Source organism: Fimbriimonadales bacterium (assembly GCA_035559795.1).
Taxonomy (GTDB): Bacteria; Armatimonadota; Fimbriimonadia; order Fimbriimonadales; family ATM1; genus DATMAR01.
Map to the genome: position 1 here is coordinate 173,014 of DATMAR010000003.1, position 230,686 is coordinate 403,699.

Sequence of the window (230,686 nt, forward strand, 5' to 3'; positions counted from 1 at the left end):
TCGTCGGTGAAGGGCGCGTGAGCGAAAACCGAGATGATTACGAAGGACTCGACGTAAAAGGAAAAATCGTGATGCTTTTCCCTGCCGCCCCCGGAGACCGTTTCAACAACAATTCGCGTTCTCGAATCGCGAAGGAAAAAGGCGCAGTGGGGATGATTTTCGCAGGACCTATCGAAGAGGACAGTTATCCGCTCATGCGCGTGACGAGAACTCGAAGCATCTCTCGTGATGCCGGTCTCGTTGCAGTCGCCATTACTGCGAACCTATTCGAAAAAGTGAGCGGTTTGAAATACAAGGAAGCACGAAAAACCGCCGCTTCGGGATACGTTCCAAGAGGATTCGCAAAAGGATTGAAAGCGAAAATAAAAGTAGACATCCAACAACGAAAAATTACTGCCAGGAACGTAATGGCGATGCTACCGGGAAACGACCCGAAATTGAAAAATCAATACATCATCATAGGAGCGCATTACGACCACGTAGGATGGGGTGATATCGGCGCTCTCGATGCAGCAGAAAAAATTCATAACGGAGCCGATGACAACGCAAGCGGAACTTCCACCGTTTTAGAACTCGCTCGAGTTTTTGCGCAAACGAAGGACAACCGCCGCACTCTCGTATTTCAACTCTACAGCGGTGAAGAATTAGGTCTCGTGGGCAGTTTTTATTTCACGAAAAACCCCACCATAGATTTGAACGCAGTGCATTGCATGATCAATTTGGACATGGTAGGAAATCTAACCGACGACAAACTCGAATTAGACGGTTTAGCGACTTCGACCGCTTGGGAAGACATCGTTTCGCAACTCACGAACGGTTTCAAAATTGCCAAAAACGGTGGTCCGAGAGGAGACAGCGACCACTATGCTTTTGCTGCAGCGGGAATTCCGGTGTTGTTTTTCCATACCGGGCTGCACGAACGCTATCATCGCGCTACGGATGATGCGCCTGCGCTCAACTACGAAGGAATGGCGAAAGTCGGAAATCTCGTCGCGAAATACATTCGCGCAGTAGACAAGCAAGAAGAACTCCTTCCCTTCAAAAAAGGCGAGCAAGTAACGAAACGCAAGCCTCCTTCGAAAGAATCTCCGACTGGAGAGACGACGAGACGTGTTCGTGTCGGATTGATTCCCGATTACACCAATAATGAACCAGGCGTTTTGCTTGCAGGCGTTAGTGCTAATTCGCCCGCCGAAAAAGCAGGATTGAAAGCAGGAGACAGAATCGTTCAATGGGGAACGAAAAAGATTAATTCCATCGAGGACCTGCAGGAAATTTTCGAAACCGCAGAGCCCGGAAAGCCTGTAAAAGTGAAAATCGTTCGCAATGGCAAAGAGATCGAAATCACGATTACTCCAGAAGCCATTGATTTAATAAATACGGATTCGACAAAAGCAGCCTGAACTTCGAAATCTTAACGTCGAGCAAAGAAAACGCATCCCGTGTTGGGAGGCTGTACCTTCCCCACGGAACCGTCGAGACTCCCGCCTTCATGCCTGTCGGTACGTATGGTGTCGTGAAGACACTCTCCCCCGAAGACATCGAAAAGTTAGGCTACGAACTGATTCTTTGCAACACCTATCACCTTTTGCTCCGCCCTGGCGAAGAATTCATGAAACGCTTCGGCGGGTTGCATAAATTCATGAATTGGAATAAACCGATTCTCACGGACAGCGGTGGCTTTCAAATCATGAGCCTCGCGAAAATGAGAAAAATTCACGAAGGGGGGGTAGAGTTTCGGTCCCATATAGACGGAACGCTTTATAAACTCACTCCAGAAAAAGCGGTGCAGTTTCAAAAAATATTGGGTGTGGATATCTCCGTCGCGCTCGATATCTGTCCTGCTCATCCGGCATCGAAGGAGGAAATCTCCCTTGCGGTGGAACGCACGACCCGATGGGCGCAGAGAAGTTTGAACGCAAGAGAAGAAAATCAAATCCTATTCGGAGTTACGCAGGGGGGGATTTACGAGGATTTGCGAAAAAAATCCATCGAAGAAATCACGAGCATGCCCTTCGACGGTTTTTCCATCGGGGGGGTCAGTGTCGGAGAATCGAAAGTATGGCAGCATCGAATCGTCGAGTTTTCCGCCCCCCTCTTGCCGAAAGATAAACCGAGATATTTGATGGGTATGGGGAAACCGACAGATATCATTCACGCAGTTCGATGCGGAGTTGACTTGTTCGATTGCGTTCTTCCCACACGAATGGGAAGACATCACGCTTTATTCACACTTTCAGGAATCGTGAATATCACGAATTCTCGTTTCGCGAGTTTAGATGCACCGTGGGACCCGGAAAGCGTTTTTCCCCTTACCGCGAAAATTTCCTCTGCTTACCTGCATCATCTTTTCAAGATTGGTGAACCATTGGCTGCCCGCATCGCCTCATTGCACAATTTAGCCTTCTACGAACGACTCATGCGAGAAATTAGAATGGCTATTCGAGAGGATAAGTGGAATTGGTTGGAAGAGCGATATAAAAATTGCTAAACGCGCTTTCCGATTTGAACATCGAGTCGTGCCTTCTATGCAACGGTTGTAAACGAATAAACGAAGCATGTGAACTCGGAATAGGCTTTTTTGTGGAATTTGTTTGTATTACGGTTCCCCTTGCGTAAGCAGGGGGAACCTTACGGAGGGGGTCGAAATAAAGCCTCAACAGCAGGAGCTGTTGAGGCATAAAAATAATGTACGCTCAGTTTTGAAAGAAAAAGAATTTCACCCCCTCCTTTAAAGGTTCCCCCTCTTCGCTGCGCTCGAAGGGGAACCGGGTTATTCATAAATTCATCTTATTTATCGCCCCGGATTTTCATAATCTCCCCTGTAAGTAACACAATAAATAAAATTCAGCCGATAAAGTGATACAATAAACCCCTACATTCGTCAGACTAAAGAGGTTTTTACTATGCACTGGATTATCGTTATTGCCTTTTTCTTCCTTGCTCAATTCCCGTCTATCGCTTATTCTCAAAGAAAGCCTATCGAACCCAAAACCGTTCCTACGAGAAAGCAATCCCCTCAGCAGAAACGTTCCGTAGGCAATCAGCCGATTCTAGTCAAGGTCGCTGTCCTTAATTTCGACCCCATCGTTCCATCGGAACACAAGCCGCTTCACGAATTTTGCGGATGGAACGACCCGAGAAAATTGGCAGAGGAATATGCAGCGGATATCAAATTGGCGAGCGGTAATTTCATCGAATTCGCGATTGTTTATTGGAAAGACATCGACGCATTCCCTCCTAAAAAAGACGGTTTTATTTACAACATGGAAACGTATCTCAAATGTCGTGCAGAGGGAAAGGGATGGCATGAACCCGACGAATTGGATTATTCGCGCGTTATGCGAGAATCGGGGCTTCTACCTAAAATCGATAGCGGAGAAATAGACGAGATATGGATTTTCGGCGCTCCTTATTTCGGATATTGGGAATCCGCAATGGCAGGTCCTGGCGCGTTTTATATCAACGGGGGGGTGTATCCAGAAGTGCCCACGAAAAAGCCTTTTGCGATAATGGGATTCAATTACGAACGTGGCGTTGCGGAAATGCTGCACGATTTATGTCATCGAACTGAAGCGACGATGGCGCGCATCTACGGAGGTTGGGAAGTAAACAAGTTAGAACACAATTGGGCGAAATTCGCAGCAAACGCAACACAATCGAACGGAGTCGCGGCATGCGGTACGTGTCATTATCCTCCTAACGCGGAAAAAGATTACGATTACGCAAACCCGCGCTTCGTAGAGAGCAGTGCGGACGATTGGCTGAACTATCCGAAACTCACGGGGAAAACGAAAAAAATCAATTGTGAGGCATGGGGTGGACCGGATTACCATCGAAATTATATGAAGTGGTGGTTCACGCGCCTCCCGAAAGCTCCCGGGGTCAACGCAGACGGGCGGCAGAATAATTGGTGGAAATACGTATTCGATTTCAACAATTACACAGAACGAGGAAGCCCGAAATAGAAGGAGCCCTAGCCAAAATTTTCTTCCCGGTGGAACGAACCGAGGAGAAAACCCGTCATCTTTATTAGGCGGGAAAACCGCAGATTTTCCCGTTTTTGTGATATCATGACCTCAGGGTGGGAGACTGCCCTGTGGAGTGCATTCGCCCTCCAAGTCTGATACATAAGTAATAGTTCTAATACATAAATAAGGAGGATACGCAATGCGACGCAAAGCGTTTACGCTCATTGAGCTGCTCGTCGTGATAGCCATTATCGCGATTCTCGCAGCAATTCTCTTCCCCGTCTTCCAGCAGGCGAAAGAAAAAGCCCGACAGACTTCCTGTACGAACAACCTGAGTCAGTGGGGCAAAGCTTTCAACCAGTATCTCGGAGACTGGGATGACCGTTGGCCACTGTCGATGTCTGCACAGCCGAAAGGTAGTGGGACATTCCAGTGGATGTGGAACTTCTATCACGCCGTACCGTGGAACTGGAGAACAGAGCACAGCGGTTCGTGGAGTGGCGACCAAACCTACTACGACGAACTGCAGAAAATGCACTGGTCGAACTCGACTCAGCCGTACATCCAGAACTATGGTGTGTATGACTGTCCTTCGGCACCCGTGTTCCGTCTAAGCGGTGTGAACTACAACAACAAGAAAGCCGGGAGAAACCCTGCGGAAGTAGCCTATTCCTATAACGGTGCATTACATAGATTCAATTCATCCGGAATCGTGAATCCGTCCATGCTCGTTGTCGGATGGGAAGGACGAGGCAAAGCATCCCCGCTCGGCTTCGCTCTTTCGAACCCGAACTTGCTTTGTGATACGAACTATAACGAAATCAACGGAGTTTGTATCTACAAACCGCAGAGCGACCCTGGTCTTCCAATGTTCGTAATTGACGGTCCGATATGGATTCACAACAGAGGTGTCCTCGCTACGTTTGCAGATTCACGTGCGAAGTGGCGAAGAATGGGTGCACAAATCAACCCGCAAATGACCGACTGGCGTGTGGATTTCTATACCGGATACGACTCGGAAGGATTCCCAGCGTATTACTGGGCTGAATACTATGGCGGTGGAGGATATGGCTATCATGCCTGGCTCTTCCGTCCAGAGTATGACTTCCAAGATTAAAAGGAGTTGAACCTTATAACCTCTGCGCACAGCCTCGTGCGCAGAGGTTTTTTCTCCATAGAGAGAAAAAATCGCCGAAGATAAGAACTGAAGAAGCGGAAATCAGGAAGAAAACTATGAATCGCAAGGCATTTACATTAATCGAATTGCTCGTCGTTATTGCGATAATCGGGATTTTGGCAGCAATTCTATTTCCCGTTTTTCAAAACGCCAAAGAGAAGGCTCGACAGACGAATTGCACGACAAACCTTTCCCAACTCGGAAACGCAATGGGCTTATACTTGAGCGAAAATAACGACCGTTTCCCCCTCGCAATGGCATATATTCCAGAAAAGGATTTTTATTATTGGGACAGGTTCTACGCTTTCCCTTGGGATTGGCGAACTTCTAACGACTGGGCTGGCGTCTCTCAAAATTTATACGATGAACTCCAACGCCATCACTGGTCGAACTCCATTCAGCCCTACATTCAAAATACACAAATTTACGACTGCCTCTCCGCACCTCAAGTCCGATTGAACAACGTCAACTATTCCCAAAAGAAGCCTGGCAGAGAACCTCGCGAAACGAGTTACACCTACAATGGACTGCTTCATCGCTATAACGCTTCGAACGTCATAGCGACGAGCGATGTGATCTTGTTATGGGAAGGGTTCGGAGAGGCTTCCCCTTTGGGTTTCGCCTTTTCGAATCCCACATTGCGTTGCGATGCGGCTGGCGGTTATCAAAAGGACGCAGTGCCTTGCATTTATCGAGCGCAATCCCCCCCCAGCGGAGTTTTGTTTTTGCCGTTACGTTCGATGTGGATTCACAACGGGGGAATCGTAACCGTCTTCGTGGATAACCACGTGAAATGGCGAAAGGTCGGAGCGCAACTCGCCCCTAACAACACGGATTTTCGAATAGACCCCTACACTCAGTACGACAGCGAAGGGATACCTACGGACTATTGGCGAGAGACTTTCGGAAATTACAGCCATCCCTACCTCTTCCGCCCCACGTATGACCCGAACGAACCGTGACGGGATATAATAATCGTATAACATTTCAGGAGGTGTTTTCGTGAAGAAAATACTCGCTTTTATAACGTTGATAGTCTTCGTTTCGAATCTTCTGTTGCTTTTCGGTTGCGGTGGAGGCGCAGAAGAGATGGCCGAGCCGAAAGGTCCTCCACCTCAAAAAGAAGAAGTCAAAGGCGGTCAGCCACCCGTAAAACCGGATGTATAAAGCGACGCTTTAGACCTCCGATTTACAGACCAGTAAAACCTATAAGCCGCAGGCGCCAATGCCTGCGGCTATGTCTTTAATCTCTTCGAGCGAATTTCCGAGCATAACCAATTTTACAAAGCGGGTTCTTCTTTTCTTTTCCTCTCCGTTATCCTGAGACCCTTCGGGATGAAGACGAAATCCAACAACCCGAAAAGATACTGCACGAGCAAGGCGAGAACAGCGGCGGGGATCGCCCCTTGGAAAATCGTATTCATGTCGAGAAGATTCAATCCGCTGATAATCGGTTCTCCGAGCCCCCCCGCTCCCACGAAAGCCGCCAAAACCGCCGTACCGACATTAATCACAGCGCTCGTTTTGATTCCTGCAAGAATAGAACGAGATGCGAGCGGTAAATAAATTTTCAGAAGTTGCGATTTGGGCGGTAAGCCGAGAGCGATGGCAGATTCTTTCAAAGAAGGAGGGATATCCTGCAACCCCGTCGCAGTATTCCGCACAATGGGAAGCAAACTATAAAGGAAGAGCGCTGTGATGGCGGTTTTTTCGCTGATTCCCAAAAACGGAATCGGCACGAGCAGCGCCAAAAGAGCGAGAGAGGGAACTGTTTGAACGACGCCACAAAATCCTAAAATAACTTCGCTGAGCAATCCCGGTTTACTGGCAAAGATTCCAAGAGGAATTCCTATTGCAATGGCAATTGCGAGAGAAACAGAAACTAAAAAAAGATGCTGTAACGTCCATCGCGCTATGTTCATAGCAACGTTTTGCGTTTGAGATTCCATCGCGACGCCGGATTTTTCTCGAAAATATAAATCCGCCGCGGCAGTGTAATCTTTAGTTCTTTCCGCCTCTGCATTGAGTTTAATCATCAGGTTCTCGTCAATAGTTCCTGCTAAAGAATTCAAAACCTTCAACGCATTCTGGGGAATATCGAGACGATACAGCCATACCGCATTGTATTTCGGGAAGAAATTCAAATCGTCTTTTAGAATCGTCAAACCGTATTCCGCAATTTTCGCATCGGTAGAATAAACGTCTTTGATATCTATTTCATCGGAAATCAATCCTTGATATCCGATTTGGTGTTCGATAGCGCGCACGTTGGACATTTTCAATCCATAACGCTGTGCCATCGGTCTCCAGCCATCCTTTCTTCCTAAAAATTCAGGAGTAATCCCCACCCTTAATTCTGGATATTTACGAAGGTCGCTGATTTTGGTTATTCCCAACTTTTGCGCTTTATCTTTTCGCATCGCTAAAGCGTAGGTATTGTTGAAACCCAATTCTTCGGACATTCCGATTCCGTAGGGTTCGAGTTCGCGTCGGATTTCACGGGCATCGGTCAATCCGGGGCGTTTCAAGATTTCCCCCGTGAGGGTTCCCGTGTATTCTGGATAGACGGTGATTTCACCCGATTTCAGGGCTTGCCATAGAATCAAAGTTCCTCCCATTCCCTTGCGGTGAGAGGCAGGAATCCCATTCTCTTGCAACGCCTTTTTCGCGATTTCGCCTAACACATAACTTTCCGTGAATCGTTTCGAACCGATGACTATCGTTCGGTCCTCACCGAACCCGAGGATGCACATTGCGAAAAACAAGAGAATCGTGATGCTTCGTTTCATAAAGAATGTATCGTCCTTTGCGCTCGCAAAAAGTCATTCACGAATGGAGAAACAGGGCGGTTCGTCAGATCTTCCAGAGAACCTTTTTGCACAACTCTACCTTCGTTCATGAGCACGATGACGTCAGCGAAATATGCGGCTTCTCCCATATCGTGTGTTACCATGAGCACTGTTTTGCCGAGTCGTTTGAAGATTTCTTTCAAATCGGTTTGCAGAGATGCTCTCACCATCGGGTCGAGTGCTCCCAGCGGCTCGTCTAATAAAAGAACCTGCGGGTCGAGAATAAGCCCACGCATGAGACTCAGTCTTTGACGCTGCCCCCCCGAGAGTTCGGCAGGATAGCGCTTCAATCCGTCTCGCGGAAAATGCGTGAGTTCGCAAAGTTCATCCAGTTTTTTTCGAATCTCTTCTTTCGATAAGCCGAATTCCTTCGCGGCGAGGGTTACGTTTTCTTCTCCTGTGAGATGCGGAAAAAGTCCTCCATCTTGAATCACGTATCCCATCCGTCTTCGGAGAGTTTCAACTGTCTCCTTCGTAACTTTTGTTCCATCGAAGATAATTTCTCCGCTCGATGGTTCGATTAATCCCATCGCCAACTTCAAGAGCGTAGATTTTCCGCATCCGCTCGGTCCGATTAATACGGTGGTTTTTTCTTTTTCAATTTCGAGCGTCGTCGGATGCAATGCGATGGTGCCGTTGAAAACCTTGCTTACGTTACGAAATTCGATCATCACTTCGGCTCCAACATGGCAACGGCGAACCATTCCCTTTCATCGAACCAGATCTTATGCATCTCGAATCCCGACGATTCCGCAATGGCGCGAAATGATTCGCATGTGTATTTATAACTATTCTCCGTGTGAATATATTCTCCTTTTTCGAATGGCACAGACATGTTCAATTTTTTTATGCGCGCCGTTTGTTCGCATTCACTTACGAGCCGCATTTCTATACGGTGTTGCTTTTCATTATAGATTGCAATATGCGAAAATTTTTCGATTTCGAAATCCCCTTCGAGTTCGCGGTTGATACGAACGAGTAAATTTTTATTGAACGCGGCTGTAATCCCTTGGCTATCGTTATACGCCGCTTCGAGTGCCGCTTTCTCTTTGACCATATCGAATCCGACAAGCAGCCTGTCTTGCGTTTCCGCGATTCTCCTCACGGAAGATAAAAATGATATTGCCTGCGAATTTTCCAAATTACCGATATTGCTTCCCATGAATAAAAAAAGTCTCGCACCAGGATGCGAAGGGATTCTCGTAATGCTGTCGTTATATTCTCCAGCAATTGCAGTGATGCGAAGAGAAGGATAATCGTCCAATAACTTTTGCGATGCATCTAAAAGATCGAATGCGGCAATGTCAATCGAAACGTAGTGCAGTTCGTTCTGCCGAGTCAGAGTTTCTTCGATTAATAAGCGCGTCTTTTTACCGCTACCCCCACCGAATTCCACTAAACAGATATTCTCCCCTGCCGCTGCGACGATGTCCCCAGTATGCCTGCTCAAGATCTCCGTCTCCGACCGCGTGAGATAGTATTCCGGAAGGCGCGTAATCGCTTCGAAGCACTCACACCCGAAAGCGTCATAAAGCAGCCAAGGGGGAAGCCATTTTCGGGAGGCGCTTAAGCCCTCTCTAACCGCAGAGGCAATGCTTAGCCCCGATTCTTTTCCGAGCGTATTTATCCATTCCAGCCGGTTGGGCATAGTATGCGAAAGGCAGTTTATCGCAGAATAGGGGAAGAGTTTCTATGCAAGCAAAGCAAATTACCTCCGAACTCCTTATTTCTTGGGTCTGCGACGCCCGGGAGAGGACTCTCATGCTTCACGCCGACCTTTCCGACGAACAAATGCTGGGTCCCGAGTTAGGGATTATAAACCCGCCTCTTTGGGAAATCGGGCACGTCTCATGGTTCATGGAAAGATGGGTTCTCCGGCACGTATGCGGACTACCCCCTCTCGATGAACGCGTAGACGAGTTTTACGATTCCGCCGCAGTCCGTCATGACGACCGCTGGCATCTTCCTCTTTTGACCCGTGAACGCGTTATTCGATACTTGCACGACGTGAGAGATGCTGTATGCCGTGTTTTGGAAAAAGGACTGAATGACGATTTGCGATATTTCACGATGCTTTCGGTTTTCCACGAAGACATGCACACAGAGGCATTCACTTACACGAGGCAAACTCTGGGTTATTCCCCTCCACCGTTTGCAACAGAGCACCCCCCCCAAGGAGGTGTTTTACAAGGAGATGCAGAAATCCCTGGCGGAAAATTTTTATTAGGCTCTTCGAGAGAGGAGGTGTTCGTTTTCGATAACGAAAAGTGGGAGCACGAGGTTATGGTTCAGCCATTTCGTATCGCCCGCTCTCAAGTTACCCAAGGGGAGTTTTTGCAATTCGTCGAAGCGGGGGGGTACGAAAACCCGGAGTTTTGGAGCAAAGAAGGATGGGCTTGGAGAGAGAAAGCACAAGCAAAATGCCCTTTATATTGGAAGCAAGAAAATGGCGAGTGGCTTCAACGTATTTTCAATCGGTGGCTTCCTTTGGTCCCCAATCGTGCGATGATTCACGTAAATTATTATGAAGCGGAAGCCTATTGTCGATGGGCGAAAAGAAGATTGCCGACGGAAGCAGAATGGGAAATGGCGGCATCGTGGGAACCAGAAACAGGAAGGAAAAGACGATATCCATGGGGGGACGAATCTCCTACTCCGAATCGTGCGAACTTGGATTGGCATTATGGGGGGGTTATCGAAGTCGGCGCATTACAGGATGGAGATAGTCCATTCGGATGTCGGCAAATGCTCGGGAATTCCTGGGAATGGACATCGAGTACATTCTCTCCATATCCGGGATTCACGCCGGATCCTTACAAGGAATATTCCCAGCCTTGGTTTTATGATCATAAAGTTCTTAGGGGGGGCGCATGGACGACGCGCTCGAGGCTCATCCGGAATGCGTATCGAAATTTTTATCGCCCGGATAGAAGGGATGTTTTGGCAGGATTTCGCACTTGCGCGATATGAGAATTCTCATCGTTACTCCGGCTCCGAAAGGTTCGAGACATGGTAATCGCGTTACAGCCACAAGATGGGCAAATATCTTACGCGAGTTAGGACATAGCGTCTCTGTAACGAATCAGTATGCAAACAATAGATGCGATCTGCTCATCGCTCTCCATGCTCGGAAAAGTTATCCCGCAATTCGAGAATACAAAATAAAATATCCCGATAAGCCATTAATTGTTGCGCTTACGGGGACGGATGTTTATCAGGATTTGTCGTCGAGCGAAGAGGCGAAACACTCTTTAGAATACGCAGACCGCATCGTAACTCTTCAGCCCTTAGCGAAGAAAGCTCTGACACCTGAAATCGAAAAAAAAGCAATAGCGATTTTTCAATCGGCGAAGCCTGTTTTACCGAAACCACGCGAGAAGACAAACGTTTTCGAGGTTTGCGTTTTGTGTCATCTTCGGCGGGTAAAAGACCCTTTGCGTGCCGCATATGCGGCTCGTCTATTACCCGACGAATCGAAAATTCGAATCATCCATGTCGGAAAGGCAATCGAAGAGGAATACCGAGGAGAAGCGTTGCAGGAGATGGACAGAAACGGTCGCTATCGCTGGCTGGGCGAAGTGTCTCACAGAAAAGCGCTTCGAATCTTAGCACGCGCGAAACTGTTAGTGGTCTCTTCGGTCCTAGAAGGGGGGGCTAATGTGGTTTCCGAGGCTATCGTGAACGATGTGCCCGTGATTAGTAGCAGAATCGAGGGAAGCGTGGGAATCTTGGGAGAAGATTATCCCGGTTATTTCCAGGTGGGGGACACGAAAAAGTTAGCGGAGTCGATGTTGCGATGTGAAAAAGACGAAAGGTTTTATCGAGATTTGCAATTTCACTGCTCGCGGCTGCGCCCGCTCTTCACTCCGGGGAAAGAGCGCGATTCATGGAAAGGATTACTGGACGACCTTATTCAGGCACGCTCAATCCTGGCGCAGAGGGTTCGCGCGTGATGTAGTCGTTCATCGTCAATCCGAACATGATTACCAAAAAAAGGAAGCCTACTGCTGCCCAAACGTGTGTAAGGCGACCTGAGTAATACAAATGCATAAAGAAAAGAGCCACTAAGGACGTTTTCACCATAGCAACGAGCATAGCGACGACCGTGTTCCACCTTCCCAAATGCATCGTCGCAACCCAATACGTAACAAAAAGCAATATCATCAAAAGAACATACACTATGAAATAAACGCGAACCGGAACAATGTGCATTTGCATAACTTCACCTACCTATGAGATACAACAACGGGAATAAGAAGATCCAAACGATGTCTACGAAGTGCCAATACAACCCTGCCAACTCCACAGGGATGAAATCCTGCCGTTGATTTCGCATATTAATCGTTCGAATAACGAGAGCAATCATGACGATAACACCGATGAGGACGTGAGCACCGTGGAGCCCCGTCATCGCGAAATAGAGATTGAAAAACATCTGCGCCTTATCGTTCGGGACGCCAGGGTCTCCGAAATTGAAATTCGGTCCTGGGAAAAGATGATGCTCGAATTTCTCCTTGTATTCGAAATATTTGATGACCAAGAAGGTTATCGCAAAAGCCATCGTAGCGAGAAGGTAGCTGACTTGCGCTTTCCAACGATTGAGCATCGCACTTCGAACAGCGAGCGCCATTGTGAAACTGCTGGTGAGCAGGACTGCGGTATTGACGCCTCCCAAAACCTTGTCCAATTTTTCGTGAGCGGCGTACCAAATCTCGGGATACAGTGCACGGTATACGATATATGCGGCGAATAACCCCCCGAAAAACATAATTTCCGTTACCAGGAAAACCCACATCCCTACCGTGTAGGCTTCTGTTTGTTGCTCGATATCTTCGAACTGGTGTCCGAGTTCGAGTTCGTCTGGATGATGTTCTATTGCTTCTTGGTGAGTAGTCATTACGCAGCACCTTTCACATTTTCTTCGTAAGCATATGCCTCTTCACGAACTATGGGGCGGTGTTCGAAGTTGTCGGGAATCGGGGGGGTAGCGGTTTGCCATTCGAGTCCTTTCGCCCCCCACGGATTGGCGGGAGCTTTTTCACCGCAGAAGACGGACCAAATCAAGTAAGTCGCAGTGATTAGATATCCTACAGTCAAGATCGAAGCTCCTGCCGATGAAAGCACATGCAAAACTTGCCATTCTTCAGGGTAACTCGCATATCGTCTCGGCATTCCCAAATAACCGAGAATGAATTGTGGCAAGAAGGTCAAGTTGAAGCCGATGAACACGACGAGAGCGGAGAGTTTCCCGAAGGCTTCGGGATACATGCGACCCGTAATTTTAGGCCACCAGAAGTGCAATCCTCCGAGAAAGCCCATTATCGCCCCCCCAACCATAATGTAGTGGAAATGAGCGACGACGAAATAAGTATCTTGCAATGGAATATCCATTCCGAGCGAAGCGAGGTAAAGACCTGTAAGTCCGCCAATCGTAAAAAGCCCTATGAATCCCAAAGCGAAAAGCATAGGAGATTCGAAGCGCACTCTCCCTTTATAGAGAGTTGCCGTCCAGTTGAAAATTTTTACAGCAGAAGGAATAGCAACTAAAAAGGTAAGAAACGAAAACACGATACTGGCGAATCGGGATTGTCCGCTGGTAAACAAATGGTGTCCCCAAACTAAAAAACCGATAATAGCGATGGCAATGCTCGAATAAGCCACGAACTCGTATCCGAAGATTTTCCTGTGCGAAAAGCAGGTAATCAACTCGCTGATAACGCCCATAGCGGGAAGAATCATGATGTAAACCGCAGGATGGGAGTAAAACCAGAAAAGATGCTGAAATAGAATCGGGTCTCCACCTTTTGCGGGGTCAAAAATACCGATTCCGAGAACTCGTTCCAGCCCGACTAAAAATAAAGTAATCGCAACTACCGGCGTACCGAGGACCATGATTACGCTCGTGGCGTAATGCGCCCAGACAAAGAGCGGAAGCCGATACCAAGTCATTCCGGGCGCACGCATTTTGTGAATCGTCACAATGAAGTTCAATCCCGTAAAAATCGAGGAAAACCCTGCGATAAATGCAGCGGCGACCGTTGCGGTAACCGCTGTCTGAGCAAAACTACTGCTGTAAGGAGTGTAAAACGTCCAACCCGTATCCACACCTCCGACGACGAGGGCTCCGAATGCAATTAACCCCCCCAATGTAAAGATATACCAACTAAACAGATTCAATCTCGGAAACGCTACATCTCTCGCGCCGATCATGAGCGGAATCAAAAAGTTTCCGAGAAATGCAGGAATGGATGGAATCAGGAAAAAGAAAATCAGAATTACGCCATGCAGTGTGAAAAGTTTGTTGTAGGTGTCCGAGGTAAAAAAGTCCGATTTAGGGGTGAGCAGTTCTAAACGAATGAGTGCCGCCATCGTTCCTCCGATGGCGAAAAACACACAGATGGTGAGCAAATACAGAATACCGATACGTTTGTGGTCTAAAGTGAACAACCACGATTTGATGCTGTAATCTGCGTTCAGATAATTCTTTTGAACCGTCTTACCTCCGGGTTCAGTCATTTGTTTTCTCCTTCTGAGGTTGTCTATTTTCCATAGGTTTTATTGAAAGGGATTTTATATATGCTATTAATCTTAAAACTTCTTGTTCGTCGAGTCTTCCCACATAGGTTGGCATAATGGCTTTATAACCTGCGACTCTCTGTACCTCGGGGTCATAAATCGAGCGCCGGATATAGGCTTCATCGGCTATGACCATTCTTCCATCCGCTAAAGGTCGCTGCTTTCCGAAGATACCGATGAGATTCGGGGCTTGCTTGCCATCGGGCTTATGGCAAGAATCGCAACCTTTCACATGGAATAGTTTCTCGCCCATTTCTGCCATCGTCTCGGGTCTTTGTCCTGCACCCATACCCCACCGCACTTCTTTGAGCCATTTCTCATAATCTGCAGGCTTCATTGCATAAACCCACCCGGTCATCTCCGAGTGTTTAGAACCGCAATACTCTGCGCAAAACAAGCGATATTTTCCAGGTTTCGTTGCGATGAACCATGCGGTTTGATAGCGTCCCGGAATCACGTCGCGTTTGATGCGAAACGCAGGAACGAAAAACGCGTGAATCACATCTTGTGAAATCATGATTAATTTCACGGGTTTCCCCACCGGAATGTGCAATTCGTTGTTCTCTCTATGTCCCGTCGGATGCTGCAAATGCCACATCCATTGTTTACCGACCACATAAATCGGCAAAGCGCTTTCCGTAGGTATCGGTGTGTACATATCTACGAACAATTTCGAAGCCCAAATGAAAACGGGCACGCCCATCAGAAGAGGAATCACACTCCAAGCGATTTCGAGTTTCAAATTTCCGTGAGGGGGATTAGAACGATCTACTCTCGACCCAGCGCGATATTTCACCATCAAATAAAGCACCGACCCGAATACAATTAAACAAAAAAGTATAGTAAGGCCGGTCAAAGTAAAATAAAGCCAATCCATTTCTTCTGCGAAATTGGATGCTCTTTCCGGAAGTAATTCTATGCCGTTCATCTTTCTTTCTTCTCCGTAAACGGTTCTTCACCGACAATCTCTTCTATAACTTCTTTGGGTTCTTGTCGGAACATTCGATAGATAAAAATTCCTAACGCAATAACCGTAACGAGCCCTGCGAGTTGCACGAGTCTTAATATCGCCAAACCGTATTTTCCGGTGGCAGGGTCATACACCATACAATAAAGCAGGACTTGGTCTACTAAGGTTCCGATTTTATTTTCTGCGCTTTGAACGAGCGCTAAACGCAAATCTCTCGGAGGATATTCGATGCCATAAAAATATTGCGAGATTTTCCCCTGAGGTGTAATCACGAAAATGCCAGCTGCATGAACATATTGTTTGCGTACTGGGTCGTATTTATATCGAAAACCGACCGTATCGGCGACACTTAGAATAGATTCTTGGCTACCTACGAGCAAATGCCATCCGTTCTCCGATTGGGGGCGATCGTATCTTTTGAGAATGCTTTGTTTTGTTTCCGCTGCGAGTTCGGGGGATTCCGTCGGGTCTATGCTAATCAAAACTACATCGAATTCTTTTCCCGCATCAAAAGATACGACTTTAAGAGATTCGATGATGCCTGTAATGATCCTATTACAAAGTGCTGGGCATCGATAATAAACAAGTCCCAAAATCACGGGGCGTTCGCCGAAAAACGTTGCAAGCGGAACTTCCTTTCCGTTCTCATCGAAAAATACAGTGTCCAACGGAAGTTGTTCGTCCAGGTGCTGTTCGATGGTCACTCCGCTCGTCATAGTTTGCTGTTTTTCGGTCGTATCTCTTTTCTCGGCGATAGACGGAGGGGGGGCTTGCGAGAAACTAATCGAAAGACACAGTGCAAACAGCAGCGAGGAAAATAAACTTTTCATCGCATATCTCCTCGATTATCTCGAGTTTGATTTTCTCTTTTTTCCCTCGAAGGTGGTGGAGATTGCGCTAATAGATCCATAGCCCTCTCGATAGGAACGCGCGCGATTCCTGCATTTTTATCCACCCATCCATAGTTATTCAAAATCTCCTCTTCCGCACTCAGCAATTGCACCATCTCCACGGTCGGCTTTTCTTGGATTCGCGGAGCAGGCGGAATTCCTTGAACTTCTTCTTCGGTCGTCTGCAATGCTCCTAATCTTTTCGCTGCAGAATGCTCTTCGAAATAATGGAAAAGTTCTAAAGACAGCCAAATGGAAATTGCCACGATGATAGTGAGGATAGCGAAAAAGAATGCTACGTTTCGCCGACTGAGGATATCTCTCGGCTCGTAACCGTAAGTTTCTAATACCTCGAGTTCTTTTTCTTCTTGTTTATGCACTTTCGACAACCTCTTGCCTGGCTAAAACATAGGAAGGAAGAAGAGGGGCTCGCTTGAGTTGGAGTAGAAAATAGAATACCCAAATTCCACCGAAAGCGAAGAACGCTGCCGCGTCGCTCCAATAAAATTGCGCACTTTCGCGATGAAACGAAGGCAAAACGAACCAAATAATATCTGCAATTCGCATAATGACAATCCACGCGGCGACTGCGCCTAACAAACGAGGAGTCCGCTTGACGTGACTGGAAAGGAGCAAGAAAAAGGGTAAGAAGAAGTGCAAGAAGATGAGCACTCCGCCGAACCATCGCCAGTTCCCTTCGCTTCTTGCTGCGTAGTAAGTGATTTCTTCCGGCAGATTCCCCGACCATGTGATCAACAATTGCGAAAAAGACATGTATGCCCAAAGAACCACCAAAGTAAGTGTAAGGTTTCCGACGTCTCGCCAGTTTTTCCTTTCGAGAAGCGACGAAAACGGATAGCGATCGCGGACAATCACCATGAAAATTATCGCAAGCGCCAATGCGAATAAAGCCTCTCCGACGACGTTCAGTAATCCGAAAATCGTGGAATACCAATGAGGCTCTAAAGACATCACCAAATCCGTAACTGCAATCGTGACGCAAATTACGAAAAAGACAGCGCCCGGCGCGCTCAAATTCGAACGCTTATCCGCGTAAGAAGCATCACTCGTTTCATCTTCCTTGCGTGACCACTTATTCAACCAAACCATCAATAAAAGCCAAATCCCGAAATAGATCACCGCGCGCAAGATGAAGAACGGTTGCGTCAGAAAGATCGCAGTCTTTTCTTGTAAGACTTTGTCATGAGCGACCTCTTCTGGATTCGCCCAAGGATAGATGTACTTAATCCCGATGAAAATCGGAATGGATAGCAATGCCATCAAGGGGAGAACACGCGTTCCCGCTTCGAAAAATCGAATAATCGGATATCCCCAAGTCGCGCGAACCATGTTATATAAAAGCGTAAGACCTAAACATCCGAGTGTCGGCGTCAACCACACCATAAAACCGAATAAATACGACTCGAAGAAACTCGTGGGATTCGCAAAATATGCGGTTGCCAACAAAGCGAAACCGACAATCCCGATAATAAGCCCAACGGTTTGCAATCGAGACGAACCAGGAAGGATTTTTTCAGTGGGTTCCACTCGTTACCTCCTGTTGCGTTCCCTTTTCGAGTTTTTCGCGCTCTTCCGGGGAGAGTTTCATTACGGGAACGTGCTGGCTGAGTTGCAGAGCTCGGATATAGGCGATGATTGCCCATTTGTCTTCTGCCTTTAGTTGCTTTGAAAGAACGGGATGCACTACGTCCTCCTTCGGGGGTTTCGTCTGCGGGCTCTTCTCGTAATTCGCTTTCGCCGCTTCGAAACCGCTAATAAACACATCGAAGAAATAACCAGGGGGGGCGTTTCGCAAACGCTCTTCATGGAACGATACAGGCTGTTTGTAGCCGCGCTGAACAATCATTCCCAAGCCATCGCCTGTGCGCGCATGACATGGTGAACAATAAATATTATAACGATCTCTACCCCTTTCTAAAATTGCCCGTGTAATGGGGAAGGGAAATCGTTTCGCAATCTCTCCGTTTTCTATTCCTTTATATAAAAATTCGTCTTCCCTCAAGTATCCTCGCGGCACGGTGCCGGGAACGGGTCGCAACGCTGCTTGACGACTCTCAAAGAAATCGCTTTCGCCCAAAGTCTTGATCTTTGGCTGTTCCCACATATCGTTTCTTTGGCACGCTCCCAGAGAAATCACCAAGAAGCCGAGCGAAACATTCAGACAATATACATAGATTCGTTTCACCAATTCACCTCCGAAACGGTTTCCGCCCCTAACCCTTCTAAAAATCTTCTGGTTTCGTTGCGGTCATATTTCGAATCGGAGGATTCGATGCAAAGGAAAAACTTATCTCGCGTAGCCGATTCGAAATTCGGCGCAGCGAATAACGGATGATGAGGAAGCGGAAGACCATTCATCACGAGCATCCCGATGACGGCACCGAAGGCAGCGGAAAGAATTCCGCATTCGAAGGTAATCGGAATGAAGGATGGCCAACTAAAATTCGGTCTGCCTCCTACGTTCATGGGAAAGTCCACAATGGAGATCCAACACTGCATGAGAAATCCCAAAGCGGCACCGATGATGCCACACCAAAAAACGACCCAAGGAACTCGGTCATCTCGATTGTTCAAAACATCGACCAATCCCTCGAGAGCATAAGGGGTGTAGGCTTCTACTTTTTCGTATCCGAATTCTCGCGCTTTCTTCGCGGCATTCATCAAATCTTCCGCTTCGGAAAACTGCGCAATCATGCCGTAATGGGGGGGTCGCGTCGGGTCTTTTCGCATTTACACTTTCACCTCCACTTCTTTCGGCTTCTCGTGTTTCATCGAATGGAAAAGATGTTTGATTTCTGCAATGGGAATCGTCGGTAAGAACCTTACGAAAAGTACCATTCCTGTCAAGAAGAATCCGAACGTACCAATCCAGGTGAGCCAATCCCAAATCGTCGGTGTGTACATTCCCCAAGAAGAAGGCATGTAATCTCGGTGCAAACTCGTGATAACGATTACGAAACGCTCCAGCCACATACCGGTGTTGACAACCAAACTCAAGAAGAAAAGCCAAGCGATGCTATTGCGTACGGATTTAATCCATAAAAACTGGGGCATAATCCCGTTGCAAAGGATCAGAGCCCAATAAATATTGGAATAAGGTCCTAAGGCTCGATTTTTAATCATAAACCACTCGTAAGGGTTGCCACTGTAAAAACCGTAAAACGCTTCCACGAGGTAACCATAGAAAACAATCAATCCCGTTGCGAGCATGATTCTTGCCATCCATTCCAGATGCCGCATCGTAACCAAATCCTCTAAATGCCACCATTTGCGAATCGGAATCACGAGAGTAAGAACCATTGCGAAACCGGAATAAATGGCTCCAGCAACGAAATAGGGCGGGAAAATCGTCGTATGCCAACCAGGGATGATGGAAACGGCGAAGTCTAAACTAACGACGGAGTGCACTGAAACGACAAGAGGTGTGGAGAGACCTGCCAAAAGCAGATAAGCCGATTCGTAACGATGCCAATGCGATGCTGCTCCTCTCCAACCCAGCGCGAAGATGCCGGAAAGAACTTGACCCAATTTCGATTTCGCCTTATCGCGCAAAGTGGCTAAATCCGGAATCAATCCTACGTACCAAAACAATAGTGAAACGGTCAAATATGTCGTAACCGCAAAGACGTCCCAAACGAGTGGGCTTCGGAATTGGGGCCAAACTCCTAACGCATTCGGATACGGGATGAGCCAATAGAAAATCCATGGGCGACCCAAATGCAATATAGGAAACATGCCCGCGCACATCACGGCGAAAAGCGTCATCGTCTCCGCGAGGCGGTTTATCGAATTTCGCCATCTTTGTCGCATCAAAAGCAAAATCGCAGAAATTAGTGTTCCTGCGTGTCCGATTCCGATCCACCAAACGAAGTTGATGATGGCGAAGCCCCATCCCACCGGGATATTCACCCCCCAAATTCCGACGCCAATGATAAATAGCCAACCCGCGGCTACCATCAAACAAGTAAGCCCGAAAAACGCGAAGCCGAATACAATAAACCACTGACGGGGGGGCTTCTGTTCTAAGACGATATCGCTGATTTTATCCGTTAGCGTAGCGTAGTTATGCTCGCCTTCGATGAGCACCTCTTCTTGCGTCTTATGTTTTAAGGTTTCTGTTTTCATGTTATGCTTCTTCGAGTTCGGGGTTCGGATTTCTAAGTTTTGCTAAGTAAGTCGTTCTCGGAATTGTGTTCAATTCCCTCAACATGCTGTAATTATGTGGTTCTTTCTTCAGTCTTGCTATTCGACTCTTCGAATCGTTAATATCACCGAAAATAATCGCTCCTGCGGGACATGCTTGTTGACAAGCTGTCACGACCTCGCCGTCCTGGATTCTTCTATTCTCCTTCTTCGCTGTTTTTCGAGCCGCATTGATTCTTTGCACGCAGTAGGTGCATTTCTCCATCACACCACGACCGCGTACGCTTACGTTCGGGTTTTGCATCAGTTTCAAAATCGGCGTGTGATTGTCCGTATATTGTTTGAAGTTGAATCGCCGCACTTTGTAGGGACAGTTGTTCGAGCAATACCGAGTTCCCACACATCGGTTGTATATTTGCTCGTTCAAACCTTCACCGCTATGCACGGTGGCAGCGACAGGGCAAACGACTTCGCAAGGTGCTCGCTCGCAATGCATGCACGGTACGGGTTGGTTGTAGATAAACTGAGGTTCATCGAGGTCTTTTCCTTCGTAATAACGGTCAATACGAATCCAATGCATTTCTCGTCCTCGTAAAACTTCCGTTTTTCCGACCGAAGGAATGTTGTTTTCGGATTGACAAGCGATGACGCACGCATTGCATCCCGTGCATACCGTCGTATCGATCACCATCCCCCACGCATAATCTTTATATTCCCTTTCCGGATAAAGGGAGACATCTTCTACATGTTCGTCAACTTCTTTCGCAAACGCGGGGTTTTGGATAAATTCTTCGAGAGTTCCCGGACGCACCAGGTGTCTACCTTCGATAGAGTAATGGTATTGCGTGGTCGCTATGGGATACCGCAATGACGTGGGGATGACTTCTGCCCCCTCATCTATCCATGGTGCTGTTGTGGTTCGGAGTTTGTAGGTATCGAACCCTACTTTCGCAGCGACTCTCCCCCCCCTTGTTCTTCCATATCCCAAACTTACCGTTAGAGTGTCTTCCGGCTGTCCCGGCATAATCCAAACGGGAATGTTTTTCAAACTCCGTCCACGATAACGCAACTCGACTAACGGCACAATTGTCCCTTGCCCCCACCCGCTGGGATGATATTTGATCCCTAATTTCTCTGCGGTTTTCGGGCTCATAAACAGCACATTGTCCCATGTGATTTTCGTAATCGGCTTAGGAAGTTCTTGGAGCCATGGGTTATTCGCAAATCTTCCGTCCCAAATCGTAGAATCAGGTCGAAATTGAATCTCGAATCCCTTTTTCTCCTTTATGGGGAGAGTTTCGAACGCTTTCTGCCAATTCGATACTAACGACACCTTTTGTATAGGAGATTTCGTTTCTGGAATGATTCCATCGTGCAGCCACCTCCGCCAGGTCTTCTCGAAATCTTCTTTCGCTGTTGGCGTTTGTTTTTCCCAATATTCTCGAACGATATCCAGCGAATTCCGTGGCTTTTCGTCCAACAACGCAGAAAGCACTTCATGAGCGGAGCGCCCAGAAAAAAGCGGCTGAATCAAAGGTTGAATAATCGAAATCGAGCCATCGTACGCACGCGCGTCGCTCCATGCTTCGAATTCGTGTGTGAGAGGAATATGCCATTTGCACTTTTCCGATGTTTCGTCCTCGTAGACGCTCACATGAATCGGCAAGCGAACACTCTCTAAATGTTTCGAAAATTCCAAATCTACCGGAGCCGAGTAAACGGGATTTCCGCCTAAGATTATTAAGACCTCTACAAGGTCGTTCTTCATATCGCTGACGAGTTCTTGCAGCGATTCCATGTGATTGACGGGATTCGCTTCGGCAGGCTCTATGAATTCCACTGTGCTGCCGTTGTTTCCTAAAACATCGTTTATCGCGTGTGCCAAAGCATGCACGTGAGATGGTTGGTTGTCTCCAACGATGACGATGCTCCTTCCACGGTTGTTTTCTAAATCTTTCGCTAATGCCTCAATCCATTTTCGTTCTTTTTCGCCGAAAGAGGATTCGTCCCCCCCTACGAGATTCACGCCTAATCTTCGAGCGAGCGCCATCGCAAAATCTCGAATATCCCCCCCCTTCATGCTCAAACGATGATCTGCCATCGCTCCCGTCAGCGTCGGCGTACTCTCGACGACGTACAAACGATTCATTTTCTTTTGCTCGGAGCGGACACGTCTTTTATCGGTGAAATCTCCCGTGTAACGAACGGTTCCTGGTCCGCAGAACAAGAAATCCGAGTCCAAAGAAAGCACGACGTCCGCTCTATCGAAACGATAAACCGCATCTACGACTTTTCCGAATGCTTGTTTCGCTCCTAATCGCACATTGTCACGGTTGACCGGCTCATAGCAATGCCATTTCGCCTCGGGATATTGTCGAAGCAACGTGCGTATCTGATTCGCCAAAGTCGGTGAGGTTACAGTTTCCGTTAGAATTCGCAGCGTTCTTCCTCGAATTACTTGTTGACGCTGCATTTCTAATCGAATCGCCTGCAAGAATTCATCCCAAGAGACGATTCTTCCGTCGTTCACGATGGCTTGCGACCGATCGGGGTCGTATAGTCCTAACAATGTCGCTTGCGTAAATGCATCTGTCGCTCCTAAACTCGCGGGATGGTCGGGATTACCTTCGATTTTCGTAGGTCGCCCTTCGTAACATTCAGCCAAAACGCCAGTTGCATAACCGCCGAAGGTTACGGCAGTTGCGTAATACAAAGGTTTTCCGGGAACGATTTCTTCAGGAGCTTTTACATAGGGAATTATTTTTTCCGCTAATTGAGGACGGCATGCTCCTAACCCAGCCATAGCAAGCGATGCTGCCATCACTTTCAAAAAACTGCGACGGTCTATTTCTGCATTCCATGGCGCTGTTCCTCGCGCAAACTCCCTTTCGTAATACTCTTTAAACTCCGGGGTTTCTGCAATTTCCTCTAAACCTCTCCAATACGCTTTACCGTTTTTCTGAGAAAGCCGTTCCCTTAAATCATTGATATCCAATGCCTGATTATTTTCTTCGTCTTTTAGAAACTTTTGCTCAGACATTCGTCATCTCCGTGATATGCGATTTTTTTCATCGGTGACACACCCAACAATCCGTCAAACCAGTTTTTTCTATGCCGTATTTCTCCATCAATTCCTTAGCGAGTGCTTCATGATTCGGAGGGGGTTGATATTTCATGTTGAACACTTCGCTCAAAGGACGAAGATTTTTTTCTGGATTTCGATGGCAATCTAAACAAAATAACATCTGAAATGCATTTTGTTTAGCGGTTAAATTCATCTTGTCAATGTTTCCATGACAAGAAACACAACTAATTCCTTTTTTGATGTGAATGCTATGGTCGAAGAAAACGAAATCCGGGACGATGTTCACTCGATTCCATTCCATCGGCTGTCCCGTTGCGTAACTGTCTCTCACGACTTGGAGCAATGGGCTGTTCGTCCAAATCTGGGAGTGGCATGTATAGCATGTCTCTGTGGCGGGGATACCGGCAAAAGGAGACTCTTCGACGGTCGTGTGGCAATAGCGGCAGTCAATGCCCAATTGGTCTACATGGTGCATATGGCTGAAAGGAGCAGGCTGGTCGAGGGCAACGTTCAAATCATGAGTGTAAGGGGTTATGTTAGCCCCTACTAAAATGACCGCTATCAAAAGAAGCCCTGCCCCTGGCAAACTCGCCTTCGCGAGGACATTGGCGCTTTCAGGAAAAATCTGAGGCACTTTGATACCTTCCTGTCATTTTTGAACTCCCACGAAACTCCAAAAAGAAACCGCACTTGTCTCGTGCAGTCTGCGTCTTTGTGAATTTTTTCACAAAGTCTCCTTACAATACCATCCCAGACAGCAAAATACAATGATTTTTTTCATCGTGAGGGATAAAAATGGTAAAGCATCAGATAAACGATCACCCCTGTCACTGAGACGTAAAGCCAAATCGGTAAGGTCCAGCGGGCTATTTTCTTATGAAGGGGGAACCTCCCTCGCAATGCCTTAGATAAGGTTATCAAAGCCATCGGAGCCACGAGGATGGCTAAAATGGTATGGGTCCCTAAAATCAGGAAATAAATTGTTCTGACGAACCCCTCCCCTGCGAATCGGGTCGTTCCAACCTGAAAGTGATAGGTCAAATAACTCACGAGGAAGAGAGTGGAGGCGATAAAAGCACTTATCATGCAGAAGTGGTGAAGAGCGACCCTATTATTTCGAATGAAGAAATATCCCGTTATAAGGAGAATTGCACTCGTGGTGTTGAGAATCGCATTGAGAGTAGGTAAATCTTCCAGCCTCACGGCTTCTCGCCGCGCAGTAAGTTTTTCGTATCTTCGATGAGTTTTTGGATTTCCGCCTCTTCTGTTCCTTTGTAATATCCTCGAATGAAACCTCGTTCATCTACCAGCACGAAGCGGTCACTGTGCAAAATTTCTCCAGGAACCTCCGTTGCCCCTAAGAGGAAACCTTTTCTCGATAATTCCGTGACTTCTCCTTGTTTACCGAAAATGAAATACCATTTCCCATCGAGCGCGCCAATCTTTTTGGCGAATTGCGCCAATCTCTCTCGAGTATCGTTTTTTGGGTCGACACTAAATAAAAGAATTTTCACTTTCCCTTGATTACGAAACGCTTCTTGAATCGTTTTCATGTTTTCTTCGAGTAAAGGACAAATGCCTTGGCATTTCGTAAAGAAAAATCCCGCGATCCAAACATATCCCCGCAAAGATTCATTCGAAATTTTTTCACCGGTATGCGCGGTAAGCGTAAATGAAGGCACAAGGTTTGAAAGAGTCTCCTCTTTTATTATTTTTTTCTGATGAATCAGCGTGTTGACGGAATAAAGCCCTGCTGCGCATATCACTGCAAGAGTCGCGCTCAACCAAATCAAAATTCTTATCCCGCTCATAGCGTTATCATATCATTATCAAAATGAAAAACGGCACCCAAACCGCATCCATAAAATGCCAATACATTGTGCTGAGATAAACCGCCAAATGCCTCTTTTCGCTGAAAATACCTTTCGCCGCCATATTACGAACAATCCCAAGCCAAACGATTCCGCCTAAGATGTGTACTGCATGGACACCGGTGAGGATGTAGAACAAACCTGTAAAAGGATTTTTTCTACCGATTTGTCCCGTTGCAACATATTCCGACCATATCTGATACCAAGCAATCGACTGACTTACGATGAATAAAAACCCTATGAATAAAGTCCACGAAAAAAAACGAAGCAGTCCTTCTTTATCCCCTTTTCGAATAGAGAGTAAACCTAATTGACAAGGAACGCTGCTTGCCAACAGCAATGCAGTACTCAGCCAAAGAATCTTAGGCGGAACGAAAGGATAATCGAGTTTTTCATCTATTCGAGAAAAATAAAGCATTGCCAATGCGCCGAACCACATAATAAGGGAAATGAGCGCAACCCACATTCCCATTCGCGCCATTTCCATGGAATAAGGGGAGGGGAAACCGCCTTCGCCATTACTGCTGCCATTACCTCCATTAGAGCCCCCACCCATATTTTCACCTGTTCCTAATTTTTTTGGTTTGGCTTCTGGCATAACTTTTCCTTACGTTTTTAGTAAAGAGTCAAAATCGTCAAAATCAAAAAGAGCGGTAAATATTGTACCGTGGCTTTCAACAACTGTCGTGCGTGATGAGAATCGGGTATCCGCCAAAAGCAAACAGACTGCGCGAATATCCAAGCACCTATCAAACAGACTCCGAGAAAGTATATCCATGAATTTTGCACGAAAAATACTAATGATAGGCTCATGACGAACATCCCGAATGCGTAGAGACTAGCGCACAAGCCGGTCTGCTCTCCACTCGCATTCGGAAAAGGCAACATACGAAATCCGGCTTTTTCGTAGTCTTCACGCAATAGCCAAGCGATAGACCAAAAATGCGGAAACTGCCAAAGGAATTGCACCCCGAATAAAGCAAGAGCAAACGGGTCAATAGACCCCCGCACGGCGACCCATCCCGCCAAGGGGGGGATTGCTCCGGGTATAGCGCCTATAACCGTGCAAGCATGCGTCTTTCTTTTCAATGGTGTGTAAAGGAACGCATAAAGAATGATGGAGACAAATCCGAGCAATGCCGTAAGTAAATTTGCGAACCACGCAAGTTCTAAAAGCCCGATAACAGCCCAAATTCCAGCAACCCATGTCGCTTCTTTTATGCTCAGCCTTTTGGCAGGTAGGGGGCGATTTCGAGTTCGTTCCATCCGAGAATCCGGTTCTACTTCCAAAACTTGATTCAAAGCGTTCGCAGCCGCAATAACGAGCCATGAACCTAAAAGAGTGTGAAAGACGATGCTCCCGGAAGCGCCGCCAGCCAAGATGATTCCCGCAGCAGTCGATAGCCAAACTAAAAGGGTAACTCTCGGCTTACTGAGAGCCAAGTAGTCACTGATTTTCGAAAGAAATAAATGCCTTTTTCCTCTTTCGAGGATTTCCGCAGGCGCGGTTGTTCCTCTATTGGCAACAACTTCGCAAGACTGCTCAAGATAATCAGAAGAGACGAAGCCTCTCTCACGTTCTACCAGGGTGGAATCCGCTTCAGGCATCTGAAGCGCTATTATACTGGGACATCAAAAATTTAATTCAGACATGCGTTCCCAAACAGAGTTTGGGAACGAGTGTCACAAACGAGGGTTAACGAGGGTTTAACAGGGTAATGAATGAAATCCCGCTTCCCCCAAGCGAATCGCTCATGAAGATGTCGGCTGTTTCACAAGAACTTCTTCCGCAACCTGCTTAGGTGCTATTTCTTTCCCGCTTAAAGCCTTGGCGGTCGTTATCACCAATCCAATCCAAAGAATGTCCGCAAGAAATAAATGAGTCATCGCCATCCAAATCGGTACGCGAAGCCAAGTACTCACGAAACCGAGCAATACCTGCAATCCTAAAATCGTGGCGACAAATCGAGCATAAGGAATAGCCCCCCCCAAACGTTTTTCGTGAATCAATGCGACGAAAATCAACAACGAAACCCCTGCTACAATCGAAATAAACGGATGCCATAGTCGTAGACGAATGAGAAAATGCGCTGTCGGCGAAAGGCCCTCTCTGAGCACTTCCGCGGTTGAGCCGGGGGGGAACAAGGTGTCTCCGAGGGAAGTAACAGCGCCGCTCATCCCGGCAAAAATCGTCGCTAAGAGAGCGATAGAAGACCACCATCCGATACTCCTACGGCTCTTATCGAAAGACGTCTCGACCTCATTGCCCCCCCACAACGCAGTCAACGTCAGCGAACCCAACAAGAAGAAAGTATTCACTAAATGCAACGCTAATGTAATCGCTCGAGCATGAGAATCGTCCTTTTCCACCAACCCAGCGAGAACTAACCAAGCGCCAACAGCCGCAGAAACTAACGTAAACAACAAACTAAAAACTGTTGTTTTTCTTACGGCATGACCTTTCGGAAACGCTTCGAACGACCAAATGACCAATCCCAGCACGAGCGCGAGTGAAATGCCGCTCGACAAACGATGAACGAACTCGATTATCGTCTCCAACCTCGGAGAAAGGGGAATGACTTCACCATTGCATAGAGGCCAATGACTTCCACATCCCGCTCCAGACCCCGTATGCCTCACCAATGCTCCCCAAAGAATGACCAAAACGTTATAACCTAATACCGCGTAGGCGAATTTCACGAAGTTATTGCGTTTCATCGAACTTAGTAATAGTATAAACGAGAGCTTCGACTTTATGCAATGAGACGCAATCATATAAACTTCAAAGGTTGCAAATCGTTCCTTACTTACGGGGAAGCGAATCGTTCAAGGTGCTCGTCCATTTTTACTTTCGCATAGGTAACCATAGAAAAGGTTATATGTTCATTTGCAAATCGGTTCCCCTTGTGCAAGCAACAAGCATTTTTATTGACCCTCTCCTTAAAGGTTCCCCCTCTTCGCTTCGCTCAAAGGGGAACCGGTATTCGATAATGCCTGAAAGATCCAAATTTTGCCTTGAAGATACGGTACCCAAAGCGCGTTTACGATGAAAACGGGGCAATACAACAATTGGGGTGCGAATTATAAATGTCGTAAAGTCGATACACTTCCGATTTATTACTTACGGCCGACAGGATAACCCATCTGCAAGCGAGATTCGTCCCATAACGCATCTCGATATACTTCGTTTCCGCTAAATGTCAAAAGCGTTTTCCCTTTCAATCTCATTCCATGTAAGGGACTATTTTTCCCTTTGCTGAAAGTCTTATTCACATCGAAAACCCATTCCACTTCGGGGTCGATGACCGCAACCTGTGCGACAGGGGTTCTACTCGGTTTTAAAGTACCTGCATCGAGACGGAAAATTTCCGCAGGTCGCGTGCTCATTTTTCTTATCATTTCGAGAGGTGATAAATAACCTTTGTGGGTCACGAAAGTCAATATCAATCCCACCGCACTTTCCAAACCGACTATTCCGAAAGGAGCCTCTTCGAAAGGAACGTCCTTCTCGTATTTCGCATGGGGCGCATGGTCCGTGGAGATGCAATCTATATCCCCCCCTGTCAATGCCTGCAAGAGAATCTCGATATCGAGTTGCGTGCGCAGAGGGGGATTCATTTTCCAATTCGTATCGAAGGGAACCATTTGTTCGTCTGTCAAAACGAGATGATGCGGGCAAACCTCGCAGGTAACCGGTGCGCCAAGTGCCTTCGCCTGTCGAATGATTTCCACCGAACCCCAAGAACTCACATGCAAAATATGTAACGGACATCCCGTGTCGAGACTGAGCATGCAATTTCTCGCTACGTGAATCTCTTCAGCGCTTCGTGGTATCCCTTTCAATCCCAAAACTGCACTGACAGCGCCTTCATTCATGCTCCCCCCCTCCGTCAATGTCTTATCTTCGCAGTGCGTTGCGACTGGTAAATCTAATTGGTGACAAATCTCCATGCATCTTCTTAAAACTTGCGAACTCTGAATGGGAAAACCGTCATCGCTCGCCGCCACGATGCCCGCCCGTTTTAACGCCGCTAAATCGGCAGGATGCTCACCATCCATCCCCCGTGTTAGCGCTCCGATGGGTGCGACGAAAATCCCCCCCGCTTCTGGCGATGCGCTTCTATCGAGGATGAAATCAATCAAAGCCGGATTATCCAAGGGGGGGTTCGTATTCGGCATACAGCATATGGTGGTAAATCCTCCCGCAGCGGCTGCCTGCGTTCCGGTAATGATGGTTTCTTTGTGAGAAAATCCGGGTTCTCGCAGATGAACGTGAAGATCCACTAAACCCGGAGTAATCCAGAGATTGGTGCAATCGTAAACGACATCCGCATCTTCTTCCCTCACTTTTTCCCCGACTTCCGTAATTTGGTCGTTCTCGATAACTACCGAACCGACAACATCCAAATTCTGAGAAGGGTCGAGGATTCTGCCGTTTCGCAAAACCACTTTCATGATGATTTCTTCCCCATCGCAGGTGCTTGTTCTTCTTTTTGTGTTTCAGAGTGCAATCTTCTCACCTTCGTCGTTTTTTCCACTGAAGACTTTTCTCGAAAGACCGTCACAAACACTGCCATTCGAACAAAAATTCCGTTCTCCACTTGTTGAGTAATAACGGAATGTTTGCCATCTGCAGTTCGATCGTCCAACTCCAATCCGCGATTAATCGGACCCGGATGCATTACGATGCAGTCCGGTTTCGCCGCTTTAAGCGAACGTTCGTTGATTTGATACAACGATGCATACTCGCCGAGACTCGAAATCAATCCGGAATTCATGCGCTCTTTTTGCAAGCGTAGTGCCATGACTACATCCGCATCCTTGATTCCTGTCATCAAGTCGTAATGCACCGAAGCAGGCAACATTCCGGTATGGCGCGGCATAAGCGTTAGAGGACCCACTAATCGAACATTCGCATTCAATTTCGATAAAAGCCAAAGGTTGCTCCGCGCAACGCGACTGTGCTGTACATCGCCGACGATGGCGACATTCAGCCCTTGTATCGTTCCTTTGCTCTCGATAATCGTCAAAGCATCTGCAAGTGCTTGCGTAGGATGTTCATGCATCCCATCCCCTGCATTGATGACGGGTCCTTCGAAAAAACGCGCAGCGAGATAAGGCGCACCGCTCGCATGATGTCGCATTACTAAACTGTCAATTCCTTCATGCTTCAAAGTGAGAACGGTATCTTTCAACGTCTCCCCTTTCGCCATGCTGCTCCCCATAATCCCGAATGAAGTGACATCCATTCGAAGTTTTCGCGCTGCTTGTTCGAAACTTACTCGAGTTCGAGTGCTGTTTTCGAAAAATAGCATTCCCACGACACGACCCGACAAATCCGGCAGGCTTCCTCCGGAGAGAGCAATTTGTTTAAGTTCCTTCGCTAATGCGAGAATCTCCTGAATTTGTTCAGTGCTAAGTTCACGAATGCTCAAAAGATGCATGATGCTGTTCCTTTCGTAACCACTACGGCTTCCTCAGATTCACTTTCACCCAATCGCACTTCTATCTTTTCTTCGGGAGAAACCTCCAAATATTTACCCACAAAATCGGGCTGAATTGGCAACTCTCGAGCGTCTCTGTCAATTAAAACTGCCAAAAGAACCTTTTTCGGTCTTCCATGATGAAACAACGCGTCGAGTGCCGCTCGTATCGTGCGTCCCGTTTGGATGACTTCATCCACGAGCAAAACAGTCTTGCCTTCTACAGAAAAGGGAATTTCGCTTTCGTCTTTCATTTCCGCTTGAGGAGGTAAATCGTCTCGATAAGCCCTGACATCGAGGCTTCCGCAAGGTATGGTGACTCCTTCGATTTGCGTCATGGAAAATGCGAGGCGCTTTGCGACCGGAAAACCTCTGCGCAAAACCCCGACTACGACGAGATCTTCCGCCCCTTTACAATATTCGAGGATTTGATGTGCCATACGCCCCAAAGTCCTCCGAATATCCGCAGCATCGAGCCGAACTTCAGCCATTTCTACTTCATTATAACACCCCTTGGGATTCACTTAACACGCGGTTTTCCTTCCTAAAAACCTTGTTCTCTTATTGAGCCTTTTCTGGCTCGACGCTCCTTAGTCGAAAAAACCATCCGCAAGGATAAAATTCCACAAGCCTTAGACACAAAAGCCCCCCCTAAGACTATAAAGAGCACCCACGAATGGCTATGCAATTTTAATGAAGTAGCCCCCCCCTTGCCTTTATGGGGAAAAATCGGGTAAAGTTCTTCCCACGATGAAGGAACAAAAGGCGCTCTCGATCATCATTCTGCTGGCCATCGTTCTCTTTGTTACCACCCTCCTCGTCCCGTTTATTCCCGTTCCGATTCCATGGCTGACCTTCGGGAGAATCCTCTCCTCTGCATGGTTCGTCTCCCTGCCTGTTTTCCTTTTGTTTTATACAAATTCGTTGCGATGGAGTTCGCAAAGTCTCGTAATTTTTTTAATATTCGGAATTCTATGTGTTCTCGGCGCATCGCTCTTCCCTTTTCCTAAAGACACCGAAAGCGAACAAATGATGAAATTCGACATTGCCATGAGAACTGCATTTTCGGGTTTAGGAACGATCCTATGGTCTGGCGCGCTGGGTGTTTTCATGGCAAAACTGATCAAAGACAAAAATCTTCTTATTCCTGTAGCCTTCGTTTTAGCGACGGTAGACATTATCGTAACGATGATGCCCTTCGGAACAGTTCAGCAGATTCTTAGAACTCCGGGGGGGCGAATGGCTTTCGAAGCGCTTGCCTACAAAGTTCCCGAATTCGGTGTCGCGACTCCTGCTGCTTTCATAGGACCTGCCGATTTGTTATTTTTGAGCATGTTCTTCTGCGTTGTTCATCGTTTCGAGTTAAATGCTCGAGCGACGCTCTTCGCTTTAGTGCCAGCATTGGTTCTCTATTTGTGGGTCGTGCTATTTTGGGGAGGTTACACTCTTTGGGGCATTCGACTGAACACTCTGCCTGCTTTAGTCCCCATAAGCCTTTCCATTCTCCTCGCTAATATTGGCAATTTCAAACTCAATCGCAACGAAAAGATCATGACATTCGCTGTCGTCATATTTTGCATATTGGCTCTTTCTTTAGGCTTTTGGTTTAGCCTAAAAAAATAAACTTTTATTAGAAAGCATCAAAAAAATCGCCTCCTCCTTTCCTAAAGGGACTTTCCCAAATAGGAATTTGAGGAAAAATCGAAAGAAGGCAAATAGATTCTATTGCTCGAAATATTCGAAAACTGCTCTCATATATCCTGCCGTCCAAATTCCTAATCTCGGAGCGCTTCCTGCAAATGCGCTCAGAGTTGCAAGCGCAGCTTTGCTATATCTCTCGGAATTCGTAAGCATCCTCAAATCCAGCAAATTCCTCGCCGCTAATGCATTCAAACTCTCATCAAATTCGTCTACGATGTTGCGATTCTCCATAACGAAGGGAGCGAAATCGAATGCAGAGGGCAAAGACGTGATGAATCCCCCCCCTGGATGTTCGAACAATTCCAACATTCTATCTGTAATGCGTTTCGCATCGTTCAATGCGGAATCGTCACCGGTCGCTCGATAACACTCGATAGCCGCTCGAGCCATCCAAACATAACTCCCTAAGTAAGATGCAATTCGTGCTCTTCCTTCAGGAGCGTGCACGACATCACCGATAGGCTGCACGAAAACCTGCATTGCGCGATGGTAAATCTCTTTCGTCTTCTTAACCGCTTCTTCATCCTTCAACGTGCTCGCGATGATAAATAAAGAAGCAATGGATTTTCCATTAATATCCGAATAAACACCTTCATCCTTTTCGGGAAGTCGAATAGAGGCTATTTTGGAGCGCAACTGTAGAATGGCTCGTTGTATTCTCTCGACTTGCTCGCGACTTACGGCGGCGTTATATTCTCTTATTCCCTTCAATCGAATCGCCCCGACCGCTGCATTCCCCTCGATTTCGAATACTTCTCCTGCAATTCCCGTGAGCGATTCGGATTCCCATTCGTACACCGAAATTTTTTCTTGAAAATCCTCGTCCGTCGCAATCCCTGCACAAAACAAACCCGTTTCCGAATCCAACATGAAGTCTAAAGCCCAATCCATCGTTTGCTTCGCAATCCAACGAAACAAAGGCGCATCGAAAACAGACCCCGCTTGAGCGTAAATACTCGCTAAAAGAAGACTGCTACTCGTAGATTTGGCGAACCTCGGCTGCCTCCAACCCGGCTCGTAGGCAAAGTGGAAAAATCCCCCCCGAATAGGGTCGTAGACAGCAGAAGAGCACAAACGAAGCAACCAAACTTTTAAATTCTGCAATGCTCTCTCATCATGGGATTCGAATAACAACTCGGGAACTTCTGCTCGGATGGGCAATGCATGCGTTTGAGACTCTATGGTGGAAACGTCAACATGTTTCAAAAGTGCATCTAAATAAAATTCTGCTATGCTCCTTTCTAAAAATCCTGGCTTAGCATTGGTGTACACTCGCATCGCACGTGCTTTTTCGATGGATGCTGCTTGTTTGCGCAGAGAATCCGGATTGTGCGCCCACTCTCGCGCGTAATTCTGCAAAAAATCAATAAATGCATCGCGCGTCGTCTCCCTCGGAAACGGTCTCAAAAATTTTTCGTCTACGATTTTTCCATCGGGTGTGAGTACGAGAATCAAAGAGTTTTCACTGCTGTAAAGCAACGGTGTATTCAGACTCACCGCAAGAGCGATTGCCGGAAATTCGTTGATATCCACACGTATCGAAACATAATGACTATTCAACAAACGAATCACGTCTCCGTCTTCGAATGCGTTCTTCGTTAGGGATAAACTCGAAGAAGAAAGGGTGCTCCCGATTTCCAAAAAAATAAGCATATTGTTTTTCTTCGCAATCTCGAAAGGTTCTGGAGAGAAGGCATACCAATTCACTTGATGATGCGAGCCGCTTCTTACATACGCCCCATACTCGATGGCTAACCTATTCGGCTGTCTCTCGGGGAGATATTTCGAAGCGAGTCGTATTCCTATTCCGAAGAGCACGATGATTACGAGCAAATTCGTAACGACGGTAAATCTCGGAGACTTAGAATGCGCCCGCATATTCTGGATTTTGGCAGTAGCCGCTTTAATTATCCCGCACCACCTCCGAATCGAGATTATTCAATAAAAAACTCACCAGCTCTTTGGAAGGGTAATACCCTTTTTCTGCTCTTCATCTTAATCACTATCGGTAACCCCAATTAGTCAGTTCAATATCGAAAGCCAACAGGAAAATCCTATAAAAAATAAGAGGCAACGTGGCGACTCCCATAATTCATCCATCCCATATAGAGAGTCACATTGAAGGTAAAATCCACTCATGGCAATAACCTTAGAGGAACTCCGGCACCTCGGTGAACTTGCAAGGTTGAAACTCTCCGATACGGAACTTATGGCTATGCATGCCGATTTGAATAAGGTGCTGGAGCATTTCGAAAGCCTACAAGAAATAGATTTCGCAGGAATCCCGCTTACTTCGCATTCGGTGGAATCGAGCAATGTCTGGGCAGAAGACGAGCCGGAAGAAGGATTAGAGCGCGATGAGGCTTTAGCGTCTGCGCCACAAGCCGATTGCGGGTTGTTCTTAGTGCCTACGATTATCGAATAAAGATGTCTCTTTTCGCCCTCAGCGCATCCGAAATGCGCGCAAGGCTCGACGCAAAAGAAATCAGCGTTCGCGAACTTTTAGAGAGCCATTTGGAGCGCATCGGATCGTGCGAGTCGAAAATCAATGCATTTCTCACTTTAACCACAGAAATCGCATACAAAAATGCAGGCGAGGCTCAAGAAAAAATCAATAGAGGCGAAAGCGACTTCTTGACAGGAATCCCAATCGCAATAAAAGACAACATCGTTACGAAAGGTATTCGAACGACTTGCGCTTCGAAAATTCTCGAAAATTGGATTCCACCTTTCGAAAGCACTCTTGTCGAAAAACTCAAACGAAGCAATCCCGTGCTCGTGGGGAAAACGAACATGGATGAATTCGCTATGGGTTCGAGCACGGAATTCAGCGGATTCAAAATCACGCGTAACCCATGGGACCTGGAACGGGTACCGGGGGGGAGCAGTGGAGGAAGTGCTGCTGCCGTTTCGGCTGGATTCGTTCCCATCGCTTTCGGTTCCGATACGGGGGGAAGTGTTCGACAACCTGCATCGTTGTGCGGCGTCGTCGGATTGAAACCGACATACGGGCGAATTAGTCGTTACGGTTTAGTCGCATTCAGCAGTTCGCTCGACCAAATCGGTCCTTTCGGAAGAACCGTAGAAGATGTAATTTTCGCTTTCGAAGCGGCGATGGGAAGAGACGTTCGAGATTCGACAACAGTTGATGCACCATACAATGCACAAGTGGCGAGAACTCCGCAAATCAAAGGTAGAAAAATCGGAGTGCCGAAAGAGTTGGTATCGGAAGAGGTTTCGCCTGAGGTTTTGAAAGTAATTAAAGAAACGATAGAACTTATTACGAAAGAAGGCGCAGAAGTTGAAGAAATCTCGCTTCCGATGATTAGTCAAGGCGTTTCAACGTACTACATCATTGCGCCTGCAGAAGCGAGCAGCAATCTTGCTCGTTACGACGGAGTTCGTTATGGCCTCCGCGTCCCTGCAACCACCGCTGTAGAAATGATGAAGCTCACTCGTTCCGAAGGGTTCGGAAAAGAAGTCAAAGAAAGGATCATGATCGGAACTTATGTTCTTTCGGCTGGCTATTATGAAGCGTTTTATGCAAAAGCACACAAAGCACGCACGGTAATCAAACAGCAATTACGAGAGGCGTTCCGAACGTACGACGTGCTTTTAGCACCGACTAGTCCTATACCAGCATTTAGAATCGGTGAACGCATCGCCGATCCCCTTGCCATGAAGTTAGCGGATTACTGCACGATTCCTGCGAATATCGGGGGGTTCCCTGCGATTAATCTCTTTGCCGGGTTCAGCGATGGTCTTCCGGTAGGAGTGCAACTCATTGCGGACACTTTCGACGAGGAAACGTTGTTTTCTATAGCGTTGGGGATGGAAAGCATTCTGCCGAAAGTTAGAATTGCACCTTGCTAATTTTCAAGGCATAACTTTCAAGCGGTGAGGTCGTAAACGGTAAACTTTTCATGAGCCCCCGTAGCTCAGCGGATAGAGCAGCTGCCTTCTAAGCAGCGGGTCGCAGGTTCGATTCCTGTCGGGGGCGCCATATTTAGGAGTGCTGTTCGTCCTTCAAGAATCCTGCAGATCTTTACGATTTTCCAAATGCGCCAATCTCTTTTGCAAATTTTCGACGTTGTTATCGAGACTCAAAGAATGTTCGAGAAGGGTGGTTTTCAATTCTTTCAATTCTTTTCGTAGGGATTCCATTTCTCGAGAAAGTTCACGCGTCGAGCCTTCGCTTTTTTGCATAAGTTCTAACATTTTTCTGCGATGATGAAGCAAGATAGCGACTATTGGAATAAGAACAGGCATTCCGAAAATAATAAAAATAATCGCAACCGCGCTCCAATCCATGCTTACCTTTCTCCTAATTCCAATTCTCGCGATTTTCTCTCGAGATGTTCCACTCGATGTCGCAACGACTCTAAATTGCTTTCGAGACTGAGAGAGTGCTCGAGAAGAGTCGCTCGTAATTGTTCTATTTCCTCACGCATTTTCGAAATGTCTTGCGATGCCTCTTTTTTTAAATTTTCAGTGAACTTTTTATCCAATCGTTTTTCTCTTTTGGAAAAGAAGTCTGCGATTGCGTTCCCGAGCATAATGATAAACACCATTACTCCGATGCCAAGAAGGATTTGCACCACAAAATTGTTCAAAAAGTCTCGAAAGATTTCCATAAGGTTATTTCATTTTCTTCGCCCCGAGAAACCGTTCGACTGGTGCGATGATTGCCTCGATATTTACGCGGCTCAACGCCTCGGCGTTGCAATCGAAACTATCTATGAAAGGAACTTCTAACCACCAGGGACTTCCCCAAGCATCAGCAAAACGATTCATCGTTCGTTGCGTATCGTTTATAGGTTTTGTGCCTTCTAACTTATAGATTATGCGAGAAAAGCCGGCTTTTTTGAATAAATCCACGGTCTCGAAAAGAGATTTTTTACTTGGGAAATCCCGCTCCCTGACACGGGGAACGCAATTTTCTCCGAAGCGTCCCACGAAATGCGCTGCGCGCTCCGGCTTGGTCAAGTGAACTGCCTCTAAGACCACTTTCGAAACCCCGAGCGTGAAAAGCAACTCGGCAATGTGAACCGTCGAGACTCCGCCAGCGTAATGCACTGGCAGAAGGGAGGCATTCAAAAGCCGATGAAGAAGTTCGATATTTTGTGGCGCGCCAGTTTTATAAGCGTCTGGCTCTTCGACATGCAACGCGATGTTCGAAGGGGAACGAAGCGGAGAGAAATTTTTCTCTGCGCTTTTTAAAAAACGCTCGACTTTTTCCGGGGCGAGAATTAAACTCGGAATCCAATTCATGAAATAAGTTCTCTCTTAGTGACATGAGTTTAACCTTATTTTGTGTTCTATGTAAGAAAGAGTCCGATAAATACAATGTAGTACATGAAATCTTTTTCGATATTTTCATGGTTCCCCTTGCACAGCAGGGGGAACCTTACGGAGGGGGTAATTACAAAATGAAAATTCGAAAAACCGAAAACCAAGACTTTCTCGTCAAATCAGTCCCCTTTGCTAAAACAGGAGGAAGCCTACGGGGTTTATAAAACTAAACTTTCGAATCAGAAATGCAAAGTCATCTCGAAAAATTCCACCAGGGGATAACACACTCGAGTATATCACCCCCTCCTTAGAGGTTCCCCCTCTTCGCTTCGCTCGAGGGGAACCAGTTGTAAGGAGAGAACCATAGTTTCGTTTCTTCTGAGTAAAGAACGAAAGTGGACCAGTGCCCAAAAAAGAAACGCAAATTTAAGCCTTGCGGCTACCGTCTTGCGATAGTTTTGTGTTTTTTAATTATCGTCTAAAAACGCATCCCGGCACAAACGGTTACACCAGTCACGCTAATGCCTTCGTCCGTTTCGTCTGTCCAATAAAACATCGCTTCGGCAAAAAGGTTGTCGGTAAATTCCATTCCGACACCAGCGCGAACTCCGAAAACCGTATCGGAGGGCTTGAAATCCGTGAATACTGGACCTATTCCGAATTGGATATAACGACGCATTCCGAGTTCACCGCTATAAATACGCTGATTTATCATCAACGGAATCGCGTTGTTGTCTTCCCCGAAATTGTGACTGAACCAATCGAGCGAAACAACGGTGTTCCATTTCGGAATGATGTGAAACGCAAGGAACTCGAGGTCTCCTCCGACATTGAGCCAAACCTCTTGTATATCGTTTATTTCGTCTTCTAACGGAATGAACGCTCCAACACGGAGCATCGTTTGCGCTTCATTCCACATTTCCTCACGTCTCTGAGCGAACACAGGCGTAAAGGCAGAAAGCGCAAAAAGACAAGATAGTCCAAAACCGAGCAACCCTTTCATTCGATTCCTCCTATGGGTGTGATATTCCCGGCTTCCTGCCGGGATGTGTGATTGTAGCGTATCTTCAAAGACGGATTCGAGGCTGTGTTTATATCAATCCTTTTTCGTAATATATCAGTTCCTCTATATCAGTTCCTCTTCAGTATATCAGTTCCTCGTCCGAGAACCAGATTGCGAGTTCTTTTTCGGCAGAGGCTCGGTCAGCGCTTCCGTGGACGATGTTTTCCTCGATAGTCAGCGCGAAATCGCCTCGGATCGTCCCTGCGGCTGCTTCGGCAGGATTCGTGGCACCTATCATGATTCTTACTGCCTGAATCGCATTCTCACCTTCAACAGCAAGAGCGACGACCGCTCCTGAAGTGAGGTAGTTGACGAGATGCCCGAAAAACGGCTTTTCTCGATGCTCGGCGTAATGCGTCTCCACGAGTTCTCTTTCGGGATGAAGAAGTTTCAATCCGACAATCGTGAGTTCACGCGCTTCTAAACGTTTGATGACCTCTCCAACGAGTTTTCTCCTGACTCCATCCGGTTTGATGAGTACGAGCGTCCGCTCCTTTTCTCCCATGCGATGGGGGATGATACCCTCCGCTTCGATAGGGTTACACATTGTCATTTCTCATTCTTTTAATCAACACGCTTTTTATTCCGAGAAAATGTTTTTCGTTATCAGGATACGAAGTCTTTCGCTTTCGTCCGTATTCTTCGTCCATAATGGAATGAGGAAGAGACGATTGACCGATGGGAAAAAACGACCTCCTCAAAGAAGTAACCGAGAAATACCGCTGTTATATCAATCCGGGTTTGCAAAAACTTCTTTCGTTTGCGGGTCTCGGCGTGGAGGTTCGCGCGGAAGGATGCACGATTTACGATAGCGAAGGGAAAGAATATTTGGATTGTTTAGGTGGATACGGTGTTTTCAGCGTGGGGCACAGACATCCCAAAGTCATCGAAGCCGCAAAACAGGCGCTCGATACGATGCCTCTTTCGGGAAAAGCATTTTTCAGCAAACCCGTCGCTGATTTAGCGGAAAAATTGGCAGAAATCACACCGGGAAATTTGAGTTATTCTTTTTTCTGCAATAGCGGCACTGAGGCTGTAGAAGGAGCACTAAAGGCTGCGCGCGCTTTTGCAGGGCGAGAAAAAATCATTTCCACCATCGGTGGTTATCATGGGAAGACGATGGGTTCTCTTTCCGCAACGGGAAGGGAGAAATACAAAAAGCCGTTCGAGCCCCTCTTGCCTGAATTCTCCTTCGTTCCTTTCGGGGATAGCGACGCTTTAGAAAAGGAAATCGATGAGCATACTGCGGCAATCATTTTAGAACCGATTCAAGGGGAAGCGGGAATTCATGTTCCCCCCCCTGACTATTTGAAGAAAGTTCGTGAAATTTGTAATCGGAAAGGAATTTTGCTCATTTTGGACGAGGTTCAAACAGGTTTCGGAAGAACCGGAATAATGTTCGCCATGGAACATTCGGGAATCGCTCCCGACTTAGCGACTTTTGCGAAAGCGATGGGAGGCGGGGTTGTCCCTTGCGGCGCCTTCATGGGAACGCCAGAAGTTTGGGAAAAGTTTTTCGGCGAAAATCCCTTGATTCATACGAGCACTTTCGGAGGGAACCCTTTGGCTGCAAACTGCGCACTGGCGACGATCGAAGTGATTCAATCGGAAGGCTTGTGTGAAAAGGCAGCGACTTTAGGAGATTCGATGAAGCGCAGTTTGGAAAAAGTGCGAGAGTCGCATCCCGACCTTATCGCGGAAGTACGCGGGAAAGGATTGATGATCGGTGTGGAATTCAAAATGGACGATGTTGCGGAAATCGTCATCGCGCAAATGGTGAAGCGAGGAGTCGTCGTCGCTTACACATTGAACAATCCACGCGTGATACGATTCGAGCCGCCTCTCGTGATCACGGAAAAGCAGGTAGAACGTGCTTGCGAGGTTTTCGCAGAGGCGGTAAAGGAGACTTCGTCGCTTTTAACTACAGTACTCGAAGAATGAAAGTTTTACTCGACGAGATATACATCCGTGAACCTGGGCGCAATCTGCGATACGATTGTTTTCGTTCGACCGAAAGCGGTTTATCGCCTGCAATCGTTTGCATTCACGGGGGGGGGATGGATAAGCGGAGACAAAGCGGATATGCGCCCTGTTGCACAGTTTTTCGCAGAGAACGGTTTCGCTGCATTTTGCCCACAATACCGACTCGCACCTCTGCACACCTATCCCGCTGCTGTCGAAGATTGCCAAGCCTTCATCGCCTATTTGCGCACGAATGCGAACGATTTGCAAATTCATCCGGAAAAAATCGGCGCAATAGGAAATAGCGCAGGAGGATATTTTGCGGTAATGCTTGCCGTTTGCGATGCTCCCATAAACGGTATGCATACACGAGTGAATGCGGCTGTGGATGTTTGCGGTTTGACGGATTTAACTCATCCCAACGAAAAGCATCCGAAAATTTCTCTCGATTTCATTTCTCAATACATGGGAAAGCCTTTCGAAGGAAACGAGGAACTTTGGTTAGAGGCGAGTCCCTTATATCACGTAGATGAAAACGCAGCCCCTCTTTTGATTTTCCACGGGATGCAAGACGATGTCGTCTTACCGGAACAGAGCATCCGATTGTATAAAGCATTGACGTCTTGCCAAGTGAAAGCCGAACTCGTAATTTTCGAAGACGAATGGCATTCGTTTTCCTTAGAAACGTTCGAAAAAATTCTTCAACGCTCTCTCGATTTCTTTTCCGAGGTTTTTGAATATGCATGTAGACCTGCGTAGTGACACAGTTACGAAACCTACTCCCGAAATGTACGAAGCCATGGCTAAAGCGGAGTTGGGTGACGACGTTTTAGGAGACGACCCCACCGTTAAGGCTTTGGAAAGCCTGGCGGCGGAACGACTCGGTAAAGAAGCGGCTGTTTTCGTTCCCAGCGGAACGATGGGAAATCAAATCGGAATTCGTTCTTGGGTAAAGCCCGGTGATGCGATTTTGGTCGAAGCAGATGCTCATATCGTATACAACGAATCGGGCGGACCCGGAGCAATAAGCGGTGTAGTTACATGGACGATTCCCGGAAATCGAGGGATTATGGAGCCCGATTTGGTTCGCTCGCGAATCACCGTAGAGAGCATCCATACCCCGGGAACGAAACTTTTGTGCTTAGAGAATACGCACAATCGTTCAGGGGGGGCTGTAATTCCGCTGGAACTGATGAAAACGTATCGAGGCATTGCTGACGAGAATGGATTAAAAATTCATTTAGATGGGGCGAGAATATTCAATGCGGCGACTGCTCTCGGTGTGAAGGCTTCGGAAATCGCACAATACGCGGATTCCGTAATGTTCTGTTTGAGTAAAGGGCTTTCCTGTCCCATCGGCTCTATGCTCGTCGGAACGAAAGAATATATAGAGACAGCGAGAATTCATCGAAAGCGGATGGGGGGCGGAATGCGTCAGGCAGGAATCTTAGCGGCATGCGGAATTTATGCGTTGAACCATTTGGTAGAGCGTTTGAAAGAGGACCATCGTCGAGCGAAGGAATTTGCGGAATCGCTCTGCGGCTTGCCCGGGATTTCTGTTGCCCCGGAGGAGGTGCAAACGAATATCGTGATGATCAATACAGATTCGCCTGCGCAAGAATGGCAAATGAAATTATGGGAAAAGGGTGTTTGGTGCTTGCCTTCGGGAAAAAATCGCTTGCGTTGCGTTTTCCATCGTAATGTAGACGACGAAGGCTTATATTATGCAATTGAGGTATTTCGAAAGATTGCTTGTTGAAACTCTCTATTCAAATGCACAGGGGGGGGGAAAGTCAAAGATTTTGTACTAATAGTTAAAAAAATTCGCGCCTTACGGCGCGCTCCTACTGGGGTTTTATGCCGAAGCGGCAGCGAGTTTTTGTGCCTGCTCGTGTTGCATGAGAGCATTGAGCATCTCGTCCATATCCCCATCGAGAAAACTTTGTAAATTATAGAGAGTCAAGCCGATGCGATGGTCGGTAACACGACCTTGAGGGAAATTGTACGTACGTATTTTTTCGCTACGGTCGCCGATGCCTACGGAGCGGCGAATCGTCGCCTGCTCTTTTTCGATTTGCTCTCGCTGCATATCGTAAAGTTTCGTTCGAAGCATTCGCATTGCGCGTTCTCGGTTCTGAATCTGGCTACGCTCGTCTTGACAACTCACGACGATTCCCGTCGGTTTATGACGAATCCGCACGGCGGATTCGGTCTTGTTCACATGTTGCCCCCCCGCTCCACTCGAACGGAAGGTTTCGATTTCCAAATCTTCAGGACGAATCGTGACATCCACCTCGTCCGCTTCCGGCATAACGACTACGGAAACCGCACTCGTATGAATTCTTCCGGATGCTTCTGTTTTCGGAACACGCTGCACACGATGAACCCCGGTTTCGTGCTTCAACAAAGAATATGCCCCTTTCGCGTTGATAGCGAACGATACGTGCGAAATACCCCCTATCGGCGTGGGCACCAATTCGATGACTTCCACTTTCCATCCTTTGCGTTCTGCGAACCGACAGTACATACGAAAGAGGTCGGCAGCGAATAGAGCGGCTTCATCCCCCCCTGTACCCTGCTTGATTTCTATAATTGCTCCCTTTTCGTCGTTTACGTCTTTCGGCAGAAGCATCTGCTTCAATTTTTCCTCTAATTGTTCGATGGAGGCCTTGATTTCTTCAGTTTCTTTTTGCGCCAGTTCGCGCATCCCCTCGTCTGCATCCTCCAACAGGGCTTTCGCTTGTTCGAGTTCACGCTTTTTTTTCTTGAGCTCGCGATAAGTGGTGACGATGGGTTCGAGTTCGGCATTTGCTCGACCCAGTTCTTTTAGTTTCGCAAGATTCGAGACGATCTCTGGATTTTGGAGATCTTCTTGAATCTGCTCATAACGCTTTTCGATTTCTTCGAGTTTTTCCCACATTTTTTTCGAATTAAATTATACCTGTTGCCTTCCTAACTAAAGAAACACTACGGTATTTTTTTCTGCACTTTCCAGTGCACTAAGAACAAGACGCAATGTTCGGAGATTAGAACGACCCGAGCAAGCAGGTTCTCGATCCTCCTCGATAGCGTCCATCAAATCCGCCATAGGACCGAGAAAAGCATCGGGAAACCAGCGCGATTTCGGCTCTTGCTCTATGAACGTCCCGTCTTTTCTTCGCAAAATCCCTTTCGAGCCGTCACAGAAAATCGCCCCCTCGTCACCATCGAGAACGACGCGGAATTCCCATGGGTTAGGAATCTCTACTTTGTTGTGAAATGTATGACACACCATTAGACCCTCTTCGAAAAATATCAACGCCCCGTAAAGCATAGGCGCGACACTCACTTGGCCAGGAAAAGCTGTTTGCATCGCGGCAATTTTTTGCGGTTCTTTATCTGCGAAATAGAGAACGAGGTCGAAGTAGTGGATGCCATGATCGCAAAGTGTGAAATTCGGCATTTTCACGTACCACGTCTGCGGGTCGTCTTGCCAGCCTCTAACGTCGAAGTGGATGAAATTGAGCGACCCGATTGCGCCGTTTTGCACCCATTTTTTCAAAAGAAGATAAACGCCAGCCCATCGGGCTTGTTGATTCGCTTGAATTTTTACATTGTGTTTTTCTGCGATGGCAATCATGTGTTCGGCATCTTGTAACGTATTCGCGATGGGCTTTTGAACTAAGATGTGTTTTTTCGCTTTCGCCGCCTTTTCGATAGCCTCTTTTCTGCCTTCGATGTGGAATGCAATATCCACAATCCGAACATCTTCTCTCTCTAATAACTCATCGAGGGTTCTACATACGTTAGGGATGTTGAATTTTTCTGCAGTTCGTTTCGCCGCCTCTTCTCGAAGATCATAACAGGCGACGACGTTTAATCCTGCCGCACGATAAGCGGGCAAATGCGCGAGGTTGACGATTTCCCCGCAACCGAGAATGCCGATCCCGTAATCGGAATTTTTCGGCAATTTCGGAGCGAGTTCTTCTTCGGGGATTTTCCATTGCAATGGATCCATTTCGTCTAAAAAGTATACAATGAAAAGAAATGGAACCCGTTGCGGTTTACATCCACATCCCTTTTTGCCCTTCGAAATGCGGTTATTGCGATTTCAATTCTTATGCGATGACAGGAGAAATCGTCGAGCGTACATCACGCGCAATCGTGAATGAAATCGAACGAAGTGCGCATCGAGGACGCCCTGCAAAAACGATTTATTTCGGAGGTGGAACTCCGACTTTTATCCCTACCGAGCAGCTCTTGAGCATTTTCTCTGCCGTGACTCGGGTCCACCCCCCCGTTTCCGATTGCGAAATCAGCAGCGAGGCGAACCCAGGAACGGTGGATAGAGAAAAGTTTCGAATCATGCGCGAAGCTGGTTTTAATCGAATTAGCATTGGCGGACAAAGTTTCGATAACCGCGAATTGGTTCGGCTCGAAAGAATTCATCAAAGCGCGGACATCGAACGGGCAGTCGTCTCCGCACGAGAGGCAGGCTTCGATAATATCAATCTGGATTTGATGTTCGCTTTGCCTGGGCAATCTTTTCGAACGTGGCAAAAGAATTTGAAACATACCCTCGACTTAGAACTCGACCACCTCAGTTTATATTGTCTTACGATCGAACCGAACACGAAATTCTATCGCCGATGGTTAAAGGGCGAACTCGAATTGCCGGAGGAGGAAGAACAGATTGCGATGTACGATTACGCAGTCGCTGAAGCGGAATCAAAGGGTTTTCGTCAATATGAAATCAGCAATTTCGCGAAACCCGGAAAGGAATGTCGCCATAATTTATGTTATTGGCGGGGAGAAGAATACGCCGCGTATGGACCGGGTGCAGTAGAACAAGTGGGGGGGATTCGCTGGACGCATATCAAACATCCTGTAAGATATTGCGAAGCAGTCGAAGAAGGGGGGGATTTGGCTTGCGAAAAAGAATTTCTTACCGACGAGATACGAAAAGAGGAAGCCATCATGCTCGGTTTGAGGCTGAACGAAGGGGTGACCTTGGATAAAATCGACCCATCTCCAAATGCTTTAAATAAATTAATAGAGAAGGGATGGATTGCCAGGGAAAACGGAAGGATCCGCTTGACAAAAGAAGGAAGGCATTATTGCAATCAAGTGATCGTGGAGGTTTTATAAGAACGGTTCTAAACCGACGACCAAGCCACTGAATTTTTTGAAATTTCGCAATACGAGCAAGACTCCAGGCATGTAGGCGCTTCGCGACATGCTGTCATGGTGAATGGTAAGAACTTCGCCAGGACTTCCGAAAATCACTTTTTGATGGGCGAGCAATCCGGGTAAACGAAGAGAATGAATGCGCACATCTTTCAAATTTCCTCCCCGAGCACCTTCGAGTTTTATGATCTCCGTTTTTGACGGCGAAGGGGGGGCGGAGCGGGCTTTTGCGATTTCTTCTGCCGTAACGAGCGCCGTTCCGCTGGGTGCATCCGCTTTCTGGTTATGATGCATTTCTATAATCTCGGCATCCGGAAAATATTTCGCCGCTTCTCTCGAAAATTTCATCATGAGAACAGCGCCGATGGCGAAGTTAGGGATCCAATACGCAGGGAGGTTCTTGCTTTGCGCGGTTTTCTTGATTCGTGATAGGTCCTCCTCGCTCAGTCCACTCGTACCGATTATCGGAACGGCACCATGTTCGAGCGCTAAAACGGCATTATCCGCAGCGCAGGAAGCGTGCGTAAAATCTACAACAGCATCTACTGGTTGATTTTTTAGTGCCTGTTCGAAATTATTTTGAAGCGGAACACCGCAAATGTTTTCCCCCACATGGCGTGCAACGGCAAAAACGAGTTCGATATCGTCTGTATTTGCAATGGTTTGACAAACTTCTCTCCCCATTTTCCCAGAAGCACCGATTACACCTACCTTTATCATTTCGATTTTCTCTCTACTCTCATTTTTTCCGAAACCATAAGTAGCGGAACACCGTTATCATCCAACCATAGTTTGATTTCATGGATAGATACTTTTCCCTCGAGGTCGGTTTGCGTGATTGCATGTGCCACGACGTCCTTCTTACCCACTCGTATCGTTTCTTTTCCTGAATAAACTGCCCTTATTTTATGCCACAAAAGGTTCGTAAGGTCGAAACGATAATATTCATATTGTTTGCCGATTCTCGGAGTTACGGTAAGGAACCAAAACTCGCTTTTTGCTCGAATTTCCGCTCCTTTCGGAATAGGAATGGTTTGTGTGCTGCGCTTTCCTTTTTCTTCTCGCACGATGTGCACCGAATCTTTCCCGAACGATGCGATAATCGTTCGCTCCGAATCGCCGGTGGTGCGAAGATATTTTCGAATGGGACGTCCCTCGAAGTCGTATTCGTTTTCCTGAACGTTCGTTTGCTGAAAATCTTGAAAGGAGTATTCGCTTCGAATTTGCGTTTGCAAAGCTTTGTTTTCCTTCAACGTAATTTTGTAACGCAGTTCTCCCACATGCGCTTCGCCGAAGTAGACGTCGTATTCCGCGCTTTTTTCCGTGTTCGGCTCAGAAAAAGTATTCGGAGTGAATAAAAGCGCGGTCACGATAACCCATGAACAAGACATCAATTCGTTGTTTACCCTATCGTTGCGGGTAAATTCGGTGAATTCGGGGCACTCTTATCAACACAGCGAGCGTTTTAGGAGGCGGATTATTAGGTCTCGCCGTAGGTCAAGGACTTCCATCCGAATATCAGTCCCTCTCTCAATCGGCAATCGGAATTGGCACCGTTGCCATGGGGCTAAAAATGTTTCTGGATTCGAAGAATGTGCTCATCCCGATAGGAGCAATGATCTTAGGAGGCTTGTTAGGTCACTTAATTGGGCTTCAAGCGGCGATGGAGGCATTGGGAGAATGGGCAAAGCGACAACTGGGTTCCGATTCGGGAACCTTTCAAGAGGCATTCGTTACGACGAGCATTCTCTATTGCGTTGGACCGATGACACTTTTAGGATGTTTGGAGGATGGCTTGGAAGGAAAAGTGCGTTTGCTCGGTTTGAAGTCCTTGTTAGATGGAGTCTCTTCGTTTTTCTTTTCCGCTGCATTAGGCGTGGGAGCTCTACTTTCTGCCGGGACGGTTTTCATCGTGCAAACACCACTGACTTTAGGCGCGCGAGCAATACGCGGATTAGCGGAGAAGCCGCATATCCTCAGTGAAATCACCGGTTCGGGGGGGCTCATTCTCGTCGCTATCGGATTGCGCCTCTTGGAGGTTAAAAAACTCCCTACCGCGGATTTCCTGCCGGCTTTGCTCTTTGCAGGAATTGCTGGAAGCATATTTTTGAAACACACACGCAAAACATAAATGCTTTGAAAAGAAACGCGCGCCTTATGTCGTTTCTACTTCACGAGCCTTGCACGGAAGAGTTTGTACGGTTCGAATGCGCTCAGATGGATGGCGTCTCCGTTCCATTGGTTTACACCTTTGCGAACGCGGAAATTGAAAGCGAAAGCGTACGTGTCACCCTCTTGCAGGGTGAGATTCGACACTAAATGCCATGGAATTTTCAAACGAACTTGAAACCAATCTTTTCTTTCCGTGCTCGCAATGCGCAAAGATTCCTTTTTGACCAACTCACGGTCGGCGAAGGGCCATTTGTTTTGTGCACCATTATGTACGAAGAAATCTTTGATAACAGCCCCCCCTGCATCGCATTCTATCGTAATATAATAATTATCTTGTCCACTGAAAACGCCATCGAGAGCGAAATCCGTAATAATTTGTATCGCTTCTGGTTTTCTATCGAAACTGAATGCCAAATACAACGCCGTTTCGTCCCATTTCGCGTACACGCCTCCTTCCAGCCACTTGCTTCTAAATCTTCCCCATTTATTTCCCCATTCTCGCTCTTCATCTATGGATTTCTTGATGTCTGGCGAGCCGTAAGAAATGAATTCCTGAAATGGGACGCACGGGTCTTTTCGCAATTTATCGGGAATTCCCATTCCTGTTTGGTCGGTTTTCTTCGGATTCGGTCGAATCATTTCTATAGAGGCATTGTTGATAGATTCCAAAGTCGCGGGCACCCAATTTGCAAACATCAATCTTTGTAAATCTCCTATTCCATCCCCTGCCGTGGATTTCTTTTTCGGGTCACTGCCCCACCTTTTCTCATCGAATGGCAAAGAGGAATCGTTATCGGGAATCCCGTCTTCGTCTTGGTCTTGGGTGGATGTGATGAATCCGAAAAGATTATAAAAGAACGCATGTCTTGGCCATATGCGCAGGATGTACGCATTTCCATCCCAATGTTCTCCGAAAGGTCCGGGAAATCCACCATTGCGATAATCTGCAAAATGATTGAAAGGATATTCCTCGAACCCGCTTTCGTGAAACATCGAATCGAATGCGTGATGGAATTCATGAGTAAATAGCCATGCCAAATCGCCCCCACCCAAAAACACACTGTGCCCTGGTTGCATTTTTTCTTCTATTCCGTAATAATGCGCCCCCCACGTTCCTCCTCCGGAGGTTTGCATGTAATATGCCTTGCGCGATGGGTCGTAACGTCTTTCACAATCGATCACAACGAGCGATGCGTAGTCTTCCCTGGATTTTCCCTTCGTTCGCAGAATCGCATCGTCTTGCGCCTCGGCTGGAAATTCTTGCCCGCTCGTGAGAGGTTTGTCGTAGATAAACCAATCGAAGTTCAAATTCACAGTGCAGCGAGAATTGATAAAATAAAACAAACGCGCATCAGCGAATTCCTTCCGAATATAATTTAAATATTCCGGTGGGGGTGGGTTGCCTCGTTCTTTACCGCCTGAACCCTCCGGGTTATACATGTCGAGCCTCACGATAACCGCAATAGGAAGGTTCAAAATCGTCGTCTCGCCTTTCGCAGGTCGTGTGGCGAAAGAATACACGTGCGATAATCCTTTATCCTTTCCTATCGAACGAACATACGGATGAGATATTCGATAAACATAACCAGTACCCGGCTCTAAATTAGAAACGAGAATAGAATGGGACGTAGAGTCGTTAGATAGGGAACGTATTTTCGGTTGAATTTTTTGCAGTTCACCGTTATGTCGCGAAGTCCTTTTCATCACAAAAAGTGTCGGGATTTTCTCTACGGGGATTAATGTTTCCCATTCGATTACTGCGCTCGTGGATGTGATTCCCGACACTCTCGGTCGCGGAATATCGGTCAAGTTTTTATCGAGGAGAAGGATTCGGTCGTTTTTCGTGTCGGCGACCGCAATGTTGCCATTCGGTGAAACCGCAACACTGCTCGGCTCTCGAAATCTTCCGTAATTCCCTCCATCGAATTGTCTTATAGGTTTAGAAAAATCGTTCGGATTCCAAATTGCAACAAAACCGTTTCCGCTGTCTAAACCAATGATAGAACCATCATTCAGCACATCAATCGAGGCACATATCCACATTCCGCGAATGATGCCTTTATCTTCTGGCTCTACATGCTGAATTTCTAAACTTGTCGGATTATATCGATAAATATCGATGCGCGAATTCCATCCCGATGCGATATATAACAATCCATCACGATACGCCACATCCATAGGAGCGTTGAACTGCTCGGCTCTATCCCCATATTCTCCGAATTTCTTGAGAAACTTCCCTTCCGAATCGAAAATCTGAATTCGGTGATTGTACGTGTCGGCGATAATTACGTTTCCCGAAGAATCCAGTGCGATTCCTTGCGGACTTTCGAATTCACCATCGCTTTTTCCTCGCTTCCCCCATGTTTTATAGATCGTCCCATCTTCGTTGAGACATACGATTCGATGATTCCCCGTGTCGCAAAGATAAATTTTTCCGTTTTTCCCGATTGCAATTCCTCTCGGAGATTCCAAACCGAGATTCGTCCAGCGTTTTATCTCTTCTTCTTTTTCGTTATATATCGCGATAGCATTCGACTCCATCCAAGTTGCGTAGAGCCTCCCTGTGGAATCGTAAGCAAGTCCAGACGGTTGCTTCAATTCAGGCAAATTCTGAGAAAAAGATAGAAGAAGGATAAGCGTAAAAACACCCATGATCGTGTTCTCCTCGAAAAATTTTAAAGAGAGTGAATGCTCTTTCCATGAGCAGCCGCTTCGTAGGCTTCCAGAATCGGCTCTGCCAACGTGGGATGAGCATGAATCATATCTGTCATGTAAGGCAATGTCGCTTCGAGTTTGATCGCTGCAACTCCTTCGTGAATTAAATCGCTCGCGTGTGGACCGATGATATGAACTCCGAGCAATTCACCGTATTTCTTCTCGGCAACGACTTTGACGAATCCATCCTGCTCTCCGATAGCCATCGCTTTGCCGTTAGCGCGAAAACCGTATTTTCCGATAACGACATCGTATTCTTGCGCTCGCGCTTCACTTTCCGTCAAACCGACACTCGCTACCTCAGGAATTGTAAATACACAGTTCGGAACTGAACGATAGTCCATTCTCTTGCCATCATTCAAAATCGCATTGTGCGCGGCGACGATTCCCTCCATACTGGCGACATGCGCTAGTTGAATCTTTCCGATGACGTCTCCGATTGCGTAAATATGCGATGCGTGGGTTTGCATTTGATCATTTACGACTTCGATACCCCGTTTATGAGTCCGTACACCCACTTTCTCTAAATTGAGACCTTCGAAACATGCTTTCCGTCCGACGCCAATCAGAACGACCTCGACGACGACCTCTTTGTTTCCCGTAGGAGTTTTTATCGTACACTTCCATCCCTCTTTCGTTTTTTCTGCTTTCTCTACCATCGCACTCGTTATCACTTCGATGCCCTGTTTTTTGAAACAGCGCGCGAGTTCTGGACCCAATTCTTCGTCGAACATCGGGATCAGCGTTGGCATCATTTCCACGAGAGTCATTTTCGTCCCTAAAGCATTGAAGATATACGCAAATTCGACGCCGACTGCCCCCCCTCCGATCACGAGCATGCTTTTAGGCAAAAAAGGCGGAAAGACCGCATCATCGCTCGTCCAAACATTTTCTCCCTCTAAACCAGGGATATTTAATCCCATTACACCAGAACCGCTCGCAATAATAAAACTCTTTGCGCGGACGGTTTGTTTCTCGCCATTATTAGAAATTTCTACTGTATTCGTATCTTTGAAAGAAGCAGAACCTTTGATGTGCTTTACATTATTTTTTTTGAAAAGCATTTCGATTCCGCCCCTTTGTGTCTTTACGATTTTTTCCACTCGCGCGAGCATTGCCTTAAAATCGAGTTCGGGTTCACCCTGAAGTTTTATCCCTAAATCTCCTGCATGCCTAATTTGTCCGAGGCGTTCCGCAATGGCAATCCATGCTTTCGAAGGAATGCAACCGAGGTTGAGACAAGTACCTCCGAGATGTTCCTTTTCCACGCAAATCACACTGCCACCGAGTTGGGCGGCTTTTATCGCCGCTACGTAACCACCTGGTCCTGCTCCGATTACCACGAGGTCTGCATCGTATTTTTCTGCTTCCATAGGTTGAGTTTTCTCCTTCGGGAAAGTATTTATTTTCTCCAATGTAAGAGCGCCGGATGCGAATGAAAGCATACCGGGCGAACGCATGGGGAGGATATGACTTAAATTCTTCATCGAAGTCAGTGGTTCGAGAATACCCGTAAAGCGTTTTTAAAATTCTTCTTTACTAACCCGAGTTAGGATATACTGATTGTATTATTGTTTCCGAGGTAACTCGAAAAAGGAGGCAACGGATGTTCAGAAAGTTTTACACACTTGCTTTATGCTCTCTTTTCACCTTATCGTCGGCATACGCGTTTTTCGGGGTGCACTCTGCTTACATAGCAAAGTTCCTCGAAAAGAGTATCTCGAAAGGTGGGAAGACCGTGCCTGAAATCCGAAAAATGACAAGGATTCGCCCGAGTGGTGGAAACACCCTTTCGCTGGAAGTGATGGGAAGAAAGAGAATCGAGGAACTAGGTGGCAAGCCCGACTTCAAACAAGCCTATTTATGGTGGTTCGAGCAGCGTGCTTTTCCTTTCGGCTTTATCGATTGGAACGCATATGAAATCGCTGCCGCGCATCGGGATAGCATGGAGCCTGCACGTAAGCCTAAGCCGGAACATGTTTCGATAGGACGCGTAGGAGTGGGAGGAAGCCTTTGGGAAACCTCCGGACCGAGGGATTTGGATATCCCTTATCAAATTTATTATGGCCAGCCCCCTTTGAGCGGACGCGTAAATGCAATTGCCATTGACCCGACGAACCCGAATGTATGGCTCATCGGCGCCGCCACTGGCGGAGTTTGGAAAATCGAGCGAATCGATGCAACGACTTTTAACGTAACACCTTTGAGCGACGGTTGGGAATCCTTAGCAGTCAATGCAATTGCTTTTGACCCGACAAACAATCAAGTGATTTACGTCGGAACGGGAGATTTTAACGGAGGATATCCTTACTCTTTCGGCATTATGAAAAGCACGAACGGGGGGGCGTCTTGGACGAATTTAGGAAGAAATCAATTCGGCGGATGCGCTGTACGAAAAATTCTCGTTTCACCCGATGACCCTAACATCGTTATCGTTGCAGCGGGAAGAGGAAAAGATGGAGCGACCGGATTGTGGCGTTCCACAGATGGAGGAACTACGTGGGCAAAAGTGATTAATGAAAATCGCGCATGGACGGATGTGGAATGCGGAATTCCCGATGGACAAGGAGTTCGCGCTTATTATGCATGCGGTGAAGGAACGAATGGGGTTTATCGTTCCTTAGATAAAGGCGCAACGTGGACTGCGCTTACGACTCCTCTTGGTGATACATGGGTGGACGGAATCGAAATCGCCGCATCGAAAACCGACCCGAATACGGTTTATCTCCTTTCAGGCGTTACGGCGCAAATTTTCAAAAGTACTGATAGAGGAAACAATTGGAACAGCATTACCGCAGGGTTTCCCAATGGCACAGGTTATTACAACTGGAGTCAATGGTGGTACGACTTTTATATTAATTGCGATATCAATCCATCGAATAACAACGACATCGTAATGGTCGGGCTCATCGATATCGTGATGTCTCCAAATGGCGGAAGTACTTGGCAATCCATAGGAAAGACCTATCAAAGCTCTGCTCTCACACACAACGACCAACACTCCATTGCCTTCAATCCTCCGAGCGGAAATAACGTCGAGGCGATTTTCGGAAACGACGGTGGAGTTTTCGTTTTGAATTACGACGCAGGCGCGAACACATGGAGCATCAATCCCGAAGCGAATACCAACTTGATTACCACACAATTCTATGCAATGGATTGGCATCCCTCTAGCGTAAATCACGGAATAGGCGGAACGCAAGACAATGCCACACCATGGTCGAATGGAAATTTAAACTCATGGGATAACGTGGGGGGCGGAGATGGAGGATTCTGCGCCATTTCGCAGAGTAACCCCGTAAACCAATTCGCCACTTCGCAATTTCTCGGCGTTTATAAGACGACGAACTCCTGGACGAGCAGTACCAACATCACACCCAACATCGGGTCAGATAACGTAGGATTCATCGCTCCTATCACACTCGACCCGAACAACGAAGACTTGCTCTATGCAGGAACGAATTACTTATGGAAATACACATCGTCTACGAACACATGGACACCTCGTCTCGGAAACACGCAACTTACGGGAAGCAGTGGATATTTAACTTACATTGCGGTTGCTCCCGGTGACGGAAATAGAATTTTCACTGGTTCTGTTGACGGAAAAGCGTACATGACCACGAACGGTGGCACGTCTTGGACAGACATCACCATCGGGTCCAATTCTCTGCCGAATCGAGCGATTACATGTATCGCTGTGAATCCGAATGATAAAAACGATGTCATCGTTACCGTGTCAGGAACGAACAGCGGACATGTTTGGCGCTGTACAGACGTAACTTCTTCTTCGCGTGTCTGGCAAGACATCAGTGGAAATCTTCCGAACATTCCTGTGAACTCGCTCGTGCGTCATCCGAATCGCCCGAACGACACTTTGTTCGCCGCGACCGATGTCGGAATGTTCTTCACGACCGATGGTGGAACTTCTTGGGTAAACGCAACGGCTTCTTTAGGATTGCCCAATGTGCAATTCAATTCGCTAAAGTATCGTTCATTGCTGAATATTCTTTATGCAGCATCTTGGGGTCGTGGAATTTGGGGATTGAATCTCGACGACCCAGGATTGAACGATCTTACAGCCGTTCCGAATAAACTAATGGGTGGAAGTTCAGGACAAGGCTTTGTCGAATTGGATAGGCCTATAGGAAGTAACGCCTTCTCCGTAACGCTTTCGAGCAGTAATCCTGCGGTTTTGCAAGTCCCCCCCAATGTTACGATTAATCCCGGCGAAAGGACAGGCAGTTTCGTTTTCACGACATCGCAAACTACGGGGATCACGGTCGTTACGATAACTGCGAGCGTCCCGGATGGACAGATTAGCACGCAAGTAACCGTCGTTCCTCTGATTCCGAAGAATTTGAAAATAACCCCCCCGACGGTTTCTGGAGGGACGAACGCAACCGGTGAAGTTACTCTAAATGCGCCTGCTGGAACGGGAGGTGTAACGGTCAATCTCCTTTCGAATAATACGAGCGTTGCGACTGTACCCCCCTCTGTTTTCATCCCTGAAGGACAAACATCAGGCACATTCATCATAACGACCTATCCTGTAAAAGTCACCACAAAAGCGAAAATTACAGCGACCCTGAATGGCGGACGCGCGAGCGCGGACATCGAGGTAACCCCCCCGATGGTTTCGAAACTCACTCTGAATCCGCAAACAGTTCCGAGCAATTCGCAAAGCATCGGAACGGTATATCTTACGGGTCCTGCTCCTGAAGGTGGAAGTCTGGTTACTCTCAAAAGTGGCGACCCGAAACTCGCAATGGTTCCCGATAGCGTGTTAGTGCCTGAGGGCGAAGTCTCTGCGTCTTTCGTGATTAAAACAGGCTACACTAACGTCACGAAAGGGGTTGCCATTTTCGCAACGAAATTCAAGACGGTGTATAACATCTTGAAAGTAACACCGCCTTAATCGAAGTAGAGGAACCCTAGGGGTTTAAGCGTTCCCAAACAAAGTTTGGGAACGAGAAAAGGTTTTTAGTTTTTGAATGTACGATTTTCGGTTCCTCTTGCGCAAGCAGGGGGAACCCTACGGAGGGGGTCAGTCAATGAAAAGTGAAGGAATTTCACCCCCTCCTTAAAGGTTCCCCCTCTTCGCTTTCGCTCGAAGGGGAACCGGATTATAAATTACGATTCTCATCAACTAAATGGAAATAAATCAATCAAATAAAAACAAGTTCTCCTTGCGCAAGCAGAGGGAATCTTGCGGAAAATAGTTTTTATTTCACTCCCGAAAATGCAAACAAGCCACTCTCGGAATTCCCGATAGATCTTGCTCGATTCGCACATGAAAATGCTCGGGGATTAATTTCCGAATCGCATCTAATTGCCTCATCCCGAATTCGAATAAGAGCGCGCCCCCCGGTTTTAGCACTCGAGATGCGTCTTTAATCAAACGCTCGATTTTCGAAATGCCACGTTCTGCGAACAAAGCAACCGAAGGCTCCCAATTTCGCACACCTTGCTCCAACAACGGGTCGTCGAAAGAAACATAAGGAGGGTTGGAAACGATGACATCCAACGAACGCTCACGGAAAGCCGATAATAAATCGGCTAAAAGAAATTGCATCTTGACCGAGAACCGAGAAGCATTTTCTTTAGCCACACGTAAAGCTTGTTCGCTAATGTCTGTTGCAATCCAATAAACACTCGGTTTTTCCAATGCGAGTGTAATCGCTAAATTTCCGCTTCCCGTTCCGATATCCGCCGCGCACATTCCGCTTCTTAAAATTTCGAGTGCGCATTGCACTAAGATTTCCGATTCTGGCCTCGGAATGAGCACATGGCGATTTACGAAAAACCGACGTCCATAAAATTCTTTATATCCGAGGATATAGGCAATCGGTTCACCTTTTAAGCGACGTGCCAACAACGAATCCGCTTGGGATGAATCGAAGATTTCATCTTCTATGGGAAATAATTTCTCTCTTTCGACACCTAATGCATGGGCTAACAGCAGTTGTGCTTCTAAAGATGATGACTCGAAACCGGCTTCTCGCAGTTCTCTTTCTGCATTTTGCAGCCAATCACGAATGGAGGTACGCAATTTTTAAATTTTTGCCGGCGTTTTCAGTTGCATTTTAATTCTTTCTGCAACTTCCGAAAGGATTTTTGCTTTAACAAAAGTCCCCTCCTCACGAGACTCCGTTTCTAATACACGTCCATACCGATAGCATTCATCGAGTAAATGGCTTTGAGAATACGGAATTACCATGACAACCTCTGCATAAAGCGATTGTGTCATTTCTACGAGTTTTCGCTTTAATGTCTCTAATCCTTCTTTCTTTTTAGCAGAGATTGCAACCGAATTCGGCGTATTTGCAATCAACTCTCGAATCTCTTCGGGATTTTCGAGTTTGTCCACTTTGTTGAACACTGTGAGAACCGGTTTATGGGATACATCCAATTCCACCAAAGTATCCAAAACGGCATCCCGCTGGATATCCCAATTCGGATGGCTGATGTCTATAACATGAATCAGCAAATCCGCTTCGATGACTTCTTCCAATGTCGCATGAAACGCTGCGATGAGGTGTGTGGGCAAATCCCGAATGAAACCGACCGTGTCCGTAAGAAACAAGTGATATCCGTTTTGCAATTCGACTTTGCGGGTGGTCGGGTCGAGTGTCGCGAAGAGCATCGAATCCGTATAGACGTGGCTATCCGAAAGTGCATTCAAAAGCGTACTTTTTCCTGCACTCGTGTATCCGACGAGGCTCGCGCTCGGAAATGGCAATTTTCTCCTTCCCGTTCTTTGAAGTTCACGATGACGACGAACCTCCTCTAAATCTTTTTGCAAATGTTCGATGCGGTCTTTGATTCTTCGCCTATCTACTTCCAATTTCGTTTCACCTGGACCACGAACGCCTATGCCCCCCCTCTGTTGTTCGAATTTCGTATAGACGGTCGTAATCTTCGGCAACATATAAAGATACTGCGCCAATTCCACCTGCAGCATTCCTTCTTTCGTGTGCGCTCGTTGAGCGAAAATATCGAGAATTAACTGGGGACGGTCAATCACTTTGATATGAAGAGCGTCTACTAAATTGCGCTGTTGAAGAGCATTCAAATCGCAATCGAACAGCGTTAGGTCGGCTTTCAATTCCCTCGTCGCCATCAATAGTTCTTCCACCTTCCCTTTGCCGATATAGGTGGGCGGGTGAACCTTACTGACACGCTGCCGGAGAGACCCGACGGGTTCGATACCCGCAGCCTCGCATAGCGCGACCATTTCCTCTTCCACGTAGGAATCTTGCTCAGGATCGGAGTTGACGAAAACAAGGACCGCGCGCTCAGTCGGCGCCCGTGTCTCTATAAGTTCACGAGGCATATATTTCTAATGAGTCTTTTATCGAAAGCACTCTCTTTGATTTTTAAAGACGTATATCGAATAATCGAATTCCCGCCGAAATGAACAAGCCGCTAAAATCGAGGCCTGCAACTTCACTCATCCAATCATACCTGATTTCGAAATAAAAAGTCTTGCTCACCGTTATCCCTACTGAAGCATTAACGTCCATGACAACTTCCGATTCGTCAATCCCGAGAAAAGGCGAGTTCACATCCGCAAAACACGGTCCGACTCTGACAGCAACGTACGGAACGATTTCGCTTTTGTCCGGAAACGCCCTGGTCACCCCGAAAGTTACCGGGATTAAGGTGGCATCGTTCCCGAAACTGCTCGCGTTTAGAAACCCGACATCGAAGGTGAAGCGCCATCTTTGGTCGGTCTGAAAACTAATCGGGGTGAGACCGATACGAGCCCAACTATCGCCGAAAACATTCCTCACAGTAGAATCCGACGGCAAAAACACCCCTCCGTCTATTCCTATGGTTATGGACTGAGCGGATGCACTGCCTCCAAGACAAAGAAAAAAAATAAAAATTGCCGCTTTTTTCAACATGCTTCCTCCTAATTTAGCTGTTTCCTTCATTCGTCCGAAAAGAAGAACGGGCGAAATTGTACCAGTACGGGTATATAAAGAGACGTGATTCCCCCTATCAAAATCCCTATTCAAGCAGAACACGATGCCTGCATCCCGAGTTATGCAACAGAGAACGCCTCAGGGATGGACTTACTGGCGAACGAGGAACTCGAACTCGCCCCAGGTGAAATCGCAGCCGTCGCGACAGGAATTCGCGTAGCGATTCCGCCTGGATACGAAGGTCAGGTACGCCCCCGTTCTGGGTTGGCTTTGAAAAAAGGTCTTTCCATTCCTAACGCCCCGGGAACGATCGACTCAGATTATCGCGGCGAAATAAAAGTCATTCTTATTAATCACGGGAAAGAACCAGTAAAAATACAAAAGGGAGACCGTATCGCTCAATTGGTTATCTGCCCTGTCGTTCGAGCATGTTGGGAAGTCTCGGATTCCCTACCCGAGTCGAGTCGTGGGGAGGGTGGTTTCGGAAGTACAGGGCGATAAATGAGCGTTTATTTATAACGATGAAACTGACGTTATGCTCGAAGTGTTTCTCAGAAATCGAACCTCAGGCTTTGTATTGCCCTGAATGCGGTGCGGCGCAAACCGATGAGCCTGCAACTGAAGGAAGCGATTTAGTCGTTTATCCGGAAATTGCGCGAGCGAATCTCTTAAGAATGAAAGGAGATTCCATCGGAGCAGAAAAAGTCTGCATAAATATTTTGCGACGTTATCCCAATAACGCAACTGCCCACGTCTTGCTGGGAGATGTTTACTTCGATAAAGGAGACTTGAATCAAGCACTACAGTGGTACGAAATGGCAAAGGATTTATCTCCCGAAAATCCTTCTCTCGATTTGAAAATCGAAAGGGTAAAAAAATCTTTGAAAGAGCAAGAATCGAAGGTTGCCATTTCGGATTTGAAAGTCAAAGAAAATGCTCGAGCCACCTTTTGGTTTTATGGAATCGCAGTGGTCGCAATCATCGGATTGAGCGGTTTGGCTTATTACCTAGGGGTCGAGAGAACGAAAAAAAGTTCTGAAGAAGCATTCGCTACCTATACGCGTCCGATCGAAATACCGACCCCATCCACGAATAATCCCGCCCCTAAAGAACAAACTCCCCCCCCACAGCCGATAACACCCACGAACGCGATAGGAATGACCGCTCGTGAAAGCAACTTATTATCTACTATCTCCGCAGGTCTAAAAGACTCGCGATATCGAATTGCACACGTACAATTGGATTGGAAAGAAGCGAATGCTTATATAACACTTGCGGGAGCACAGGCAGACCAACAAAGCGACCAAATCACGCTCGTTACCACAGCAAAACTTGCGATGGATGCCGCATCAGAAATCACAGGTGCGAACGTACGCATCATAGACGAAACGACGAAAGAGAATCGTGCAACGGGCTGGGTCACGAGAAGCGCTTTACAAGCAGCGACTTCAGCAGAGGGAACTTCGCAATGGGCACAGGAAGTCCTTTCCGCTTCCACGCAGACGACATCGCAACCTTCCGGATAACGGGAAAACGAACAGGCACGATTTTGTGGGGGGGCTTTCCCGTCCCTAAGAACATTGATTTCCTTTTCGAAGGATCATTCTAAAACGCGGCTATCGGGTAAAACTGCCCTATGGCTTTCGGTCAGTTTCATCGTCTTTATCTTCTCTTTCTCTCTTGCATCCCTCTTTTGCTTTTCAATCCTCCGAATCAAATTGATTCGAATTCTCCCGCTCAGCCGATTTTGGGAATGCGCTATCCTGCAATCAGTCCAGACGCTTCGAAAATCGCTTTTCAATGGAGAGGGGACATCTGGGTCGTTCCCTCCTCGGGCGGAGTCGCCCGTCGTTTGACCGATCATGTCGAACTGGACACTCGCCCGATATGGAGCCCAGACGGAGAATGGATAGCATTCAGCAGCGACAGAAACGGTAATTTCGACATCTTCGCTCTACCCGTCAACGGGGGGGAAACTCGCCAAATCACCTACGCAGCGAACAACGAAATCGCATCGGATTGGTCTCCTGATGGAAAATGGATAACGTTCACGACCTCCAGAGACCGTCCCTTTACAGGAATCTTCGTCGTCAATGTACGCACTCTTCAATTCCGATTAATTGCAGAGGATTATTCCGGTTTCAGCAATCCCGTCTTCTCGCCGGATGGAAAAACAATCGTTGCGCAAAGATACGGTTTCCCATGGTTTCGCCCTCGCTATTTCGGTTCTGCTGCTGCGTCGTTGGTTCTCGTTGATTTCACGACCGGTAATTCGAAATTTTTCCGCCAAAATGGGTTTCAACACCTCTTCCCTAAATTCGACCCGTCTGGAGAAAATATTTATTGCGTGACTTGCGTCGAAAAAACACCGAGTTCTCGCAAATTGAACGAAAAGCCGACAAAATGGACAGATACTCCTCAAAGAACTCCGAATATTTGGCGAATTTCCAAAGAGGGTAAAGCGACGCAAATTACGAAATACGTTGGCGAAGCGATTCGATGGTTTTCCATAGCGAGAAACGGAACGATTGCATTCGAAAAAGACGGCGAACTCTTTTTGCTCGATAACGGAAAAACTACAAAGTTGCAAATCTTCGCAACGACCGATGCGAAAACCAACACCAAAGAGCGCCAAATTCTCACCACCGGAGTGCAAGATGCAGTCATAGCCCCCGATGAAAAAACTTTCGCCTTCGTCGCGAATTACGAACTCTGGACGGTGCCTTTAGAAAAAGGCGAGGGACGAAACAAAGACGACGCCATTCGACTTACGGATTATCCAGGCTACGATGCGGAAATCGATTGGTCGAAAGACGGAAAAACGCTGTACTTCGTAAGCGATAGGGAAAACAACCAGAGGCTTTACGCTTTGGACGTAAGCACGAAAAAAATCACACCGATTTGGACACGTAACGAAGACGTCACCCGTCCACGAGTTTCCCCTGACGGAAAATTTCTCGCGTTTTGGGTCGCGGGTCCAGAGGGGGGGCTTTATGTCTGGAACACGCAAGCGACGAACGAAGCGAAAAGACTCGCCCATTTCCCTGGTCCGCAATTTTTCGGAAACACTGCCGGGGAATTTTCCTGGTCGCCAGATAGCCGATGGATTGCATTTACAGCATTGCAAAAAGGTGGAACTCGCAATGTTTGGATTGTCTCCGTAGAAGGCGGAAATCCCGAGAACATCACGAAACGAAACGCCTATCACAGCGCCCTCGGTTGGTCTGCAGATGGAAAATATCTCTATTTCAATTCGAATCGCGCAAATAGTGGATTTTATTTGCTTCCACTTAAACCGGAAGGCGAAGCGCCGGGAGAAATAAAACTGAAATACGAAAAACCGAAAGATCCGATTCGAATAGAAATAGATTTTCGAGGAATCACTCTGCGTGCACGTCGCCTATTCGCGCAGCAGGCTGACGATAATGTCATCAGCAATCCCGAAAACGGAGACATTCTTTTTCTCGCAAACGGAAATCTTTGGAAAGCGAAATACGACGGCAAAGAAGTGAAACAACTCACAACGGGGGTTTCACGATTCACATTGAGTAAAGACGGCAAAGCGGTTTTCGCTTCGAAAGATGGTGGGCTTGCAAAAATCACATTGAGCGATAACCCGAAAATAGACAACATAGAATTTCGTGCAGAACTGATTCAAGACAGCAACTTGGTTCGAAAGGCAGCATTCACACAGTTTTGGCGAATGTATCATCGAGGATTCTATGACGGAAACTTTCATGGAAGAGATTGGACAGCGATTCGTAACCGTTACGAACCTCTTTTGCAAGGCGTCGGGCATCGAAGAGAATTCTCCGACCTATTGAACATGATGGTGGGGGAATTAGAATCCTCTCATAGTGAAGTAGGCACAGCACCGGGAGGAGTTTCCGGACCGAGCATGGCACTGCCCGGATTTTTGTTCGATTACTCTTATTCCGGTCCAGGTATACGAGTCGCCGGTTTTTACGAAAACGCACCTGCAACGTATTCGAAAACAGCAATCAAGCCCGGAGAATATGTTCTTGCAATCAACGGTACCGACGTTCGATTAGACGAAAAACTTTGGGAAGTTTTGAACAATCAAAACGGAAGAGACATAACGCTCACCGTGAACTCGGAACCCAAAAAAGAAGGAGCGCGAACAATAACTTATGGCGCGCTTTCACCCGGTGAATGGAGCGAGTTGCGCTATCGCCAATGGGTAGAAGCAAACCGCAGAAAAGTCGAAGAAAAAACACAAGGACAGGTGGGATACATCCATATCCGCGGCATGGGTGGAAACGACCGCACCCTTTTTTATGAAGAATTCATCGAGTTCAAACAAAACAAAAAGGCGATGATCATGGATGTGCGTTTCAATGGGGGGGGAAACATCGCGGATTCCCTTATAGACCTGCTCGAACGTCGCGTTCATGGATATTATCAGGTGCGCGATAGTTGGCTCGAACTCGCCCCGAACGATGAAGTTTGGGAAGGAATTACGGTGGTCTTAGCGAACGAACATAGTTACTCGAACGCGGAGATGTTTCCTTACGCGATGAAAGCGCGCAAACTCGCCAAACTCGTCGGAATGCCCACCCCGGGATACGTGATATGGACATGGGGGGGGAGATTGGTGGACGGTACGGGTATTCGAATGCCGATGGGAGCAGTTTATCGTTTGGATGGAACACCTATGGAGAATATGGGCGAGGAGCCCGATATCCGTGTGCCATGGACGAACGAAGACTTCATGAAGGGAAACGACCCCCAGCTCGACCGCGCCATCGAGGAAACACTGCGCGAAATAAAAAAATAGTTCTCAACGAAATTCGTTCTCGGATAATATACAAATAATGCGAGTCCTCGCAATTGATTTAGGCGCGTCGTCGGTAAGATTATTTGTTATTCGTCTCGAAGAAAAACTCCTTTTGAAAGAAATTTCCCGTTTCGAAACGCCGGTCATTACAGAAAACGGCTATTTACGATGGGATTTTCCGCGAATCCTTTCGAGCATAAAACCAAGTTTAGAAAATACGAAAACTATTTCCAGCATTGGAATAGACGCGTGGGGAGTGGACTTCGGTCTCGTAGATGAAAACGGAGAACTCGTAGCAAACCCGATTTCCTATCGCGACCATTCCCATCGGATCGGCGCAGACGAACTCAAAAATCGCCTCTCTCCAGAAAAACATTACTCCTTGACCGGCATACAACCCTTGCCTTTCAACACCGCCGCACAGTTATTAGCACGAAAATTGCGAAACGACACTGAAATTGAACGAGCACATTCTTTTTTATTGATTCCAGACCTCGTCGCCTCTTATTTAGGAGACGAAAAGAAAATTCCAACTTGCGAGATTACGAATGCATCCACGACGCAACTATTAGGATTGAACGGAAAATGGTGCGAAGACGCGGTAAAAGCATCCAGGCTCGATTCAATTTTTCTCCCAAAAATCGCTTTTCCAGGAACTTTGTTCGGTTCGATAAATAAAATTCCCATAATTCGTGTGGCATCGCACGATACAGCATCGGCTGTTTTTGCCATCCCTTCGAAAATTACGAACGCCGTTTATATCAGTTCGGGAACTTGGTCATTGGTCGGCACATTGATTCGAAATCCAATGGCGACCTTGGATGCGCTCGAAGCAGGGTTTACACACGAACGCGCATATGATGGCTCTTTTCGCTTTCTGAAAAACGTGATGGGTCTTTGGCTATTGCAGCGTTCGCAAGGAAAACTTTCTCATAAAGAATGCATTCGTTTAGCAGAATCCGCTCCTCCATGGGGACCCCGTTTCGACGTTAATCACCCTTCTCTTTTAAACCCGGTTGATATGCCTTCTGCAATTCGAAGCATCGCCGATTCCCCAATCGAAAATACAGCAGTTTTGTTTCGTGCGATTTTCGAAAACCTCGCTAAGGAATATGCGCAAACTATCGAAAAACTCCGCAAAATTACAAGTGTGCCAATCGAAAGCATTCACATCGTTGGTGGAGGCAGTCAAAATACACTTCTCAATCGAATGACCTCGGATGCAACGGGACTTCCGGTCTACGCTGGACCCATCGAGGCAACAGCGATAGGCAACGCCTTGGTCCAACTCCTCTATCATGGAAAAATCACCGAAGATGAAAAAGAGTCGTTAATTCGGAAATCCTTTCCTATCCAACTCTATGAACCGAAAAATACGGAAAAGTGGCGGGAATGGGCAGCAAAAACGCATTTTCACTGAACAGTCTTAAGTCTCAACCGTCAAATCATATCAAGTCGTGAGAGGAAAATCTAAGGGAGAATATAGAGACCGTGACCGAGCGTGAAAAAATCGCCCACCTCCTTCGCAGGTTCGGATTAGGCGCAAGCCTCGCCGAAGTGAATTTCTACGAGCCTTTTGGCTTAGACGGAACCATAGAAAGACTGATTGAATACCAAAAATACGACGAGGGGTTCGACATTTCTGCATGGGCTCTCGCCCCACAACAACAAGGAAATCTACCGAACCTACGACCGCCATCGGTAGCAGCATGGTGGGTTTTGCGAATGATGACGACTCAACGCCCCCTCCAAGAGAAACTCACTCTTTTTTGGCACGACCATTTCGCAATTAGTGCATCTAAAGTCGATCGTGGTTCTCTTATGTTGCAATACTTGGAAACCCTCCGTTCAGGGGCGAATGGGAACTTTTTGGACCTTCTCGTGAATGTCAGCAAAGACCCCGCTATGTTGCTTTGGTTAGACAACAACACGAATGTCAAAGGGCGTCCCAACGAAAACTACGCGCGTGAAGTTATGGAACTCTTCACGGTAGGAATCGGTAATTACACGGAAGAAGACATCCAAGAAGCAGCAAGAGCATTTACCGGTTGGAAATTCCGTCCTACTGTGAATCCAAGAAGAATAGATAAAGAACAACTGACAGAAATCCTCCGTAGTGGTCGTCCTCTCGTCGAATTTTATATTAATGAAAGAGAACACGACAGCGGAATGAAAAAAGTGCTCGGGAATGTAGGACCTTTCGGGGGGGAAGATATCTGCGGTATTCTCGCCGCTCGACCGGAAACGGCTCGTTATCTAACTACGAAACTCTGGGAATGGTTCGCTTACGAAAAACCAGAGCCGAAAGTTCAAGAACGATTGGCAAAAGCATATATGGACGGGAACTTCGAAATCAAAAAAGTGCTTTATGCCATCGTCGAATCCGAAGAGTTTTGGAGCCAAAAATGTGTGCGAAAGCAAGTTAAAAATCCTGTAGATTTCAGCATAGCCATTTGCAGGCAATTAGGAATCGGTCCCATGATTCTTGCAGGCTACGACAAAGGAAACGACCGCTTGAAAGAATTACCGAAGAATACTTTGGGGGGGTTACGTTTCATCGTACAATCGCTAAATAATCAAGGGATGTCTTTGCTTTACCCCCCCGACGTTGCAGGCTGGGACTGGGGAACCGCTTGGATTAGTTCCGCTACGATGGTCGAGAGGATTCGCTTTAGCGACCTGCTTTTCAATCGCGCATCGGGAACCTTGATTGCACAAAACGTCTCTGATGCCATTGCTGCATCTAAAATGCCAGAAAATTCACAAGAATTGACGAATCGTTTGCTCGAAATGTTCGATGCTGAAATCCCGTCCGAGCGAAAAAAGACACTCGTCTCTGCAGTCGAAGAAAGTGGAGGAGTGAGTGCTATAAACAACCCTCGGCAAGCATCGTTGCTTTTGAAGACTTTCTCCCGAGCTCTCTTTGCCGCTCCGGAGTTTCATTTCTGTTGAAATAGAACAATGTTGAGATAGAATAAAATAGAAGTGAGGTAATCGAAAAATGGCGAATGAATTAACGAGAAGAGACTTTCTGAAAAGTGGAGCAATCGTCGCTATCGGTGTCGTTACACCACCGTGGCTCGCAAAAATTGCCAAAGCGGACATCCTCGTTCAATCGAAGGGAGGAAAAATCGACCCCGATAACATTTTGGTCGTCTGCCAACTGAGCGGCGGCAACGATGGGCTCAATACCGTCATCCCTTGGTCGAATGCAAACTACTACAGTCTGCGTCCGACACTCGGGCTAAAAGAGGAATCCGTTTTGAAGGTGAACGAAGCATTGGGTTTTCATCCGGCAATGAACGCTTTCAAAGAACTCTTCGTCGCGGGGAGTGTAGCAGTCATTCAAAACGTCGGATATCCGAATCCTGACCGTTCCCATTTCAAAAGTATGGAAATTTGGCAAACCGCCAATCCGGACGGAAGAGAAACTTATGGATGGCTCGGTAAATATCTCGACCATCAAATGTCGAAAGGCAGCACGAATCCCGTGTTAGCACTGAGCTTAAGCCGACAGCGCCCCACCGCGTTGAAAGGAAAAGTCGCATCCGTTCCTTGTTTTGCCAGCCTTGCCGACATTTCGGCATTCGTAGGAGACCCCGATTCTGAAAAATTACTCCGCGACGTGCAAGGAATGGAAAGCGGAAAAGAAACAGCGACAGACGTCGTTCGAAAGGCGAACTTAACCGCACTCGATGCAATGTCAGAATTGGATCGTGCCCTCGACAAGTATCAATCGAATTTTCAATACGGAAACGACGAATTCGGGCAAGGCTTCAAACAAATTGCGCATTTGATAGCCGTTTCACCGAAAACGCGTGTTTTCTATCTTGCCGCTGGCGGATTCGATACACACAGTCAACAACCGTTACAGCATGAAAGACTCCTAAAAGGTTTCAGTGACGCATTGAACACTTTCATGCAAGAAATGAAAGCACTCGGCAAAGATAAAAAAGTGACGGTGATGGTGTTTAGCGAATTCGGTCGTCGTTGCGCAGAAAATGCCAGTCTGGGAACTGACCACGGCGCTGCCGCTCCGATGTTCGTAGCGGGGGGGCGTGTGAAAGGCGGTTTCGTAGGAGAAAATCCCGACTTGGTTAATTTAGACCGTGGTGACCTGAAATGGAAAATAGATTTTCGCCAAGTCTATTCCACGCTCATAGACCGATGGATGGGTGGCGACAGCGAAAGCCTCTTCGGCAAAAAATTCGAACACGTCCCCATCCTGTAAGGAATCGAATCGGATAATTTCAGAATCGGATATTTTCCGAAAAATAAATAATTTCGGGGCTGGAATCTTGCCAGCCCCGTTTTGCCATGGTCCCTATGCGCACTCTTTTATGCGCTCGCTCCTACCCAGTTAGTTTTCCCCCTCGCTAAGAGAAATCCTCCTGGGAGAAACGAACCATACATGCAGAAGGCGTTCTCGATAGTCGTTGAGCATGCAGATTGCTCTTGGCCCGAAGTGCTGGGCTACTTCAACGGCACTTTCCCAAGACTCTGGGTTCAACTTCCCATCTCGGCAGGCTTTCTCCTCGAAATTGAACCTCGGACAATCCGAACATCGCATTGCTTTTACCCTAAGAGACGATAGGATAGCAGGAAGAGATGCTCTAAGTCTCGATTCCATAGGTAAAATCGGTTTTTGAAATCCGGGAGGAATTAAATGGCAATATCCATACCCAAAATCGATCAGGAACAACTTCGATGTGAAATCCGCAAAGAATACGCCGATGTCGCTCGCAGCCCTAAAAAAGGATTTCATTTTCACACAGGTCTACCTCTTGCAGAAATTCTCGGGTATCCGAACGAATTCATAGACAAAATTCCTGCACGCTCTTTAGATTCGTTCGCAGGAACGGGAAATCCTTTCGCGCTCGGAGAAATAAAAGAAGGAATGAAAGTTGTAGACATCGGCTGTGGTGCAGGCTTCGATAGTCTGATTGCTTCCGTGAAAGTCGGAAAAAATGGACGAGTGATGGGAATTGACATGACTCCAGAAATGTTGGAGAAGGCTCGCGCGAGCGCTGAAGAAATGGGTCTCTCTAACATCGAGTTCATCGAAGGCTATGCAGAGGAGTTGCCTGTTCCGGATGGATGGGCGGATGTCGTCATTTCGAATGGCGTCGTCAATCTATGTCCGAACAAGCTCGGTGTGTTTCACGAAATGTATCGCGTTCTAAAAAAGGGGGGGCGCATTCAAATCGGCGATATCATCGTGCAAAAAGCAGTACCCGAAGACGCAAAAGAGTATATCGAATTATGGACTGGGTGAATCGCTGGCGCTCTGCTGGAAGCAGAGTTGAAAGAAATAGTCCAAACCGCTGGTTTCAGTGATTTCGAGATTACGTGGCGCGGTTCCGTCTTCGAGGATGCACCGCAAGAATCGTCCGCCAAAGAATTTGGCACACTCGGCATCAACTTTCGCGCATGGAAACGTAAATAGAAACGATATGCATGAGAGACGAGTATGAAAAAAAAGTTTGCGTTGCCACTCTTCTATTAGTCTATCAGAAGTCATTGGAACTTTCTATCCGCTACAAAAGTTCGATTTGCTCCAAAACAATCGAGCCGATGAAAATTGATTTTGACCTAGCATGAAAGCGCGTCTTATCCTCGTTGTCTCGATTTTAGCAGCGTTTCTCTTGGGAGGATATGTCCTCGACAGAATACGCTACCAGCGTGAAAGCAAACTATCTGGATTTTTCGAAAATCAACCAACACAACTTTCACCGAGACTCGACGGAAGAGTCATCGAAATACTCGTTGACGAAGGCGACGTCGTCGAACCAGGACAAGTGTTGCTGCGACTATCGAATGAAAGTTACGAAGCGATTACCAAAGCACAAGAACAAAAAGCAGAAGAAGCGAAAGAACAATATTTAAAAATTTTACACGGTCCTCGCATTGAAGAAATCGAAGCTCAACAAGCCGCCGTGCGACAAGCCGAATCCATCTACGAAAAACTCGTGAACGGTCCATTGCCAGAGGAAATCGAAGCCGCGCGCGCGAAACTCAAGGAAGCCGAAGCGCAGTACGAAAAACTCAAACGAGGTCCGCGAAAAGAAGAAATCGAGGCAGCCCACGCCGCTGCGAACCTCGCGTTGCAAAAGTTGCGACAAGCGGAACGCGGTCTGACCCAAGAAGAAAAAGAACAGTTGAGAGCACGTTTCGATGCAGCCGTGTCAGTAGAAACACTCGCTCATCGTGATTTCGAAAGAGCACAAAAACTCTATGACCAAGGTGCTATTTCGAAACAGCAGTACGATGCCGCGTTAGCAAATTACCAAACGGCGCAAGCAAAAAGACGCGAGGCGCAAGAAGCGTATGAAAGAGCCATACGCGGAACCCCCCCCGAAGAACTCGCACAAGCACGCGAAGCCTATCGCCAAGCAAAAGCGCAATACGAAATCCTTCTTCACGGTTTTCGCAAAGAAGATATCGAAGCAGCACGTCAACAGGTCAATTCAGCACGCGAGAAACTGAAATTACTTTTGCGAGGTACACGAAGAGAAGACATCCAAGCCGCTAAGGCGCAATTAGACCAGGCTCGAGCAAGACTCATCGAACTGCAACGTGGTAATCGCCCCGAAGACATCGCTATGGCAAAAGCCGCAGAAAAGCAAGCACGATTAAACGCATTGAGCGCAAAAGAAAACCTTCGAGAAATCGAGGTGCGCGCAACGTTCAAAGGTACAGTGGACCGCATATTCGTGGCTATTGGAGATGTCGTAAAAGCTGGAGAACCGGTGATTCAAGTCTCGAATCCTAACGACATCTGGCTTCGTGTTTATCTTCCAGAAAAAGAACTTTCGAAAGTATCCATCGGAGACGAAGCAATAATCGCTGTAGACGGAATCGAGGGGACAGTCCAGGGAAAAGTAGAAAGTATAGCAACGCGAGGCGAGTTCACTCCCATCAATTTGCAGGCACCGGAAGAACGAGGACGGCAAGTTTTCGCGATTCGATTGCGACTTGTGCGTCCTGATTCGAGAATTAAAGCGGGCATGTACGCAACGGTCAAGAGGGTCGGGAAGTGGCCGTAGAAATCGCAATTCGCGCGGACAATCTCACACGACGTTTCGGCTCTCTTACTGCCGTTGACCATGTCACTTTCGAAATTCAAAGAGGCACCATCTTCGGATTTTTAGGACCGAACGGCAGCGGTAAAAGCACATGCATTCGTATGCTGTGCGGAGTACTCGAACCTTCCGAAGGCAATGCGATAGTCAATGGCTTCGATGTCGTATCACAAACTGAAGAAGTCAAACGCTCGATAGGTTACATGAATCAAACCTACAGTTTATATAGAGATTTATCTGCTCGAGAAAATTTAGAATTTTTCGGAGGCGTTTATGGACTCCGTGGAGAACACTTGCAAAAAAGAATCACCGAAGTTGCCGACATCGTCGGATTGCACCGATACATGGAACAGCCGAGCGGAACGTTATCCGGAGGTTGGAAACAACGCTTAGCACTCGCTGCAGCATTGCTTCACGAACCCGATGTGCTTTTTCTCGATGAACCGACTGCGGGAATAGACCCAGTCGCTCGACGCTCCTTATGGAATTTGCTTTTTCATCTTGCATCTCAACAAAAAACTCTTTTCGTAAGTACGCATTATATGGATGAAGCGGAGCGATGCAGTCGAATCGGCTACATTTATATGTCGAAACTCATCCTGCTCGGCACTCCCGATGAAATCAAACGTCTCCCCGAAGTTTCTCCAGTAGGAACTCGAAGAGTGTCTGTAGAATCCGATAATCCGACGGAAACACTAAACGCATTCCGCAAAAAACCATTCGTGCATGACGCAACTCTTGTCGAATCCGATGTGCATTTGCTTATAGACGAATCGGTGACAGATGATGAAATATTAAAGTCAGTTCAAGGCATCCGCAGAGTACAGAGTGCTGAACCGAGCCTCGAAGATGTTTTCGTTGCAATAACGAAGAAGATGGCGGATTCATGAAAGGATTTTCGAGCGTCGTTTATAAAGAATTCATCCATTTGCAACGCGACCCGACGACGCTCATCGTAGCGCTCATCATGCCTCTCATACAACTCATCATCTTCGGTTATGCCGTCAACTTCGATGTGCGTCATATCGAAACCGTAGTCGTAAATTACGATAATAGTCGTGAAAGTCGTGAATTTCTCGCACGACTCGAAGCAAGTCAATATTTAGACATCGTTTCTTATGTAAGAACGCCGCAAGAAGCGACGGAAAGATTGCGAGAAGGTTCCGCGAAAGTCGCTGTGATAATCCCCCCCGGATTCGCGAGAATTCTCTCCGCCGGAGGCAACCCCAATATAGGAGTCTTAGTGGATGGTTCCGATGCGCAAGTTTCGATTCGCGCGCGCTTCGCAATCGTGAGCCCCCCCTCCGAACCGATTCCAGGAACTCCCGACGCGCGAGTAAACGTGCTTTTCAATCCTACGAGCCGCACTGCAGTTTTTATGGTCCCCGGTCTCATCGCGGTCATCATGCAAGTCGTTACGGTCGCTTTGACTGCCTTCAGCATCGTTCGAGAAAAAGAACAAGGCACTTTAGAACAGTTAATGGTTACTCCGGTCGGCCGTCTCGCTCTAATGCTCGGGAAATTGGTCCCTTACGCTGCGCTTGCAATGACAGAGTTAATCGTCATACTTACGATTTCGAACGTCGTTTTCGGCGTAAGCATTCATGGCAACGTTTTATGGCTTTTGCTGATGAGCATACCGTTCATTGCGTCTACACTCTCGATTGGATTGCTCATAAGCACTTTTGCGAACACACAAACACAAGCGCTTCAATTCTCCATGCTCTTTACGTTGCCTTCCGTTTTATTATCCGGCTACATTTCACCTCGCGAGACGATGCCCGGATGGCTCTACCTACTTTCTAATTTTCTTCCCGCTACGCATTACATGCAAATTACTCGTGGGATTATCGTCCGAGGGGCGGGGTTTTCTCATTTATTTCCGCACATGCTAATTCTGATTGCGATGGCATTAGTACTCATCACGATTGCTACAAAACGCTTCCGAAAAAGCATCGCGTAAGTTTCCTCCTGATGCAATTAATCATTGTCGAACGAAAACTTCTCGAGCGTCTCTTCCGAAAAGCCTGCGGAGCGAAGTTTATAAAGAGCCTTCCGAGAATCGAGCCCACGAACGAGTCTTTCTGCCCTTTCGTATTCGGGGGGAAGCCGGGCGATGGAACTCTCGATAGCCTCTTGCGGCGCTCCGCGCGCCATTAAAGTTTCGATAATTCTTTCATTCCCCCAGCCTTTGCTTTCGCTCCAAAGAAGGGCGAGGTGCTCTGCAAGACGCGCATCGTTCAAAAGTTTCTTCGCTCGCAAATCGTTTAGAGCGCTTTCTATTTCGGAAGGGGGGCAATTTTTTTCGAGACATCGCGTGCGAATCTCGTTTTCGAAACAACCCCTCGCGCGCAGCATTTTCAGCGCGATTCTCAAAGCACGCGTCATGTTCTTTTAAATCCCCCCCGTTAGCGGGGGGGATTTCCAACATTGATAACGCTACGTGGTTACCTCTTCTTCGAGTGAGCCGTCTAACTCGACTGCTGCAACAGAAGAACTGTAAATAGCAGCGGCTTTTGCACGCGCCGCTTCGCGTATCTTCTCTGCGATTTCCTCCAGCAATTGAGGATTCGCTTCGAGAAATGCACGCGCATTGTCGCGTCCTTGTCCCAACCGCAATTCACCGTAGTTGTAGAAAGTTCCTGCACGCGTCGTGATTCCGTATGTGGTCGCTGTGTCCAAAACGTCCGCCGCTTTCGAAATCCCTCTTCCGAAAAGGATGTCGAACTCGCAAGCCTTGAAAGGTGGCGCGACTTTGTTTTTGACGACCTTCACTTTCGTGCGAGCACCGATGGATTCAGCGCCGTCTTTTATCGTCTCCGCTCTGCGCACCTCGATGCGCACGGATGCCCAGAATTTCAGGGAGCGCCCCCCCGGCGTCGTTTCGGGATTCCCGAACATCACACCGATCTTTTCACGCAATTGATTGATGAAGATTACGGCAGTGTTCGTTTTGTTGATGTGACCGCCGAGTTTTCGCAACGCCTGCGACATCATGCGTGCCTGGATGCCCACGAAAGCATCACCCATTTCCCCTTCGATTTCCGCTTTGGGTACCAAAGCCGCCACCGAATCGAGCACTACGATGTCCACCGCTCCCGAGCGAATCACTGCATCCATGATTTCGAGCGCTTCCTCGCCAGTGGCTGGTTGTGAGATGTAAAGGCGGTCCACGTCTACTCCGAGCGCACGAGCGTACTCCACATCGAGAGCATGTTCTGCGTCTACGAAAAGTGCCAACCCACCGCGCTTTTGGGCTTCGGCGATGATGTGCAGCGCGAGGGTGGTCTTTCCAGAACTTTCCGAGCCGAAAAGTTCGGTGATTCTTCCTCTCGGGATACCGCCGACTCCCAAAGCGAGGTCGAGGCTAATCGAACCTGTGGGAATCGCTTCGACTCGTTCGGTGCTGGTCTCGCCGAGCCGCATAATCGCGCCTTTACCGAAGGACTTCTCGATTTGGGAGACCGCCATCTTGAGGGCTTGCTCTTTGGGAGATACGAGTTCTTCTTTGGTTTTTTTCATCTTGGGACTCTCTTGTACTTTACTCGAAGCCCCATTTCGACTTGTTGCCATTGTTCTCCTCCTTGGAGATTTAGATAGTAGACGCTATTCTACATGTCTATTTACGACTTGTCAAGGCCTCGGGAAAGTTTTTTTGTAAAAATTTTGAACCGAATGAAAAAAGTCGTTGTAGAATAAATAAAATTTATTTTTTCTTGTTTCGGAGGAAAGGCGATGCAGAAAAATGTTCTTTGTGTTTTCCGTGCCTATTTCTTGTGTGTTGGGGGAATAGGCATTTCTCTTTTTCCAGCGCTCTCATCAGGTCAATCTTTCTTCAAAGGACTTGGAGACCTCCCTGGTGGCAACTTTGAAAGTGTTGCATTAGGTGTATCGGCAGATGGCTCGGTGGTCGTCGGATACAGCAAGTCAGCGAACGGTCAGGAAGCATTTCGTTGGACGGAAGACACGGGAATGGTCGGGTTAGGAGACCTTCCTGGTAGTAGTTTTTATAGCGTAGCATCCGGAGCATCCGCTGATGGTTCGGTGATTGTTGGCTACGGCACTTCATCTAACGGACAAGAAGCGTTTCGTTGGACACAAACGGCCGGCATGGTTGGTTTAGGAGACCTTTCTGGTGGCGGTTTTTCCAGTACGGCTTCCGGTGTATCATGGGATGGCACGGTTGTTGTAGGTCAAGGCTACTCAGCGAACGGGTTTGAAGCGTTTCGGTGGACAGCAGCAACGGGAATGGTTGGTTTAGGAGACCTTCCTGGCGGTGGTTTTTCTAGCATAGCGCTCGCTGTGTCAGAAGATGGCTCAGTAATCGTCGGTTCTGGTTACTTAGGGAATGGGTTTGAAGCGTTTCGGTGGACGGAAACAACAGGAATGGTTGGTTTGGGGGATCTTCCTGGTGGCAATTTTTCCGAGGCATATGGTGTATCGGCAGATGGCTCGGTTGTTGTTGGTCGAGGCACATCAGCAAACGGTTATGAAGCCTTTCGTTGGACGTGGCTAGAAGGAATGGTTGGGTTAGGAGACCTTCCTGATGGCGGTTTTGATAGCAGGGCACACAGTGTATCAGGAGATGGTTCGGTGATTGTGGGTCAAGCCTTCTCATCGAACGGTTATGAAGCGTTTATTTGGGATTCCGTATATGGTATGCGGAGTGTCTCGGATTGGCTGAAAGCGAACGGTGTGTCCGTTCCTCCTGGTTGGGTTTTAGGCACTGCCTATGACGTTGCAGTGCATAATGGCTTTGCAATAGTAGTGGGTACGGGTTGGAATCCATCAGGTCAAACGGAAGCTTGGATTGCGAGGGTTCCCCTTTCTACGACACTTCAACCTGAAGCGTTTGTAATCGTGCGAGGAGAACTCGTTCAGGGGGGGTTGAACGAACTTCTCCTAAGCGACGATAAAAAACTCTTTATCAAACGTCCACGCAGCATAAGCCTTACTGGTGTGCAAATCATGCTCGACGTAAAAAGCCATTTCGAGGGAACGAATGTTACGAAGCTAGGATTTACCCTCGAAACAGCCTCTTCGGAAGGGGGGGCAAATCAGAAGGTTCTCTTCAAAAACTATCAAACAGGCACTTTCGAAGAAGTAGATTCGAGAACGGCGACATTTAGCGATTCTACTGCTCAAATCATAATTTCCGAAAATCCCTCTCGCTTCGTTCATCCTCAAACGGGCGAAGTGTACGCACGCATCGTTTGGACCAAAACAGGCTTTGTCCCCGCGAATTGGATGACCGCCGCAGACTTCGTAGCTTGGCAGATTTGGAGCCAATGATTTGCTTCACCTCCGTTTCTCTTTTGCTAAGGAATACACCATTGTGAATTAGAACGCCCGGTTTGCTTCGATTGAACGGGTGAACCTTCTCTCGTTCCCAAACTCCGTCTCGTTCCCAAACTTCGTTTCTCTCGTTCCCAAACTCCCTTTAGGAAACGCACATGTTATTTACGAGAAGCCGCAATCGCGCCTCACGGCGCTCCTACATTTCATTATTCGGTTCACCTGCGAGCGCTCCTACAATTTCATGTTCTAGCGGTTCCCCTTCAAGCGAAGCGAAGAGGGGAAACCTATAAGGAGGGGGTCAAAATAAAAAAAACCTATAAACTACATCCCCCCCTTTTTCATGCCTCAACTGCTTTTCATGCCTCAACAGCTCCTGCTGTTGAGGCTTTTCCCCTCATCACTCCGATATGGAAGAAAAAAACACAACGCATACATAGCATAAAAAGTTTTCCAGAAACCCCCTCCGTAGGGTTCCCCCTGCTTCGCAAGGGGAACCGGTTTTTCTTAGATACATGCGTTCCCAAACAGAGTTTGGGAACGAGAAAATGAAACTTCTTAGTTTTGGTTTTTGTAAAAAATGTTATTTCCTTTAAGCCCCCCCCTTGGTTCGCAAGGGGAGTCGCAAGTCTAAAGCCTCGCCATCATGCCCCAGCGACTTTCAGACGATTCAATGCGCGTTCTATCGCCGCTTGTGCGCGTACAATATTGACATCTTTTTCTTCGAGACGTTTTCTCGCGCGTTCTAAGGCTGCGCGAGCGCGTTCTATATCGATCTCTTCGGCTCTTTCTGCAGCGTCCGCGAGCACAATCACCCTATCGCCGCTCGCTTCCAAAAATCCCCCCGCAACTGCAACTTTCTGGTCGCGCCCCCCCGCATCTCGAAACTTCAGAGCACCGATTTTCAGTTGTGAGACGAAAGGTTCATGACCAGCGAGAATCCCGAAATAACCTTCTACACCCGGAGCCACGAGCGATTCCGCAACTTCGTCTACTACGATGCGATCCGGAGAAACTACGGAAAGTTGGAACATGGACATAAGAAACTAAACCGCCGCAGCCATCTTTTCTGCTTTGTCGTAAACGTCTTGCAAGCCTCCGCACATATAAAATGCCTGTTCGGGCAATTCATCTAATTTGCCGGAGAGGATTTCTTTGAAGGCTTTAACCGTTTCGCTAACAGGAACATATTTTCCCGGCATTCCCGTGAATTGCTCCGCAACGAAGTTCGGCTGACTCAAAAAGCGTTCGATTCGTCGAGCACGAGCGACGATTCGTTTATCTTCGTCAGAAAGTTCGTCGATTCCCAGAATCGCAATAATGTCTTGTAATTCGCGATAACGTTGCAAAACTTGTTGCACGTTCCGCGCGACTTCGTAATGCTCTTGACCGACGATGCGCGGGTCGAGGTTTTTCGAAGTGGATGCAAGGGGGTCTACTGCCGGATAGATTCCCTTTTCTGCAATTCGTCGCTCTAAGTACACATAAGCGTCGAGGTGGCTGAAGGTAGTTGCAGGCGCTGGGTCTGTCGGGTCGTCTGCTGGCACATAAATCGCCTGGACGGAGGTGATAGAGCCCAAATTCGTCGAGGTGATTCGTTCTTGCAATGCCCCCATCTCCGTTGCAAGGGTCGGCTGATATCCGACAGCGCTCGGCATTCTTCCTAAAAGTGCGGAAACTTCCGAACCAGCCTGAACGAATCTAAAAATATTATCAATGAATAAAAGGACATCGGCGCGTTTCACGTCTCGGAAATATTCCGCCATCGTCAATGCGGAAAGACCGACTCTCAAACGCGCACCGGGCGGCTCGTTCATCTGTCCGAAGACCATCGCCATTTTGTCAATTACTCGCAGTTCCCGCCCACTTGCATCTTTGAATTTGGTGTGCTGCATTTCGAGCCAAAGGTCGTTTCCTTCACGGGTTCTTTCACCTACACCAGCGAAGACCGATACACCGGCATGCTCTACAGCGATGTTGCGAATCAATTCTTGAATGAGAACCGTCTTGCCTAACCCCGCTCCGCCGAAAAGACCGATTTTTCCGCCTTTATTGAAAGGCACGAGGAGGTCAATGACCTTCAAACCCGTTTCGAGAATTTCAATTTTTACGTTTTGCTCTTGGAATTTCGGCGCTGGTTTATGAATGGGATGCCTCTCCGCGTCTGGAGGAATCGGTTCACCTTCATCAATTGGGTCACCGACGAGGTTGAAAACCCGTCCCAGGGTTACATCTCCAACGGGAACAGTGATAGGTCCACCCGTATCTACTGCTGGCATTCCTCGCACGAGCCCGTCCGTGGAGGATAAAGCCACGCATCGCACGATATCGTCGCCCATATGTTGAGCGACTTCGCAAGTGAGATTGATGCCACGTTTAGGGTCTTCGATTTTGATTGCGTTGTAAATCTCTGGAAGAGATTCAGCAGGGAAGCGGGCATCCACTACGGGTCCGAGTACTTGAATTACTTTTCCTGTTGCGGGCATAAAAAATTGCCTCCGTTTTCTCTAAATGGAATTTTTAGACACTCTAAAAATAGCGAATTTAAAACAATTCGAAAGCGGAATTATACCTATTCCCTAAAAAGACTTTTTCCCTAAAAGACTTTCTTTGGTGTTTCTGGTTTCGGATTCGCGTTATTTTTTCCGTTTCGTTTAGGAGAAGGCGTATACCCTGGAGTTATCTCTTCGGGGACATAGACTGCGCGTCCCACCGTATGCCATGGGTAAGCAGGGTTGTTGTCGAGTTGCCACGTGCCGCTGTCACCGTTTTCGTCATATTCACCGAAGATTAGTGCTATTCCTCTACCTTTCCAAATTGCTTGCATATCACCGCCGAACCATTGAAGGTACCGCCATTTTCCTTCGATGACGGCTCGTGGAAGGCGTCCGTTTTCATCACGCGCTCCGAACCATACCGTGCGTCCCATTCCCTGGAATTCCTTTCGAACCCGCCCTTGCAAATCTATCTTCCCCTCGAAATTCACGAGCATGAGGGTTCCCCGGAAGGTCATCTCGACCCGCCCTTCTCCTTCGAGGCGGAAACTGCCTAAACCTGCTTTCAGCCGTAAAGTTCCGTATTTCGGCTGCTCACGAGTCGGAGACGGGGACTGCCCGACAAGAAAACTAAAAGCAGCGAGCAGAAAGAGAAGAATTATTTTTCTCATGAAAAGATGACGAATCTATTTTACCGGACGCCGAGTGCTTTCAGGTTACACCAGCCATTTATACGGTCTAAAGTCGGTTGCCTTTGCTTTTTTCCGAGAATGCTTGTCCTGTGTGGAAAAGGCAGGAACGATAAATAGTTGGAGAAAAATCCCAGATTTTTCCAAAATATGACAACTGTCATAGAAGGCAATTTTGTAAGAGTAGATATTAAGAAAGGATTCCCAGGGATTCTTCGTAAAAACCCATACATAATCAAGAGCGCAGAAAACTTACAGAGAAGCGAATTACGGGGGGTTCCGGGAATCCAAAGGAGAATAAAAATGAGAAACTTGATTGCGATTTTCATTGTTGCCCTTATGGCAGTTTCCGCCCTTGCCCTTTCGGGGTATCTGAAGGTTTTTGTCAAAACGTATGAAATAAAGAAAGGCTCGGCATTGGACAAAGCGAAATGTTTAGTTTGCCACACAGATAAGGCTGGAAAGAAAGTCAACCGGTATGGCGCTGATTTGCAAAAAGCGCTTCGTGAGGCTGGCACTAAGACTTTGTCCGAAAAAATTCTTTCCCAGGTAGAAAATCTCGATTCGGATGGCGACGGAGTTAAAAATTTGGCAGAGATCAAAGGCGATACTCTCCCCGGCGATCCGAAGAGTAAATAAAAACCATTTTCGAAATTACATAACAAGGAGGTGTAAGTCAAGGTGCCTTTGTGCGGCTATGATATAAACCGTACGAACTCATTAGAGTTTGATTTCGCGAAGGCGCACATTTCCTATCGGGGGGGCACTACTTTTGTGGTTTGGTACATCCAACGAAGAAAACGAACTGATATTGGAACTCATCTTGAAATTTCTAAAAATTCGACTTTGATGCCCTGACCCCTCTCACGAAAAACGAGAAGGCGGTGAAACACCGCCTTCTCGCAAAAAAAACTGGAAGATTTAGTAAACATTAAAGAAATAGAAATATAGGTCGAATTGTCTTAAATGTTTCGTTAACTTTTCGAAAAACATGGGTTTGAAAAAATGAGACCGCAAGTATCGCGACTGTTAGTGCTTTTTGCTTTGCTTTTACTCGGTTTCATTTTTCTATGGACTTGGACGACTCCAGAAAGTTTCGGAGAATATGGCTTTTTCCGAGGAGATGCCCTAAAAGAAATTCAAGCGCAACCTCCTAAATTTGCAGGAAAACAAGCTTGCCTGGATTGTCATTCGGACTTGGAAGAAAGCACCCAGCATTTTCAAGTCGGAGTGAGTTGTGAAACCTGTCATGGTCCTGCATTGGAGCATGTAAAAGATTTCGAAAAATTCAAACCGTCTATTCCAGAGAAACGAGAATTTTGCGGAAGATGCCACGGAAAGAATATAGCGCGACCATCCGATTTTCCTCAGATTGATTTATCGGAACATAACCCATCGGAACCGTGCACCTCTTGCCATGCCATCCACGAATAAATCATGAACGAAGAAATAGAAAATAAAGAAGAGAAGAATACAATAACACGAGGGGAGTTTCTTGCATCCCTTTTCCGCTCGGTGCTTTTGATTGCACTCGGGGCTGTCGGCTGGAATTGGTGGGTGAGGGTTACACGGCGAATTGCGCATTGGAAACCTAAACTTCACGAATCAGGGTTTCCGAATTCACCATGGTATAGCATGGCGATAGATATTGAAGCATGCATCGGATGCGGATTGTGTGTGGATGCATGCTGTAAAGAAAATAATGTCCCCCCCGGTCATTTCCGAACGTGGGTTGAACGCTACATCGTCAAGATGGATGGCTCGGTCGTAATAACGTCTCCGAACGGAGGTCGCGATGGTTTTCCCCCCGACAATATCCCCGAAGAGCAAATAGCGAAAGCCTTCTACGTTCCAAAACTTTGCAATCAGTGTGACCAAACTCCCTGCACACAAGTATGCCCGGTGGGGGCTACATTCCAAACGCAAGACGGAGTCGTGTTAGTAGATAAAGATTGGTGCATCGGATGTCGCTACTGCATCCAAGCGTGTCCTTACGGTTCTCGTTTTTTCAATCCGCAAACGCAAACTGCCGATAAATGTACATTGTGCTATCACCGAATTAAAAAAGGTTTAGTTCCTGCATGCGTGGAGGTATGCCCTGTGCATGCCCGCATATTCGGTGACGTATCCGACCCTGAAAGTGAGATTTCTAAATTCATCAGAAAAAATCAAGTAATGGTTTTAAAACCTCATTTGCGCACTGGCGCAAAAGTCGCATACAAAGGGCTCAGCAAGGAGGTCGTATAACAAGATGTTTTTAGATTTCGCGAATGGCTTAGCGCAAGTTGCCGGCTCGAAAGGTTATGTATATCCTAACGAAGCAGAACTCCATTGGAGCATTCTTATCGTAATCTATCCGTATTTGACGGGACTCGTTGCAGGTGCCTTTATTCTCGCTTCGCTCGTTCGCGTTTTCAATGTAGAAGCCGTAAGACCGACTTACAGGCTTTCCTTACTTACTGCCTTAGCGTTTTTGATTGTTGCCCCCTTTCCGCTCATTGCACATTTAGGACATCCGGAACGAGCGTTCGAAATCATGATAACTCCACATTTGTCGTCGGCGATGGCGGTGTTCGGGTTCGTTTATTTATGGTATCTGATGGTGGTTCTGCTTCTCGAAATATGGTTCGATTATCGCAAAGATATCGTTCTTATCGCAAAATCTTCGAAAGGTTTCAAGAAAATATTTTATTCCATCTTGACACTCGGAGTTATGGATATCTCCGAAGATGCGCTTCGATTCGACGACAAGGCCGGAAGAATCATTACGATTATCGGAATTCCGTCTGCGATCTTACTGCATGGCTATGTCGGATTCATTTTTGGTTCTTTGAAAGCGAACCCATGGTGGTCGAGTGTTGCCATGCCGGTGATATTTTTACTTTCAGCGATTGTTTCCGGAGTAGCGTTGGTCACTGTTCTTTATTTCATTACCTCATGGTGGCGAAAACATCCTCTCGATATGAAGTGTCTCGACACTATGGGAAAATTCCTAATGTATGCTCTTATTGTCGATTTTGCTTCCGAACTCCTCGACGGTGTGCATCGCTTATACGAAGCAGGCGAATGGTTTAGTATCTTAACTCTTCTCGCTTCCGGGTATCTCTATCAGACGATTTTCATCATGCAGTTATTTTTGGGAACTTTAGTTCCCCTTGCTGCTTTGGCTTGGCTGCAATTCTTCCGTACTTCAGAACGAACTCGCAAAGGCGTATATTTCTTCGGAAGCATTCTCGTGCTTATCGGAGTATTTTTCATGCGTTGGAACGTCGTAATCGGTGGGCAACTTTTTTCGAAAAGCCTTCACGGGCTTACGACCTATAAATTAGAACTCGTGGGTCGTGAAGGAGGTGCAGTGGCAATGGTGATCATGTTGCTTCCGTTCCTTCTTCTTTGGATTCTCGCCCGAGTATTGCCGCCGTGGGAGACGACATCTCGACACGAGCCCACCTTAGCAAAGAACGTAGCATGATAACTCAGGTAGGATGTGAACTCGAGGAGGTGAAAACATGAGGAAACCGTTCATCGTTTGTGCAATGCTGTTTGGTTCGTTCTTTGCATCGGATGTAAAAGCGTCGTCTGAATTTTTGGATACGTTTTTAAAGAATTACAAATTGTCGGAATCTTCGAAACTGGCAGAACATTCGTGCGGAATTTGCCATGTTTCGGATTCTGATTTTACTATGAATCCGTATGGAAAACAATTGCGCGAAAAAATGGCGGCGGCCGGAGCCGATAGGGTTACTGAGGAAATTCTAAAAGAAGTAGAAAATTTAGATGCGGATGGCGATGGCGTCTCCAATCTCGAAGCGATTACTTCCGATAAATTACCTGGTGGGGAAGGCAAAGTCGCCGCTCCCACCGTCAAGCCCCCCCCAAAGCCTCTGATCCCTAAAAACGCTTTTCATCCTGCAGTCGTCCATTTTCCGATTGCTCTGTTTCTCGCTGCCCTCGTTCTCGATTTGTACGGGTTGATTCGCAAAGATAAAACCTTCCTCTTCGCTGGTTGGTACAACCTCCTTTTCGCCGCCATAAGCGCTGTCGTTGCATCACTCACGGGTGTTGCGGCAGGAGTCATGTTAAGAGTCCCTCTCCGAGGACTCATCGCTCAGCACATGGCTTATGCTCTTGCGGCTGCTTTCGTCATGTGGATGATGGTTGCGTTGCGTGTTCATCGCCATCAGAAAATGAACGTTCCCCTTCGAGTTCTCTACTTTGCCCTCGCAGTAGTAGGTCTCGTTACCCTCGTATGGGCTGGACACTTAGGAGGTGTTTACGTTTACGGGGAATAAATCACATTTATAGGCTAAAATTAAACAATCGATGAAAGGCGCAATCATAGCCGTAATAATCGCCCTTGCTGGAATTGGAGTAGGTATTTACTCATTCGTCGCTAATACGAGCCCCTATGTAACGGCAAAGGAAGCCTCGGCTATGCCAGGCGAATACGTCCATGTGGCAGGGAAAATACTGCACGAAACTGCGCAGTACGACATCGCGAATTCCCTTTTCCGATTCGAAATCGTGGACGATCAAGGGGATAAACTGCGCGTGATTTACAAAGGGCAAAAGCCAGGTAATTTCGACTCAGCACCCAAAGCCTCCGTTGCAGGGCGATTTATGGATGGCGCTTTTCAAGCAGACGAAATCAAAACACAGTGCCCCAGCAAATACGAAACGGATTCGACTTACAATCCCAAATAATCGTGCTTAATTTAATTTCATGACCGAATTTCCAGAACCATCATGGCTCGGAATGTTCGCTGGTGTCTTAGGGCGTACGTTCGTTTTTCTTGCGATGGCCGCGTATTTCCTGAGCGCATTCACTTGGGTCGTCGGAGGCAAAAAAGACTCGAATCGAATCGGAGTAGCGCTCTTTTGGTTGGGAATGGGTTTCGTTGTTGCGACTTTTGCGATTCATGTCACCCTTTTGCTAACGAGACAATATCAGTACTTTTATGTTTTCACCAATACGCAAAACGATATGCCATTCGCCTATCGTTTGAGCGCCGCATGGGCTGCGCAAGAAGGAAGTTTTCTTTTATGGACACTCACGAGTGCACTTTTCACCGCGATTGCAGCAAAAGCGACAGGGAAATATCGAAAAGGTTATACGATAGCCGCGAGCGTTGTGCTTATCGTTATGTTAGGGATATTGGCATATGAATCTCCTTTTAAATTAATCCCTTTAGAAAAAGAGTTGCTTGCTGAATTGCCGAAGGGGCAAACGATGGTGATGCCCGTTGACGGCATGGGATTGAATCCAGTTTTGCAAAATTATTGGATGGTCATTCATCCCTGGGTGATTTTTTTGGGATTCGGAAGTTTATTGGTTTTATTCGCCTGGTCTGTCTCCGCACTGTTTTCTCGAGATTTCAAATCGTGGATTCCTACAATTCGTCCTTGGGCGATTTTTTCTATGTTAAGCACGGGAATCGGATTGACGATGGGGGGGCTTTGGGCATACGAAACTTTAGGATGGGGGGGATTCTGGGCGTGGGACCCGGTGGAAAACGTCAGCCTCGTTCCTTTTCTCGGCGCAACCGCCTTTGTACATAGTCTCTATGTTCAAACACGACGCGCAGTTTGGGCTCGATGGAACCTACTTTTCGGAGCATTGCCCTTCTTTTGGTTCGTTTATGGAACGTATCTAACGCGGAGCGGTGCGCTCACCAACGTAAGCGTACATAGTTTTGCGAAAATGGACGAAAAGGCGCATGTCGTTTTATTGACATTTGTAATTGCTCTGTCCTCATACTTACTCTTTCACGCTTTTCGCGCTTTCACGAAACCGATTCCGGAAACCGAAAACTCCACAGGCGATAGAGGAATAGGATTCGCTATCGGGATTGCGATGCTGTATGGCGTTGCACTGATGGCGGCAATCGGAATGTCCGTGCCATTTTTCGCCGCGCTTTTCGGGCAAACGAAAGAGGTCGTCAAGGAAAGCGTTTATAACAAAATTGTCGTTTATCCTTTCATTCCTGCAATGATTGCAATGGCAATCGTTCCATTTTTAGGCTGGAAAAAAACGAAAGCGAAACGCTGGCAGACTCTTTCGAACCTATTCTTTCTCACCACGCTCCTTTTCGGCGGTGTGGTTTTCGCTTTAGTTTTTTCCGGTCTCACCATGGACGGCACGAAGAAAATGCCCGTCGCATCTCTAATGCTTTTCTTTGCGCTAATTTGGATTTGCATGTTTAGTTTGGTTGCAAACGGGGCACGTGCGTGGGAGCGAATCTGGAATCGTGCAGGGAGAATCGGTCCATTCCTCACGCATATGGGAGTTGCGCTTTTGCTTTTAGGTCTGATCGTTTCACGCGCATTCGAAAAGACCGCTGAAGGTGCTGTAGCAAATTCGAGTCCATTACAGTTGATTGCAGGACCTGCGAAATATTTGGCAGTATTAGAAAAACAACCTACTGTTCGAGAATTATTAACTCGCGAAAATAGACTTCGAATGAGTTTGATCGATCTTGTAAAGACGAACCGTAAAATCACTTTCGAACCCATTGTGTATTTCATCTTGCCCATGAACCGTGATGAGCAACCGCAGGCTGTGATAAGACCATATATACATCGCGATTGGTTTTATGATTTGTATTTGACGGTCGGTGGGCCTCAAGCAGGCTATGCCACGAATATCGAATTAAAACCGGGGGAAAAGAAAGTTCTCGATGATTTCACGCTGGAATATCTCGAAAAAACACGATCCGGGCAGCCGGGACAACCGGGAACCCGGTTCGGTGTGAGAGTTCGGGTGACATATCGAGGAAACACCGTACTTGCCCATCCGGAAATCGAGATAGGTGAGGAAGGTCGAATGATTCGACACCAATCTCCCGTTTCTGACGAACTTTTGCTCTCTCTGGACGCCCTTCGTGCAGAAGACCACACCGCAGTGCTTTCTTTGAATTATCCAGAGCCCTACTATCCGGTGGAGTTTTTCTTCAAGCCGCTCACGATATTGGTTTGGTTAGGAGCAGGTATCATGACGCTCGGTGGGTTTTTGGCAATCGGAAGAAGCCGATATGAACTCCGCAAGGCATCGGAAAGCGAAGATGCGATTCATCAAACTTTTGAAATCGAAGATTCATCACGCGAGAGTGACGTACTCCAATCCGGAATACGTCGGTAGTCTGGAATTGGACGGCGAACTCATGCGTCGCGTCGGTTTGCGCGAAGGAGAATACGTCGCAGTCTGGAACGTAGAAAGCGGAGATCGTTTCGAGACCTACGTCTTCGCGGGTGGCAAAGGAGTCGTGGGTGTAAATGGTGCGGCAGCGCATCGAGCGAAAGTCGGTGACAGGCTCATCATCGCTGCGTTCACATGGACGGACGAAGAAATCATTCCCCAAGTGGTTTTGTTAGGAGAGAAGAACGAGATTCTCAAAGACCTGACACCTACTCCACATGGATGACCTTCTCTCGATTTTAGAAGAGACGGGAGCGATTCTCAAAGGTCATTTCATTCTTTCTTCTGGACGCCATAGCGATACGTATTTCGAAAAATTTCGTCTTTTAGAGCGCCCGGAAATCGTAGAGAAACTTTGCTGTGAAATCGCCTCTTTTTTTCAAGAATCCGGAACGAGCGTCGTTGCAGGACCTACAACGGGGGGGATTATCATTGCTTACGAAGTTGCAAAGCAAATGAAATCTCGCGCGGTCTACATCGAAAGAGAGGGGGGGCAGAGAGTTTTAAGGCGAGGTTTCTCGCTTTCCCCGGAAGATAGGATTTTAGTAGTAGATGACGTGTTGACGACGGGCAAAAGCATTTTCGAAGTCCTCGAGTGTTTGAAAGGTTCGGGCGCAAAAGTTTCTGGAGTAGCGGTTTTGGTGGATCGAAGCGAAGAGAAAGTAGATTTCGGAGTCCCGTTCTATTCCGTAATCAGAGTAGAGGCAAGAAGCTGGGCTCCGGACGAGGTTCCCGATTGGCTCGCGAAGATTCCGGTGGAAGAACCGGGCTCGAGACGTTTATAGAGAGACATCCCTCGTGGTAGTGTTAAAAAGATAAGAACTAACGCGTGCTGAACCTGAGCCGAAGTGGCGGAACGGTAGACGCGGCGGTCTCAAAAACCGTTGAGGGCAACCTCATGAGGGTTCGATTCCCTCCTTCGGCACCACTCATCGTCTTTCCTTCAACGTGGTCGTGGCGTCTCCTGAAACGAATCGCCAAGACGAAAGCACGGGAATGTAGGTTATGCCGGGTTTTATATGGTTAGGAAATATCCGAAAGCGAAGTGGGAAGAATGGGAAGTAGAATTTTTTCCCGCTCCCTTTCGCCCCCCCACACCGGCGAGTTATGTGCTCGTTTTTTTATGGAAGGGAGACAAAACCCTGCTCAGTTACATTCCCGAGCGAGGATGGTGTATTCCGGGGGGGAAAGTCAAGACGAATGAAGATTCTCGCGATGCTGCAATTCGTGAAGCCTACGAAGAGACCGGAGCGAAGATAGCAGACATACAATTCATGGGCTCTTACAAACTTTCGAAAAACGGGGAGGTTCGATGGGCAGACGTCTACACTTCCAAAATTACGGAACTCGACGAAATCCCTGAAGGTAGCGAAGCGACGAATCGAGGCTTTTATTCGCTGGAAGAAATCCCGCATGTGTATTTTGCATGGAATCCCCTTTTCGAAATTCTTTTTCTTGAATCTTTCGAAAAATTAAAGTAATGAGCCGGCAATTAATACCGGCTCTGGAGGAGACACAGGCGGCACCGACCTCACCAGATGTCCGCTAGGGCGTCTCTTAGCAAGTTATAGGCTCCGAAAATCGCTGCCCCGGCAACTGCGAGTGCTACGATGGAAAAAAGTGTCATAACTCGGGTTCCTCCTCTGCGTTGCTCAAGAAATTCATTCCGCAATCGAAGGAAAACCTGAGAACAAAAAGCCCGAAGAATTACGCGTTAAGAACGAAAACGAGCAGGTTTACGGTCGGTGGTTTTACGGTCATCCAATAGGAAAGCTTCTTCTTGCATGTGCAAAAAGAAAATCCTCGCATGAACATAGCCTCTCTTTGACTGGAAATTGTTCGGGTAAAAACAGTGTATAATTCCATGAGCGCAGTGCCGCAGCGCAAATACATCTTCGTGACGGGTGGCGTCGTTAGCTCTATCGGGAAAGGAATTGCCACGGCGAGTTTAGGACGCCTCCTGAGAAACAGGGGATTTACCGTAGCCCCTATCAAACTCGACCCCTATCTCAACGTAGACGCCGGCACGATGAACCCTTATCAACACGGCGAGGTTTTTGTCACGGAAGATGGTGCAGAAACCGACCTCGACCTCGGCCACTATGAAAGGTTCACCGATTCCAATGGAAGCCGTCTGAGTTGCGTGACGGCTGGCTCCGTATACCAAGCCGTTATCGAAAAAGAAAGAAGAGGAGATTATCTCGGCTCCACGGTGCAGGTAATTCCGCACATCACCAACGAAATCAAAGAACGGATTCGCGCTGTGGGCGAAAAAGACGAGGTGGATTTCGTTTTAGCCGAAATCGGAGGAACGGTCGGCGATATAGAAGGACTTCCCTTTTTGGAAGCAATTCGACAATTCAAAAAAGATGTCGGAGCCGAAAACGTGATGTATATCCACGTCACGCTAATACCGAGCCTCGCTCCTTGGGGCGAAATTAAAACGAAACCCACTCAACACAGCGTAATTAAATTGCGCGAAATCGGTATCGCTCCTGACGTCTTGATCTGCCGCACCGAAATGCCGATGACGACGGATGTAAAGGAGAAAATTTCCCTATTTTGCGATGTGGAACCAGAAGCAGTAATCGAATCCCTCACCGCGGAAACGATTTACGAAGTTCCTTTGATGTACGAGCGCGCTAGAGTGGGTGAACTCATTACGAAGCGTTTGCACCTCCCCCCGAATTCTCCGGATACGAGCGAATGGGAACGAATCGTAGAGGTATTGAAAAATCCAAAACGTCGTTGCAAGATAGGAGTTATCGGAAAATATGTTGCCAACGGCGATGCATACCGTTCGATTGCCGAAGCGCTCATTCATGCTGGTATTCCTCACGAATCGCAGGTAGATATCATTTGGATTGAAGCGGATGAGGTTGCACGCGTAGGGCCAGAAGAAATTTTGGGGAATTTGGATGGCATTGTCGTCGCTCCAGGTTTCGGAAGTCGAGGCGAAGAAGGAAAGATACAAGCGATTCGTTATGCGCGCGAGAACGGTTTGCCGTTTTTGGGAATTTGTTTAGGAATGCAGTTGGCGGTCGTGGAATTTGCAAGGAATGTTTGCGGGCTTCCCGATGCGGATTCCGAGGAGATGAACCCTAATACACCGCATCCCGTGATTCATCTACTGCCCGAACAGCAGGGAGTAGAGAAAAAGGGGGGGACGATGCGTTTAGGGAGTTATCCCTGCACCATCGAATCGAACACTTTGGCAGCGAAACTTTTCGGAACGAAACGGATTACGGAGCGTCATCGTCATCGCTACGAAGTGAACAACGATTATCGAGAAACCTTGCGAGAGCATGGGATGATTCCATGCGGTCTTTCGCCGGATTACCGTTTGGTGGAGATGATCGAATTGCGCGATCATCCCTATTTTATCGGAACGCAGGCTCATCCCGAATTCAAAAGCCGTCCGAATCGCCCACACCCACTCTTTGCAGGCTTAGTAGAAGCAGCACTGAAAAGACAAGAGCGAGCGGTCGTGGGTGCATAAGGTTTTAGAACTTATTCCGCTTCGTCTCACGCCTTACGACGCTCCTACAGAAGAAATCGCGTCTTACGGCGCTCCTACATTAAGCGTTCGGGAACACGAATACGTCGTCTCAAGTTTCTCAATTCTCTCAATTTTCTCAATTCTCGCAATTCTCTCAATTCGTCTCAATACTTCTCAATTCCTCTGCAAAACCGTTTTCAGTCTCCAAATCTCTAATCCGCTCGGAAAAGCGTCGTTCCCTCGAAACTTCATTTCTTTTTCGTAAAGCGATTCGAAGCGAGAATCGGAATCGGGGTCTAAAGGATGTTTTTCCCCACGAATTAAAACTTTGTCGGCAACATCGGGATTTTTCAGCCAAGCCGTTGCGTCGTTTCGAGCGATGTTTTCGACTTGCGAAAGGGTTGCCACACCGCTGAAATCGAAAATCTTCACTTCGGGGGCGAAAAACCCTACCATTCCGATTTCCATCGTGCCCAATGCGTTTTTAGGTGGATGCATTCGAATATATTGTGCCGCTTCACGATATGCATCGAGACGAAAATCCTTTGCCGGAGCGCGCAGAAAAACAATCGCTAAAACGCCGAATAACACGGAAATAGCCGCAACGAATCGTGGTTCTAACGCAAACGGAAACAAAAATTCTGCACCTTTTACGGAAAGAAGAAGCATTACCATCGCATAGGGAACGAAATACCAATGATAATCCGGAATCCCTAAGAAAGAATAAAAAGCGAAATGCAGTATTGCGAATAATGTTAGTATCATTAATGCAATTGCTCGGCTTTTACTCGTATGCTCTTCTTTGTCTTTCCGAGTTATTCTCGAGAACAAGATAGCCCTTTTGATTAAAAGCGTCAATCCGATGCAAGCAAGAATAAAAAGAACAATCGCGAGCCATATTTGTCCGAAGAAAACCTCTACTATCCATTTCGGGGCACGCAAATAATATGGCGCGGACCAATATATCGTCCCCCCCTGCGCCATCTTCGATACGAGTGTCGTGGGGATCGTCGTTCCATAATAAAATCCGGAAAAGACGAGCCAAGGACCCAACACTAAGACTAAAGGGACGACGAAGCGAAAAAGCAAGGTCTTTCTTTCCGATACTGGAGAATAGAAAAAAATATAAACCACCACTAACATCCAAAAAAGTATCGCATCATGACGCATGAGCACAGCGAACGCCGACAACCATGCAGAGAGCGTGAATTTATTAAGAGCAAAAGCCAAAGCACTCCAAATCAAAAGCGCCATAAGCGGAACGGTTTCGATCCCTGCAGTAAAATGCACAATCGGGCTCGATATCGCAATCAGCCCCCCCATAAGAGCGAAAGGGACCCTCTTCGAATCTTCCTCGGTGAGGAGCAACATTCCAATCGCAAATAAGGGCATACTCACCATGAAAAGAATCGCCGCGGAATTCAAACAAGCGCTTTCGATAGGCATTCCGAAAAGGGAGAGCGTCTTCGCCAAGAAAAACGTCAGCAAAAGATTGAGAGGCGATGTGCACGGCTGAACTCCTGTTTCGCCCGGGTTGAAACGAAGCCCTTCCCCTTCTAAAGCGTGCCGAAGCACCCGTAACAGAATAAAGGCATCGTCGCTAAGGGCGTTCCTCCCTTGGATTCCTGCATATATCCCGCTCACCCCCAGAACGAGAATAGGCAGGACGACGTAGACGAGCCTCACTTTCTGCGGATTTTACGCCTTTCCAAAAAAGTTGTAGGGAAAATAAAAGAATTTAGAAACGCTAAATACTTGTAAAAGCGTCTATCTTTTATCAGGATAAATATGACAAAAATCAGACAAGAAAAAGCCTGGTCAAAGGATAAAAAGTAGAAATCCCTCGGGTACTTTGGGAACTTATACCAGGTTGGGAGGCGTCAAAAAGATTAGAGAAAATAAAAAAACGTTTTAATACAACTCCCTCCAAGTAGCCCCTCTCCTCCCAAGCGGAGGCCCCGGTAAACCCCCTCCATCCGGGGCCTCTTTCTTTAAATTGGCTTTCTAATCTATTTGCATGGGTTTCAGGTCTTCGCTGACATCGAAGGGGGCGGTAAAGGCTCTTAGTTCCTCGATTGTGGTGTCGGGATGGATTTCTTTGAGAACGAGCCCTCCTCCTTTTTTGAAATCGAAGACCCCTTTTTCCGTAATGGTGCGATGGACTACCCCTTTGCCGGTCAACGGTAGGCGACATTCTGGGAGAATTTTGGGAGAGCCGTCTTTTGCCGTGTGGGTCATGATTACCACTACCCTTCTCGCCCCTGCTACCAAATCCATTGCTCCTCCCATCCCTTTGACCATTTTCCCCGGGATCATGTAGTTCGCCAGGTCCCCATTTACGGAGACCTCGAGCCCACCAAGAATCGTGAGATCTATATGCCCTCCTCGAATCATGGCGAAACTTTCGGCACTGCTGAAAAAGCAAGCGCCCGGAACTATAGTTACCGTTTGTTTACCCGCGTTGATTAAATCCGGGTCCACTTCATCTCTTTTTGGAAAAGGTCCTAAGCCCAAAAGGCCGTTTTCTGATTGGAAAATGATGTCCATGCCTTCAGGGATGTAATTCGCTACGAGGGTCGGCATCCCTATGCCTAAGTTCACATACATCCCATTTTTGAGTTCCTTCGCCGCTCTGCGAACGATGATTTCTCTTGGGTCCATAGTGCAAAGGGGAGATTACCCGAATCATAGGATAATCTAACAGAATCGTGGTCATGCAAGGGGAAGCTGGAACGAGCCGAAATCCCGTCTCCGTGGTGAAAACCTATCTCGAAATGATCAAGGTAGAGCACTCGATATTCGCTCTACCGTTCGCAATGATGGGGATGATGTATGCGGCGAATGGGTTTCCAGGATGGAGGATTTTCTTTTGGATTCTCGTCGCGATGATAAGCGCGCGCACAGCGGCTATGACATTCAACCGAATTGCGGACTGGAAATACGATGCATTGAATCCACGAACGGCATCGCGAGCGATTCCATCCGGAACACTAAAATTACATCATGCATGGTCGTTTTTTATCGTCGCGTGTTTCGTATTTTTCGCAGCAGCAGCGTCCTTGAACCGCCTTACCTTGATTCTTTCCCCGATTGCGCTTTTCGTTTTACTTTTCTATTCTTACACCAAACGATTCACATGGCTTTCTCATTTTTTCGTCGGTCTTTCTTTGGGATTAGCGCCTGCCGCCGCTTGGATTGCAGTGAAAGGTTCATTCGAATGGACTCCTGTGTTTTGGATTTTAGGAGTCACATTTTGGACTGGGGGATTCGACATTTTATATTCGCTACAAGACGAAGAATTCGACAGAAAGCACGGGTTACAGAGCATAACGGCGCGTTTCGGAAGAGTCGCGGCGATACGTACGAGCCGGGTCGTTCACGCTCTCTCCGTGATTTTTTTTATCTTAGGGGGGGCTACGGTAGGAGCGGGTTTACCTTATTATTGCGGGGTGCTTTTCGCTGCGGGAGTTTTACTTTACGAACAGTCTCTCGTTTCGCCGGAAGATCTGAGCAAGTTGGATATCGCATTCTTCACACTCAATGGCTATGTGGCAATCGGGATGTTCTTTTTCGCACTTTTGGACGTGGGCGGGATAGGAACTTCCTTGCTTAAATAAGTTACGACTTTCTCATCGAAACGATGATGTCGTTTTTCTTTATTTTATCCACCACATCCATTCCTTTCACTACGCGACCGAATGCGCAATAATTTCCATCGAGCCGAAACGCATCCTTGCGAAGAATAAACATTTGAGAATCTCCGCCTACTTTCAAACCCGTGCTGGCGAGCCCGAGAGTACCGCGAGAGAATCGAATCCCCGTATCCTCGAAAGGAACATTTTTACCCGACCCCCCCGTTCCAATGGGATGTTTTGCTTTCGCAGGATTGCGCGAACCCGGATCGCCCCACTGCACCACCCAATCTTCTACACGATGAAACCTCTGACCGTCGTAGAATTTCTTATCGATCAAAGAGAGAATATGAGCCGTTGTTTTAGGAGCCTTCGAAGGATAAAGTTCGAGAACTACGGTTCCTCTATTCTTGATTTTCATCGTCACCTTGATATTTTTCGATACCGGTTTTTTCGGAACTACTTTAGGCTCGAGCGTTTGTACACTCCGTTGCTTCGGCACGCCGAAAGCGAAAATCGAAAATAAAAGCACGATTCCCGACAAAACGTAAACGGCTTTTCTCATACGAGAGGATTATACACGCTTATGCCATACTGATTTCTGGCGTGCCTAACGCTGGCTCTCAGGAAAAAACTCTTCGTCTACCCATGCCGTTGCAGGCACTTCGGCATCGGGATTTTCGTTTATGGTGGATTGGCGCTTTTCTTTCCTTTGTCGGAACTTGGGTGCAGAACACGGGACAGCAGTGGTTGGTTTACGAACTCACAGGTAGCGAAACGGCGTTAGGTTTATTGACGTTTCTCCAATCCGCTCCGATGTTTCTTTTAGGTCCCTTGGGGGGATGGCTCGCAGACCACTGCAACAAGCGAATCGTTTTAATCACCGCTTCTTCTATTTTCGCATTATCTGCGTTCATGCTCGCCATCGCAGTTTGGACGAATCAGATAAGTTTTTTTCTCATAGCGATTTTCGCATTAGTGAACGGATGCACTGCCGTTATCGAAATCCCTACACGCCTTTCCACGATTGCTCAAATCGTTCCACAAGAGGAATTAGCGAACGCTTTGCCGCTGAATTCGGCGACATTCAACACAGCACGCGTCGTGGGTCCGGTAATTGGTGGAATTTTATTGAATGCCTTCGGAGCATCGGTTTGCTATTTCGTAAACGGGATAAGTTATGCAGCGATTATTCTTGCGCTTTTGGCAATTCAAGCCGACTTGCGCGCACCGCAACACGAATCGGCTCCCCTGTTCGAAACGCTTTTCGACGGCATCCGACATGTATTTCGTGAGAAGGCTTTTCTCATGCTCGTTTCGATGATGAGCACGACTTCGTTTTTCGGGATGTATTACCTTTCGCAAATTTCTTCCCTTGCGAAAGCGAGACTCCATTTAGCAGAGGGGGGATATTCCTTGCTCTTCACTTCTTCTGGAATCGGAGCGCTCGTGGGTTTGACATTATTAGCCACGACGAGCCATAAGCCTTATAAAGGGTTGGTCGTTTCCATTGCGATGCTGGGATTCGGTTGTTCGATGATAGGCTTGTCTTTGGTAACTTTGCCGGTTGCGGCTATGCTTTGCTTGGGGTTCATGGGAATGTTCGGAATTATGCAAATGGTGGGGACGAACACGTTACTGCAATACTACTCCCCCCCCGAATTGCGAGGAAGGGTGGTAGCGGTTCATGCTTGGTCGCTTTCCGGTCTCAGTCCTTTTGGAGCAATTCTATTCGGATGGATTGGTGAAAGAAGTGGCTTGGGGACTGCCTTTTCGATTAGCGGTTTCGTAATTGCAAGCATCGCTTTCTTAGTATTGTTATTCGGGGGGGCGATAAGGAGTTTGAGATAGGACTTCCACTTATCTTCGTTTTATCTTCTTTTTATCCTCGTTCCCAAACTCAGTTTGGGAACGTATTGGAGATAACTTCCATTCTATTTTCTAAACGTATGTTATAAACAGAAACTTACACATCTGTCGCTTCTCTCACATTCGGTTCCCCTTCGAGCGGAGCGAAGAGGGGGAACCTTCGAGGAGGGGGTAAAAAATATCTAGAAAAAAACACATTCTTGAGTTTATAGAACCCCTCCGTAAGGTTCACCTGCTTGCGCAAGGGGAAACGTTTTATGAATGACATCGATTTTTTCCTCGTATTACTCGTTCCCAAACTATGTTTGGGAACGTTATTTCGGTTCTTTCGAGCGAAGCTCAGAAATGAGTATTTTTATCCTCGTTCCCAAACACTGTTTGGGAACGCGTTATTCCCCAACTTCATCGAATCGCGTCTTATGGCGCTCCTACAATGAGCAATGAATTCACTTCATGTTTACGATTCTCTCGAATTCCGATCTATCTTTCGCTTTTGCGAGAGCATCGTCATAAGTAACGACTTTTTTCTTGACGAGATTTGCCAACGATTGGTCCAACGTCATCATTCCCATTCGGGTGCCCGTTTGAAGTATCGAATAAATCTGATACGTTTTATTTTCTCGAATCAAATTCCTAACCGCACCGACACCTGTTAAAACTTCGAAAGCCGCAACTCTTCCCTGCCCGTCCGCTCGACGAACCAAAGTCTGGGAAATCACACCTACTAAATTCACGGACAATTGCATTCTTATCTGCTGCTGTTGATGAATGGGAAAAACGTCTATGATTCTATCTATGGTCTGCACTGCGTCCGCAGTGTGAAGCGTTCCGAAAACTAATTGGCCCGTTTCTGCGGCAGTAATTGCGAGGTGAATGGTTTCCAAATCGCGCATCTCACCGACCAATATCACGTCGGGATCTTGTCGTAAAACGTATTTCAGTGCATTGGCGAAACTCAACGTATCGTTTTCGATTTCGCGCTGTCGAATAAGCGCTTTATCTTCTGTGTGAATGAATTCGATCGGGTCTTCCACCGTTACAATGTGACTGGCAAACTTGTGATTGATATAATCAATGCACGCAGCTTGCGTCGTAGACTTTCCACTTCCTGCGGGTCCCGTCATTAAAACGAAACCGCGCGGTCGTTCGCAAAAAGATTCGACGACTCGTGGAACACCTAACTCCTCGAACGTTTGAATTTTGCTGGGAATCACACGAAATGCCGCTTGCACGCATCCTCTTTGCCGATAGACATTCCCGCGAAAGCGTGCGAAACCAGGAATTTCGTAAGCGAAGTCCAATTCTAAATCTTTTTCGAACTTTCTTCTTTGCGATTCTGCAAGCAGTGAGAAGATCTCTGCTTTCGATGAGTCTGGGGTAAACGGCTCTTCATCCTCTAAACAAATAAGATCACCATGTACGCGAACGTAGGGTTTCGATCCGGCTTTGATGTGCAAATCCGAACCTCCGAGCGCAACCGTACGATGCAGTAGATCGTCAATCCTACCCCCCGGCACCGGCGACCTCCGCAAGTCCTAAATTCAAGGCTCGTCTTTGAAATTCCAAAGGTGCTTGGCTTTTTGCCAACGCGTTTTCGTAATCGATTACGCCTTTTTTCAAAAGTTCTAACAAATGGCTGTCTAAAGTTTGCATTCCGTATTCCGCACCGGTTTGGATGTCCAAATACATTTGGTGAGTTTTTCCTTCACGGATAAGGCTTCGGATACTGTGAGTCGCTACCAACACTTCGAATGCCGCCACTCTTCCTTTACCGTCTTTTGTAGGAATTAATGTTTGGCTGAGGACGGCTTGTAAAGTTACGGAAAGTTGCGTACGGATTTGCGCTTGCTGATCGGGAGAAAACACATCCACGATGCGGTCGATCGTCTGCGCGGCATCTACTGTATGGAGCGTAGACATCACCAAGTGTCCGGTCTCGGCTGCTGTTATTGCGAGTTGAATCGTTTCCAAATCGCGCATTTCGCCTACTAAAATCACATCGGGATTTTGTCGCATGACATGTCGAAGTGCATCCGCATAACTATGCGTGTCAACCCCTAATTCACGCTGATTGATTACACTGATTTTGTCTTGGTGCATATATTCGATGGGGTCTTCGATGGTCATGATATGCGCGCGGCGGTTGGTGTTAATGTGTTCTACGATTGCGGCGAGAGTGGTGCTTTTGCCAGAGCCGGTTGGACCAGTTACCAAAATCAAACCGCGAGGGAGCATCGCCAACTGCTTAGCGACTTGTGGAACACCCAATTCATCAATCGTGCGAATTTTAAAAGGAATCATGCGAAAAACGCCATTGAGTGTTCCACGCGCCCAAAACATATTCACACGAAAACGACAAAGCCCCTCCACTTGATAGGATAGGTCGAGTTCTTTGAAACTTTCCAATTTCGCCCAGCGCTCTTCGTTCAAGATGCTTCTGAGCAGTTCTTCGACTTCCGTATCAGTAAGGGGGGGATAATTCATGCGCACGAGATTGCCATGAATCCGAAGCACGGGAGGTTGCCCTGCTTTGATATGTAGGTCGCTCGCGTCGCGTTCGACGAGTTCTTTCAGTAAGTCGTCAATGGAGAACCGCATCGTTTAGCGACGTAGCATCTGCCGTAATTCCGACACGATGCCGGCATAGTTTAATGCTGTCTCCTCTGTAATCACTCCTGCTTTGACGTATTTCATGAGGCTTTGGTTCATCGTTTGCATTCCCCAGAAATGCCCTTCGCTAATGGCATGATAAAGTTCTCCGAAATGCCCGTCTTCTATCATTTTCGAAACGGTCGGAGTGCAAATCATCACTTCACATGCACAAACACGTCCCGCGCCATCCGCTCGCGGAACTAACTTCTGCGATATTACTGCTCGAAGTGTCGAGGATAGACGCATGCATAAGTGATTTTTCTCGTGAGGAGGAAACATGTTTACGATTCGGTCGAGAGTTTCTGATGCGCTTGGCGTATGCACGGTCGAAAAAACTAGGTGTCCCGTTTCGCCTGCCTGAAGAGCAACGTTAAAAGTTTCAGGGTCGCGCATTTCGCCTACAAGGATAACGTCAGGGGCTTCGCGCAACGCAGCACGAATCGCAGAAAAGAAGTCCAGCGTGTCTATGTGGATTTCACGCTGGCTTACATGCGCCATTTTGTCTTCATGCACGAACTCGATAGGGTCTTCGATCGTAACGATATGGCAAGCCCGTGTGCGGTTGAGCAGGTCGATGACCGCAGCGAGTGAAGTGCTCTTCCCACAACCCGTTGGTCCTGTGAAAAGAACCAACCCTTGGCGATGTTTCGCAATCTCATTAAGAACAGGGGGAAGCCCGAGTTGCTCGATGGAGAGAATCTGCAAAGGAATCAATCGAAATGCCCCTGCCATCGTTCCTCGTTGGAAATAAAGGTTTGCGCGAATGCGCATTTTTTTCTCGACACTGAATGCCAAGTCCATCTCCAATGTCTCTTCGAACTTGTGAAGTTGTTTAGGAGACATTACGCTCGTAACCAAGCGTTGGGCCTCTTCCTCTGTAATTTCGTCCCAATCTCCTGGTAGGGGCTTTACGACAGCGTGCTGGCGGATTTTCGGCACTGAACCCGCCTTGACATAAAGGTCGGAAGCGTTCTCGTCGAACGCTATCATCAACAATTCGTGCAAAGTGGCTTCTGCGACTTTTGCCATGAGTAGTTACCTCTCGAAGGATGGTGATTTAAAGAGAACGCCGTGACGGTCTCAAAGCGAAGTATACCAACACCCCGGTTAGAATAGCCGCTGCTCCTATCCATACCCAGAGGAGGAAAGAACCGTCTGTTCGTTTGTTAGACGTAGTTGAAGCGTTTTTCGTTTGAGCAGCCTCGGGAATAGTCTCGGGAAAAGAGATTTTCGAGGGGTCTTGGGTCTTCAGCAAGATGCGATATTCCACAGTCTTGACCCCGGGATCGTACTGAGCTTCGATTTTCACACTTTCGTTCTCATAGCCTTTTACAGTCACTCCTTTCATAGGGATTTCCCCTTCGAAAATCACACCAATTGTGTGCACCGTATTCGGTGAAGGGGCTCCGGCGAATGCCTTCGCGATGGGCAGAATTCGAAAGACGCCTTTTTCTCGATCAATGAGAGAATCGATTGCAAAGCGCGCCATCAGGATTTTAATTTGCTTTCCCTGCTCGGTGCCGGTAGTCGTAAAGTCTATGCTGAGCCCTCGAATCGGAACACCCGCGTATTCGCCGATTTTCTCGCATTGCTCTTTTAGAAGTTTCGAGGGATATTTTTCGGAGACCATTCGCACCTGCACATAATCCGAACCGACGGGAGATTTCATCACCCAAATCATCACATCCGGTTTTCCTGTCAAAAATTGTGCGAGTAGAGTGTTCGGTGAAGCCACCAGGAGGGAAACGATGCTGAAAAGAAATAGCGAAACATACGACTGCGAATGTTTTCTTTTCTTTTCTCGCACCGAATCAGCGGAAATCCCTTTGAAGGGGTTCATCTTGAATCTAAGTTTTTTTCTCATTTTTTTAATAACAAATTAGCGAGCGAGTTTTTCTAAAATCTTTTTCCCCCCCTCGCTGCCGAGAAGGTAATTACAAGCTCGATCTGGATGAGGCATTATACCGAGAACATTTCCCTTTTCGTTCAAAATCCCTGCGATAGAGTGTATCGAACCGTTCGGATTCGCCTCCTCGGTTACTTCACCTTCTTTATTGCAATACACGAACGCAATCCTTCCTTCGCGCTCGAGTTTCGCAATGGTCTCTTCATCCGCCACATAACGACCTTCGTTATGAGCAATCGGCAACTTTATGACTCCTTCTATTCCTTTAGTCCAAAAAGAATTCTTGTTCACCGGTTTGATATATACATCCTTACAGATAAAACGACGCGAAGCGTTCCGAACTAACGCTCCCGGAAGAATATGCGCTTCTGTCAATATCTGAAAACCGTTACAAATCCCGATTACCGGCTTACCTTCTTCGGCGAAACGCTTTACTTCTTCGATCACCGGTGCGAGCGCTGCTAATGCGCCCCCCCTCAAATAATCTCCGTAGGTAAATCCACCTGGCAACAAAACGGCGTCGTAGCCTTCTAAAGATTTCGTCGTGAACCAAACATAATCTGCCTTCACGTTCAAATCGTCGTTGAGCGCATGATAGGCGTCCTGATCGCAATTGCTTCCCGGAGTCTGAATAATAGCGACTCTCACGAAACCTCCTCGATTTGGAACTCTTCGATAACGGGATTCACCAGCACTTTTCTCGCCATCTCTTCGACTTCACCAACGCTGCCGTCCGACAAAGAAAGTTCTATCACTTTGCCGATTCGGACGTCTTGTAACTGAGTGAAGCCTAAAGAACGTAGGGATTCCCCGACCGCTCTCCCCGCCGGGTCCAAAAGCCCCGGTTTAAGAGTGACCAAAACGCGGTATTTTTTCATACGAAAATTCTGACAGCGAACCGCAAATTTTCGCAGGATAGGACATGCAATTTCACGGAATGAAATACAGAAACAGAGGGGCAGCGATGATTCTTACGGCTACACTGTTACTTTTCGGGAGCATTTCCTATTCCGAGACCTCCCTACCGAGGTTGATTGATAAACCCCTCGCCGAGTATTACCAGCAAGCCCTCTCCGCGCATTATTCGGGAGAACCCCATAAAGCCCTCGCCATGCTCGAGTTGTTATTAATTCCGCCTGGAACAGAGGTCCACGCTGATTACAGTCCTCTCCCAGCAGAGGTTCGAAACGAGTTCAAAAAAGGTGTCGAGCGCGGCTTCGAGATGTGGAGAGAAGTCCTCGGAAACGATTTCCCGTTCCGCCTCACGAATAACCCAAAGGCGAAAGTAAAAATACAGTTCCTGGAAAAAGTGAGTCCTGAGCAAGACAACTGCAAAGGGGAAATCCGCTCGAAAAGGCGCATCCAATGGAACAAAGAAGTCCATTACGTGGAATTCACTGCTGATGTCCTCGTAGCAAAATACTCCACCAAAAATCACTGGATGGCTAGCGGAGAAGTGGCACAAATAATAGCCCATGAACTCGGTCATGCCATGGGGCTAGGGCATCCTAAGGGTATCGGTATGGTGATGGGTCCTGTGATCTTAGGCGACCCGATTACCCAAGTCCAGCCCCTCGAAGCCGAAAGTGTCATAGCATTCCGCCGAATTGTTCGCGGCACGGTGGACAGAATCAGCGCACAGGCTTCGAGTTCCCAACGCGCTTTGATAACTGTCATCGAGCGGTAGGAAATATTTCAATATTTCTAAGGCTAACCTAATTTATCATTAGGAATTTATCCTTTTTGCTTGAAATTTCTTTACTTTTCATCTCCGGTTAGTGTAAAACTCACTTCCGGAGACAAAAATGACAAATCCGATCGCACTTACCGAATCCGAACTCGTTCTTTTGGCTAAACGCGGTTCGAAAGAGGCTTTCGATAGGCTCGTGGGAAGATGCACCCCTGCGCTTCAGTCTTTCGCAAGGCGGTTTCTGAGAAATCCCGATGAGGCGGCTGACGCCGTTCAGGTCACGTGGGTCAAAGCGCATCGTTCCCTCGCAGAATTCGACACTTCCCGTCCTTTCCGTCCTTGGCTGTATCGGATTTGCGCCAATGTTTGCAGGGACATCGCTCGTCGCACTCACAAAGAAGAATCCCTGGATGACGTGTCTTATAAAATGGAAAGCCCTTGTCATCTCGAAGAAGGCTTAGAAGCGAACGAGGTGAAAAGGACGATCCTCCGAGCGATTCTCAAACTTCCGAAAAAATATCGAAAAATCTTCGCACTTCGACATTACGGCCAAATGGAAGTGGGTGAGATAGCGCAAAAACTCGGCACCCCCGAAGGCACGATTAAGAGTTGGCTCTTCAGAGCGAGGGCTTTGTTAAGAAAAGAGTTGGCAGAAGTAATGGCGTAATTTTTTTTATTGGTTCCCCCCCATCATAGGTTCTCCCTCTTCGCTCCGCTCGAAGGAAACCGGATTTTATTATCCTCCTTTTGACTTGTAAAGTGCATCTAATGTAAAAACGTGAAATATATTCAACGAAAAACGGTTCCCTTTGCGTAAGCAGGGGGAACCATACGGAGGGGGTCAATAAATAAGAATTCTTTCAATACGAACCTCTTCTAATCGAGACACGAAAGATCACACAAAATGGAACTCCGGTGCGGCGAACAACAGACGACATACGCTACGGAATAGTTTCGATGCGGATTTAGGATTAGAAAGCGCTTCGAGCCCCCCCGCTTTCTCCGCTGCTTTTACGAGAGTGCGAATTTTATCTTCAGGAAGCGCAGCGTCGTAATAGTCTAAAATCGCTCTCACGGCGCTTTCTACATCGCTCGGGTTCGCCTCTTTGATTCTTCCTGCAATAAATTCGGAAAGGCGAGGGTCGTTTTCGTCTCCGAAAAAGTGCTCCGCTGTGCGAATGCGCTCCATCATCGCACCCGATTCAATCCACGCATGTCCCCACTCCCATCCTCCTACGTCGGGTGGATACAGCAGTAGCATTCCTTGGATTTGCATCGAAAAAATCAACAGGTGACCCACAGCGACCAAAATCGGATTCGGGGGGGTGAACGGAGTCGCATCGGGTTTTCGCAAAAACGACATGAGAGGCGAGATGTCTACTTGTCGAAGCAGTGCGATGCTGAAATCTACAGGGCTCTTTATTTTCGTCCGCACGCACTTCGAACTCCAAAACTCGTCCGTCTCGACAATCGCCTCGAGTACCTTCTTAATCTCGTATTTTCCATCGAAATACGCGCGTTCCAATTTTTCTTGAACATGTTTCTCCGGATTAGGATAGGCAAACCATTCCCACAATTTACGCGTGATGTTGTTTGCTGTTTTCGGATGTTCCGCCAAAATATCGAGAACTTGCCCCCCGTCGAAATTTGCTTTTTTCCCCAAAATCGTTTTTTCATCGTTGTCATGCGCTTCGGGATTCACGGCGAAATGCGTAATCGAACGCCCTTGCAAAACCGCTTCGCGCACTTGTTCCTCGATGGATTGTGCGAAGCCAGGAGACACCGTATAGAAAATAAACCATCCCGTAAATGCGCGCGCTACTTCTTTCACGTCATTTTCTGTGTAATTTCCTATTCCCAAAGTAAACAATTCCAAAAGTTCACGCGAAAAATTTTCATTCGGATTTTTTTTGACATTCGTATCGTTATCGAGCCAACGCATCATCGCAGGATTACGACTGATTGCTCCTAACAACGTGCGAAAATTTCCATTCGCGTGCTGAAGAAGCGTTTCCAGATACTGCAGCATCATCGGTCCGAAATCCACCTTCGCACCGCTTACGGCGAAATGGTCGTGCCAAAAAAGAGCGAGTTTATGCTGTAAAGGTCTTTGCGTGAGAACCATTCTCACAGCCCACCAGGCGGCAATCTTATAAGGGTCGAGCGCTAAAGTCTTTTTGTCTTGCTGTACGACGAATTCCCATGGGCTCACTTCGAAGGGTTCTTCTATTTTTTCGTAATGAATCAGGCGCTCGATCGCAGCATCCAAACTGTATTTGCTATATTTTTCGACTTCGAGTTTGCCTGCCCCTAATCCAAAGCGGCGAAGCAGATGCGCAATTTTTTCTTTCGTGTCCATGTTCACCTCTTTATTCGATTATCGCAAATTCCGGTCTCGGAAATGAATCGCTCAATAAGGGTCATCAGTAAAAACTTATACGCGAGGATACGGTCTTTTCGGCTCGCTGATACTCGGCTCGAGAACATATTCCGGCAAAAGAAGTTCCGGTTCGATGGGCTCAAGCGAAGAAAACAAATGCCCTGCATTCTCTGGTAAAGGATAAACGGGGTGGGCAAAAATAGAACCGTATCCTATTGCGTTTTCGAGCCTCGGGTCGTCTTCCGAAACGAGAATAGGGGGGGAACCGCGATGTTCTCTCAAGAGATATTTATTCTTTCTGCAAGGGATGGCGACCGGTAATGTATTCGGAGGGGGGGCAATCAAGTCGAACGCAGAAAGCCCAGCCGTCTTCTTGCCCAAAGCATAGGCAAGGCATTTTGCAATCGTAACTCCCACCTTCGCACCTGTAAAAGACCCAGGACCTACGTCCGCCGCGAAAAGTTCGATTTCGGAAAGTTCGAGGCCGTGTTTTTCGAGCAATGCTTTCAAGATTCCCAGAGACGTTGCACTGCCCGCATGCGGTGCGTAGCGACTTTCTCCACCGAGGAACTCTTCGTCCTGAAAAATCGCCGCCCCAGCAAAAGGGGAACTACAACCGACCACAGCCCAGAGCATTTTGTATAATGTTATTGTATTCTCTTCCTGGCTCGCTTGGGGGAAGACGAGAGGTGAACGATATGAGACGAAGTTGGATATTGTTCATTGCTGCTACGGCTCTTATAGGATGCGGAGGCGAAAAGGTTTTATTGCGTTTGAATTTGAAGGAGGGTCAGCAATTCAAGTTGCGCTATCTCTTCGAATCTACGAAGTCGAGTTCAGGAGTAATAGAGTTCACTACTTTGTGGAAGGTCATCAAAGCCCAAAACAAAGAGTATACGCTGCGCATGTCGGTTGAAGACATTCAAATTGCAGGAGTTCCCCCTCATGCTTTAGAACCCATCAAAAAAATGACTTTCACAAGCGTGATCGACGAATACGGGAAGTCGAAGTCGAAACGAGTGGAGAATGCCCCCCCTGGTTTTTCCGATTCGCAACCTTTTCAAGAAGAGGACATATTTACTTTGTATCCGAAACACGAAGTAAGCCCAGGAGATTCCTGGAGCGAGGAAGTCTCCATTCAGGGGGAGAAATTAAAAATCGAAGTTCACTTCGAGGGCGTAAAAAAAATAGAAGGTAAGGATACATATTATTTCGTTCTCGAATTGGCAGAAGAGCACCCTGATATCAAATTTACGGAACCAGTACGATTATGGATAGATCGTAAAGATGGGTTTGTGGAGAGAATGCATTGTCGTATAGAAGATACTTCGAAGGGAGAGGGAGTCAAAATTACAGCAGAACGATTGTAATTTTCTAAGGTTTTAGTTTTGGGGTTATGTTTGGAGTTTTAGGGTGAGATTAAGAGATGAAACATAGGAGGTAATATAGATGTTGCGAAAATGGCTTCTATTCGTAATTCCCTTATTGCTCTTGACCGTATGCGGTGGCGAAAAGGCTCTACTGGCGTTCGAATTTGAAGCAAAGGCAACTAATCAAGCAGAATATAATATGAAGTTGAAATCTGAATTTACAATGAGTTCATGTAAAATTTATTTTTCAACTCAATGGAGATTATTGTTGTGCTATTTTTCATTTTAATCGAATACACTTTCACAAAATGGAGGTTGAAACTTGGCAATAACAAAATTATGCGTCCATAACTTCAAGTCTTTCGCAGACCTTGAACTGGACATGGAACGACCAATAACAGTTCTCATTGGTGCAAACGCATCTGGAAAAAGCAACGTACTGAGTGCATTTCAATTTCTCCGAGATATAAGACGCTTTGGCTTACGCGACGCTATATCAATTCAAGGAGGTATCGAGTTCTTGCGAAATATCCATCTTGCTTCAACCGAAGACTTTAGTATGCGAGTAACCGCCAAACCGAACAAACCACAAACAAGGGTGAGGATGAGAACTAGATCGGTACACGCTACCTATCATACGCTGGAGTATGAATTCGTCATTAGCTTTCATGGATACCGTAGTGGGTACAAGATAATTAAAGATTCGATTTCTGCACACTGCGACTTTATACTTAGGTCAGGAGAAATGTATAAAGGAATACTTGAAATTTCAAGATTCGATAATAAGGTTAAAACGAACCTAACACCAGCACCTGAGCTTGAACAGCATACCGATGCTCTAAGATACATCCGAAATTATTTACTTGAAACATTGTACATACCTTTCCCAAGAAAATCACTGTTATTGGAAAGTTTCATACCAAATTTTTTCTTTGGCCCAGATTTTGATGCTTTTTTTGATCAGCTCAAATCCTTTGATTTCGATCCCAAGAAATCAAAGAAAGCATCACATGTCGTAGGTCGTGCAACCCTAAATGAAGATGGTAGCAATCTTTCGGTGATACTTCATAGAATTTTCTCTTCCCGAAGAGAAAAGGCAAAATTCTCAAAGTATTTGTCATATTTATTGCCCTTTGTAAAAGGCTTAAGAGTGTCTTCTTTCCCGGATAAATCTTTATTACTAGTAATGAAAGAAAAATACTATGAAAATCGCTTCCTTCCAGGTTTCGCGTTATCGGATGGGACTTTAAGCGCTGTCTGTCTAATTACAGCACTTTTTTTTGATGAATCATCAACACTCCTAATTGAAGAACCAGACAGAAATATTCATCCATCATTGATTGGAAAGTTGCATAAATTGTTTCAGGAGGCATCAGAGTTTAAGCAGATACTAATTACTACTCATAACCCATTATCATTACGACAAGTTGAATTGCGCGATATTCGCCTTATTAGTCGTGATGCTAATGGTTTATCGCGAATTTCAAGACCTTCTGAGAATGAAGAAGTTAAAGAGTTTCTAAAAAACGACATTGGGATAGATGAGATTTTCGTAAACAATTTATTTCAAGATGAATGAAAATGGCGGGGCTCATTATTTTTTGTGAAGGACAGGACGACCAGACCTTTGTTGAACGGATCTTAAAACCATATTTCAAAAATGGTTTCGGTTATGTAGGATGTATACAATACAGGGGACGAACAAAAAAAGATACAAACAACCTTATCTCAAGGCTCCATGGAGCTGGTTATCAAATCTTATTTCTTGTAGATCATGATAATTCTAGGTGTATAAGAGAAACTATCCAAAAAATTTTAAACATTTACACAGAACTCAAAAAGGCATCCATAATTGTTGTTCAGAAATCAATTGAAGCTTGGTATTGCGCAGGAGCCACAAAAAATATCTGCAATAAGTATTCTATTCCTGAAAGAACAGAAACGATAGACAAAAGTAAATTTAGAAGATTATGTAAACAGCATCGAAGTACTTCATTAATTTTGATGCAAGAGATTTTAAATAATTATTCAATCGAACAGGCTTTATGTCGAAATACATCTTTTGCTAGAATTAAAAAATTATGCAAATGAGTTTCTAGGTAAGTTCTTAAGGCTATTCTCAAGAGATGTAGTTGACAACTTCCTTCTTTCCGTCCCATCCCCCATGGCAAATTCACGCATGGAGGTGCGAATGAAAGAAACAGACTTGCGAATCGCCGCCGCGAAGTTGGGTCCGGGGTTTCGGGGTCAACGGGAGACCCTTACCGACGAGGAAAGAACACAGGCGGCGAAAGAACTTTTGAGCGAGTGGGAAAAGAATGCGCTCGGAAATCCGCCTGCGTATCTCGTGGCACTTGCGAACGGAGAACAACCAATTTGGCATGACCGAAAGGCGAAACTTTTCGAAATCGGCGAATACACGGATAAATCGCTCACGGCGCGTCAAGAAGACCTCGTCCGTTTGGCGCAAAACTTTTCGTTTCCCGTTCCCGTGCTCATCGAGCACACAGAGACGCCATTACGTTTGGGATATTTGACAGACGTGATTGCGGCGGGAGCGGAACTTTTCGGAACGCTCTCCCTAACGAAAGAAGCGGATGAATTATTAGAAGCGAACGGTGCGAAATCGCTTTCCGTGAGTGTGAGTCCCGATTTGAAAGAAATTTACGAAGTGAGCATCGTGGCGAATCCGCGCATCGAAAGTGCGCGACTTTTTTGCAAAGATTTTCGCGCGACATCCGAAAGGAATCTTTTTTGGATGCGCGAAGCGGAACGTTTACAGAAAGAGTTGACTTTTCAATCTCTCGAGACTCGATTAGAGGAATATCTGCGCAAAGGCGTTCTCCCACCTGCCGCAAAGGAAGCGGCGAGAGATTTGCTTTTCACGGCACGCGCGAACGGATGGGAAGAAAAAGTGGTTCGTTTGTTGGATTCGCTTCCGAAATTCGTTTCGTTCGGTGAACTCGCACCATCGAGTGCATCGCACGTTCCCGATTTAGAACCGGAGGAAAAAGAATTCTATGCGCAGCATTTTCCGAATCTGGATTTGAAAGAGATTGCAAGAAGGAAGGTGAAATAACGATATGGCTGCATTGACGAAAGCATACGAAGCATTCGAAAAACCTTCGATTTTAGTGCTTTACAAAATGGCAGGAAACACGACGATTTATAAAGGCGCTTTAGTCGGAGTGAACGGCGGAGGTTATGCCGTACCGATGGATCATTCCGTAGCTAATTTGACCTTTATCGGCATCGCACAGGAAACCGTTCAAAACACTGGCTCAGATGGCGACAGATCCATTCGCGTCGTGAAATCGGGAAGCGGTGTTTTTGCGGATTTAGGAATTCAATCGCAATCGAACATCGGCAAAGAGGTTTATGCGAAAACGGATAACGAGGTTCAAGTTGCGACTACGGGTTTGACGAACTTGTACAAAGTCGGGCGAATCGTCGCGTTAGAGACGACATCGTTAGGCGCGAACGGTTATCGCATTCGCATCGACGGATATGCGAATTAAAAAACATTTCGAAAAATAAGGAGGAAAACCTTTGGCAATTACGAAAAGTGATATTCCCAGTCTTTTACTGCCCGGTCTGAAAACTGAATTCGATTTAGCGTATCGTCAGCGTGTAGACAACGGTATTGCTTTGCAATTGGCAACGTTGATTACGACGACGATTCCCTCTCAGAAATACGCATGGTTAGGCAACACACCTGTGATGCGCGAGTTTCTCGACGAGCGAAGACCTACGGGTTTGAATGAATACAACTACACCATCGAAGACAAAACGTTCGAAGCGAGCATCGCGGTGGACCGTAAAGCTATCGAAGACGATCAATACGATTTGATTCGTTTGCGCATACGCGATTTGGCGGAAAGAGTGGCAGAACATCAGCACAAAATCGTGGTCGAAGCGTTGGCGAACGGTTTCACTGCACTCGGTTACGATGGTGTTTCTTTTTTCAATTCAGCACACACGACATCGCCCGGTTCTACGTATAGCAATCGAACGAATGTCGCGTTGGATGCAACGAGTCTTGCAAATGCAATCAATAACATGATGCTCGTTCCCGACGAGAGAGGAGAACCGCTTGGAATCGTACCGGACACCCTTTTGGTTGGACCGAAATTGCAATGGACTGCATCGGAGTTAGTGGAAAGTCCCGTCGTGGTTTACAAGGGAAACACTACGGACACGTCTCCGAGTACGCCTTACAAAAACGTGTTCGAAGGGAAACTGCGATTGATTGTTTCACCCTATCTGCGCGGGACTTTCGACGATTATTGGTTCGTGTTGGATACGACTCGCGCAGTGCGCGCAATCATTTTACAGCAACGAAGCGATGTTCCCGTCGAATTCAGCGCGTTGGACAATTCCGGACAAAGCGATTCCTCGTGGTGGCACGATCGTTTTTACTATGGCGTTCGTGCGAGATACAACGTAGGATACGGTCTTTGGCAAACGGCGTACGGTTCGATTCTATAAGGAGGTCGAATTTGAACACGATGGATCTTCTAACGGTATTGTTATCACTCGGCGTCGGGGGGGTTGTCGGAGCGATTGCTGCTGCCGCTTTGGCAATGCTTCGCGTAAAGTCTGCTTTCGAGACGTTTTCTCGCGTTTTTCGCGAATACATTTCTGGCAAGAATGACAAGGCGAGCCTCGAGATTCGAGGATATTTCGAGTCGTTGTCGGAAGAAATTCTCACTGCGACGAACGCGATGGAGCGTCTTCGGAGGGCACTAAAACGGAAGTAACGACATGGATGGAGGTGCTCACGATCGTGGGCACCTTCGTCACGGCATCGGTATGGATGATGCGCACGAGCATGTTGCAGCAGCGTTCGATTGCGGAGCGTTTCATCCGCCATTTAGAAGAAATGCTCGAAAAGCAACAGGAAGAGAATCGGTTGCATCGTTCTGCTTTGAAAACATTAGCGGGGGCGGTGCGACACAATTCTCGACTCATGCGCAAACTTTTGGCAAAGGACCTAAATCATGGCGTTGAACGTAACACGAGAAACGATAAAAAAGAAATGCCGTATTAGCGTTTCCGATTTCGATTCAGAAATCGATGCGTTGATATCGGAGCAATTACCTGTTATCGAATTCGCGATTTTGCAGGAACATATCGACGATACGGGAAACGTCGGTTTGCAAGCGACGCTCAATTTAGGTGCTGCGGAAGTTATCGCGGGAGAATTTTTAGCGCAAGCACACCGTGAGCCCGGCGCCAGCGAGAGTTTGTATTTCGCAGAAGTGAGTTTCGGCACTCGCCCCCCTTCCGGCTTCGGAGCGACGATAGCGGACCCGTTCGGTTTAAAAGAGCAAGGGTGGAAGCGATTAGCGCCGTATTTAAAGCCGCAGGTGCGAAGTCATTTAGCGACGGATACTTCGATCCGTTCGAAAACGAGCAAATTGGATGAAGAAGAAATCACAAGGTGGTGATTATTTCGGGGGGGGCTTCTACCCCCTCCGTAAGGTTCCCCCTGGACTCATAGGGGGAACCGGTTGCCTTTTTAAAAACTACATACACAAAGATTCATTCGGGGATTGGTAGAAGATTCGAAGAAAAAAGTTGAAGAAAATTTTTCGAAAAATAAGGAGTTACAAATGGTAGAAGTTCAATATCGAGCGCGAAGGACGATTTTGAGACATGCGGACACATTCACGGTCAGCGGCAACTCACGCAAAGGAATCTTTGCGATGATTACACCGGGTCGTGCGAAAGTATATGTGCCTTCGTCCTTAGTGGATAGCGCGAGCCGCCCGATTTATTTGATTATCGTTCCCGACGATGATACGACCGTTCCGACCGACACGATTTCGTGGGCTGGCAAGACGCTCACGATTCTAAAGATTATCGAGGAGCGTTTGCGCGGGGAGTTAGTTTTCAAGATGATCATCGCACATGGGTAAGTGCAAGTTAGCGACTGTGGAAGGCTTTTACCCGGGCGACCGCATACGAGAGTATTCCCATTGCGAGGGATTGCGAATTGCTAAAAGGGCTTTGGATCCCACACCAATTTGAGTCTTTTTCATCTTTAAATATCGCGAGAAGTCATAATTATCATTTAAATCTCGGACCCGAAGGGGGTCAAGCGACAAGAAGTGAGGTGACATCAAATGCCAAGGTATGTTCAACTGGGAAAAGTCCCTAAGAAAAGGCACATCCAATTCCGTAAGTCCGATGGCGGTCTCTATTACGAACAGGTGATGGGTGTGCACGGATTTAGCGGTATCGAAAGCATCCTTTATCACATCAATTTGCCGACGCGAGTGACGAAGTGGGAACCGAAAGGGAACGTCGCCCCAGTGTTTTTAGAGCATGAACCGCTTCATCACAGGCATTTAAAGACGCGAATGCTAAAACCTTGCGGCGACCCTATCACTGGGCGCATCCCGCTTATGGGAAACGAAGATGCGATTTGGCAACAGGCAGTGGTAGCGGACCAAATGGATTATTTTTATAAAAACGCAGATGGGGACGAACTTATTTTTATGCATGACGGAAGCGGCGTTTTGGAATCCATGTTCGGGAACATCGCGTACGGACCTGGGGATTACCTCGTCATTCCTCGCGGGACGATCTATCGCATCGAAATGAAAGAGGTTCCGCAAAGAATGATAGTGATCCAAGCATCGTCCCACATCGAAATTCCCAAACGGTATCGCAACGAATACGGTCAATTATTGGAACATGCGCCGTATTGCGAAAGAGACATCCGCCCCCCCTCTGAACTCGTTACACATGACGAAAAGGGGACTTACAAAGTATTGGTGCGTGCACGTGGAGAATTGACCGAATACACTTACGACTATCATCCCTTCGATGTCGTAGGGTGGGACGGTTATGTGTACCCGTGGGCATTCAACATTAACGACTTTCAGCCCATCGTCGGCACGGTTCATATGCCCCCCCCGACGCACCAAACGTTCCAAGCCAATAACTTCGTCGTTTGCTCGTTTTGCCCGAGACCATTAGATTTTCATCCCGAAGCAGTTCCAGTACCCTATGTCCATTCGAATGTAGACAGTGACGAGGTTTTGTATTACGTGAATGGAAACTTCGGTTCACGAAGAGGAATCGAGGAAGGCAGCATTACGCTGCATCCTCTCGGAATTCCGCACGGTCCACAACCAGGCGTTACGGAAGCGAGTCTCGGTGCGAAACGAACCGAGGAACTCGCTGTAATGATGGATACGTTTCGCCCTCTGAAATTGACGCGTGAGGCGCTTCAAATCGAGGACGAAACGTATTGGAAGAGTTGGAGACTCGATTTATGAGCCTCTTACTGCTCATAAAGGATTCCCGGCTGATTGCATAGACAGCATTTTCTGTCGATCCAGATTGGGGGGTCAAGTTGCGGTCCTAAGCAGAGGATTACGTTGTGCTCCTCTGTAAACCACCAGTACTTTCTTCGCATGACACCACAGTATCGTGTCTTCGTTGTGTCCCAGGTACAAACCGCTTCACTATCACAATAATAGTGAGTGCAAAGAACGTACTCTGCATCGGGAGGTATATTTCGGCAAGCGGGGAGGTCTCCGCAACTGTTCGAAAAGTCCCAGCAGGGAGTTCCGCTTGCAATCTGCCATGCTAAGAAGCTTACGATTGCAGCAAGTGTTATGTATTTCATTGTTTTTTTCTCCTTTTCATAGATTGAATTTAGACATGGTTAAAAATTCGACCAAAACGATGCATTCGGACACGGGAAAAGTTCTGGATTCGCAAAGAACTTTTCCATTTGCGCACAATTGATACGACCGACTGCTCCGTTCTCCCTCAAGAACAAGTAGAAGCGTCTTTCACCCGTAGTGAATGCTGCTAAAACAGTTGCGTGATTTTGGTCGTGTGCGATTGGGTACATATCACGCCGCTGTTCATAACATTCCTTATCATTTTTCAACAGTTCTCCAGCCCAACCTTTGAAATTCGCGTGCAGATAATAATCCGGATTTTTCGGGTCGTCGTTTATGGGACATTTAGGCACTTTGAATCCAAAATAGGGCAATAAGCCTTTCGAATATAAGGTATTGGGGGGATAATCCACATAATCGTTCTTATAGAGCATCATCGCTTCGCCTATTTGTTTGAGATTCGAGATGCACACTGTCGATTTCGCTCGATTGATTGCCTTCGTGATAACACCGAACAAAAGAACAGCCAATGCGAGAACGATGCTAATGCTGACCAAAAGTTCCGCAATCGTAAAAGCATATTTTCGGTTTTTCATGGTTTCCTCCTTTTGAATTCCGCCACAGATAGAAAAATTGCTAACATGAGGGTAATAAAAAGAAGTCCTAAATGACGAGTAGGAGCGAATGGGCTCCATTCGGTGGTGGGGCGAATGACTGCTTCTTCATACGCCACGTAAGAGGCGATTCCTAAAAGAATTAGCCATATCCATACCAGCGAAGGGCGACGCAGTTCAGGTTTAGTTTTTGCTAACCATAAATGAAGGAGACCCAACAAAACTCCAAGTACCCATCCGATAAGAACGGGTGTCATCCATATCCAACGGCTTTCCTCAAAGTGATCGAATGTTCCTTCACGAATAAAGTCTGCTCGGAAATTGAAGACAACGAAAAGCGTTATGAATATTCCGAACAAAGCCAAGTAGATGCCTTGAATCCCTAAACGTGCAACCGCATACGAAGAAATCGCAAAGAGCGGTACGGCGAGCCACCTCGCCCAAAATATAATTCGTCCTCGCCAAATATCATTCTGAACATGAACTCCGAACAAAGTAAGCGAATCCAAAAATTGCAGGGCTAACAGGGGAAGTGCAACGGCTATCACGACAAGATAAGCCGCGTCTACCCAATCCATCTCTTTTTTCAGCGATTCCTTTCTATGTAAAGATTTCTGTTTGGTACTGAGTGTACGAACTTGTTTCATTTCCACACCTCCTTAGAAGCAATCAAAGCGCGTTGAAAAGATTCCGAGGGGGGCTGAATGTAAATATATTTTCCGGAAGAGTCCAAGCAATACAGCCTCGGATAAAAAAAGACATTCCACTCGGGAACAATCTTAGAAGTTCCCTCTAAAATCATAATGGGCGAATAGGTTTTCGAAAGATCTGCGATGGTTTCTTCATCGAGTTCGTCTACGATTATTGCGATTTTCAAAATTCCTTCTGGAAGTTGCGCTGATTGGAGTGTTTCGAGTTTTGCGCGATTGCAGTCCGAACAATCACTCAGAAGAAGAACCGCAGCACCTTTCGATTCGGATAAAAAAGTCAGATGCTCGATCGACTTCGCCTTCGTCCCTAAAGAGGGGTCATTCGTGGCTTGCGCAGTGTATCCTGGCGTATATTCCGCAGGTTTGTACGATTGTTGAAACACCGGGATAAGCCAATAGGCAAAGACAAAAATGGCAGTGAACATCATAAATGTTACTTTCGATACAAAAGCGAATTGCGTTTGTTCGCTGCGAGTTTCAATCTTCGAAATCATAATGTCTTATCCTTAAAAGCAAATTTTCGAGACAATACCTTTCGTACGCTAACAAAATCTTCATCCGTTAGAGAAAGCCCGTTCCCCAAAACACGATAATTGCTCCCATCGCTGAGAACGAATGTCGGGCAAGTAGTAACACCGTAAGATGAGGCGATGGAGCGATTGAGGTCTGCTTCCACTTTGCGTTTCAAGTGGTGAGTTATTTGAAATTCCTGCGCATCGCCATCACTTCCCGCGTAATAAATTTTAGCGTTGCTCACGAGATCTGCGCCCAGAGTCTCTACTGCCTGCGCACAACCTCCGCAGCCACAAAAGAAGGCGATGACTTCTTTCGGCTCTGTAAGATTTGCTTGCTCCTGCCTGCTGCAGGAAGCAATCATTCCTACGAGGAACATCATCAAAAGAAAAAAGATTATATATCGGACACTTCTCATCCCAATTTCCGCTTGTGATATGCAAGAAATATGCCAAAAGATGGATGTAAAGATAAAATAAGGCAAAATTGCTATGAGACACGGAATGGAGAAATAGTGGCACGTTCCCAAGCAGTCTTTGACAAGAAAGAAATTGCTAAGGCAGAGTGACTCAATTAGATCACAGATAGAAACACGGGGGGGTTCCAAGATGAAGACGTATTCCTTACGTGGTTCAGACAAGCCCTCAACAAGGAACGAGACTCGCCTACCTAAGAAAGAATTTTATAACCCATCAGTGCAAGGATAAGCAGATTTAAAAAAGGCGCTTCGTGCCAAAATTTCAGTGTGCGATATGTTTTGAGCATAGGCATGGAAGTGCATGCCGAATTGCTTACCCGGACGAAGATGTTCTGCCGATGTACGAACGCATTCGGCGGCGAGGTCAATACGCGCATCTGTCCGGTCTGCTTGGGGTTGCCAGGTTCTCTGCCCGTTATCAACAAAAAGGCAGTGGAATACGTTCTAAAGACAGCACTCGCCCTAAACTGCCAAATCGCTCGAAGAAGCCTCTTTCACCGAAAAAATTATTTTTATCCTGACTTACCGAAAGGCTATCAGATTTCCCAGTACGGAGAAACGAATCCCATCGGCTACTCCGGGTGGCTGGACATCCCTATCCGTTCGGAGGAGAATCGAATTCGTGAAGAAGAACACGCTGGGCGAAAAGGCGAACCTCCCGTACCCAAAGGGATGAAGCGCGTTCGCATTCGCCGCGTGCACTTGGAAGAAGACACTGGGAAACTGCTCCATCTTCCCGGTGGAGGTAGCGGAGTGGATTACAACCGCTCTGGTGTTCCCCTGATGGAAATCGTTACGGATTTCCCCCCCGATATGCACAGCGCAGAAGAAGCGAAAGAGTATTTACAAATGCTCCGTTTGACGTTAATTTATTTAGGAGTTTGCGATGGAAAAATGGAGCAAGGCAGTTTACGTTGCGAGCCGAACATTTCGATTGCTCCGGAAGGAAGCGAAGCGTTAGGAGTTAAAACGGAATTAAAAAACCTCAGTTCCTTTCGTGCGGTGATGCTCGGAATTCAACACGAGGCAGAAAGAATGCGTCGTGCTTTGGAGACGGGGCATTCCTTGAAACAAGAGACTCGCGGCTGGGACGAAGAGCGCGAAACGAGTTACGTGATGCGCACCAAAGAATACGAAGAGGATTATCGTTATTTCGTAGACCCGGATTTGCCTCCTATGGAGTTTTCGGAAGAAACCATCGAACAGCTTCGCGCATCTCTTCCGGAACTGCCTATGGAAAAACGAAGGAGATATATCGAAGATTTGAAACTCTCGGAATACGACGCCGGACTTTTGATCGAGGAACCGGCTTGGGCGAATTTTTTCGACGAATCGGTAAAGTTAGGGGGGGCACCCAAAGCCGTATGCAATTGGATGAACGGCGATTTTGCTCGGCTTTTGAACGAGCATCGGCAGACTGTCGAAAGCACAAAAATCACTCCTTCGCATATCGTAGATTTAGTAAAACTTATCGAATCGAATCGCATCAGCGGAAAAGTCGGAAAAGAAGTATTCGAACAATCTTTTATGACCGGCAAAATGCCATCGCAAATCGTTGAAGAGAGGGGTTTGGTAAAAATTTCGGATGAATCTGCTCTCGTCGCTATTGTGAGGGAGGTTTTAGCGGAAAACTCGGATGTAGTTGAGAAGTACCGTTCGGGTAAGATCGGGGTTAAGGGTTTTTTGGTTGGTCAAGTTATGAAAAAAACGAACGGTCGAGCCGACCCGGAAATCGTGAATCGAATTTTAGAAGAGGAATTAGCGAAATGAAATTCTTTATTCTCGCAGTGACTTTTTTGTTCACAATTTATGGAAATGCGCAAAATAGCCGCGAGCGCGCGGATGCCATTTACGAACACTATATAGATAGGCTCTACGAGCTCGTTGATATTAATTTCCACGGAGGAGATTTTTATGAAGTCATTCGCTTGCAGACCGTCTTGAAAGGAATTTATCCAGACGACGCTCAACTCAACCAAGACTACGTTTGGATGTTAGGGAATGTCGACCAACACGAGGATGCACTTCGCGAAGCGATTGACTTCCGCAAAAAGCATCCCGAAGTTCTGGACGGATATTTGACGGAGGCGATGATTTATCGAACTCGCAATCTTCCTCAACGAATTCCTGCGCTTTTAGAGCCGATACTCGATAAAGCAGACCACCAAAACTATTTCGTACTCCTCGCCTGGGCTTACGAAAAAATGGGCTTGCTCAAAGAGGCGATACGAATACACGAACTCCGCGTGAAAAGAAACCTCGGAGCAGAGACCGCCACAATGAACATCCAGCGCATTAAGGAAAAAATCAATCAAATGAAAGAGCAGTAGGCTTTTAACCTCGCTCGTAGGGCAAAAGTATACGTACCGAACGGAATTGGCTCAAGGAAACGAGAAAGGTCTTATAAAATCTGAAGTAAAATTAATAAGCATTCCTATGCCAAGGAGGGCATACGATGAGTAAGAATATCCTTACACCTTTAGACATCGAAAAGAAAGAGTTCAGTATTGGCTTTCGTGGATATAACACGGCGGAAGTTCGCGCTTTTTTAGAACTTGTTGCTGTAGAACTCGAATCTTGCATGAAGGAAAATAAAACCCTGCGAGAGAAACTGGCGACAATCGAAACAGAGCACAGGCAACTGAAAGAATTGGAAGATCAGATTCAGAAAACTTTGCTTTTGGCACAATCCGCCGCCGAGGAGACGAAACAAAACGCTCGCCAAGAAGCAACTCTTCTTTTGCGAGAGGCGGAAATGGAAAGGGCGCGAATCGTATCCGAAATCGAACGATTGAAAAGCGAACGCGATGCATTCGTCGCCCAACTTCTTTCGCTGGTGGAATCCTTCCGCGCTAAATTTTCCGAGTCTTCGTCTTTCTTTTCGAAAGCGGTGGTCGAAGAACAAGCGAAGTGAGCGGTTCGAAATCCACGACACGCATCGAGGTGAAAGTAACCCCGAGAGCGAAATCGAATCGTTGGGAATGGCGTGAGAATCGCCTTCATCTCTACGTAACATCCCCACCTGTAGAAGGCAAGGCAAACGAGGAATGCATTCGACTGCTCAGTGAGGCATTAGGTATTCCCAGACGTACGATTCATATTGCGAGAGGTGCAAAATCTCGGGAAAAGGTTTTTACGATAGAGGGATTGACCTTCGAGGATATCAAAGAGAGATTAGATTTATCTTGAACACCATCGGTATTTAACTTTGATTATCACGCATTCGTCTGCGATTGGCGGACGAAGTTGATTCGCAAGTCGCTGATGATACTTTGCGTGGTGCGTTTGTCGGCGTCATCCAATTTAGGCTCTAAAATCTCGGCGAGTTTCGCTGCGATGTCAATGGCAATTTTCGCTTGCCCCAAATCTTTCTCGATTTTATGCGTCAATGGGTCAGGATGAAGACCCAACTTCTGCCATGCAACCCCAATGAACTGCTCAAGGCTGATTGCTACGAGCGCATAAACATCTATAGGCTCGTTCGGAGTCTCTTTCGATTCGGTTTGCCCTTCCGTACTCTCTGTTTTTTCGTTATCCGCCATTTCTCCATATTCATTTTATCCCCTTTTTCAAAAAAGAACGAAGTCTGTTCAGGTTCATCTTGTCCATTTTTTCGGTATCCGGTGTCTCGATAATCATAGGAGCATGGAACAACCGCGGGTCGTTGATCATTCGACGAAAGACATCGTCACCGATATAACCTTTTCCTATATGTTCGTGCCTATCTTTTCTCGAAGCGAAAGGATATTTCGAATCGTTCGCGTGAATCACCTTCAATAGTTCCAACCCGATAATCTTGTCGAATTCTTTAAGCACCTTTTCATAGGATTCTTCATGACGTATCTCGTATCCGGCACAAAACAGATGACACGTGTCGATGCAAACCTTCAAACGCTTATGCCCTTTGTTTGCCTCGAGGATTTTTGCCAAATGTTCGAATCGATATCCTATGGTAGAACCCGAGCCCGCAGTATTTTCCATAATCAAGCCGACTGAATCTGGCGTTTCATCGAGAATTCGTTCAATAGATTCAGCGACATTTTTCAGCCCCACCTCTTCCCCGACGCCACTATGCGCGCCTAAATGAGTTATCGTATAAGGAATTCCTAAGGCTGCACACCGATTCATTTCTTTTTCGAGAGCAAGAATGCTTTTCTTCCGCAATTCTCTATCCGGCGATGCGGGATTAATTAAATAAGCACAATGAGAGAACAAGGCGCGAATTCCAGTTTTCTCTTTCGCTTCTTCGAAAAGTTTTATATCTTCTTTCGTAAGTTTGCGCTCTGCCCAACTCTGAGGATTCGAAGTGAAAATTTGCACCGCTGTGCATCCGATTTCCTTCCCTCGATAAAGCGCTTTATGGAGAACACCACCAGTCGGTATATGCGCTCCGATGAGTCTAATCATTTTGCGAAGAATGCTACTCTATCAGGGGTAGGATGGAAACGATGGAGAGACTCACGAACGCGACTTGGCTCAAAACAATATGGGACGGAAGCGATAGACATTGGTATCTCGACAAAGAAAGGCGATGTGTTGCAATGCCTTTGGGGGGAATAGGAACAGGCAATCTTTCGATTTGCGGCGATGGTTCACTGCGGCAATTTCAAATAGCAAATCGCATACAGCATTGTGCATACCTACCCTATTCCTTCTTTGCAGTGGGTTTTTCATCCGACGACTACCAACCACACACATGCATTTTGCTCACCAAGGAGTTTTGGGAACAAAGTCACTATGAAAATGCACCGGGAATAAGCGATTACCTTATTCCCGAAGAACTCATACGAGCCTTCGAAGATTTTCCCACAGCGTCTAAGACGCGATTTTGTGGCGAATACCCTATTGCAAAAATCCATTTCGATTTAGAGGAGATTCCGCTTCGCTGTCGACTTACCGCATGGTCTCCTCTCGTTCCTTTCGACGAAGAAAATAGCGGTCTTCCCGTTGCGATTTTCGAATTCGAAATAACGAATGAAAGTGAATCCTCTGGCCATATTAGTCTGCTCGCCTCATTGCAAAACGCAATTGGATGGGACGGAGTCAGTACGATTCGAGGAATCGAAAACGAAGGCTACGGAGGAAATTATAATCGCCTAATAAAGTTTCCGAACCATTATGCGGTCGAGATGCTCAATACGAAACTATCCGAAGACCATCCATCGCAAGGAGAAATGATGTTATTAGTTTCGGGGGGGCAATTATCGGCGCAGGCTCAGTGGAACGAAATGCGCGATTTATGGGGAGATTTCGCTACGGATGGCGATTTAGAACACAAGGCTACGGAAGGGATCAGCGAGGAAGGAAAAACGTGGAATGCAGCCTTAGTTTCCCGCAAGCCAGCGAAGCCGAAAGAAACTGTGCGTTTTACCGCGATGTTCTTTTGGCGCTTTCCGAATCGCTATGTAGATTTCGACCAAGCCCTCTCAGTAGTGCCGCGAGATTTCAGTCGCTACTATTTGGGAAACCACTATTGCAAACGGTTCGGTAATGTGCGAGAAGTTGCTGAATACGTGCTTCGAAATCTCGAAACTTTGCGGTCGAAAACTTTTCAATTTCACGACACTTTTTACGATTCGAGCCTTCCCTATCATTTATTGGATGCGATTACGGCGAATTTAGTACCACTCCGCACCAACATAACCTTCCGTTCCGAGGATGGACATTTTTACGGATTCGAGGGGGGGCGTGGAGCATTCAGCGGAGGCGCGAATGCTGCAGGAGGCTGCTGCCCCTTGAATTGTACTCATGTTTGGAACTACGACCAGACTCTTTTTGCATTTTGGCGAAAACTTCATCGTGATATGCGCGATATAGATTGGTTTCACAATCAGCACGAATCCGGTTACTTGCCCCACCGCACCATCGTACCTTTGCATCTTCCGCGTTTATGGAATGTTCCCATCGGAGGTCCTACGAACCCTGCAATAGACGGTCTCTTCGCCGCAATCCTGAAAACCTATCAACATTGGCGAGCCTTCAATGACGAAAGTTGGAAGGAAAAAACCAAACTACATGTTTTGCGGGCGATTCGATATGCAATGAATGTGCACGACAGTCAAGGAGATGGAATGATTCGAGGAGAACAACCGAATACTTATGACATCCATCTCTATGGACCGAACACATTTATCGGCACGCAGTATTTAGCGGCGCTTTTAGCATGCGAAAAAATGTTCGAAGAATCCCATCCTGACGTTGCAAAGGAATGCCGCAAGCGATTCGAATCCGGTTCACGCTTGTATGACGAGACATGCTGGAATGGAGAGTATTACCGACAAATCGTAGAATTCGATCAATACGAATACCAGTACGGAGATGGGTGCATCGCCGACCAACTTCTCGGGCAATGGTGGGCACATATTTGTGATTTGGGATACGTTCTCCCGAAAGACCATGTTCGCAAAGCGCTCGAAACCATTTTTCGTAGAAATTTTCGTCGGGATTTTCGAGGAATCGAACAAACTCCACGTCAATACGCTCTTCCTCATGAACGAGGTGTGCTCAATGCGACGTATGAGCCTGGAAAACGCCCCAAAGTTCCCTTGTTGTATTCGGACGAAGTTTGGTCGGGGGTCGAATACGCGCTCGCTTCCCTCATGATTTACGAAGGCATGGTATCGGAAGGGATGCAAATTGTCAAAGCGACACGAGACCGCTACTCAGGAACTCTCAGAAATCCTTTCAATGAAATCGAATGCGGCGACCATTACGTGCGTTCGATGAGCATTTACAGCCTTTTGCCCGCTATCACGGGTGCGCAATATTCTCTCGATAAGGGGGGGACATTGAAGTTTCGCTTCTCGTGGAAACCTGGTATATGTAAGTCGTTTTTCGTTGCTGGCGAAGCGTATGGAATTGTAGAAGCAAATATCGAACGAGAGAAGGCAGACGGAAAAATACAACTCGTGGAGGGAACAATTACAGTAAATGAACTCGTTTTCGGTTTTCACGAAAATCTTTTGAAGAAAACGAAATTGCCGGATGGGAAAGTTCATTATCGAAGCCGTTCTTTTCCTGCGAAAAGCACCGGTTCTTCATGGGTTTGCGAACTGGGAACGACATTAGAAGCAGGGGATGTTATTACACTTTCCGAAAATAGATAGTAGGAGCGCCGTAAGGCGCGATTTATGTTTTTCTCCTCTTCCCAAAAATAGTGGGAACGCGTGAGGCGCGATTTATTTTTTACCTTCCACCGCATCGTCGTAAGTTTCTTTCCAAAATAGTAAATCATCCGAATAAATCAGCAAGAAACTTACGAGATAGAAACCGTTAAACTTCTTTCTTTTTCCATTTTCCCTGCTTGAAACTGATAATCATCGAAATTCCTTGAATTCCTTGCGTTATGGACATCACCCACCATGCAGCTACAGTTCCAAAACCCATCCAAACTGCAAAAATCCATGCCGCCGGAACGCGCAAAAGCCAAAGAGAGATGAACGCAATCCATGCGGGTCTCACAGTATCACCTGCACCTTGATGCGCTCCGGCTAACACCATCGTATAACCGAAAAACGGTTCTGTGAGCGCAATGATGATCAAATAATCCGTAGAAAGTTTCAACTGCAAAGGGTCCTTTACGAAGAAAGAAGCCAAAGGTTGTGCGAACAAAATAAAAAATAACGACATAACGACCATGATCACCTCTGCTTGTTGCGTAGCCGACCATGCCAATTTCTCGGCGCGTTCTTCGTCTTTCATTCCCAAACTTTGCCCCACCAAAGCCGAGGCGGCAGCCATGTATCCGAAAGTCGGCATGAAAGCGATTCCTTCCATTGCAAAACCAACACGCAACGCCCCTAATGCGGCAGGACCTTCTACCGTTCTGCTCAACGCTAAAGAGAAAAAATTGAGACTCAAAACCCGAATCAATGCGGCAATTCCAGCCGGCGCAGCGACTCGATAAATTCTTTTCAACCACTCCAGGCGAATCATCTCCATACGCCATATCTCTCCTAAAGGCGTAGTTCGTGAAGCGGGAAAATACAAAATTGCTGCAACCCAAGCGCTAATTGCGAATCCCCATCCAGCACCTGCTATGCCCCAATTTGCGCCCGGAATTCGAAACGACATTCCTAAAAGAGAAACATCGCGCGAAGGAAAAATCAAAAGGTAATTCAAAAATATATGCAATAGAATTTGGAATCCCGAGACGTACATAGGCCGCTTCGTATCTCCCACTCCACGCAGCGCCGAAGCAATGGTAAAAACAACATACATGGGGGGGATTCCCAACCAAAGCGGACCCAAGTATTCTAAAAGTTGGTGATATGCCGGAGAACCCGTATCTTTTATAAATAGTGAAGCGAGCAGTGGTGAAGAAATCCATCCCGTGATGGCAAGAAGAATCCCCAAACACAAAGAAAGGCTAATGCATTGACGACTGGAATGAAAAAGGTTCAAGTCTTCTCTCGCACCGTAAAAACGGCTTACCAAAGCCGTCGTTGCCGTTCCGATTGCAATGGCAACACTACTCATTAAAAAAACTAATCCGAATGCTGCACCGGATGCACTCAGAGCGTCTTTTCCTAACGAGCCAATAAACTTTGCATCCAAAAGGTTGTTGATTAATTGCAACGAGTTGAGGGCGATAACGGGCCATGCAAGCCCCCAAACGATACGATGCGCGCTCGCCTTATCGAGGCTCGCCGGCACGGCCTCCTCGACAGGTCGAGCGTCTGACTCTAATTTTTCGAGCGAACTTCCGTCTGCTATCGCCTTTTCTTTCAAAATGGTAAGTAACTAAAGAAGAATGAAGGATTCGTGTGGAAGAATAACGATTTATTTTAGCATGACTATCATCATAATTTTCACATGAAATTAGAGAAACCGCTTTGAACTCGAAAGCATCGAATTGGGCAGCGATTATCGCCGCCGGAGGTTTTGCCCCTCCTGACATCCGACGCGCATCCGGCGAAAACTTCAAAGCCTTGGCTCGAGTAGGCGGAACGCCAGCAATTCAGTATGTCTATCGCGCATGCTTACATGCTTCTTTCGAAAGGATAATCATCGCTGCTCCAGAGGAGGTGCATCGCGTTATCGAACCCTCATCGAACACGATTTTCGTACAATCGGGGGAAACGAATATTCGAACTGCGAGAAACGGACTGGAAAAATGCGACGAACAAGCATTTTGTTTTCTGCCATGCGATACTCCGCTTTTGAGCGATGCACATCTTCGGGACTTTCGCTCGAAAATTTTAGAGCGTCTCGAAGTTCCATTAGATTCTTCGTGGTTTGCTATCGGATTGTCACCCGCCACAGAAGTTTGTAAAAGTTTTCCCGAGTTTCGGTATCGTTTTCTTCGATTTCGAGAAGGACGGTTTGCGAGCGGTGCACTTTTGGCAGCCTCCCGAAAAGGCTTCGAAAGTACATTCGAACTGCTCGAGGAAGCATCGCAAAATCGCAAACGTTTCTGGAAACTCTTTTTCGAAATCGGGAAAAAACTCGGAATGATAGACATCGCTCGTTATTTATCGGGAAAAATCGATATACGAGAAGCGGAAAAGCGAGTCGGTGAACTTTTGGGGGGGCAGGCAATTATCGTTCCTGATTGCTCACCTGCAACCACTCTCGATTTCGACACGGCGAAAGAGTGGATGACCATCAACGAGCACTGGGAGAAATTACGAAGAAAAAATCTTTAACGCTTCAGGACTTCCAGGCTCTAACCCTATAATTTTGAATTGCTCTAATGCTTTTCGGAGATTCTCTCGATATTCCGATTTCGTCTTTTCCGTGAACAAGCGACCATCCGCATCCTCGATGGACACATTCCCTACATCCGCAAAAACCTCCGCAGCAACGAATAGCCGCTCCATTAATTCGCTCGGAGATGGGCTTCGGGGCAAGGAGTAGCCGATAGAAATCCCTTCGATTTTAGGATGGGATTTCAAATCGAAAGATTCGTGTTCGTCGAGAGGACGCACTTCGAGCAGCGACCCTTCCCAACCCATTACGCGCCATTCTAAAAAACCGGATTCATAAATACGAAAACCCAATCGGTATCCCGTACTAAGAACTTGAAGTGTTTCTTGGAATGGCAGAAACAATTCCACCCCGATATCGAGAGAACTTTGTACGTCGAGCAAATTTTTCACGACAGCATCCACATCCTTCGGATGAGGGAGAGGAATTGCGCGCCTGTTCCATGACTGTGCCAATCTCTCGCATCGCTGTAATAACTCGTTTGCACTTTGCGCTGTGAGGAATCTTCCTGCTTTTATAAAATCCCATGCAAACGCTAAGGAATCATAGACGACGGCATCGTCGCCTGCCCATAATTTTTGCCATCGTTTTTGCCCAGGAACGGTAACGAACATTTCAGGGTAGCCGTACGACGCTTGCTGCTTTACATCGAATAATGCTTTCGCATGCCCTGATGGAATCAATTGCCCCCCCACGAACTCGATGACATACTGAACTTTGTACAGCGGTCCGATTTCCCATCGAAAAGCAGGCAAACGCGGAGGCTTCAATGCAACCGACGAATCCGATTCTAAAGAATGACCTAAAAAAGCAAATAATTCACGTTCTGTCATAAATTCGATGTTGCAATAAAAATAATCCTTTAATACCAAATCGACTTATTTCGTCGAACTATCCTCCCGAGAATTTTCACGAGGCTTTTCATCCATAAACAAATACCTTCCGCAATTCTCGCACCTTTCCAAAGATTCCCCTTCCGCGATCGCTTCTAAAATCCTCTTCGCAATTTTCGCATGGCACGCACCGCATTCGTCATGTTCTACCGGAGCCAAGCCTATCCCCCCCAGTTTTTTCCGCAATTGGTCGTATTTTTGCAAAAGTTCTTCATCGCATCCTTTTACGGCTTCTCTGCGCGCTGCTTGAAGTTGTGCGAGTTTTGCCTCGAATTCCGCTTTCGCCTTCGCATATTTTTCTTGATAACTTTTCAACTGCCGTTCCGCCTCCTCCATAGCTTTCTTCGCTTCCTCAGCAGCGATCCTTGCAGGCTCTATCTCCTCCCAAAGAGCTAACAGTCTTTCGTCCACTTCGGCGCTTCGTTTCTTCAAACTCTCGATTTCTCGCTCTATTGCATCCGCTTCCTTGACGTTATAAACCCCTCCTTGATAAAGTCGTTTTTCTTCCGTTTTACGTTTCTGGTCGAGTTGCTTCGAAAGCAATTCCAAATCCTGTGCCTCGCTGCGCAGGGACTTTAATTTCTCCTCAGCCACTTCGTAAGCCGCCTTCGTTTCCTCGTAACGCTGTCTCGCTTTTTCGCCAGGGTCTAATGCAGCGAAGCGTCGTTCTAATTCCAGTATCGCTGCATCCACTTTCTGCACTTTATAGATTTTTCGCAGCGCCTCGTTCAGCATTCGGAAAGATTATGACCTATCGCAGACTGTCACAAAACCAAAAGATAAGGCATACTTATAGAAGCCTCGGAAAAACGTAGTACAAATTAAGTACCCTAATGGGAAAGGAGCCCATCATGCCAGGCAATAAAAATCGTAAGCATGAGATCAGTCGCAGAGAATTTCTCCGAGAAGCGAGCGGAGTGGTCGCAGCATCCACGATTAGCGCTTCCATTCTTTCCTCGGCAGTCTGCGCTCAAGGAGCCAAGACAGCCACTCAAACTCCTCGAGAAGGCTTCGAGCCAGAAGGTGCCATCGAAATCACTCTCGACGTGAATGGAAGTTCTCATCGCTTACACCTCCAGCCTCGGGTTACTCTCTTGGATGCTTTGCGCGAAAGACTCCACCTCACTGGCGCAAAGAAAATCTGCGACCGAGGAAACTGCGGTGGCTGTACTGTCTTTGTGAATGACAAACCCGTTTATGCTTGCCTGATGCTCGCAGTAGATGCGCAGGGCAAAAAGATAACTACTGTCGAAGCCCTCGGAACTCCCGATAAACTTCATCCACTGCAAAAAGAGTTCGTCGAACGAGACGCTTTAATGTGTGGATTTTGCACTCCTGGATTCGTAATGGCTTGTCTTGCAGCGATTCGCGCTAATCCGAAAGCCACGATGGAAGAAATCCGCGAAGCATGCCAAGGCAACATTTGTCGCTGCGGCACGTTCAACCGTGTTTTCGAAGCCGCATACAACGCTGCGAAAAAAATGGCGTGAACGATATAAAAAAAAATAAAAACGGAGGAAAGGAATGAGCCAAAGAGAAGTTCGCTGGAATCCGCGAGATAAAACGCGATATTTAGGGAAGAACATTCCACGAGTGGACGGTCCTGCGAAAGTAGCAGGCACAGCGAAATACACCTATGATATTTCCCTTCCCGGAATGGCGTACGGAAAAATTTTGCGCAGTCCTTATCCTAATGCGCGCGTAAAAACGATAGACATTTCGAAAGCAAAACGAATTCCAGGAGTTCTCGTGATCTTGGATGATTTGGGAAGACAAGCCCGATTTGCGGGACATGAAATCGCAGCGGTTGCCGCCGAAACCGAAGAAATCGCCGAAGACGCAATTCGCGCAATCGAAATCGAATGGGAAACATTCCCTCATGTCGTAAACACACGAATCGGAATGGATAATCCCGACAGGGTGGGGGAGCCTCAAGAAATTTCGAGAGGCGAAGACCCATCCACTTTGTGGGGAAAAGCCGCAGCCACAGTGGAAGGCGAATATTACGTTCCAGTTCGGGAACATTTATGTTTAGAAACGCATGGCGTTGTCGCGCATTGGGAATCCGATGACAAACTCACTCTTTATGTAAGCACTCAAGCCGTTCACGGCATCGCGCAAGAAATAGCAGCCGCAACCGGAATTCCCTCAGAAAACGTCAAAGTGATTTGCGAATATATGGGGGGCGGTTTCGGAAGCAAATTCAGCGCAGGAATCGAAGGGATTACTGCAGTGCGTCTCGCAAAAGCAGCAGGACGCCCCGTCAAACTCATGCTCGATAGATACGAAGAACAAGTCGCTTCGGGAAACGGTCCCGATGCATTAATGCGGTGCAAGGCTGCGATAGATTCGGATGGAAAGTTGCTCGCAATGGAGGCAGATTTATGGGGAACGGGGGGGTCGAACCGCTCCTGGCGCGCACCGTTACCTTATATTTATAGTGTTCCTAATGTACGCATTCGTATGAGAGGAGTATCCACGAACACAGGAAGCGCTCGAGCATTGCGCGCTCCGATGCATCCGCAAGCCAGTTTTCTCATGGAAACCGTTTTGGATGAGTTGGCATGTAAATTAGGTCTCGATCCTCTCGAAGTGCGAATCAAAAATCAAAACAGTGAAGTTCGTGCACGACAACTTCGTTTAGGTGCCGAAAGAATCGGCTGGAATCGCAGGAATCAAAAACCTGGCGCTTCGACCGGACGCTATCAGAGAGGAATCGGCTGTGCATCGAGCACATGGGGGGGCGGTGGAGGCGAAGGCTCTATTTGCGAAGTGCGGATTCGAAACGATGGAAGTGTTTGGGTAGGAATCGGAACGCAAGACCTCGGAACGGGTACACGCACTTACGTCGCAGCAATCGTCGCGGAGGACTTAGGACTCCCCATCGAAAAGATAAAAAGCGAAATCGGGCGCTCGGAATTGCCACCGAGTGGAGGCTCTGGCGGCTCGACGACCGCAGCGAGTGTTTCTCCTGCCGTGAAAATGGCAGTACTCGCAGCACGTGCTAAGTTATTCCAAACCGTTTCTGAAATTCTGAATGTCCCTCCGGAAGATTTGGAATGTGTCGACGGACAGATTCGCTCGAAATCGGACCCTTCGAAATCCATTTCTTTCGAAAAAGCCTGTGCGCGTCTTCCTATGGGAGGAATCGTAGAGCATGGCGAATTCAATCCGGCGCTACAGCAAGGGGGGGTTGCCGGTGCTCAATTCGTCGAAGTCGAAGTAGACACATGGACGGGACACGTTCGTCCGGTTAAAGTTGTCGCAATTCAAGATTGCGGATATTTCCTAAATAAACTTGCAGCGGAAAGCCAAATCATCGGGGGGGTCATTCAGGGATTGAGCATGGCGCTATTCGAAGATAGAAAAATGGATGATCAAACGGGACGAATGCTTAATCCGAACATGGAAGCCTATAAAGTCGTCGGCTCTCTCGAGGTTCCGGAAATCGAACCGATTCTTTTCGAAACGCACGACCGCGTCGCGGGAATCGGAGAACCCGTCGTAATTCCCACCGCTGCAGCATTGGGCAATGCCGTATACAACGCAACGGGTGTACGCATTCGTACTCTTCCGATCACTCCGAAACGATGGTTCGATACATTAGGAGGAAAATCATGAACAATTTCCGATGGCTCGAAGCGAAAAATATCGAGCAGGCCGCTAACGAAGCATCGAAGGGGGGGGCATTCCTCGCTGGCGGTATCGAGTTGCTCTGTCTTCTAAAAGAACATCTTATCGAACCCCCGACGGTAATCAACCTCAAATCTATTCCCGAACTGAACAAAATCACTTCCCAAAAAGGTTTGCGTTTAGGAGCGCTGGTAACTCTCACTGAATTGGCGAATCACCGAGAAATTCTCACGAATTACCGCGCGCTCGCCCAAGCTGCGGAATCCGTTGCCTCTCCGCAAATTCGAAACGTCGGTACTCTCGGCGGAAACCTTTGTCAACGTCCACGCTGCTGGTATTTTCGCGATAAGGAAGTACCGTGTCTAAAAAAAGGCGGCGAGCTTTGTTTTGCAGTCGGCGGAAACAATGAATACCACGCGATTTTAGGCGGAGGACCTTGCTATATCATTCACCCGAGCGATTTGGCGCCCCCCCTCATCGCTTTCGATGCTACCGTTGTCACGAACAAACGAAAGATGAAACTCGAAGAGTTCTTCATCTTGCCTCGCAAAAATGTTCACGCGGAGAACGTTCTCGAAAAGGACGAACTTGTAACGCATGTGGAAATTCCCGATACCTGGAAAGGTTCGAAATCCACATATTACAAAGTCAAAGAAAGGCCTTCTTTCGATTGGGCTTTGTCGAGTTGCGCTGCGGTGCTGAAGATGGACGGAGATACGATTGCTGATGCGCGTATCGTTTTAGGAGGTGTCGCCCCGATTCCGTGGCGAAGTCGTGAAGCGGAAAATGCCTTGAAAGGGAAGAAAATTTCGGAAAGCGTTGCCGAATCAGCGGGACGTGCAGCAGTGAGTACCGCTGCCCCCCTTTCTCACAATGCGTATAAAGTGAAACTCACGGCGAACGTCGTGAAAATCGCGATTTTGGAAGCCTCAGGAAAAGTCTAATCGGTAACGACTAAAGGATCAAAATGGAAACGAAATCTACGAAAGATACGAAAACAGAAGCGCTGAAAAAATCTGCCTGCGCTTTTTTGCGATGCAAACAAGATTTCGTACACGCTGAATTTTCCGAGAGGGAAAGCGCGTCTCCACGCATTTATTGGTGCGGGAAAACGCTCAGCAATTTCGGACCCGATGGCGAAATCGCGGAAATAGAGATTTGCCAACCAGGAAGAGAATGCTTCAGCGAAACCATTCGAGAATATCGTCCGAAATTAATCCCAGAATCGGAACGAGAATCTTGATAAATCAATAGCAAGAGCAGAGGTTTAGCGCTTGCCAAGAATTCAAAATGCCTCGACAGAATAACGTCGAGGCATTCAAACTTAACAAAAGTAGAGAAAAATTATTCGACCTTGAACCAAATTCTTCCTTTATCCGAATCATGTTTGCCTTCGGAAAATATCATTCGACCACGTCGCCCTGTAACATCACCGCGGATGCGTCCGGTTTGCGTGTCGAATGTAAAGTTCAGGTCTTTTTTGTTATCTCGAGGATTGATGTCCACGTAATCGTCTTTTCGCTCGAGGCTACCGTCATCATCGAGCAACTTAATGCGGATTCTCACCACACGACTCGTTACCGGCATAGAAAAGCGCCAGTAGGGACGTCCATCATCCGTGCTGAAAACCCTCGTTTGATACATTTTCCCTGCAATCCAAATCTGCGCATAGAAATCTGCGCGATCCGGGTCTATATCGGGCACATCGAGATTGTCTACTTGCATCACTCGATAAATCGTTACGGTAACCGTTTTCTGTGCATATACTCCGGCTAAGCCGAGGAGCAAGAGAATGATAATGCATAGGTTTTTCATGACTTTCTTTATGACGCCTATTTTATCCTCCATGTTCGCTCTTTACTGCCGAATATCCTATGTTCCTTTCGAGTGAAGCGAAGAGGAAAAGTCTTTTAAGAGGGCTCAAAATAACTTTCCTTCATCACGTTAGCAAGAACTGAAGAAAGTATGGGAGAACTTTTTATTTTCAAATCTTCGGAATCTTTTTGAACTTCAGTTTCGGAATCGGTAACGTCCCATCCTTGCGAACGGGAGCAGAAGGGTTTCTCATATAAGCAGCCAAAATTCGTTCTACCTCTTGAACATAATTTTGCATCTCCCGTTCCATCTCGCTGCGCATTTCTTCGAATTGGTCTAAAAGATTCAAAATCACATCCACACCGGCGAGATTGACACCTAAATCTCTCGTCAAACGCTGGATTTGTCTTACACGTAAAACGTCTTCCTCGCTGTATAACCTATTTTTATCTCCCTCCCGCGCGGGTCGAAGGAAACCCATTCGTTCATACGAACGAAGAGTCTGCGGATGGACACCGCAAAGTTTCGCCGCAACGCTTATTCGAAACAGCGGTCGTTTGCGTTCGTCTTCTTGTTTTTTCGATTCTACTTGTTCACTCATAAGCCTTTTCTCGCTCTCACGATTTCTTCTAACAATCGTTTCTCTTTATCCGAAATGTTTTTCGGAACGACCACGTTCACTTTGACGAACAAGTGCCCTTTACCTCCACCCATGCGATTCAAACCTTGAGAAGCCAATCGAAAGACCTGCCCAGTTTGTGTTCCTGGTGGAATCGTCATCTCCACCGTTCCACGCAATGTCTTTACATTGACTTTTCCCCCGAGAGCAGCAATCGTATAGTCTATCGGAATTTCCGTCTCTAAATCGTCGCCTTTGCGCTTGAAAAGAGGATGCGGTGCAACTTTGACGACGACGTATAAATCGCCACGTCGTCCGTCGGCACCCATCGAACCCCCCCCAGCCACTCTTAGCCTCGCACCATCCGAAACACCTACCGGAATGTTCACTTCGACTCTTCGTGTATTCGGAATCTTGCCTGCCCCCCTACAAGTCGGACACAACTCTTGACCAGTATAACCCGTTCCGTTGCAGACATTGCATCGTTGTGTCAGTCCTAACAAGCCGCGCTCTCTTCCCGTTCCTCCGCATCGAGCGCATCGAGCCGTTCGAGGACCTTTCACCATTCCTTGTCCACGGCAGGTAGAACAAGCATCTTCCACCTGATAGGTCAATGTGCGCTTCGTGCCTGTGTCTACTTCTTCTAACGTAATTTGTATGGTTTGTTCCACGTCGCGCGGAACGATTCTCGCCCTCTCACGAACGCCCCCCCCTATATCTCCGAAAAATTGCCCGAATAAATCTTCGAATCCGAACGGTGACTCGCCCCACTCGATGCGAAAACCACCGGGCGCTTCCGTAAAGTTTTCTCCCATCCTTTGCGCTGCCTCCCAATTCGCACCATAAGTATCGTAAAGTCTGCGCTTTTCGGGGTCGCTCAATACCTCGTATGCTTCTGAAATCTCTTTGAACTTTTCGGCAGCCTCTTTGTTTCCTGGATTTACATCAGGATGATATTTCCTTGCCAAACGACGGTAGGCGGACTTGATTTGTTTAGGGTCAGCATCTCTACTCACCCCTAAAATTGCATAATAATCTTTTCCCGCCATTTGTGTGGGCATACTCTTTTAGTGAAAATTTCTGCGGCGGCATAAAACTGCCGCCGCAGATTTCGAAATTACGCAGCAGATTCTACTTTGACCGGAATCTTTTTCGGTTGCACCGCTTCCGATTTCGGCACAACTATTTTCAGCACGCCGTCACGATAAGTGCAGGTGATGGCATCCGCTTTCACCGGCACGCCCAATGTGAAAGCGCGCTGAAATTCTCCATAAGACCGCTCGATTCGAACGAAGTCTTCGCGGCGCTCCTCTTCGGAAAATTCGCGCTTACCTCGGATGGTTAGCGTGTCGCCGACCATCTCGACCTCGATGTCTTCCTTCTTCACCCCGGGAAGTTCCGCATAAATGGTGAACTCTTGTGGAGTTTCTTTCACATCTACTTTGGGAACCCATCCACGGGAGAGTTCTTCGACATCTCTGAACATTTCATCGAAGAGTCGCGACGCGAGTTCATCGAACGCGCGGAATCGCTCCAACGTGTTTCGAAAGTCTTTTCTCGTTAGTAACATTGCTTGTTACCTCCTGTTGGTTTTTTTATGAAGAACTTTGTTCTTCTTTGAATTCGGCATCAATTACTTCACCGTCTCCCGCTGCAGCACCGACCGTGCTTTCTTGAGCGGATGTGGTCTCCGTCTTCGAAGCACGCTCGTACAATTTCTGAGCGAGAAGGTGTTGTTCTTGTTCCAATTCTTGATACGCAGAACGAATGGCTTCGATATCATTTCCATCCATAATCTTTCGCAAATTCGCTGCTTTTTCTTCGATTCGCGTTTTATCGTGCGCATCAATGGAATCACCCAATTCGCGCAAATTGCGCTCGACACCGTACAAAAGACTGTCGGCACTATTGCGCACTTCTGCGAGTTCTCTCGCACGTCGGTCTTCTTCTGCATGACGTTGCGCTTCGGCAACCATTTTTTCAATCTCTTCGCGCGAGAGATTTCCGCTTCCGGTAATCGTAATTGCTTGTTGCTTACCCGTCGCGAGGTCTTTCGCCGTTACGTTGAGAATTCCGTTCGCATCGATATCGAATGTAACTTCGATTTGCGGCACACCACGCGGAGCGGGAGGAATTCCAACAAGATGAAACACTCCTAACGAACGATTGTCTACGGCGCGTGTACGTTCACCTTGAAGCACATTGATTTGCACTTCCTGTTGATTGTCTTGCGCCGTCGAATAAATACGGCTTCTCTTCGTCGGAATCGTAGTGTTGCGCTCGATCAACGGGTCCATAATGCCGCCTAACACTTCGACACCGAGTGTCAACGGCGTGACATCCAAGAGTACGATGTCTTTGACTTCACCACCGAGAACGCCGCCTTGAATAGCAGCGCCAACCGCAACGACTTCGTCTGGATTCACACCGCGGTGAGGCTCTTTTCCAGTTAATCTTTGAACCAATTCCTGCACCATCGGCATTCTGGTTGCGCCACCGACTAAAATCACTTCATCGATATCGCCTTTCGAAACTTTTGCGTCTTGCAACGCTTGCTCGAAAGGACCGCGCAGACGCTCGACCAAATCGCGCGTCAATTCTTCGAACTTCGCTCTCGTCAATGTCATATCCAAGTGACGAGGCTCGTTGTCGATAGCAGTGATGTAAGGCAAACTGATTTGCGTGCTCACTTGCCCCGAAAGTTCGATTTTGGCTCTTTCCGCTGCATCGCGCAGTCTTTGGAGCGAATCGCGAGATTTACGCAAATCGACTCCGTGTTCTTTCTTGAATTCTTCGGCGAGCCAATCCACAATGCGAGCATCCCAGTCGTCCCCACCTAAGTGAGTATCACCACTCGTCGCTCGCACTTCGAAAACGCCTTCTCCGACATCCAAAATAGAAACGTCGAACGTGCCCCCCCCTAAGTCGAAAACTAAAATCGTCTCGTTCTTTTTCTTATCAAGACCATAAGCGAGAGAAGCCGCTGTGGGTTCGTTGATAATTCGTAGAACTTCCAGGCCGGCAATTTCACCCGCGTTCTTCGTCGCCGTTCTCTGAGCATCGTCGAAATACGCAGGAACAGTGATGACCGCCTTCGTTATCTTCTCGCCGAGGTATTTCTCCGCATCGGCTTTCAATTTCGCTAATATCTTCGAGGAAATTTCCTCAGGCGTGAACTTGCGGTCAACGGCGGGAAGATAAACCGCAGCATTTCCTTTTTCATCCTGAACCACCTTATAAGGAACGCGTTTCGCCTCCTCTTGAACCTGAGAGAACTTGCGCCCCATGAAACGCTTAATCGAAAAAACGGTGTTTTCTGGGTTCATGATCGCCTGACGTTTTGCGGCTACCCCTACCAAGAGCTCCCCATTTGGCTTGAACGCCACCACGCTCGGCATGGTGCGCCCACCCTCTACTGTGGGAATAACAATGGGTTCGCCACCTTCCATAACGGAGATGACGGAGTTCGTTGTCCCTAAATCAATTCCTACAATCTTTGCCATGAGTTGTCTCCAATGCTAATTATTAGTTTTTTAGTGTGATTAGTATAGACTACTTGAGTCTATTGCTGTCAATTCTTGTAACGCAACGATTCCGCAAAAAGTTTCAAATTCTCTGGCTTTCTTATGGAGCGCCATAAGGCGCGACAAAACGCAATCCATTCTGCGTTTCGAAGGGGCGCCGTAAGGCGCGACAACGCGAATCATTCATGGCAGGAGCATGGGTGGAGACAACCGCAAATCGTCATGAGCGACTTAGTTGGTCCTAAAGTGTGAACTCCCTCGAAAACCAGCTGACCCTTTATCAGCGAATATCCAAAAAGCCCTTCTGTGCCTTGACTCGAAGTCCCGTGCCTTCTAAGGCACCCTTGGTCGCCTCCAACGGATTCGCATTGTCGCCTAGGGGTTCTACTTGAATATCTCCGCTTGTAAGGCGCGCTTGGATAATCACCCCGAACTTTTCGGCGATTGTACGCAGAATCGGTACGAGCCTTCTATCATCTCCGCCGTTCGAAGACGACTGCCCGGGAACGATAATCAACAAGGTTTCTGGAACGTTGCTTTCTTGCACCCAAATCATCGCAGTGCTGTCGCCTCGAAAAACCAATGGGGTGTCGCATTCTTGTCCAGGGTTTAGTCTTATCGTGTCGATTCTTTTGGCATCAGAAGGAGGTAGAGACTCCCAGTGATAGCCACCAGAAAAGACAGTTAAGACAGTGGCTTCGTTAGGTTTATAACGCAACCGAATCTCACCATCGAGCACTTCTATATTGGGTTCAGGCGAGCGTACGGAAGGGACAATGCCCGCTTGTATCCCGCCTTTTTCGTGCTGCCAGAGATAAGAACCGAAGTATGCGACGGCGAGAAAGGCTGCCGCGGTTGCTGCGTACGCCCCGACCCTCATCCACGTGAAAACGGGTTTCGTTGCCTGCTTTTTCTGCCATTCCGCTTTGTCCAACGACCTGGTAATTTTCTCTAATAAGTCACCCGGAACCTCGACTGGAATTGGTTTCGATGCCGTCTCATAAACTTTTCGGAATAAGTCAAGTTCATAGGAGCATGCAGGGCACTCGTTCAAGTGCCTTTCGAAGGTCGTACGCAACCCGCCGCTTAGCGTCCCTTCATGGTACTCGCTAAAGAAATCTTTTGCTCTTTCGCAATTCATAATGTTCGTTCATTTGGGTCTGACTGGTTCATCGCAAAAAAAGTTCCTCGACAGGCGAGAGCATTTCGCGTAAAGTTAGCCTTGCCCGATTCAGCCTGCTTTTCACCGTTCCGAGCGGAAGGTCGAGCACCTGCGCAATTTCCTCGTAACTCATGTTTTCGATGTGGTACATGACGATCATTACCCTTTGGTATTCAGGAAGGCTTTCGATCGCCTTGGCAAGCCAAAGTGCTTTCTCGTCGCGCTCGACGCCAGTATCCGGCGTCTCCGACTGATCTTCGTACTCCTTTTGCACCACACCTTCTTCAGATTGAACGAGGGTATCCAAGCTTTCTACTTTCAGACCCTTCCCCTTCTTCTTCATGTCGAGGAAACAATTCGTTAGTATTCGAAAAAGCCATGTGCTGAACAGGCTGTCTTGGCGAAAACGGTGAATGTTCAAATAAACGCGGGTGAATGTTTCTATTACGAGGTCGGCCGCGATGTCGCTGTCTCCGCTCAACCGATATGCGAACTGATAAGCACGCTGATAGTATTTGCGCACTAATTCATCGAGCGCATCCCGTTCCCCTTTTTGGCAGCGTTTGATGAGAAGGTGGTCTTCTGCAGGTTGCTGGGTCATCCAGACGGCTCCGGATGTGTCCATTTCCGAGCGAGTTCTATCGCTGCTTCCTCTTCTGGTGTCAGACCGACTTCGCATTTTCCATTCTCGATTGGCTTACAGAAAAATCTGACGGATTCGCGTCCCGTGATGCAATTGATCACGACACCGTCTCTCAACTCGTTTTGCAATGCCAGCGCAAAGCTTTGCTCGCCTCCGATCTCCTGAAAAGCATTGTAACGAACTACTCCCACGGATGAGACCGCTCTTTGGGCTTTGCTTTCGAGTTTACTTATCCGACGTTCGAGAGACGAAACGAGGGTCGCTATTCGTTCCATGTCTTGGAAATGTTGGATGAGTATGGGCTCGAGGCTTTCCCCTTTCGTGCCCTTTAGAATATTTTTGAAGAGCCTGATTTCTCTATACCATTTAATCCAGAGGGAAAAAAGCAAAACATAGGCAACAGAAAGAGCGACTGCGAAAACAGTGTGAAGAGTAGCGGTTTCCATTCAAAAAGAATTATGAAGCCCATGCGTCTTCGCTGGCAAAAGAACACACACCGGGTTCTAACTCTTTTAGTTATTTCCCCAATTGCTCGCGCAATTTTTGTGAGCGGCGGAGATTTCTTTTCTTCCTGAGCCGAATCGCCCAAGGAATATGGGTGATATTCACCGAGTATCTCCCGACTAAAATGTCGTAAATCGGCAATACGACATTGAAATTCCTGTCATCTGCGAGGTGATGCACGAAATGCCTGCGGTCGAACCACTCGAAAATACATTTAAGCGGTTGAAAACGACGGAACCATCGCAAACGCTCTCCCTTTTTTGGGAAATGCATATTCCAGTGCAGAAATTCATAGGCGGTGTAATACGCTGTCGTCGTTAGAACGACGGTAAGTGCTTCCCAAAATCCCCATAGCATCCATGCACCGATAGTCAAAGGTGAAAAAAGGAGTAGGACAGTGGGAAGGAAGTACCATTCGAGGCTGATTTTGCTGTCTTCAGGACCTGGAGTTTGTTGATATTTGTCGGCTCGGAATTTAGGATGATGCTCCAAAGCATGCGCATGGAAAGCGCGTTGAAGCAGACCCCATAATAAGCGCTTTTGCGGTGTATGCAGGATAAATTGATGAAAAATGCCCTCGACCACGCTTGCAAGAATGGTGAGGGCCACTACACAGATTAAGACACCCATGAACGTTTCTTGGATGTGATTTTCTCGTGCTTTACCAGGAACGTCGGCGTCCGCCACCACCGCCGCTGTTGTATCTTCGGCGGGGCTGCTCTTCTCGAGGTCGAGCCTCGTTTACAACGAGCCTTCGTCCCCCGAATTCGGAGTCATTTTTGTCGAGAATTGCTTGTTGAGCATTCTCTTCAGGGACGTCCACGAAGCCGAAGCCTCGTCCTTCGATGATACGGGCTGAGAGAGCGCCGTACGGGGCGAAGAGGTCGAGCAGACCAGATTCCGTGGTGGAATAGGGCAAACTGCCCACATATAGAGATTTAGTTGCCATTTTTGGCCTCCTAATAGGTTTGATTGAAGGCCGTCTCAATGGCAATCTTTCACAAAAGGACCGATACGCGCACCAGAAGCGCCTTCTGAGGGTTATTATGGCATATTTTTCATAAGAAACCCAGGCTACGCCGCAGTAGAAGACAAATTGCCATCTCGAAAGCAAGATTCGAGCATAAGTTTCAAAGGATGTGCTTCATGTGCCTCGAAACTTAGATGAGTCTCATATAACTTATTCGATAGGCGTTACTTTGGAAACAACCCGTGTGCGCGTTCGCGAACAACTGCGCTTTGCGCAACGCTGCGCAAAAAATTAGGAGACGAACAAATTATGGCTTATCTTCGTTTTTGCGAGGCAGCACTTCCAGGATTGAAGCGTCGCGGATCCGAGTGGAGGAATTATGAAACTAAAAAATAAAGAAATTATTTCAATTCGAAACGCAGAGGTTTAATCTTTTTGCACTGCTTCTTCGACTGCTGTTCGGAGTACTTCATTAACACCAATAGATAAGCCAGACTCCACTCCTTTAGATGCTGTATATAATTCGTCCTCTGTAAGTTCTCTTCCAACATACATTAATGCGGCTTCTTGTAGATCATCGATAGTTACAAAGAAAACAATTCGTTCGTACGAAATTGCATTACTTTCATGTGCCATTGCTACCCCCCTCTCGTTCACTTCGCTCTCCATATCCTTATATAACCCGCATCGGAAAGTGTAAGCAGAAAAGAGCCATCGCCGCTCCAAGCGAGGGGCGAACCGACCAAACTTTGACCCTCCAAGGTCATCGCTCTTTTCAATTTCTTCAAATCCCAAAGAATCACTTTCCCATCGCTGGAACTGCTCGCGATGTATTTTCCATTCGGGCTAATCTTCACATTTACCACCCAATCTCCATGGCCCGATAAATAGGAAATTCGCTTTCCTTGCTTCAAATCCCAAATACCGATGCGCGAATCTCTTCCTGCATCCGCCGCGAGCGTGAATGGACGGTTCGCATCCACATCATTTACTCCCTCTTCGCGCGCTTTCCAATATTTCAAAAGTTGCCCGTTCGGTTTATAAATTGCGATTCCTCGAGCGAGTGTCGCGCAAAAAACACGTTTGCCCATAGCATCGAATTTCGCATTATAAAGATTGATCCCTTTCCCCAAAATCGTCACTACGGTTTTTCTTTTTTTCAAATCCCAGATACGAACCACGTCATCGTGACCAGTCGAAACGATTTGCAGTCCTGAGGGGTGGAATGCGAGAGACTGAATTCCACGAATATGCCCTCTGAGAGTGAAGACATTGCCGGTGTTCACGTTCCACACATGTATCGAGCCATTTTCAGCACCAGCAGCAACCAAGTCCCCACGCGGGCTCCACGCTACCGCAGGGCAGGGAAAGGGATTGCCGGGAAGTTTGAAGTTTTTGATTTCCTTTGCCGTCTTCGCATCGTAAATCTTCACCGTCATGTCCGCCATTCCTGCAACGAAGCGCGTGCCACCGGGCGCGAAAGCGAACGATTGTGCTTCTGCATAGATCGTCCCAGACGAGGTGAGAGGTGCAGTTTGGGCAAGAGAGAAAAAAACGAGATTCGCAAGTATCTGGTTCATGGTGTTTTCCTTTCTCGAAATTTTTCGTATAGTTTGACGTACAAATTTGCGAAAATGCATTCCCCGCTACCATCAGAAGTCCATATGGAACGCCTTTACAGTTTTGCCTCTTCTGCGGGTAGGCTCACAGTGTTTTGGAAATCATAGGGTGGATGCTCGACATCGCGAGGGAGCAATCTCCGAAAGAAGAGGTGCTGGATGAATGGCTCTCGCGTTCAAAAGCGGCGGGTTATAACGCAGTCGGATTTTATATAGAGCATCGTTTCCGCTACGAAAGCGCACCATGGGCAGGCGGTCGAGGTGCATTGACTCCGGAAACCGTACGGCGACTCATCGAAACACATTCAGGAATCCGCTGTATCCCGTTTCTCAATACATTAGGGCACATGGAAGGGTTCATTCGCTCCGAGGGGGGGCAATGGCTTGCGGAAGGGGCACCGGAAAAATCATCGCAAATTTGCCCGAGCAGGAAGGAATGCGTAGATTTCGCCAAATCGCTGATTCGAGATGCAGCAAAATGTTTTCAAGACGAGTGGATTCATTTAGGGGGGGACGAAACATGGCAACTCGGCGAATGTCCTCTCTGCATGGAAAGAGCACAAAAAATCGGAAAGGGGGGGATTTACGCAGAACATTATAAAGAACTTTGCGAAACAGTCCTCGAAATGGGGAAACGCCCTTGCTTGTGGGGGGATATGCTTCTTGCGCACCCCGAAGCGATGCGCCTCATTCCGAAAGAAACCGTGATTTTCGATTGGCAATACGGCGGACCTCCGAATCAGACTGCAGAACGTTTTCGCAAAGAAGGATTCGACGTCGTCTGCTGTCCTGCGTTGCACACTTTCGATTCAGGATGGTGTTTTTGGGATTTGTCTAAAAAGAATATTGACGAGCATCGCGATGCGGCTCAATCTCTCGGCGCGTTAGGAGTTTGCGTTACGACTTGGGAGTTCATGTATTTTTCTTCTTATTTTTCGGTGATGCCACTTGTTTTTGCGATTGGCAGACATCTTGCGCAGGGTGAGGACTGGGAAAAAGCGCTCGTCGAGGAAGGGGGGGAATTTTATGCAGAAGTCGCGCAGATTTTAGGAGTGGAAATTCCCTCCATCTCTAAATTTTTAGGAAGTGGCTGGCGAAATTTGCGAAGGAATTTCGTAGAGAACGCGGATATCTTCGCCTTGTGGAGAGAATGGCGCGAAGAGGCATGCAGCGAAGTGGGGGATACAATTTTAGCCAACATAAACAAAGCAAAACAGAGACTTTTCGAAAACGACCCCATGCGATTTCCTTTGACGCTTCACGAAGTGGCAATCGAATGGGTTCGAAAAATCGAGTCAGCGCGAATTCTTTATGGGAAACGGGATTTGGCGGGTTTCGTGTTGGAGTTTTCGGAGGCTGCGGAATTGCTTTCTTCTCTTTCCCCTTATCTTGCAGAGATTGCAAAACAGGGGGGGTCGCTCGGCGATTTGATGCGATTGCGAAGGATGATTTCGCAACAGGTGGATGTGTTGGAAAAGGTGCGAATGTTGGGAGACTTCGACGCCTATGCCTATCTTCCAGCATTCGAGGTTTTGATTCACCCCGGCTTCGTTCCGGGTGGACAAGCGGGATGGGATTGCAGACAGTTATAACTCGATTAGATTCGGATATAACTTTCGAAAAGTAGTTTTAGAATATTTAGCATTCAAAATCAAATCGTAATTTCCAGACTTCGATAAAGGCAAGTAAGCACGGTAGATACCTGGTGTAGAAGTTTTTTCGAATAGAATTGAACGAGAGCTCAGTGTTTTATCATGCGAGCGTGAAATGACTTTCGCATGAATAACGAACAGCTTATCAGGAAATGCCCTCTTTCGGAAAGAAATAGATTCTTTTCGCTCTTTTTTCGTATGCAGAGAACCGTAATCCTGTTTCGCGAATTCAGGAGTCATATCATCGAGATATACAGTGTTGCCGTTTTTGTCCGTCAATCGCGCTTCGACCCAATCAGCTGTATCCCAATTAATCCCATCCCCCCCGTCTGTTACGATTAACTCTATTCGCTGACGGCCATCTACGTTTAGCCTGACAGGACGCGCATAGGTTTCTCCACGCAAAGGCTCGCTTTCCCAAACCTTCTCTCCATCGAGCATAACTTGAAAAGAAACTGTTCCACCTCCACCCGGAAACACGAGTGCTTCGAAAGTCTCGTACAATCCATTTAGAGCATAGACAATCCTGGAATTGGCATGAGTTCGCAAACCATAGTTCCATTTACGTGGAAGCGACACCGCAACCTCGATTTGCTGTTCGTCAGTAGAGGCGATTTCGATACCGTGAAATATTCGAGACGCTTCTCTCACACGATTTGAAAACGAACCTTCTGCCATGTTTTTGTCGTACGGATCCGGTTTGATAATCGGGAAACCCCAATTTTCGAAACGTTTCCAAAGGTCTTTTCCGGAGTATCGAGATAAGAGGTGAATGAACAAAGAAAGTTTGCTTTCGCGAGTTTCCGGAACCTGCGTTTCGGGCAGTGCTTGATACGCTCGAAATGTTTTTTTGAAAGGCTCCCAACCGATTTCGTTTTTGAGAATCAGAAACTTGTGCGTCGCTGCATCGCTTTGCGCGAACCAATCCTTCAAGGGCTTTTCGTCTTCTGCTCCCATAGCCACCGCAGAAATCGAACCTCCTTCTCGGTAATATTTCTCAATCCGCTCGCCATTCGGGTCGGAATAATCGAACCAAGTATTTCCCATATACACTTTGAGTTTCGCTTTTTCGAGTGCGTAAACCATTTTGAAATTGGCGAAGAATTCCCCATGCCAAACCCATTTGTAATCGAGATCGAAATCGTGACCGATTTCATGCAAGATACCGAAAAGGGTGTCACCTTCGTTGACTTTTTGCAAAGATTCAGGAATATATCTGCCATACCAACGAATGGGTTGTCCCGCTACTGCCCACCCCCCCGGATATTCTGCTTCCTCTTTAATCGTTATTTTTTGTCCGTGATATGGCTTACCCCCCACCAAATCAGCATAAGCGACGTACGCACGATCGAGCGCGCGAAGATATCCTTCCGGATTTTCGAGGATTTTCCAATTCTCCTCGGAAAGTTCGAGGGCAACATACTGTCCTTCCTTGCGTATCAATTTTTGCTCGGGAATTCGAGCGAAAGCGATTATCGAAAGCAAGAACACTAAAATCCAAAGTAACCGCATCACTTCGCTACCACATTCACCAATTTATCCGGGACGACCACGACCTTTTGCACTTTCTTTCCATCGATAAATTGTTGAACGCGTTCATGGGAAAGGGCGAGGCGTTCGAGTTCTTCACGCGATGTTCCCGTCGGAACTTCGATATTCGCTCTCACTCTTCCATTCACTTGCAAAACGATGGTCACTCGTTCTTTTGTAAGCAGAGCAGGGTTCGCTTTCGGAAAATTCGCTTGATACGTGAATCCAGGAAATCCGTAACTCTCCCAAATCTCGTCCGCGCTATGAGGAGCAATCGGCGCAAGGAGCAGAATCAAAGTCTCCACTGCCTCCGATATCGCAAGGCGCAAACTGTTTTGTTCTGGTGTGAAAATTCGGATTTTTTCCGTAATCGCATTCGTAAATTCCATCAAAGCGGCTATAGCGGTATTGAAACTGAAATCTTCGATGTCTTTCGTAACCTTCTCGATGGTCGTATGAGTTATGTTTCGCATCTCACGAGACGATGCATCGAGATTTACAGTGTTTATCTGCTCGCTCCAATCGCGAACGAAATGAGGATGCCAATCGTCCGTCAACTTGAAAACGCGATGTAAAAACCGAATAGCCCCCTGCACGCGTTCTTCCGACCATTGTATGGTCTGTTCGAAAGGCGCTTCGAAAAGTTCGTAAACACGCAATGCATCCGCTCCGTATTTATCGACGGCTTCATCGGGTGTCACCACATTCCCTTTCGATTTGCTCATCTTTTCCCACTTATAAAAAACTTCTTCTTTGGGTAATTTCGCCGCTTCCTCGAAAGTGATGAGAATGCCTTCTTCTCCCACCTTCAGCCGTTCGTTTTCGCGAGGTTTTCGATAGGGGGTCAGCGCCAAAACCATCCCTTGATTTCGGAGGGTTTGAAACGGTTCTTTGCACGGAACGAGACCTTCGTCATAAAAAACTTTATTCCAAAAGCGCGCGTAAAGCAAATGCATGACTGCGTGCTCAGCCCCCCCTACGTAGCAGTCCACCGGCATCCATTTCGCCGCTTTTTCAGGGTCCCATGCTCGTTTGACGTTGTGAGGGTCGCAAAATCGAAGGAAATACCAAGAGGAGCAAGCAAAAGTGCCCATCGTGTCCGTCTCTCTTCGCGCAGCCCCCCCGCAGGTAGGGCATTTTACATTCACCCATTCAGGAATTCCCGCGAGTGGCGATTCTCCCGTTCCCGTGGGTTCGTAACTTTCGATTTCAGGTAAGCGAACGGGAAGTTCATTTTCCGGAACGGGAACTAAACCGCATCGTTGGCAATGAACAATCGGAATGGGAGTGCCCCAAAAACGCTGGCGACTAATCAACCAATCTCGCAAACGATAATTCACACGCCGTTCGCCGATTCCTCGTTCTTCCAACCATTCTGCCAAGCGCTTTTGTCCTTCTCGGCAAGGAAGTTCACTGAATTCGCCACTGTTCACCATGATTCCATCTTCGCTGGTGTAAGGCAAATCGTCCGGTGAACCGTCTGCAGAACGAATCACGCGCACAATTTCCAAACCATATCGCTTTGCAAAATCGTAATCCCGTTCATCGTGCCCGGGAACAGCCATGATGGCACCCGTTCCATATGTCATCAAAACATAATCTGCAATCCAAATCGGAACGCGATTGCCAGTAAACGGATGAATCGCATAAGCACCTGTGAACACTCCCGTTTTCGGTCTTTCCGTTGCTAAACGGTCTTGCTCGCTCAATCGCATTGCGGATTCGATGTAGTTTTCGACTTCTGCGCGATGTTCCGGTGTCGTTATTTTCAAAACAAGCGGATGCTCGGGAGAAAGAACGCAAAATGTCGCTCCGAATACGGTGTCTATGCGCGTCGTAAATGTTCGGAAAGATAAATTGGAATCGGCAATCTTCCATTCGAATTCCACGCCTTCCGATTTCCCTATCCAATTCCGCTGCATCATTTTGATTCCTTCGGGCCAGTTCAGTTCGTCTAAATCTTGCAACAAACGCTCTGCGTATGCAGTGATTTTGAAAAACCACTGTTTGAGATTTTTCTTCGTTACAGGAGTTCCGCAACGCCAGCAGTTCCCCCCCTCCACTTCTTCGTTCGCTAAAACGGTTTGACATTGCGGACACCAATTCGCAGGATATTCCGCGTGATAGGCAAGCCCTTTTTTATATAATAAAAGAAATATCCACTGCGTCCAACGATAATATTCCGGAGTGGACGAATTGATTTCGCGCCACCAATCGTAACTAATGCCGACCAGATTCATTTGTCTCTTATAGGTCTGCGCATACAGGGAAACGAGCTTCGCGGGATGCACTTTTTTCGCCAGCGCTTCGTTTTCCGCCGGAAGCCCGAATGCATCCCAACCCATCGGGTGAAGGACGTTGTAGCCTTGCATGTATTTCATGCGGCAAAGAACATCAGTGGGTATGTAGTTTCGAAGGTGCCCGACGCTCAACCCCTGCCCACTCGGGTAAGGGAAGAAATCCAGTCCATAAAATTTCGGGCGCGAGGGCTCTTCTCGGGTGCGGAAGAGGTCTACCTCTTGCCATTTTTTCTGCCACTTGGGTTCGATAGATTTGGATTCGTAACGAGAGGGCATGGGTTATTGATTATGAATGAATCGTTATTCGGCGTAAAATGATTCCTATGAAGTGGTGCTTTTTGACAGTATCTATTGCCTTCTTCCTCCTCAGCGTTTCGGGGTGCAATTTGGGGCAGCAAGTCACTCCATCTAACACAGGCGACGAAAAATCACAAACGGCTTCTTCAAACCCAGCCAAACAGGGAGAACCGGCGAAATCGCCGCCCTCATCCCAACCTTTGGTCAAGCCAAAAGAATTGATCGCCCTACAACAACTCACGACAAAACCCAAACCGGGAATCGTAGGTATATGGCTTCCTCAAGTTCGCGACCCGCAGACGAACAACATCCTGCCGTGGGAGCCGGGCAAGGATGGAAAGCAACAGCCATGGGTAATTATCGAATTCAAAAAAGACGGAACTTTCACGATTACCGGCTGGGGTCCGCGTGGGAAAATCACTTCCTCCGGAAAATACAAACTCGAAGGCACAAAACTCACGCTCATCATCGAAGTCATCGAAGGTAAACCTGCACCCGCTTCGGAACGTACTCCTCGAGTGGGCAAACTCAACAAGGACGGACTAACTTTGGTGGACGACGCAGGTGTCGGCTGGATAAAAAAGAAATGAGCAAATAAAATTAAAGATGAAGCCGCAAGAAGAATTAGAAGTCCTCATACGCGCGAAATATCCGATTCTTTATGTGATCACTTTCGAAGAGGAGCGCGTCGTCGAAGCATTGGAATCCATCGCTTCGGAATTGAAACGCCCCTTTCACACATGGTCACTAACGCAAGGGACGAAAGTCGGGCTCGAGGAATCTCCTTACGTTCCGAAAACACGACTCTCGGCAGAACTCGAAGTTTTGGCGGAAATCTACAGCAAAAACGAACCGGCGATATATTGCCTCAAAGATTATCACGTGTATTTGAACGACTCGCGCGTGATTCGTCTGCTCAGGGAACTCGCTCATCGTTTGAAAAGTCGCTCGCAAACTCTGATTCTTACCGCCCCTGTATTGCGACTCCCCACCGAACTCGAAAAAGATATCACGGTTCTCGATTTCGGCTTGCCCGATGACGAAGAAATTGCGATGGTCGTAGAATCTGCCGTGAGTGCGATTCGTAACAACCCGAACGTAGACGGACGATTAGACCCACAAGAGTACGAAAAAATCGTGAAATCCTGTATGGGCTTGACGTTGAACGAAGTGGAATCCGTTTTGGCGAGAAGTTTGGTCGAAAAGAAAAAACTGAGCGTGGATGTGATTTTGGAACAGAAAAAACAAATCGTGCGCAAAACAGGTTTGTTAGAATATTACGCTGCGGAAGATAATTTTAAAAACGTGGGGGGAATGGAGCATTTGAAAGAGTGGTTAATTAAGAGGAGAGAGAGTTTTACGGATAAAGCGCGTGAGTACGGATTGCCTGCGCCGAAAGGAGTGCTTTTGCTGGGCGTACAAGGATGCGGGAAATCGCTGGTTGCGAAAGCGATTGCAAGCGAATGGAATCTGCCGATGCTCCGTTTGGACGTAGGTCGAATCTTCGGAAGTTTGGTGGGGCAAAGCGAAGAAAACATTCGTCGTGCGATTAAAGTTGCGGAAAGCGTCGCACCGTGTATTCTTTGGGCAGACGAACTCGAAAAAGGTTTTGCAGGAACGCAAAGCAGTGCAGTCAGCGACAGCGGAACGACCGCACGTGTCTTCGCAACGTTTCTTACATGGATGCAGGAAAAAACATCGCCCGTGTTTTTAGTGGCGACGTCGAACGACGTTTCGCAACTCCCCCCCGAACTTTTGCGCAAAGGACGATTCGATGAGATATTTTTTATAGATTTGCCGGACTTCGAAGAAAGAGAAGAAATCTTTCGGATTCACTTGCGAAAAAGGAAACGGAATCCGGAGAATTTCGATATCAAAAAACTCGCAGAAGCCACGAAAGGTTTTTCAGGCGCAGAAATCGAGCAGATTGTGGTGAGCGCGCTTTTTTCGGCGTTTTACGAACATCGCGAACTGACGCAAGAAGACATGTTGAAAGAGGCGGAGCACATGGTGCCTTTGAGCGTGATGATGTCGGAAGATATTCAGACCCTCCGCGATTGGGCACGCCTCCGCGCCCGCCCCGCCAGCCGCAAAGACGAACCATTGGAGACGGAACGGGTGGTGGAGTTCTAGAAATTTCTTTTTCCCCAACGAAAAACAGGGCTTTGGAAAGTGCTTGATTCACATCTAGTTATTATTCTGTTTCAATTCCGTAAATGCTTTTAATGCGGCTGCGTTTAACAAAAGCAGTTATTTTCTTCGTTATTATCTTGTAACAAAAAACAGAGGGAACGCCGACTAAAGTACTGAACAAACCAACCCAAAAAGGAAAAAATATGTATAATAAAATTACTATTATAATATAAAGTAAAACAACCAAATTTGTTATCCATGTCCCAACTTTCTTGCTGAATTCATCAATATTAGAATCAACAAATGTAAGTTTATTGGAGATTTTATGATATTCACGCTGAATAGCTTCTCTTTTTTCCTGTTCTTCCTTACCAACTTGGTTTTTAAAAGTTTCTAACACTTCCCGAAGAGTTTTAGTTGAATATCTTTTTTCAGAACCACAGGTAAGATGCATTAATTCTCTACGTGCAACAGAGCTCACACGAAAAGCTTCCAGGTGTTCTTCTGTTATTTCTCCGCTATTTCTAAGTTTCTCTGCTTCATTGAGCACTCTCTCCCATAATTCGTCCCCTGGCTCTATTGCAGCTGTACACGATGCGATGAGTTCCGCTCTTGGTAAAGTGCTGTTCGTTGGTGATTTTAGCCATGCAATATTCGCTACGCTATAATCCGATACAACTGCTGAAACGCATTGAATTGAACCGTAATCCTTCCCGAATTCATATACTGCCTTTGCGAGTGAGCTATTCGATGTTATAAGAACATGCTTTGCGTCTTCCAAACTTCTTGGCTCATGTTTTCCTCTTAATATAAAAATGCTTCTTACCGATTTTATGTCGTATTGAAGGGTTGTTTCTCTTTCCTGTTTTACGCGCTCTCGGAGAATTTTCTCTAATGAAGACTCGCTTATTACGAACTCACGAAATTTGTTAGGATCTGGGCTTACTTTGCGTTGAATGTTTTTTATTTTAAGCCAATCATCGATAGATGCCGCTGCGAGTTCAAGATCCGATGGTGTACCATTTCTATTATACGTATAACGTATAGCAGGATTATTATAGTAATGCGGGTCATCAAAATGAGAAGCACATGTTATCAAAACATTACAAGTTTCCTCAATTGTATGCATGAAGACACATATTGTCCCTTGGAGTGCTTGTAAAAGAGACACTAACTCTTCTGTAGCTCGTTTTTTCTCATCTGAAGAAAAGCCCATAAGAGCCAATAAAAGAGGAGTATCTAAGTAAAAGTTCACATCATTAAATTTTTTTTGAGCATATTGAAGGTTTTCGCAAGTAAATGCATTCGCAAGCATATTTCCTTTAAACAGCGTAACCAAATCATCAATAACCCCCCCCTCACGAATACTTTCGTAAGCTATAAAGGAGTTTACCATAAATTTATATTCATCATCAGTATTTATCTCAGGAAGTGCTGTTCCTCGGGACGTACTGCTTAACCCTTCTAAAGAAAATTCTCTAAGATATACTATTAAACTATCAAAAGCATCGTTCACACTTAATTCAATGTTGAAATTTTTTTTGACATATGCTTGAAAATGCTCGACAATTCTTTTTTGAAGCATTGTAACTTCATTTTTTATTTTAGCGAGGTTGGAATCGTATTGCACTTTATGTCCAACAAAAAGTACGCCTGACTCTTCCTTGATTATTTCTTTTTTTCGTAGCCTTTTCAAAATTAGCTCACAAGTATGGAGCGGGACATTCAACCCTAGATCTGTTGAAAGCCATTGTTGCAGTATTGTTTTATCTATTTTCTCGTTTTGTCTTTGTGTTACGGATTCACCTGCAAGGTGCGCGATATAGTCGATATGGTCGTGCCCTCTTTGGTCTGAAATAACTTTAAGTAGAGCTAAGCTTGCGAGGGTTGTCTGACTCCCAACTTGAGTATTTACAAGACGTGTATCTTTCTCCATGCTATTATTATACCATATAGATTCAAGCTACCCTCAGAAAAATCCTTCTACATTTGGGAAGAGTTACGACACGACGCAATTCAACCTTTTGAATGTAAACATATTTAATAGATATCCGACCTCTGTTCAAAAAGGGCGTATACACTAAGGAATCTGACGTTCTCACCAAATATATTAGAAGCGAAGAATAAATTAATCTATTTTCTTCTCACACGTCTATATATCAGAAAAACCTCGTCATCCACCACATGATGTTCAAAAAGTGTGAAACGGAGTAAATTTTCGCGCGGGAGGGGTGCCCCCCCTGCCAGTGTGGGGACGTTCTCTCCCAATTTCACTTTCGGCGCTATCGTGATGAAAAGTTCGTCCACCAAGTCTTCTTTTAACAATTGTCCATTGATATCGCTCCCCCCCTCGACGAGCAGGCGTTCTATGCCGAGTTCCTCGCGCAAAATTCGAAACGTTTCCTTCCAAACGATTTCCGTCTTCCCCGAACGAATGATTTTTACGGAACTCGGAAGTTTTTTCACTTCGCACGATTCCGGACACAAAACGTATGCTTTATCCGGCGCTTCGTCGAAAAACAAACTCGGATAAAGCAAATTTCCCGAACGTGTGGCGACGATACGAATCAAACGATTCCCGAAAGTGATTTTCGCCGTGCTCCTCTGCGACGATGCGCCAATCAAGACGGCATCCGCCGCGTCTTCGATTCGGCGCATGAGGAAATGGTCCACCTCGCTTCCCAAGTCGTGAACCGGTTCTCCACGCTCGCCACTCACGGTTTTGCCGTCAATCGTAACGACCATATTGATGAACGTATACGGGCGGTCGGGCGGAACCTTCTCTATCCGGAAATGCAAAGAGGAATAAATTTGCAACGCTTCGGGGTTCACTATAAGTAGTTTCTACCCAATTCGAATCGTGTTTTGTCAAAAAAATTAAAGTTATTTCAGAACAATCTGTTCCGGTTCGAGCAGAGCGAAGAGGGGACCTATGTTTCGCTGGATATGTTTTTACATTTCCTCGTCATATTTTTTTCATCAGTCACGAGAAGATGAATTAAACCGCTTCCCCTTCGAGCGGAGCGAAGAGGGAGAACCTTTTAAGGAGTGGGGTTATAAATTCTGGACATAAAAATCTTTGCTTTTTATTGACCCCCTCCGTAAGGTTCCCCCTGCTTGCGCAAGGGGAACCGGTAACGTGTCACACATTTCATTAACAGAAATCGCGCCTTACGGCGCTCCTACGAAGGGACGCACATTTTTCGTAATAAAAATCGCGCCTTACGGCGCTCCTACGAGTTTTTCGAATGTATGCGAGGGGCAAATAAAAACGCATCCCCGAAAAGGGTATACTTAGCCTTCCCTTACCCGGGAAGACCGGAGGTATCCAAATGAAAAAAACTTTTTTGATGACCCTTTTCTCTCTGTTTGTGCTCGTTGCCGCCGGGTGCACCCCGGGGTATGTAGGCATGTACAAAATCGAACTGCCCGCAGACCAACAAAAGCAAGCGGAAGCACTGGGCATGAATATAGACTGGACTCTCAACCTCAAGAAAGACAAAACGTTCGAAATGAAGGTGATGAATCAAACCATCACGGGGACGTACACCGTGGAAGGAGACGAACTCAAATTGGTGGCGATGAAAGCCAACGATAAACCGCTCTCCGATGCCGAAAAGGCGAACCAGCCCCCCCCTCTGACCATCGAAAAAGACGGTTCTTTGACGATGCCGACACAAACAGGGGCGTCGCTGAAGTTCAAAAAGCAGTAAATAACCTACCTCCTTCCGTGAGCGGAAGGAGGTTTTCGTTCGTCACGAAGAGGATGTTTACGCATCTTCACCCAAGGGCGAGGATATTCATCCGGCGTTCTTTCTGTCTTTTCGAAAATAGGCAGTAAGCGAATCGCTTCGATTGGCTTTACTTCGATTTCGCGAAGTTCGAACAATCGCAAACCCAATTTAGCCGAAGGAAAATCGCGAATCGTATTTCGCTCTCTCGGTGTTCGCAAAGGAACGAACAAACCACGGAGAGCGACGAATGCCGCCGAGATTTCGATTTGAACGGGAAACGGTGCAATCGCTCTACCCGTTACGAAATCGTACGCTTCTCGAAATCGTGATTCATGCGCCGCCTCTTCCGCCCGAGCGACGACGATTTCGTGGAGAACCGGAATCGCCCCCCCACTGCCGAACAACCCTCGTAAAAAATCTGTCGCTTTGCGCGAAGAATCGAGACAAGTAACCCTTACATCGGGGCGCGCAATCGCTATCACCGCTCCCGGAAATCCAGCACCGCTACCGATATCCAGAACTTTCGCATTCTCGGGAATCAAAGGATTGAGCACGAGCGAATCCAAGAAATGCCTCGCCCAGCATTCTTCTTGCGGAACGCGGGTGAGATTCATGCGCGTATTCGCAAGATAAAGTTCTTTTTCGAAAAGTGCGAAGGCTTGCAGTTGCACGTCAGAAAGTTTGAGCCCGTACGCTTCTGCGTGTTCTGCAAGCGCTTTCGCATTCATCAACGATTCGTTTCGCTCTCTTTGGGTTTTTCGATTTCTTTGGGTTTATTGATGCGATTCATCGCGTTCGATATCCCTTCTTTTATAATCCATTCGCATCCGTCCGCTGCTTTCCGAATCGCCTCTGTAATCAATGCCATTTCTTCCGGTTCGAAACGACTCAATACATGTTCCACGCCGCTAATTTCCGGTGAACCGATTCCGATTCTTATACGAGGAAAATCCTCCGTTCCCAAACTTTCGATGATGCTTTTCATTCCGTTATGCGTTCCGGGACCGCCCTTCGGTTTAATGCGCACTTCTCCGACTTCGAAATCCATATCGTCATAAATCACGACAAGCCTTTCGAAAGGAATCGAAAAATGTTTAACCAACGAACTCACAGCACGACCGGAAACATTCATATACGTCATCGGTTTTGCGAGCAAAACGTTCTTCCCGCAAATTTTCCCGAAGCCATAATTCGACTGAAATTTCCATTCGGAGAGTTTTATTCCGTGTCTTTTCGACAACTCATCGATGACCTCGAATCCAACGTTATGGCGAGTGCCTTCGTATTCAGTACCCGGATTGCCGAGACCGATGAAAACCCATTCAGGCTTTTCGATAGGGATTCGTTTCCGAAAAAACCGCACGAAGAGATTATGCCAGGTTAGTTTTCGGGGTCGAAGTTTTGGAGCGGATTGCTCGCAGGCCAGCGAAAGAGCGATGCGCCAGCGGTAAGGAGAAAGACTTGACCTTGTGCGCCTTTAATTTTGTCTTGAACCCAAACCTCATTGAAAGTTTTCGCCCAATGCCAATGGCATTCCGATACGGGCGTCATATCTCCCCAATTTCCTGCGCCTCTATTGGGCCAAGGATTCCACCACCCCCACTCGATTGCCGCATGCCACATCGGCACCCATGTGTAACTAACCCCCGTAGGCAAGAAGCGCGTACCTTCTAAGCGGTCAGTTCCCTTATATTTCCCTGCCTTCGGGTCACTCGGGCAGTGAAAAACATTCGGCTCGTTTACATAAGTGGGAAAAAGGTGACTGAGCCGTTCAGGCATCTTGTCGTCATAATCGCCGCGATAGAGTTGCAGTGCGGCACCGATTTGCTTGAAATATTGGATGCATGCCGATTCTCGACCCTTCGCCTTCGATGCGAGGATGACCGGATAGGTGATTCCCACTAGAACCGCAATAATCGCCAGAGTGACCAGCAACTCGATGAGCGTGAATGCTCGTCGCATCTCATCAATTTGGACTGTTTTGTTTATAAAGCGTTTCGGTGGAGTGCTTTTATACATAGAGGTAGAAAATTACGTCCAAGTCTCAATACGTAAATGTAGACGGGTTGTTCACCCATTTTCGTATGGATTTGTTCAAATCCTCTTTCGTGAGGGAATCGATTTTTTCCAAGAAGAGCGTATCCATTCTCGCCCCTGCACCTTCGAGTTCCCACCAAGCCACCCAAAATGCTTTTTCAGATGCCGAGTGATGTCCGCTTCCGAACGATGAAGAATCATAGGGATTGCTTTCACCAGCAATGTAACATCCCGCTGTATAACGAACTGCTCGCTCCGTTTCCTCTTCCGTAAAACCATTTTTCGAAGAGGTTATCAACTTTTCGAGTTCCTCTGTTCTTTTTCGGGCTTTTTCTAAAGAGTCGGAAGTTTTTCGAAATAGACAATAAAAAATTGCCCAACTTTTATCGTGACGAAAAGAAAATGTAACACCACTCGCATAAGCCCAAGCCATTTTGTAGCGGATATTAGATTGCATTCTGCTCGACTTTCCCCCCCCTATAGCGTTCATAACGACGAGCCACGCAGGAAATTCCGCAGAAGAGACAGGAGGACCCGAAACAGCAACTGCGGAAAGATGGAATTGAGTCGTATCATCCCCTTCCTGCGGACGAGTCGAGGTTTGTCGCTTATTCATGCGAGGGGGGGTACCACTGGAACTGATAGAAGAGTTAAAGCTAACAGAAGATTTCCAATAACCGAAGGATTGATTCAACCGCTTGGCAATTGCTTCCGAAGAGATATTGCCCACTATGCTAAAAGCGATTTGCCCTGGATGAAAGTTTTTGAAATAAAGGCTTTTTGCGTAAGCCTCATTTAGCGACGAGGGGGGTGAGAATTCGATGTTCAATGCCATACGAAAACGAGACAACAGTGAGCGAATCGGGTCGCTGTTGAGAATTCGATGCCTTCGTTGAACCTTCTCCGAAGCAACTCGCAGGTTCTCTTCGGAAAAATCCTGATAAAGAAGCACTTCGGATAAAACACCGATTGCCGTGGAATAGTAAGAAGGAATCGTAACGATTTCGAAGACGATTGCACCGTCTTTGTAAAACACATGCGCATTTCCTCCCAAAAGGTATGTCAATGCGCTTAGCCTTTGCGGGGTGATGTTTTGGGTTTCTTGAATCATCGCTTCCGCAAGAATCTCCATACCCACGATTTCGGAGGGGGGGAGGTTGCTCGTTCGCACAACGGCTTGAACAACTAAATATTCCGAAGAAGCATCCTTTTGCACCAAAACGGGAATGCCGTTGGAAAGTCGAAGAATTTCCAAGGTCGAGAAAAGAGTTACAAAATGGATGGTGCTCATTTCTCCCAAACGATAAAAACTGCATTGTTCGAAGCAAATCGGGAAGCGAAACGTTTCACCGTGTCCAAAGTCAATTCTGAATAGTATTTTTTCGCAGAGAGGCTAACATCATCTTTTCGAAAAAGTGTGGAAAGCCCTAAAAGAAACGCAATGTCTTTCGGAGATTGTGCGATGAGTTTCTCTTGCGCTTGTAAGTATCGCTTTGCGTCGTCGAACTCTTTTTTCGTAATGCCATTTTTTTCTAAATCGTCCAATATCTTTCGCGTTCTCGCCTCGAGGTTTTCTGAATTCGCAAGCCCTTCTCTTACAAACAAAGTTAGAAGGGTTCCGCTTTCGGAAAGGTCGTAATTGAAATGAACATCGAGCCCGGCATTTCGAAAACGTCCGAATCTGCCGCATAACACCTCCATGATGATTCGTGTGGCGAAATACGCTTCAGGGTTATCGAACCCACTCGCCCTGAATCCGATGCCGATAAGCGATTCTTTCCAATGTGACTTCAAAGAACGACGAAGCGGAGTGATCTCAGGCAGAGGGGGAGATGATGGAATGTTTCCTGATGGGAAATTTTCGAATTCGGGTGTTAGGAGTTCGATGGTTTTGCGCGAATCGAATTTCCCTGCTATCACCACGGCGATATTCCCCCCCGTAAGAATTTTTCTTGCTGTTTCGAGCAATTGTCCTTTCGTAACTTCCTTTAATTTCGCAGGATCTCCGCAAGTTCTCAAACTCCACGCACTTTTCGAAAACGCCGCTTCCCAAAGCGCCCATTCCGCCACACGATTGAGGTCTGCTGATTGTAGTGCAATCTCCTCTTCGATGACCTCGATTTCATTTTTTACGAACTGCTCAGAGAATTCATTTCGAAAAAAATCACCGAGGTATTTTATTGCATCGTATAGGGATTCGATCGGTCCCTCGACAACTATTCTTGAAAATTCGCGATATGTAAAAGCGTTTGCAACGCACCCCAACACTTCGAATTTAGAGTCCAAAACACCGAAGGAATCTTTCGAATCCAAATTTCGAAAATAGAGATGTTCCAGGAGGTGATGCAAGCCATTCGTTTCAGGTGTTTCATATACCGAGCCAGCCCGAATGAAAATCTGAGCAGAGAAATAGTTCGCATTGGGAATATTTACGGTAACGATTCTCGTTCCGTTTTTTAAAATATGCTCGCTCTTTTCCGGAGTTTGTGCTTGGACTTGGGAAAAAAGAAGTAAGACGCTAAAAATTAGATTGAATTTCGAGATAAATGTTCTTGACGTTCCTAAACAGAGTTTCGGAACGAGAAAGCTAACGAGAAATCTACAATAACCAAAATGTGCAGGTTTTAGCATGCCTTTTGCATGAGGGAACTTTATCTTTTATAGACGAAGTATGTCCCTTCGCGCGCTTTAGCGATTTCTGTAAAAAGCGTATTTGCGAAATGACTCAGGGCTTTCAAATCCTCTTCTACACTCGCACCGCTCGGAGTTAAGATGAAGCGATAAAACTGCCCATCCACATTCTCCTTCAGCATGAGTTTGGCAAACGTCAAATCGATCGGCATCCAGGATGGGCTGTGCGTAAGCCGGAAGGGAGTCTTGTAAAAATACATCGCCGTGCCCGACTGTGCCTCTCGCTTTACACCCATGATCGTTACAGGAACTTTCCCCCCCATAGCGGGAATTTCTGCATAACTGCGTTTCGGGTCGACGAGCTTCCAACTTTGTGCTTGGAAACAAATCTGCGGGTCATGAAAAGAAAGCCTGTTGTTCCCTGCTACAACGACATATTCGTAGATGCGTCCATCCGGGCCGAAATAACTGTGCCCTACGATTCCGAATGGCTCGAGGATATCGTAGGTACGTTTGTCCATTTTCACTTCGGATGCGTGATTGTAACCTGGGAGCTCGCGCGGCAGGATTTGTTGCATCCAAACTTCTGTTTTCTCCGGATATTCTCGTGGAGTGATAAGAAGCGCCGCACTGCCAGCGACCACGAAGAGGAGCAAAGCCAATTTAACTCGCAGGAGCAACGCTCGGCCTCCTTTCTAAAAGTTTTACGATGTAATGGAGAATGATAAAGCACACGATCAGCGTGATGTAACCGCTGTAGTCATGAAATACCAATCCGACATCGGAATTTTTCCCCCACTCTCTCATTTTCACTGCCCACCATGCTCCTGGATTGATTGTCCCGAACTCTCCCACGATTCCAATCAGCATGATTCGCAAACCGTTTATCAAAAGAGCCAACGGAATCGTAATCGCGAAAAGAAAAATGTCCCTCCAAAGTCCTAAACTGGAAATCATCACGAAAAACGTAGTGAACGCCGTGAGCGAGAGAATGAGTTTGAAGCCACTGCAAGGACCACCGATGTTCAATTCGTAATGGTCCATGAGAATGAGAGTGGGGAATCCATCCGGAATCATGTTTTGAAATCCTACGAGTGAGAGCATCTTCGATGCCACCACCGTAGACATGATCTGAAGACGATTCGTCGTCAAATCGATGATATAACCTAAAAAAGGCATCATAAAAACGAGGAACAAAAACGGAGCCAAACAAATTCTTCCGATATGTTTCCCGAATGCGAAATACACTCCGCCTATCAAAGAAAGAATAAAACCGAAACCGGATATAGACATGTTGCCTATGCTTCGACCTTCGAGTACCATTCCCAAACCGATGATCATCACCGCGAACCCTAACCACGATGAACCGATGGGCTGTTTACGAATTTGCTCACGGCGCATGTAAATTACTGCAAGAGCCATAAACGGCACTAAAATTCCATGCGAATAGTAGCCTTCGTCATCGAACCACATCGGGGGCAAAGAAGTAAGGAAACTCCATCCCAAAAGCAACGCGGCAAAAAGCGCAATAATCAGCCAAGGAAGAATCGCACGAGGAAGACGAATTCCTAAAATCGGGAGGACGACTTCGTCCGTATGCTTTTCTCCCTCTCCATCGGACGAGAGGGGGGGCTCTACTGGGGTTGATTTTATTTCTTTCTTTTCAGTTTCCGGTTTAGCCATTATGAAATTCTTCCCACTATAAAATTCTTTTTCAGTATGCCCCTTCTCCTCGGATAACCGCAAAAGGTGTTTTTAACAGGATTTTCAAATCTAACCAAAAGGACATATGCTCGACATAAAAATCGTCCAAAGCCACCCATTCTTCGAAGGTCGTATCACTGCGACCACAAATCTGCCACAAACAAGTGATTCCTGGCGTTACACTCAAACGTCGTAATGCTTTATCATCGTATTGAGCGACTTCACGCGGAAGAGGGGGGCGAGGACCTACCAAACTCATATCTCCGAACAAAACGTTGAATAATTGCGGAAGTTCGTCCAAACTGTAATGGCGCAAAAACCGACCCAAAGGTGTGACTCTCGGGTCGTTTTTCATTTTAAAAATCGGACCTTCTTTTTCGTTGCTTTTCAACAATTCTTCGAGGCGTTTGTCCGCGTCCACATACATCGAGCGAAATTTCAAAAACTGAAATTCTTTTCCATAGCGTCCTACTCTCGTTTGTTTATAGATAATCGGACCCGGACTGGAGAATTTCACCGCAAGCGCAATGGCAATCAATAAAGGTGAAAGCGCGAGGATGAGCAATGAACTGCCAATGACATCCAACACGCGCTTCCAAAAGTAATAAGGAATTTTAGTGCGCGGAATTCGGTGAGCATAAGACGGAGATACGTTGGTTTCTACTGCCATTGCTCACCTCTTCTAAAGGTTTATTCCTCTTCGTCGCCACCGGGTCTTCCGTATTGCTTCGGTTTGTCCGTAAGTTTCTTTTGTCCCGCTGTGAGCGCTGCTCTCGCCGCTGTAGGATGATAGCGGCTGATTGCAGAAGCGTAGTTGCGACGATAATGCTGGAACGAAGGCGAATCCTCGAGTCTGGTTTTGTTGAGCACCATACCGATGATATTCACGTTCATTCTCTCTAAACTCTTATGGAAATCGTATTCCGCCATAGAAGCGGGGCGACCGGCTTCGTGAACAAGGATTACGTTTTGAACTAACTCTGCCAAAACTAAACTATCGCCAAACGTGCTTCCGGATGGGCTGTCGAATATCACGAAATCTACGCCTTTGCTGATTTGTTCAATCAGTTGCTCCATGGCTTCGCTGTGGAAAAGGCGAACAGGATTGACGGGTGGCTGTCCTGCGGCTAAGAAAAGAAGTCCTTCCACACCCGTTGCCTGTACAACTTGTTCGAGAGAGGCTTGACCGGTGAGAACTTCTGCAAGACCTGCGCGATTTTCTAATCCGAAATGTTCATGCAAACTCGGAGAGCGCAAATCGGCATCTATTAAAAGTACTCTCGACCCGTCGCGTGCCAAGCTTATCGCCAAATTTGCAGCTACAGTCGAACGCCCAGAATTAGGTTCAGCCGCAGCGACCAAAACCCCCGGACCGTTGAGTTTTTCTTTTATCGCCATGAGTTGCGTAGAAAGAATCTGATAACTCGCAGCGAGAGGGGTGGGGGCTTCGAGTTCAGGATTGATTCTTTGCTGCCCACTGCGAGGCAAAGCAGCAAGCACTGGGAATCCCAAACTGTTTTCCGCTTCCAACGGGGTGTAAGTAGATTGGTCGAACTGTCCTAAACTCGCAATCAATGAAATCGCGACTACGGAGGACAAGAAAAAGGCAATTAAAGTTTTTAACACTGTTCTTCTATCCACTTCTTTTACTTGAGGGTCATCCAGGAAATAAAGTCCTCGAATTTCATGTTGTTTTGCACGGATTCTCGCCTCTTCGACCTTTTCTGCTAAGTTCGTAACGGTTTCCGCTTGAGCGCGAATCTCGGCATTTAAACGTGTGAGTTCTTTTTGTATCACGGGCAAGCGGTCTAATTCTGCTTGGAGTTCTGCGACTTCTTTTCTCGAACGTGCAACTTCTGCACGTGCAGCGCTCAACGCTTGTTGAGAAGTATAAACGTTACGAATACGCTCCGATTCCAATTGACCAACTTCGGGATTCGATGAGGTTACGAAATATTTCGGTGTTTCCGATAAAAGTTTTCGGTCACTTTCGAGGGTTTGTTTTGCTTGGATAACAGAAGGGTGATTCGGACCGTATCGCTCTTGTAAAACTTCAAGTGCGGTTTCCGTATTTTTAATTCGACCCAAAATGTCGTTATAAATAGGGTTGGGATTGTTGGCAACTAATTCCACGGGCTCTGTTTCGGGTCTTCCCGCCCAGGATCGCGCATGAGCGAGAGATGCTGCTGCTACCGCTTCATTCTTTAATGCCTCCATCAAGTTCGCTCGCGCGGCGTTGTATCGAGCAACGAGTCCGCTCGTATTCACTTCGAACCCCGCTGCTTGGGGATACATCTCCATGAATTCTTTTTGCTCTTGGAGTTTTTTCTCGTAGATAGCCTTTTGCTCGTTAAGTTGTTCTTCTATAAACCGAACATGTCTTTCTGCAACTTGGTAGTTGAGGTTCGAGTAGTGATGAAGCAGTTTGTCGCGAATCGTTTCAATCACGATTTTCGATTCTTCGAGATTTTTTCCGATATAACTTACAGAAAGAAATTCGGAACCTCGAAGAGGAACAATCTCTACATCGCGGAAGAAACGTCTTTCGGAAACCGTTCCTGCGTCTTTTATCCTCCTCTGAACGAGTTCATCGAATGCCGCTTTCAATACAGAATAAGAACCGACGGTATTCGCAAGGTTAATAACGCGAATTTCTTGTTCGTTCACGCCTCTGCCAAATGCTTGGTCGGGATAAATCGGAGGAATATTGATATCTATGTCGCGTCGGTCCGCAACAGTAATAAAGCCTTCATAAAGGGTGGGGACAATAAACTCCGAATACACGAACGTTCCTAAAGTGATGGGAACGACGATAAGAAAAAGCATCCACCATCGTAGTCTTAGTGATCTTAAGAATTTTCCACGACCCATATAATATGACCTCCTATATCATTAGAACGGTTTGAAGAAGAAGTTCCTTTGCGTGATACTTTGGATAACGAAAACGATGTTTGCAACTTGGCTGAGACGGTTGAAATCTGGGGTTGAAGTCGAAGGGACGTAAACGACATCTCCTGGCTCCAAAAAGGGATTTTGCGAAAAATCATTATCTTTCAAAAACTTAATAAAATTAACTCGGAAACTGTAATATCCTCCCGGCTGAGAAGGGTCTACCCTTTGAATCTGCACAGCCGAAAGTTTTGTCTTATAAGGGATTTCCCCACCAGCGCTCGAAATTGCATCTGCCAGAGTCATATTTTCCCGCCACTCGATAGTTCTCGGTGTTGCCACAGCCCCTATGACGTTTACTTTGTTCATGGTGTCTTCCGGAATGTTCAGAACGTCACCATCTTGCAATTCATAGTTTTGGGAAAGATCGCCACGCTCGAGCATTGCTTTCAAGTCTATCGGAACTTGTTCAACACTTCCCCTACGAATGAGAGTCGCTCGTTTCAATTGCGACCGACCGGGAACGACTCCACCCGCCTGAGCCAATAAAGAGAGCAATCTATCACCTGGTTTGAATTCGTATTGTCCTGGCTTTTGGGCTATGCCTACTACACTGGCGCGAAGAACACGAAACCGAATGATGTTGACACTAACCTTGGGGTCTTTGTAGTATCCCTGGGCGATGAGTTCATTTCGAATATAGTTTTGAACCTCCGAGACGGTTTTCCCTGCAACCTTGATAAAACCCAAAAAAGGATAACTAATCGTTCCGTCCATCCCCACTTGAGCATCCAGGGATAAATCTTGCTCGTTATAGACACGGATAGCAATGATATCTTCCGGTTGGAGGCGGTAGCTTCGCAAATCTGCCTGTGCTAAAACAGATACCGAGCAAACAAAAATAATCAAGAAAAGCGTTGCTTTATACGTTTTTTTAAATAGGTTTCTCATCGGACCTCTCCAGGCAGTCACGGTAGTTTACTTCCCTATCGTCTACCCCTGGAGTAAGGGCACCCGGAACGTTCCACCGCGCTGCTACTGGCATTTATTTTAGCACGACATTCTAAGGGAATAATCGGTTCGTCTCACTTTCTTTCGAGTTCATTAGACGAGTTGACTCCGAATTTCTATGCCATATGCCTTAGAAATGCCTGCGTTTTCCTTCTATTACAACAGTTATCTCCCCACGAAGTTCCCGCAAGCCTCGTGCCAAATCCGAGAGGTTTCCGCGAATCACCTCCTCGTGGACCTTAGTTAGTTCCCTACAAATCGCCACCCTCCGTTCTCCGAGAGTCTCGAATGCTGCATTTAGAGTTTTCTTCACCCTTGTGGGTGCCTCGAAGAAGACGAGGGTGAACGTGGATTCGGAGTAAGGAGATAATTCCCTCCGGATTCCAGCAGGGCTGCGTGGCAGATATCCGAAAAAGACGAACCGTTGCGCGAAGAACCCACTGATCGCCAAAGCTGCCGTTACTGCTGAAGGACCTGGAATAACCTCTACTTTGATCCCCCCTTCTAACGCCCTGTCAACGAGTTCCGCGCCTGGATCGCTAATTACGGGTGTTCCTGCATCCGTAACGTAAGCAACTACTTCTCCATTTTCGATTCGTTCGAGCAATTTGTCGAGGATGCGAGGAAGCGTATGCTCATCGGCTCGAATCAGTGGCGTCTTGAAACCGAATGAGGAAAGGATTTTTGCGGTAACCCTCGTATCTTCAGCCGCAATCACATCCGATGTTTGCAAAGCATGCAGAGCACGCGGGGAAAGGTCTTGAAGGTTTCCGATAGGTGTAGAAACGAGAACTAATTTCCCTTGCTGCTTTCTTTCGGAGGAGCTGAAGTAGGCTTCGGCGGAGTTTTCGCCTTCTCGGGTTGCTTCTTCGCTTCCTGCTTTTTCGCTTCCTCTTCTGCTTTCTTGCGCTCTTCTTCTGCTTTCTTGCGCTCTTCTTCGAGTCGTTTCGCGGCTTCCGCTTCCATGCGTTTTTTCTCTGCCTCGTTTTCTTTCCATTGTTTGAGTTCTTTTTGGATTTCCGCAATGAGTGGCGAATCCTTTTTTGCGTAGTTTGTAGCACGTGGGAGCAATTGTTCAACTTGCGTGATGAGGGCTTTGTTTTCTTCTGTCGGATCGTAAGCGGATCGGATGATCTCGAGCAATTGCTCTAAAGCAGCATCACCTTTTTTTGCCTCCAAGAGCAAATTCACATACTCGAAACGAAAAACGGGACTCGGTATGTATTGAGAGATTTCCGCATAGACTTGGAGTTTTTCTTCTTTGAGTTTTTCTTTTTCTGTTCCGGGAGGAGTTTCGATGTCGATTTGACTCAGACATGCATAAAGCACAGGCGCCATTAAGTCGGGATATTTTCCAAGCAACTCTTTTGCTTGGTTTAAAACTTCTCGATATGCTGCGATTCGCTCATCGCGCTTCTGAGCGCCTTGTAAACTCTGAAATCTCTCTCCTCGTCGCAATCCATCATAATCGTAAAGCACTTTATATGCAGGATTCACCCATTCGAATTTCGTGTTTTTCAGTCTCGCTTCGAAATTGCGCGCAAATTTCGACATTTTGAGGTATTTCCTCATTTGTGCCGCTCGAATGTTTTTGATGCTGTCGAAATTGGGGGGGATTTTAGGTTCGATTTTCACTAATCGGTATATAGCAGCCCCCTCCGGTCGAGGAATTACGCCCGAGATTTCTCCTGGTTTCAAATGAAAGAGCGGATCGGCAAGACCATTCGTTTCGATTGTGAGACGGTCGAAAGTTAACGTTCCTGCTTCTTCAGGCTTTTGGTTCGGAGCGGGTTCTCTATCCGAAAACTGTGCTACAGCAGTACCGAAATCCATTCCCTCGCGGATTCGCTTTAGAACGTCCTCCGCTTTTTTAATGGGGTCTGGGTTGTTCGCTTTCGATATGAGAAGTTCTTGATACGTGAAAAAGTCGTAACTCTTGCGGATCGCTTCTTCGGAAGTATCCACATCCGCTGCATATTTATTTTCAATCAGCCATTGTGCGAGTTCTTTGAGTTTTGTTTGGCGAATATCTTCCGAAGAAAGTTCTGCGAGTCTATTTTGGGAGACGAAAGAGAATGCTTGCTCCGGTGTCATCCCTGTTTGTTGCTTGAACATTTGGGCTACGGTCATTTCACGGAGGTCTTTTAGTTTTTGTTCTGCCTCTTTCGCCTCTTTGCTGTTTGCTCCTTTTTCTTTTTTTATTTTTTCGAGTTCACGCTCTTGGTCTCTGATTTGGCTTTTTAGCGTGATTTCTACATAGAGCATCTGCTCGTCAAACTCTTCTTTTGCCTTTTTCAACGCTACGTCTTTAATTTGTTCGATATCATTGGGGTCGAAATCTATACCTTCGTCTTCTAACATTCGAAAGATAATCGCCCGGTCGATTGCATTGATTAGCGCTCTTGTATGCCCAGATAAAGTGTCGAAAGGAGTAGGGATTTTCCCAGCGAAGCGAGATTCTTCAGCGCGTATTAGAGCCCCGATTTCGCCTTCCGTCACTTCGTAATCCCCGACTTTGAATGCAGCCGGGGTATTCCCCCAGTCAGGGTTGATTGCTCTCTGCCCCGGCGCTAAAAACATCCCTACAACCAGAGCGACGACGACGACAACGCCGAAAACTATCCCGCATGTCGCAGGCATGAAGTTGCGGATTTTCGTAATGGACACGGTTTATTTCCTAAAAAGCGAGCCCGGCTGGTTTACCTTGGGCTCGGGAGTAAATATTATGACATGTAGGCCTTTTCCACCCCAAGGAGTATTGACAGGTAGACAAATTTGCGGTATACATTGATATACATTCTTGGGAGGAATCATAAAATGGAACCAATTCCGAAACTGACTAAGCGCCAAGAGGAAGTCCTAAACTTTATCGTGGATTTCACGAACGAGAAAGGATACCCCCCATCTATTCGAGAAATCGGGAGCCACTTCAGGATTGGCAGCCTTCGAGGCGTAACGGTTCACCTGGATGCCCTCAAACGCAAGGGAATAATCGAAAGAAACAGCACTCCTCGTTCCATTCAAGTAATTCACCCCTTCTATAGCCCCATACGGAATGTAAGGATGCTTCCCCTATTAGGAAATATCGCCGCGGGTACCCCAATCCTGGCGGAAGAGAACATCGAACAGATAATCCCGGTTCCGATAGGAATGGTGAGAAAGATCAAAGGTGCTTTCCTCCTTCGCATTCGAGGGGACTCCATGTCGAGCGAGGGAATCTTCCCGAGGGATTTGGTCATCATCAAGCCTCAAAAAGTCGCTTCGAATGGCGATTTGGTGGCAGTTCTTATAGATGGCGAAGCAACTGTAAAACGGATCTTTTTCGACCGCCCCTATATCCGACTCATGCCGAGTAATCCCGCTTATCAGCCGATTGTCGTTCCTGCTTCGGATGTAACCATCATCGGAAAAGTCATCGGACTATTGAGGGATTACGAGGGCATTTCCTTTTAAACAAGACGGATTTTCTTTTCTCAACTTCGGATCACATTCAATAGACTTTATCATTGTTGCGGGCTGAAGGAAGGATGGGAAAATTTGCCTTTTCCCTTTGTGATGTTTGTTTCTTTGGAGCCATCACGATTTATCGTATAAATATCGCCATTCTTTACATAAATCAACTTTGCCCCGTCAGGAGACCAAGAAGGATCCTCGATAGCTCCCTCTGCAATTCGTCTCGCTTCGGAAATCCCCCCCGGTTTTACAGGGGCAACGAGTAGCCCTTGCGGAACCCAAGCGTCTTTTTGCTTCCGTAAAACAACCATTGCGAGCTCATCTCCAGACGGAGAAAGCGAAATTCCCGCCATCGCGACGTTCCCTTCCTTATCCAGAAAAATAGGATACGGTGCCTCTTTCCCGTCGAGAGAAAAGACGAGAATGGCAGAAGCGAAATCCTTTTCGACTTTCCCCCCCGGTTTGATTTTCTCGGGAGGTATCTGGGAGAGAATCGGATACTGAAAATCAACGACGTTGACGATTGCTCTAGGCGAGTTCGAATCCAAACATACTTCTACCGTTTCACCTGCCAGCGGAACATGCGCAGGGATATCCTGTTCGCTCGACGGTTCGAGATTCTGCACGACCAGGGCTCGCGCCCTCGCAGTCATGTAAATTCCTACGAAATATTTTTCTGTAATATCCACGTATCCTTCTGTAAAAGCCTCACCCTCTAACAATTGAGAAAGTTCGTTCCATGCTTTTATGATTAAATCGTCTTGATGCGAACGGCGCGTCTCCTCCGTTTGCTCCATTCCCCTTTCCATACCAGGCGTCTCCTCCACGATGGCTCCGGGGGGGAATAGCGAAAGCATTTTTAAAGCAGGATATGTAAACTTGAAAACGTTTCCCCTGCTCGTCAAGACGACGAACCCCCCCTTCGGATGCGCCCATGGATGAGATCGCGATGCCCCGTTCGGAGTAAGTTGTTTAGGTTCGTTGTCTCTGTCTGGCAACCATTCGAAAAGTTGATAAGAACCATCGGATGTTCGATTGCTAATGAAAAACACTCTCTTACCATCCGTTTTCCATATCGGGGTTTGGTCGTCATTTTCCGAAGTACTTTCCGGTTCCCTAAACGTGCCGTCTGGTGCTATTGCAACGAGTCTTCCGTTCCCGTTTTCCATTTGTCGGATTGCGACAACATAACCCGCGCTTCTAACGGGAGGAATGTCCACCAAAGAGAGCGTCGACGAACGCGAGCGAACGTAATAATAAACCGCACCCAAAAGCCCGGCAATGGCGACGATGATGAGCGCTCTTAGAGTAAGTCTGTTCACGTTTCCAGTTTACGTTACCCGCTGGTATTCTGAAAGAGAATGCCTTTGTTCGAAGAACAGGAATCGGCTTACATGCCTCTCGCCGCCCGCATTCGTCCCAAAACTTTCGACGAATTCGTAGGGCAAGAGCATATCGTCGGTGAGGGCTCACCGATTCGAAAAGCAATCGAAGCACATGCTCTCGGTTCTGTGATTCTGTGGGGTCCCGCCGGCTGTGGAAAGACGACGCTGGGATATTTAATTGCAAAACAAGAGGATGCGCATATCGAGCATCGTAGCGCAGTCGCATGCGGGATCGCAGAAATTCGGCAGATTGCTAAAGCAGCGAAACTGCGCAAGAAAAAAACGATACTTTTTCTCGACGAGATTCACCATTTCACAAGGACACAACAAGACGCTTTATTGGGATATATCGAGGATGGAACGATTACACTTATCGGCGCTACTACCGAAAATCCAACCTTCAGTTTGGCATCGCCCTTGCTTTCTCGATGTCGGATTTTGATTTTAAAGCCTTTGCGAGAGGAAGATATTATAAAAATAGTTCGGCGCGCCCTGAGCACATTGAATTTAGAATGCTCCGACGATGCTTTGCACTTGCTCGCAAGATGGGCAAATGGTGATGCAAGAGTCGCTTTGAATGCTCTCGAATTATCGGCACAAATAGCACACCCACGAAAGAAAATCGAAGCGGATGACGTTTCCAAAGCAATGAACCGTCCGCTCGTTCGCTACGACGGCAAACAGGATTTGCATTATGATGTGATTTCCGCTTTTATAAAATCCGTAAGAGGAAGTGATGTGGATGCGGCATTGCACTATCTCGCGCGCATGATACAAGCCGGCGAAGATCCACGCTTCATTGCGAGACGTTTGGTGATATTGGCGAGTGAGGATATCGGAAACGCCGAGCCCATGGCTTTATTGATTGCGATGACAGCGTTCCACGTGGTCGAGCGAATCGGGATGCCGGAGGCGCAATTGACTTTAGCGCAAGCGACGATTTTTTTGGCAGCATCTCCGAAATCGAATTCATGTTATTTGGCAATCAAACGCGCATTGGAAGACTTGGAAAAGAAACCTGCCCCCCCAGTTCCTTTTCATTTGCGAGACACTTATAGCAAAATGATCGAAGAAAAAGTCGAAGGCAAACCGGAAACAGAATATTTATATCCGCATGATTACGGCGGATGGGTGAAGCAGTCGTATTTAGCCGAAAACCACGGTTTGTCCTTGCCGTATTACATCCCGATTCCGAAAGGTTACGAAAAGAAAATCAAAGAATTTCTGGATTCATTAGGAAATCCCGAAGAACGATAAATATTTTGTAAAATTTCTCGCAAGGAGCAGTTGAGGCATCGTCTAAAACTTTTTTTCTCAGTCCGGTCCCCTTGCGAAGCAGGGGGAACCTATAAGGAGGGGGTTTTATTCTTTATCGAACACAAAATGATAATGTATTTTTCTTTTTTTTTCCTTCTTTTTTATAAAAAACCAACCACCGACATAAAAAGAGAAAGAGGCTCCGTCTTTTGTAGCAGCGTTTTTTACTGAACGTCTTCGGGCATTTCGGCGAACCTCTTTGCCCGTTTCTCCTCATATGTCGCATTCGACATCGAGAATCTCAATGTGCTCATCCGGTTGTTCCGGATTATTGCGGCTTTTGGAGTGCGCTCTGTCCCGATTCATCATCGAGACAACTCTTTCAGACGGAAGCCTCTTTTTGGAGGCTGCACCTTTTCTGATTCCGCATTTCGGTTTTCACCGATTACGGCTTGCAATTCGAAGTCTTTAGTTCGGTTTCCCGAACTGCGGCTTTTTCTCGCTTAGCCGTTTTTCTCGACTTGCGTCGAGATGCTTTTATCAGAAAGGCAACAGCCTCCAATTCCTACTGTATCACAGATTTTTTGAAATGCGACAAAGAATTTTCGCTTTTTTATTTAGCGGAAAGTGTGTTATCTACGGCTTTTCAGCATAGTTTTCCGCATACTTTTCCACAAACCTGACCACAGTGAGCGATTAATATATTTTGCCGTGAAACTGGTTACAAAACGACCGCGCAAAGCGTTATAGTGTTATGGAGTCGGTCGGGTGGCGGCCCCGATTCAATCGGGGAGGAAAGTCCGGGCTCCACAGGGCAAGGCGCCAGGTAACTCCTGGGCGAAGCGATTCGACGGAAAGTGCAACAGAAACATACCGCCTCGATGAAGTCGAGGTAAGGGTGAAATGGTGAGGTAAGAGCTCACCGGAGTCTCGGAAACGAGACTGCCGTGCAAACCCCGCCTGGAGCAAGGCTGAATAGGAAGGGAATACAGTTGCCCGCTGTCCCTTCGGGTAAGCCGCACGAGTCTCGGTGCGAATCGAGACCCAGATAGATCGCCACACAAATACAGAACCCGGCTTATAGACCGACTCCAATCTTTTTTATGCATTGATTTCCTCGCAATGCGTTAACATAGTAAAAGATGTTTTCAGCAACTGCGTTATTGTTGCTTCTTTCTTTTCCTCAATCAGAAAAGTTTATCGAGGTTTCCTTCGTAACCGACGAGGCTGAAAGCGTTTTAGCTATATTAGAGAAACGTGAGAGGGGGATCGAGATAACGCAACGAGATTGGGACAATTTGTTTTTCTCCGAGGGGTATACGCGATTGAAAGAGAGAGAAGAAAGCATTGGGCGCTCCTTCACCGAAGAAGATTTTCAAAAATTCGTTCTATCCGAATCTCTGATTTCACGAAAGAAGGCCTTGCGAAAAACTCTCGAAACATGGAAAAAGTGCAATCTTATGCTTGCTGCGCAAAAAGCACTTGCCTATCTACCGAAAGACACTAAGATTAAAGCGAAAGTCATCCTTCTTATCAAACCGCAAACGAACAGTTTCGTTTGGGATCTCCAGAACAATCCTGCCGTGATGCTTTACTTGGACACAACTATGAGCCCGGAAGAGTTCGATGCGACAATAACTCACGAATTTCATCATATCGGATATGCGAACTCCTGCCCGAATAAAGAATTCAAAGAATGGCTCAGCAAACAAACAGAGGAAACTCGTAATGCTTTCATGTGGCTCAGCGCTTTTGGAGAAGGTTTTGCGGTCTTAGCCCAAAGCGAAGGGAAAAAGGGCAACCCTTACGGATATTTTCGACGAGATGTTCGGTACGCGTGGATTAGGAATTACGCTAACGTATATAGGGACATGAAAACTCTCGAGGACTTTTTCGATGGCGTATTCAAAGGAAAATGGAACAAAGAGGAAGTGCAAAAGAAAGGCTATGAATTTTTTGGACTATTAGGGCCATGGTATACCGTTGGTTATCTTATCGCTGTAACCATAGAAGACGCATTCGGACGCGCTAAATTAATAGAATGCTTTTCGGATCCGAGAATACTTTTATCGACTTACAACGACGCCGCGAAGAAATTGAAACGAAAACAGCCGCTATTTTCCGAGTCGTTGGTCAAAAAATTCGAAGGGGAGCAAGTATAAACTTATATATCTCTCGACGGACAAATGTCGCGGAGCACGCATTGGTCGTGTTTAGGTTTTTTCGCAACGCAAACGCGTCTGCCATGAAGAATCAATAGATTCGTCAGATTCCCCCAATCTTTTTTCGGCGTAATCGCCATGAGGTCTTGTTCGATTTTTTCCGGGTCTTTTTGTTTCGTAAGCCCTAATCGCTGCGAAAGACGCATTACATGAGTATCCACACCAATCCCCTCGTTGATTCCGAATGCATTGAAAAGAACGATGTTCGCAGTTTTTCGCCCTACACCGGGAAGAGTGGTCAACTCTTCTATGGTTTTCGGAACTTGCCCATTGAATTTTTCCAGAATCGCTTTCGCGCAAGCTTGAATGCTTTTGGCTTTGTTGCGATAAAAGTTAATCGAACTGATGTCTTTTTGCAATTCGGAGAGTGGAGCTTCTGCATAATCTCGCACGCTCTTATATTTTTTGAATAGCGACTCCGTTACTTTGTTCACATGCGCATCGGTCGTTTGGGCAGAGAGGATCGTTGCGACTAAAAGCTCGAACGGAGTTCGAAAATCGAGCGCTGTTTTCGCTCCCGGATATTCCTTTTTCAACCTTTTTAGAACTTCTTTGACTCGGCTCTTCGCATCCATCGTAACCTCCATAAAAATTATAACATGCCTGTCTTTCGAACCACGAGCCTTATAAAAAAGTGTTGTACAATACAAAGAGCCTAAAGGAAATAATAAAGTGTCCGAAATCCAAATCATCGGAGCAGGGCCATCGGGCTTGACAGCAGCGATACATCTCGCCACGAAAGGTTTCGAGGTGCGTGTGAGGGAAAAAAGAAAAGCCCCGGGAATGCGACACCATGGATTTCAAGGTCTCGACAATTGGAGTCACAAAGAAGACGCAAAAGAAGTGCTGAAGGGTTTAGGCATACGTGCGGATTTTTTGCTTCGTCCCGTGTTCGAAGTTCTCTATATAAGCCCGAAAAGAAAAGTACATCCCGTACGTTCTCGCGAGCCTCTTTTCTATCTCGTGAGGAGAGGAAATCACCCCGATTCGTTGGATGCCAAACTTGCATGGCAAGCGATAGAATTAGGAGTTCGAATATCTTACAACGATCCTGTAGCGCAAGCCCCCCCTGGTGCAATAGTCGGAATCGGTCCGACTTCGGCAAAAGCGATTGCCAAAGGAATTCAGTTTCGAACGGATATGCCGGATATCGCAATGTGCATCGTAGACCCCGAAATCGCTCCGAAAGCATATGCTTATCTTCTCGTGCACGAAAAGGAGGCTACATTAGCCGTCATGCTGACGGAAGAATTCAAAAAAGCGAACGATTACTTGAAAAATGCAATCGAAGCATTTCAAAGTATTCGAAAGTTCGACATCGAAGAAGCCACTACTTTCGGTGGAGCAGGAATTCCGTTCGACGCTACTCCGACCATGGGGGGGCAACTCCGTGTAGGCGAATGCTCCGGCGCACAGGACGCCTTATGGGGGTTCGGGCTTTGGTTTGCGATGGAATCCGGTTATCTCGCCGCGAAATGCCTTGTAGAAAACAAAGACTATCGAAAAGAATTTCGAAAAAAACTTCTCCCTAAAATCCAGCGTTTGCTCGTTTGCCGCTGGCTCTTCGAAAGAATTCAACGAAATTCCTATGAGCGTTACTTTGAAATGTTCGAAAGTACGGATGCTCTCGAAGTGTTTCGAAAATATTACGGCAACGCGAGTTGGATGAAGTTTCTATATCCTTTCGCGGTTCGACATTTCCAGGGTTCACTTCCCGAGAATCGTCGCTATTTCAAAGAATTTTTTCTCGACTACTAATCCCGCAGCCTAACTATCTCTTTTCGCAGGAGTGAAGCATCTCCTTTTATCTTTGCTCGGTCGTAGGTAAGAATTCCGTTGATTTCCGTTTCCACGTCTGTGATTTGCGTATAAATAGCAGCGGAGAGGCTATGGTTTTCTTTTAGGTTTTGCAGTTGTTTCAAAAGAGTTATGAACGCTTCCGTATATTCTTTTTCCGAATCGAAAGTTTTATATCCCCATCCTTCTCCGCTCCATGTGTGACCCATAACGCGAAAGCCCAATCCCCCGAATTCTCCTAACACACTCGCTCGATTCTTTTGGGGGGGCGGAGCGGAGGGACCCGGATAATCGTGAATATCCAATACATCCCCGACTCCCCTATCCACCCATCCGCTGGCAGTGTTTACCAATCTCGTCCCGTCGAGACGTTTCACCCATTTTGCGATTCGCGCAGTATCGAATTGACCCCAGCCTTCGTTAAAGATCACCCACATCACGACAGAGGGATGATTGTATAAAGATTCCACCATCGCCTTCAATTCTTTTTCGAATTGTTTCGCAGATTCCGAACTCCGTCGAATATCGGGGTCGTTCACTCCGATAAAACGGTCTCCGCTCGGCATGTCTTGCCAAACGAGCATTCCCAATTTATCGCACCAGTAATACCAACGCGCTGGCTCGACTTTTACATGTTTTCGAATGGTGTTGAATCCCAATTTTTTCGCTATCTCGATATCGTATCGCAACGCCTCATCCGTCGGCGCAGTGTAAATTCCGTCCGGAAAGAATCCTTGATCGAGTACACCGAGCATAAAGTAAGGCTTACCGTTCAAAAAAATTCGCGTTTTGCCTTTTTCGTCCTTCCCGAGCGAAACTTTGCGCATCCCGAAATAACTTTCTGCATGGTCTCCTGAAGAAAGCGAAATGCGCAAACGATACAAATAGGGCGACTCGGGTGACCAGAGTTTTGCTTTAGGAATTTTCAAAACGATGGGGGCATCGCATGATGCGTTTTTTTCTACAATTAGACGTTTTCCATCATAAACTTTCACGGATGCCTTCGTTTGGTGTTTCGAACGATTCGTATTAACTTCTATGACCACTTTTTCTTTATCTATATCCGGAGTAATCCGAAGCGATGCAATATAGGTTTCGGGAACGGGCTCGAGCCAAACGGTTTGCCAAATTCCACTCGAGGGTGTGTAAAAAATCCCCCCAGGTTTCTGCACCTGTTTTCCCCGAGGCTGGGTTCCTTTGTCAGTAGGGTCCCAAACTGCAACGACGATCTCGTTCTCCTGATTCCAATGCAAAGCTTCGGTTACATCGAACGAAAACGGGTCATACCCACCCTTGTGATTTCCGACTTTCTTCCCATTCACCCACACATCGGTTTCCCAGTCTACACCTCCGAAATGCAAAAGTATTCGCCCCCCCTTCCAACTACGAGACAAACCGAAAGTTCTTCTATACCATATGCGCTGGTTCTCGCTAACGCGTTTCATTACGCCCGATAACGAGGATTCTATGGGGAAAGGAACGAGTATTCTCCCATCCCATTTTTGGGGTTCAACCTCGTCTTTAGAACGAATTGCGTATTGCCAAGACCCATTGAGATCGAGCCAGCGTCTCCTTTTCAGTTGAGGTCTTGGATATTCGGCATGTACGCTTTGTGCTGAGACAACTTTCGCCCAACGTGTCGCAAGTACGGGTTCGGGTTCTGCAGTCTGGTTTTGCATTTCGAAAAGCGCAAAGAATGGAATAAAGAAAAACACCTCTTTTTTCGAGTGTACCGCCATGGTATATTCTTCGCATGGGCGGTTAGCTCAGTGGCAGAGCACTTCGTTCACACCGAAGGGGTCACTGGTTCAAATCCAGTACCGCCCACCAAGGAAGTTCATGAAACCTAAAATTTTTCTTGCAATTACGAAAGACCCTCGCGCGCGACTGAGCGATAAAGAAGAAAATTATAAAAGACACCTCGAAGAATGCGGTGCCGAGGTGATTCCGATAGGTGAAGAGACGGATATCGGAATTTCTGCGGACGGGCTCGTGATCATGGGAGGTCCAGATATAGACCCGACAAACTACGGACAAGAAAACGTTGGATGCGAAGAACTGTTATCTCATGAACGGTTCGATGCGCTAAAGAAAGTTTTCGAAAAAATAAAGAACGAAAAGAAACCCATATTGGGAATTTGCATGGGAATGCAATTTTTGAATGTTATGTTCGGTGGTGATTTAGAACAAGATATGGGACACAGCTCGCATCGCGAAGGAGACAATGACAAAGAAATAGAAGTCGCTATCGAACCGAATACCCTTCTTCATAAAGTGCTCGATGCAAAAATCATCACAGTTAACTGCTCTCATCATCAGAGGGTTCGCAATTTAGGAAAGGGCTTGCGCATCGCAGCCACAGCGAACGACGGAACAATCGAAGAAATCGAACACCCCGAATATCCGTTTTTAATCGGTGTTCAGTGGCATCCCGAACGAACTCCCACGTCTGAATCTCGAAAACTTTTCGAAGCGTTCGTCAGCGCCTGTTCACTCCACGCTCAAAGCGCGCTCCGCTAAAATCACCGCCACGAAATCGTCAATCGCAACGGGGGGGACTTGCAAACTGCTCGGAATGAATCTTCGCCATCCCCTCCGAGGAGTAACTTCCCAATATTTTTCTCTTGCGCGAATGGATGTGTCTTTCTCGTCCAATATGAGAATTGCGATGCTCGGCATGATTTCCCGAAGTAACTCTTGCGCAGTGCGAGAATTCGTTCCGTCTCCCACGACAGCGAAATCGAATTCGTATTGATTTCGCAAATTCTCGAGTTGTTTTCGCAATTCATCGAAAGAGAAAACCCCGCGCGCCAAGATTCCCATCTGTTTCGAATCCCCACGAACCACCGCTAAACCGAATTTCCCGCTGCCCGGGTCGATCCCTAAAATCGTCTTCATCTTTCTACTTTAGTGCTTTGCGCTTTAATTTGAAATTCTAACACGAGAGGCTCTGCGGATTTCGTTTGCTTCGATGCGATTGCTTCGAGAACTACTTGTTTTCGTAATCGTCGGATTTGATTCGCCAAATCCGAAAGTTGTTTCGCGGTTGCTGAGCCCAAAGATTCGGGACGTCCGTTCACAGGAATCATCCCGTTTTGCTCCGCTTGTGCTCGGACGTCGCGCGTAATGAATTCCGTAATTTCCTCGATAATTTTTTCGTGAGGAAGCGAACCGTCAATCGTTGCGGATGCCACGAGTTGATTCTCCTCGTAAACCACTCGATTCGTGTGGAAACTGATTTCTAAAGGAACGGGAAGTCGGTTTTCCTGATCCTCTTTGAAATAGTTATAAAATGCCGATGCGAGAAGCACCATCTCCTGCGGAGCGTTCACCACGCGTTCTTTGATATCGCGGATTTGTTCCTGAACCGTGTACTGCACGTATTTTCCATCGGGAAGACGCCGAAGCCGATTGTCTAAAGCCGCCGCTCTGCCGTTTTCGTCCGGCTTGACTCCTCTTTCCAAAGCGGCGATATGAGCCATCCTCTGAACTTCGTCTAAATACATCTGCGCTTCGTCGGAATTCAACCCGGGGGGGATAATCAGCCTCGCCAACTCTTCTCCACGATGAAAGATTAACTGGCTTTGTCGAATCGCTTCGATGTTCCTTACCAACAATTCCATTTGTTTCATCAGATATTCGATTGCACGATTCAGCTCTTGTTCTTCTTGACGAAGTCTCGTAATTTGCAAGCCTAAAGAAAGCACGCGCTCGTCGAGTTCTTGCGCCTCTTTAGTTTTCTCTTGCGCGACTTTTTCCACTTCTTCGATCTGTTTTTCTTTCGTAAGTATCTCTTGGGTTAATTCTAACGAATAGCGATTCAAATCTTCGTATTCTCGTTGCTTATCCTCGAGATTATTAGCTAAAGTCGTATTTTGTTCTTGTAAAGCATGCACTTTTTTATCCAACTCTTCCGCTTGTTTTTCGAGTCGCGCCAAAGAAGTTCTTGCCACTTCGTATTTTCGATTCGCTTCTGCAGTTTTCGCTTCCGCCTTTTTTCGGAGATTCTCCAAACGGTTTTGTTCTTTACGAGCGCTTTCCGCTTCTGTTTTGCGCATCGTCACTTCTTGTGAAAGGGAATCCGCTCGCGTGCGAAGTTGTGCTACTTCTTGTTGGATTTGTGTCCGTTCTGTAGCGAGTTTATTACGCTCTCGCGTTAAATCGTTCACTTCGGCGACGAGTTGCGTCCCTTTCGCAATCCACTGGCGAGCCGGTGCACTGATCGTGACGAAGCCATACACCGTCAAAAGAGGAATGATAGCCCCTACGATTACCGTGAACATCGTCGCCGTGTGTCGCGGACGCAAACCCCAAAGACGCAAGCGCTTTTTGCCTACTCGACGTCCTAAAAGGTCACCCAAGAAGGCAACTAATGCGCCCATCGCCATCATCATTGATAAAAACAAAACCGATGAACTGCTCATACTTTTTCCCTTTAGCGATTTTTACTCCAGATAAGCATCGCTGCAACGATTGTGCCGATTACTACCGGAAGAAATGCGCTTGTAACCGGAGAGATTAGACCTCCTTTTGCGATAATCGTCAAATAATTGTAAAGCATATAGTATCCGAAGATAATCGCCGTGCTTGCTGCCACGCCGACTCCAAAACTTTGCCGTGTTCTTCGTACCGCTGCTGGTGCTCCTACGAGAGCGAATATCACGCCGCTTAAAGGAAAAGAAATTTTCGTCCAATAATCCACTTCCAAATCGCGAATTTTAGATTCTGGTGCAAGTTTCTTTTCCTTGAGTCGAACGATTTCCGCGCCTAATTCACGCATGGAAAGCGCATCGGGGTCTCGATTGCGCAAAGTAAAAACGTCTCGAGGAGTAAACTCGAAACGCGTTCCTTTGGGAGGATTTGCTGTCTCGAACCTCGAAATAGTAACCCCCCCTTGACGGTCGAAATACAAAACTCTTCCTTTTCGAATCTTCCATTCTTTTTCGGGTGTATAAAGCATCTGTTCTGCAACCAAAATCCAGTCGGGATTATTGTCTGGCGTATACCATTCAATCAATACGTCGTACATCATTCCGGTGTCGATAGAAACATCGCGCGCAACGATTTGTCCTCGCATTTTTCCGTTGATGAAGACAGGTTGATGGTGGGGATTGCCGCTGGTTTGTCGCAATCGCCTCGTGATTTTATCCTGGAGGAGCGATGCCTCGATGCTCGCCCGAGGAACGACGAAATCGTTGATGACAAACGATAAAGCGGAAATCACCAACCCGAAAACCGCAACGGGTTTCATCAAATCGAAAAAGCTTGCCCCCCCTGCCATCGCAGCGACTACTTCCGAATCGTTCGAAAGTCTGCCGAACGCGAGCATTCCCGCCAAAAGCCCCGCCATGGGAAAAGTCTTCACGACCAAAGCAGGTAAATAATAAATGCTCAAGGTAACGACCGTCGTGACTTCGATTCCCTTGACGACTAAATCCGTTAAACGAAACAGGTACGTACCTGCAACAAGCAATACTGTAAATAAAGCAACCCCTAAAATCCAAGGGCCTATCATCTCGAGATAAATCCAGCGATGCAAAAGCCACTTCATTTGAATTGTTCCCCTAAGTAATGCTTTCGCACTTCAGGGTTCGAAACGATGGCTTGACGCTCTCCTTGAGCGATGATTTTCCCGTCTACCAAAATGTAGTTGTGGTCGGTTATTCCGAGCGTCGCGCCTACGTTATGGTCCGTGATTAAGATTCCGATGCCGCGCTCGGCGAGTTTGAGAATAATCGCTTGAAGTTCTTCGATGGTTCTCGGGTCTATTCCCGTGAAGGGTTCGTCCAAAAGGATGAACTTCGGATCGCAAGCGAGCGCCCTCGCAATTTCCACTCTCCTCCTTTCCCCCCCCGAAAGAGAACCCCCGATAGAATTGCGCAAATGGCTCATCCCTAAATCATGCATCAATTCTTCGATTCGTTTATCCTGCTCTTTACGAGGGCGATCTTGCATCTCCAACACCAACCGCAGATTCTCTTCTACGGTCAAACGACGGAAGACCGATGCCTCTTGCGGTAGATAGCCGATTCCAGACCGAGCGCGAACATACATCGGCATGCGTGTAATTTCTTTATCGTCTAAAAACACTCTCCCCTCTTGAGGCTTGATAAGACCTACAATCATGTAAAACGTCGTCGTTTTCCCTGCACCGTTCGGTCCTAACAACCCCACCACTTGACCGGTTTCGATATGCAGCGAAACATCGTTGACGACTTTTCGCCCTCTATAACTTTTAGCGAGATGTTCTGTTCGTATGATCATCTTCACTCATACCGCCGTAATACGCGAAACTCCATTGCGAAAACCAGTTCCCTCCAAAAATGGAGAACCATACGGAAGGGGTATTCTCCTTCAGAAATTCTGCTCTGAAATTCAACATCCGTTAAACGCAGGCTCGATTCTGCGGCTATCTTTTTTTCACCAGCGCGTTCCATTCGAAAAGATTCCGGCTCGAAAGTTCCTTCTTTGAATTTCACCACCATCTTAGGAGCGGAAGCCATCCCCCCGCCGAATCCCAGCAGGGGATGGTCTCCTTCGATTTCTACCCCCCCCAACAATGTCAAAGTCCGTGACCCTTTCGAATAGAGCACTTCCGAACATCGCAAATAGGCAGTCCATTTTCGAATTTGCCCCCTCCGATCCTTTGCGCTCCCGGAAAGTTTCCCGCTGACTCCGCCTGAAAATCTCGCCGTTTCGAGTCGTTGCTCGGCAGGAATCGCCTCTTCGCGAGCATCGAAAGTCCCTTCGACTTTATTTGCCGATACTTCGAAACCCCTTGCTGGAAATCGCAAATGGAGCGGCGTTCCTTCCCCTTCGATGTCGCGTGTCTGTTTCGTCTCCCCTTCACGAATTTCGATGCGTCGCAAGCCCCATATTTCTAAATCGCTTAGTTCATCGGAATAAGTGATATCTTCCCCTGATGCTACGATGCGTTGTGCTTCGAACGTGTCGGGTTTGAAATGCACGGAAATCGTCGGAGCCCGCAAAACACCCACTACGGACGGATGAGTGGAACGAACGACGACCCCCCCCGTAAGTGTAAGCGTAGATTTCTCGCGTTCATAAACTGCTTTCGGAGCCTTGACGTTTATCGTTCTCGGGGTCGGCTTTACTCCTACGCGCGCGGATTTCGTCTGCATCTGCCCCGTAACTTTGTTCTGAAACGTCGCGGAGAGCAGCCGATAGGATTCCCCCCCCTCTGTGCTTTCCGGCTCTAATATCCCGTGCACGCTTTCCGCTGTAACCGTCAAACCTTCCTTCGACCAAACTGCTCGAACCGGTTTCCCCTCCGCCCGCATCTCGATAAACTTTCCATCTTGTATCGTGCGCACTTCTCCCGAAACTACGTTCGAAATGACCATGTTCCTCGCTTTATCCGAAAACCAAACGTCTTGCCCTTGAAAAGTAACCCATTCCAAACGCGCTCCCTCTTCGAGTTTTCCCTTCTTTTTCGAAAAACGCGCTTTCAAATTGTCTGCAGGTCCTAAAGACATTCCGTCATAGATCAACCGCACATTGTTCGATGCGGCTATATTTCCAGCATCCGCAGAACCGAATACTCTCTCACATTGCAGTTTAGTGCGTTTATCGTTCGTCTCGGCAAAGACCTTCCCCCTCAAGTCGAATTTCTTTTCGCTTTCATCCGCCCAACCGTATTCCGATGTAATACGCAAATAAGGAAGATTCTCTTGAAAAAGCGTAACTTCGACACCTGTGAGTTTCCCTCGCTTTTCTTCTCTGCTCAAAGTTGCATCGGCACGGTGCGCCTTCAATGCCCACAACTTTTCTCCCGATTCCGAAATCACTTCCATATCCACAGCAGAGGAAACAATTTCGAGCCTCGGGCTGTATTCGTCTTCGGAGCTCGCGGCAACTTGTTCCGGCGAAGGATGCTTCCCGCAACTCCATATAACAGCGGAAAGAACGAATACTATCATGCTGAAATAGACGGTAAGGCGTATAACGTTCTCCTTCTTGCAAATCTTCCCTCGTGTTCGCCTTTCAATTGACCGCATGCAGCGGCTATGTCTTGACCTCTTTCCACTCTTTGCGTTACAGCCACACCTCGTCTTTCTAAAGTCATTCTGAACCTTTTTATTCTTTCGGGGGAAGGACGCCGAAATCCTGATTCCGTTTCCACATAATTAAATGGAATCAGATTAACGAAACACGGTATTCCGCGAACGAGTTCCGAAAGAGCCTCTGCTTGTTCTACTGTGTCATTGATTCCTTCCAAGAGAAGATATTCGAACGTAATTTTCCTTTTCGTAGCGGATACATATTCCCTGCATGCCCCGAGGAGTTCCTGCACGCTCCATCTTTTCGCTACCGGCATGATTTGCCCCCGCACGGAATCGAAAGGCGAGTGCAGAGAAATCGCTAAATGTATCGGAAGGCGTTCCTTCGCCAATCGAAGAATCTGAGGGACGAGCCCTACTGTCGAAACGGTGATGTGGCGATAACTCAATCCGACTTCTTGATGAAAAAGCCGCAGAGATTTCAAAACCGCATCGTAATTGTGCAATGGTTCACCCATTCCCATATATACGACGTGCGAGATTCGCTGCGAAGAAAGTTTCTGCAAAAGAAGATACTGCCCGACGATTTCCCCAGCAGTCAGGTTTCTATCGTATCCACCCAATCCCGTCGCGCAAAAAGCACATCCCATCGCGCACCCCACTTGCGTGCTGAGACAACAACTGACGCGATTTTCGTAGGGCAGCAAAACGCATTCGAATCGCTGATTGTCCCCCCCCGATTCGACCAACAATTTAATAACACCATCGTTGGATTTTTGAGAAACCACACTCCTCACGCTGTTGATGACAGTTCTCGACTCCAGTTCTTTTCGCAAAGAAACCGGCAAATCCGTCATCTCCTCGAAACTCTCCGCCCCCTTTCGGTAAATCCAGGCAGCGAGTTGCTTCCCCCTTACCCGCGAGAGCCTACTGCTCTCGGAATAAGTGGCAATCGGACATAAAAAAGCCACCAATTCTTCGCTGCTCATCCCGCAAAGCACAGGTTTCCGGTCAGGCGGGGATTGAGAAATCACAACAAAAAGTTTACACCCCAGACCCTCCCCTTGACTCAGGTTGCAAAATGTTGTATAGTGGGTTTTGTGCGGTCGAGAAGATCGCACAGCCGAACGTCAGGAGGCTTCGGCTCGGTGTACGAGAGGAAACGTGGAGACTCTTACATCCGGGATGAGAGGCTGAAAGGCGTTCGAGCATCAATCTAAACTCAAGGAGGAGTCGAAAATGAAACGAACGCTGAAAATCGCGCTCGGCGCAGCGTTTATAACGGTGCTCTTCGCACCCACTTTCGCTCAAGAAAACTTCCCCGACGCTCCGGAGTATCACTGGGCTTACCAGCAACTGCTCAACATGAAAAATGAGGGCATTCTGGTCGGCTATCCGGACGGTCTTTTCCGGGGAGGCCGCCCTGCGAGCCGCTATGAAATGGCGGTCGCTATCAACGCGGCTTACGAACGCCTGAAACAAATGGTTGGGGATTTGTCTAACCAAATCACCGCAATTAACCAGAAAATCGAAGACCTCGACGACAGATACGCTTCTAAGGCTGACCTCGCTGCCCTTCGAGACCAACTCGCTTCCCTCCAATCCGACATGCAGAGAATGCGCGGCTGGGGTGACGACATCGAGAACCTCAAGAAGATGGCAGACATGTTCCAAAAGGACTTGGCTGAACTCGGCGTAGATGTCGAGGCGATGAAGAAAGACCTATCCGACCTCGCTTCTCGGGTCGAAGCACTCGAGAAAAGGAAGCCGGCAGTTGATATTCATGGCGACGTGAACTTCATCGCTATTGGTGCCCACAGCACCGATGGTCTGTTCGGCCTGGGTGTCGATGCCCGTATCCTCGGTGCTAGAGACTGGGATGGCGATGGCATTCTTGACGTTGCAGGCATCACCCGAGACTTGCAAATGGGCCATGAACTCGCTTTGCAGTTCGCCGGAACGAACGACACAGGACCTCAATGGCATGCAACCGTCGTAGTAGGAAACTTGCTTGGTTACAATGATGTCGACGGCGACGGCTTTCCTGATTCCTCGTTTTTCGGGGACCAAGGCAGTACACAACTCGGGCTTCCGTTCGACGAGGTCAATGAGTCTGTGTATATCCAAGACCTTGGCGTGAAGTACAACACTTCGATTGGCGGTCAGGAATTCGAAGCCGAAATCGGTCGAATCGGATTCAAAACCGGAAAGTACTTCTTCTACCGCGTGGATAACACCCCGTACTTCGAAAACTGGCGCTGGGACGACCACAACTGGTATTTCGATGGAGGTCGAGTTGGCTTCGACTGGGGAGCCGTTGACCTCGACGTTTGGGTCGGAAAAGTCGGACGAAGTGACACGAATGGCACCACCATCTGGCCCATTTTCTCTGGAGGTCAATTCAACTTCGGCTCGGGTGTTGGACTCCCCGTCGGGTCTATAGTAGTTGACACCACCCTTGGATTCAACTTAGATATAGACATCGGCGAACGAGGCGATATCATGCTCAACTACATCTTCTTGGATTGGGCTGCCCCTGGGTTCGAACCGAGAACCGGTACCCCTGCTGACCGAATCACCGTCTGGGGTGGCGAAGTGAACTTCGACATCACGGACAACATCGTGCTCAACGGTGGCTACAGCCGCTCCGACTGGATGGACAACACCAGCACTGCTCTCGATGAGAAGAACTTTGCATGGTGGGCTCAAATCGGTTGGCAATCCGAACGTTGGGGTCTCTATGCCGGCTGGCGCCGCATCGAACCCTACTTCGCTGCTCCCGGCGACTGGGGACGAATGGCTATCTTTTGGAACCCCATTGACAACGAAGGGTTCTATGGTGGACTCAACGTCAACATCAGCGAGAACGTAAAAGCGAACGTCTCCGGCTACTTCTTCACTGGTCTTCGCGACAGCACTGACCCGGATATGGTTCTCTTCGATGAAGATGACGACATCACCGGAATCATGGGAGACATCGAGTTCAAGATCGGTGAATCGTGGACAGCGATGCTCGGCGCTGAATTCGTGAAGTTCGACTTCGATACCGGAACTGAAGATGAGTACATGTGGTGGCGAGCGGGATTCCGCTGGACACCCGAAAAAGACCACTTCGTAAAGTTCTTCTATGAATTCAGCGACGTGGACTTCGGCCTCGGTACCGACTTCAAAGGTGGATTAGCGACCGTCCAATGGTCTAAGAAGATCTAACCCATCTCCCATCACCTCAGCGAAGCCGGTCATGGATACTCCTGACCGGCTTCGTTCGTATATAAAGAGGAATTCGAGGTGAAACCAAAGAATCGAGAATGGATTCTCGTAACCCGAATTTCGCATTTTCGATAAACCCAACAATTCTCGAATTTCACATCGAGACAAGGAGGTAAATCATGAAACGCTGGAAAATCATCGGAAGCGCTTTTTTAGCCCTCGGAACGGTCGCATTCGGAATCGCTCAAATCGATATCGGTGACATCATAAAAGTCGGCGGAATCGCTCTTCTTATTGATCGGTTCGGAAAAGACATCAATAAAGGCATCAACAAGATTCAAGGTTTTTCCGATTCTCAAGAGATGATGACAAAAGTCGTCCCCATTTTGTCGGCAGGTCAAGGAACGCATATAGGCGCTGCGCAGGTAATGGGTCCACCGAGTTTGGTGAAAAAGGTAAGAGCCGTAGCACAAGTTGAAGGCGCATTATTCGGAAGAGAATTGCGCGTTCGAGCATTGATTCCTGTAGAAGCGAAAGACGTGAGCAAAATCAAGCGCGTGATAGGAGTCGGTGTTAGCGCAGTACTCGATTTGAAAGTTTAAAAACCTGCTCGTCTAAAAAACTACTCGCTTGCGAATCAATTTAACCCACGAGGGATGTATACTTCGCCTTCGTGGGAGATTTTAAATTATTCACTTCCGAAAGCGTAAGTGAGGGGCATCCGGATAAAGTCGCCGACCAAATCTCCGATGCGATTTTAGACGAATGCCTTCGTTGCGACCCAGAAAGTCGCACTGCTATCGAAACGCTCCTCGGCATGGGTTTCGCCGTGATTACGGGTGAAATCAAAACGGAAGGCTACGTGGATATGACCGAGGTCGTTCGCAATACGATTATCGAAGTCGGATATACGGACGCAGAATTAGGGCTCGACGGACGGACATGCGGGGTTTTGGTGTCCGTTCACGAACAAAGCGAAGATATCGGCATCGGAGTGGATTCCGGAGGGGCAGGAGATCAAGGAATGATGTTCGGATACGCCTGCGATGAAACTCCTGAACTCATGCCACTCCCCATTGCATTGGCGCATGCAATCATGCGACAACATGCAAAAGTAAAAAGAGAATGTCCGGAACTCGGTTTTCGTCCCGATGGAAAATGCCAAGTTACCGTTCTTTACGAAGGCGGGAAACCCAAAGCGATACACACTATCGTTTGTTCTTGTCAACACGAAGATAAACTGAGTCGTGAGGAAGTGGAGGAGAGGGCGTTGCGAACGATCATTCGCCCAGCGCTCGAGAAATATCACATGTTCGTAGACATTCCCGATAACATTCAATATCACGTCAATCCTACCGGTCGTTTCGTAAGAGGAGGACCGACTGCGGACAGCGGGTTGACAGGCAGAAAAATCATCGTGGACACATACGGAGGTTTTTGTCCCCACGGTGGGGGGGCATTTAGCGGCAAAGACCCGACGAAAGTCGACCGCAGCGGTGCGTACATGGCGCGTCATGTTGCAAAATGCGTCGTTTCTGCCGGACTTGCGAAAAAAGTCCAGATTGCGCTCGCGTATGCGATTGGGCGCGCAGAACCCATCCATATTTCGGTAGAAACTTTCGGAACAGAAACGATGCCCGTTGAAAAAATCGAGGAGAAAATCAAAAACCGGTTCGATTTTAGCCCACGCGCCATCGCAGAATATTTGGGGCTTCGCTCGCCGAAAGTGAAATATCTTCCCACGGCGAAAAATGGTCATTTCGGACACCCTGAATTTCCATGGGAAAACACGGATGCAGCAAAGGATTTGTTGTAAATCATCTATGTTTTTCAACGCTGAAACATTTCAGACAATTCTATCGGTATTCTATTTCTATCAAAAGCGAGGAGTAAAATGAACACAGCCACACTTTTTCTCATATTTTCTACATTTTCGACATTCCTGACTCCCCCTTCGCAAGTTCTGGAAGAGGCGAGGTTGATGCAATACCCCGACATTTACGGTGAAAGAATCGTCTTCACCTATGGCGGCAATTTGTGGCTCGTTCCTGACGAGGGGGGGGTAGCGCGTCAAATCACGACGAGCCCTGGTCTCGAATGGACGGCGAAATTTTCTCCTGATGGAAAATGGATAGCCTTTACCGGTCAATACGAAGGAAACTCCGATGTTTACATCATCCCAAGCCAGGGGGGGGAACCGAAGCGTCTCACCATGCACCCCGATACAGACCAAGTCGTCGAATGGACGCCTGATGGGCAATCGATCATTTTTATTTCACCTCGCGAGAGCAAGAATGGGCGCTACCGTGAAGCGTTTACGATCTCGATAAAAGGTGGAACCCCTGAAGTCATTCCCATGGGCGAATCCGGCCTGCTCTCTCCTTCACCGGATGGAAAGGCATTTGCCTATAATCGCATTTCCACGGAATTCGCCACTTGGAAACGATACAGAGGCGGTCTGCAAAGTTGGATTTCTTTTTACGAACCTTCCACGAACCGTTATTGGGAATTGCCGCACGAAAAAGGCGACCGTTCGGCTTATTTATGGCCCATGTGGGTAGACCATCGCGTTTATTACGTAAACGATTCCGATGGCATAAGAAATCTCTATGTGTATGACACGAAAGCGCAAAGGAAAAAACAGCTCACGCACTTTACGGAATACGATATCTCATGGCCCAGTTATGGTTCTGGAAAAATCGTTTTCGTGCGTGAAGGGAAACTGTGGACACTCGATATCGAAACGGAAAAGATTCGAGAAGTCAAAGTTCGCATTCTTACGGATTTGCCGGAGACTCGTCCGCGAAGAGTTTCGCTTGCAGGAAATGTGCGCGACGTTACGATTTCACCTTCAGCAGTGCGAGTCGCAGTCGAAGCGCGAGGTGAACTTTTCAGTGTTCCCGTAAAAGAAGGTGTAACGAAAAACTTTTCGAATACCACCGGAGCGAGAGAGCGCTTTCCTCGCTGGTCTCCCGATGGGAAATGGATACTTTTTGCCAGTGATAAAACCGGCGAATACGAATTCTATATTCAAAAATCCGATTTATCGGAAGAGCCGATCCGAATCACGCAAGGCAGCAACCGTTTTCTCAACCCCCCCGTTTGGTCACCGGACAGTAAAAAGTTTTTCTATACGGATTCTTCGAATCGTGGCTACATCGTAGACATCGAAACGAAAGAGAAAAAAACCATCGGCAAGCCTGAATATCCTGCATATGGCGATGCGGTTTGGTCTCCCGATTCGAAATGGCTCGCTTACAGTCGCTCAGAATCTACTGGTTTCAGTAGAATTTACATTTACGATGTCGAAAAAGGACAAGAAACATTAATCAGCGAAGGAATGTTCGACGATACGAATCCTGTTTTCGACGCTACCGGCAAATATCTCTTTTTCGTCTCGCGCAGGAACATCGGCTTTGCAAGCGACGTTTTCGAGTTATCGCCCATAGCGACGAACACGGACATGATTTTAGGCTGGACGTTGAAAAAAGAAACACCTTCTCCGTTCGCACCTAAAGACGAAGGGGAAAAAATAGAAGAAAAAGCGAAAGAAGGCGAAGGACAAAAACCGACAGAACAAAAACCAGAGCAGAAACCAGAACAAAAACAACCCGGAAAACCAGAACCTCCGAAAGTAGAAATCGAAACGCAGGGAATCCATGAACGCGTGTTCGTCGTTCCTATCCCCCCCGGAAGTTACCAACTCGTCGCCGCTCCTAAAGGAAAAATTTTGTACACTTCTGCACCGACATTCGGGATGCAAGGGGGATCTCCTACGCTATTTTCGTTCGATTTAGAATCGAAACAATCCGCGCCGATTCTTTCGGGCTTTTCTGCACTCGCTTTCACGCCGAATTACGACAAAATGGCGTACCTATCCGGAAGCGCAGTCGGGGTGGTGCCCGTGGCTCCTAATCAAAAGACTACGGATGGACGCGTGCGAACGGACGACGTAGAGGCAAGAATAGACCCGCGCGCTGAATGGAAACACGGTTATTGGGAAGCGTGGCGATACGTTCGAGATTATTTTTGGGCAGACAACATCGCAGGACTCGATTGGCAAGCCATTGGAGAGCGTTATGCGAAATGGCTACCTCATGTCGCGCATCGAACAGATTTAGACCAATTGCTATGGGAAATGTTAGGAGATTTAGGAACAGGACATGCCTATCTTCTTCGCACCGGTTTCGGCGCTCGCCCCGGTCCGCAAGTCGGTTTGTTGGGAGCAGATTTCGAGAACACCGCGCAAGGATTGCGTTTCAAAAAGATTTATCGAGGACATCCATGGGATTCGAACCGTCGTGCTCCATTGGGAGAACCCGGACTCAACGTGAAGGAAGGAGATTTTCTTCTTGCAGTTGACGGAATCAAACTCGGACCGAACACCAGTTTAGACGACCTTCTCGAAGGAAAGGCAAACAAACTCGTCGAACTCACGATTAACTCCACACCGAGTGAAGAAGGCTCCCGAAAGATTCTCGTTCGACCTATTGCAGATGACGTAGAACTTCGTTATGCAGATTGGATCGATAGCCGTCGGAAATACGTAGAAGAAAAATCGAACGGGCGCATCGCTTATGTGCATGTTCCCGATACTGCTTTTGGCGGAATCGTGGAATTTTGGCGAATGTTTTATCCCCAAGTGGATAAAGACGCGATGATTATAGACGAGCGCTACAACGGTGGCGGATTCATCCCCGATTTCTTCATCGAAAAACTCAGCCGGAAACTTCTGACCTATTGGAAGCCTCGGGATTTGGGAAGTTTTCGTTCACCGAGCGCCGCGATGTTAGGTCCTAAAGTGATGCTCATTAATGCATATGCAGGTTCTGGGGGGGATGCTTTCCCTTATTTCTTCAAAAAGCGCAACATCGGTCCTCTAATCGGAACGCGAACTTGGGGGGGCTTGATTGGCATTATGGGTGTACGAGACTTGATGTGCGGTGGTGGAATTACCGTTCCTCAATTCGCAATGTGGGACTTGGACGAGAAAGGCAGACCACGTTGGGTAGTGGAAAACATAGGAGTCGAACCGGATATCGAAGTCGACAACCGTCCGGATCTCGTCGCACAAGGCAAAGACCCTCAATTGGATGCTGCCATCGAGTATTTGCTCAATGAACTCAAGAAAAATCCCCCCCGCAAACCGAAAGAGCCTCCTTTCCCGGGAGTTATCGATAAATAAATAAATCTCGTGACATCTATGCTTAATGACAATGCACCATCTGCGCATCCCGCTCATCTGCTCGCCTACCCCGCTTCATAAACTCGAGCGTCTTTCACAACGACTCGGAATCGAACTCTACATCAAGCGGGACGACCTGACCGGATTCGCAGGAGGTGGAAACAAGGGGAGAAAACTCGAATTTCTTATTTACGACGCCCTCCAAAGTGGCGCGGACACCGTTGTAACACGAGGCGCATATCAAAGTAATTTCGTTCGTCAAACTGCCGGTGTCTGCGCAATGTACGGGCTCGAATTCCATGCCGTCGTCATGCATTGGCCTTATCCCGCTCCCGGAAGAGAGACGCGACCGAAAAACTGGAGCGAACCGAAAAAAATTAGCGGAAATATGATCCTGAATCACTGGCTCGGAGCACACATTCACGTACTCCCCGATGGAACTTTTCACGAAATGGAAAATCACATGCACACCCTTGCCGAAGAATTGCGAAAAAAAGGGAAAAAAGTCTACGAAATACCAGGGGGGGGAAGCAATCCTATCGGGGCGTTGGGATATCTGATTGCGTTCGATGAACTATGCCGACAATCCCCACCGTTTGACCAAATTATCGTAGCGAGCGGAAGCGGCGGAACACAAACGGGCTTGACTTTCGCCGTCCGAAGAGCGGGAGTAAAAACGAAACTGATCGGCATATGCACGGACAACGAACCAGAAATGGTCGAAGATTTCTGCGAAATCGCGAAAGGTCTCGAGATTTTAACAGGAACGAAACTGAAACTCACCCAAGAGGATTTCGATTTGCGAATGGAATATCACGGTGGGGGATATCAAGTACCGAATTCCGAAACTCAAGAAGCCATTCGAACTCTCGCAAGAACAGAAGGCATTTTCCTCGACCCTGTTTACACCGGAAAAGCCTTTGCAGGAGTTTTAGACTTAGCGAAAAAGGGAGAATTGGAAGGGCGTACTCTGTTTTGGCATACAGGTGGTTTTCCGGTTCTCTTCGCAGAAGGACGCGAACCGGAATAATGTAGACTTGCGTAGGTGGAAAAAAACGCGGTGACTCGTCCGCACTTAGGGGTTGTCATTCCCGCTTACAACGAAGAACCTCGAATCGAAAAAACGTTGAAAAGCATCGCTGCGTTCTTCGATTCTGTTCCCTATTCTTGCGTTGCGCTCGTCGTAAGCGACGGAAGCACAGATAGAACGAACGAAATCGTACAAAAGTTTTCGGAACAAGATCATCGCTTTTCGTTGCATGCGTACACCCCGAACAGAGGAAAGGGATATGCAGTAAGAACTGGAATGCTAATGCTCGAAGCGGATTGGCTTTTGATGTGCGACGCCGATTTGGCAACTCCTATCGAGGAAGTACAAAAACTTTTCGAAGCGGGAAAGCCTGTCGTCATCGGTAGTCGCGCATTAGATAGGACGCGTATCGAGATTCATCAACCTTGGTATCGCGAATTGGCAGGCAAAGCGTTCAATCGCGTCGTTCAATGGTTTGCGATTCCCGGCATTTGGGATACGCAATGCGGCTTTAAGTTATTTTCCTACGAGGCGGCAAAAGCAATTTTTTCACGTTGCCGTCTCAATGGATTCAGTTTCGATTTCGAAGCGCTTCTTATCGCAAAAGAACTCGGTTTCGAAATCGCTGAAGTGCCTGTGCGCTGGTCTCATCAAGAAGGGTCGAAAGTGCGTTTGCTCATTGACGGTATCAAAATGCTGAAAGACTTGATTTGGCTTCGTTTGACTTTTCGTTCGAGGTTACAGAGCACTTCGCGATAAAGTCATAAATGGATTAGCCAGATATTCGTAAAGAGCCTTCTAAGATTTCGAAGGTTATGCATATTTACCGAAATGGCATATCACAAACTACGGGTCTCAATAAAACGAGCATGGGCATTTTTGCCCATGCTCTTAATCTATGTGGTGAAGGAACTAAATATGCATAAGCGTCCTATCTATTTTTACGTTCGAAAGGTCTCCCTAAAAGCGCTTGCCAACGAGTTCTCTGTTCCGGTGTCAACACTCCGAGGAGTTTTTCTTCGAGCTCTTTCCGCTGAGCCTTCATACGTTCGCGCAACTGCTCGCGTCCCTCGGGTCCTTGCGGAACATCACGCGGGGTTGTAGGACGACCGACGTTTCGATAAATCTCACGAATCTTTTCCCTTTGCTGAGGGGATAGCCCGACCTTATCTGCAATCTCTGGACGAAGTAGTGCTCTCGGTCCTTCGAGTTGTAAGGAGATTTCTTCCAAACGCTTGATTTGTTGAGGAGTGAGGACTTCCTTGATGATTCCCTCTGCTTTTTCGAGGGTTTCAGCAGGGTTGCGTCCTCTTGTTTTCTGATTCGGGTCGGGTCTCAAGGCTCGCAAACGCTCTTGAAGAGCATTCAACTGAGCAGGAGTCAGTGCTAATTCTTGCTGCACTGCCGGTCTGCGAATGAGGGCTAACGGGGTAATCGGGCGTGAAATTTCTCCCAGTGCTTTTCGTTCTCCTTTCTGTAAAGAAGCACCAGGGTCTTTTCTTTCTGCGCCACCAGGCTTTCCAGGGCCAGGAGCCTGAGCGAAAGCGAATGCCGAAGTAAGGGCACATGCAATTAGGGTCAGCCAAAGTTTGTTTTTCATGCGATACCTCCGATTGGGTCTATAGAGTATTACGTTTTTCGAATCTCAAAGTTCACCCGACGATTAGACGAAGTGACCTTTTGTGGGTTTCGCATCACTGGGCATGTCTTGCGCGGCGCGAACGAAAGTAGGGGAATGATTTTCGTGACTCAATTTATGCTTTACACAAAGTTCACCGAACAGTTCCAATCCCCGTTTATGGCTATCCTCGAATTCGTAATCCACTATTTCGATGAGATAACGTAAGCACATAGACAAGGGCAAGTTTCGTTTTTCTGCCTCTTCCTTTGCTATGGGTACTAATCTCTCGATGCCATACCGTTTTGCGCGTAAAAGCATTCCGGCAACTTTCTCGTCGAGTTTTTCTTTCCCTATCCAAAGAGCCCACACGAAAGGCAAACGAGTCATCTCTTCCCATGCAGAACCCAAATCCATGACATGCAAACCTCTATGTTCTGCGGCAAGCCCTATATCTCCTATTAGAACAGCAGCATCCGTTCGTTCGAGCATCGCTTTCAAATTCGGTGGGGCAAGAAACGTTTTTGGACGAATCCCGAATCTTTCAGCAAGGATAATTTGCGCCAGTTGATTCGAAGTCATCGAAGTTGCATCGAGAGATAAAGTCTCGATTTCTTCGAAGGATTTTTTCGAAAACAATCGAACACTCTCGATAGGACCGCGAGAACTTATGGATATAGCATCTGCTACACGCATATTTTCTTGTGAGAACGCATAAAAACTGCTTGCGAGAGATGCTGCTGTAAAATCTGATTCAATCCATCTCGCCAATTCTGTCGGAACACCTAATTGCAACTCTGCTTCGTTCATCCCGTGCGATGTCGAAAAATAAGAAATGAGCGGAACCGCATTGAGAAATGGAACACATCCTATTCGCACGGTTTCCATGAAGAGATTCATATTACCGGATTACTTCTTCGGTTCGCGAATTAAAATTACTTCGGAAGGCAAACGCTCGAGTACCTCTTCGATAGTCGCTCGGGGTTCACCTGTACGAGGGTCTGGAGGAGGAAGAGAAATAATGGAAACGATGCTGTTGCATTCTTTACAAACTTTTTCGAGCGTTGAGGCGACATTTCTGCCTCTTTCTATAACTGGATTCACTTCGAGCCCTTTACGAGAAAGAGTATCCACGGCTTGTTGGAGAATTTGCGCAGCCTTTTCTTCTTCCTCGCTACGAGGTGTATCCAATGGAAGAGCACGAGGAACCACGAGGGCATAGATTGCTTCTACGGAAAGCAAACGCATCTCGGCGATGCATGCGGCAAGTGCGATTGCATGAGAGTCCGCACCACTTCCACACAAGGAGAGCAAGAGTGTGCCTGTCGTATGTTTCTTTTTCGGTTTTTCTTCGCGAATTTCCTGAAGCAAATCTAAAGAATGTCTTGCCTCGTCTACGGTTCCCGCAATTGCCAACTCCGAGCGGATGTCGGGAACGTGCGAAATCACTTTGCGAACATGTTCAGGGACCGCAGCGACGATGATGCGTGCTTTTTTAGACTGGATGTAAACCATCATGTCATAGAATGTTTGCGCGCCCTCTTCCGTGACCTTTCGCAAGCCACTGCAATCTACGACAATTCCTTGGGGATGTTTTTTCAATAACAAACTTGCTGCAGTTTTAATAGCCTGCCATTGATTCGATGTTAAATCGCCGCTCAATTTAATGATGTCACCAACGGATTCGACTGTCATTCGTCTAAAAAGTACTTTACGTTAGTTACTACGACATTTCTCCTGCCTGCGAGTGCGAGTTTTATCGGTATCGCAGAGTTATTGTGCAATATCGCATGATACCATTTTGCAGGCACTGCCTGAGGAACGATGACCGTGAGCATGTGGTTGCGCTCCTCACCTACTGCTTCATCTATATACTCCACGAGAGGTTCTACCAGCGAGCGGTATGGCGATTCCAAAATAACCAAGGGAATGTCAGGCGCATATTTGTCCCATTCTTGTTTGAGTTTTTCCGCCATTTCGAGGTTCGGTGCGATGTGAACTGCACGACAGTCTTTGCTAAGGGTACGTGCATAGGCTATAGCATTGAGAATTCCTCTATGAATAATAGGCGGGACGAGCAAAATAACGCTGGTTTTCAGTTTTGGAACGACATCGTTTTCTGTGGGTTGTAGTTGTCTTGCCAACGAGATGTAATGTCTTTTCACTGCCCAGAAAGTGAGCAACAAAACACTGAGTGCAATCACGACCATCCATGCTCCATCGACGAACTTCGTGATTAGAATAACGAACCATACGACACCGGTAGCGGTCATTCCTATAGCGCTAATGAAAGCACCCAACAACATTTTGTTTTTTAGTTGTCTAAGTGTCATACCGGCTTGCCCTAAAGTAAACGCCGTGAAAACGCCTAATGCGTATAACGGGATGAGACGATGAGTATCCCCTTTAGCGAAAACTATCAACCCCCCCGCGAGTAATGCGAGGATAATAATACCGTTTTGATAAACGAGTCGATCGCCGAGGTTAGCGAGTTGTCTCGGTAGGTAACTATCGCGAGCGATGAAACTGCATAAGCGCGGAAAATCTGCGTAAGCGGTATTCGCAGCTAGAATGAGAATCGCCATAGTTGCAAACTGGACCGCAAAAAACGTAGCACTACCTGGACCGAAAGTTAATTCCGCAAGTTGAGCAACGACAGTCTTATAGCCCTCCTGGTCCGCAGTCATAATTCGAATAGGAAAATGCGTCGCTAACCATGTAACACCTGTAAACATGATTGTCATGATAACGCCGAGCCAAGCGAGCGCTTTGAGAGCATTTTTTGCTTCCGGCGGCTTGAATATCATAGTCCCATTTGCCAATGCTTCGATTCCGGTCAATGCTGCACAACCTGCTGCAAATGCACGTAAGAGTAACCAAAAACTCAACGCCTCGAAATGCTCCCTTCGATAAGCGATAGTCGGTCCGCCTTCGACAATTCCTGCACCCAATTTAAAAAAGCCGAGGATAATCAAACTGAACATTAAAAATACGAACGAATATATAGGTATTGCAAAGACTATCCCGCTTTCTCTTGTCCCCCTAAGATTTACAATTGTCAAAAGTAAAATTGCGGATAAACCTAACTGCACGGTATACGGTTGGATTGCAGGAAACGCCGAGACGATTGCCAAAACCCCTGCACTCACGGACACCGCCACCGTTAACGTATAATCCAAAAGCAATGCCGCCCCAGCTACTCGACCGAAAAACGAATTGAGATTATCACTCGCCACACGGTAATCTCCCCCCCCTTGAGGATAGTTGATAATCGTTCTGCTATAACTGAAAAGCACAATCAAAACTAAGAGCACAATCGCAATGCCTATATAAAGCCCATACGATAGCGCAGCCTCCCCCGCACGTGAAAGCATCACGAGGATTTCTTCCGATGCATAAGCGACACTCGAAATGTTGTCGCTTGCTAATAGCGCCAAACCGAAAAACACCCCTAATCGTTCGAAATGTGCGCGGGAAGTGGCAATCGGTGCCCCTACGATCAGCCGTTTAATCTGCGACAGAACTGGCATAAAACCTGCTTATTCTAACGCAAAACTCAACTCGCCTTCGAACGTATCGAGCATATTGGCATTCTCATCGAGGAGAAGCCAAAGTTTGGGAGGAGGCAGTCTGAGAATTCTGCGAGGATTATACGAACACGCCAGAACCGAAATAGTTTTATCGCATGCGTAATCTCGCCAAAGATTTTGAAACACGTCGAAAAGAGTAACCGCGCTTCCGCACAAAGTACCGTCCTCCGACCTCGAAGCACCGTTTTGTTTCCTTACAGTTCGACCCCACATCTCGGTTTCTGTGCCATCTGGCGTGCCGCTCAGTTTCGTACCGTCGCTTACAGCAACGATGTTTTCGATAGATTTCAATTTTAATAAGATATCCATAGCGTTTTTGCTGACGTGAATCCGGTCGTAAATGATTTCGCAATTGATATTGTTCATCCACCCGAATCCTACGCATCCCGGCTCACGATGATGAAATGGTCGCATCGCATTATAAAAATGCGTTATGCCGGACAGTCCTTTCTCGAATGCTTTTTGCATGATTTCGTAATTCGCGTCGGTATGACCTGCGTTTACGATAATCTTTTCGTTACTCAGGAACTCTATGGTTTGCAGCGCCCCCTCAAGTTCCGGTGCGAGTGTCATTACGGAGATTTTATGCAGATGCTCTGAAAAATATTCGTTGATTTCCGATATGTTCGGTTTTCGGAAAAATTGCGCAGGCTGTGCACCAGCGTATTTGTCGTTCAAGTAAGGACCTTCGAGGTGAAACCCTATCACTCCGTTTCGATTCGTCGCAGTTTTTTCTAACAGACTGCGAAGTTTCTCGAATGAAGCCGATATGGTCGTCGGGCAAAACCATTCGATTCCCGTTTTTTTCAACTCCATCGCCATCTGTTCGATATCCCCATCCATCACATCTATGCCGTTAATGCCGTGGACGTGCATATCTACCAACGCGGGAATCAAATAAGGCGCTCGAGGTTCACCAGGCAGATATCTTAATAAATGCTTTTCCTCATGAAACTCTGCTGAATGCCATTTCGGAACTTCTTTTCGAGTGTCGAACCATGTGACTTTCACAAGCGAACGTAACCTCCGGATGCTTTCGCAACCAAACCCTGAAGTTCCAAATCCGTCAACTCGGCTAAAACGACACCAGCCGGTAGTTCCAGTTGCTCGCTCAACGTATCCACGAGCAACGGTTCACGAGAAAGTCTTTGCAATATGCTCGCTTGCTGTTTCGAAAGTTTCGGTTCTTCTTTTTTGATTCGAATCTCCACACCGAGTTCATCGAAAATCTGTTCCGGAGAATATAAAAGAGTCGCTCCATCGTTGATAAGACGAAAACTTCCTCGATGCGATAAATCATCTATAGGAGCCGGCGTTACGAAAACGGGAATTCCTTGTTCGGCAGCGAACGTCGCTGTGCCGATTGCACCGCTTTTTTCCGGCGCTTGCACTACGATTACCGCGTTCGCTAAAGACGCAATGAGCATATTTCGCAACGGAAAGCGCCACCAATCCGCTTTCGTTCCTAACTCGAATTGGCTGACGAGTGCCCCTTGTGCTGTGATTCTCTCGAATAGAGAACGATTCGATGCAGGATAAACGACATCCACTCCCGAGCCCAACACCGCAATCGTTTTTCCTCCGCATTCCAATGCTCCTTCGTGCGCTTGTGCATCTATCCCATAAGCCCCCCCGCTGATAACCGTGATTCCCGCTTTCGATAAAGTATTGGAGAGTTGTCGCGCGACTGCTTTTCCGTATGTCGTCGCCTTGCGCGTTCCCACGATCGCGACTGCACACGAATTTTCTTCCACATCTCCTTCTAAAGCTAACTTGCCTTTTACATACAAAGCCAACGGTGGATAAGGTATGGCGCGCAAATTCGATAGATATTCTTCATCCTCTATGGAAATCAATCGAATGCCTTCCTGTAATTGGGGAGGAACGTAATTCTGAAGTTTCTCTCGGAATTGTTTAGGGAGTGCATGATGAACGCGCAAATCTTCTAAAGAAAAACATTCATGCTCGATTTGAGAAAAGAGTTTATGCGCTTGTTCTGTAGGCAAATCGAGATAAAGGAGTGCCTGCCAAAAACTGATTTGGCGCATTTTTCAATAAATCATGCACTCGAGGGAGTCAGAGAATCAAGGCGTATGACTTATCTGCCTCCGCCTCCATAACCACCACCGTATCCACCGCCTCCTGTTCCGCGACCGGTGTCGATAATCCTCTCTTTCGTTACAGGAAGAGTGTTATCTACGATGACGTGGAATGTGCGCATGGATACGTTTCCAGCCCAATCCGCCGCTGAGACGACAATCACTTTCCTGCCATCTGCCAAGGGGGGGTTCGAACCGGGTGTGGTGCTTCCTGGCTCGCGTATTCGCACGAAAATGTAACCGTTCGCTGGATCGTATTCGTATTTCACGTCTTGGTCGTTGAAGGTAACTCGAAGACTTTTCGACATAACGCCAGTACCTTGGTCTTCCACTCGGAAAATGAAATCCACGCCGGGCTGTCCTGAAATCGCAGAACCCATGGGGGGGGTGAGTATGGCGATCTTCGGTCCTATTTCATCTACTCCGAATTTACTGCTCCAACAAAAAACACTTCCATCTTCGGCTAATGCGTATATCGCTTCGGGTGTCACCGCCAATTCGCCTAAAACGGCGACGTAATCTGCTGGAACCATTTGCCCTCCGGCAGCACCGCCTCCACCACCGGTGGCTTCCTGTCCGCCACCGCCAGCCAGACCGGCGCCCCCACCGCCCGTGGTTACACCACCGCCACCACGGCCGCCGCCAGCGCTAGTTCCACCACCACCGCCGCCTCTACCCCCACCGAGAGAAGCGCCCCCCCCAGCTCCATAACCACCGGCTCCAGCGCCACCACTCACTGCACGCATAGTTCCCGGAAGAGGAAGAGTCGTATATTCCCAAAGAATCGGTGAATTAGGCCTTGCTGGGTCCAATAAATAAATCGTGCCGTTTCTCGTTCGAACAAGAATATTGTCTCCTACAGCTTGCGGAGGTCCACCGAGATAACCCTTCAAAGCGACGGGTTCACGGTGATAGGAACGCAGGTTAGAGTCGAAAAAGTACGCCTTCGAATCTTCCGTTAGGGCGACACCTCCTTTCGGGGTAATCGCAGGTGCAACGGCAACGACTTCCGGCAAAGTCAATGGTCTACCGATAATCATTCCGTTTCTGGGGCTAATTCGCGCAACTTGCGAGCCGGAAACGATATACAGGGAATCTCCGAAAACGAAAGGCTTTGCATCGGGATGCACCGTATGCACCCTGAGTTCCCAAACTTGCTTTTTCGAGGAGGTATGAACAGCAACCAAACGCCCCAAGGTCGTGAAAAAGACGAGATGATTCGAAACGACCACTGGTTCGCCCGCTACTGAATCCTTGATTTCATAGTCACTACTCCATGCTTTCGTGCCGTCTGCGGTATTCAAAGCAACGATTCTGTCGTCCGTCGTAAAAAGGAACGCTACACTGCCATCGATGAGAATATGTCTGGCAACTGCGCTATCGATAAACGACCATTTGAGTTTGCCGGTCTTCGCTTCGATGGCATAGGTGAGGCGATTTCCGTTCGAAACGATGACCATGTCGTCGGCAACAGCAGGGGAACTCCTAAATTCACCGGCTGGTTCGTCACCAGGTGGGAAATTCCAAATTTTCGCGCCGGTAACCGCATCCAGAGCGTAGACCCTTCTGCCCACAGGGACAATCACCATCCCGTCTTTGAACACAGGTCTTGCCGCTGGCGGAGATTCGGTTTTTCCCGTCCATCGCCAGGCTAAAGGAACAGGTCCGGCTATTGCGAAAACCGATGCCGTAAAAACCAAACAAGCAACAATCGAAAGCGTACGAGCCCTATGCATTAGAGTTACCTCCGAGGAGTTCTTTTAAAAGGTTCACGATAATTCTCAAACGAGTATAGCGCAAGAGATGTTTACGCTATGCGTCTTTACGAAAATTTGACGTTTGTTTAGCGGGTCTATGTCTCTCGTTTTTGAAGCACGTCAGTTACATTGTCTTCCTGAAGAAGAAAGAAGAAAAGAGGCTTGCAGAATCTAAAGTTCCGTCACTTCGCCATCCTTTATCTCGAATTGAACCAGAGTGCTCCCCATCTTGACTGCATATTTCCCAACCGGCATTGGCCTCACTTGGTTCGCAGCCATAACAAAGAGCTCTTTCTCACCTTTGGCGTCATAAACGTGATAGACCGTATTTCCTCCACCAGCGAAGGTTACTGCGCCAATCTTGATGCGCGTGTCGTGCCCTGCCTTGATGGGGACTTTAGCGAGAATTACATCTACTACTCTTACATCGTATTCACCCTGAGGCAACAATAGCGGCTCGGTTGTGGTTGGATGCACCTCTTCTTTTGTTCCAGCTTTGTAAACATGGAAAAACCTCGCTCCGCTATCTGTGCGTTCGGGGAACTTTGCAATCAGCCGTCCAGTGACTCCGCGAAGTTTTGAATTAGGCGTGATTTCCCAAGCTTCAGACGCTTCTTTCCCTCCTCCAGCTGGCTTTCGGAGGACACGTACTGTGTAATTGGAACCCGGTTTGGCGAGCGAGCGCACCGAGCCTGTGCCAGCTTTTAGATCCAACGAGACACGCGTACCAATGCGTAATTCTTCACCCAATACTAAGCCTGGACGTCCAACAGGTTCTGCAGGATGGTAAATCAGAAGGTACTCACCACTCCCATCAACCTGCACAAGCCCGAGCACGTCGTTGATAGGTTCGATATAGTCGAATTGCACAATGCTTAAGGGTTCTGCAAACATCGCCTTGAGCCGTGATGCCGGCTTCCCGACAGGTTCCGCTTCCGTACGAATGCCGACCGGTTCTGCTTCTGCCAACTTATTGAGCAGCGCAGCAAGCGCCTTGCTGTCCTTGATGATAGCGACCACGGTCGCGTTATCTGCACCACCCTGCGGAGCAAAATGAAGTGCGGCAATAACGCTGAACCAAGTAATCCAAGAATGCATCTTTCACCTCCAAATAGCTGAACGGGGTACTTGAGAAGCATTATATACAAAAATTATGGAAATAAGGCGTAAATTTGAGGTTTTAGCCAAAAATAAATAAAAATCTACGAATCTTTCACTTTGGGTTTCCGAGTCACATAAAAACTCTACTGGAATAGCGAGTCACAAGCTCTCTTATGTGTATTGCGGACTAGGATGCTTATTGAATTTGTGAATCATGGTGGGCCCAGGTAGATTCGAACTACCGACCTCGCCCTTATCAGGGGCGCGCTCTAACCAACTGAGCTATGAGCCCTCCCGATGTAATTCGAAAGTATACCGAGTGTGTCAATGCACCTTCGACAGGCGTTTTCTTACATACCTAGTTTACGCGCCTATTTGTGTTACACCTCGCTTCCTCGAAGCACGTGTTTTTATGCATTGTCGAATGTTTTATGCGTTGTTTTTGAAATAAGACTTGCTTCTTTTAGTGTTAACACAAACGGCTAAGGTATCCTTTTCAATCCTCGCAATGGGGGTATAGCTCAGCGGGAGAGCACCTGCTTTGCAAGCAGGGGGTCGCCGGTTCGAATCCGGCTACCTCCACCACTTTTTTTATTCTCGACTCTACTTTTCTCTACTTTATTTTGTTCATTTTTCCCTAAATTTGTTAAAATATGACGTTTGTCATAGCACGAGAAGAGCTTTGAGGTCGAAAGTATAAATGCATGAGTAGGGAGAAGCACCGAAACGTCTTTCGAAATTTGGCACCTTATGGGCTGATAAGGAATGGGTTGCTAAATGTATATAGTGCACGCCGGGCACCGCGCTTTTCGACTGTTTTTTTAGCCATCGGTTTAGTCGCTATGCTCGCAGCCACCCAGAAAGCCAGCAACGCCCAAGAGAAATTCCCTCTCGACCTTTTCGCTCAAGCAAAGCCTGAGGACTACATCGGCTCGAAGGCGTGTGAAGAGTGCCATTCCGATGAATATGCAAACTTCAGACTATCCGCTCATGCCCCTTATTCACAGGACCCTCATCTTTCTTTGGACAAACAAGGTTGTGAAGGATGCCATGGGCCGGGCAAGTTCCATCTCGACGAAAGCAATCCGCGCGTTATCGCCTATGGAGAGATAAAACCGAAAGAGGTAGCCGCTGCATGTCTGAGGTGCCATCAAACCACAATGCAAAGTCACCAGTGGAGCCGAACGGCACACGCTCAAGCGGATGTGTCATGCGTTTCTTGTCACCGCATTCATCCAGTAGCGGATGAAAAGAAACCTCATTCTTCTTTTCGCCCTTATCCCTACCCACAACCTGATAAGCGACTGCTCAAAGGGGATGAGGCTACGATGTGTTCATCGTGCCATCGAGCAGAAGCCTCGGAATTTCGCCTAAATACTCATCATCCTGTTCCCGAGGCTCGAATGGTTTGCACGGATTGTCATGAAATTCACCCCACCGACTCTGCTTCAAAGCGAATCAACTTAGTAAAAGACAAATGCGTGCGATGTCATGGAGATATCGCAGGACCTTTTGTTTATGAGCACGACCCCGTAGCAGGTTGGTCAGGTGAAGGCTGCGCGGAATGCCATAAGCCACATGGTTCACACAACCCGAGCCTGTTGAAAGGATTTTCCAGGGGGTTATGTGCTCAATGTCATACCGACAAACTCACGAACCATTACCCAGGAAACACATGCTGGACTGCGAATTGCCATGTAGCCATCCACGGTTCGAATTCCGACCCGAGGTTTTTAAGCCGATGAAAAACGAGCGACGCTGGAATATTTCTACACCCGCACGAAATGCGGGGGGGTTATTGATTGCGTTTGCAATTTCTTTGACGACATCTTTTTCGCAGGATTCCGAACAACAGCCACCAGAACCACAAAACGAAGCACAAGAGGTACAGGAAGAACCTGTCAAATATTTCTTGTCTGATATCGATTTCGGCTGGTGGGATTGGAATCTCAGGGGAAACGAAAGCGTTTTCAGAAGATACTCCACCCCCCCTCACGGATTCGCTATTCGAAAATGGAATGCTTTGTCTTTGAATGCCCCAGGAACGAACTATGTACGTTTTCAATTCAGCGGTGCTCCCTATCAAGACTACAACGCTCGATTGGACGCAGTGGGATTTTATGGCGGTACGCTTCTGGAAGCAAAACTATCGGATGCTAATTTCAAAGAAACCACGCCGCTGCCCATCGAAGTAAGCGATAGAAAAAACTTCGAAGGATATTTCCGTCAGAAAATCGGATTTGCAGGAAAGGTAACGATTCGTTATCAGGTAGATAACCAGAATCACTTTTCCGAACCACCCTCTCCCGATTTAATCCAGCGTCATCATTTATTCGATGCATCCCTTTTCAATCCGTTCGCCGGTGGACAAATCGGGTTAAGTTTCACGGATTGGACATATCGAGATAAAACGGAAGTTCTCCCCGGCATCGAGAATAAACAATTCGGCATCAACTACAACCGAATGTTCTCGAAAACTTTAGGCCTCGAAGGCTCGTTCTCACGTTCTGAAATTACCCATCCTGGGTGGGGCGACAATAAAGTAACGACGTTGTCATTCGGGGGCAATTGGGACATGGGACCCTCCACCGGACTTGCGTTTTCTGTTCGGCATGATGAACTCGATTTACCGGATGTTCAAAATGCTCGCGTACGTGAACGTTTCTCGGCAATTGCCAAATTCGTTCACCACTGGGAAAATTGGTCTTTGAATCTCGGTGTCAAACACATCGAAGAAGAGCGTTTGCGGGCAGACCAATCGTTCGTAGACGTACCGATATGGAACAGCGCCGAGGCGAGGCTGACGGGCAAACTCGGTGACGGTCTCAGACTGACTGCACGAGGATTCTTAACAAAACTAAAAAGTCAGCCGAAGTTCTTCACCGATGACGATAGACCGCTTTATTGGGACACCAAAGCGTTCGGACAAGTGAAACTCGATAAAGTCGGTGAAAACTATGCAGCCTTTATCATTTGGACGCATAAATTTCTGAAAAATGAAGAGCGATTCGTAGATAACGAAACGAACTCGTTCACGTTAGGTGGAAATTGGGACATCAATGAAAACGTCAGCGCATTTGTCGAATTTGTTCGAGAGTTCAGTCGTGTAAGCGGTGACGATACCATTCCGAATTCGGGAGCTTTAGACCAATTCTTTCCCGGAAGCAGGACGGTTTCGGCGGGCATCAATTGGATGGCAGAACAAGGCTTGTATCTATCCGCAACCTACAACGAATTCGTTACGGATAACGATAACCTATTGATGCTCCGCGACGGAAATGTAACAGGCAAGTTTTTGAATTTCTCGTTTCGCTATGTTGCACCGACGGGAAATGAAATTTCTGTTTCATTTTCTCCTTGGCAATACGAAGATGCAGTTATGAATCAAATGAATTATCGAGCGAGTGTATTCACAATTTCGGCACACTGGAAATTATAGAAAATGAAAACGGAGGATAAACCATGAAACACAAAATTATAAAATATTTACTTGCAGCTTTCGCTATCATCCCCGGTCTTGCAGCAACACTTTTCATACAAAACTGTGGCGGCGCCGGAGGACCGATAGGTGGTGGCGGCGGTGGCGAAGGTGGCGGATACGAACAAGAGTTTTGGGCACTGCTTTCCGACGAACAGAAAACGGCCACATATGTTGGTTCGGAAGCATGCAGCAACGATGCTTGTCATGATGCAGGCGCTCGCTCTTCCCTCACCTTAGCAGACCTTGGCCGAGGCTCGAGTAGAGGAGGGAGGCATTCTTCCCATTACCAAGACTGGTTGGTAACGAAACATGGGCAAAACAATGTCGGTTGCGAACGTTGCCACGGTCCTGGCAGCAAGCACGTCGCCTCGCCTTCGAAGACGAATATTTTGACTTTCCCAGGAGCGATTTCCTCTTACGTATGCGCTCAATGTCATGGCAAGACTTTCGAAGAATGGGAAGCCTCCGCACACAGCGAACTCGTCGAAACTCCGATAAACTCCGCCATTAGCAATCCTTCTGGGCAAAAAAATACTTGGTGCATCGTTTGTCATAGTGCGCTCGTTCGCACTTCGATAAGTGAAAAAGGCATAGATTTTTCGACTTTGCCGAATGAAGAGATCGTAGAGCTTGCAAAGACGACACTCGATAACTTTCCCTACACAGCAACATGCGTCGTCTGTCACGACCCGCATCGCGTCACTGGAAACCTCACGTGGGAAGGGAAAGAAGTTCAACTCAGGCATTTGGTCTTCAATACAGACACCTCTCAGATCGGTCCTGGCACTAAGCCCCCCCAATTCACTCAATTCAACCATATCTGTGCGGAATGCCACAACGGTCGAGGAACCGACCCCTCTGATACCGCGCTTCAACAAAACACCACGAGACCGAGCATGCACGACAGCAACCAATTCAATATGCTGATGGGAATCGGTGGAGTGGATAACGGAAATGTCGGAGAGGTTACAGCGCATGCAACCGCACCGGGACAGTGCAGCCATTGTCATATGGGTGATTCTCGACACACGTTCACAGTGAGTTACGATACGGGTTGTGCACCGTGTCATACAGCCGCAGACGCTGCCGCTCGTGCTTCCGCACTCAAGGACGAAATGATATACAAAACGTATGCTCTAAAAACCAGATTGGAGAATTGGGCACAAGCGACATTCGGCGATTCCAATGCGTGGGAATACACTGCAAACGGTGGGTATTCCGACCAAAGCCAAATCCCGATAGAGGTTAAGCGCGCTCGCCACAATTATTACTTCATCATCAGGGATGCATCATGGGCAATCCATAATTCCGCATACGCGAGACTGTTAATCATCGTTGCCAACGAAAATATGGATGCATTAGGCCCGAAAGCATCCGCATCCAAGAAAATGCCGAGCAAAGATGCGATGCTGCGCTCAATTCTCGAAGACGTAGCGAAAGCACGACGCGCTGACGAGATAGATAGAGATTGAAAATGTGTTACTAATGAGATTTTAAAGTGAATGAACCTTTATTAGCAGCCGCCCCCCCGTCGTGGACGCTTACGATAGGCGTCTTGGGGCGCCTCTTTATTTATTCCAGTGCAGTGTTTTCTTTCGTATCCATCCTCGCTTGGGTTTTCGCAAAGAACAACAAGCGACTCGAACGGATAGGCGCATTATCCTTCAACATCGGATGCTATTCACTTTTCGGCGCGATCCTATCGTTGGCGGTTTTATTCGTTTTCGACCGCTTCGAATTCGCTTATGTGTGGGGGCATGGCGAGTCCGCAAATCCAATACCGCTTAAAATCGCTGGAGTATGGGCAGGGCAAGAGGGCAGTTTCCTTTTATGGGCTGTCACTTCAGCGATTTTCGGAGTTCTCTCCGTCAAGAATACAGGACATTACCGTCGCTGGTACACGATTGTTTATGCATTGTTTCTTTTTGCCCTTAGTGGAATCTTAGCGTTCGAAACACCTTTTGCACTGAACCTGTTGGGCGGTCAACCCGTAGTTCCGCGCGATGGTGTCGGGTTATCACCTGCACTGCAAAATTATTGGGTCGTCGTTCACCCCCCCGTCATCTTTTTGGGATTCGGGTCGTTGACCGTTTTGTTCGCATATTCCTTCGCGGCAATGGCGACACGCGACACGGTTCATTGGATAAAAGCAGTGCGCCCTTGGGCTCTTGTTTCTTTGGCATTTGTCGGTGCAGGGTTATGCCTGGGTGGACTCTGGGCATACGAAACTTTAGGATGGGGGGGCTTTTGGGCGTGGGACCCAGTGGAAAACGCGAGCTTAGTCCCATGGATCTTTACCGCTGCTTTCGTTCACGGTGTCATGGTTCAAGTCACGAGGGGTAAATGGATCATCACGAACCTATTACTTGCCGCGATGCCATTTCTTTCTTTCATGTATGGCACATTCCTCACGCGCTCCGGTGTTTTGAGCGACGCCAGCGTGCACAGTTTCGCTGAAATGGATCGCACTGCATTGAAACTGCTAGTGGGCATTCTTTCTGCTGCATTGGTTGCATTCATCGCACTTTGGATTGCTCAACTATTCAGAGCACCGACACAAACCACAAGTCGCGAATATAAGGAGAAAGGACTACATCTCGAAGGATTTTATCGGTTCGGTGTTGCTCTTCTCGCAGCGATTGCAGTGCTCACACTCGTAGGCATGAGCGTGCCCCTGTTTATGGCATTGAAGGGAGCGAAACCAGGAATCGTCGAGGGCTTCGTTTATAATCGCGTGCTCGTTTGGCTTTTCTTTCCGTTAATGCTCGGAATGGCAACTGCACCTCTCGTTTCCTGGCGACCTCTCCCACCGAAAGAATTTTTTAAAAAGATTTATAACGTCGTTTGTGTAGCCGCCGGGATGACGGGCATTACAGCGTTAGCACTTACCGCCCTTCCGATATCGAACCGACTGCCTTTGAATAGTTCATTGACGATGCTCGGTGGATATGAAATCGGAGTCTTTCCTTTACTTATGGCGTTTCTTGCTATTCTTTATCTCGTTATCGCTGCAAATATCGTTAGGATGCTCGAACTTTTCAAAACTTCGAAGGCAGGCACAGCACCTTTTATCGTGCACATCGGAGTTGCCGTATTGATGGCAGGGCTTATCGTTTCTCAAGTATTCGAACAAAAGACACGCATTTTAATTCAAGAAGGAACACCCGCACCTGCTCTTTTCGATTATTTAATCGCATTTCGTGGACATACTTCGAACTTAACTAACCGTGATAATAAAGTTTTGTTCGACATAACGAATCATAAAGACAAATTCGTCGCGAGTCCAGGACTTTATTATTATAACGACGGTAGTGACGAGCCGAAACTCATGGTCTGGCCTTATATCGAGCGTCGTGCCCTATACGACTTTTACGTTTCTGTAAATGCGCGAGAGGCACGCGCATCGCAAGTCATCCCACTAAAGCCTGGAAATTCAATTGCTTTTCAAGGCTTTCGCCTCGAATACCGCGGGTTGGACGGACCTAAAGAAAACAAAAATTCCGATGAAATCACTGTTTCCGCAATTATTGAAGCGACTTCTCACGTAGGCTCACAAATCCTAAAACCTGCAATCCATTATTCGCCGACGAAAACAGAATCCAACTTGGTGAATTTGGGCAAATCTTACCAAGTCGAGTTGAAAGACATTGACTGGACCGATAAAACCGCATTCGTACAGATTTATTTCAAAAAACCGCTTTACTCTGTCGAGATCTTTTACAAGCCCATGACACTCCTCGTTTGGTTAGGGACAGCGATTGTCACTTTCGGCTGCCTCCTCACTGCTTGGTATAGAAGAAATGTGAGCACTTTACAAAATGTTTAGTGAAAATTGGCTGCCGCGGCTGGATTCGAACCAGCGACCCGCTGATTAACAGTCAGCTGCTCTACCACTGAGCTACGCGGCAAATCTCTTCGAAGTGCTCCTACAAAACTACCCTCGGCAAAATCCGAAACGACCTCGACATTTCGGAGAAAAGCCTTCTCACAATTATAAACGCCTTTAAGCCCTCTTTTCATCACATTCCCAAGAAAAGCAACGGAAGGGTTTTGTCGAGTCAGGGTCAGTGCTCGTTGGTCTTACAAAACCGCCGTTCCTATTTCATAGGCAAAAAATAAATCCTTACAAAAAGAAGTAAGGGCTTATAAACTAAACACAGATGCTACCGAATACGAAAATCACCCCTCAAAGTGTTGCTCTGTGTTATTGCTTAGGGTAAGATAGCGAATCCATCCTCTCTGTCCCTTTTCGAAATGGGACCGGAGACCATAGGGAGGAAAAATGACGAACAATTTACGCGCGTACGAGGCTCTTTACATTGTCCCGGCTAACCTCACCGAGGAAGCGCTCCAGTCTATCCTGGAAAAGCATTCTCGCGTTATCGAGGAGCAGGGTGGTAAAGTCCAAAAGGCGGAAGTTTGGGATAAACGAAAGCTGGCTTACCCCATCAAAGGCAATACCGAGGGGAATTATTTGCTTTTGGAATTCCAGGCTCCTCCACACGTACCTTCGGAACTGAGAAGGATTTTTCGAATCAGTGACGAAGTGATACGCGCAAGAATCTTCAAAAAAGAGTGAAAGAATATGGCATCTATCAATCGTGTAGTTCTCACTGGACGTTTGACTCAAGACCCTGAACTCCAAACCACTGCAAGTGGAAAGCCCCTCGTTCGGTTCACACTCGCTGTTCAAAAACGGATAAAACCTGCGGACCCGAATCAAAAAGACGCGAACTTTATCCGTTGTATCGCCTGGAACCAAAGCGCGGAATTTTTAGCGAATTACGCTCAAAAGGGACGAATGATTGCCGTTGACGGGCGACTCGACCAACGCCGGTACGTCGGAAACGACGGCGTTAATCGAGAAGTTATCGAGGTAGTCGCAGATAATGTTGCGCTACTCGACCGCCCGCGAGATGGCACCGAAGGTGTTGCAGTGGTTGAACCTGAAGAGGCTATGGCTGGAGTTCCAAGCACCGGAGGGATAGAACCCGAAGAATACGACCCGTTTGCGGAGGAGTAAGTGCCTGAAAGGCTGAACGACCCTGGGTTCGTAGTAAAAAACGACCCCAGCGGGTTGATGGGTCTCGCTTTGGGCTTTCCGGATCAATGCCGGAAAGCCCTTTCGCTTTCCGAAAAGGTGGAGATTCCTTCGGAATACAAAGGAAAATCGCACATCGTCGTTTCTGGCATGGGTGGCTCCGCGGCTGGGGGGGATTTTTTGCGTTCGCTCATGGAAGCCGAATCGAACATTCCCTGTTTCGTCGTGCGCGATTACTCGATTCCCAACTTCGTAAATAAGGAGACGCTCTTTATCGCATGCAGTTACAGCGGTAATACCGAAGAAACCCTCTCCGCAACGAATGAAGCACTCGAACGAAACGCCTCGATACTTGCCATAACGACGGGTGGAGAATTACGGAGGCTCGCGAACGAAAAAGGTTTTCCCGTGATTTTGCTTCCTTCGGGTCTGCCCCCCCGCATGGCTTTCGGATATCTATTCGTTCCTATGCTCTATACGATTTGTGCATTAAGTTATTTGCCGAATGCCCCTTTCGAAGAGGCTTTTTCGGTGCTCGAAAGATGTAGGGACGATTGGAATCCTGAAAAACCTCTTCCTGGAAATCTCACGAAAGGGCTTGCAGCGCGACTTTTCGGAAGACTTCCGATAATTTACGGTTTAGGATCTTGGCAAGGGGTGGTCTCTAATCGATGGAAATGCCAAATCAACGAAAACGCGAAAGTCATGGCTTTCGCGAACGCTTTTCCGGAATTGAATCACAACGAAATCGTGGGTTGGACTTTGGCATCTCGGCAAAATGTTCGCTATTGGGTTTGTGTGTTTTTGGAATCGGGCTTCGAAAGCAAAAAAATGCAAATTCGCGCGCGGGTAACTTCGGATTTGATTCGAGATAAAACGGAACTTTATACGGTTACAGCACGGGGCAATTCGCTTCTTACGCAAATGCTCACCTTGGCATACTTCGGTGATTTCACGAGTTTGTATTTAGCCGCACTTTACGAAGTGGACCCTGCACGTATAGAGGCAATAGACAAACTAAAAACCGCTCTGCGCGAAGCGCATTGAACGAAAATCAATTAGCGCACGCCATCCACATATGTGAACGGCATACCATTTGAAGAGATGTTTTATTCGATAAACGAAGCCTTCGTCCACCAAATACTCTGCGGAAAGCGATTCTTCAATTCCTTCCAATGCTCGACTAATTTTTCTGCTTTTCCGTCGCGCTTGTATGCAGTTACGCCGCACCAATACAACGCTTCCGGAACGACTGCGCTATCCGGATGATTGTTGAGCACACCTTGGAAAATTGTGTATGCATTCTCATAATCACCACGAAGCATGCTTATCATTCCAAGCCCCATCTTCAATTCCGCAATAAACTCGTTCGGAGGTAGATAACCGTATGCTCGTCTCGCTTCGCGTCTGTCGCTATCTAAAACGATCAAACACGGCGTCCAAAGTTGGGACATTTTATGAGACCATTCTTTGATATTCGGTGATTCTTCCGTAACATCCAACCTAACGGGAACGAAATTCTTTTCTAAAAAGTTGATTACTCTTTCATCGGGATACGTCACGGTACCCATTTCTTGACACCCACCTCAGTGAGGCGAAAAGAAATCAACGAACACGGGCTCACCCGAACGGCTCGATAGATCGAACGCTTCATCGAGGTTATTCAACCAAGTCAATTCTGTTACTGCCATTCCATGCCTCCTTTTTCTGATTTTTTTAAATACGTTCTTTCTGCAACGGATATTTTCCAAAGCAAAAAGTACGAACCGACTCTCTTGAAATGATTTTCGAAAAACAGGCAGGAATTACGAAGCGATTGTCCTAAAAAAGGATTGCTAAAAAAAGGTGCCCCCGGCGGGCGGGTCCGGGGGCTTGGGGGAGGAGAGAGTGTGTATAAAAGTCGTTATTTGAGCATAGAAAGCAATACTGAAACTGGTTGTGAGGCTATCAATATCATCCTCGTCTCTCCTGAAATCCAGCTTACCGCATTCATACGGCCAATTTGCAAGTATCTTACCCCCGGATAGCCTTCGATTTGTAATCCTTCTGTTAAATTCTCCTCTTTGGGAAGGATAAGCAAGTAATAATCCGAGATGTAGTCCGTAAACGTCACCCGGACGGCGCATGGTTTGCCATTACAGCGAATAACCTCGGCTAACACCGGGGTCAATCGGTGGCGGCGTAGAGACGGCAACTCGACCGGCTTTCCGAGGCGTTCTTTGACCCACGTTTCAGTCAAATTCGGATTCGATGGGCGAAAAGAAGGCAATCCGGCGGAAGAGGCGCTCATCAAGTGAGCGATTTGCGATGAGGGGTGGCTCGAGGGGCTTGTCCGGTAAAAATAAGCCCCTGCGAGAATAACGAACATTATGCAAGCGGCGAGAGCGGGGCTGAAGCGGGTTATAAAACGTTCGGATTGCAGAACTTTTTTCAATTCATGTATACGGTTTTGGCATTTTTCCCAAGCGGCATCGGTTTGTTTTGAATCTACCGCTGGGAGTTTTTCTTTGAGAAGGAGTTTAATCTGTAGAACTGCGAGGTATTCACGGCGATGTTTTTCTGATTCTGCGAGGAGTTTTTCCACGTTGCTCCGCTCTTCCCCTTCTAAAGCGTTATCTGCATATTCGTGGATTTTTAAGAAATCATCCATCGCTATTCTCCTTTGCTATCTTTTCAAATAGCCTTGCGTCTTCGCATATTCTAAAAGCAAATTTCTCAACATCGCTCTTCCACGAGCGATTCTCGAACGTACGGTTCCAATTGGCACTTCCAGTGCCTCCGCGATATCTCCGTAACTTAAACCTTCTACGTCGCACAATAAAACCGCTGTACGATATTCTTCCGGCAACTGAGCGAGAGCCTCTTCGACCTGCTCGCTCATGACTCCTTCCAAGAGTTCTTCGCTAGGCTCAGCCTCTTCGGAAGCAATCATCTCACCCGCAACCCCCTCATCTAAAGACTCGATGGTCGGGCTGCGGCGCGCTGCACGGTACTTATTGATGTATAAGTTCGTGAGAATCTTCAGTACCCAGGCTCTGAAGTTCTTCCCGTCAAAACGGTCGTAGGCTTCGTACGCGCGGACCAATGCTTCTTGAACCAAGTCTTCCGCATTGTCACGGTCACGAGTCAACCTCAAAGCAGTACTGTAGATTGCCGGAAAGACTTCTCGAACTGCCCGTTCAAACTCTTCAGGCTTCCTCGTCTTTCGGAAGAGCATTTAGGCATCCGAGTGTACCTTTCCACGAAGTCTAACAACGCACCCTCTTTACCGAGTTCCCGCCGGGCATGGATTTTCAGTCTTTTCTGAAAATAGAATTCGGTTTCCCGTAAAACCACGGGTGTATTCGCCAAAAAATCACCCGTGGAAAGGGAACATTTTTCCTCGTGGTGGTTTATAATTATATGAGCGGAGAGATGGCTGAGTGGTCGAAAGCGCCCGCCTGCTAAGTGGGTAAGCCGGGAGACCGGCTTCTCGGGTTCGAATCCCGATCTCTCCGCCAGAATTTTTGAGGCGGTATTTTAGCGTGAAGTGGAACTGTGATTATCTATCAAGTACTCAGAAAGCGAATAAAACAGGGCAAAAGCTAATTCAATATGAGAGGAACAAACTGAGATGGGGAAAAACGTCTCAAAAAATTCTAAAAAATCTGATTACATCATGAACACATAAAATAAGCAAAAACAAAAGAAATACGGTTGCGTGAATTTTGGCGAGATTTTAGAGATTTAAAAACACCAAAGCTCTCAACGAGTAAGTCGGTCAAGAGTTACTATAGGAGGAAACGATGACAATCGGTATTTTTCTTGCGACGTTCAATATGTTGAACTTTCAAATCGAAAGCGCACAAACTTTATTCGATAGAGTGAACGCGAAACTCGCCTCTGCTAAATCTATAAGCGGAGTGATGATCGAGAAAACTAACTTTGGAAAAACAAGCACGCGTTATGAATTCGCAGTCCTTAAACCAAACTACTATAAGATTAAGAGCAAGCAAAATGAAAAATACTACGATGGCATGAATGTCTATTGGTACAACAAAGTCGAGAATGAGTATTCGATATCGAATGTCATTAAGCAAACCAATAAAAGGATACCAATAAAATTGCCGGGATTCGAATCATTTACCGGTCAATCGCTGGATTATCTAGTAGTACGTTCAGTTAAAGACACAATATTCAATGGTCGCAGTTGTAAAGCCATTTCTCTTGACTACAAAGGCATAGTGCAACCCCCGAGGTTTAACACTTTCTTTGTCGATCCTAAAACTTTGATGCCTCTCGGCTGGGAGCTTAGGCAAGAAGATATGTGGGAAATTACAATCTATGAAAATCTGCGACTCAATCCGCCTTTGAAGCCATCTGACTTTATCTGGAAAGTACCTTCCAGCGCTCGCCTAAAAAATGTAAACGCGCAAATCAAAATCGGCGATAAAGCGCCTGATTTCACATTAAAAGGTCCAAATGGTGAAACTGTTAGTCTCAATAAAACGCTGACCAAAAGCAAAGCCGTACTGATTAACTTTTGGTACTACGGTTGAATTCCGTGCCGTGAGGAGTTGCCTCACGTGCAAGAGCTTTACAATCAACTCAAAGACCAGGGCTTTGCAGTCATTGCTATTAATCCTCACGACGAAGTTAAGAGAATTCGCCAGTTTATCGCGAAAGAAAATATTACGATTCAAGTTGCCTTGAACGGCGTACGGGAACATAACGTTTGCAAGCTATATGGAATAAACAGCTTCCCAACAGATATTCTTATTTCGTCCGAAGGGAAAGTGATTCTTTTGGTGACAGGATTCACCGACGAGAGTCATAACAAACTCAAAGAAGCACTTCGTGAGCTTGGTTTCAAATTCCCAAAATAAGGAATATCAGCGCATTGATTTTTTAACTTTTCCTCCCACCTGATCTTTGCACGTTGTGTCCTGGGACAATTGCCTATTTTATCCAGCACCGCCTGCTAAGTGGGTAAGCCGGGAGACCGGCTTCTCGGGTTCGAATCCCGATCTCTCCGCCAGAATTTTTTCCATCCCCTTTTCCGACCATAATTTATAAATATCGGAATGGCGAAAGGTCCCCTGATTCTTGTGTTTCTCGGATGCTGGCTTGCGAGCGGTTCTGCTTCCGAGTTGTCGGAGTATCTCAAAATTCGCAAGAAATACGGGATTTCCCAGCCCACGACCAGCGCGGCGCTTCAGACTCTTGTAGGCTATGGCGTTTTCGAGGTGAAAGCCCTCGTCAAAGGCACTCTTCGCACAGACGAAATCACCAAACTCCTTCTCGAGGGTGCTGGCGGTTCATCTATTGCGGTCTCATCCCTGGAATCTGGCAAATGGCTCGAGGTGCCGAATACGCGCGCAAGAATCATCTTCCTCGCGAAGCGAGAAAATGAAACTGCGCCTTTGACAGCAGAAATCATCTCTGCAATTCCCGAAGACCAAATCGCTTATTGGGAAGCCGAGCAGGCTCGTAAAGCGCAAAGCAAAGCCCGAGCAAAACAAACGGAGGTAACGCGAGGAAAACATCCGGCTGTTCTACGAGTTCCATCTGGTTGGTCAGAAGCCGCAGTGAAGGCTGTTCCTTTATATGCGAAATTCATCCGTGGTTGGAATCCACGTTTAGACGAGAAAAAAGCCTGGGAAATCGCGGTGGGGATTATCGGCTTCAGTCTCCAATATGGGATCGATGCGCGTTTGATCACTGCGATGGTGCTCGTAGAGAGCGGTTTCAATCCGAGTGCGACTTCGCGTAAGGGAGCGATGGGACTGGGACAACTCATGCCGGGAACTGCGAAAGGGATGGGAGTACGGAATGCCTACGATACGTACGAGAACTTATGGGGAACGGTGCGTTTGATTCGCGGACATTTGGAGAAATATAAAATCGTTACACCTGGCGGACAGAAATACGGAGATTTAGTCCTCGCACTTGCCGCATACAATGCAGGTGGGGGGGCGGTGCGAAAATACGGAGGAGTGCCCCCTTATAGGGAAACGCAAGGTTACATTCAAAAAGTGATTGCTTGGTACAAGCGATTATCTGGAAATTAGAGTTCTTTTTAGCCCCCTTATATCGAAGAGGCTTTCTTCGAAAATAAAAATGTGCTTTTTTAGACCCCTTCCGTAAGGTTCCCCCTGCTTACGGAAGGGGAACCGGTTTTACTTTTGAATAAACCGCTTGCGAAGTGCCTTTGCGTACGTCGCATGCGAGTACTTGCGAGTAACTGATAGTTTCTTGTGTTTATGACCTTAAGGTTGACTCTGCTCGCGCAAGGGAACCGGTTTGCTAACAAACTCAAATAACATTTGTAATAACTTATAAATAAATTCAATCCAAAAAAAGTACACACGGTCACAAATTCGTTTTATGAACATTTTCGTCTTTTGCACCCGAAGAAAACATTTGCTAAAATCGTTCATAATTTAAAAATAAAAAGGGACGTTTTATAATTGCAACTTTATTTCAGTTTAGAACACTTACCGCGAGAGGCTGCAGAATGCGAAGCCTGTTTACAGCGTTTGCATGATCGCCTCGAAGTTACAAAAGGCGTAAAACGCGTAAGCATCGAGCGTCCTGAGCGTAGAGTTTGGGTGGAGGTCGAAGAAAGCGCCGACCTTTCACGCATCGAAGAAACAGCCCGAAAAATCATGTCTGAGGTTGCATTGGGTTATGCGCATGAAACCTTGCGAATCGGGGGAATGGACTGTCCTGCTTGTGCGAAGGACATCGAAAAAGCCGTTGCTTCGATGGAGGGTGTTCTCGCTTGTTCTGTAGATTTTACGAGCCGCCGCATGTCCGTGGAATTCGATTTGAATCGGGTAGGAATCGAAGCGATTCAACGCACGATTCGGCAAATGGGTTACAGCGCGCAAGAACTTTTCCGCTGGGAGCCGATCAGTTCGCCGAAAGAAATCCTGATGTTGGCTATAGGGGGGGCTTTTTGGTTATCTGCGCTTTTTGTCACTGAACCTCGAATCGTTCAAGGAAGTCTTCTTTTGATCGCCGCACTCGTAAGCGGTTGGAAGATGCTTCTTTCAGGAATCTTCTCCCTGCTTCGTGCGAATTTCACGATGAACGCGTTGATGACTATCGCCGTCATCGGCGCTGCAGCGATAGGGGAATGGCAAGAAGCGGCATTGGTAACATGGCTTTTCGCGCTCGGAAATATCATTCAATCCGGAGCAATGCTCAAAACCCAAGACGAAATCAGAAAACTCGTGCAGTCCGCTCCAAAAATCGCGCGATGCAAATCGAATGGTGGGGTCGTAGAAAGAGATGTTTACGAAGTCGTACCTGGAGACTTAGTGGAAGTTCTTCCCTTCGCGCAAGTTCCCATTGACGGCGTCGTCGAAGAAGGGTCGAGCACAATCAATTACAGTATGTTGACGGGTGAAAGCGAACCGACGTATGTCGAAATCGGTTCGAAGGTATTGGCGGGGGGGATCAACGAAGGAGGATATCTTCTCATTCGTTGCGAGAAGCCCTTCACGGACACTTTGTACGCAAAAACCTTAGAACTCATCGAAGAAGGTCAGCGCAAACCTACGCCGCAACAGGAACTCATTGACCGTTTCAGCGCTTGGTACACACCTACCGTTATCTTCGCCGCACTCGTTCTCGCCGTTTTGCCCCCCCTCATGCAGTGGAAAACATGGTATGTGTCCCTCCATCAAGCCTTTTGGCTTTTGATGGTCGCATGTCCTTGTGCTTTGGTAATTTCTACTCCGGTAGCGACTGCGCGCGCACTCGGCGTCGCCAGCAAAATCGGTGCCCTCATAAAAGGGGGGGGCAAATTGGAACTCGCTTCCCGTATAAAACATTGGATTTTCGACAAAACTGGCACTTTGACATATGGGAGATTAGAGGTGCGCAATGTCGAACTTCTGGGAAGTTTTTCTCGTGAAGAAGTCCTGCACCTCGCTTGCGCACTCGCAAAACGTAGCGCGCATCCTGTTGCGAACGCAATTGCGCGTTTGAAAACCGGTGAAGACCTTCCCGAAGTGCAAGAGTTGCGCGTAGAACCGGGGAAAGGAATTTCAGGAAAAGTCAACGGCAAAACAGTCCTCCTCGGCTCGGCACAATTTACAGGGGGGGCTCAAGAAGGGAAAGGGACGGTTGCCTATTTGTCTCTCGATGGTGAACCGATTGCGCGTTTCGATTTGGCGGAAAAACCCAAAGAAGAAGCGAGAAACGCCATACGCGAAATGAAAAACGAAGGAATGAAAATCACGCTTCTTTCCGGAGACGACGAGCACGCAGTTCGCAATTTGGCAGAATATCTCGAAATCGAAAACTACATTGCTAAGGCTTCTCCGCAAGAAAAATCGGAAGTTGTAGAAAAAATCACGCAAAAAGAACAGACTGCGGTAGTCGGGGATGGTATCAACGACGTCGCCGCCATGCAACGTTCTACATTGCCGATTGCGATGGGAGCCGCAGGTGCCGCCTCTGCCATCGAAGCGGCCGACATCGTGTTATTGAACGATGAAATCGCTTCTATCCCCCGCATCGTTCGATTGAGCAAAAGTTATCGTACGATCATTATCCAAAATGTCGTTTTCAGTTTGTTCACGAAGGGATTGCTTTTGGCGGCAGGTTTCATGACTCCCCTTCCTTATTGGCTTGCAGTGGTCGGAGATATGGGAGTTTCTCTTTTGGTGATTGGGAACGCGCTGCGGTTGCGTGCGTGAAAGCATCCGCGTCTGCATTTTTTTCTTCTCTTCGATTCCTTCGGGCAGAATGCAGATCGTTGACAAATATGTTTTCGAGTAAATACGAATGAAAGAAAACCAGAAAACGGTTCCCCTTGCGCAAGCAGGGGGAACCTTACGGAGGGGGTTTCTGAAATAAATGATTCGTATAAGAAATTTTGATACGTCCTCCGCAAGGGTTTTATTCGACCCCCTCCTCAAGGGTTCCCCTCTTCGCTTTGCTCGAAGGGGAACCCCGATGGTTGGGGTTGTTGCAACGAACCACTTTAAAAAAGAATTTTTCATTTTATTTCACTCCATCCCTAAAGTAATCTTTCTATTACGAAAAAAGATGACCAAATACGACCCTTTCCAAGACCTCTGGCAAATCGTTAGGAAAATCCCGAAAGGGAAAGTCGTTTCTTACGGTGATTTAGGGAAAATGCTTCGAAATCCGGCGACCGGGTTTCAGGTGGGGCGCCTGATGGCGAGTGCTCCGGACTGCGTTCCTTGGTGGCGCGTCGTCGCCAAAGACGGCAGTCTTCCCATCCACAAACGCTCGCCGCAACTTCGCATCGAACAAGAAAAACGCCTAAGAGCGGAAGGGGTTATCTTCGAGGGGGGGCGCATCGAAATGGAAAAACATCGCTGGAAAATTTAACTTGAATGTTTATTCCCCTGCAGGTCGAAGCATTATATTCCCATGGACAAAAAATACATCCTTCTTGTGAATAGCATATGTGCATTCCCAAACAGAGTTCGGGAACGAGAAAAAGTTTTATTTTTTTGAACCCCTCCTTAAAGGTTCCCCCTCTTCGCTTCACTCGAAGGGGGAACCTCAGTCGTCGATAAAGATCAATTTGACAATAACAGATTGCGCGCATATTTCAACAAATTGTAGTTAGCGCCATAAGGCGCGATTTATTGACCCCTTCCTTGTAGATGTTTTGCTCGAATTTCAGCACCAAGTTTGGATTGTATTTCCTTGTCGAAATAACTTTTGATTGGTTGACTCCCTCTTCTCTCAGCCCCTAAAAAAACGAGATGCTGGATGCATTTTTGAAAAAATTGGCTAAGGCGGGATGGAAGCCGCATAAAGGGCAAATCGAATATCTGCTTTCCAAGGCGAGGTTTCGCGTTTTGGCGTGCGGAAGAAGGTGGGGAAAAACGGATGCCGCGGCGGCGGACATCGCGTATCGAATCACGGAAAAGGACAGCAGTCGTCAAATCGCAATTGCCCCAACGTTGGCGCAAGCGAGAATCGTTTTCGAACGCGTGAAGTGGATGCTTTTAGCAGCGGGAGTCGTCTTCACTGCCGTTTCGACGCCTTATCCGACGATTCGCGTACACGAAGGCGGAAATAAGAAAGCGCGCATTCTGCATGTTTTGGATGCGAGGTCAGGACACGAGGCGAAAAATTTACGAGGCGAAGGAGCACATCACATTTTGATGGATGAAGCGGCATTCGTTCCGGAATCTTTGATTACCGATGTCGCAATGCCGATATTAGCAGCGCATCACGGTCGCATGACTTTAATCAGCACACCGCGCGGAAGAAACTTTTTCTATCGTTTTTTCCTAATGGGTCAGCGCAGTGAAAAAGGATTTTGGAGTCGGCAATCGCCGAGCATCGAAAATCCAGCGGTGGACCATGAATATCTCGAACTGCAAAAAGAAATTCTCACCGAGCGTGCATTTCGCACGGAATACGAAGCGGAATTTTTAGACAGTTCCTCTGCGGTTTTCAGTACAGAAGCATTAGATGCCGCGTTGAATGCCCCCACCGTTTCAGAAGGCGAAACCGTCGCCGGCATAGACTGGGCAAGATATCGAGACACGACTGGATTCGTTGCGGTGCGCGGAACGATGCGTCGCGCAGAGGTCGTTCATGTTTCGCAATGGAGCGCATTGCGATGGTCGGAACAAATCGCGCGCGTTTCTGATTTATGTGCGGAGTTGAAGGCAAAGCGTTTGATCTGCGACGCAACGGGTGTGGGTGATCCGGTTACGGAACAGTTGCGAGAGGCGATGCCTGATGCTCATATCGAAGGATTTACGTTTACACGAAATTCCAAAACGGAAATTATCGAGCGATTGAATTGGATGCTGGAGCGTCAGCACTTACGATTGCCTGCGAACCCAGAACTCTTGCGCGAAATGGAGCATTTCGAAGGAATTTCGGATGAGCAAGGAAACATTCGCTATTCGGCGTCTTCGGGTTTTCACGATGATTTGGTTTGCGCATTGGCGATGGCTTGTTCGATACTGCCCGACAATCGCGAAGGGATGATTTTTGGAAGGATGCGAAGAGGATGGCAACCCCCCCATTTAACTCTTTTTCGATAGAGGAAAGGTATTTATGAAAACCCTCTCCTTAGAGGTTCCCTGCTCCGGGTTTGAAATACAACGAATTTCAAAACTAAATGTAGGGGCGCCGTAAGGCGCGAATGTAAAGGCGAATAAAAATAAAGGATGAACGATGAAACGGATGAAGACAACGATTATAGAATTGAAAGAAGGAGTGTTTTTTTTAGAAACCCCCCCTTAAAGGTTCCCCCTGCTCCGCAAGGGGAAGCGAGGTTTGAAAAAAACATTAAATTGGTTTTTAATCCAAACGTAGGAGCGCCGTAAGGCGCGAATAAAAATACGAATACAAAAAAGGATAATCAATGAACTGGATAAAGAACATTATCGAATTTACTCGAATACCGAAAAGGAAACGTTTGCAAAAGCGCGACGAAGCGCCTGCGATTCCTCGTTCCATCGCGTATAGTCTGCAATTTCCAGGTGCTGCACAGCAGGTATCGGGTCAAAACATCAGCCTGCAGACCTTCGAACAGATGCTTCGCGACCCGCTGATACGTTCCGCCGTGACCATCAAAAAATATGGTGCACTGGCGGTCCCTTGGAGGATTGTTCCCGCACCGGAAAACGGGGGGGCTTCCGAAGATGCGCGAAAGAGGGCGGATTTCGTGGAATACGCGTTCGCTGAAATGCAAGGGAGCATTACGGGAGTTTTGCTCGATGCGATGGATGCGATTGCGAAAGGATATGCGATTTTGGAGAAAATCTTCGTCGAAGACACGCGGAAATATCCGGGGAAAATACGATTCGAAGCGATTCGTCCGAAAGACCCTTCCTTGTTCGGTTTCGAAGTGGACGAGTTTCTCAACATCAAAGGACTCACTTTGCACGTTCCTGGTGAAAGTGTGCGCTCGCTACCTGTAGAGAAGTTCGTCATTTTCGTGTACCAACAACGTTACGGTTTTCCGAGTGGAGAATCGGATTTGATTCCTGCTCACAAGCATTGGGCAATCAAGCGCGAATTACTGAAGCAATGGAGCTCGCATTTGGACAAGTTCGCATCTCCGACTGTGCTGGGAAAATTCAAGCGCGGACTTCCCGAAAGCGCTCAGACACAGTTATTGGATGCTTTGGAGAAGTTGGCGCGTCAATCGGCTGTCGTTTATCCGGACGACATCGAGGTGAGTTTGCTCGAGGGGGGGCGCGAGGCTCGTTCGGGATATTTGGAGGCAATCGATTATCACAATCGTGAAATGGCTCGTGCGATTTTAGGACAGACGCTGGTGACGGAAGATTCTCGGCGCATAGGCTCGCTTGCATTGGGAAAGGTGCACTTGCAGGTTTTGATTATGCAGTTGGCAGGTTTGCGTCGAGAATTAGCAGAGCGTGTGGTGAACGAGCAGTTGATACGTCCTTTGATTGACCTTAACTTCGGAGCAGGTTCTTATCCCATGTTCGAATTCGTCGAGCCCGAGTTGGACGTCTTTCGGACGGGGAAGGTTGTGTAGATTTTTTTCGAGATTTTATGTGCTATTCGTAGGATGCTATTTGTTTCATCGTTTTGAAATGAATTTTGGCGACTTGTTTGAGTTGTCCGATTCCGTGGAGAGCGACGAAGTTTTTCGCGACGGTAATCGTTTGGGGTCCTGCCCCTTTCGGAAACTCGATTCCCCATTCTTTCGATAGATTTTGCAAACGACGCAGGAATTCCGCACGAGCGAGGACGGAAGCAGCAGCGACGGCGATGTCCTCTTCTGCGCGAACTTTCGACACCAGGCGAACTTTGCGCCCTAATTCGAACAAACGTTTTTGCACTGCTTGCGGGTCTGCGAATTGGTCGCTAATCACGACAATTTCCTTGTTTTCTTTCGGGGGGGATCCTGCAGAGACTTCCCGGTTCAGCAGAATTTCTAAAACGTTTTCGATCGCGCGCGCATGCCCCCAAGCGAGGATTTTGTTCAGATTGCGCATTTGCTCCCAAAGTTCGTTGTACTTCGCAGGACCGATAGCGATTATGGAATGAGGGCATGTTTTGCGGATTTTCGCGGAAAGTTGCATCGCGCGAGAGTCCGTAATTTTTTTCGATTCCCGAACATCTTCCAATTCGGCGAGATGTTCGGGGGCGACATAACACGCGGCAATCACGAGCGGACCGAAAAAATCCCCTTTCCCGCTTTCATCCACGCCGATTCGATAGTCGTACATTCTGTTTTCGTTTGTCAGATAGGTTACCGCTAAGAAGTCTGAAAAGTTGTTCTACTGAAAAGCTTTTCCACCCGTTCGTAAGGTTTTCCCGCATATAGAGGGAACCGATGATTTTTTCCGTTCTCCACTTATTTATAAAATGTAAAATGTTCATATGATTAAAGGAATTCATGCAATGTTTTACTCTCCGAAAGCAGAGGAGTTGCGTGCTTTTTTTCGCGATAAATTGGGCTTGCGCTGGTTCGATTCTGGCGATGGATGGCTAATTTTCAAGCCTTCGGATTCCGAAGTCGGCTGCCACCCGCACGAAGGAACGAAGCATAAGATTTCTTTTTACTGCGACGATTTGCAGGCAACGATGGAGGAACTGAAACAACGTGGTGTGGAATTTACGATGGATATCGTTGACCAAGGATACGGATTCGTGACTCGCTTTCGTTTACCGGATGGTACGGAAGTTGATTTATATCAACCAAAATACAAAGAATAGAATTCCGCCACCCTTAGTAGGTAATGGCAACAACTAGTAGGTAATGGCAACAACCAAAGGCACTTTAAATCGGGCGAGTCCTCGCAAAATACGGGGCGAAAGCTTCAGCAACTGGCGGAGAGAGAGGGATTCGAACCCCCGGACCCTTTCGGGTCAACGGTTTTCAAGACCGCCGCATTAGACCACTCTGCCATCTCTCCGCGTTCTCTTTTATACTTAACAACAAAGGCTCGAGAGAATCCCCTTGGGGGTCCGTTATCCCTTACACCTCACTCAAATCGCGCCTTACGGCGCCCCTACTAGTGATCATGACTGGTCGCGCCTTATAGATCTCATACGCCATAATTCCACTGAAGCACGCTGACTGCGCTCTTACAGGTTTTCCACAAGAAATAAAGAGCATTTCTGTTCAATTTCGTGCACAATAAGCGAGGTCATTCGTCTTTTTAACGAGTGTCCGATTTACCCGGTATTCACCGGGTTTTTTGATGTATTTTCGCCAAGCAGGCAGAGATTGGGGCAAACGCGAAATTCATTCCATCTCTGGCCGGTGAAATAGTCGTAAAGGAGGTTTTTTGCTTGAAGACGGATATTTGGCATGGTTATTGCACTTCGTGGATTAGGGGATTCTTCCCCGGAGGTCGGTAATGTCCACGAACGGTCCGAATGCGCGGAACCCGGATACGAAATTCCGGGTGGTTTTTCGGGGTTATTCTCGTGAAGAAGTAGACGAGTTCCTGTCGCAAGTCAACAAACAACTCGACCAAATGCGTACGGAACTAGCAGAATTACGGGAACTGCGCAATCAATTCGATATCGAGAAACAAAACCTTTCCGAAGAGGTAAAGAAACTCAAAGAAGAGTTGGAGTCAACGCGCGCCGAATTGGCGAAAGCGTATGCGACGGAACGTGAACTGCGAGAGGGAAACGCACGATTGAAGCAAGAAGCGGCAGATACGGACGAAATTCTGCGCGCCGCACACAAAGCAGCAGAAGAGATGAAATTAGCGGCGCGAAAGGAGAGCGAACAAATTTTGAAGGAGGCGGACGAGCGTGTGCGTGCGATGATGGAAGAGTCTCGGAAGCGTTTGGATGCACTTCGCATGGATTACGAACGCGCACGCCGTCATTTCGAAGAGTTTCTTACCATCGCTAAATCTTTGGCGCAGTCGTTTTTACGAAAAATAGAAGATCTAGAGCCGAATCCATAAAGCGAAGAGTGGGTTCGAATGTACGAGTTCTCTTTTTGAGAGGGGGGTTATTAATCACGCTTTACGACGCTCCTACAGGGGTAAAAATCGCGCCTTACGGCGGCTCCTACAGTTGAGCGATTTTTTTATGCGGGAGTGTTATATAGAAATCGCTAACGTAATTTGCAATAAATTCATTCCAACGTTCGGAGGTTTTATTCCGCCGTTGCTCACATGAGTGAATCGCACTCCGAGGCGCGGAGCATTTTTTTTGCTTCCTAAAAACTTTCCGAATCCGAGATACGTTCCGAAGTTGAAGTGGCTATTTACATCTTGTGTTGTTCTGTCCGTGATATAAGGACCTGTGCCGATTTCGAAATAATAATTCTCGAGGAACTTGCCTCTTCCCACCCACATTGCGCCAACGGTGAGCCAAAAAGCGTTAAAGGTTTCTCCGTCTCCGTTTTCCGAACGATTCACGATGAAGCGAATTCCAAACGTTTCGCGCGCTTCGAAATCCGGGCGTGCACGCAATGCAAAAAACCTTCCTTCGCGAGACCATTCCAAACCCGTTGTCAGTCCTTGTCGTTCTTCGTTGCTTCCGAGGATGAGCCAGGAACGGTCGCCGCTTACTTCTAAAAACCATTGCGGGTCATCGAACAACCTATCAACCGCAAAGCATCCAGCAAAGCAAAAACTCAGAACAAAGGAAAGTATTCCCTTTAGCGCTAAGGGTTTCACCTGGCTTTCGTTTCGTAGGTTCTGAGTTCTTGCAAATGAATTTGCCCGAAAAGGCTTTCGATAACCGGGAGCCTTGCGATTTCTGCCCCATCCGTGAGAGCAGTTGCAGTGCCGGCGGCGACGCCCCATTGCAGGACTTCTGCATGGTGCTTTTTATGCGTCAAGCCGTAGAGCACACCTGCCACGAGGGAATCGCCTGAGCCGATAGTGCTCACCACTTTGATTGGGGGGGGAATAGCATGAAAGACGCCTTCATCGGAAGCGAGAACCGCGCCCGCAGCACCCAAAGAAATCACGACGATGGGAATTCCATTTCGATGGATTTCTTCTGCTGCGTCTGCGATTTCATGAATTTCTCGGAGAGGGCGACCCAAAAGTTCTTCCGCCTCTCTTAGATTCGGTTTTATCATGAAGGGTTTTTCTTCGCATGCTTTTCGAAGTTTTTCGCCTTCTGTATCAATGACGACCGGCACGCCGTATTTTCGAGCGATTCGAATAAGATTCACAAAAGAATCCTCCGCCATTCCCGGAGGAAGCGCCCCCCCTGTAACTACGAAAGTACTTTTCGGGAGCAACGTTTCGACGAATTTCTCGAGTTTTTGTATTTCTTCTTCGGAAACTCTCGGGCCTGCTTCATGAAAAGTCGTAGGGGTATCCCCTTTTTCGTCTTCGATATTGATATTAATTCGTGTTTCCCCTTTTACTTCGACAAACTCATAATCCACCTTTTCTTTCCTCAGGACGCACTTCACCATCTCTCCCGTCGCCCCGCCGATAAAGCCAGTCGCGAAGGTCGGTACTCCGAGCTCAGCGCATACTCGGGCAACATTAATTCCTTTACCGCCCGCATCCGTTTCCGTGCGAAGCACTCGATTCGTCGAATAAAGGATAATGCTCGACACGAAAAGAGTTCTATCGACGCAAGGGTTGTATGTTACAGATAAAATCATTGAGCCATCACCTCTGCTAATAAAAGCCGTTCAGTATCTATTTTACGAGGGGTTTCCAAGACTTGTTTCAAGGGTATCCAACAAATTTCATTTGCGGTCCATCCTACCATTGTGCAGTGTTCTCCATGCAAGAGCAGTTGTACGGCTTCTGCGCCCATATGCGTTGCAATGACTCTATCGAAAGCCGTAGGACTTCCTCCACGCTGGATATGACCCAAAACTACAGGGCGCACCTCGAATCCTGTATGTTGTTTGATATATGTACCGACTTCGAATGCTTTCGCAGCGCCTTCTGCGACGACAATGATGCTGCTGTGTTTTCCTCTTTCGTATGCCGAGCGCAAACGGTCACAAATTTCATCCAAATCGAACGGAATTTCTGGGATGATGATTCCTTCTGCCCCCCCTGATAATCCTGCTTCGACTGCGATAAAGCCATTGAATCTGCCCATCACTTCGATAACGAAAACTCTATCGTGGGAATAAGCAGTATCGCGTATTTTATCTATCGCGTCCACCGCTGTGTTCACGGCAGTATCGAAGCCGATACTCACGTCGGTGCAACTGATATCGTTGTCTATCGAAGCGGGTATGCAAACAACAGGCATTCCGTATTTTTGATGAAACTCGTATGCTCCTCGCATAGAGCCATCCCCCCCAATGACGACGAGCCCATCCACTCCGCAGTTTTTCAAATTCTCGAAACTTCGAGACATCCCCTCCTCTGTACGGAATCGTTCTGTACGTCCGGTTCTCAACACTGTTCCGCCCCTTCCTATGATTCCGCCTACCTCTATGGAGTTCATTTCCCGAATCTCGTTTTCGATTAGTCCGATAAATCCGTGGCGTACACCGAAAACCCTAACGCCACTTCCCAAGCCTGCACGGACAATGGCGCGAATCGCTGCATTCATTCCAGGGGCGTCTCCACCACTCGTTAGAATTGCGATCCTTTCCACGTAAGGAGATTATGGACGACTTAACGAAGGCGCGGAGCTTCGGCTTGCCTTCTTTGGAGTATAAACCTTCCCTGGAGTATAACGACAGAAATAGTTTTATGGCTTATATGACATCTAAAGGCACAAGAGTTATCGATTACGTTCGCGCAACTCATCCGATTTATCCCGATTCTTCTTTGAATTCTGCTTTAGCTCACCTGAGAGAATCCGGGATGAGGGCGGTTCCGGTCGTGGATGGGATTTTCTTTTTAGGTGTTTTATGGGAAGACAAGTTACTGGAAGCCATATTGGATGGGCTACCCGCAACGACACCCGTAAGAGATTTGATCGATTCCCGTCCTCCGACAATACTTCCCAACGCTTCTCTCGAGGAGGCTCGAGAAAAATTCCGAGCGACAAAAGCACCTGCACTCGCTGTGGTGGACGAAGAAGGAGTTTTCGTCGGATTGCTTCCAGCCTATGCGCTTTTTTCTCCAATACCCGTTCCGGTTTCACCCGGAGTCGTGGGGGGGCTCGCGACCCCGTTCGGGGTTTATTTGACGAATGGGGTCGTTACGGGAGGAGTCGGCGCTTTCGCGCTCGTTGCGACAGGGGCACTACTTTTCGCATTTTTCACCGCTGCTATCATAATAACGATGGGGGGGCTCGCTCTATGGGGGAAGTTCACCGGTACACCGATTTTAGAATTGGCATTGTCCGGACATGGAGAGAAATGGGCGCGAATCGTAATGGATTACTTTCCAGCAGTTTTGTTCTTGGTTTTTTTGCGAATATCGCCTTTAGCGGGAATGCATGCTGCTGAGCACATGGTCGTTCATGCTATCGAGCGAAGAGAGCCTTTGACTCCTGAAATTGTTCGGCGCATGCCTCGGGTTCATCCTCGTTGTGGAACGAATTTGGCAGTCGGAGCGATGCTTTTTGTATGGCTCGCAGAAAAGGATTGGGGTAGTTGGAAACCTGTGGGATTATTGATTGCTTTGATGTTGACGATTATTTTTTGGAGAAGGTTAGGGAATTTTCTTCAATTCATCGCCACCACGAAGCCACCTACACCCGAACAAATAGATAATGCGATTAAGGCTGGAAAAGAGCTCATCGAAAATTTCAAGCGAAGTCCTAAGATGGTTCCTAATTTCGGGCAGAAACTGTTGATGAGCGGTTTACCGTTCGTAATGGCAGGGGCATTCGGTGCGTTTTTGCTACTTTATATTATAATAGAGTTGCTGAATTTGCCGCATTTTGCCTGATGGGGGGGATAAAATAAAAAGGGCTTGCACGCTTTTGCGTGCAAGCCAAACGAATCTTCGTTCCCAAATTATTTCTTCGGCATGAAAGGCACGATTTCTTGCGTCATCTGCTTTCCACATTTCGGGCATTTACCCGCTTTTACCGAAGATGTATGGCAGTCTTTGCATGCGTACGTTTGCACGGCTTTTTGATTCATGGGCTTCCCGCATTTCGGACAGTTTCCAGCTTTTTTAGAAAAGGTATGACAGTCTTTGCAGGAATATCCTACGGTGCCGTGGATCTTGATCATCTCGGCTCCGCATCCAGGGCATTTCCCGCCCTTAAAGCTAGCCATCTCGCACTTCGGACATGCGTATAACTGCTTTTTCACCACCACGGTCGCCTTCGCCTTTTGAGTTTGCGTTTTTGACTTCGGGGTTGTCGCCTGTGCGAAAGCGAGGGAAGAAGATAATGTCAATACGAGCATTAGGATGAGAATTTTCCGTAGCATAGGAACCTCCTATTAGCGTATCTCTGCAATTATTATATACGCACTTTAAATGCTGGAATTCCTTCGAGAGGCAAAGGGCAAGAGGATTCCCCAATTATGATGAAGATCATCCTTTTCTTCTGAGGAAAGGCTTTAACATTTTCTTATAAAGGCATTTTGCTTACTCCAAGAGGAGGTTGTTATGAAAAAGGCAAGCAATTCAAGGGTTCTAGGAAGAAGAGAGTTCCTCACTCTCGGGGGCGCAGTAATCGGAACGATTGCAGCATCGCCACTACTCAGCAAAGAGGTATCCCCGCACTCTTCGAGGGCACCACGATTGTCCGGGAAAGTTCGGCATTACTATATCGCTGCAGAAAGCGTACTGTGGGACTATGCCCCGAGTGGATACGATCAAATCACGGGCAACTCGATACCGAGGCCATGGAAGGGATTTACGAAATGGCCAAAAGTGCGCTATATCGAATACACCGATGAAACGTTCACGATAAAAAAGCCGCAACCGCCTTGGTTAGGTGTTTTGGGTCCTATAATTAGAGCAGAAGTCGGTGATGTGGTGTTGGTGCATTTTCTCAATCGCTGGGAATACCCGTGCAGTATGCATCCCCATGGCTTTCGCTATGAAAAGGACAGCGAAGGTGCACTCTACGAACCATCAGGTCAAGGTGCAGCGGTTATGCCTGAAGAATCATTCACTTACGAATGGATCGCCGATGCAGATAGTGGACCTGGTCCCGAAGATCCGAGTTCACTCGTTTGGTGGTATCACTCACATGTCGACGAACCCTTTGAAACGAATATCGGTCTTCTCGGTCCTGCAATTATCACTGCACAAGGGATGGCAGACGAAGAAGGCAAACCAGTTGACGTGGACAAAGAGTTCATTTTAATGTTCATGGTTTTCGACGAAGACAAAGGTCGTGAACGGGGACTGATGCACTCCGTAAATGGTTTTATTTTCGGAAATCTTCCAGGTCTTGAGATGAACGTCGGCGATCGCGTTCGTTGGTATGTCATGGCAATGGGAAACGAAATTGATTTGCACACATGCCACTGGCATGGCAAAACAGTTCTTTGCGAAGGACGCAGAACCGACGTCATCGAATTGCTGCCAGGCAGCATGATGACTGCAGATATGAACGCCGACAACCCTGGCACTTGGCTGATTCATTGTCACGTGGCGGATCACATTCATGCAGGAATGTTGGCGAAATATACGATCGGATAAAGTCGTTTGCATCACGGTTTGGTTTTTACAAATCGTGCTGCATTTTTTAGGTGTGCTACAAATGCGGGCAAAAGCGAAGATAAAAAAATAAGAATTTGAGAAAATTAATTCTATTTTTTACCGTTTTATTTCATAAAGCGATAAACGAAAGCGAATGCATAATTCCCTCTATGCAGATGCAACCTTAGGCGTTTGATTGAAAACGCGAAACTTATATTTATGCTTCCGCTGTCGTCGGGTCTATTATGGTTTTGACTTCCGAGATGCGGTTTGCGGGGAAACCGCCTTTTTCCGCGTGTTCTCGAATTAACTCCTCATTCGGGGCTATATAAACACAATAGATCTTATCGCCAGAAACATAACTATGCAGCCATTGAATTTCTGGTCCGAGATTACGGAGGATGCTGCAGGATTTTTGTGAAATTGCCTGGAGTTCTTGTGGTGATAGTTTCCCTGCGCCAGGCAATTCCCTTTCGATAACGTATTTAGGCATGTCTCTTCTCCTTTTTTAGTGCGTCAGCGCTCGCGCCGCTACTTTTTAGAAAACTTTACCCTTTGCGTTGGTCAATGGGTGATTCGAGGAAAAACTGGAGCGGGCGAAGGGATTCGAACCCTCGACCCTCTGCTTGGGAAGCAGACGCTCTACCACTGAGCTACGCCCGCAAGGCCGAGTACATTTTACCAAAGCACTTACAAGATAAAGATGCCTAAGGGTTTTCGAGCCGAAACGATAAGTGAAAACTACAACTATCGTATAATTCAAACATGCAGGTGACGAAAACTCTCCTCGAAGAGATTCTCGCCTCGCGCCATCCCATCGAGGTGAGAGCACCGAGGGGGAGGGATTTGAACTGCAAAGGGTGGCATCAAGAGGCGGCACTTAGAATGCTCCTCAACAATCTCGACCCCGAGGTCGGTGAGAAACCTTTGGAGTTGGTCGTTTACGGCGGGATGGGAAAAGCGGCGAGGAATTGGGGATGCCTGAAAGCAATCGTACGAAGTCTTCTCGAATTAGAAAACACGGAAACGCTTCTCGTGCAGAGCGGAAAACCCGTCGGAATCATGCCGAGCCATGTGAATGCTCCGCGCGTATTGTTGGCGAACTCGAATTTAGTTCCGAAATGGGCGACATGGGAAGTGTTTCACGAACTCGATAAGAAAGGCTTGATCATGTTCGGTCAAATGACGGCAGGTTCTTGGATTTATATCGGCACGCAGGGGATTCTGCAAGGAACTTATGAAACTTTCGCGGAAGTTGCGCGAAAAAGATTCGGGGGGACGTTGGAAGGGAAACTCGTGGTAACGGCAGGGCTCGGAGGTATGGGGGGAGCACAGCCATTGGCGATTACGATGAACGGGGGGGTTGCACTCTGCGTAGAAGTAGACGAGAA

217 protein-coding genes, 9 tRNA genes and 1 other RNA gene (2 of these 227 running past the window's edge) are annotated in these 230,686 nt (G+C 47.2%); 105 read left to right on the plus strand and 122 right to left on the minus strand.

The window, feature by feature from the left end; genetic code table 11:
- The 6 genes from VNK96_01390 to VNK96_01415 all read left to right on the plus strand — a co-directional run.
- Nucleotides 1-1,403, plus strand: the 3' portion of a protein-coding gene (locus VNK96_01390) for a M28 family peptidase (protein ID HWP30368.1). The gene continues 409 nt to the left of window position 1, outside the view; only the last 1,403 of its 1,812 coding nucleotides appear in the window; its start codon lies off the left edge, out of view; the stop codon is at nt 1,401-1,403.
- A gap of 8 nt (nt 1,404-1,411) precedes the next feature.
- Entirely contained in the window at nt 1,412-2,491 is a 1,080-nt protein-coding gene (tgt, locus tag VNK96_01395) for a tRNA guanosine(34) transglycosylase Tgt (protein ID HWP30369.1), read from the plus strand.
- 415 nt (nt 2,492-2,906) lie between these two features.
- Nucleotides 2,907-3,968: a hypothetical protein gene (locus VNK96_01400; GenBank protein HWP30370.1), complete on the plus strand. Its 1,062-nt coding sequence runs from the start codon at nt 2,907-2,909 to the stop codon at nt 3,966-3,968.
- A gap of 202 nt (nt 3,969-4,170) precedes the next feature.
- Nucleotides 4,171-5,088 carry a DUF1559 domain-containing protein gene (locus VNK96_01405; protein ID HWP30371.1) on the plus strand — a complete coding sequence of 306 codons (918 nt, stop codon included), beginning with the start codon at nt 4,171-4,173 and terminating at the stop codon, nt 5,086-5,088.
- Nucleotides 5,089-5,204: 116 nt separating this feature from the next.
- Nucleotides 5,205-6,110, plus strand: coding sequence for a prepilin-type N-terminal cleavage/methylation domain-containing protein (locus VNK96_01410; protein HWP30372.1), 906 nt, complete (start codon nt 5,205-5,207; stop codon nt 6,108-6,110).
- A 40-nt stretch (nt 6,111-6,150) separates the two neighbouring features.
- On the plus strand, nt 6,151-6,315 hold the full coding sequence (locus VNK96_01415; protein ID HWP30373.1) for a hypothetical protein: 165 nt from the start codon (nt 6,151-6,153) through the stop codon (nt 6,313-6,315).
- 113 nt (nt 6,316-6,428) lie between these two features.
- Here VNK96_01415 and VNK96_01420 read toward each other — a convergent pair whose 3' ends face one another.
- From VNK96_01420 to egtD, 3 genes are read right to left on the minus strand one after another with little or no spacing between them, the layout of a single operon-like run.
- Nucleotides 6,429-7,937, minus strand: coding sequence for a glycine betaine ABC transporter substrate-binding protein (locus tag VNK96_01420; protein HWP30374.1), 1,509 nt, complete (start codon nt 7,935-7,937; stop codon nt 6,429-6,431).
- A complete protein-coding gene (locus VNK96_01425; protein ID HWP30375.1) occupies nt 7,934-8,668 on the minus strand; it encodes an ATP-binding cassette domain-containing protein in 735 nt (244 codons plus the stop codon). Before VNK96_01425 ends, VNK96_01420 begins: the two co-directional genes overlap by 4 nt.
- Complete coding sequence (gene egtD / locus VNK96_01430; GenBank protein ID HWP30376.1) at nt 8,668-9,645, minus strand: L-histidine N(alpha)-methyltransferase; 978 nt, start codon at nt 9,643-9,645, stop codon at nt 8,668-8,670. The genes VNK96_01425 and egtD overlap by 1 nt, the downstream gene beginning before the upstream one ends.
- A 44-nt stretch (nt 9,646-9,689) precedes the next feature.
- Here egtD and senA point away from each other — a divergent pair, with 44 nt between their 5' ends.
- Nucleotides 9,690-10,967 (plus strand): selenoneine synthase SenA, encoded by a 1,278-nt coding sequence (senA, locus tag VNK96_01435; protein ID HWP30377.1) that lies wholly within the window; start codon nt 9,690-9,692, stop codon nt 10,965-10,967.
- Nucleotides 10,964-11,950, plus strand: coding sequence for a selenoneine biosynthesis selenosugar synthase SenB (senB, locus tag VNK96_01440; GenBank protein HWP30378.1), 987 nt, complete (start codon nt 10,964-10,966; stop codon nt 11,948-11,950). Before senA ends, senB begins: the two co-directional genes overlap by 4 nt.
- On the opposite strand, the gene VNK96_01445 is transcribed toward senB, so the two are convergent.
- The 20 genes from VNK96_01445 to pyrR all read right to left on the minus strand — a co-directional run bounded on the left by VNK96_01445 (nt 11,907) and on the right by pyrR (nt 31,527).
- Nucleotides 11,907-12,215 (minus strand): cytochrome C oxidase subunit IV family protein, encoded by a 309-nt coding sequence (locus VNK96_01445; protein ID HWP30379.1) that lies wholly within the window; start codon nt 12,213-12,215, stop codon nt 11,907-11,909. The genes senB and VNK96_01445 overlap by 44 nt on opposite strands.
- 4 nt (nt 12,216-12,219) lie before the next feature.
- On the minus strand, nt 12,220-12,894 hold the full coding sequence (locus tag VNK96_01450) for a cytochrome c oxidase subunit 3 family protein (protein ID HWP30380.1): 675 nt from the start codon (nt 12,892-12,894) through the stop codon (nt 12,220-12,222).
- Entirely contained in the window at nt 12,894-14,513 is a 1,620-nt protein-coding gene (ctaD, locus tag VNK96_01455) for a cytochrome c oxidase subunit I (GenBank protein ID HWP30381.1), read from the minus strand. Before ctaD ends, VNK96_01450 begins: the two co-directional genes overlap by 1 nt.
- A complete protein-coding gene (gene coxB, locus VNK96_01460) occupies nt 14,506-15,501 on the minus strand; it encodes a cytochrome c oxidase subunit II (protein ID HWP30382.1) in 996 nt (331 codons plus the stop codon). Before coxB ends, ctaD begins: the two co-directional genes overlap by 8 nt.
- Nucleotides 15,498-16,373, minus strand: coding sequence for an SCO family protein (locus tag VNK96_01465; protein ID HWP30383.1), 876 nt, complete (start codon nt 16,371-16,373; stop codon nt 15,498-15,500). The genes coxB and VNK96_01465 overlap by 4 nt, the downstream gene beginning before the upstream one ends.
- Nucleotides 16,370-16,813, minus strand: coding sequence for a hypothetical protein (locus VNK96_01470; protein ID HWP30384.1), 444 nt, complete (start codon nt 16,811-16,813; stop codon nt 16,370-16,372). Before VNK96_01470 ends, VNK96_01465 begins: the two co-directional genes overlap by 4 nt.
- Nucleotides 16,806-17,981 carry a hypothetical protein gene (locus VNK96_01475; GenBank protein ID HWP30385.1) on the minus strand — a complete coding sequence of 392 codons (1,176 nt, stop codon included), beginning with the start codon at nt 17,979-17,981 and terminating at the stop codon, nt 16,806-16,808. The genes VNK96_01470 and VNK96_01475 overlap by 8 nt, the downstream gene beginning before the upstream one ends.
- Nucleotides 17,968-18,639, minus strand: a complete 672-nt coding sequence (locus tag VNK96_01480; GenBank protein ID HWP30386.1) for a cytochrome c — start codon at nt 18,637-18,639, stop codon at nt 17,968-17,970. The genes VNK96_01475 and VNK96_01480 overlap by 14 nt, the downstream gene beginning before the upstream one ends.
- Nucleotides 18,636-19,184, minus strand: coding sequence for a DUF3341 domain-containing protein (locus tag VNK96_01485; GenBank protein ID HWP30387.1), 549 nt, complete (start codon nt 19,182-19,184; stop codon nt 18,636-18,638). Before VNK96_01485 ends, VNK96_01480 begins: the two co-directional genes overlap by 4 nt.
- Nucleotides 19,185-20,579 (minus strand): NrfD/PsrC family molybdoenzyme membrane anchor subunit, encoded by a 1,395-nt coding sequence (gene nrfD / locus VNK96_01490; protein HWP30388.1) that lies wholly within the window; start codon nt 20,577-20,579, stop codon nt 19,185-19,187. It abuts the gene before it with no gap.
- A gap of 1 nt (nt 20,580) precedes the next feature.
- Nucleotides 20,581-23,637 carry a TAT-variant-translocated molybdopterin oxidoreductase gene (locus VNK96_01495; GenBank protein HWP30389.1) on the minus strand — a complete coding sequence of 1,019 codons (3,057 nt, stop codon included), beginning with the start codon at nt 23,635-23,637 and terminating at the stop codon, nt 20,581-20,583.
- 28 nt (nt 23,638-23,665) lie between these two features.
- Complete coding sequence (locus VNK96_01500) at nt 23,666-24,316, minus strand: cytochrome c3 family protein (GenBank protein ID HWP30390.1); 651 nt, start codon at nt 24,314-24,316, stop codon at nt 23,666-23,668.
- A 143-nt stretch (nt 24,317-24,459) separates the two neighbouring features.
- On the minus strand, nt 24,460-24,885 hold the full coding sequence (locus VNK96_01505) for a DUF420 domain-containing protein (GenBank protein HWP30391.1): 426 nt from the start codon (nt 24,883-24,885) through the stop codon (nt 24,460-24,462).
- Nucleotides 24,882-25,493 (minus strand): SCO family protein, encoded by a 612-nt coding sequence (locus tag VNK96_01510; protein ID HWP30392.1) that lies wholly within the window; start codon nt 25,491-25,493, stop codon nt 24,882-24,884. The genes VNK96_01505 and VNK96_01510 overlap by 4 nt, the downstream gene beginning before the upstream one ends.
- 7 nt (nt 25,494-25,500) lie before the next feature.
- The gene (locus VNK96_01515; protein ID HWP30393.1) at nt 25,501-26,151 is read right to left on the minus strand and encodes a cytochrome c oxidase subunit 3; all 651 of its coding nucleotides are present in this window, start codon (nt 26,149-26,151) and stop codon (nt 25,501-25,503) included.
- A 17-nt stretch (nt 26,152-26,168) separates the two neighbouring features.
- On the minus strand, nt 26,169-27,161 hold the full coding sequence (gene cyoE, locus VNK96_01520) for a heme o synthase (protein HWP30394.1): 993 nt from the start codon (nt 27,159-27,161) through the stop codon (nt 26,169-26,171).
- 144 nt (nt 27,162-27,305) lie between these two features.
- Entirely contained in the window at nt 27,306-28,271 is a 966-nt protein-coding gene (locus tag VNK96_01525; GenBank protein HWP30395.1) for a COX15/CtaA family protein, read from the minus strand.
- Nucleotides 28,272-28,670: 399 nt separating this feature from the next.
- Nucleotides 28,671-30,008, minus strand: coding sequence for a dihydroorotase (locus VNK96_01530; GenBank protein HWP30396.1), 1,338 nt, complete (start codon nt 30,006-30,008; stop codon nt 28,671-28,673).
- Entirely contained in the window at nt 30,005-30,997 is a 993-nt protein-coding gene (locus tag VNK96_01535) for an aspartate carbamoyltransferase catalytic subunit (protein ID HWP30397.1), read from the minus strand. Before VNK96_01535 ends, VNK96_01530 begins: the two co-directional genes overlap by 4 nt.
- The gene (gene pyrR, locus VNK96_01540; GenBank protein HWP30398.1) at nt 30,985-31,527 is read right to left on the minus strand and encodes a bifunctional pyr operon transcriptional regulator/uracil phosphoribosyltransferase PyrR; all 543 of its coding nucleotides are present in this window, start codon (nt 31,525-31,527) and stop codon (nt 30,985-30,987) included. The genes VNK96_01535 and pyrR overlap by 13 nt, the downstream gene beginning before the upstream one ends.
- A gap of 259 nt (nt 31,528-31,786) precedes the next feature.
- Between pyrR and VNK96_01545 the strand changes: the two genes are divergently transcribed.
- Nucleotides 31,787-32,659 (plus strand): hypothetical protein, encoded by an 873-nt coding sequence (locus tag VNK96_01545; protein HWP30399.1) that lies wholly within the window; start codon nt 31,787-31,789, stop codon nt 32,657-32,659.
- A gap of 99 nt (nt 32,660-32,758) precedes the next feature.
- Here VNK96_01545 and VNK96_01550 read toward each other — a convergent pair whose 3' ends face one another.
- On the minus strand, nt 32,759-34,615 hold the full coding sequence (locus VNK96_01550; GenBank protein HWP30400.1) for a DUF255 domain-containing protein: 1,857 nt from the start codon (nt 34,613-34,615) through the stop codon (nt 32,759-32,761).
- 259 nt (nt 34,616-34,874) lie between these two features.
- On the opposite strand from VNK96_01550, the gene gatC reads away from it, so the two are divergent.
- The 3 genes from gatC (at nt 34,875) to VNK96_01565 (ending at nt 36,740) form a co-directional block, all read left to right on the plus strand.
- Nucleotides 34,875-35,162 carry an Asp-tRNA(Asn)/Glu-tRNA(Gln) amidotransferase subunit GatC gene (gene gatC, locus VNK96_01555; GenBank protein HWP30401.1) on the plus strand — a complete coding sequence of 96 codons (288 nt, stop codon included), beginning with the start codon at nt 34,875-34,877 and terminating at the stop codon, nt 35,160-35,162.
- A 2-nt stretch (nt 35,163-35,164) separates the two neighbouring features.
- Nucleotides 35,165-36,610 (plus strand): Asp-tRNA(Asn)/Glu-tRNA(Gln) amidotransferase subunit GatA, encoded by a 1,446-nt coding sequence (gene gatA, locus VNK96_01560; GenBank protein HWP30402.1) that lies wholly within the window; start codon nt 35,165-35,167, stop codon nt 36,608-36,610.
- 54 nt (nt 36,611-36,664) lie between these two features.
- A tRNA-Arg gene (locus tag VNK96_01565) sits at nt 36,665-36,740 on the plus strand.
- Nucleotides 36,741-36,763: 23 nt separating this feature from the next.
- On the opposite strand, the gene VNK96_01570 is transcribed toward VNK96_01565, so the two are convergent.
- From VNK96_01570 to ndk, 5 genes are all read right to left on the minus strand, one after another.
- On the minus strand, nt 36,764-37,048 hold the full coding sequence (locus VNK96_01570; protein HWP30403.1) for a hypothetical protein: 285 nt from the start codon (nt 37,046-37,048) through the stop codon (nt 36,764-36,766).
- Between the two features lie 2 nt (nt 37,049-37,050).
- On the minus strand, nt 37,051-37,371 hold the full coding sequence (locus tag VNK96_01575; protein HWP30404.1) for a hypothetical protein: 321 nt from the start codon (nt 37,369-37,371) through the stop codon (nt 37,051-37,053).
- A gap of 4 nt (nt 37,372-37,375) precedes the next feature.
- Entirely contained in the window at nt 37,376-38,008 is a 633-nt protein-coding gene (locus VNK96_01580; protein HWP30405.1) for a HisA/HisF-related TIM barrel protein, read from the minus strand.
- Nucleotides 38,009-38,507: 499 nt separating this feature from the next.
- Entirely contained in the window at nt 38,508-39,032 is a 525-nt protein-coding gene (locus VNK96_01585) for a hypothetical protein (protein ID HWP30406.1), read from the minus strand.
- Between the two features lie 139 nt (nt 39,033-39,171).
- Nucleotides 39,172-39,645, minus strand: coding sequence for a nucleoside-diphosphate kinase (ndk, locus tag VNK96_01590; GenBank protein ID HWP30407.1), 474 nt, complete (start codon nt 39,643-39,645; stop codon nt 39,172-39,174).
- A 125-nt stretch (nt 39,646-39,770) separates the two neighbouring features.
- Between ndk and VNK96_01595 the strand changes: the two genes are divergently transcribed.
- Genes VNK96_01595 through VNK96_01605 form a run of 3 tightly spaced genes read left to right on the plus strand, consistent with a single transcriptional unit; the run spans nt 39,771 to nt 42,813 of the window.
- Entirely contained in the window at nt 39,771-41,033 is a 1,263-nt protein-coding gene (locus tag VNK96_01595; GenBank protein HWP30408.1) for an aspartate aminotransferase family protein, read from the plus strand.
- A gap of 27 nt (nt 41,034-41,060) precedes the next feature.
- On the plus strand, nt 41,061-41,813 hold the full coding sequence (locus tag VNK96_01600) for an alpha/beta hydrolase (GenBank protein ID HWP30409.1): 753 nt from the start codon (nt 41,061-41,063) through the stop codon (nt 41,811-41,813).
- Nucleotides 41,794-42,813: a GntG family PLP-dependent aldolase gene (locus tag VNK96_01605; protein ID HWP30410.1), complete on the plus strand. Its 1,020-nt coding sequence runs from the start codon at nt 41,794-41,796 to the stop codon at nt 42,811-42,813. The genes VNK96_01600 and VNK96_01605 overlap by 20 nt, the downstream gene beginning before the upstream one ends.
- A gap of 96 nt (nt 42,814-42,909) precedes the next feature.
- On the opposite strand, the gene prfA is transcribed toward VNK96_01605, so the two are convergent.
- Both prfA and VNK96_01615 read right to left on the minus strand, forming a co-directional pair.
- Complete coding sequence (prfA, locus tag VNK96_01610) at nt 42,910-43,974, minus strand: peptide chain release factor 1 (GenBank protein ID HWP30411.1); 1,065 nt, start codon at nt 43,972-43,974, stop codon at nt 42,910-42,912.
- Nucleotides 43,975-44,010: 36 nt separating this feature from the next.
- Nucleotides 44,011-45,051 (minus strand): Gfo/Idh/MocA family oxidoreductase, encoded by a 1,041-nt coding sequence (locus VNK96_01615; GenBank protein HWP30412.1) that lies wholly within the window; start codon nt 45,049-45,051, stop codon nt 44,011-44,013.
- A 29-nt stretch (nt 45,052-45,080) separates the two neighbouring features.
- On the opposite strand from VNK96_01615, the gene hemW reads away from it, so the two are divergent.
- A complete protein-coding gene (gene hemW, locus VNK96_01620; GenBank protein ID HWP30413.1) occupies nt 45,081-46,181 on the plus strand; it encodes a radical SAM family heme chaperone HemW in 1,101 nt (366 codons plus the stop codon).
- Here the strand turns inward: hemW and dapB are convergent.
- Together dapB and VNK96_01630 are read right to left on the minus strand one after the other, a co-directional pair.
- Nucleotides 46,176-46,940: a 4-hydroxy-tetrahydrodipicolinate reductase gene (dapB, locus tag VNK96_01625; protein HWP30414.1), complete on the minus strand. Its 765-nt coding sequence runs from the start codon at nt 46,938-46,940 to the stop codon at nt 46,176-46,178. The genes hemW and dapB overlap by 6 nt on opposite strands.
- Nucleotides 46,937-47,611 carry a hypothetical protein gene (locus VNK96_01630; GenBank protein ID HWP30415.1) on the minus strand — a complete coding sequence of 225 codons (675 nt, stop codon included), beginning with the start codon at nt 47,609-47,611 and terminating at the stop codon, nt 46,937-46,939. The genes dapB and VNK96_01630 overlap by 4 nt, the downstream gene beginning before the upstream one ends.
- A gap of 56 nt (nt 47,612-47,667) precedes the next feature.
- Between VNK96_01630 and VNK96_01635 the strand changes: the two genes are divergently transcribed.
- Entirely contained in the window at nt 47,668-48,351 is a 684-nt protein-coding gene (locus VNK96_01635; protein HWP30416.1) for a DUF554 domain-containing protein, read from the plus strand.
- Nucleotides 48,352-48,386: 35 nt separating this feature from the next.
- Here the strand turns inward: VNK96_01635 and VNK96_01640 are convergent, their stop codons facing one another.
- Both VNK96_01640 and lpdA read right to left on the minus strand, forming a co-directional pair.
- On the minus strand, nt 48,387-51,044 hold the full coding sequence (locus VNK96_01640) for a fibronectin type III domain-containing protein (GenBank protein ID HWP30417.1): 2,658 nt from the start codon (nt 51,042-51,044) through the stop codon (nt 48,387-48,389).
- Between the two features lie 23 nt (nt 51,045-51,067).
- Entirely contained in the window at nt 51,068-52,480 is a 1,413-nt protein-coding gene (gene lpdA, locus VNK96_01645; protein ID HWP30418.1) for a dihydrolipoyl dehydrogenase, read from the minus strand.
- Between the two features lie 365 nt (nt 52,481-52,845).
- On the opposite strand from lpdA, the gene VNK96_01650 reads away from it, so the two are divergent.
- Nucleotides 52,846-56,025: a hypothetical protein gene (locus VNK96_01650; GenBank protein HWP30419.1), complete on the plus strand. Its 3,180-nt coding sequence runs from the start codon at nt 52,846-52,848 to the stop codon at nt 56,023-56,025.
- A 312-nt stretch (nt 56,026-56,337) separates the two neighbouring features.
- Here the strand turns inward: VNK96_01650 and prmC are convergent, their stop codons facing one another.
- From prmC to VNK96_01665, 3 genes are read right to left on the minus strand one after another with little or no spacing between them, the layout of a single operon-like run.
- Nucleotides 56,338-57,159: a peptide chain release factor N(5)-glutamine methyltransferase gene (prmC, locus tag VNK96_01655; protein HWP30420.1), complete on the minus strand. Its 822-nt coding sequence runs from the start codon at nt 57,157-57,159 to the stop codon at nt 56,338-56,340.
- Between the two features lie 3 nt (nt 57,160-57,162).
- Nucleotides 57,163-58,443 carry a GTPase HflX gene (gene hflX, locus VNK96_01660; protein HWP30421.1) on the minus strand — a complete coding sequence of 427 codons (1,281 nt, stop codon included), beginning with the start codon at nt 58,441-58,443 and terminating at the stop codon, nt 57,163-57,165.
- A gap of 43 nt (nt 58,444-58,486) precedes the next feature.
- The gene (locus VNK96_01665; protein ID HWP30422.1) at nt 58,487-59,047 is read right to left on the minus strand and encodes a hypothetical protein; all 561 of its coding nucleotides are present in this window, start codon (nt 59,045-59,047) and stop codon (nt 58,487-58,489) included.
- Nucleotides 59,048-59,101: 54 nt separating this feature from the next.
- On the opposite strand from VNK96_01665, the gene dut reads away from it, so the two are divergent.
- The 11 genes from dut (at nt 59,102) to VNK96_01720 (ending at nt 72,881) form a co-directional block, all read left to right on the plus strand.
- Nucleotides 59,102-59,539 carry a dUTP diphosphatase gene (gene dut, locus VNK96_01670; GenBank protein ID HWP30423.1) on the plus strand — a complete coding sequence of 146 codons (438 nt, stop codon included), beginning with the start codon at nt 59,102-59,104 and terminating at the stop codon, nt 59,537-59,539.
- Nucleotides 59,540-59,559: 20 nt separating this feature from the next.
- The gene (locus VNK96_01675; protein ID HWP30424.1) at nt 59,560-60,564 is read left to right on the plus strand and encodes a tetratricopeptide repeat protein; all 1,005 of its coding nucleotides are present in this window, start codon (nt 59,560-59,562) and stop codon (nt 60,562-60,564) included.
- A 110-nt stretch (nt 60,565-60,674) separates the two neighbouring features.
- Entirely contained in the window at nt 60,675-63,836 is a 3,162-nt protein-coding gene (locus tag VNK96_01680) for a S41 family peptidase (GenBank protein ID HWP30425.1), read from the plus strand.
- Nucleotides 63,837-63,873: 37 nt separating this feature from the next.
- Nucleotides 63,874-65,256, plus strand: coding sequence for an FGGY-family carbohydrate kinase (locus VNK96_01685; GenBank protein ID HWP30426.1), 1,383 nt, complete (start codon nt 63,874-63,876; stop codon nt 65,254-65,256).
- A gap of 71 nt (nt 65,257-65,327) precedes the next feature.
- Complete coding sequence (locus VNK96_01690; protein HWP30427.1) at nt 65,328-66,788, plus strand: DUF1800 domain-containing protein; 1,461 nt, start codon at nt 65,328-65,330, stop codon at nt 66,786-66,788.
- 49 nt (nt 66,789-66,837) lie between these two features.
- A complete protein-coding gene (locus VNK96_01695; protein HWP30428.1) occupies nt 66,838-68,067 on the plus strand; it encodes a DUF1501 domain-containing protein in 1,230 nt (409 codons plus the stop codon).
- Nucleotides 68,068-68,502: 435 nt separating this feature from the next.
- A complete protein-coding gene (locus VNK96_01700; protein ID HWP30429.1) occupies nt 68,503-69,111 on the plus strand; it encodes a methyltransferase domain-containing protein in 609 nt (202 codons plus the stop codon).
- 27 nt (nt 69,112-69,138) lie between these two features.
- Complete coding sequence (locus tag VNK96_01705; protein HWP30430.1) at nt 69,139-69,282, plus strand: hypothetical protein; 144 nt, start codon at nt 69,139-69,141, stop codon at nt 69,280-69,282.
- A gap of 151 nt (nt 69,283-69,433) precedes the next feature.
- Complete coding sequence (locus VNK96_01710; protein HWP30431.1) at nt 69,434-70,882, plus strand: HlyD family efflux transporter periplasmic adaptor subunit; 1,449 nt, start codon at nt 69,434-69,436, stop codon at nt 70,880-70,882.
- Nucleotides 70,873-71,808: an ABC transporter ATP-binding protein gene (locus tag VNK96_01715; GenBank protein ID HWP30432.1), complete on the plus strand. Its 936-nt coding sequence runs from the start codon at nt 70,873-70,875 to the stop codon at nt 71,806-71,808. The genes VNK96_01710 and VNK96_01715 overlap by 10 nt, the downstream gene beginning before the upstream one ends.
- Entirely contained in the window at nt 71,805-72,881 is a 1,077-nt protein-coding gene (locus tag VNK96_01720; protein HWP30433.1) for an ABC transporter permease, read from the plus strand. Before VNK96_01715 ends, VNK96_01720 begins: the two co-directional genes overlap by 4 nt.
- Before the next feature lie 17 nt (nt 72,882-72,898).
- On the opposite strand, the gene VNK96_01725 is transcribed toward VNK96_01720, so the two are convergent.
- Together VNK96_01725 and recA are read right to left on the minus strand one after the other, a co-directional pair.
- Complete coding sequence (locus tag VNK96_01725) at nt 72,899-73,306, minus strand: RecX family transcriptional regulator (protein ID HWP30434.1); 408 nt, start codon at nt 73,304-73,306, stop codon at nt 72,899-72,901.
- 51 nt (nt 73,307-73,357) lie between these two features.
- On the minus strand, nt 73,358-74,440 hold the full coding sequence (gene recA, locus VNK96_01730; GenBank protein ID HWP30435.1) for a recombinase RecA: 1,083 nt from the start codon (nt 74,438-74,440) through the stop codon (nt 73,358-73,360).
- 213 nt (nt 74,441-74,653) lie between these two features.
- Between recA and VNK96_01735 the strand changes: the two genes are divergently transcribed.
- Nucleotides 74,654-76,210, plus strand: coding sequence for a hypothetical protein (locus VNK96_01735; protein ID HWP30436.1), 1,557 nt, complete (start codon nt 74,654-74,656; stop codon nt 76,208-76,210).
- Nucleotides 76,211-76,857: 647 nt separating this feature from the next.
- On the opposite strand, the gene VNK96_01740 is transcribed toward VNK96_01735, so the two are convergent.
- The 3 genes from VNK96_01740 to VNK96_01750 form a co-directional block, all read right to left on the minus strand.
- Complete coding sequence (locus VNK96_01740) at nt 76,858-77,253, minus strand: F0F1 ATP synthase subunit epsilon (protein ID HWP30437.1); 396 nt, start codon at nt 77,251-77,253, stop codon at nt 76,858-76,860.
- A 6-nt stretch (nt 77,254-77,259) separates the two neighbouring features.
- A complete protein-coding gene (atpD, locus tag VNK96_01745) occupies nt 77,260-78,699 on the minus strand; it encodes a F0F1 ATP synthase subunit beta (GenBank protein HWP30438.1) in 1,440 nt (479 codons plus the stop codon).
- A 110-nt stretch (nt 78,700-78,809) separates the two neighbouring features.
- Entirely contained in the window at nt 78,810-79,379 is a 570-nt protein-coding gene (locus VNK96_01750; protein HWP30439.1) for a hypothetical protein, read from the minus strand.
- 321 nt (nt 79,380-79,700) lie between these two features.
- On the opposite strand from VNK96_01750, the gene VNK96_01755 reads away from it, so the two are divergent.
- The 12 genes from VNK96_01755 to VNK96_01810 all read left to right on the plus strand — a co-directional run bounded on the left by VNK96_01755 (nt 79,701) and on the right by VNK96_01810 (nt 90,091).
- Nucleotides 79,701-80,036, plus strand: a complete 336-nt coding sequence (locus VNK96_01755; GenBank protein HWP30440.1) for a hypothetical protein — start codon at nt 79,701-79,703, stop codon at nt 80,034-80,036.
- Between the two features lie 366 nt (nt 80,037-80,402).
- Nucleotides 80,403-80,831: a cytochrome c3 family protein gene (locus VNK96_01760; protein ID HWP30441.1), complete on the plus strand. Its 429-nt coding sequence runs from the start codon at nt 80,403-80,405 to the stop codon at nt 80,829-80,831.
- A gap of 3 nt (nt 80,832-80,834) precedes the next feature.
- Nucleotides 80,835-81,644 (plus strand): 4Fe-4S dicluster domain-containing protein, encoded by an 810-nt coding sequence (locus VNK96_01765; GenBank protein ID HWP30442.1) that lies wholly within the window; start codon nt 80,835-80,837, stop codon nt 81,642-81,644.
- Nucleotides 81,645-81,648: 4 nt separating this feature from the next.
- Nucleotides 81,649-82,869, plus strand: a complete 1,221-nt coding sequence (nrfD, locus tag VNK96_01770; protein ID HWP30443.1) for an NrfD/PsrC family molybdoenzyme membrane anchor subunit — start codon at nt 81,649-81,651, stop codon at nt 82,867-82,869.
- Between the two features lie 37 nt (nt 82,870-82,906).
- Complete coding sequence (locus VNK96_01775) at nt 82,907-83,689, plus strand: DUF2231 domain-containing protein (GenBank protein ID HWP30444.1); 783 nt, start codon at nt 82,907-82,909, stop codon at nt 83,687-83,689.
- A 31-nt stretch (nt 83,690-83,720) separates the two neighbouring features.
- Nucleotides 83,721-84,101 carry a cytochrome c maturation protein CcmE gene (locus VNK96_01780; GenBank protein ID HWP30445.1) on the plus strand — a complete coding sequence of 127 codons (381 nt, stop codon included), beginning with the start codon at nt 83,721-83,723 and terminating at the stop codon, nt 84,099-84,101.
- A 19-nt stretch (nt 84,102-84,120) separates the two neighbouring features.
- Nucleotides 84,121-86,535 (plus strand): cytochrome c biogenesis protein CcsA, encoded by a 2,415-nt coding sequence (ccsA, locus tag VNK96_01785; GenBank protein HWP30446.1) that lies wholly within the window; start codon nt 84,121-84,123, stop codon nt 86,533-86,535.
- Entirely contained in the window at nt 86,504-86,818 is a 315-nt protein-coding gene (locus VNK96_01790; GenBank protein HWP30447.1) for an aspartate 1-decarboxylase, read from the plus strand. The genes ccsA (VNK96_01785) and VNK96_01790 overlap by 32 nt, the downstream gene beginning before the upstream one ends.
- The gene (pyrE, locus tag VNK96_01795; GenBank protein HWP30448.1) at nt 86,811-87,377 is read left to right on the plus strand and encodes an orotate phosphoribosyltransferase; all 567 of its coding nucleotides are present in this window, start codon (nt 86,811-86,813) and stop codon (nt 87,375-87,377) included. The genes VNK96_01790 and pyrE overlap by 8 nt, the downstream gene beginning before the upstream one ends.
- Nucleotides 87,378-87,434: 57 nt before the next feature.
- Nucleotides 87,435-87,520 (plus strand) — tRNA-Leu (locus VNK96_01800).
- Nucleotides 87,521-87,611: 91 nt separating this feature from the next.
- On the plus strand, nt 87,612-88,073 hold the full coding sequence (locus tag VNK96_01805; protein ID HWP30449.1) for an NUDIX domain-containing protein: 462 nt from the start codon (nt 87,612-87,614) through the stop codon (nt 88,071-88,073).
- A gap of 383 nt (nt 88,074-88,456) precedes the next feature.
- The gene (locus VNK96_01810) at nt 88,457-90,091 is read left to right on the plus strand and encodes a CTP synthase (protein HWP30450.1); all 1,635 of its coding nucleotides are present in this window, start codon (nt 88,457-88,459) and stop codon (nt 90,089-90,091) included.
- Nucleotides 90,092-90,265: 174 nt separating this feature from the next.
- Here VNK96_01810 and VNK96_01815 read toward each other — a convergent pair whose 3' ends face one another.
- The gene (locus tag VNK96_01815) at nt 90,266-91,777 is read right to left on the minus strand and encodes a hypothetical protein (protein ID HWP30451.1); all 1,512 of its coding nucleotides are present in this window, start codon (nt 91,775-91,777) and stop codon (nt 90,266-90,268) included.
- Nucleotides 91,778-92,095: 318 nt separating this feature from the next.
- On the minus strand, nt 92,096-92,752 hold the full coding sequence (locus VNK96_01820; GenBank protein ID HWP30452.1) for a CoA transferase subunit B: 657 nt from the start codon (nt 92,750-92,752) through the stop codon (nt 92,096-92,098).
- A gap of 53 nt (nt 92,753-92,805) precedes the next feature.
- Here VNK96_01820 and VNK96_01825 point away from each other — a divergent pair, with 53 nt between their 5' ends.
- Entirely contained in the window at nt 92,806-93,708 is a 903-nt protein-coding gene (locus tag VNK96_01825) for a UbiA-like polyprenyltransferase (GenBank protein HWP30453.1), read from the plus strand.
- Between the two features lies 1 nt (nt 93,709).
- Here VNK96_01825 and VNK96_01830 read toward each other — a convergent pair whose 3' ends face one another.
- Nucleotides 93,710-94,288 carry a peptidylprolyl isomerase gene (locus tag VNK96_01830; protein ID HWP30454.1) on the minus strand — a complete coding sequence of 193 codons (579 nt, stop codon included), beginning with the start codon at nt 94,286-94,288 and terminating at the stop codon, nt 93,710-93,712.
- Between the two features lie 83 nt (nt 94,289-94,371).
- Between VNK96_01830 and VNK96_01835 the strand changes: the two genes are divergently transcribed.
- Nucleotides 94,372-95,574 carry an MFS transporter gene (locus VNK96_01835; protein HWP30455.1) on the plus strand — a complete coding sequence of 401 codons (1,203 nt, stop codon included), beginning with the start codon at nt 94,372-94,374 and terminating at the stop codon, nt 95,572-95,574.
- 464 nt (nt 95,575-96,038) lie between these two features.
- Here VNK96_01835 and VNK96_01840 read toward each other — a convergent pair whose 3' ends face one another.
- Genes VNK96_01840 through purS form a run of 6 tightly spaced genes read right to left on the minus strand, consistent with a single transcriptional unit; the run spans nt 96,039 to nt 101,028 of the window.
- Nucleotides 96,039-97,109: a type IV pilus twitching motility protein PilT gene (locus tag VNK96_01840; protein ID HWP30456.1), complete on the minus strand. Its 1,071-nt coding sequence runs from the start codon at nt 97,107-97,109 to the stop codon at nt 96,039-96,041.
- Nucleotides 97,096-98,190, minus strand: a complete 1,095-nt coding sequence (locus VNK96_01845; protein HWP30457.1) for a type IV pilus twitching motility protein PilT — start codon at nt 98,188-98,190, stop codon at nt 97,096-97,098. Before VNK96_01845 ends, VNK96_01840 begins: the two co-directional genes overlap by 14 nt.
- A 3-nt stretch (nt 98,191-98,193) precedes the next feature.
- Nucleotides 98,194-99,273, minus strand: coding sequence for a type IV pilus twitching motility protein PilT (locus VNK96_01850; protein HWP30458.1), 1,080 nt, complete (start codon nt 99,271-99,273; stop codon nt 98,194-98,196).
- Nucleotides 99,274-99,301: 28 nt separating this feature from the next.
- On the minus strand, nt 99,302-100,108 hold the full coding sequence (locus VNK96_01855) for a hypothetical protein (protein HWP30459.1): 807 nt from the start codon (nt 100,106-100,108) through the stop codon (nt 99,302-99,304).
- A 15-nt stretch (nt 100,109-100,123) separates the two neighbouring features.
- Nucleotides 100,124-100,798 (minus strand): phosphoribosylformylglycinamidine synthase I, encoded by a 675-nt coding sequence (gene purQ / locus VNK96_01860; protein HWP30460.1) that lies wholly within the window; start codon nt 100,796-100,798, stop codon nt 100,124-100,126.
- A complete protein-coding gene (gene purS, locus VNK96_01865) occupies nt 100,795-101,028 on the minus strand; it encodes a phosphoribosylformylglycinamidine synthase subunit PurS (protein ID HWP30461.1) in 234 nt (77 codons plus the stop codon). The genes purQ and purS overlap by 4 nt, the downstream gene beginning before the upstream one ends.
- 59 nt (nt 101,029-101,087) lie before the next feature.
- Between purS and VNK96_01870 the strand changes: the two genes are divergently transcribed.
- Both VNK96_01870 and VNK96_01875 read left to right on the plus strand, forming a co-directional pair.
- Nucleotides 101,088-101,837 (plus strand): matrixin family metalloprotease, encoded by a 750-nt coding sequence (locus VNK96_01870; GenBank protein ID HWP30462.1) that lies wholly within the window; start codon nt 101,088-101,090, stop codon nt 101,835-101,837.
- 118 nt (nt 101,838-101,955) lie between these two features.
- A complete protein-coding gene (locus VNK96_01875; protein ID HWP30463.1) occupies nt 101,956-102,507 on the plus strand; it encodes an RNA polymerase sigma factor in 552 nt (183 codons plus the stop codon).
- A gap of 228 nt (nt 102,508-102,735) precedes the next feature.
- Here VNK96_01875 and VNK96_01880 read toward each other — a convergent pair whose 3' ends face one another.
- Complete coding sequence (locus VNK96_01880; GenBank protein HWP30464.1) at nt 102,736-104,199, minus strand: DUF1800 domain-containing protein; 1,464 nt, start codon at nt 104,197-104,199, stop codon at nt 102,736-102,738.
- 75 nt (nt 104,200-104,274) lie between these two features.
- Nucleotides 104,275-104,856, minus strand: coding sequence for a hypothetical protein (locus VNK96_01885; protein HWP30465.1), 582 nt, complete (start codon nt 104,854-104,856; stop codon nt 104,275-104,277).
- 62 nt (nt 104,857-104,918) lie between these two features.
- Here VNK96_01885 and VNK96_01890 point away from each other — a divergent pair, with 62 nt between their 5' ends.
- The 11 genes from VNK96_01890 (at nt 104,919) to VNK96_01940 (ending at nt 112,879) form a co-directional block, all read left to right on the plus strand.
- Nucleotides 104,919-105,590, plus strand: a complete 672-nt coding sequence (locus tag VNK96_01890) for a hypothetical protein (GenBank protein ID HWP30466.1) — start codon at nt 104,919-104,921, stop codon at nt 105,588-105,590.
- A 322-nt stretch (nt 105,591-105,912) separates the two neighbouring features.
- On the plus strand, nt 105,913-107,169 hold the full coding sequence (locus VNK96_01895; protein ID HWP30467.1) for an AAA family ATPase: 1,257 nt from the start codon (nt 105,913-105,915) through the stop codon (nt 107,167-107,169).
- A 2-nt stretch (nt 107,170-107,171) separates the two neighbouring features.
- On the plus strand, nt 107,172-107,681 hold the full coding sequence (locus VNK96_01900; GenBank protein HWP30468.1) for a hypothetical protein: 510 nt from the start codon (nt 107,172-107,174) through the stop codon (nt 107,679-107,681).
- Between the two features lie 100 nt (nt 107,682-107,781).
- A complete protein-coding gene (locus VNK96_01905; GenBank protein HWP30469.1) occupies nt 107,782-108,669 on the plus strand; it encodes a hypothetical protein in 888 nt (295 codons plus the stop codon).
- A 4-nt stretch (nt 108,670-108,673) separates the two neighbouring features.
- Nucleotides 108,674-109,108, plus strand: coding sequence for a hypothetical protein (locus tag VNK96_01910; GenBank protein HWP30470.1), 435 nt, complete (start codon nt 108,674-108,676; stop codon nt 109,106-109,108).
- A 31-nt stretch (nt 109,109-109,139) separates the two neighbouring features.
- A complete protein-coding gene (locus VNK96_01915) occupies nt 109,140-110,078 on the plus strand; it encodes a Mu-like prophage major head subunit gpT family protein (GenBank protein HWP30471.1) in 939 nt (312 codons plus the stop codon).
- 20 nt (nt 110,079-110,098) lie between these two features.
- Entirely contained in the window at nt 110,099-110,350 is a 252-nt protein-coding gene (locus VNK96_01920; protein ID HWP30472.1) for a hypothetical protein, read from the plus strand.
- Between the two features lie 8 nt (nt 110,351-110,358).
- Nucleotides 110,359-110,640 (plus strand): hypothetical protein, encoded by a 282-nt coding sequence (locus VNK96_01925; protein ID HWP30473.1) that lies wholly within the window; start codon nt 110,359-110,361, stop codon nt 110,638-110,640.
- Nucleotides 110,591-111,040 carry a hypothetical protein gene (locus tag VNK96_01930; protein HWP30474.1) on the plus strand — a complete coding sequence of 150 codons (450 nt, stop codon included), beginning with the start codon at nt 110,591-110,593 and terminating at the stop codon, nt 111,038-111,040. Before VNK96_01925 ends, VNK96_01930 begins: the two co-directional genes overlap by 50 nt.
- Nucleotides 111,041-111,205: 165 nt before the next feature.
- Entirely contained in the window at nt 111,206-111,511 is a 306-nt protein-coding gene (locus VNK96_01935; GenBank protein HWP30475.1) for a hypothetical protein, read from the plus strand.
- A 207-nt stretch (nt 111,512-111,718) separates the two neighbouring features.
- On the plus strand, nt 111,719-112,879 hold the full coding sequence (locus tag VNK96_01940; protein ID HWP30476.1) for a homogentisate 1,2-dioxygenase: 1,161 nt from the start codon (nt 111,719-111,721) through the stop codon (nt 112,877-112,879).
- 5 nt (nt 112,880-112,884) lie between these two features.
- Here VNK96_01940 and VNK96_01945 read toward each other — a convergent pair whose 3' ends face one another.
- From VNK96_01945 to VNK96_01965, 5 genes are read right to left on the minus strand one after another with little or no spacing between them, the layout of a single operon-like run.
- Nucleotides 112,885-113,232 (minus strand): hypothetical protein, encoded by a 348-nt coding sequence (locus VNK96_01945; GenBank protein ID HWP30477.1) that lies wholly within the window; start codon nt 113,230-113,232, stop codon nt 112,885-112,887.
- Between the two features lie 39 nt (nt 113,233-113,271).
- Complete coding sequence (locus VNK96_01950; GenBank protein ID HWP30478.1) at nt 113,272-113,829, minus strand: type II secretion system protein; 558 nt, start codon at nt 113,827-113,829, stop codon at nt 113,272-113,274.
- Nucleotides 113,826-114,494 carry a hypothetical protein gene (locus VNK96_01955; protein HWP30479.1) on the minus strand — a complete coding sequence of 223 codons (669 nt, stop codon included), beginning with the start codon at nt 114,492-114,494 and terminating at the stop codon, nt 113,826-113,828. Before VNK96_01955 ends, VNK96_01950 begins: the two co-directional genes overlap by 4 nt.
- Complete coding sequence (locus VNK96_01960; protein HWP30480.1) at nt 114,491-115,051, minus strand: hypothetical protein; 561 nt, start codon at nt 115,049-115,051, stop codon at nt 114,491-114,493. The genes VNK96_01955 and VNK96_01960 overlap by 4 nt, the downstream gene beginning before the upstream one ends.
- Nucleotides 115,048-115,488, minus strand: a complete 441-nt coding sequence (locus tag VNK96_01965) for a hypothetical protein (protein HWP30481.1) — start codon at nt 115,486-115,488, stop codon at nt 115,048-115,050. Before VNK96_01965 ends, VNK96_01960 begins: the two co-directional genes overlap by 4 nt.
- A 327-nt stretch (nt 115,489-115,815) precedes the next feature.
- Between VNK96_01965 and gatB the strand changes: the two genes are divergently transcribed.
- The 4 genes from gatB (at nt 115,816) to VNK96_01985 (ending at nt 118,737) form a co-directional block, all read left to right on the plus strand.
- On the plus strand, nt 115,816-117,318 hold the full coding sequence (gene gatB, locus VNK96_01970; GenBank protein ID HWP30482.1) for an Asp-tRNA(Asn)/Glu-tRNA(Gln) amidotransferase subunit GatB: 1,503 nt from the start codon (nt 115,816-115,818) through the stop codon (nt 117,316-117,318).
- On the plus strand, nt 117,315-117,878 hold the full coding sequence (locus VNK96_01975; protein HWP30483.1) for a hypothetical protein: 564 nt from the start codon (nt 117,315-117,317) through the stop codon (nt 117,876-117,878). Before gatB ends, VNK96_01975 begins: the two co-directional genes overlap by 4 nt.
- Before the next feature lie 125 nt (nt 117,879-118,003).
- Nucleotides 118,004-118,462, plus strand: coding sequence for a DivIVA domain-containing protein (locus VNK96_01980; GenBank protein ID HWP30484.1), 459 nt, complete (start codon nt 118,004-118,006; stop codon nt 118,460-118,462).
- Nucleotides 118,459-118,737, plus strand: a complete 279-nt coding sequence (locus VNK96_01985) for a DUF167 domain-containing protein (GenBank protein ID HWP30485.1) — start codon at nt 118,459-118,461, stop codon at nt 118,735-118,737. The genes VNK96_01980 and VNK96_01985 overlap by 4 nt, the downstream gene beginning before the upstream one ends.
- 26 nt (nt 118,738-118,763) lie before the next feature.
- Here VNK96_01985 and VNK96_01990 read toward each other — a convergent pair whose 3' ends face one another.
- Together VNK96_01990 and VNK96_01995 are read right to left on the minus strand one after the other, a co-directional pair.
- Nucleotides 118,764-119,090, minus strand: coding sequence for a DUF1844 domain-containing protein (locus VNK96_01990; protein HWP30486.1), 327 nt, complete (start codon nt 119,088-119,090; stop codon nt 118,764-118,766).
- A gap of 10 nt (nt 119,091-119,100) precedes the next feature.
- A complete protein-coding gene (locus VNK96_01995; protein ID HWP30487.1) occupies nt 119,101-119,955 on the minus strand; it encodes a deoxyribonuclease IV in 855 nt (284 codons plus the stop codon).
- Between the two features lie 41 nt (nt 119,956-119,996).
- On the opposite strand from VNK96_01995, the gene VNK96_02000 reads away from it, so the two are divergent.
- Entirely contained in the window at nt 119,997-122,654 is a 2,658-nt protein-coding gene (locus VNK96_02000; GenBank protein HWP30488.1) for a GH116 family glycosyl-hydrolase, read from the plus strand.
- Nucleotides 122,655-122,820: 166 nt separating this feature from the next.
- On the opposite strand, the gene VNK96_02005 is transcribed toward VNK96_02000, so the two are convergent.
- Nucleotides 122,821-124,278, minus strand: a complete 1,458-nt coding sequence (locus VNK96_02005; protein ID HWP30489.1) for an MATE family efflux transporter — start codon at nt 124,276-124,278, stop codon at nt 122,821-122,823.
- A 104-nt stretch (nt 124,279-124,382) separates the two neighbouring features.
- Here VNK96_02005 and VNK96_02010 point away from each other — a divergent pair, with 104 nt between their 5' ends.
- Entirely contained in the window at nt 124,383-125,195 is an 813-nt protein-coding gene (locus VNK96_02010) for a nucleotidyltransferase family protein (GenBank protein HWP30490.1), read from the plus strand.
- Here the strand turns inward: VNK96_02010 and VNK96_02015 are convergent.
- Both VNK96_02015 and VNK96_02020 read right to left on the minus strand, forming a co-directional pair.
- Nucleotides 125,175-126,089: a hypothetical protein gene (locus VNK96_02015; GenBank protein ID HWP30491.1), complete on the minus strand. Its 915-nt coding sequence runs from the start codon at nt 126,087-126,089 to the stop codon at nt 125,175-125,177. The two genes, VNK96_02010 and VNK96_02015, sit on opposite strands and share 21 nt — an antisense overlap.
- Before the next feature lie 45 nt (nt 126,090-126,134).
- Complete coding sequence (locus tag VNK96_02020) at nt 126,135-126,884, minus strand: hypothetical protein (protein HWP30492.1); 750 nt, start codon at nt 126,882-126,884, stop codon at nt 126,135-126,137.
- A 116-nt stretch (nt 126,885-127,000) separates the two neighbouring features.
- Between VNK96_02020 and VNK96_02025 the strand changes: the two genes are divergently transcribed.
- From VNK96_02025 to VNK96_02040, 4 genes are read left to right on the plus strand one after another with little or no spacing between them, the layout of a single operon-like run.
- The gene (locus VNK96_02025) at nt 127,001-127,639 is read left to right on the plus strand and encodes a (2Fe-2S)-binding protein (GenBank protein HWP30493.1); all 639 of its coding nucleotides are present in this window, start codon (nt 127,001-127,003) and stop codon (nt 127,637-127,639) included.
- A gap of 34 nt (nt 127,640-127,673) precedes the next feature.
- Nucleotides 127,674-129,770, plus strand: coding sequence for a xanthine dehydrogenase family protein molybdopterin-binding subunit (locus VNK96_02030; protein ID HWP30494.1), 2,097 nt, complete (start codon nt 127,674-127,676; stop codon nt 129,768-129,770).
- Entirely contained in the window at nt 129,767-130,726 is a 960-nt protein-coding gene (locus VNK96_02035) for a xanthine dehydrogenase family protein subunit M (GenBank protein ID HWP30495.1), read from the plus strand. The genes VNK96_02030 and VNK96_02035 overlap by 4 nt, the downstream gene beginning before the upstream one ends.
- Nucleotides 130,727-130,749: 23 nt before the next feature.
- Nucleotides 130,750-131,025, plus strand: coding sequence for a hypothetical protein (locus tag VNK96_02040; protein ID HWP30496.1), 276 nt, complete (start codon nt 130,750-130,752; stop codon nt 131,023-131,025).
- A 101-nt stretch (nt 131,026-131,126) separates the two neighbouring features.
- On the opposite strand, the gene VNK96_02045 is transcribed toward VNK96_02040, so the two are convergent.
- The 12 genes from VNK96_02045 to VNK96_02100 all read right to left on the minus strand — a co-directional run bounded on the left by VNK96_02045 (nt 131,127) and on the right by VNK96_02100 (nt 140,599).
- Nucleotides 131,127-131,630, minus strand: coding sequence for a hypothetical protein (locus VNK96_02045; GenBank protein HWP30497.1), 504 nt, complete (start codon nt 131,628-131,630; stop codon nt 131,127-131,129).
- Nucleotides 131,631-131,766: 136 nt separating this feature from the next.
- A complete protein-coding gene (locus VNK96_02050; GenBank protein HWP30498.1) occupies nt 131,767-132,198 on the minus strand; it encodes a MerR family transcriptional regulator in 432 nt (143 codons plus the stop codon).
- Nucleotides 132,195-133,277: a J domain-containing protein gene (locus tag VNK96_02055; GenBank protein ID HWP30499.1), complete on the minus strand. Its 1,083-nt coding sequence runs from the start codon at nt 133,275-133,277 to the stop codon at nt 132,195-132,197. Before VNK96_02055 ends, VNK96_02050 begins: the two co-directional genes overlap by 4 nt.
- A 56-nt stretch (nt 133,278-133,333) precedes the next feature.
- Nucleotides 133,334-133,786 carry an Hsp20/alpha crystallin family protein gene (locus tag VNK96_02060; GenBank protein HWP30500.1) on the minus strand — a complete coding sequence of 151 codons (453 nt, stop codon included), beginning with the start codon at nt 133,784-133,786 and terminating at the stop codon, nt 133,334-133,336.
- Between the two features lie 25 nt (nt 133,787-133,811).
- Nucleotides 133,812-135,719: a molecular chaperone DnaK gene (gene dnaK, locus VNK96_02065; protein ID HWP30501.1), complete on the minus strand. Its 1,908-nt coding sequence runs from the start codon at nt 135,717-135,719 to the stop codon at nt 133,812-133,814.
- 301 nt (nt 135,720-136,020) lie between these two features.
- Entirely contained in the window at nt 136,021-136,881 is an 861-nt protein-coding gene (locus VNK96_02070) for an anti-sigma factor (GenBank protein HWP30502.1), read from the minus strand.
- A 28-nt stretch (nt 136,882-136,909) separates the two neighbouring features.
- A complete protein-coding gene (locus tag VNK96_02075) occupies nt 136,910-137,503 on the minus strand; it encodes a sigma-70 family RNA polymerase sigma factor (protein HWP30503.1) in 594 nt (197 codons plus the stop codon).
- Nucleotides 137,500-137,991, minus strand: a complete 492-nt coding sequence (locus tag VNK96_02080; protein HWP30504.1) for a DUF4446 family protein — start codon at nt 137,989-137,991, stop codon at nt 137,500-137,502. Before VNK96_02080 ends, VNK96_02075 begins: the two co-directional genes overlap by 4 nt.
- A 70-nt stretch (nt 137,992-138,061) precedes the next feature.
- A complete protein-coding gene (locus VNK96_02085; GenBank protein HWP30505.1) occupies nt 138,062-138,739 on the minus strand; it encodes a hypothetical protein in 678 nt (225 codons plus the stop codon).
- Nucleotides 138,711-138,998 (minus strand): RNA-binding protein, encoded by a 288-nt coding sequence (locus tag VNK96_02090; protein HWP30506.1) that lies wholly within the window; start codon nt 138,996-138,998, stop codon nt 138,711-138,713. Before VNK96_02090 ends, VNK96_02085 begins: the two co-directional genes overlap by 29 nt.
- A gap of 447 nt (nt 138,999-139,445) precedes the next feature.
- Nucleotides 139,446-139,655: a hypothetical protein gene (locus VNK96_02095; protein ID HWP30507.1), complete on the minus strand. Its 210-nt coding sequence runs from the start codon at nt 139,653-139,655 to the stop codon at nt 139,446-139,448.
- A gap of 17 nt (nt 139,656-139,672) precedes the next feature.
- Nucleotides 139,673-140,599 (minus strand): WD40 repeat domain-containing protein, encoded by a 927-nt coding sequence (locus VNK96_02100; GenBank protein HWP30508.1) that lies wholly within the window; start codon nt 140,597-140,599, stop codon nt 139,673-139,675.
- Nucleotides 140,600-140,733: 134 nt separating this feature from the next.
- On the opposite strand from VNK96_02100, the gene VNK96_02105 reads away from it, so the two are divergent.
- A complete protein-coding gene (locus VNK96_02105) occupies nt 140,734-142,230 on the plus strand; it encodes a family 20 glycosylhydrolase (GenBank protein HWP30509.1) in 1,497 nt (498 codons plus the stop codon).
- On the opposite strand, the gene VNK96_02110 is transcribed toward VNK96_02105, so the two are convergent.
- Both VNK96_02110 and leuS read right to left on the minus strand, forming a co-directional pair.
- Nucleotides 142,225-143,802 carry an NPCBM/NEW2 domain-containing protein gene (locus VNK96_02110; GenBank protein ID HWP30510.1) on the minus strand — a complete coding sequence of 526 codons (1,578 nt, stop codon included), beginning with the start codon at nt 143,800-143,802 and terminating at the stop codon, nt 142,225-142,227. The two genes, VNK96_02105 and VNK96_02110, sit on opposite strands and share 6 nt — an antisense overlap.
- The gene (gene leuS, locus VNK96_02115; protein HWP30511.1) at nt 143,802-146,396 is read right to left on the minus strand and encodes a leucine--tRNA ligase; all 2,595 of its coding nucleotides are present in this window, start codon (nt 146,394-146,396) and stop codon (nt 143,802-143,804) included. Before leuS ends, VNK96_02110 begins: the two co-directional genes overlap by 1 nt.
- Before the next feature lie 62 nt (nt 146,397-146,458).
- Here leuS and VNK96_02120 point away from each other — a divergent pair, with 62 nt between their 5' ends.
- Both VNK96_02120 and VNK96_02125 read left to right on the plus strand, forming a co-directional pair.
- The gene (locus tag VNK96_02120) at nt 146,459-147,007 is read left to right on the plus strand and encodes a hypothetical protein (GenBank protein HWP30512.1); all 549 of its coding nucleotides are present in this window, start codon (nt 146,459-146,461) and stop codon (nt 147,005-147,007) included.
- 16 nt (nt 147,008-147,023) lie between these two features.
- Nucleotides 147,024-148,550: an AAA family ATPase gene (locus tag VNK96_02125; protein ID HWP30513.1), complete on the plus strand. Its 1,527-nt coding sequence runs from the start codon at nt 147,024-147,026 to the stop codon at nt 148,548-148,550.
- A gap of 61 nt (nt 148,551-148,611) precedes the next feature.
- Here the strand turns inward: VNK96_02125 and VNK96_02130 are convergent, their stop codons facing one another.
- A complete protein-coding gene (locus VNK96_02130; protein ID HWP30514.1) occupies nt 148,612-150,486 on the minus strand; it encodes a hypothetical protein in 1,875 nt (624 codons plus the stop codon).
- 197 nt (nt 150,487-150,683) lie between these two features.
- Nucleotides 150,684-151,382 carry a RibD family protein gene (locus VNK96_02135; protein HWP30515.1) on the minus strand — a complete coding sequence of 233 codons (699 nt, stop codon included), beginning with the start codon at nt 151,380-151,382 and terminating at the stop codon, nt 150,684-150,686.
- Nucleotides 151,383-151,882: 500 nt separating this feature from the next.
- Here VNK96_02135 and VNK96_02140 point away from each other — a divergent pair, with 500 nt between their 5' ends.
- The gene (locus VNK96_02140; protein ID HWP30516.1) at nt 151,883-152,263 is read left to right on the plus strand and encodes a hypothetical protein; all 381 of its coding nucleotides are present in this window, start codon (nt 151,883-151,885) and stop codon (nt 152,261-152,263) included.
- Nucleotides 152,264-152,268: 5 nt separating this feature from the next.
- On the opposite strand, the gene rsmG is transcribed toward VNK96_02140, so the two are convergent.
- The 12 genes from rsmG to VNK96_02200 all read right to left on the minus strand — a co-directional run bounded on the left by rsmG (nt 152,269) and on the right by VNK96_02200 (nt 165,223).
- Nucleotides 152,269-153,012, minus strand: a complete 744-nt coding sequence (gene rsmG, locus VNK96_02145; GenBank protein HWP30517.1) for a 16S rRNA (guanine(527)-N(7))-methyltransferase RsmG — start codon at nt 153,010-153,012, stop codon at nt 152,269-152,271.
- Nucleotides 153,012-153,647, minus strand: coding sequence for an aminoacyl-tRNA hydrolase (gene pth / locus VNK96_02150; GenBank protein ID HWP30518.1), 636 nt, complete (start codon nt 153,645-153,647; stop codon nt 153,012-153,014). The genes rsmG and pth overlap by 1 nt, the downstream gene beginning before the upstream one ends.
- A gap of 17 nt (nt 153,648-153,664) precedes the next feature.
- The gene (locus VNK96_02155) at nt 153,665-154,303 is read right to left on the minus strand and encodes a type II secretion system protein (protein ID HWP30519.1); all 639 of its coding nucleotides are present in this window, start codon (nt 154,301-154,303) and stop codon (nt 153,665-153,667) included.
- Between the two features lie 25 nt (nt 154,304-154,328).
- Entirely contained in the window at nt 154,329-155,612 is a 1,284-nt protein-coding gene (locus VNK96_02160) for an insulinase family protein (protein ID HWP30520.1), read from the minus strand.
- On the minus strand, nt 155,609-156,952 hold the full coding sequence (locus VNK96_02165) for a pitrilysin family protein (protein HWP30521.1): 1,344 nt from the start codon (nt 156,950-156,952) through the stop codon (nt 155,609-155,611). The genes VNK96_02160 and VNK96_02165 overlap by 4 nt, the downstream gene beginning before the upstream one ends.
- Before the next feature lie 20 nt (nt 156,953-156,972).
- Entirely contained in the window at nt 156,973-157,632 is a 660-nt protein-coding gene (locus VNK96_02170; protein HWP30522.1) for an exosortase-associated EpsI family protein, read from the minus strand.
- Nucleotides 157,616-158,635, minus strand: a complete 1,020-nt coding sequence (locus VNK96_02175; GenBank protein HWP30523.1) for an exosortase/archaeosortase family protein — start codon at nt 158,633-158,635, stop codon at nt 157,616-157,618. Before VNK96_02175 ends, VNK96_02170 begins: the two co-directional genes overlap by 17 nt.
- A 31-nt stretch (nt 158,636-158,666) precedes the next feature.
- Nucleotides 158,667-159,326, minus strand: coding sequence for an exopolysaccharide biosynthesis polyprenyl glycosylphosphotransferase (locus tag VNK96_02180; GenBank protein HWP30524.1), 660 nt, complete (start codon nt 159,324-159,326; stop codon nt 158,667-158,669).
- A gap of 20 nt (nt 159,327-159,346) precedes the next feature.
- Entirely contained in the window at nt 159,347-161,527 is a 2,181-nt protein-coding gene (locus tag VNK96_02185) for a polysaccharide biosynthesis tyrosine autokinase (GenBank protein ID HWP30525.1), read from the minus strand.
- Between the two features lie 21 nt (nt 161,528-161,548).
- Nucleotides 161,549-162,496 carry a polysaccharide biosynthesis/export family protein gene (locus VNK96_02190; GenBank protein HWP30526.1) on the minus strand — a complete coding sequence of 316 codons (948 nt, stop codon included), beginning with the start codon at nt 162,494-162,496 and terminating at the stop codon, nt 161,549-161,551.
- A gap of 190 nt (nt 162,497-162,686) precedes the next feature.
- Nucleotides 162,687-163,331, minus strand: coding sequence for a 16S rRNA (cytidine(1402)-2'-O)-methyltransferase (gene rsmI, locus VNK96_02195; GenBank protein HWP30527.1), 645 nt, complete (start codon nt 163,329-163,331; stop codon nt 162,687-162,689).
- A 17-nt stretch (nt 163,332-163,348) separates the two neighbouring features.
- Nucleotides 163,349-165,223, minus strand: a complete 1,875-nt coding sequence (locus tag VNK96_02200; protein ID HWP30528.1) for a peptidylprolyl isomerase — start codon at nt 165,221-165,223, stop codon at nt 163,349-163,351.
- 150 nt (nt 165,224-165,373) lie between these two features.
- On the opposite strand from VNK96_02200, the gene lexA reads away from it, so the two are divergent.
- Nucleotides 165,374-166,009, plus strand: a complete 636-nt coding sequence (gene lexA / locus VNK96_02205) for a transcriptional repressor LexA (GenBank protein ID HWP30529.1) — start codon at nt 165,374-165,376, stop codon at nt 166,007-166,009.
- A 50-nt stretch (nt 166,010-166,059) separates the two neighbouring features.
- Here lexA and VNK96_02210 read toward each other — a convergent pair whose 3' ends face one another.
- Complete coding sequence (locus tag VNK96_02210) at nt 166,060-167,331, minus strand: DPP IV N-terminal domain-containing protein (GenBank protein HWP30530.1); 1,272 nt, start codon at nt 167,329-167,331, stop codon at nt 166,060-166,062.
- A gap of 39 nt (nt 167,332-167,370) precedes the next feature.
- Here VNK96_02210 and VNK96_02215 point away from each other — a divergent pair, with 39 nt between their 5' ends.
- The 3 genes from VNK96_02215 to VNK96_02225 all read left to right on the plus strand — a co-directional run bounded on the left by VNK96_02215 (nt 167,371) and on the right by VNK96_02225 (nt 170,813).
- Nucleotides 167,371-168,651 carry a replication-associated recombination protein A gene (locus VNK96_02215; GenBank protein HWP30531.1) on the plus strand — a complete coding sequence of 427 codons (1,281 nt, stop codon included), beginning with the start codon at nt 167,371-167,373 and terminating at the stop codon, nt 168,649-168,651.
- 756 nt (nt 168,652-169,407) lie between these two features.
- Nucleotides 169,408-169,748, plus strand: an RNA gene (rnpB, locus tag VNK96_02220) — RNase P RNA component class A.
- 45 nt (nt 169,749-169,793) lie between these two features.
- Nucleotides 169,794-170,813 (plus strand): DUF5700 domain-containing putative Zn-dependent protease, encoded by a 1,020-nt coding sequence (locus VNK96_02225; protein ID HWP30532.1) that lies wholly within the window; start codon nt 169,794-169,796, stop codon nt 170,811-170,813.
- A gap of 2 nt (nt 170,814-170,815) precedes the next feature.
- Here VNK96_02225 and nth read toward each other — a convergent pair whose 3' ends face one another.
- Nucleotides 170,816-171,448 (minus strand): endonuclease III, encoded by a 633-nt coding sequence (gene nth / locus VNK96_02230; protein HWP30533.1) that lies wholly within the window; start codon nt 171,446-171,448, stop codon nt 170,816-170,818.
- Between the two features lie 97 nt (nt 171,449-171,545).
- Between nth and VNK96_02235 the strand changes: the two genes are divergently transcribed.
- Nucleotides 171,546-172,631, plus strand: coding sequence for an NAD(P)/FAD-dependent oxidoreductase (locus tag VNK96_02235; protein HWP30534.1), 1,086 nt, complete (start codon nt 171,546-171,548; stop codon nt 172,629-172,631).
- Here the strand turns inward: VNK96_02235 and VNK96_02240 are convergent.
- Nucleotides 172,628-174,409, minus strand: coding sequence for a glycoside hydrolase family 2 TIM barrel-domain containing protein (locus VNK96_02240; protein HWP30535.1), 1,782 nt, complete (start codon nt 174,407-174,409; stop codon nt 172,628-172,630). The two genes, VNK96_02235 and VNK96_02240, sit on opposite strands and share 4 nt — an antisense overlap.
- 16 nt (nt 174,410-174,425) lie before the next feature.
- On the opposite strand from VNK96_02240, the gene VNK96_02245 reads away from it, so the two are divergent.
- Together VNK96_02245 and VNK96_02250 are read left to right on the plus strand one after the other, a co-directional pair.
- Nucleotides 174,426-174,500, plus strand: a tRNA-Val gene (locus VNK96_02245).
- A 9-nt stretch (nt 174,501-174,509) separates the two neighbouring features.
- Nucleotides 174,510-175,190 carry a gamma-glutamyl-gamma-aminobutyrate hydrolase family protein gene (locus VNK96_02250; protein ID HWP30536.1) on the plus strand — a complete coding sequence of 227 codons (681 nt, stop codon included), beginning with the start codon at nt 174,510-174,512 and terminating at the stop codon, nt 175,188-175,190.
- Here the strand turns inward: VNK96_02250 and VNK96_02255 are convergent.
- The 6 genes from VNK96_02255 to rlmN are packed head-to-tail and all read right to left on the minus strand — an operon-like array spanning nt 175,161 to nt 181,725.
- A complete protein-coding gene (locus VNK96_02255) occupies nt 175,161-175,568 on the minus strand; it encodes a crossover junction endodeoxyribonuclease RuvC (protein ID HWP30537.1) in 408 nt (135 codons plus the stop codon). The two genes, VNK96_02250 and VNK96_02255, sit on opposite strands and share 30 nt — an antisense overlap.
- Nucleotides 175,565-177,094: a DUF3084 domain-containing protein gene (locus VNK96_02260; GenBank protein ID HWP30538.1), complete on the minus strand. Its 1,530-nt coding sequence runs from the start codon at nt 177,092-177,094 to the stop codon at nt 175,565-175,567. The genes VNK96_02255 and VNK96_02260 overlap by 4 nt, the downstream gene beginning before the upstream one ends.
- A gap of 11 nt (nt 177,095-177,105) precedes the next feature.
- Entirely contained in the window at nt 177,106-178,221 is a 1,116-nt protein-coding gene (locus VNK96_02265; protein HWP30539.1) for an LptF/LptG family permease, read from the minus strand.
- Nucleotides 178,218-178,934 (minus strand): LPS export ABC transporter ATP-binding protein, encoded by a 717-nt coding sequence (gene lptB / locus VNK96_02270; GenBank protein HWP30540.1) that lies wholly within the window; start codon nt 178,932-178,934, stop codon nt 178,218-178,220. Before lptB ends, VNK96_02265 begins: the two co-directional genes overlap by 4 nt.
- Before the next feature lie 2 nt (nt 178,935-178,936).
- Nucleotides 178,937-180,610 carry an LPS export ABC transporter periplasmic protein LptC gene (gene lptC, locus VNK96_02275; protein HWP30541.1) on the minus strand — a complete coding sequence of 558 codons (1,674 nt, stop codon included), beginning with the start codon at nt 180,608-180,610 and terminating at the stop codon, nt 178,937-178,939.
- Nucleotides 180,607-181,725 carry a 23S rRNA (adenine(2503)-C(2))-methyltransferase RlmN gene (gene rlmN / locus VNK96_02280; protein ID HWP30542.1) on the minus strand — a complete coding sequence of 373 codons (1,119 nt, stop codon included), beginning with the start codon at nt 181,723-181,725 and terminating at the stop codon, nt 180,607-180,609. Before rlmN ends, lptC begins: the two co-directional genes overlap by 4 nt.
- 205 nt (nt 181,726-181,930) lie before the next feature.
- On the opposite strand from rlmN, the gene VNK96_02285 reads away from it, so the two are divergent.
- The 6 genes from VNK96_02285 (at nt 181,931) to VNK96_02310 (ending at nt 190,875) form a co-directional block, all read left to right on the plus strand.
- The gene (locus VNK96_02285; protein ID HWP30543.1) at nt 181,931-183,901 is read left to right on the plus strand and encodes an S-layer homology domain-containing protein; all 1,971 of its coding nucleotides are present in this window, start codon (nt 181,931-181,933) and stop codon (nt 183,899-183,901) included.
- Nucleotides 183,902-184,080: 179 nt separating this feature from the next.
- The gene (locus tag VNK96_02290) at nt 184,081-184,503 is read left to right on the plus strand and encodes a hypothetical protein (GenBank protein ID HWP30544.1); all 423 of its coding nucleotides are present in this window, start codon (nt 184,081-184,083) and stop codon (nt 184,501-184,503) included.
- A gap of 71 nt (nt 184,504-184,574) precedes the next feature.
- Nucleotides 184,575-185,717 carry a methionine adenosyltransferase gene (metK, locus tag VNK96_02295; protein ID HWP30545.1) on the plus strand — a complete coding sequence of 381 codons (1,143 nt, stop codon included), beginning with the start codon at nt 184,575-184,577 and terminating at the stop codon, nt 185,715-185,717.
- 78 nt (nt 185,718-185,795) lie between these two features.
- Nucleotides 185,796-189,086: a PDZ domain-containing protein gene (locus tag VNK96_02300; protein ID HWP30546.1), complete on the plus strand. Its 3,291-nt coding sequence runs from the start codon at nt 185,796-185,798 to the stop codon at nt 189,084-189,086.
- Nucleotides 189,087-189,111: 25 nt separating this feature from the next.
- Nucleotides 189,112-190,116, plus strand: a complete 1,005-nt coding sequence (locus tag VNK96_02305; protein HWP30547.1) for a D-cysteine desulfhydrase family protein — start codon at nt 189,112-189,114, stop codon at nt 190,114-190,116.
- A 30-nt stretch (nt 190,117-190,146) separates the two neighbouring features.
- Entirely contained in the window at nt 190,147-190,875 is a 729-nt protein-coding gene (locus VNK96_02310) for a dolichyl-phosphate beta-glucosyltransferase (protein ID HWP30548.1), read from the plus strand.
- Nucleotides 190,876-191,047: 172 nt separating this feature from the next.
- Here VNK96_02310 and VNK96_02315 read toward each other — a convergent pair whose 3' ends face one another.
- From VNK96_02315 to VNK96_02355, 9 genes are all read right to left on the minus strand, one after another.
- Nucleotides 191,048-191,716, minus strand: coding sequence for a hypothetical protein (locus tag VNK96_02315; protein ID HWP30549.1), 669 nt, complete (start codon nt 191,714-191,716; stop codon nt 191,048-191,050).
- A 63-nt stretch (nt 191,717-191,779) separates the two neighbouring features.
- Nucleotides 191,780-192,634: a menaquinone biosynthesis protein gene (locus VNK96_02320; protein ID HWP30550.1), complete on the minus strand. Its 855-nt coding sequence runs from the start codon at nt 192,632-192,634 to the stop codon at nt 191,780-191,782.
- A gap of 9 nt (nt 192,635-192,643) precedes the next feature.
- The gene (locus VNK96_02325) at nt 192,644-193,429 is read right to left on the minus strand and encodes an STAS domain-containing protein (protein HWP30551.1); all 786 of its coding nucleotides are present in this window, start codon (nt 193,427-193,429) and stop codon (nt 192,644-192,646) included.
- Nucleotides 193,426-195,264, minus strand: a complete 1,839-nt coding sequence (locus VNK96_02330; GenBank protein ID HWP30552.1) for an APC family permease — start codon at nt 195,262-195,264, stop codon at nt 193,426-193,428. Before VNK96_02330 ends, VNK96_02325 begins: the two co-directional genes overlap by 4 nt.
- Before the next feature lie 9 nt (nt 195,265-195,273).
- Nucleotides 195,274-196,335, minus strand: a complete 1,062-nt coding sequence (locus tag VNK96_02335) for a hypothetical protein (protein ID HWP30553.1) — start codon at nt 196,333-196,335, stop codon at nt 195,274-195,276.
- Nucleotides 196,332-197,372 carry a DNA-processing protein DprA gene (dprA, locus tag VNK96_02340; protein HWP30554.1) on the minus strand — a complete coding sequence of 347 codons (1,041 nt, stop codon included), beginning with the start codon at nt 197,370-197,372 and terminating at the stop codon, nt 196,332-196,334. Before dprA ends, VNK96_02335 begins: the two co-directional genes overlap by 4 nt.
- 50 nt (nt 197,373-197,422) lie before the next feature.
- A complete protein-coding gene (locus tag VNK96_02345; protein ID HWP30555.1) occupies nt 197,423-199,159 on the minus strand; it encodes a PQQ-binding-like beta-propeller repeat protein in 1,737 nt (578 codons plus the stop codon).
- 192 nt (nt 199,160-199,351) lie between these two features.
- A complete protein-coding gene (locus VNK96_02350) occupies nt 199,352-200,278 on the minus strand; it encodes a hypothetical protein (protein ID HWP30556.1) in 927 nt (308 codons plus the stop codon).
- 218 nt (nt 200,279-200,496) lie between these two features.
- Nucleotides 200,497-200,573, minus strand: a tRNA-Ile gene (locus VNK96_02355).
- Nucleotides 200,574-200,791: 218 nt separating this feature from the next.
- On the opposite strand from VNK96_02355, the gene VNK96_02360 reads away from it, so the two are divergent.
- The 5 genes from VNK96_02360 (at nt 200,792) to ccsA (VNK96_02380) (ending at nt 207,588) form a co-directional block, all read left to right on the plus strand.
- Nucleotides 200,792-200,866: transfer RNA gene (locus tag VNK96_02360), tRNA-Ala, on the plus strand.
- A 119-nt stretch (nt 200,867-200,985) separates the two neighbouring features.
- Nucleotides 200,986-202,026: a cytochrome c3 family protein gene (locus VNK96_02365; GenBank protein ID HWP30557.1), complete on the plus strand. Its 1,041-nt coding sequence runs from the start codon at nt 200,986-200,988 to the stop codon at nt 202,024-202,026.
- Nucleotides 202,023-203,720, plus strand: coding sequence for a hypothetical protein (locus tag VNK96_02370; protein HWP30558.1), 1,698 nt, complete (start codon nt 202,023-202,025; stop codon nt 203,718-203,720). Before VNK96_02365 ends, VNK96_02370 begins: the two co-directional genes overlap by 4 nt.
- Before the next feature lie 23 nt (nt 203,721-203,743).
- The gene (locus VNK96_02375) at nt 203,744-205,234 is read left to right on the plus strand and encodes a hypothetical protein (GenBank protein ID HWP30559.1); all 1,491 of its coding nucleotides are present in this window, start codon (nt 203,744-203,746) and stop codon (nt 205,232-205,234) included.
- A gap of 26 nt (nt 205,235-205,260) precedes the next feature.
- Nucleotides 205,261-207,588, plus strand: coding sequence for a cytochrome c biogenesis protein CcsA (gene ccsA, locus VNK96_02380; GenBank protein HWP30560.1), 2,328 nt, complete (start codon nt 205,261-205,263; stop codon nt 207,586-207,588).
- 7 nt (nt 207,589-207,595) lie between these two features.
- Here the strand turns inward: ccsA (VNK96_02380) and VNK96_02385 are convergent.
- Nucleotides 207,596-207,670, minus strand: a tRNA-Asn gene (locus tag VNK96_02385).
- 374 nt (nt 207,671-208,044) lie between these two features.
- Between VNK96_02385 and rpsF the strand changes: the two genes are divergently transcribed.
- From rpsF to VNK96_02400, 3 genes are read left to right on the plus strand one after another with little or no spacing between them, the layout of a single operon-like run.
- Nucleotides 208,045-208,341 (plus strand): 30S ribosomal protein S6, encoded by a 297-nt coding sequence (gene rpsF, locus VNK96_02390; GenBank protein HWP30561.1) that lies wholly within the window; start codon nt 208,045-208,047, stop codon nt 208,339-208,341.
- Nucleotides 208,342-208,347: 6 nt separating this feature from the next.
- Entirely contained in the window at nt 208,348-208,785 is a 438-nt protein-coding gene (locus VNK96_02395; protein ID HWP30562.1) for a single-stranded DNA-binding protein, read from the plus strand.
- Entirely contained in the window at nt 208,786-209,850 is a 1,065-nt protein-coding gene (locus VNK96_02400; protein ID HWP30563.1) for a bifunctional phosphoglucose/phosphomannose isomerase, read from the plus strand.
- 62 nt (nt 209,851-209,912) lie between these two features.
- Here the strand turns inward: VNK96_02400 and VNK96_02405 are convergent, their stop codons facing one another.
- From VNK96_02405 to VNK96_02415, 3 genes are all read right to left on the minus strand, one after another.
- Nucleotides 209,913-210,374: a tetratricopeptide repeat protein gene (locus tag VNK96_02405; GenBank protein HWP30564.1), complete on the minus strand. Its 462-nt coding sequence runs from the start codon at nt 210,372-210,374 to the stop codon at nt 209,913-209,915.
- 332 nt (nt 210,375-210,706) lie between these two features.
- Nucleotides 210,707-211,453 (minus strand): hypothetical protein, encoded by a 747-nt coding sequence (locus VNK96_02410; GenBank protein HWP30565.1) that lies wholly within the window; start codon nt 211,451-211,453, stop codon nt 210,707-210,709.
- A gap of 15 nt (nt 211,454-211,468) precedes the next feature.
- Entirely contained in the window at nt 211,469-212,020 is a 552-nt protein-coding gene (locus tag VNK96_02415) for a sigma-70 family RNA polymerase sigma factor (protein ID HWP30566.1), read from the minus strand.
- Nucleotides 212,021-212,211: 191 nt separating this feature from the next.
- Between VNK96_02415 and VNK96_02420 the strand changes: the two genes are divergently transcribed.
- The 8 genes from VNK96_02420 (at nt 212,212) to VNK96_02455 (ending at nt 221,305) form a co-directional block, all read left to right on the plus strand.
- Nucleotides 212,212-212,303 (plus strand) — tRNA-Ser (locus tag VNK96_02420).
- Between the two features lie 285 nt (nt 212,304-212,588).
- Complete coding sequence (locus tag VNK96_02425) at nt 212,589-213,341, plus strand: hypothetical protein (protein ID HWP30567.1); 753 nt, start codon at nt 212,589-212,591, stop codon at nt 213,339-213,341.
- The gene (locus VNK96_02430) at nt 213,342-213,668 is read left to right on the plus strand and encodes a TlpA disulfide reductase family protein (protein HWP30568.1); all 327 of its coding nucleotides are present in this window, start codon (nt 213,342-213,344) and stop codon (nt 213,666-213,668) included.
- 198 nt (nt 213,669-213,866) lie between these two features.
- The gene (locus VNK96_02435; protein ID HWP30569.1) at nt 213,867-214,853 is read left to right on the plus strand and encodes a lytic transglycosylase domain-containing protein; all 987 of its coding nucleotides are present in this window, start codon (nt 213,867-213,869) and stop codon (nt 214,851-214,853) included.
- A gap of 399 nt (nt 214,854-215,252) precedes the next feature.
- On the plus strand, nt 215,253-217,493 hold the full coding sequence (locus tag VNK96_02440) for a cation-translocating P-type ATPase (GenBank protein HWP30570.1): 2,241 nt from the start codon (nt 215,253-215,255) through the stop codon (nt 217,491-217,493).
- Nucleotides 217,494-217,845: 352 nt separating this feature from the next.
- Complete coding sequence (locus VNK96_02445; GenBank protein HWP30571.1) at nt 217,846-218,154, plus strand: MGMT family protein; 309 nt, start codon at nt 217,846-217,848, stop codon at nt 218,152-218,154.
- A gap of 383 nt (nt 218,155-218,537) precedes the next feature.
- The gene (locus VNK96_02450) at nt 218,538-219,839 is read left to right on the plus strand and encodes a terminase family protein (GenBank protein HWP30572.1); all 1,302 of its coding nucleotides are present in this window, start codon (nt 218,538-218,540) and stop codon (nt 219,837-219,839) included.
- 323 nt (nt 219,840-220,162) lie between these two features.
- Nucleotides 220,163-221,305, plus strand: a complete 1,143-nt coding sequence (locus VNK96_02455; protein HWP30573.1) for a DUF935 family protein — start codon at nt 220,163-220,165, stop codon at nt 221,303-221,305.
- 22 nt (nt 221,306-221,327) lie between these two features.
- Here VNK96_02455 and rnhC read toward each other — a convergent pair whose 3' ends face one another.
- Complete coding sequence (gene rnhC, locus VNK96_02460) at nt 221,328-222,002, minus strand: ribonuclease HIII (protein ID HWP30574.1); 675 nt, start codon at nt 222,000-222,002, stop codon at nt 221,328-221,330.
- A gap of 154 nt (nt 222,003-222,156) precedes the next feature.
- On the opposite strand from rnhC, the gene VNK96_02465 reads away from it, so the two are divergent.
- Entirely contained in the window at nt 222,157-222,492 is a 336-nt protein-coding gene (locus VNK96_02465) for a VOC family protein (protein ID HWP30575.1), read from the plus strand.
- 112 nt (nt 222,493-222,604) lie between these two features.
- Here VNK96_02465 and VNK96_02470 read toward each other — a convergent pair.
- A tRNA-Ser gene (locus VNK96_02470) sits at nt 222,605-222,692 on the minus strand.
- Nucleotides 222,693-223,139: 447 nt separating this feature from the next.
- Here VNK96_02470 and VNK96_02475 point away from each other — a divergent pair.
- Nucleotides 223,140-223,703, plus strand: coding sequence for a DivIVA domain-containing protein (locus VNK96_02475; protein HWP30576.1), 564 nt, complete (start codon nt 223,140-223,142; stop codon nt 223,701-223,703).
- Nucleotides 223,704-223,841: 138 nt separating this feature from the next.
- Here the strand turns inward: VNK96_02475 and VNK96_02480 are convergent, their stop codons facing one another.
- The 3 genes from VNK96_02480 to pfkA are packed head-to-tail and all read right to left on the minus strand — an operon-like array spanning nt 223,842 to nt 226,332.
- On the minus strand, nt 223,842-224,423 hold the full coding sequence (locus VNK96_02480; GenBank protein HWP30577.1) for an acyloxyacyl hydrolase: 582 nt from the start codon (nt 224,421-224,423) through the stop codon (nt 223,842-223,844).
- The gene (pfkB, locus tag VNK96_02485; protein ID HWP30578.1) at nt 224,420-225,373 is read right to left on the minus strand and encodes a 1-phosphofructokinase; all 954 of its coding nucleotides are present in this window, start codon (nt 225,371-225,373) and stop codon (nt 224,420-224,422) included. The genes VNK96_02480 and pfkB overlap by 4 nt, the downstream gene beginning before the upstream one ends.
- Nucleotides 225,370-226,332, minus strand: coding sequence for a 6-phosphofructokinase (pfkA, locus tag VNK96_02490; GenBank protein ID HWP30579.1), 963 nt, complete (start codon nt 226,330-226,332; stop codon nt 225,370-225,372). The genes pfkB and pfkA overlap by 4 nt, the downstream gene beginning before the upstream one ends.
- A gap of 11 nt (nt 226,333-226,343) precedes the next feature.
- On the opposite strand from pfkA, the gene VNK96_02495 reads away from it, so the two are divergent.
- Nucleotides 226,344-227,579, plus strand: a complete 1,236-nt coding sequence (locus VNK96_02495; protein ID HWP30580.1) for a DUF1385 domain-containing protein — start codon at nt 226,344-226,346, stop codon at nt 227,577-227,579.
- Between the two features lie 68 nt (nt 227,580-227,647).
- Here VNK96_02495 and VNK96_02500 read toward each other — a convergent pair whose 3' ends face one another.
- Entirely contained in the window at nt 227,648-228,070 is a 423-nt protein-coding gene (locus VNK96_02500; protein ID HWP30581.1) for a hypothetical protein, read from the minus strand.
- Nucleotides 228,071-228,251: 181 nt separating this feature from the next.
- Between VNK96_02500 and VNK96_02505 the strand changes: the two genes are divergently transcribed.
- Entirely contained in the window at nt 228,252-229,295 is a 1,044-nt protein-coding gene (locus VNK96_02505; GenBank protein HWP30582.1) for a multicopper oxidase domain-containing protein, read from the plus strand.
- 217 nt (nt 229,296-229,512) lie between these two features.
- On the opposite strand, the gene VNK96_02510 is transcribed toward VNK96_02505, so the two are convergent.
- Together VNK96_02510 and VNK96_02515 are read right to left on the minus strand one after the other, a co-directional pair.
- Entirely contained in the window at nt 229,513-229,788 is a 276-nt protein-coding gene (locus VNK96_02510; GenBank protein ID HWP30583.1) for a DUF4242 domain-containing protein, read from the minus strand.
- A gap of 95 nt (nt 229,789-229,883) precedes the next feature.
- Nucleotides 229,884-229,958 (minus strand) — tRNA-Gly (locus VNK96_02515).
- Nucleotides 229,959-230,060: 102 nt separating this feature from the next.
- On the opposite strand from VNK96_02515, the gene hutU reads away from it, so the two are divergent.
- Nucleotides 230,061-230,686: the 5' portion of a urocanate hydratase gene (gene hutU / locus VNK96_02520; GenBank protein ID HWP30584.1), read on the plus strand. It continues 1,069 nt past the right edge of the window; only the first 626 of its 1,695 coding nucleotides appear in the window; it begins with the start codon at nt 230,061-230,063; its stop codon lies off the right edge, out of view.

Excerpts from the sequence above, each read along its gene's own strand:
- VNK96_01400 (HWP30370.1), top strand. The coding sequence starts at position 2,907 with ATGCACTGGATTATCGTTATTGCCTTTTTCTTCCTTGCTCAATTCCCG.
- VNK96_01405 (HWP30371.1), top strand. The coding sequence starts at position 4,171 with ATGCGACGCAAAGCGTTTACGCTCATTGAGCTGCTCGTCGTGATAGCC.
- VNK96_01410 (HWP30372.1), top strand. The coding sequence starts at position 5,205 with ATGAATCGCAAGGCATTTACATTAATCGAATTGCTCGTCGTTATTGCG.
- VNK96_01420 (HWP30374.1), bottom strand. The coding sequence starts at position 7,937 with ATGAAACGAAGCATCACGATTCTCTTGTTTTTCGCAATGTGCATCCTC.
- VNK96_01425 (HWP30375.1), bottom strand. The coding sequence starts at position 8,668 with ATGATCGAATTTCGTAACGTAAGCAAGGTTTTCAACGGCACCATCGCA.
- egtD (HWP30376.1), bottom strand. The coding sequence starts at position 9,645 with ATGCCCAACCGGCTGGAATGGATAAATACGCTCGGAAAAGAATCGGGG.
- senA (HWP30377.1), top strand. The coding sequence starts at position 9,690 with ATGCAAGCAAAGCAAATTACCTCCGAACTCCTTATTTCTTGGGTCTGC.
- senB (HWP30378.1), top strand. The coding sequence starts at position 10,964 with ATGAGAATTCTCATCGTTACTCCGGCTCCGAAAGGTTCGAGACATGGT.
- VNK96_01445 (HWP30379.1), bottom strand. The coding sequence starts at position 12,215 with ATGCAAATGCACATTGTTCCGGTTCGCGTTTATTTCATAGTGTATGTT.
- VNK96_01450 (HWP30380.1), bottom strand. The coding sequence starts at position 12,894 with ATGACTACTCACCAAGAAGCAATAGAACATCATCCAGACGAACTCGAA.
- ctaD (HWP30381.1), bottom strand. The coding sequence starts at position 14,513 with ATGACTGAACCCGGAGGTAAGACGGTTCAAAAGAATTATCTGAACGCA.
- coxB (HWP30382.1), bottom strand. The coding sequence starts at position 15,501 with ATGAACGGCATAGAATTACTTCCGGAAAGAGCATCCAATTTCGCAGAA.
- VNK96_01465 (HWP30383.1), bottom strand. The coding sequence starts at position 16,373 with ATGAAAAGTTTATTTTCCTCGCTGCTGTTTGCACTGTGTCTTTCGATT.
- VNK96_01485 (HWP30387.1), bottom strand. The coding sequence starts at position 19,184 with ATGCGAAAAGACCCGACGCGACCCCCCCATTACGGCATGATTGCGCAG.
- nrfD (HWP30388.1), bottom strand. The coding sequence starts at position 20,579 with ATGAAAACAGAAACCTTAAAACATAAGACGCAAGAAGAGGTGCTCATC.
- VNK96_01495 (HWP30389.1), bottom strand. The coding sequence starts at position 23,637 with ATGTCTGAGCAAAAGTTTCTAAAAGACGAAGAAAATAATCAGGCATTG.
- VNK96_01510 (HWP30392.1), bottom strand. The coding sequence starts at position 25,493 with ATGAGCGGGATAAGAATTTTGATTTGGTTGAGCGCGACTCTTGCAGTG.
- VNK96_01515 (HWP30393.1), bottom strand. The coding sequence starts at position 26,151 with ATGCCAGAAGCCAAACCAAAAAAATTAGGAACAGGTGAAAATATGGGT.
- cyoE (HWP30394.1), bottom strand. The coding sequence starts at position 27,161 with ATGCCTGAAGCGGATTCCACCCTGGTAGAACGTGAGAGAGGCTTCGTC.
- VNK96_01525 (HWP30395.1), bottom strand. The coding sequence starts at position 28,271 with ATGAAACGCAATAACTTCGTGAAATTCGCCTACGCGGTATTAGGTTAT.
- VNK96_01530 (HWP30396.1), bottom strand. The coding sequence starts at position 30,008 with ATGAAAGTGGTTTTGCGAAACGGCAGAATCCTCGACCCTTCTCAGAAT.
- VNK96_01535 (HWP30397.1), bottom strand. The coding sequence starts at position 30,997 with ATGCATCTTTTGAGCATTCGTGAACTTAGCACTGAACAAATTCAGGAG.
- pyrR (HWP30398.1), bottom strand. The coding sequence starts at position 31,527 with ATGGCTGAAGTTCGGCTCGATGCTGCGGATATTCGGAGGACTTTGGGG.
- VNK96_01545 (HWP30399.1), top strand. The coding sequence starts at position 31,787 with ATGAAGGAACAAAAGGCGCTCTCGATCATCATTCTGCTGGCCATCGTT.
- VNK96_01550 (HWP30400.1), bottom strand. The coding sequence starts at position 34,615 with ATGCGGGCGCATTCTAAGTCTCCGAGATTTACCGTCGTTACGAATTTG.
- gatC (HWP30401.1), top strand. The coding sequence starts at position 34,875 with ATGGCAATAACCTTAGAGGAACTCCGGCACCTCGGTGAACTTGCAAGG.
- gatA (HWP30402.1), top strand. The coding sequence starts at position 35,165 with ATGTCTCTTTTCGCCCTCAGCGCATCCGAAATGCGCGCAAGGCTCGAC.
- VNK96_01570 (HWP30403.1), bottom strand. The coding sequence starts at position 37,048 with ATGGATTGGAGCGCGGTTGCGATTATTTTTATTATTTTCGGAATGCCT.
- VNK96_01575 (HWP30404.1), bottom strand. The coding sequence starts at position 37,371 with ATGGAAATCTTTCGAGACTTTTTGAACAATTTTGTGGTGCAAATCCTT.
- VNK96_01580 (HWP30405.1), bottom strand. The coding sequence starts at position 38,008 with ATGAATTGGATTCCGAGTTTAATTCTCGCCCCGGAAAAAGTCGAGCGT.
- VNK96_01585 (HWP30406.1), bottom strand. The coding sequence starts at position 39,032 with ATGAAAGGGTTGCTCGGTTTTGGACTATCTTGTCTTTTTGCGCTTTCT.
- ndk (HWP30407.1), bottom strand. The coding sequence starts at position 39,645 with ATGACAATGTGTAACCCTATCGAAGCGGAGGGTATCATCCCCCATCGC.
- VNK96_01595 (HWP30408.1), top strand. The coding sequence starts at position 39,771 with ATGGGAAAAAACGACCTCCTCAAAGAAGTAACCGAGAAATACCGCTGT.
- VNK96_01605 (HWP30410.1), top strand. The coding sequence starts at position 41,794 with ATGCATGTAGACCTGCGTAGTGACACAGTTACGAAACCTACTCCCGAA.
- prfA (HWP30411.1), bottom strand. The coding sequence starts at position 43,974 with ATGTGGGAAAAACTCGAAGAAATCGAAAAGCGTTATGAGCAGATTCAA.
- VNK96_01615 (HWP30412.1), bottom strand. The coding sequence starts at position 45,051 with ATGGATCCATTGCAATGGAAAATCCCCGAAGAAGAACTCGCTCCGAAA.
- hemW (HWP30413.1), top strand. The coding sequence starts at position 45,081 with ATGGAACCCGTTGCGGTTTACATCCACATCCCTTTTTGCCCTTCGAAA.
- dapB (HWP30414.1), bottom strand. The coding sequence starts at position 46,940 with ATGATAAAGGTAGGTGTAATCGGTGCTTCTGGGAAAATGGGGAGAGAA.
- VNK96_01630 (HWP30415.1), bottom strand. The coding sequence starts at position 47,611 with ATGTCTTGTTCATGGGTTATCGTGACCGCGCTTTTATTCACTCCGAAT.
- VNK96_01640 (HWP30417.1), bottom strand. The coding sequence starts at position 51,044 with ATGGGTGTTTTTACGCTTATCCTTCTTCTATCTTTTTCTCAGAATTTG.
- lpdA (HWP30418.1), bottom strand. The coding sequence starts at position 52,480 with ATGGAAGCAGAAAAATACGATGCAGACCTCGTGGTAATCGGAGCAGGA.
- hflX (HWP30421.1), bottom strand. The coding sequence starts at position 58,443 with ATGCCTCGTGAACTTATAGAGACACGGGCGCCGACTGAGCGCGCGGTC.
- VNK96_01665 (HWP30422.1), bottom strand. The coding sequence starts at position 59,047 with ATGAAGGAAACAGCTAAATTAGGAGGAAGCATGTTGAAAAAAGCGGCA.
- VNK96_01675 (HWP30424.1), top strand. The coding sequence starts at position 59,560 with ATGAAACTGACGTTATGCTCGAAGTGTTTCTCAGAAATCGAACCTCAG.
- VNK96_01680 (HWP30425.1), top strand. The coding sequence starts at position 60,675 with ATGGCTTTCGGTCAGTTTCATCGTCTTTATCTTCTCTTTCTCTCTTGC.
- VNK96_01685 (HWP30426.1), top strand. The coding sequence starts at position 63,874 with ATGCGAGTCCTCGCAATTGATTTAGGCGCGTCGTCGGTAAGATTATTT.
- VNK96_01695 (HWP30428.1), top strand. The coding sequence starts at position 66,838 with ATGGCGAATGAATTAACGAGAAGAGACTTTCTGAAAAGTGGAGCAATC.
- VNK96_01700 (HWP30429.1), top strand. The coding sequence starts at position 68,503 with ATGGCAATATCCATACCCAAAATCGATCAGGAACAACTTCGATGTGAA.
- VNK96_01710 (HWP30431.1), top strand. The coding sequence starts at position 69,434 with ATGAAAGCGCGTCTTATCCTCGTTGTCTCGATTTTAGCAGCGTTTCTC.
- VNK96_01720 (HWP30433.1), top strand. The coding sequence starts at position 71,805 with ATGAAAGGATTTTCGAGCGTCGTTTATAAAGAATTCATCCATTTGCAA.
- VNK96_01725 (HWP30434.1), bottom strand. The coding sequence starts at position 73,306 with ATGACGCGTGCTTTGAGAATCGCGCTGAAAATGCTGCGCGCGAGGGGT.
- recA (HWP30435.1), bottom strand. The coding sequence starts at position 74,440 with ATGAAAAAAACCAAAGAAGAACTCGTATCTCCCAAAGAGCAAGCCCTC.
- VNK96_01735 (HWP30436.1), top strand. The coding sequence starts at position 74,654 with ATGCAGAAAAATGTTCTTTGTGTTTTCCGTGCCTATTTCTTGTGTGTT.
- VNK96_01740 (HWP30437.1), bottom strand. The coding sequence starts at position 77,253 with ATGTCCATGTTCCAACTTTCCGTAGTTTCTCCGGATCGCATCGTAGTA.
- atpD (HWP30438.1), bottom strand. The coding sequence starts at position 78,699 with ATGCCCGCAACAGGAAAAGTAATTCAAGTACTCGGACCCGTAGTGGAT.
- VNK96_01750 (HWP30439.1), bottom strand. The coding sequence starts at position 79,379 with ATGAGAAAAATAATTCTTCTCTTTCTGCTCGCTGCTTTTAGTTTTCTT.
- VNK96_01755 (HWP30440.1), top strand. The coding sequence starts at position 79,701 with ATGAGAAACTTGATTGCGATTTTCATTGTTGCCCTTATGGCAGTTTCC.
- VNK96_01760 (HWP30441.1), top strand. The coding sequence starts at position 80,403 with ATGAGACCGCAAGTATCGCGACTGTTAGTGCTTTTTGCTTTGCTTTTA.
- VNK96_01765 (HWP30442.1), top strand. The coding sequence starts at position 80,835 with ATGAACGAAGAAATAGAAAATAAAGAAGAGAAGAATACAATAACACGA.
- nrfD (HWP30443.1), top strand. The coding sequence starts at position 81,649 with ATGTTTTTAGATTTCGCGAATGGCTTAGCGCAAGTTGCCGGCTCGAAA.
- VNK96_01775 (HWP30444.1), top strand. The coding sequence starts at position 82,907 with ATGAGGAAACCGTTCATCGTTTGTGCAATGCTGTTTGGTTCGTTCTTT.
- VNK96_01780 (HWP30445.1), top strand. The coding sequence starts at position 83,721 with ATGAAAGGCGCAATCATAGCCGTAATAATCGCCCTTGCTGGAATTGGA.
- ccsA (HWP30446.1), top strand. The coding sequence starts at position 84,121 with ATGACCGAATTTCCAGAACCATCATGGCTCGGAATGTTCGCTGGTGTC.
- pyrE (HWP30448.1), top strand. The coding sequence starts at position 86,811 with ATGGATGACCTTCTCTCGATTTTAGAAGAGACGGGAGCGATTCTCAAA.
- VNK96_01805 (HWP30449.1), top strand. The coding sequence starts at position 87,612 with ATGGTTAGGAAATATCCGAAAGCGAAGTGGGAAGAATGGGAAGTAGAA.
- VNK96_01810 (HWP30450.1), top strand. The coding sequence starts at position 88,457 with ATGAGCGCAGTGCCGCAGCGCAAATACATCTTCGTGACGGGTGGCGTC.
- VNK96_01820 (HWP30452.1), bottom strand. The coding sequence starts at position 92,752 with ATGGACCCAAGAGAAATCATCGTTCGCAGAGCGGCGAAGGAACTCAAA.
- VNK96_01825 (HWP30453.1), top strand. The coding sequence starts at position 92,806 with ATGCAAGGGGAAGCTGGAACGAGCCGAAATCCCGTCTCCGTGGTGAAA.
- VNK96_01830 (HWP30454.1), bottom strand. The coding sequence starts at position 94,288 with ATGAGAAAAGCCGTTTACGTTTTGTCGGGAATCGTGCTTTTATTTTCG.
- VNK96_01835 (HWP30455.1), top strand. The coding sequence starts at position 94,372 with ATGCCGTTGCAGGCACTTCGGCATCGGGATTTTCGTTTATGGTGGATT.
- VNK96_01845 (HWP30457.1), bottom strand. The coding sequence starts at position 98,190 with ATGCGGTTCTCCATTGACGACTTACTGAAAGAACTCGTCGAACGCGAC.
- VNK96_01850 (HWP30458.1), bottom strand. The coding sequence starts at position 99,273 with ATGGCAAAAGTCGCAGAAGCCACTTTGCACGAATTGTTGATGATAGCG.
- VNK96_01855 (HWP30459.1), bottom strand. The coding sequence starts at position 100,108 with ATGAGAAAAAAACTTAGATTCAAGATGAACCCCTTCAAAGGGATTTCC.
- purS (HWP30461.1), bottom strand. The coding sequence starts at position 101,028 with ATGAAAAAATACCGCGTTTTGGTCACTCTTAAACCGGGGCTTTTGGAC.
- VNK96_01870 (HWP30462.1), top strand. The coding sequence starts at position 101,088 with ATGAAATACAGAAACAGAGGGGCAGCGATGATTCTTACGGCTACACTG.
- VNK96_01875 (HWP30463.1), top strand. The coding sequence starts at position 101,956 with ATGACAAATCCGATCGCACTTACCGAATCCGAACTCGTTCTTTTGGCT.
- VNK96_01880 (HWP30464.1), bottom strand. The coding sequence starts at position 104,199 with ATGGACACGAAAGAAAAAATTGCGCATCTGCTTCGCCGCTTTGGATTA.
- VNK96_01885 (HWP30465.1), bottom strand. The coding sequence starts at position 104,856 with ATGCTCTGGGCTGTGGTCGGTTGTAGTTCCCCTTTTGCTGGGGCGGCG.
- VNK96_01890 (HWP30466.1), top strand. The coding sequence starts at position 104,919 with ATGAGACGAAGTTGGATATTGTTCATTGCTGCTACGGCTCTTATAGGA.
- VNK96_01900 (HWP30468.1), top strand. The coding sequence starts at position 107,172 with ATGGCGGGGCTCATTATTTTTTGTGAAGGACAGGACGACCAGACCTTT.
- VNK96_01905 (HWP30469.1), top strand. The coding sequence starts at position 107,782 with ATGAAAGAAACAGACTTGCGAATCGCCGCCGCGAAGTTGGGTCCGGGG.
- VNK96_01910 (HWP30470.1), top strand. The coding sequence starts at position 108,674 with ATGGCTGCATTGACGAAAGCATACGAAGCATTCGAAAAACCTTCGATT.
- VNK96_01920 (HWP30472.1), top strand. The coding sequence starts at position 110,099 with ATGGATCTTCTAACGGTATTGTTATCACTCGGCGTCGGGGGGGTTGTC.
- VNK96_01925 (HWP30473.1), top strand. The coding sequence starts at position 110,359 with ATGGAGGTGCTCACGATCGTGGGCACCTTCGTCACGGCATCGGTATGG.
- VNK96_01930 (HWP30474.1), top strand. The coding sequence starts at position 110,591 with ATGGCGTTGAACGTAACACGAGAAACGATAAAAAAGAAATGCCGTATT.
- VNK96_01935 (HWP30475.1), top strand. The coding sequence starts at position 111,206 with ATGGTAGAAGTTCAATATCGAGCGCGAAGGACGATTTTGAGACATGCG.
- VNK96_01940 (HWP30476.1), top strand. The coding sequence starts at position 111,719 with ATGCCAAGGTATGTTCAACTGGGAAAAGTCCCTAAGAAAAGGCACATC.
- VNK96_01945 (HWP30477.1), bottom strand. The coding sequence starts at position 113,232 with ATGAAATACATAACACTTGCTGCAATCGTAAGCTTCTTAGCATGGCAG.
- VNK96_01950 (HWP30478.1), bottom strand. The coding sequence starts at position 113,829 with ATGAAAAACCGAAAATATGCTTTTACGATTGCGGAACTTTTGGTCAGC.
- VNK96_01955 (HWP30479.1), bottom strand. The coding sequence starts at position 114,494 with ATGAAACAAGTTCGTACACTCAGTACCAAACAGAAATCTTTACATAGA.
- VNK96_01960 (HWP30480.1), bottom strand. The coding sequence starts at position 115,051 with ATGATTTCGAAGATTGAAACTCGCAGCGAACAAACGCAATTCGCTTTT.
- VNK96_01965 (HWP30481.1), bottom strand. The coding sequence starts at position 115,488 with ATGAGAAGTGTCCGATATATAATCTTTTTTCTTTTGATGATGTTCCTC.
- VNK96_01975 (HWP30483.1), top strand. The coding sequence starts at position 117,315 with ATGAAATTCTTTATTCTCGCAGTGACTTTTTTGTTCACAATTTATGGA.
- VNK96_01980 (HWP30484.1), top strand. The coding sequence starts at position 118,004 with ATGAGTAAGAATATCCTTACACCTTTAGACATCGAAAAGAAAGAGTTC.
- VNK96_01990 (HWP30486.1), bottom strand. The coding sequence starts at position 119,090 with ATGGCGGATAACGAAAAAACAGAGAGTACGGAAGGGCAAACCGAATCG.
- VNK96_01995 (HWP30487.1), bottom strand. The coding sequence starts at position 119,955 with ATGATTAGACTCATCGGAGCGCATATACCGACTGGTGGTGTTCTCCAT.
- VNK96_02000 (HWP30488.1), top strand. The coding sequence starts at position 119,997 with ATGGAGAGACTCACGAACGCGACTTGGCTCAAAACAATATGGGACGGA.
- VNK96_02015 (HWP30491.1), bottom strand. The coding sequence starts at position 126,089 with ATGACAGAACGTGAATTATTTGCTTTTTTAGGTCATTCTTTAGAATCG.
- VNK96_02020 (HWP30492.1), bottom strand. The coding sequence starts at position 126,884 with ATGCTGAACGAGGCGCTGCGAAAAATCTATAAAGTGCAGAAAGTGGAT.
- VNK96_02025 (HWP30493.1), top strand. The coding sequence starts at position 127,001 with ATGCCAGGCAATAAAAATCGTAAGCATGAGATCAGTCGCAGAGAATTT.
- VNK96_02030 (HWP30494.1), top strand. The coding sequence starts at position 127,674 with ATGAGCCAAAGAGAAGTTCGCTGGAATCCGCGAGATAAAACGCGATAT.
- VNK96_02035 (HWP30495.1), top strand. The coding sequence starts at position 129,767 with ATGAACAATTTCCGATGGCTCGAAGCGAAAAATATCGAGCAGGCCGCT.
- VNK96_02040 (HWP30496.1), top strand. The coding sequence starts at position 130,750 with ATGGAAACGAAATCTACGAAAGATACGAAAACAGAAGCGCTGAAAAAA.
- VNK96_02045 (HWP30497.1), bottom strand. The coding sequence starts at position 131,630 with ATGGAGGATAAAATAGGCGTCATAAAGAAAGTCATGAAAAACCTATGC.
- VNK96_02050 (HWP30498.1), bottom strand. The coding sequence starts at position 132,198 with ATGAGTGAACAAGTAGAATCGAAAAAACAAGAAGACGAACGCAAACGA.
- VNK96_02055 (HWP30499.1), bottom strand. The coding sequence starts at position 133,277 with ATGCCCACACAAATGGCGGGAAAAGATTATTATGCAATTTTAGGGGTG.
- VNK96_02060 (HWP30500.1), bottom strand. The coding sequence starts at position 133,786 with ATGTTACTAACGAGAAAAGACTTTCGAAACACGTTGGAGCGATTCCGC.
- dnaK (HWP30501.1), bottom strand. The coding sequence starts at position 135,719 with ATGGCAAAGATTGTAGGAATTGATTTAGGGACAACGAACTCCGTCATC.
- VNK96_02070 (HWP30502.1), bottom strand. The coding sequence starts at position 136,881 with ATGAATTGCGAAAGAGCAAAAGATTTCTTTAGCGAGTACCATGAAGGG.
- VNK96_02075 (HWP30503.1), bottom strand. The coding sequence starts at position 137,503 with ATGACCCAGCAACCTGCAGAAGACCACCTTCTCATCAAACGCTGCCAA.
- VNK96_02080 (HWP30504.1), bottom strand. The coding sequence starts at position 137,991 with ATGGAAACCGCTACTCTTCACACTGTTTTCGCAGTCGCTCTTTCTGTT.
- VNK96_02090 (HWP30506.1), bottom strand. The coding sequence starts at position 138,998 with ATGGCAACTAAATCTCTATATGTGGGCAGTTTGCCCTATTCCACCACG.
- VNK96_02095 (HWP30507.1), bottom strand. The coding sequence starts at position 139,655 with ATGGCACATGAAAGTAATGCAATTTCGTACGAACGAATTGTTTTCTTT.
- VNK96_02100 (HWP30508.1), bottom strand. The coding sequence starts at position 140,599 with ATGAACCAGATACTTGCGAATCTCGTTTTTTTCTCTCTTGCCCAAACT.
- VNK96_02110 (HWP30510.1), bottom strand. The coding sequence starts at position 143,802 with ATGCGGTTACTTTGGATTTTAGTGTTCTTGCTTTCGATAATCGCTTTC.
- leuS (HWP30511.1), bottom strand. The coding sequence starts at position 146,396 with ATGCCCTCTCGTTACGAATCCAAATCTATCGAACCCAAGTGGCAGAAA.
- VNK96_02125 (HWP30513.1), top strand. The coding sequence starts at position 147,024 with ATGAAGCCGCAAGAAGAATTAGAAGTCCTCATACGCGCGAAATATCCG.
- VNK96_02130 (HWP30514.1), bottom strand. The coding sequence starts at position 150,486 with ATGGAGAAAGATACACGTCTTGTAAATACTCAAGTTGGGAGTCAGACA.
- VNK96_02140 (HWP30516.1), top strand. The coding sequence starts at position 151,883 with ATGAAAAAAACTTTTTTGATGACCCTTTTCTCTCTGTTTGTGCTCGTT.
- rsmG (HWP30517.1), bottom strand. The coding sequence starts at position 153,012 with ATGAATGCGAAAGCGCTTGCAGAACACGCAGAAGCGTACGGGCTCAAA.
- VNK96_02155 (HWP30519.1), bottom strand. The coding sequence starts at position 154,303 with ATGTATAAAAGCACTCCACCGAAACGCTTTATAAACAAAACAGTCCAA.
- VNK96_02160 (HWP30520.1), bottom strand. The coding sequence starts at position 155,612 with ATGAGCACCATCCATTTTGTAACTCTTTTCTCGACCTTGGAAATTCTT.
- VNK96_02165 (HWP30521.1), bottom strand. The coding sequence starts at position 156,952 with ATGCTAAAACCTGCACATTTTGGTTATTGTAGATTTCTCGTTAGCTTT.
- VNK96_02175 (HWP30523.1), bottom strand. The coding sequence starts at position 158,635 with ATGGCTAAACCGGAAACTGAAAAGAAAGAAATAAAATCAACCCCAGTA.
- VNK96_02180 (HWP30524.1), bottom strand. The coding sequence starts at position 159,326 with ATGGCAGTAGAAACCAACGTATCTCCGTCTTATGCTCACCGAATTCCG.
- VNK96_02185 (HWP30525.1), bottom strand. The coding sequence starts at position 161,527 with ATGGGTCGTGGAAAATTCTTAAGATCACTAAGACTACGATGGTGGATG.
- VNK96_02190 (HWP30526.1), bottom strand. The coding sequence starts at position 162,496 with ATGAGAAACCTATTTAAAAAAACGTATAAAGCAACGCTTTTCTTGATT.
- lexA (HWP30529.1), top strand. The coding sequence starts at position 165,374 with ATGGAACCAATTCCGAAACTGACTAAGCGCCAAGAGGAAGTCCTAAAC.
- VNK96_02215 (HWP30531.1), top strand. The coding sequence starts at position 167,371 with ATGCCTTTGTTCGAAGAACAGGAATCGGCTTACATGCCTCTCGCCGCC.
- VNK96_02225 (HWP30532.1), top strand. The coding sequence starts at position 169,794 with ATGTTTTCAGCAACTGCGTTATTGTTGCTTCTTTCTTTTCCTCAATCA.
- nth (HWP30533.1), bottom strand. The coding sequence starts at position 171,448 with ATGGATGCGAAGAGCCGAGTCAAAGAAGTTCTAAAAAGGTTGAAAAAG.
- VNK96_02240 (HWP30535.1), bottom strand. The coding sequence starts at position 174,409 with ATGGCGGTACACTCGAAAAAAGAGGTGTTTTTCTTTATTCCATTCTTT.
- VNK96_02250 (HWP30536.1), top strand. The coding sequence starts at position 174,510 with ATGAAACCTAAAATTTTTCTTGCAATTACGAAAGACCCTCGCGCGCGA.
- VNK96_02255 (HWP30537.1), bottom strand. The coding sequence starts at position 175,568 with ATGAAGACGATTTTAGGGATCGACCCGGGCAGCGGGAAATTCGGTTTA.
- VNK96_02260 (HWP30538.1), bottom strand. The coding sequence starts at position 177,094 with ATGAGCAGTTCATCGGTTTTGTTTTTATCAATGATGATGGCGATGGGC.
- VNK96_02265 (HWP30539.1), bottom strand. The coding sequence starts at position 178,221 with ATGAAGTGGCTTTTGCATCGCTGGATTTATCTCGAGATGATAGGCCCT.
- lptB (HWP30540.1), bottom strand. The coding sequence starts at position 178,934 with ATGATCATACGAACAGAACATCTCGCTAAAAGTTATAGAGGGCGAAAA.
- lptC (HWP30541.1), bottom strand. The coding sequence starts at position 180,610 with ATGATAGTATTCGTTCTTTCCGCTGTTATATGGAGTTGCGGGAAGCAT.
- VNK96_02285 (HWP30543.1), top strand. The coding sequence starts at position 181,931 with ATGAAACGAACGCTGAAAATCGCGCTCGGCGCAGCGTTTATAACGGTG.
- VNK96_02290 (HWP30544.1), top strand. The coding sequence starts at position 184,081 with ATGAAACGCTGGAAAATCATCGGAAGCGCTTTTTTAGCCCTCGGAACG.
- VNK96_02300 (HWP30546.1), top strand. The coding sequence starts at position 185,796 with ATGAACACAGCCACACTTTTTCTCATATTTTCTACATTTTCGACATTC.
- VNK96_02305 (HWP30547.1), top strand. The coding sequence starts at position 189,112 with ATGACAATGCACCATCTGCGCATCCCGCTCATCTGCTCGCCTACCCCG.
- VNK96_02315 (HWP30549.1), bottom strand. The coding sequence starts at position 191,716 with ATGAAAAACAAACTTTGGCTGACCCTAATTGCATGTGCCCTTACTTCG.
- VNK96_02320 (HWP30550.1), bottom strand. The coding sequence starts at position 192,634 with ATGAATCTCTTCATGGAAACCGTGCGAATAGGATGTGTTCCATTTCTC.
- VNK96_02325 (HWP30551.1), bottom strand. The coding sequence starts at position 193,429 with ATGACAGTCGAATCCGTTGGTGACATCATTAAATTGAGCGGCGATTTA.
- VNK96_02330 (HWP30552.1), bottom strand. The coding sequence starts at position 195,264 with ATGCCAGTTCTGTCGCAGATTAAACGGCTGATCGTAGGGGCACCGATT.
- dprA (HWP30554.1), bottom strand. The coding sequence starts at position 197,372 with ATGCGCCAAATCAGTTTTTGGCAGGCACTCCTTTATCTCGATTTGCCT.
- VNK96_02345 (HWP30555.1), bottom strand. The coding sequence starts at position 199,159 with ATGCATAGGGCTCGTACGCTTTCGATTGTTGCTTGTTTGGTTTTTACG.
- VNK96_02350 (HWP30556.1), bottom strand. The coding sequence starts at position 200,278 with ATGCATTCTTGGATTACTTGGTTCAGCGTTATTGCCGCACTTCATTTT.
- VNK96_02365 (HWP30557.1), top strand. The coding sequence starts at position 200,986 with ATGAGTAGGGAGAAGCACCGAAACGTCTTTCGAAATTTGGCACCTTAT.
- VNK96_02370 (HWP30558.1), top strand. The coding sequence starts at position 202,023 with ATGAAAAACGAGCGACGCTGGAATATTTCTACACCCGCACGAAATGCG.
- VNK96_02375 (HWP30559.1), top strand. The coding sequence starts at position 203,744 with ATGAAACACAAAATTATAAAATATTTACTTGCAGCTTTCGCTATCATC.
- rpsF (HWP30561.1), top strand. The coding sequence starts at position 208,045 with ATGACGAACAATTTACGCGCGTACGAGGCTCTTTACATTGTCCCGGCT.
- VNK96_02395 (HWP30562.1), top strand. The coding sequence starts at position 208,348 with ATGGCATCTATCAATCGTGTAGTTCTCACTGGACGTTTGACTCAAGAC.
- VNK96_02405 (HWP30564.1), bottom strand. The coding sequence starts at position 210,374 with ATGGGTACCGTGACGTATCCCGATGAAAGAGTAATCAACTTTTTAGAA.
- VNK96_02410 (HWP30565.1), bottom strand. The coding sequence starts at position 211,453 with ATGGATGATTTCTTAAAAATCCACGAATATGCAGATAACGCTTTAGAA.
- VNK96_02415 (HWP30566.1), bottom strand. The coding sequence starts at position 212,020 with ATGCTCTTCCGAAAGACGAGGAAGCCTGAAGAGTTTGAACGGGCAGTT.
- VNK96_02425 (HWP30567.1), top strand. The coding sequence starts at position 212,589 with ATGACAATCGGTATTTTTCTTGCGACGTTCAATATGTTGAACTTTCAA.
- VNK96_02435 (HWP30569.1), top strand. The coding sequence starts at position 213,867 with ATGGCGAAAGGTCCCCTGATTCTTGTGTTTCTCGGATGCTGGCTTGCG.
- VNK96_02445 (HWP30571.1), top strand. The coding sequence starts at position 217,846 with ATGACCAAATACGACCCTTTCCAAGACCTCTGGCAAATCGTTAGGAAA.
- VNK96_02450 (HWP30572.1), top strand. The coding sequence starts at position 218,538 with ATGCTGGATGCATTTTTGAAAAAATTGGCTAAGGCGGGATGGAAGCCG.
- VNK96_02455 (HWP30573.1), top strand. The coding sequence starts at position 220,163 with ATGAACTGGATAAAGAACATTATCGAATTTACTCGAATACCGAAAAGG.
- rnhC (HWP30574.1), bottom strand. The coding sequence starts at position 222,002 with ATGTACGACTATCGAATCGGCGTGGATGAAAGCGGGAAAGGGGATTTT.
- VNK96_02465 (HWP30575.1), top strand. The coding sequence starts at position 222,157 with ATGATTAAAGGAATTCATGCAATGTTTTACTCTCCGAAAGCAGAGGAG.
- VNK96_02475 (HWP30576.1), top strand. The coding sequence starts at position 223,140 with ATGTCCACGAACGGTCCGAATGCGCGGAACCCGGATACGAAATTCCGG.
- pfkB (HWP30578.1), bottom strand. The coding sequence starts at position 225,373 with ATGATTTTATCTGTAACATACAACCCTTGCGTCGATAGAACTCTTTTC.
- VNK96_02495 (HWP30580.1), top strand. The coding sequence starts at position 226,344 with ATGGACGACTTAACGAAGGCGCGGAGCTTCGGCTTGCCTTCTTTGGAG.
- VNK96_02500 (HWP30581.1), bottom strand. The coding sequence starts at position 228,070 with ATGCTACGGAAAATTCTCATCCTAATGCTCGTATTGACATTATCTTCT.
- VNK96_02505 (HWP30582.1), top strand. The coding sequence starts at position 228,252 with ATGAAAAAGGCAAGCAATTCAAGGGTTCTAGGAAGAAGAGAGTTCCTC.
- VNK96_02510 (HWP30583.1), bottom strand. The coding sequence starts at position 229,788 with ATGCCTAAATACGTTATCGAAAGGGAATTGCCTGGCGCAGGGAAACTA.